This is a genomic window from Streptomyces sp. NPDC048637 (assembly GCF_040650675.1).
In the GTDB taxonomy this organism is placed as follows: domain Bacteria; phylum Actinomycetota; class Actinomycetes; order Streptomycetales; family Streptomycetaceae; genus Streptomyces.
This window is the reverse complement of record NZ_JBEZHQ010000014.1, coordinates 1-179,927: the sequence shown is the minus strand read 5'-3', so window position 1 is coordinate 179,927 and position 179,927 is coordinate 1. Positions and strand designations below refer to the sequence as shown.

Sequence of the window (179,927 nt, the reverse complement as noted above, 5' to 3'; positions counted from 1 at the left end):
CGCGCCGCGGCCGCCCCGCGGCGGCCGCGGCGCCCGGGCCCCCGGCGACCTCGGCCGATCCGCCGGACCGGCCGAGGGGCAGGCGCAACATCCCGACATACACGGTGCACTGACGCTTCACCACCGGGCACCGTCACAGGCACAACGCTCAACTCCCGAACGAGACCGGCGGGGCCCGCAGCCGGCCGGTCCTACGAGGAAGGACACGGCCGCCGCACGTGAGGGACACACGAGAGAGCCGGCTGCTGCTGGTGCTGCTGGTCGCGATCGCGTTCGCGCTGATCACGGTCGATATCCGCGGCGGCGAACAGTCCCCGCTCGATGGTGCCCGGCAAGCCGCCGCCTCCGCCTTCGGCCCGGTCGAAAGCGGCGTCGCCCGCGTCGTCGACCCGGTCGGCAACGCGGTCGGTGCCGTACGGGACTCCGGCCGCCGGCACGACCGGATCAGCAGGCTGGAGCACGAGAACGAGGCGCTGAAGGCCAAGCTCGGCTCCTCCGACCGGAACCGCAGCCGCGCCGCCGAGCTCGACAAGATCCTCAAGACCGCGGGCACCGGCCAGTACGCCATCAAAGGCGCTCAGGTCATCGCCATCGGTTCGGCCCAGGGCTTCTCCTGGACCGTCACCATCGACGCCGGCAGCCGCGACGGCCTCCGCCGCGACATGACCGTGCTGAACGGCGACGGTCTGGTCGGCCGGGTCACCACCGTCGGCGCCGACACCTCCACCGTCCTGCTGGCCGCCGACCCCGACTTCACCGTCGGCACCCGCATGGAGAAGACCAACGAGATCGGCTTCGCCAACGGGCAGGGCGTCCGCTCGCTGCGCGTCCAGCTCCTCAACGGCCGGGCCAACATCAAGAAGGGCGACCGCCTGGTCACCTTCGGCTCCAGCAAGGACAAGCCGTTCGTGCCAGGAGTGCCCGTCGGCAAGGTCGTCCGGGTCGAGCCGTTCAACGGCGATCTGACCCGCACCCTCCAGGTCCGGCCGTTCGTCGCCTTCTCCCAGCTCGACATCGTCGGCGTCGTCGTCCAGCCGCCCCGTGAGGACCCGCGCGACACCGTCCTGCCGCCGCAGCCGGCCAAGCCCAAGCCGACGCCGACGGTCACCGTCACGGCCACCCCCTCCGCGAGCGTCCCTCCCAGGAGCTGACCGATGCGCATCAACCGGATTCTGCTCTCGGCCCCGCTGGTGGTCGTCGCCCTCGTCATCCAGGTCACCATCCTCGCCAGACTCCAGCTGCCCGGCGCCGTACCTGACCTGCTGCTGCTCGTGGTGGTCGGTCTGGCGCTGGTCTACGGCCATGTCGGCGGCGCGCTCATCGGCTTCTTCGCCGGGCTGCTGGCCGACCTCGCCCCGCCGTCCGACCACGCCATCGGCCGCTATGCGCTGGTGCTCTGCGTCATCGGCTACGCCGCGGGCCTGACCAAGCCGGACTCCGGCCGGCACCGCTCGGCGACGGTGCCGCTGCTCGTCGTCATCGGCGCCGCGATCGGCTCGACGCTGATGTACGCGGGCGTCGGCGCGCTGGTCGGCGACACCGCCGCCCGGCACGTCGGCATCGTCGGACTGCTGCTCAGCGCCACCCTCTACGACCTGCTGCTGGCCCCCTTCGTGGTCCCGCTGGTGATGGCGCTGGCGCGCAGAACCGAGGGCGATCCGCTGACCGGCGACGGCTCCAGCAGCCCGAGCGGCTCCGCCGGCACCTCCGGGTACGGCTGGCTCACCACCGGCACCGGCCTCAAGGCCAGCCGCGGCGCCATGAAGTCCGTGCGCTCCGGGGCGCGGATCGGCAGCCAGCGCGGCGGTCTGCTCGGCAAGTCGGCCCGCGACAAGGTGGGCCGTATCAAGGGGGTCAAGCGGCTGTGACGCTCTCCCGTCCTTCGACCACGACCCCTCATGGAGGCGCTGCGCGCCATGAGTAATCTCCCGGAAACCCGGACCTCCCGGGTCAGCGTCCGGCTCATTGCGATCCAGATCCTGGTCTTCTCGCTGTTGCTCACCCTCGGCGGCCGGCTCTGGTACCTGCAGATCCGCAACGGCCAGGAGTACGCCACCGAGGCGAAGAACAACCACGTCCAGCAGGTCATCGAGCCCGCGACCCGCGGCTCCATCCTCGACGCGCGCGGGGTGCCGCTGGCCGACAACCAGACCCGTCTGGTGGTGTCGGCCAGCCGTACCGAGCTGCTGAAGATGAAGGACGACGGCACGGCCGTGCTCGGCCGGCTGGCCAAGGTGCTCGGGATGTCCGAGAAGGAGATCCGCAACAAGGTCCGGCTCTGCGACTCCAAGACGCCGCAGCCCTGCTGGAACGGCTCGCCGTACCAGCCGATCCCGATCACCGACGAGGCCACCACCCAGCAGGCCCTCCAGATCCGCGAACGCTCCGAGGACTTCCCCGGCATCAGCGCCGAGCCGACCGCCGTCCGCCGCTACGCCGCCCCGGGCAACGCCAACACCGCCCAGGTCCTCGGCTATCTCTCGCCGGTCACCGACGAGGAGATCAAGAAGGCCGAGCACAGCCGTTCGCCGCTGCTGCGCTCCGACCAGATCGGCCGGTCCGGTCTGGAGCGGACGTACAACGCCGCGCTGCGCGGCAAGGCCGCCGTCACCCGCTACGAGGTCGACAACCTCGGCCGGGTCATCGGCCAGGCGAAGAGCGAGAAGGGCAAGGCCGGCGCCAGCGTCGTCACCAGCATCGACGCCCGGGTGCAGGGTCTGGCGGAGAAGCAGCTGGACCAGGCCATGAAGGACGCCCGTAAGGAGCACGACAAGAACACGGGCACCAACTACAAGGCCGACTCGGGCGCCGTCGTCGTCATGGAGGCGAAGACCGGCCGGGTGGTGGCGATGGCCTCCAACCCCACCTACGACCCCAATGCCTGGGTCGGCGGGATCTCGGGCAAGGACTACGCCCACCTCACGGGCAAGGACTCCAACTACCCGCTGCTGAACCGCGCCATCCAGGGGCAGGCCGCCCCCGGCTCGATCTTCAAGGTCATCTCGACCGCGGCCGCGGTCAACGCGGGCTATGACTTCAACGGTCACTACCCCTGCACCAGCTCGTACAGCATCGGCGGCCAGGTCTTCAAGAACTTCGAGTCGCAGAGCCATGGCGCGATCAGCCTCGGCCGGGCGCTGGAGGTCTCCTGCGACACCGTCTTCTACAAGCTCTCGCACGACGAGTGGCGCAAGGACGGCGGGGACAAGCCGAAGAAGGACGCCAAGAACTGGTTCTACAAGACCGCCCACCAGTTCGGCCTCGGCAGCGAGACCGGCATCGACCTCCCCAACGAGGTCACCGGCCGGGTCCCCGACCGCAAGTGGAAGAAGGACTTCTGGAGGGCCAACAAGGCCGGCTGGTGCGAACAGGCCAAGGCCTGGCCGAAGAAGAAGGACTTCGGCACCAAGCTCGCCCGGGAAGGCTGCCTGGAGGGCATGAAGCTGCACGCCTACGACTCGATCAACTACGCCATCGGGCAGGGTGACACCCTCGTCACCCCGATCCAGATGGCGACCATCTACGGCGCGATCAGCAACGGCGGCACGCTCTACAACCCGAGCGTCGGCAAGGCCATCGTCAGCCCCGACGGCAAGCACATCCAGCGGATCAAGCCCCGGTCGCACGGCCGGCTGCCGGTGTCGCAGAAGACCCTCGGGCAGATGGACGGCGCCCTCGCCGGTGTCGCCACCCGCGGTACCGCCGCCTGGCGGTTCGGCGGCTGGCCCCAGGACAAGATCCCGATGCACGCCAAGACCGGTACGGCCGAGGTCTACGGCAAGCAGACGACCTCGTGGTTCGCGACGTACACCAAGGACTACACGATCGTCATGACGATCTCCCAGGGTGGTACGGGTTCCGGCGCCTCCGGTCCCGCCGTGCGCAACATCTACAACGCCCTGTACGGAGTCAGCGAAAAGGGCGACATCGACCCGAAGGCTGCTCTGCTCCCGAAGCCGGAGGGCAGGCTGCCCAAGATCGAAAGTGATGGCGCCATCCAGTCCCAGCCCATCAAGCCGTATGTCCCGCCGTCGCCGTCGCCGTCCGCATCGGAGAGCCCACAGTGACGACCAGCCACACCTCCCGGGCGTTCTCGATCCGGCGCTACACCCCCGAGCTCGGCACCTGGGGCAAGCTGACGGCGCGTGATTCGCTGCTGCGCAAGCTGGACTGGATACTGCTGTCGTCCTGCCTGGTGCTGTCACTGCTGGGCTCGCTGCTGGTCTTCTCCGCCACCCGTAACCGCACCGAGCTCAACCACGGCGACGAGTACTACTACTTCCTGCACCATCTGCTGAACCTCGGCATCGGCCTGGCGCTCGCCGGCGGCACGATCTGGCTCGGCCACCGCACGCTGCGCGGTGCCGTCCCTGTCCTCTACGCCCTCTCGGTCGTGCTGGCGCTGCTGGTGCTGACCCCGCTGGGCGCCACCATCAACGGCTCACGTTCCTGGCTGGCGATCCCTGGCGGCTTCTCCCTCCAGCCCGCCGAGTTCGCCAAGATCACCATCACGCTGGGCATGGCGATGATCCTGGCGTCCCGGGTCGACGCGGGGGACCGCCCGCACCCCGACCACCGCACCGTCGTCCAGGCCCTCGGGCTGGCCGCCGTCCCCGTGGCCGTCATCATGCTGATGCCCGACCTCGGTTCGGTGATGGTGCTCGGCGCCGTCATCCTCGGCGTACTGCTCTCCTCCGGCGCCTCCAACCGCTGGATCCTCGGGCTGGTCGGCACCGGTGTCGTCGGCTGTGTCGCCGTCTGGCAGCTCGGACTGCTCGACGACTACCAGATCGCCCGCTTCGCGGCCTTCGCCAACCCGAGCCTCGACCCGGCCGGCGTCGGCTACAACACCAACCAGGCCCGGATCGCGATCGGCGGCGGCGGACTGACCGGATCCGGCCTCTTCCACGGCAGCCAGACCACCGGCCAGTTCGTCCCCGAACAGCAGACGGACTTTATCTTCACCGTCGCCGGTGAGGAGCTCGGCTTCCTGGGCGCGGGCCTGATCATCGTGCTGCTCGGGGTGGTCCTGTGGCGCGCCTGCCGGATCGCCCGTGAGTCCACCGAGCTCTACGGCACGGTCGTGGCCGCCGGCATCATCGCGTGGTTCGCCTTCCAGTCCTTCGAGAACATCGGCATGACCCTCGGGATCATGCCTGTCACCGGACTCCCGCTGCCGTTCGTCTCGTACGGCGGCACCTCCATGTTCGCGGTCTGGATCGCGATCGGGCTGCTCCAGTCGATCCGGGTGCAGCGCCCGCTGTCGGCCTCCCGCTGAGGCCGGGTCAGGGCTTGAGGCGCAGCTCGAACCAGAGCGAGGTGGACCGCGGCAGACCCCCGAACGGTGTCGTGCCCCAGTCGTCGGCGAGTTGGCCGGTCAGCAGCAGTCCGTGATCGGCTGCCGGCTCACCGGCCACCGCGGCCGGCCGCGGAATCCGCACCGGAGCCTCATCGTGCACGCTGATCCGCAGTCCGTGCCCGGTGGTCAGCATCCGCAGCAGGATGTCCGCGGACCGCGGCGTCCGCAGATGGGCGCTGGTCACCGCCTCCGAGGTGAGCAGCACCGCGGTTTCGAGAAGTGGGGCGAGGGGGGTGCGGCGGAGCACCGCGCGGACGAAGTCGCGGGCGGTCTTCGGGGCGATGGGGGTGCTCGGCGCGGTCAGGAGGTGCGGGCGGGCGCCTGCCGAGACGCGGATGGGTGTCCGGGTGACGGGTGCGGTCTGGGGGTGCACGGGTGTCTCCCTCCCCGTAGGGGTCGAGTGTGCGCCCATTGCCACTCTGCGTGGCGGGCTCGTCACGTACCGTAAGTCACCCTGTACGGCGAGTGCTACCCGCTCCGGCGGATTCCGGCCCCGTGGCACCCTCTCGGGCCGGGCGGGTGGTCCCGGCCGGAATGGGTGGCTAGATTCGATTCATGGCGGACACCGTGCGGGAAATCGAGCGGAAATACGAAGCCGACGACGACACCCGGCTGCCCGACCTGGCCGCGGTCGACCGGGTCGCCTCCGTGGCGGAGGCGGGCACCGAGGATCTCGACGCCGTCTACTACGACACCGCTGAGCAGAGCCTCGCTGCCGACGGCATCACGCTGCGCAGGCGGACCGGCGGCAGGGACGCGGGCTGGCATCTGAAGCTGCCGGTCGCGCCGGGGGTGCGGGACGAGGTGCGGGCACCGCTGTCCGATACGCCGCCCGCGGAGCTGACCGCGCTCCTGCGGTCCCGGGTGCTGGACCGGGAGCTGGTCCCCGTCGTACGGCTGCGGACGCGGCGCACGGTCCGGGTGCTCAAGGACGCCGCGGGCACGGCGCTCGCGGAGGTGGCGGAGGACGGCGTGCATGCGTGGCCCGCGGCCGGGGCCGTCGGCGCCCGGAAGGGCGGAGCGGGGCGTGCCGGGGCCCGCTGGCGGGAGATCGAGGTGGAGCTGCTCGGGGAGGGCGATACCGGGCTGCTGGACGGGATCGGCCGGGCGCTGGCCGCGGTCGGGGTGCGTCCCGCCTCCGCGGCGTCGAAGCTGGCGCGGGCGCTGGCCGAGACGGGCCAGGGCCGCGACGGGGCCGCGCCGGAGGCCGCCGGGCCGGACCAGCGGCGCACGGGCGGCTCCGGCAAGTCCGCGGCCAAGGCGAAATCCGCGGCCAAGGCGAAATCCGCGGCCAAGGCGAAGTCCACGGCCAAGGACAACGCCGCGACCAGGGGCAAAACCAAGGTCAAGGGCAAGGGCGCGGGCGCCGGACGGAAGCAGGAGCAGACCACCGGAGATGTCGTCCTGCGCTATGCCCGCGCACAGGTGCGGGCGATCATCGAGCTGGATCCCGCAGTGCGGCGGGATCTGCCTGACGCGGTGCACCAGATGCGGGTCGCCACCCGCCGGCTGCGCAGCGCCTTCCGCTCGTACACCAAGGTGCTCGACCGCGCCGCCACCCGGCCCATCGGCGTCGAACTCCAGTGGCTGGCCGCCGAGTTGGGGGTGGAGCGGGATCGCGAGGTGCTGACCGAGCGGCTCCGGGAGGCGCTGGCCGAGGTGCCCGGGACGCTGCGGCTCGGCCCGGTGGACGCCCGGCTGCGCATCTGGTCCGAACGGCGCCGGGCCGGCGCCCGGGACCAGCTGCTCGCCGTCCTGGACGGACCGCGCCATCTGTCGCTGCTGAAGACCCTGCACGCCTTTCTGGAGGAGCCGCCGCTGCGCAAGGCCGCCGGCCGTCCGGCGCCCGAGGTGGTGGCCGGGGCGGTGCTGAAGGACTACCGACGGCTGGCCCGCCGGATGGAGGCCGCGCTGGCCGCACCGGCCGGCCGGGAGCGGGACGAGGCGCTGCACGGCGCCCGCAAGGCGGCCAAGCGCACCCGGTACGCGGCGGAGGCGGCCCGCCCGGCGCTCGGCCGGCCGGCGAAGAAGTTCGCCCGGCGGACCAAGCGGGTGCAGCAGCTGCTGGGGGACCACCAGGACAGCGTGGTGGCGCGCGCCGCGCTGCGCGAGCTGGCGACCCGGGCACAGCAGGCCGGTGAGGGCGGTTTCACCTTCGGTCTGCTGTACGGGCGCGAAGAGGCCCTGGCGGCGGACCGGGAACGGGCACTGCCGGACCTGTGGAAGAAGGCCGCGCGCCCCAGGCACCGGGCCGCGCTCCGGCCGTGACCTGCCAGGTGCTCGCTCGTTTGCCCGGTGCGCGGCAGCTCCGTCGGCGCGGAGACGATCCGCCGCGGGAGGAGCGCGAAGTGTGCCGGCCCCTGTGCTCTCCGCCACTGCGGGGCGTCCGGCCGCCGTGCGAGGGGGGTGGCTGCGAGCAGTTACGCTTGAGAGTCGCCCCCCGCCAGCTCACGAAGGTTCGAGATGTCTGCCGAGTCGGTCTTCCCACAGCTCGAGGCCCTGCTCCCGCATGTGCAGAAGCCCATTCAGTACGTCGGCGGTGAGCTGAACTCCACCGTCAAGGACTGGGACTCCTGTGATGTGCGGTGGGCGCTCATGTACCCCGATGCCTACGAGGTCGGTCTGCCCAACCAGGGCGTCATGATCCTCTACGAGGTCCTCAACGAGCGCGAGGGTGTGCTGGCCGAGCGCACGTACAGCGTGTGGCCGGACCTCGAAGCGCTGATGCGTGAGCACCACGTCCCGCAGTTCACGGTCGACGCGCACCGCCCCGTCGGCGCCTTCGACGTGCTCGGTGTCTCCTTCTCCACGGAGCTGGGGTACACCAACCTCCTCACCGCCCTGGACCTGGCCGGTGTCCCCATGGAGGCCAAGGACCGTACGGAGGACCACCCGATCGTCCTCGCCGGCGGTCACGCGGCCTTCAACCCCGAGCCGATCGCGGACTTCCTGGACTGCGCGGTCGTGGGCGACGGTGAGCAGGCGGTGCTGGAGATCACCGAGATCATCCGCGCCTGGAAGGCCGAGGACCGGCCCGGCGGCCGCGACGAGCTGCTGTTCCGCCTCGCGAAGACCGGCAGCGTCTACGTCCCCAAGTTCTACGACGTCGAGTACCTGGCCGACGGGCGGATCTCCCGCGTCGTGCCGAACCGCTCCGGCGTCCCGTGGCGGGTGTCCAAGCACACCGTCATGGACCTCGACGAGTGGCCCTACCCCAAGCAGCCGCTCGTCCCCCTGGCCGAGACCGTCCATGAGCGGATGTCGGTCGAGATCTTCCGTGGCTGCACCCGCGGCTGCCGTTTCTGCCAGGCCGGCATGATCACGCGCCCCGTACGGGAGCGAAGCATCACCGGCATCGGCGAGATGGTGGACAAGGGCCTGAAGGCCACGGGATTCGAGGAGGTCGGCCTGCTGTCGCTGTCCTCCGCGGACCACACCGAGATCGGCGAGGTCGCGAAGGGGCTCGCCGACCGGTACGAGGAAGACAAGATCGGTCTGTCGCTGCCGTCGACCCGGGTCGACGCCTTCAACGTCGATCTTGCCAACGAGCTGACGCGCAACGGCCGTCGCTCGGGTCTGACCTTCGCGCCCGAGGGCGGCTCGGAGCGGATGCGCAAGGTCATCAACAAGATGGTCTCCGAAGAAGACCTGATCAGGACCGTCTCCACGGCCTACGGCAACGGCTGGCGGCAGGTGAAGCTCTACTTCATGTGCGGCCTGCCGACCGAGACCGATGAGGACGTACTCCAGATCGGCGACATGGCGGTCAGGGTGATCGCCGAGGGCCGCAAGGTCTCCGGGCAGAACGACATCCGCTGCACGGTCTCGATCGGTGGCTTCGTCCCCAAGCCGCACACGCCGTTCCAGTGGGCGCCGCAGCTGTCGGCGGAGGAGACGGACGCCCGTCTCGAAAAGCTCCGGGACAAGATCCGCGGCGACAAGAAGTACGGCCGCTCCATCGGCTTCCGCTACCACGACGGCAAGCCCGGCATCGTCGAGGGCCTGCTCTCGCGGGGCGACCGCCGCATCGGCTCGGTCATCCGCGCCGTCTACGAGGGCGGCGGCCGCTTCGACGGCTGGCGTGAGCACTTCTCCTACGACCGCTGGATGAAGGCCGCCGAGGAGACGCTGCCCGGGTTCGGCGTGGACGTCGCCTGGTACACCACGCGTGAGCGGGAGTACGAGGAGGTCCTGCCCTGGGACCACCTGGACTCCGGTCTCGACAAGGACTGGCTCTGGGAGGACTGGCAGGACTCGCTCGACGAGACCGAGGTCGAGGACTGCCGCTGGACCCCGTGCTTCGACTGCGGCGTCTGCCCCCAGATGGACACCGAGATCCAGATCGGCCCGACGGGCAAGAAGCTGCTTCCGCTGACCGTCGTCAAGTAGCGCTTCCCGTACGCCTCTTCGGTCCGGCCCCCGCACGGTGCGGGTGGCCGGGCCGTGGCGTGCGCCCGCACAATGAGCCGATGTCAGCACAACTCATCGCCCCCACTGTCGCCGTCCATGCCTCCTTTCTCGCCGCCATGGACGAGTTCCGGGCCGACGGTGCCGGGACCGTTGCGCACTCCAGCCTGGCCCAGGAGCTGAGGACTTGGGGGACCCGCTGGCCGACCGCTGACGGCTTCGCCGAGTACGTCGGCCTGGTCGGCGGGGTCATGGACGACGAGCGCGTCGACGGTGCGGTCCCGCTGAGCACCCGCTGGTGGGTGGACGGCGACGCCTACCTGGGGCGGGTCACCTTCCGCCACCGGCTCACCCCCTCCCTCCTCACCTGGGGCGGCCACATCGGCTACGGCGTGCGCCCCGGTGCCCGCCGGCGCGGCCACGCCACCGCGATGCTGCGTGCCGCACTGCCGATCGCCCATCACGAACTGGGCATCGATCCGGTGCTGGTCACCTGCGACGACACCAACACCGGCTCGCGTAGGGTCATCGAGGCCTGCGGCGGGATCTTCGAGGACCAGCGGGACGACAAGCTGCGCTACTGGATCCACGAGGCCGCGGCCACCGCCGGGCAGCAGCAGCAACGGCGCATCTGAAGTACCGAGAAGCACTAGGGGGAGGGCTACATGGAGCCCATGGACAAGGACCGGCGGGTGCCCGACCGTTACGAGCCGGGCGAGGGCTGTCTGACCACCGCGGTCCGGCTTCCGGTACGGATCGTGGTACTGGTGCTCGTGGTGCCGGTGCGCCTGGTGTGGGACGCGCTGGCCGCCCTCGGCAGGGCCGCCCACCGGACCGTGCTGCGCCCCCTCGGCGGCGGTCTCGCCTGGCTGTGGCGCACCCTCGTCGTGCTACCCGTGGCGTGGACCTGGCGCACGCTCGTCGTGGCCCCGCTGGGGTGGCTCTGGCGCACGCTCGTCGTGGCCCCGCTGGGGTGGCTCTGGCGCACGCTGGCCGTCGCTCCGGCGGTGTGGCTGTGGCGGTACGTGCTGACGCCGGTCGGGCGGGGAATCGCCTGGCTGGTGCGGGGACTCGGTGTGGCGCTGGTGTGGTTGGGCAAGGCGTTGTTCGTGTGGCCGTGGGTGGCCTTGTGGCGGTATGTGCTGGCGCCGGTCGGCCGGGGGATCGGCGCGGTGGTGGCGTGGCTGGTGCGGTATCTGGTCGTGGTCCCGGCCCGGTGGCTGTACGCCCACGTGCTGACGCCCCTCGGGCGCGGTATCGCCTGGCTGGTACGCGGCCTCGGCACCGTCCTAGCCACCCTCGTCCGGTGGATCGTGGTCGTGCCGCTGGTCGCCCTGTGGCGGCATGTACTGGTGCCGTCCGGGCGGGTGCTGGCCGTCGTGGTGACGGTGGTCGTCCGCGAGGTCGGGGCGGCGTTCGGGCACTGCTGGCGGGTCGCCGGGATCATCTCCCGGGCCGTCGGCCGGTTCCTCGGCACGGTGCTGCGGTGGCTCTTCGTCGAGCCGGTGCGCTGGGTGTACCGCACCGTGCTCACCCCGCTCGGCCACGGCATCCGGGACGGCATCTGGCGGCCGGTCCGGCAGGCGCTGCGCACCGCCCGCGAGACCGTGCGGCAGACCCGCCGGGAGCTGCGGCGTGCCCTGTTCGGTGCCCCCAGGGAGCCGCAGCCTGCGGCTGCCGTTCCGCCCCGACGGGAACCGGGAGCTCCCGGGACACGTACTCTTGGTAGCAGTACGACCGCACTCACGAAGGACTGAACGACACTGGGCAAGCGACAGCCCGAAGGCCCGCCGCCCGCACCGGCGGTGCAGCGCATCCGACTGCGCTACACCAAGCGCGGCCGCCTCCGGTTCACCAGCCACCGCGACTTCCAGCGCGCTTTCGAGCGGGCACTGCGCCGCGCCGAGGTCCCCATGGCCTATTCGGCGGGCTTCACCCCGCACCCCAAGGTGTCGTACGCCAACGCCGCCCCGACCGGTACGGGCAGCGAGGCCGAGTATCTGGAGATCCAGCTCGCCCAGCACCGCGATCCGGACAAGCTGCGCGAACTCCTCAACGAGTCACTGCCCGACGGGCTCGATGTGATCGACGCCGTCGAGGCCCGCACCAGTGGCCTGGCCGACCGCCTTGAGGCCTCGGTGTGGGAGATGCGGCTCGACGGGGTCGAGCCGGAGGCGGCCGGGCGCGCCGTCGAGGCGTTCCTCGCCGCGGAAGAGGTGCAGGTCGAGCGCCGGACGAAAAACGGCATGCGGGCCTTTGACGCGCGGGCCGCAGTGGCGCGTCTGGAGGCCACCGGTCGCGAGGGCGATAGGCCCGACGGCAATGCCTGTGCGATACTGCGGCTGGTTGTTCGGCATCTGACACCTGCCGTTCGACCCGACGACGTCCTGTCCGGCCTCCGAGCTACGGCCGACCTGGCGCCGCCGGTCCCCGCTGCGGTGACCAGGCTGGCGCAGGGGCTGCTCGATGAGGAGACCGGCGCGGTGACTGACCCGCTAGCGCCCGACCGCGACGCTGCCACGGCCGCCCCATCCACGGCCGCCGGGCTGAGTGCCGCGAAGGCGACAAGTGGGGCCTCCCCGGCAGCCGGGGAAGGTACTGCGTAGGAGCGCCGTCGTCGCGTCGCCGATCAACCAGGGAGCCACCCCGGTCCGGCAGACGCACTGACCAGGAGACTTTCGCCGGTCCCGCCCTACGGGGGCCGACGAGCGAGACGACAGCTCCCGTGCGGCGCCCACGCCCCGGACAGCGGGACCGCGCTCATCACGCGGACCGCGACCGGAATCAGGCGCGGCGCCCGGGAGCGTGACGGGAGAACCGCCCGCATGCTCGAGCCCATTGAGCCCACCCGATCCACGAATTCCCAGGACCGGGGGGCCGACGACAACCACTCACCCAGTGACACGCTGCCCCCGCGCCGACGGCGCCGAGCGGCATCCCGGCCGGCCGGTCCGCCGGTGGCCGGTGCCGCCGAAGCCGCGGTGGTGAGCACCGAGACCACTGCCGAGCCCGTGGCTGATCCGGCCCTCGACGAGGAGACCACCGCATCCGCGGTGACCACCGGCGACGAGGCCAAGCCGGCCCGTGCCCGCCGCCGTGCGACCCGCAAGGTCACCTCCCCGGCCGGCGCCCCGCAGTCGGGTGCCGGCGAGCCGGCCGAGGCCCCGGTCGCCGAGGCCGGGACCGCCGAGGCCCCCGCCGCCGCCGAGACGCCCGCCCCGGCCGCCGTCGAGACGCCCGCCGAGGCGCCGCAGGACGAGGAGACGGCACCGCGCCGTACCCGTCGCCGGGCGACCCGCAAGGTGACCGCCCCGGTCGGCGCCCCGCAGACCGATGCCGCCCCGGAGCCGGTGGCCGCCGAGGCGCCCGCGCCCGTCGCGCAGCCCGCCGAGGCCGCCGCGGACGTCACTCCGGCCGCCGAGGAGAGCGCGGAGGCGGCACCGCGCCGCACCCGCCGCCGGGCCACCCGTAAGGTCACCGCTCCGGCCGGCGCCCCCCAGGCGAGCGCCGCCGACGAGGCCGCCGCCCCGGCCGAGCATGCCCCTGCCGCCCCGGCCGAGAGCGCCCCGGCCGCCCCCGCCGCCGAGGAAGCGGCCCCCGCGCCCGCCGAGGACGCCAAGCCCGCCCGGACGCGTCGCCGGGCCACCCGTAAGACCACCGCCCCCTCGGATGCGCCGCAGGCCGCCGAGCAGGCCGAGGAGCCCGCGGCAGCGGAGCCCGAGGAGGCCCCGGCCGCCGAGGCCGAGACCGCCGAGGCGCCCCGCCGCCGGGCCCGCCGCCGTGGTGAGCGTGCCGCGGAGCCGGCCGCCGAGGCACCCCGTACCGAGGAGGAGCCCGCGGCGGAGGCGCCGCAGCGCGGCCGTCGCCGTGCGCAGCGGCCCCCGACCGCCGTCTTCCAGGCGCCGGTCTTCACCGAGCCGATGTTCCAGACGCCGGAGAGCGCGGCCGCCGCACATGCCGCGGCCCGCCAGGAGGAGACCGTCCCCGAGCCGGTCGTGGAGGAGCAGCCCGCCGCGGGTTCGCGCCGCCGTCGCCGTCGTGGCGCCCCGGCCGAGCCCGAGCAGGTGCCCGCCGCCCCGGCCGAGGAGCCGGCGGCCGAAGAAGCCGAAGCAGCGGCCGAACCGGAGACCGAGCCGGCCGAGAGCGGCCAGGGCGAGGACGAGTCCGCGGACCGTCCCTCGCGCCGCCGTCGCCGTGGTGGCCGCCGCCGTCGTCGTGGTGAGTCCGCCGAGGGCGCCGACGAGCAGGCCGCCGACGAGCGGGAGGCCCCGGAGGCGGAGTCCGAGGAGGACGGGGAGCAGGCCGCCGGGCAGCCGGAGCCGCAGGAGGAGGCCGAGGAGTCGTCGGCCGGCGGCTCCAGCAGCAGCCGCCGTCGCCGTCGCCGCCGCCGTCGTACCGGTGAGCCCGCCGAGGCCGAGGCCGGCGGCGCCGACGACCCGGAGCGCACGGTTGTCAAGGTCCGTGAGCCCCGTAAGAAGGACGAGAGCACCAGCGCCGACGAGGTGCAGTCGATCAAGGGGTCGACGCGTCTGGAGGCCAAGAAGCAGCGCCGCCGTGAAGGCCGCGAGCAGGGCCGCCGCCGGGTGCCGATCATCACCGAGGCGGAGTTCCTGGCCCGCCGCGAGGCCGTCGAGCGGGTGATGGTCGTCCGCCAGAGCGGCGAGCGCACCCAGATCGGCGTCCTTGAGGACAACGTGCTCGTCGAGCACTTCGTCAACAAGGAGCAGGCGACCTCGTACGTCGGCAATGTCTACCTCGGCAAGGTGCAGAACGTCCTGCCGTCGATGGAGGCCGCCTTCGTCGACATCGGCAAGGGCCGCAACGCCGTGCTGTACGCCGGTGAGGTCAACTTCGAGGCGCTGGGCATGGCCAACGGCCCGCGCCGGATCGAGACCGCGCTGAAGTCCGGCCAGTCCGTGCTGGTGCAGGTCACCAAGGACCCGATCGGCCACAAGGGCGCCCGGCTCACCAGCCAGGTCTCGCTCCCCGGCCGCTACCTGGTCTATGTGCCCGAGGGCTCGATGACCGGTATCAGCCGCAAGCTGCCCGACACCGAGCGGGCGCGGCTGAAGCAGATCCTCAAGAAGATCGTCCCCGAGGACGCGGGCGTCATCGTGCGTACCGCGGCGGAGGGCGCGAGCGAGGACGAGCTGGCGCGCGACGTCCAGCGGCTGCAGGCCCAGTGGGAAGAGATCCAGAAGAAGGCCAAGAGCAGCAGCTCCAACGCGCCGACCCTGCTCTACGGCGAGCCCGACATGACCGTCCGGGTCGTCCGCGACATCTTCAACGAGGACTTCTCCAAGGTCATCGTCAGCGGTGACGAGGCGTGGGAGACCATCCACGGCTATGTCGCCCATGTCGCCCCGGATCTCGTCGACCGGCTCCAGAAGTGGACCTCGGACGTCGATGTCTTCGCGACGTACCGCATCGACGAGCAGCTGATGAAGGCGCTGGACCGCAAGGTCTGGCTGCCCAGCGGCGGTTCACTGGTGATCGACCGGACCGAGGCGATGGTCGTGGTCGACGTCAACACCGGCAAGTTCACCGGCCAGGGCGGCAACCTGGAGGAGACGGTCACCAGGAACAACCTGGAGGCGGCCGAGGAGATCGTGCGTCAGCTGCGGCTGCGCGACCTCGGCGGCATCATCGTGATCGACTTCATCGACATGGTGCTGGAGTCCAACCGGGACCTGGTGCTGCGGCGCCTGCTGGAGTGCCTGGGCCGGGACCGGACGAAGCACCAGGTCGCCGAGGTCACCTCGCTCGGCCTGGTCCAGATGACCCGTAAGCGGGTCGGCCAGGGCCTGCTGGAGTCCTTCTCCGAGTCGTGTGTGCACTGCAACGGCCGTGGCGTCATCGTCCACATGGACCAGCCGACGGTGGCCGGCGGCGGTGGCAAGCGCAAGAAGAAGGGCAAGGGCGCACAGCCCGAGCCGCATGTCCACGAGGCCGAGGCCGTCGAGCCGGCCCCGGACGGTGCCGCGCCGGAGCTGGAGCCCGCCCCCGTGACGGAGGCCGAGCTGCAGCCCGCGGTGGACGGGACCGACGAGTGGTTCAGCAGCCCGGCCGAGGCCGAGGCGGCCGCCGGGCGTGGCCGTGGCCGCCGCCGGGTGAGCCGGAAGGTGTCCGCTCCGGCGGGTGCCCCCAAGGCGGCGGCGGAGGCCACCGAGATCGTCGTGCCGGCCGAGCCGGTGGCGGCGCCCGAGGCGGAGCCCACTGTGGAGCCGGTCGCCGAGGCGCCGGCCGCGGAGCCCGCGCCGGCCCGTCCGCGCCGTCGGGCGACCCGTAAGGTGACCGCTCCGGCGGGTTCGCCCGAGGTCTCCGACGACTCCGCGGCGACCGTCGTGATCGCCGCCTCGGCGGAGCCGGTCACCGAGCCGGCGCCGGCCGGGGCCGCGGAGCCCGTCGAGGGTGCCGGGGCGGAGACGGAGCCCGCGGCCAAGAAGACCGCGAAGAAGGCGACGGCGAAGAAGGCGGCGGCGAAGAAGACCACCACCGCGAAGAAGGCCACGGCCAAGAAGACGGCGGCGAAGAAGACCACCACCGCCAAGAAGGCCACGGCCAAGAAGACCACCGCGAAGAAGACGACGACGAAGAAGGCGGCGGCCAAGAAGACCGCTGCCGCCGAGCAGCCCGCAGTGGCGTCGGTGTCGGCTTCCACGGAGGACTGAGCGGGACATCCGCGCCCCGGGCCGTCCACGGCCCGGGGCCGGTTTGACCCCCTGGTCAAGGCCCCGTAACCTTGACCGTCGGTGTCTGTGACACCAAACCCCTGAGCAAACACCTCTCGGTCCGCCGAGGGAGGCCGCTCGTCCACTCGGATTTCATGGGCCCCATCCCGAGCCCGTGTGAGCGGCTGGCATCAGAGGATCCGTTCCTAGCGAAAGAGAGTTCCGCGTGTACGCGATCGTGCGCACCGGCGGACGCCAGCAGAAGGTTGCTGTTGGCGACGTCATCGAGGTTGACCGCATTTCCACCAGCAAGGTCGGCGACACCGTCGAGCTCTCCACGCTGCTGGTCGTCGACGGTGACTCGGTTACCAGCGACCCGTGGGTCCTGGCCGGCGTGAAGGTCCAGGGCGAGGTCGTGGACCACCACAAGGGCGACAAGATCCGGATCCAGAAGTACAAGAACAAGACCGGTTACAAGAAGCGGATCGGCCACCGCCAGCTCCACACGGCGCTGAAGATCACTGGCATCGACGCTCCGGCGAAGTAAGGGACTGAGGAGACATGGCACACAAGAAGGGCGCATCGTCCACTCGGAACGGTCGCGATTCCAATGCTCAGCGGCTCGGCGTGAAGCGCTTCGGCGGTCAGGCCGTCCTCGCCGGTGAGATCCTGGTCCGCCAGCGTGGCACCCACTTCCACCCGGGCACGGGCGTCGGCCGCGGCGGCGACGACACCCTGTTCGCCCTGGCTGCCGGTGCGGTGCAGTTCGGCACCCACCGTGGCCGCAAGGTCGTGAACATCGTTCCGGTCGCCGAGTAATTCCGGCCTGACCGAGCGATAGCTCAGCATTAGCATCACTCAGGGGCGGACCGCCTTTTCCTGCGAGAGCGGGAAGGCCGGTCCGCCCTTGCGTGTTAGTACAGAGACATGCGCGCAAGTACAGCGTCATACCCGTAGTTACCTGGAGGCACCCCCACCATGACCACCTTCGTGGACCGCGTCGAGCTGCACGTCGCCGCGGGTAACGGAGGCCACGGCGTGGCCTCCGTGATGCGGGAGAAGTTCAAGCCGCTCGGCGGCCCGGACGGCGGCAACGGCGGCCGCGGCGGTGATGTGATCCTGGTCGTCGACCAGGACGTCACCACGCTTCTCGAATACCACCACCACCCGCACCGCAAGGCCACCAACGGCCAGCCGGGCGCGGGCGACAACCGCTCCGGCAAGAACGGCCAGGACCTGGTCCTGCCGGTCCCCGACGGCACCGTCATCCTGGACCGCGCGGGCAATGTGCTCGCCGACCTCGTCGGCCAGGGCACCACCTTCGTCGCCGGCCAGGGCGGCCGCGGCGGCCTCGGCAACGCCGCGCTGGCCTCCGCCCGCCGTAAGGCCCCCGGTTTCGCGCTGCTCGGCGTGCCCGGCGAGGCCCGCGACATCGTGCTGGAGCTCAAGACCGTCGCGGACGTTGCGCTGGTCGGCTACCCGAGCGCCGGCAAGTCCTCGCTGATCTCGGTGCTCTCCGCCGCCAAGCCCAAGATCGCCGACTACCCCTTCACCACCCTGGTGCCCAACCTCGGTGTGGTGACGGCCGGTTCGACCGTCTACACGATCGCGGACGTCCCCGGTCTGATCCCCGGCGCGAGCCAGGGCAAGGGCCTGGGCCTGGAGTTCCTGCGGCATGTCGAGCGCTGCGAGGTGCTCGTCCACGTCCTGGACACCGCGACCCTGGAGGCCGACCGTGACCCGGTCTCCGACCTCGACATGATCGAGGAGGAGCTCAAGCAGTACGGCGGCCTGGAGAACCGGCCCCGGATGGTCGTCCTCAACAAGATCGACGTCCCGGACGGCAAGGACCTCGCCGACATCATCCGCCCCGACCTGGAAGAGCGCGGCTACCACGTCTACGAGGTCTCCGCGGTCGCCCATATGGGCCTGAAGGAGCTGTCCTTCGCGCTCGCCGACGTCGTCTCCAAGGCCCGCGCGGCAAGGCCCGTACAGGAATCCACCCGTATCGTCATCCGGCCCCAGGCCGTGGACGACGCCGGCTTCACGGTCACGGAGGAGGGCGAGAACTTCTTCCGCGTGCGCGGTGAGAAGCCCGAACGCTGGGTCCGGCAGACCGACTTCAACAACGACGAGGCCGTCGGCTACCTCGCCGACCGCCTCAACCGTCTCGGTGTCGAGGACGCGCTGCGCAAGGCGGGCGCGCACGCGGGCGACGGCATCGCCATCGGCCCCGAGGACAACGCCGTCGTCTTCGACTGGGAGCCGATGATGGCGGCCGGCGCCGAGATGCTGGGACGGCGCGGGGAGGACCACCGCATGGAGGCGCCCCGGCCGGCCGCGCAGCGCCGCAGGGACCGGGACGTGGCGCGGGACGAGGCCGACCAGGAGTACGAGGGCTTCAAGCCCTTCTGACGGGTCTGCCCGGCGGACCGCCGCACGGAAGAACGGGGAAGGCCCCCGGGAGGAGATCCTCCCGGGGGCCTTCCCCGTGTGCGTCGTCGCTGCTGAGGCCGTGAACGGCCCGCTGCGGGCTCAGACGGCGGCCGTGGCGTCCGAGGCGCCGTTGGCCTTGTCCCCGGCCGTCTCGGAGGCGTCCACGTCCTCCTGCGAGCGCTGACCGGGGATACCGGACAGCCGGTTCTCCATCCGGACGCGCCGCTCGTCGGCCTTGGCGCACAGCGCCAGCGCGGCCTGGTTGAAGCGGACCGACGACGGCGGGTCCGACGGGCCCAGCAGATGCTCCTTGAGCTCGGCCCGCTCCCCGGCCAGGGTGTCCTGCTCCGGGTTGCGGACCGCGTCGAGGAGACCGGCCACACCCTCCGCCTCCGGCGTGAGGATCGTCGCCGCCCGCACGGTCGGGAAGTTCACCCGGAAGTCGTCCTCGCTCATCCCCGAGGTGTTGGCGACCGCGTACGGCTTCTCGCTGGTCAGGTAGTCGGAGACGACGCTGGAGACATCGCTGATCAGCACGTCGGCCTGGTTGAAGCAGCTGAAGATGCCGGGGCGGGCGGTGGTGATGATGCGGTGCTCCCACTCGGGGAAGGAGTTCCAGTACGCCTCCTCCCAGGCGGTGACGGCCGCTGCGACGGCGGCGGCGCGGCCCTCCTCCGGGGTGCCCTGCAGCTGCATCCGCTCCAGCTCGTCCGCGCTCTTGCGGAACGCGGAGGTGGTCAGCGCGTTCAGCGCGTCGGTGCACCGGGCCAGCTCGGCAGCGGCCTCCGGGCCGGGCTGCGCCCCGCTGCGCCGGGTGTTCGCCTCCGTGATCATCGCCTGGATGCGGGTGTTGGCGGCGCCCGCACGCGGGTCCACGGAACCGGTCATCGGGTGCGGCTTGTACAGCAGCCGGACGTTCTCGTCGGCGAGCAGCTCACGCACGATGTTCTCGCCCGCCAGGATCACCGAGGTGTTGCCCGGGTTGCCGTCCCAGCCCTCCCAGGTCGGGGCGTACAGCACGCTGGTCGGCCGGCCGGCCGGGGCGCCCGCGTACGCCTGGATCGGGGCCAGCTGGGGGCGGCCGACCTCGACGACGTCCTTGTCCTCCACACCGATGTCGGCGAGCTGGTAGCGGTCACGGGCCGCCGGGCCCGCCACCCACACCTCGTCATACGCCTTCGCATACGGGTTGCAGGAGGACAGCTTGTCGCTCTCACCGTGGTTGATGAAGGCGTGCTTGATGGACGGGATACGCAGGATCTGCGAGGTCTTGCCGGAGTTCGCCGGGTGCAGCAGCACCTTGAGCGTGGAGTGCTCCAGCCGCATCAGGTTGGCGACCTTGGGGATGCACACGATCGGGATGTCGGTGGCCTCGATCTTCTGCACCATGAAGCGCTCACGGAGCACGATGATCGGGTTGCCGTCCAGGTCGGAGAGCGTGCTCAGCCACATGTTGGCCTGGTAGGCGGAGGAGGAGCCGCCGGAGAAGTACATACCGACCGTCGGCCGGTACTCCGCCAGCCAGTTGTCCAGCCACTCCAGGGCCTGCTTCTCGCGGGCCATCCGGTGCTTGGGCAGCAGCCAGGTGCCCAGGTAGAGCGTGCCGCCGGCGGACAGGGCCAGGGAGACGGCCAGGCCGATGCCGCCCCAGTAGGCGTCGGTGGTGATCGCGGTGAGCATCATGCCGGTCGTGGTGGGCACCGAGAAGCGCAGCAGGCGCCGGCCCGTCTGGCGGGAGAGGATGCGTGGCGGGGCGTCGCACAGCCGCAGTGCGCTCGCGTCGATGTTGCGCGTGACGAACGGCAGGCTGCGGGTCCGGCGCACCAGCACCGCCACCGCCTGGCACACGAAGTGGGTGCCGTAGAAGAGGAGCAGCGTGATGGTGAGCGGCGCCTGCTCCTCCAGCGGGTTGATGCCGTCGATGTGCAGCAGGCCGACCAGTATCAGCATGTCGCGCAGCAACTGGCGCACCGTGACATCGAACCGGATCCGGCCGAGCACCGCGAGCAGGCCGGGCTGCTTGTGCTGGAGGACCAGGTCGAGACCCAGGTTGACCACGGATGCGGCGATGAACAGCGGGATGACGGGCAGCAGCGCACCGAGGAGCTGCGCGGTGAAGGCGACCATCATCGCGAAGAGGGCCGCGAGCTGTACGGCTCGACGGGGGACGATTCCGGCGGAAGGCACGGGGGAGGGCTCCTGGCAGCACGAAGGTCAGGGGGAGGCCGAGGGGGGCGGCCGGGTCCCGCGCTGCGACGCCGCCGGAGCGGCGAAACGGGACCGATGGACACCCGACCGTATGACCTTGTTGGCCTTGGTGACAATCTGCTGTGGCTCTCATCACCGCGAAAGCGGACCAATCGAACGCAACCTGTTGGCCTCGGCTTTCCTCTTAAGGAAAACCTCGTGGTGTATGGGGCGAACGGGATGCGCGGCCCCTATTCTGCGCGATCTTTCCGCGCGTCGTGACCGCCCGGTCGGGTCTCACAAGGCGTCCGTCAGGCGATATCACGAAGCGCCCATGTCCCGCCCTGCCGTAGATTGCGCCCGTAGGGCCGTGGTGCGGGTCGAGCAGTGATCCCCGTACGGCGGTGGGATCGGCGAGCACAGGGGTATGCAGGTGGCAGGCGCAAGGCAGGACGTGAAGGACGCCCGCCGGATCGTGGTGAAGGTCGGCTCGTCCTCGCTGACCACGGCCACGGGGGGACTGGACGCGGACCGCGTCGACGCGCTGGTGAATGTGCTGGCCAAGCACCAGGACAAGGAGATCGTGCTGGTCTCCTCCGGCGCCATCGCGGCCGGTCTGGCGCCTCTGGGGCTCGCCAAGCGCCCCCGCGACCTGGCCCGGCAGCAGGCCGCCGCCAGCGTCGGCCAGGGCCTGCTGGTCGCCCGCTACACCGCCTCCTTCGCCCGCTACGGCCGCCGCGTCGGCCAGGTCCTGCTGACCTCCGACGACACCAGCCGCCGGGCCCACTACCGCAACGCCTACCGGACCCTCGACCAGCTGCTGGCCATGGGCGCCGTACCGATCGTCAATGAGAACGACACCGTCGCCACCGACGAGATCCGGTTCGGCGACAACGACCGGCTGGCGGCCCTGGTCGCCCATCTCGTCCGTGCCGACCTGCTGATCCTGCTCTCGGACGTGGACGGCCTCTACGACGGGGATCCGGCCACTCCCGGCACCTCCCGGATAGCCGAGGTCCACGGGCCCAAGGACCTGGAGGGCATCTCCATCGGCAGCGCGGGCAAGGCCGGCGTCGGCACCGGCGGCATGGTCACCAAGGTCGAGGCGGCCCGGATCGCGGCCGCTGCCGGTATCCCGGTCGTTCTGACCTCGGCCGTGCACGCCGCGGACGCGCTCGCCGGCAGCTCGACCGGCACCCACTTCCTGCGCACCGGCCGCCGCTCTGCCGACCGGCTGCTGTGGCTCGCGCACGCCTCCACACCGCGTGGGGCGCTCGTCCTGGACGACGGGGCGGTGCGGGCCGTGGTCGAGCGCCGCTCCTCGCTGCTGCCGGCCGGCATCGCCTCGGTGGAGGGCGATTTCTCCGCCGGCGACCCGGTCGAGCTGCGGGACGGCGAGGGCCACGCGGTCGCCCGCGGTGTCGTCAATTTCGATGCCCGGGAAATCCCCCGTTTGATGGGCCGTTCGACCCGCGATCTCGCCCGCGAGCTGGGCCCCGCCTATGAGCGGGAGGTCGTGCACCGCGACGATCTGGTGCTGCTGCACCCCTGAGGGACGTCCCCCCGGGCCGACTCCCTCCGCGGCCGAAAACAGCCCCTTCGGCCTGGTGTGAAGACCGGCCTTTCCATGGAGACCTTGGGGAAAACGCCCCCGCGACGGGCCGCGGGCTGGTCAACTTTGTTGCGGGGGCGCCGTAGGGGAGCGGCGCCCGCAGCGCGCACGCGCACCCGCCGACGTACGACGGCTCCGCACCCCCGAGGGCGGAGCGATTCGCATCACAGGAGGCCGCCGGTGAGACGAGGGCGCCCAGGGGCACCGCCCCGAGGGACGGCGGAACGCGCACTGACCAGCGTCGGAACGGGCGAGGACGCAGCCCGGCCGGACGACCCGTGTGCGGAGCGTGACGGGGCGGCGCAGCACGCACCGGAGAGCGGGCGCCGGGAGGCGTCCCGGCTGTGGCACATCACCCTCAGCGTCTCGGGCGCCGAGGCCCCGCTGAAGGAGGTCCGGCGGGCGCTGGAACAGCTCGCCCACGACCATCCGTTCCTGCTGACCAGCCGCTACGCCAACGACCACGCCGAGATCCGCTACTGGGAGGAGGCGCGGGACCTGCACGACGCCGCGGCGGTCGCCCTGCGGCTGTGGGGCGAGCACCGCTCGACGGCCAAGCTGCCGCCGTGGGAGATCGTCGGCCTGGAGGTCATCGACCGCGAGACCTACCACCAGCGCCTCGCGGAGGGCTACGGTCCGCCGCCGGCCTCCCCGGTAGGCGTCCACCCGTTCTGACCCGTGGCCGTCTGCGTCCCGCGCTGTGAGATACGGCGTGGCCGCGACCTGCCGCCCGGCTAGGCTGCGGCCATGACCAGCAGCGCATCGCACTCCTCGCCCGTCCTCGACACCGCCCGCCGCGCGCGGGAGGCGGCCGCCGTCCTGGCGCCACTGCCGCGTACGGCCCGTGACGCAGCGCTGCTCGCCATCGCCGACGCCCTGGTGGAGCGGACCGACGCGATCGTCACCGCCAACGCCCAGGACATCGCCAAGGCGCGGGCGGCGGGCACCGCCGAGTCGATCGTGGACCGGCTCACCCTCACCCCCGAGCGGATCGCGGCCATCGCCGCCGACGTCCGCCAGGTCGTGGCGCTGCCCGACCCGGTGGGCGAGGTGGTGCGCGGCTCGACCCTGCCCAACGGCCTCGATCTGCGGCAGGTCCGGGTCCCGCTCGGTGTGATCGGGATCATCTACGAGGCCCGGCCCAATGTGACGGTGGACGCCGCGGCCCTGTGCCTGAAGTCCGGCAACGCCGTGCTGCTGCGCGGCTCGTCCTCCGCGTACGCCTCCAACAGCGCCCTGGTGGAGGTGCTGCGCGACGCCGTCCAGAGCGCCGGACTGCCCGCCGACGCGGTGCAGCTGGTGCCCGGCGAGAGCCGTGACGCGGTGAAGGAGCTGATGCGCGCCCGCGGCCTGGTCGATGTGCTGATCCCGCGCGGCGGCGCATCCCTGATCCGTACGGTTGTCGAGGAGTCCACCGTCCCGGTGATCGAGACCGGCACCGGCAACTGCCACGTCTATATCGACGAGGCCGCCGACCTCGACATGGCCGTCGACATCCTCATCAATTCCAAGGCCCAGCGGCCCAGCGTCTGCAACGCCGCGGAGACGGTGCTGGTGCACGCGGGGATCGCCGAGAAGTTCCTGCCGCGCGCCCTGGAGGCGCTGACCCAGGCCGGGGTCATCGTGCACGGCGACGCCGCCTGGCAGCAGGCGGGCCCCGGACTGGTGGCCCCCGCCACCGACGAGGACTGGGCGACGGAGTACCTCTCGTACGACATCGCGGCCGCCGTGGTGCCCGACCTGGACGCGGCGGTGGCCCACATCCGGCGCTGGACCTCCGGTCACACCGAGGCCATCGTCACCACCTCGCAGGCCGCCGCCCGCCGCTTCACCCAGTTGGTGGACTCCACCACCGTCGCGGTCAACGCCTCCACCCGTTTCACCGACGGCGGCGAGTTCGGCTTCGGCGCGGAGATCGGTATCTCGACGCAGAAGCTGCACGCCCGCGGCCCCATGGGACTGCCGGAACTGACGTCCACGAAGTACATCGTCACGGGCGACGGCCACACCCGCTGAACGTCCCCCGGATTCCCCGTTCTCCCTGCCCAAAATGACCGGCCGGGGCTAACCTGGACGGGTGCCGGACGACGTGGGGGGCAAGCCGTTCCCGGACGGTGAAGAGCCCGACGAGCACCACCACGGGAGCCACGGAAAAGCGGACGAAGAATTCGCCTCCGTGGTCTTCGACGAGGAATTCGTCCGGTCGGCCCGGATTCATGAACCCTCGGCGGTCGAGCGGATGCTGGCCGCCGCCGAGGCACGCGCCGAGGCCGAGGCGGCCCGCTCCGGGCACGGTTTCGGCCCCGAGGGCGACGACCCGGACGAGACCGGCCGCCGCAGCCGCCGGCGCGGCCGGGAAACCGATGACTACGACGGCTACGCCGATTACGGAGAGTACGACGACGGGGAGTACGGCGACTATCCGCCGCATGACCCGTACGGCCCCTACGGCGGTGCGCTGCGCCCCTACCGCAGCAGCACCCGCTGGCACCGGCCGGTCGCCTGGGTACTGGCCGTGGTGATGGGCATCGGACTGGTCGCGCTGGCCTTCAGCGCCGTCTACCGGGGCTCCGCCGGCCGGACCCAGAACCCGGCTCCGGCGCCCACCTCCAGCGGGGTGGACGCCCCGGTCACGGGCACGGACAGCGTCCGTACGGCCCGCCCCGGCCTGCCGTCGCCGCCGTCGGCCGAACCCCTGCGCCCGTCGTTCTCGGCGGTGCCCAGGCCGCACTGACGGCGCGGCACACTTCCCGCAAATCGGACGCCTGAAACCGTATCGTCCGGCGAAGTTGCCCGGCGTCCCGGCGTTTACGTTCGCCCCGGCAGACCTACTCTTGTTGTATGACCGGGCCTGGTGACCCTCCGGAAGGGACGCCCAACGGCGCCCCGGGAGGCGGTGAGGACGAATACCGATCCGTCGTCTTCGACGAATCGTTCGTTCGGGCTGCGCGGCTGCAGGAATTCTCCGCGGACGAGCGGCTGGGCGAGCACCATTCGCCGGCCGTCAAGACCCGGCATGCGTGGATGCGGCTGGGCGGCTCCCGGCAGGCCATCCTGCTGGTGCTGCTGATCGTGCTCGCCTTCGGCACCGCGGTCTACATGGGCGTACGGCACCCGTACAAGGCCCCGGAGGCGGTCCGGGTGCAGCCGCTGCGCTCCGCGGTGGTGCCGCTGGCGCCGACCGGGAAGGTGCCCGGCGCGACCCCTGAGGATCTCTTTGCACACAGCCCCGCGGCGCATTACCGGATCGGCGCCGCGGGCGTCAATCTGCCCGCCGTCGCCCGTACCGAGCACTTCTCCGACGGCCAGATCGTCTCCGCGCTGACCGTGGCGAAGGACTACATCGTCCGCTCCTCGCTGGACCCGGACACCCTCACCGGCGGCTCCGTACGGCCGGTGCGGCTGCTGCTCGACACCCGCCAACTCGACCAGTTCGACCGGAGCCTGGCGCACCCCGACGACAACGGCCGCGATGCCGCGACCGGTTGGCTGGTCCGCTTCGACCCGCACCAGACCCGGCTCGCGGACCGGAACGTACGGGTGAACGGCACGCTGTCCGCCGCGGAGTTGAGCCCGGACGCGCTCGATGTGACCGCCGACTACACCTTCGTCTATGCCGTCCGGCCCGCCCCCGGCGCGCCGGACGCCGCATCGGGCCCGGCCACCGGCAAGCCCACGCCGGGCGCCGCCTCGCTGGTCACCGTCCGTCGTGAGGTGCACTTCCGGCTGACCCGCGACAACCTCAGCGACCACCGCCTGGAGGTGCTGCAGAGCAGCCTGCAGGCAGGGCCGCTGGCCTGCTCCTCGAAGCCGGCCGACGCGCTGCGCCCGCTGTTCGCGGGACAGCACGCCGGCCACGACCGGCCCACGGGCACCGACCCCTACGCCAGGGACCGCGCCAACCCCTCCGTCTGCGGTGAGCTGGCGCCCTCCGCCCAGCCGAAGCCGAGCCGTCCGATGCGCTAGGCGGACACGCCCTAGGAGCCGTCCGAGCCGCTCGCTCCACCGCTCCCGTTGGCGCCGCCCGAGCCGTCGGGACGTGTCCCGCCACGGAAGACCGTGTCGCGCAGCTTGCCGCCCAAGTCGCCCGCGCCGCCCGCGATATCGCGCACCAGACCCATCAGCGGGTCCTTGCTGTTGCGCATCGAGTCGGCGTAGTGGGCGGCGGAGTCCCGGAACGAGTCGGAGACCGAGGTTTCCTTGTCCTCGTCCCGGCGCGGGTAGTGGCCGTCCATGATCCGCTGGTAGTCGCGGCTGGCCGCCCACTTCTTGAGCTCGGCCGCCCGCACGGTCGTGAACGGGTGGCTGCGCGGCAGCAGGTTGAGGATCTTCAGCACGGAGTCGCGCAGATCGCCGCCGGACTCGTACTCGTCCGCCTGCTTGAGGAAGGCGTCGACATTCATCTCGTGCAGATGATTGCCGCCGGCCAGCTTCATCAGACCGCGCATCGAGGCCTGCAGATCCTGCCCGACCAGCAGCCCGGCACGGTCGGCCGACAGCTCCGACTTGCGGAACCACTCGCGCAGCGCCGTCACGATCGCCATGATCGCGACATTGCCCAGCGGGATCCAGGCGACCTTCATCGCCAGATTCGTCAGGAACAGCAGAATCGTGCGGTAAACGGCGTGCCCGGACAGCGCGTGCCCGACCTCGTGGCCGACGACCGCCCGCATCTCCTCCTCGTCCAGCAGCTCGACCAGGCCGGTCGTCACCACGATGATCGGCTCGTCGAGACCGATGCACATGGCATTGGGCTGCGGGTCCTGATTCACATACATCGGCGGGACCTTCTCCAGGTCCAGGATGTAGCAGGCATCGCGCAGCATGTCGTTGAGGTGCGCGAACTGCTGGTCGCTCACCCGCACCGAGTCCGACAGGAACAGCAGCCGCAGGCTGCGCTCCGGCAACAAGCCGCTGAGCGTCTTGAAGACGGTGTCGAACCCGCTCAGCTTGCGCAACGCCACCAGCGCCGAGCGATCCGCCGGGTGCTCGTACGACCGCGACGAGATTCCGGGGAATCGCCGCCGGTCCCGGCTCGGTACGTTCGCGCTGCCGTCTGGGCTCTCCGTCATTGGGGCCTCCCCCTGTTCGACTGCGTGTGTTCAGAGTAGAGGACGCCACTGACAAGCGAATGGATGCTCGGGCGTACGCTGGCGATCGCACCAATACCTGCCCCGGCCCGTACACATGGCCGTATGGGCCGTATCAGAGGGAGCGCACCGTCGTGCCGTATCAGAGTGTGCTGCTCGCCGCAGCCCAGGAGACCGCCAGGGACGCCGGACCCGGATGGATCCTGCGCGCCGTGATCATCGGTGGCGTCGTCGGTGCCGCACTGCTCGCCTGGTTCCTGCTGCGCGGCTACGGCCAGGACTGACCCTCCGTCGGCCGCCCCGGGGCGGGTCCGGGCGGAGTCGCCGTGGGCCCGTGGTGAGCCGACGCTTACGATGTGGTGGAAGTCTCTGCCCGCCCCAGCCCGGATTGGTCCTGCCGACGATGAGCCTGCACACCACCGCACAGTCCCTGGCCACCCTCGCCGCCGAACCCGGACACGAGGGCGGTCACGCCAGCCTCAGCCCCTTCGTGACCGGCGGCGGCGCCCTTTTTATCCTGCTCCTCCTGCTCTGGATCACCACCCGTTTCAACCGGGACCGCTGAGCCCCGGCACCCGGCCCCCGGCATCGCGCGCCGCCCAGTAGGGTCTGCACGCATGGGAGAGCACACAGGGCCCGTGAAGCGGCGACTCGGAGTGATGGGCGGGACGTTCGACCCGATCCACCACGGACACCTGGTCGCCGCCAGCGAGGTGGCCAGCCAGTTCCACCTCGACGAGGTCATCTTCGTGCCGACGGGACAGCCGTGGCAGAAGAGCCACAAGACGGTGTCCCCGGCCGAGGACCGGTATCTGATGACGGTCATCGCGACCGCGTCGAACCCGCAGTTCTCCGTCAGCCGGATCGATATCGACCGCGGCGGCAAGACGTACACGATAGACACGCTGCGTGATCTGCGCGAGGAGCACCGTGACGCGGATCTGTTCTTCATCACCGGCGCCGACGCGCTCAGCCAGATCCTGACCTGGCACGATGCCGCGGAGCTGGTCTCGCTCGCCCACTTCATCGGGGTGACCAGGCCCGGCCATGTCCTCGCGGACCCCGGGCTGCCCGCGGGGGCGGTGTCCTTGGTCGAGGTGCCGGCGCTGGCCATCTCCTCGACCGACTGCCGGGCGCGCGTCGCCCAGGGGGATCCGGTCTGGTACCTGGTGCCGGACGGTGTGGTGCGCTACATCGACAAAAAAGAGCTGTACCGCAACGACCGCTGACGGGGCTGACGGAAAGGGGCACCGGTGAGCGACCGACAGGATCCGTACGGGCCGCAGGACCCGTATGCCCACGACCCGTATGCCCAGGAGCAGCCGGGGCAGCCGGGCTACACCTATGACGCCTACGGGCAGCCGGTGTACCACGACGCCGCACAGCCGTCGTACGAGCAGCACTACGACGCGTACGGGCAGCAGGCCGCCCCGTCCGCCTATGAGGGCTACGACCCGTACGGCGGCCAACAGGGCGGCGGTCAGGTCGCACAGGGGTACCAGGGCGGTCACCAGCCGTACCAGGCGCAGCCGGAGTACGGCTACGACGCCTACGGCCGCCAGCAGGTGCAGGCCCAGCCCGGCTATCCGCAGCAGTACGACCCGTACGGCGCTCCCGAGCAGCAGCCGTCGCACCAGCAGGAGTGGATCCCGCAGCAGGCCCAGCAGTCCCCCTACGAGCAGCCCCGCTACGAGGAGCCCGTCCCGCAGCGCCAGGACGGGCCGCCCCGGCCGCCGGCGCAGCGCCGCGCCCCGGCGGACGACACCGCAGGGCCGGACGCCGCGAGCGGCCCCACCGGGCTCTCCGCCGACGACCCCGAGTACCGCACCGAGCAGTTCTCCTTCATCGAGGAGCCGGACGAGGACTCCGAAGACGTCATCGACTGGCTGAAGTTCACCGAGAGCCGCACCGAGCGGCGCGAGGAGGCCAAGCGGCGCGGCCGCAGCCGGATCATCGCGCTGTCCGTCGTGCTGGCCCTGCTGGTCGCCGGCGGTGTCGGCTATCTGTGGTGGGCGGGCAAACTGCCGGGAGTCGCCGGGCCGGACAGCGGCGAGGCGGCCGCGGGCGCCGGGCAGAAGCGCGATGTCCTCGTCGTCCATCTGCGGGACACCAAGACCGGGAACAGCTCGACGGCGCTGCTGGTGGACAACGAGACCACCCACAAGGGCACCACCGTCCTCCTGCCCAACAGCCTTCTCGTCTCCAGGGACGACGGCACGACCACAACCCTCGGCAAGTCCGTCAAGGACGAGGGCACCGAGCCGACCAGGGACTCCCTCAACAGCCTCCTGGGCGCCGACCTCAAGGCCAGCTGGCGGCTGGACACCCCGTACCTGGAGAACCTCGTCGAGACGGTCGGCGGGATCACCCTCGACACCGACGCCACCGTCCCCGGCGCCAAGAAGGGCGCCTCCCCGGTCGTCAAACAGGGCAGCGCCCAGGACCTCAACGGCCAGGCCGCCGTCGCCTACGCCACCCACCTGGCGCCGGGCGAGCCCCAGACCAAGCAGCTGCAGCGGTTCGGACAGGTCATGCAGGCGACCTTGAAGAAGGTCTCCAGCGACTCCGACGGCGCCACCGCCACCGTGAAGGCGCTGCTCCAGGTGCTCGACCCGCCGCTCACCGAGGCCCAGCTGGGCAGCTCGCTGGCGCAGCGGGCGGAGCTGGTGAAGACCGGCGCGTACCGCACCGCCCTGCTGCCCGTACAGGCGAACGGGACGCTCAGCCAGACCACCTCGGCAAGTGTGGTCAAGGATGTGCTCGGCGGCACGGTCAAGAAGACCGCCCCCGACGGGACCGCCCGGGTCGCGGTCCGGAACGCCACCGGCACCAAGGCCGCCACCGGCAAGGCTCAGGTCGCGCTGCTCAACGGCGGCTACAGCTTCGTCGACGACGGCACCGCCGGCGCGGCCGCCGCCGCGTCCCGGATCACCTACGCGGACGCCGCCCAGAAGGCCAAGGCCGCGGAGGTCGCCAGGACACTGGGGCTGCCGGCGGGCGCGGTCAGGCAGGGCAAGGGCGCCTCGAACGCCGACATCACCGTGCTGCTGGGGCGGGACTACAAGGGCTGACGGGCCGGACGCGCCAGGCCCCTCCGGTGGTGACCGGTGGGGCCCGGCAGCCCCGGCCCCGGCGCTGACCAGCCCGGACGCCGGAACCGACTGGTGGGTTCGAAAACACAGCCGGGAGTGTCGGTGGTCCGTGAGACCCTTGAGGAGTACCTGACCGCCGATCCGGTTGCCCATGGGGACTGCGGCGCGCGCCGCGGCTCCGCCGCGAGCCAGCGCCCTGCCCGGCCGGAGAGGCTGCCCTCGAACCGGAAAGCCGCTTGTGACCGCCACGGACCGCTCCATCGAGCTCATCAACGCCGCCGCCCAGGCCGCAGCCGACAAGCTCGCGCACGACATCATCGCGTACGACGTCAGTGACGTCCTCTCGATCACCGACGCCTTCCTGCTGGCCTCGGCGCCCAGCGACCGCCAGGTCAAGTCGATCGTCGACGAGATCGAGGAACGGCTCAACAAGGACCTCGGTGCCAAGCCGGTCCGCCGCGAGGGCGACCGCGAGGCCCGCTGGGTGCTGCTCGACTACGTCGACATCGTGGTGCACGTCCAGCACAGCGAGGAGCGTGTCTTCTACGCGCTCGAGCGCCTGTGGAAGGACTGCCCCGAGATCGACCTCCCCGAGGAGGCCAAGGCCACCCGCGGCAAGGCAGCGGCGCACGCCGACGCCACGGCGGGCGAACAGGACGGTGAGCTGCTCTGAACGGCACCAAGAGCGGCCAGGGCCGCCGCATCGTCCTCTGGCGCCACGGCCAGACCGCCTGGAATCTGGAGCGCCGCTTCCAGGGGTCGACGGACATCGAGCTGACCGAGGCGGGCGTCGGCCAGGCGCGGCGCGCCGCCCGGCTGCTCGCCGCCCTCAGGCCGGACGCCATCATCGCCTCCGACCTGCAGCGGGCCGCGGCGACGGCGCGCGAGCTGGCCGAGCTGACCCGGCTGGAGGTGACGCATGACGCGGCCCTGCGGGAGACCTACGCGGGCTCCTGGCAGGGGCTGACGCACGACGAGATCCTCGCGCAGTACGGCGAGCAGTACACCGCCTGGAAGCGCGGTGAGCCGGTGCGCCGCGGCGGCGGCGAGCTGGAGACCGAGGTCGCCGACCGGGCCGCCCCCGTCGTCCTCAACCACGCCGACAAGCTTCCCGGGAACGGCACCCTGGTCGTGGTCAGCCACGGCGGCACGATCCGCACCACCATCGGGCGGCTGCTCGGCCTGGAGGCCCACCACTGGGAGGGCCTGGGCGGTCTGTCGAACTGCTGCTGGTCCGTGCTGGGCGAGGGCGCGCGCGGCTGGCGCCTGATGGAACACAACGCCGGCACCCTGCCGGAGCCGGTGCTCGGCGACGACGACTGAGCCCGCCGGGCGGCCCCGGCCGACCGGATTTCACATCCGGGCAGGTCGCAGGCTAAAGTTCTTCTTGTTCGCGGCGCCGCCGGGGGAAACCCGGGGGAGCGGAACAAGACCCGGGGCTATAGCTCAGTTGGTAGAGCGCCTGCATGGCATGCAGGAGGTCAGGAGTTCAATTCTCCTTAGCTCCACAACCCGGATGATCCCGTCTCCTCATGGAGGCGGGATCTCTGCGTTCCGCGGGGCCGCTGTGCGGTCGGGTGTTCCGCGCGGGCGGTGCCGCCGCCAGCCAGGGTGGCGCGAAGGCGAGCCTGACCCGGCCCGCAGACCGTGGCAGAATCGGACGGCGCCGGCAGGGGAGGAGAGATCGCGATGCCCACGAGCATCCTCGAGGAGGTCAACGACCTGCTCGACGTGGCCGAGGCGCAGAGCGATGACTGGCTGCCGGAATACGCGCTCCGTTTCACCTGCCCCGTTGACGGCCCCGCCTCCGTACGCAGCGGCGACGGTACTGCTCTGCAGTGCCCGTCGTGCGGCTCCTCCCATGTCGCACAGGTGCTGGGCGACAACGGGGGCATTTCCTTCGTTTGTACGGCCTGCGGCCACAGTTGGAGCTGATGGATGGGCGCCCACAGCAGGAAATGTGACTGGTGCGGCAGCGGTACGCCGATCGTCCGGGACATGGAACCCGTCAACACGGACTACCAGTACTGGTGCGAGGAATGCGCCCGCGCCCTGGTCATAAAAGGCGACCCCATCGAGACCTACCGGGAGCTCGACGGGGAGCCGATCTACGGGCGACTGCTGGACGAGCACTGCACACTGAAGCGCTTCTACTCGTTCGCCACGGCCTGAGTGGGCCGCCCTCCCCAAGGTGCCACTGAAGGAGTGGGTCCCCTCCTTGACGCCGTTTCAGGCAGCTTCGGGCAGCTCGGGGCAGTTCCGGACGGTTCCGGTCACGCGGAACTGCCGCCGGGACAAGGGGCGTTGTGCCGGACATGAGACGGTCACCGCCCCCTTCCGCAGCGCGGGCGCACGGTTCAGCTGCCGCTGCCCCTGCCGGCGTTGGCGTTGACATTGGCGTTGGCGTCGGCGGACAGACGTGCATCGCCTTGCCCCGACCGCCCCCTGAGCCGCCACAGCCGGGCCCCCGCCAGTGCCAGCAGCGCGAGACCGGCGAGCGGATAGCTGCCGGAGAGCAGCATCTGCACGCCGTTCTGGTGCAGTTCCTCGTGGTGGTGCCAGCGGTGCGGCACCCACCACAGCGCGAACGAGCAGAAGAGCAGCCCCAGCGCGCCGGTCGTCATCCGCCAGCGGCGGGCCGCGGTGCCCGTCCGGTGCAGCGCCTCGGAGCCGAGCAGGATCAGCATCGGTACGCACCACACCCAGTGGTGGGACCAGGAGATCGGGCTGACCAGGAGCGCGGTCGCCGCGCAGGCGACGGCCGCCCAGGCGCGCTGTCCGCGCAGCAGGCACCCGACCGCCAGTGCCAGACCGAGGGCCCCGGTCAGACCGGCGACCACGACCCAGGCGGCGCCCGGGTCGTGGGTGTGCAGCAGCCGGGCGAGGGCGCCGCGCAGCGACTGGTTCGCGGTGATCTCCACCTCGCCGACCCGGTCGGTGGCGTACACGATCTCGGTCCAGAAACGGTACGAGTCGCGGGGCAGCGCGAGCGCGGAGAGGAGCGCGGTGGCCAGGAAGGTGGCGGTGGCGACGACGGCCTGCCGCAGCCAGGGGTTCCAGGCGGCGAGGGCCCCCGCGCCGGAGCGGAGCAGCTGGCCGGCGCGGACGGCGCCGGCCAGCGCGAGGAATACCGCGAACAGCGCCGGGGTCAGTTTGAGTCCGGCCGCGACTCCGATGCCGATACCCGCGAGCCGCCGGTTGTCCCCGCGGGTCAGGTCCCACAGCACCAGCACGGCGATCAGCAGGTTGATCTGGCCGTAGCGCAGCGTCGTCCAGACCGGTTCGCACCACACCAGCAGCGCGGAGACCGCGAACGTCGCGGCGGGCCGGGGGAGCCGCCGGGGCCGGCCGGCCAGCCGTAGCGAGAGGTGGACGACACCGACGAGCAGCAGCAGGTTCCCGGCGGTGGCGCAGGCGCGCATCGCCGGAACCCCGAGCAGGGTGAGCGGGGTGAACAGCAGGGCCGCGAAGGGCGGGTAGGTGTTGGGCAGGTGTGCCGAGGTCGCCACCATGTCGTAGAGGGACTCGCCGTTGCGGACGGTGAAGCCCTCGGCGCGGTAGACCATCAGGTCGATCATCGTCACGTGCAGAAGGCGCTGCACGGTCCAGAAGACGGCGAAGGAGACCAGACAGCCGAGGGCCGCCACGAGGGTCGGGTGTCGGCGGACGAGGCCCCTGCCGGGGTGGGCGCCGCCGGTGTCGGTGGACTGCTCCAGCTCCAGCGCGGTCACGGCGTACGCTCCCCAGGACGTATCGGGCACAGATTGCCGACAGTACCGCGCGTCGCGCCGAAGGGCCCCCGGCAGAACGATTTGGCAGAAGCCGGGGAGGTCCGTGTAATGTAGGCGATGCCGCAGCGGGGAACCGGGCGGAAACAGAATACGGGGCTATAGCTCAGTTGGTAGAGCGCCTGCATGGCATGCAGGAGGTCAGGAGTTCAATTCTCCTTAGCTCCACAGTGAAAGAAGCAGGTCGTCCGAAATGGGCGGCCTGCTTCGTCGTGCGTGTGCGGACCAGGCGCCCTGGGGGCCGCAATCAGCGGGAGTTCCTCCGCTGTTGTGCTGATATCTGGTCAGCGACGTGTTCGCCATGGCGAGTTCATCGTTCGCTCCGCGCCCATTCCTGACCAGTCCTTGCCGTTCCTTGGGCTCATCTTGGCGATCGCATGTCCCTGACATGAACGGTTCATCGAAAGAGTGGCGCATCGCGTGAGCGTCACCTCTCACGCACTCACCGCTTGTGCGGTGCCGCACACCGGCACACCGGCGCAGCGCGGCACCCCACAGCGCACCGCATCGCCACACAGGGGGTTACATGAGAGCAAGCCGCACCAGATCACTGCCCGCGCGCGCCGCTCTGACCTGGGCAGCGGCGCTGCCGCTGGTCGCCGGTGCGCTCGCGCTCGGCGCGCCGGCCGCCGACGCCGCGGGCCACGACGGCGGCCGGCACGCACTGCAGGGCACCAAGCCCCTGTGGGCCACCCGGCAGGCCGACCAGGGCGCCACCTCCGCCTCCGCGGCCGTCACCGCCCGCGTCTACCTGGCCGGCCGCGACGCCAAGGGCCTCGCGGACCGTGCGCGGGCCGTGTCCGACCCGCACTCCGCCGCGTACGGGAAGTATCTGAGCCCCGCCCAGGTGCGCGCCCGCTACGGCGCCACGCACGACCAGATAGCCAAGGTGACCGACTGGCTGAAGGAGTCCGGCCTGACGGTCACCGGCACCACCAACCGGTATCTGACGGTCAAGGGCGACGCGGCCGCCGCCGAGCGCGCCTTCGCCACCGACCTGCACAACTACCGCAAGAACGGGCATACTTACCACGCCCCGTCGACCGCCGCCTCCGCGCCCGCCGCCCTGGCCGGCGCGGTGCTGACGGTCACCGGCCTGGACAACGCGCCGCGGCCGGCCAAGCACCACTCCAGCGAACTGCCGCCGCCGGAAGGCGTCTTCCGTAACTCCGGACCGTTCTCCTCGTACTACGGCTCCAGGACCGGCACGAAGCTGCCGTCCGCCTACGGGAGCAAGGCGCCGTACGCGGTCAGGGGCTACACCGGCAAGCAGCTCCGCGCCGCCTACGGGGCGAAGAAGTGGACCGGCAAGAACGTCACCGTCGCGATCACCGACGCCTACGCCTCGCCGACCATCGCCCGGGACGCGGACACGTACGCGGCCCGCAACGGCGACCCCCGCTACCGCCGGGGCCAGCTCTCCCAGGTCCTCCCCGAGAACTACACGCACCTCAAGGAGTGCGGCGCGGCCGGCTGGTACGGCGAGGAGACCCTCGACGTCGAGGCCGTCCACGCGGTCGCCCCCGACTCCGACATCGTCTACGTCGGCGGCGCCTCCTGTATGGACGACGATCTGCTCGACTCGCTCGGCAAGATCGTCGACGGGCACCTCGCCGATATCGTCTCCAACTCCTGGGGCGACATCGAGGCGAACGAGACCCCGGACGTGGCCGCCGCCTACGACCAGATCTTCCAGCAGGGCGCGGTGCAGGGCATCGGCTTCTACTTCTCCTCCGGCGACAACGGTGACGAGGTCGCCAACACCGGCACCAAGCAGGTCGACACCCCGGCGAACTCCGCCTGGGTGACCGCCGTCGGCGGCACCTCTCTGGCCGTCGGCAAGCACGACGCGTACCAGTGGGAGACCGGCTGGGGCACTCTGAAGGCGGCGCTCTCCAAGGACGGCCACGACTGGACCGGCTTCCCCGGCACCTTCAACGGTGGCGCCGGCGGTGGCACCAGCGAGACCGTCGCGCAGCCCTTCTACCAGCGAGGAGTCGTTCCGGATGGGCTCGCGAAGGTGAACGGCGGCGGTGCGATGCGCTCCGTCCCGGACATCGCCGCGGTCGCCGACCCGAACACCGGCTTCCTGGTCGGCCAGACCCAGACCCTGCCGGACGGCTCACTCGGCTATGACGAGTACCGCATCGGCGGCACCTCACTGGCCGCGCCGGTGATCGCGGGCGTCCAGGCGCTCGCCCAGCAGGCCCGGCACGGTGTGGCCATCGGCTTCGCCAACCCCGGCATCTACCAGCGCTACGGCACCGCCGCCTACCACGACGTCACCGATCACCCGCTGGGTGCCGGCCGTGACCTGGCCGTCGTCCGCGTCGACTACGTCAACGGCACCGACGCGAGCAAGGGCACCACGACCTCGCTGCGCAGCCTGGGCAAGGACAGCTCGCTGCGTGCGGTCGTCGGCTACGACGACGTCACGGGCGTGGGCACGCCGGGCGCCGGCTATGTGAGCTCCTACCGCCCCTGACGCCGGGGTGTGGCACCGCCTCCCCGCACCGCCCGTGCCCCGGTGGCGCGGCGGTAGGAGGACCGGGTAACAGGGGGGCGGGGCCCGCGTTGGGGTAATCCTCAGCGCGGGCCCCGTACGCCCTGCGGTACCCTGACGCCATGCGTGCCGTACGCCTTCTGCTTAGCGGGCCGCGCTGATCAGTACCGACGGATGACAGACCCCGTCGGAATCGGCGCGGCTTCCCCTCCTGTGCGAGGGGTCTTTTTGTTTCCGGCGTGCCGGGGATCTGGCGCGTTTCCGCTGGCAGAGACGATCGATGGAGCTTTGAGACGATGAGCGAGACGACCAACTCCCCCGCTGCCGAAAGCGCGGGAGGTGCCCCCACCGAAACGGCGGCGCCGCACCGCTATACGGCCGCGCTGGCCGCCGACATCGAGGCACGCTGGCAGGACTCCTGGGAGGCGAACGGGACCTACGAGGCCCCGAACCCGAAGGGCGACCTGGCCGGCGACGCCGAGCCGGTGGCCCGCCCCAAGAAGTTCATCATGGACATGTTCCCCTACCCGTCGGGTGCCGGCCTGCACGTCGGGCACCCCCTGGGCTTCATCGCCACCGACGTCTACGCCCGCCACCAGCGCATGACGGGCCACAACGTCCTGCACACCCTGGGCTTCGACGCCTTCGGCCTGCCCGCCGAGCAGTACGCGGTGCAGACCGGGACCCACCCGCGGGTCTCCACCGAGGCCAACATCGTGAACATGCGGCGTCAGCTGCGCCGCCTGGGCCTGGGCCACGACCAGCGCCGCTCGGTCGAGACGATCGACCCGGCGTACTACAAGTGGACCCAGTGGATCTTCCTGCAGATCTTCAACTCCTGGTACGACCCGGAGGCGGATGCCGCCCGCCCGATCGACACCCTGGTCGCCCAGTTCGAGGCCGGCACCCGCCCGGTCCCCGACGGCCGGGCCTGGAGCGAGCTGAGCCCCATCGAGCGGGCCAACATCCTGGGCGAGTACCGCCTGGCGTACGCCTCGGATGCACCGGTCAACTGGTGCCCCGGCCTGGGCACGGTGCTGGCCAACGAGGAGGTCACCGCCGACGGCCGGTCCGAGCGCGGCAACTACCCGGTCTTCAAGGCCAAGCTGCGCCAGTGGAACATGCGCATCACCGCCTACGCCGACCGGCTGCTGAACGACCTGGACGCGCTGGACTGGCCGGACGCCATCAAGCTGCAGCAGCGCAACTGGATCGGCCGCTCCGAGGGCGCCCGGGTCGACTTCCCGGTGGGCGACGACAAGATCACCGTCTTCACCACCCGCCAGGACACCCTGTTCGGCGCGACGTACATGGTGCTGGCGCCCGAGCACCCGCTGGTCGCCGGGTCCGACAACGGCAGCGGCACGGGCTCCATCGTCCCGGACGCCTGGCCCGAGGGCACCCACGACGTGTGGACCGGCGGCCACGCCACCCCCGGTGACGCCGTCGCCGCCTACCGCAAGCAGGCCGCCTCCAAGTCGGACGTCGAGCGGCAGGCCGAGGCCAAGGACAAGACCGGCGTCTTCACGGGCGCCTTCGCGGCCAACCCGGTCAGTGGCGAACAGGTCCCGGTCTTCATCGCCGACTACGTCCTGATGGGCTACGGCACCGGCGCGATCATGGCCGTCCCCGCCCACGACAGCCGCGACTTCGCCTTCGCCCGCGCCTTCGAGCTGCCGATGCGCTGTGTCGTCGAGCCGTCGGACGGCCGCAGCACCGACCCCTCGACCTGGGACGACGCCTTCGCCTCGTACGACGCCAAGATCGTGAACTCGTCCGGTGCGGCGGTCTCGCTGGACGGCCTGGGCGTCACGGAAGCCAAGGCGAAGATCACCGCGTGGCTGGCCGACCAGGGCATCGGCGAGGGAACCGTCAACTTCCGGCTGCGCGACTGGCTGTTCAGCCGGCAGCGCTACTGGGGCGAGCCGTTCCCGATCGTCTACGACGAGGACGGTGTGGCGCGCGCACTGCCCGAGTCGATGCTGCCGCTGGAGCTGCCCGAGGTCGAGGACTACTCCCCGCGGACCTTCGACCCGGACGACGCCGACACCCAGCCGGAGACCCCGCTGTCCCGCAACGAGGACTGGGTCCATGTCGACCTGGACCTGGGCGACGGCATCAAGCGCTACCGCCGCGAGACCAACACCATGCCCAACTGGGCGGGTTCGTGCTGGTACGAGCTGCGCTACCTGGACCCCCACAACGGCGAGGCGCTGGTCGACCCGGCGGTCGAGCAGTACTGGATGGGCCCGCGCGAGGGGCAGCCGGCCGGCGGCGTCGACCTGTACGTGGGCGGCGCGGAGCACGCCGTACTGCACCTGCTGTACGCCCGCTTCTGGTCCAAGGTGCTGCACGACCTGGGACATGTCTCGTCCTCCGAGCCGTTCCACAAGCTGTACAACCAGGGCATGATCCAGGCCTTCGTCTACCGGGACAGCCGCGGTATCGCCGTCCCGGCCGCCGAGGTCGAGGAGCGCGACGGCGCCTACTACTACCAGGGCGAGAAGGTCAGCCGCGTCCTGGGCAAGATGGGCAAGTCCCTGAAGAACGCCGTCACTCCCGACGAGATCTGTGCCGAGTACGGCGCGGACACCCTGCGCCTGTACGAGATGGCGATGGGCCCGCTGGACGTGTCGCGCCCGTGGGACACCCGGGCCGTCGTCGGCCAGTACCGCCTGCTGCAGCGCCTGTGGCGCAACGTCGTCGACGAGGCGACCGGCGAGGTCACCGTCGTCGACACCGAGCCGGACGAGGCCGCCCTGCGTGCCCTGCACAAGGCGATCGACGGCGTCACCCAGGACATGGCGAACCTGCGCTTCAACACCGCCATCGCCAAGGTGACCGAGCTGAACAACCACCTGACCAAGGCGGGTACCCCCGTCCCGCGCACGGTCGCGGAGCGGCTGGTGCTGCTGGTCGCCCCGCTGGCGCCGCACATCGCCGAGGAGCTGTGGCGCAAGCTGGGCCACACCGACTCCGTCGTGCATGCGGACTTCCCGGTGGCCGACCCGGCGTACGTCGTGGACGAGACCGTGACCTGCGTCGTGCAGATCAAGGGCAAGGTCAAGGCGCGCCTGGAGGTCGCTCCGTCGATCTCCGACGCGGACCTGGAGGCGGCGGCCCTGGCCGAGCCGGCCGTGGTCGCGGCGCTGGACGGCGCGGGCATCCGGAAGGTCATCGTCCGGGCGCCGAAGCTGGTGAACATCGTTCCGGCGTAGACCGTCGGCGGGCGCCCGGGGCCGGTCCCCGGGCGCCCGGCAGCGGGATTCCGGGGACACCGCCGGTGTCTCACCGGGCCGGTCGTGAGGCTGCCTCGGCCCGCACTGCCGGTGCTCCGTGAGCGCCTTGGGGGTTTCCCCTACGGGCAGGTTGGGGGTTCTTCCGGAACCCGCAGCCTGCCCGAGGCGTTTACCGTGGAGGTACAGGGCGCGGGCCGGGAACCGGCGCCGCCGACACGTCTGGGGAGAGCCCATGGAAGCCGCCGTCGCCATCGTGGGACTGCTCTTCGTGCTGTTTGTTCTGGCCGGGGTCTTCGTGACGGTCAAGGCGGTCAAGGCGGCCAAACGCGGAGTGGACCGCACGGTCGCCCAGGCCCGCAGGACCGTCGAGGACACCACCCTCCGGGCCCGGCAGTTCTCCCAGCCCGGCGTGGTCGGCGAACTGGCGCAGCTCAGGCTCTCCCTGCGCACCTCCATGCGCGCCACCCAGGAGGTGCTCCACGCGGGGTCGCCGGACGATGCCTCCCTCAGCGAGGCGATCGGCCTCTTCGAGCGCCTGAGCGCCCATGGCCATGAACTGGACGACGAGCTCAAGCGGCTCGAACGCGAACCCGACCGGGCCACCATCGCCGCCCGGCTCCCGGATCTCCGGGAGCGCCTGGAGCGGATCACGCACTCCGCGGAGTCGCTGCGCTGGGCCGCGCGCGACCGCGCACGCAAGTTCGCGGAGGACGATCTGGCCTCGCTGAGCGACCAGATCGATGTGGAGTCGGGAGCGCTGCGGCACTGGACCCGGGTCGAGGACGCCGTGGATCCGCTGCGGGATCCCGTACCGGGCCGTCCGGAGAGCGCAGCACCGGGAGAGACGAAGCGCCCCACGGGAGGGCAGCCGACGGAGGGGCAGACACGGGCCGGTACCGCCGGCGGTCCTCCGGACGCCGCTGCCCGGCCGGGCAGCGCCTCCGCCGCCCGCTCCTGGAGCCCGACGCCCGAGGACCCGCCGGCGATCACCGCCCGGGACCCGCGTGCCCAGCCGTCCTACCCGTGGCAGAAGGCACCGCGGACGGAGGACACGACCACGTGAGGCCGTAGCAGCAGGAGGGGCGAGGGGTGGGGTGGGGGCGGGGCGGGGCCCCGGGAGAAGACGGCGGTGAAGGACCGGGCTCCTGCTCCTGGGGGCATGGCGGACGCGGGGACGCCAGCGGCGTAGACGTGATCGCCCCGGACCGGCGGACCGAGGGCGTCGGCGGTGCCTTTCGGCAGGCTCTTGGCAGAGCCTTGGGTAAAGCTGGAAGATCTTGGGGAGGGCCCGCACTGTGCGGCGTCCGGATCCCCGGATAACCTCCCTGTCATGTCCCGCCATGTCGCGATCGTCACTGATTCCACGGCCTACTTGCCGCGGGCGGCCATCGAGCGTCACCACATCACGGCCGTGCCACTGACCGTCGTCCTGGGGGACCAGGCCCTGGAAGAGGGCACCGAAATCTCCGCGAGATCCCTTGCCCAGGCGCTGCAGAAGCGCCGACCGGTGACGACCTCCCGGCCCAGCCCGGCGACGTTCGCGGAGACCTACCGCAAGGTCGCGGCGGCCGGCGCGAGCGGCATCGTCTCGCTCCACCTCTCCTCGGAATTCTCCGGCACCTACGACGCGGCGGTGCTGGCGGCCAAGGAAGCTCCGGTGCCCGTACGCGTCGTGGACACCGGGATGGTCGCGATGGCTCTCGGCTTCTGCGCCCTCGCGGCCGCGGAGACGGCGGAGGCCGGTGGGGACGTGGACGAAGCGGTCGCCGCCGCGGAGAAGCGCGCAGCGGGCACCTCCGCCTACTTCTACGTCGACACCCTCGACTATCTGCGCCGCGGTGGCCGGATCGGCGCGGCCCAGGCGCTGTTCGGCTCCGCGCTCGCCGTCAAACCGCTCCTGCAGCTGGCGGACGGGCGGATCGAGCTGCTGGAGAAGGTCCGTACGGCGTCCAAGGCCATCGCGCGGCTCGAGGAGATCGCCGCGGAGCGGGCTGGCGAGGGCCAGGTCGATATCGCGGTCCACCATCTCGCCGCGGCGGAGCGCGCGGACGCCCTGGCCCAGCGGTTGCGGGAGCGGGTTCCCGGTCTCAACGAGCTGCATGTGAGCGAGGTGGGCGCGGTGATCGGCGCGCATACGGGTCCCGGGCTGTTGGGGGTTGTGGTTTCGCCGCGGTGAGAGGGGCGGTGGGGTGCCCTGTGGGTGACGGAGTTGTCCACAACTGGGGCTCTGTCCACCGGATTTGAGGCTGCTCGGCGAGATCCGCTCGGGGTGCTTAGCGTCGGTCGGTATGAACTTGTCTCGCTCTGCGCCAGAGGTTTTTCCGGCCTCGCCGTCTGTCTCGTCTCCTGCGTCTGCATCGGTTCTCTCCGCCCCGCCGGATGGGGCCGCTGTTCCATCCGGCGGGGCGGAGCGGCGGGAGTGGGAGCGCGAGAGGGTGCGGGCCCGGGCCGCGGCGATTTTCGGCGACGCGGGGGCCGCTGCCGAGGCCGGTCCGCCGCCTCCTGGGCATGATCCGCCCGGCTCAGGCCGTGGGGAGCGGGTGTGGTGTGCGGTGCGCGAACGGCTCCCGCTATGGGTGCAGTTACGGTGCGGCACCGACCCGAAGGCGCTCGCCGCCCTGGTCCTGGTGCTCGTGGTGGCTGTGGGGTTCGCCGTGCAGCACTTCTGGGCGGGCCGTCCCGAGCCGGTACGGGCTCCGGCCGCCGAACGTGCCCGAGGGGCACCTGGCCCCGACTCGCGAGCACCGTCGTTGCCGTCAGCGTCATCGTCCGGCACCGCGGTGGCGAACGGCCCGCCGGGCACTGCGGGGCGACAGCTGGTCGTCGATGTCACGGGCAAGGTCCGGCACCCCGGCATTCAGCGGATGCCGCGGGGGTCGCGGGTGGTCGATGCCCTGCGGGCCGCGGGTGGCGTGCTGCGGGGGACGAACATCCATGGGCTCAACCGGGCGCGGCTGCTGACCGACGGCGAACAGATCGTGGTCGGTGCGGCGGGTGGCGGGGCTGGGTCCGGGGGCGGCGCCGGCCCCGCTGGCGTGGGGGCCGGCGGGCCGGGGAGTGGGCTGCCGAGGGCCGGGGGTGGTCCGGGTGGCCCGGTCAGTCTCAGTGCGGCGACCGAGCAGCAGCTCGACTCTCTCCCCGGAGTGGGCCCTGTGCTGGCCCGGCACATCGTCGAATTCCGCACCCAGCACGGCGGATTCACCTCGGTGGACCAGCTCCGCCAGGTGACCGGGATCGGTGACCGCCGTTTCGCCGATCTGCGCCCCCTGGTGGTGCCATGACCAGCCCTCGCGCCACCGTGCACGCCACGGCGGCGTCGCCACACGGTGCCTCGGACCCGCATCAGGAGGGCCCGGCCGATCTGCGTCTCGTCGCGCCCGCGCTGGCGGCCTGGGGCGCCGCGGCGATCGGTCTGGGCGCCCCCGGTGGGGGAGTGGCGGTGGCCTGTGGCGCGGCCGTGGTGCTCGCGGCCGTTGCGCTATGGGTGGCTGTAGTGCGGCGCAGGGCCGAGGGTGAATCAGGGGCGGAGGAGCAGCCCGGCGTCGTTCCCCGGGCCGAGACCGGGCGGCGAGGAGCGGAGTCGCCCCGCCGCCGCTCTCCCCGCCTCCGGCCGGCCGGCGCGTTGGTGGCCCTGGCCGCGGTGTTGCTGTGTGCCGCGGCGGGGGCTGCGTCCGCGGCGCTGCATGCCTCGGATCTGCGGCGTGGGCCGCTTCCGGCCCTGGCCGAGCAGTATGCGCGGGTCACGGTGGAACTGGAGCTGACCGGCGACCCACGGCTGACCCGCCCCAAGGTGCGGGGCTCCCAACGGACGCCCTCGGTCCTGGTGTTCACGGCTGATGCCCTCCGTGTCACGGCGCCGGATGGCGAGGTCACCGCTGTCCGCACACCGGCCCTGGTGGTCGTACAGCAGCCCGGAGGAGGGCGCGGCGCGGGTGGCGGGCACGACCGGGCCGAGGGGCGTGGCGGCCCGCAGAACGCGGGCGCCGCCTCGCGGACCTCGGCTGCCCTCCCGCAGAATCCGGGCACTGCGTGGCAGGGCTCGCCCGCTGCCGTCCCTCAGAACCCGGGCGCCGCACGTCCGCCCTCAGTAACCGCGGGCTCGCCCGCTGCCCCACCGGGGCCGCCCGGCGTCCCGCCGCCTCGGGCCGCCGCCCCACCTGTTCCGGGCGCTGCGCCGGAGGCTTCGGTGTCTGCCGCGCAAGGTTTGCCCGCTGCCCTGCAGGCCGCGGTGATCGGCCCGCACGGCTCGCCCGTCGCCCCGCAGACCGCTGCAACCGCCCCGCAGACCGCCGCCACCGGCCCGCAGAGCTCAGTCACCGGCCCGCCGCAGCCGGGAGCGGAAGGCCGCGCGGACGCCCGTGGGGGCATCGCGTCGGCGTGGCGGGGGCTACTGCCGTCCACCCGGATCCGGGTGGTGGCGCGTGCTGCGCCGCCGCTGGCCTCTGGCGATCAGGTGGCCGCCGTGCTGCGGGTCACCGCCGACGCGCCGCCGGTCAAGGTGGGTGCGCCGGACGCGGCGCAGCGCTTGGCGGGGAGCCTGCGTGCCGGGCTGCGTGAGGCCACCGACGGGTTGCGTCCCGACGCCCGAGCGCTGTTGCCGGGCCTCGTGGTGGGGGACACCTCGCGTGTGCCGCCGGATCTGGATGACGCCTTCCGTGCCACCGATCTGACGCATCTGCTCGCCGTGTCCGGCAGCAATCTGACGATTGTGCTCGCGCTGCTGATCGGCCCGCCGCATCTGGCGACACGCGCCGAGCGCCGTGGGCTGGCGCCGCGCCTGGGGCTGTCGCTGCGCGGCACGGCGGTCATCGGCGGCGCGCTCGCCCTCGCCTTCGTCGTGGTGTGCCGCCCGGACCCGAGCGTGCTGCGGGCCGCCGCCTGTGGCCTGATCACGTTGCTCGCGATCGGCACCGGCCGCCGCCGTTCGCTGCTCCCCGCGCTCGCTGCCGCGGTGCTGCTGCTGGTGCTCTACGACCCCTGGCTCGCCCACAGCTACGGCTTTCTGCTCTCTGTCCTGGCGACCGGCGCGCTGCTGCTGCTCGCGCCGCGTTGGAGCGCCGCACTTCAACGGCGCCGGGTGCCGCCCCGCCTCGCCGAGGTGATCGCCGCCGCGGCCGCCGCCCAGGCGGTCTGCGCCCCCGTCGTCGCCGTGCTGGCGGCCCGGGTGGGCCTGGTCGCCGTGCCCTGCAATCTGCTGGCCGAGCTGGCCGTGGCCCCCGCGACGGTCCTGGGCTTCGCGGCCCTCGCCGCCGCTCCGGTCGTGCCGCCGGTCGCCCAGGCGCTGGCGTGGTGCGCGGGCTGGCCCGCCGAGTGGATCGCCGGTGTCGCCCGTACGGGAGCGGCGCTGCCGGGGGCGGAGTTCGCCTGGCCGGGCGGCTGGGCCGGTGGGCTGGCGCTGGCGGCCGCCATGGTGCTCCTGGTGCCGCTCGGCCGCAGGGTGCTGCGCCGTCCCTGGTTGTGTGGGCTCTGCGCGTTGGCGGTGATCCTGGCGGTGTGGCGGCCCGCGCCGTTCACCCGTGTCCTCACCGGCTGGCCGCCGCCGGGCTGGCGTGCCGTGGTCTGCGACGTGGGGCAGGGCGACGGCCTGGTGCTGGCGGCCGGGGACGGCACGGCGCTGGTGGTGGACACCGGGCCCGAACCCCACGCCATCGACCGCTGCCTGACCGACCTGGGTGTCCGGCGCATCCCCCTCCTCGTCCTGACGCACTTCCACGCCGACCATGTGGACGGGCTCCCCGGGGCGCTCCGCGGGCGCTCGGTCGGTGCGATCGAGACCACGACCCTGCAAGAACCTCCGGGGCAGGCCCAGTTCGTGCGCAGTACGGCTGCCGCGGCCCGGGTGCCGGTCGTCCGTGCCACACCGGGGGAGCGCCGCCACCTGGGTCCGCTGACCTGGGAGGTCCTCTGGCCACCCACCCCGCCCGCTCTTCCCGGCCCCGACGGTCCCGCCGGATCCGACGCCCTCGACGGCCCCAACGACGCCAGCGTCACCCTGCTTGTCCGTACGGGCGGGCTGACCATTCTGCTGCTCGGAGACCTGGAACCGCCCGCACAGCGAGGGCTGTTCGTGGCGCACCCCGAACTTGGCGGCGTCGATGTCCTGAAGGTGGCACACCACGGCTCCGCCTATCAGGACCCGCCGTTGATACACCGGCTGGCGCCGCGTCTGGCGCTGATCTCCTGCGGCGCCGACAACCCGTACGGCCATCCGGCGCCCCGCACCATCTCGGCGCTCCGCGCCCAGGGTGCCCGGGTGTTGCGTACGGACACCGACGGAGCCATCGCGATCCTCGGCACCACGGCCGGACTGACCGCGACGGTCACCGGCCACCGGGTCAAAGTCCGGCTGGTCAACGGTCCGAGAACCCAGGCCCGTACGCGCGTCGGCGCGCGTCGAGCCGACGTGCGTACGGCAGGCAGCCGTCGCTCCAGGAGCCGTCCCCGTCCCGTCAACTCCCGCCAACCGCGAGGCCAACAGATACGCCAACCGAGACGCCGACAGATACGCCAACTGAGACGCCGACAGATACGTCAACGCAGGTGCCATCGGCGACGTCAGCAGATGCCATGAGCGGAGTCATCAGCAACGTCATCAACGACGTCATCTGCGACGGTGCCTGAGCCGCCCCCGCTGCCCGCCCGGCGGAGGCCGGAGCTGCCGGAGCGGCCGCAGCGGCCGGACAAGGGAGGAAAGGCGCGGAACCAGGACCTGTAAACTCCAGATTATGAGGATGAGTGAGGGCGTCGAGTGGGGCCTGCACTGCTGTGTGACGCTGGCCTGGCTCGACGGAGACGGACCCGTGTCCACCGCTCGGCTGGCGGCTTCCTTCGAGTTGCCGGCGGCCTACCTGAACAAGCGGCTGCAGGCGCTGGTCCGGGCCGGGATTCTGAGCTCCACGCCCGGTGCGCGAGGTGGTTTCCAGTTGGCACGGCCGCCGGAGCGGATCACTCTGATGGATGTCGTTGCGGCGATCGAGGGCACCGACGATGTATTCCGGTGTACCGAAATCCGTCGGAACGGGGCCGGCGCAGTGGCGTCCGGCAGGGAGTTCGGCCGGCCCTGTGGCATCTCCACGGCGATGCGCAAGGCCGAGCTGGCCTGGCGGCGTGAGCTGGCCGCACAGACCCTTGCCGAGGTGATGGCCGGTACGCCTGCCTCGGCGGCGGAACGGACCCGCCGCTGGTTCGCTGCGGAGAGGACGCACACCTGATGGACACCGCTGCCGCTGACGCCTACCTGGACCGGATCGGCGTCGGCCGCCCCGCCGCCCCCGATACCGACGCGCTGCGTGCACTGCACCTCAGTCATCTGCGCACCGTCCCCTTCGAGAACCTCTCCATCCACCTCGGCGAGGAGATCGTGCTCGCGGAGCAGCCGGTGCTCGACAAGATCGTCGGTGCCCGGCGCGGCGGCTTCTGTTACGAGCTCAACGGTGCGTTCGCCATGCTGCTGGGCGCGCTCGGTTATGAGGTCGAGCTGTTGTCCGCCCGCGTGTTCGGCGGCGACGGAAAGCTCGGGATTCCGTACGACCACCTTGCGCTGCGCGTACAGACACCCGGCGGGCCGTGGCTTGCGGACGTCGGCTTCGGCAGGCACAGCCACTTGCCGCTGCGCTGGGACAGCCGTGCCGAGCAGACCGATCCCGGCGGGGTGTTCCGGATCGAGGAGACGGAGACGGGCGATCTCGATGTCCTGAGGGACGGTTCCCCGCAGTACCGCCTTGAGCAACGTCCGCGTGCATACGCGGACTTCAGGGTCGGCTGCTGGTGGAACCAGACCTCGCCCGCGTCGCACTTCACCCAGTCCCTGGTGTGCTCACGGCTGACGGAGACCGGCCGGATCACGCTCACCGGCCGTACGCTGGTGACCACCGGGGTGGACGGCGCACGCGAGGAGCGCCAGGTAGGTGCGGAGGAGGTCCTCGCCGCCTACCGGGAGTACTTCGGGATCGTTCTGGACCGGGAGCCCGTGGTGGGCGAGGTGCCGCCCCGCGGGGCGGGCGCCCAGGAGCGTCCGTAGCCTCGTCATCCGCTCGGAGGGCGGGACGCGCGGCCGGCCTGTCGTTACTCGGCCTCGCGCCAGCCCTCGTACTCCGCCGCGAGCTCGTGCAGCCGCGCGGGGTCGTGAGCGGCGTCCGGGTCCTCGACGACCACCAGCCACTGCGCGTCCTCGGCGTCGTCCTCACCGGCCAGGGCGTCCCGTACGAGCTGGGGCTCCTCGGTGACACCGAAACGTTCGGTCAGAGCGTCGGCCACCTCCTCCGCCGCGTCGCGGTCGGGCAGCACCAGTACGTGGCGCTCATGTCGTACCTCGGGGTGGTGTGGGGCAGCATCATTCACCGGGCCATTGTCCGACAGCGGGAGGACGGTCCTGCCCGGCAGGGGCGGGAGAGCGTCCGGGCCGGGTTGTCAGTGGCACGTGGGATGCTGGACCGCGATGGCCAGGAAGACAGCTCACGATGACCCGCTTGCCCCCGTCACGATCGCGGTGGGCCAGGAAGACCTGCTGCTGGACCGCGCGGTGCAGCAGGTGGTGGCGGCTGCCCGGGCAGCCGATGCGGACACCGATGTGCGCGACCTCACCCCCGATCAGCTGCAGCCCGGCACCCTCGCCGAGCTGACCAGCCCCTCGCTCTTCGCCGAGCGCAAGGTCGTCGTGGTGCGGGCCGCCCAGGATCTTTCCGCGGACACCATCAAGGACGTCAAGGCCTATCTCGGCTCGCCCGCCGAGGAGATCACGCTGGTGCTGCTGCATGCCGGCGGCGCCAAGGGGAAGGGCCTGCTGGACGCCGCCCGTAAGGCCGGTGGGCGGGAAGTGGCCTGCCCCAAGATGACCAAGCCCGCCGACCGGCTGGCCTTCGTACGGGGCGAATTCCGTGCGACGGGGCGTTCGGCGACGCCCGAGGCCTGCCAGTCGCTGGTCGACGCGATCGGCAGCGATCTGCGTGAGCTGGCATCGGCCTGTGCGCAGCTGACCGCCGATGTCGAGGGCACGATCGACGAGGCCGTCGTTGCGCGCTACTACACGGGCCGGGCCGAGGCATCGAGCTTCACCGTTGCGGACCGTGCCGTCGAGGGCCGGGCCGCCGAGGCGCTGGAGGCACTGCGCTGGGCGATCGCCACCGGCGTCGCCCCCGTCATGATCACCAGCGCGCTGGCCCAGGGCGTCCGCGCCATCGGCAAGCTGGCCTCCGCCCCGCGCGGCGCCCGCCCCGGCGACCTCGCCCGCGACCTCGGCATGCCGCCCTGGAAGATCGACCGGGTACGGCAGCAGATGCGCGGCTGGTCGGCGGACGGTGTGGCTACGGCGCTGCGCGCGGTGGCGGCGGCCGATGCGGGAGTGAAGGGCGGCGGTGACGATCCCGAGTACGCCCTGGAGAAGGCCGTCGTGGCGATCGCCCGGGCGGCCCGGTCGCGGTGAAGCGGCAGCCGGGTGCCCGGCGCGGTGACGCGGCGGCAGCCGTGTGCTCGTTGGCGGTGACGCGGCGGCGGCCGTGTGCTCGGTCACGCTGAGGTAGCAGCTGCGCGTCCGGTACCTGGGAGCGACCTGCCGACGCGCGATCCGCGGGCACCGCGCTCCCCCTCATCGGGCACCCGAACTCCCGGGATAGCAGCTACGCGTCGGGTACCACCGAGACCGCGAGCCTCTCACCGGGAGGCATCGCGAGCGCCTTACCGAGACTGCGAGCGCTTCACTGGGACCGCGGGTGCCTCACCGAGACTGCGAGCGCCTCACGGGGACCGCGGGTGCCTCACCGAGACTGCGAGTGCTTCACCGGGACCGCGGGTGCCTCACCGGGACCGCGGGTGCCTCACCGGGACCGCGAGTGCCTCACCGGGACCGCGAATTCTGCAGCCGCTTGAGCGTGTCCGTGGCGCTGTTCTTCAGCATCGTGGCGACCTCGTCGGCGGTCGGCTGCTTGGTGGAGCTGCGGCTCGACGCATAGCTTGACCATGTCGACTGGTACGTCATCCAGCCGTCCCGGACGCCGAGGATCACATACGAACCGGAGCTCGTGCTGCCGTCGTCCTTCCGGGTCACGAGAAAAGCTTCGTCACCGATGCCCGGCACGGCCTCGACCCGATAGCCGACGGAGGCGTCCTGCTTCTCGTACGAGCGGTAGGTGTCGGCGAATTCGGGCCCGGGGTCGGTCTTCTTGTGCAGCGTGGCGGTGTTGTAGAGCCAGGTCGAGGAGTAGTCGGAGCTGCTTGCGTTCTCCTTCTCCAGCGAGACGTTGCACCACATGGTGTCCAGCGAGGTCTGCTGGGCGCCGCTGTGCTGCGGGTTGGCGCTCTTCGAGGCCGTGCCGGTGTTCGCCTTGGTCTTGAAGTCGGCGTTCTCGAACGGGGTCATCGAGGTGTCTGCACACAGATCACTGGTGTAGCCGTAGCCCGCGAGGTCGGGGCTGGGCTCGGAGGAGAAGCCGCCGGTGGCGAACAGTACGGAGCCCCAGATCGCGGACGCGGCGACGGTCCCGCCGATCGCCCAGAGCCAGCCGGACGTGCCGCTGCCCGCGCCGTCAGGCGCGCCGGGCGCGGCGGGTGCGCCGGATGCCGGATAGCCGTATCCGCCGGCCGGCCCTTGCGGCGGGGCCTGCTGTGCGTAGGGGTTCTGCTGCGCGGGCACCGGATTCTGCGGCGCGGGAACCTGGCCGTAGGGATGGGGCTGCGGCTGGCCGTACGGATTGTTCTGATCCCCCGATATGGACATGGCCGAAGCGTAGCGGACCTGGCCGAAAGTGGACCCGGTGTGGTGCCCCGCACTCCTTCTACGGCGAGCAGTCCGAGCCCCCTTGTTACGGGATTTCCTTGCGGGCTTTGCCGTGAAATGTGCTGTGGGATTTGTTGTGGATGCGCTTGTTGCTGTGGTGACAGGCGCCGCCGACGGAATCCGCCGACAGAACCCGCGGACGGAACCCGCCGATAAACGCCAGGTCGACGAAAGGCAGGCCGATAAGCACCCCGACAAGCACCCCGGCAAACAACCGACGAAGCCCGGCAGCGGCCTGCCCCCCCACCACGACAAAAGGCCCCGCCTCACCCCTGGGGAAGGGGTGAGGCGGGGCCTCTGTATCAAGCTTTGCGGCTTCGTCGGCGGTGGTGACCGCCGGGTGAGCCGGGGTGCGCCGCACCCGCGTGGCGAACGCAGGCCGTGTGCGGCGCGGTGGTGCACCGGTCAGGGAGCGGAGAGAGGGGCCGCTGGGTCCCTGTCGGCAGGGTTACTGCTCTGGTACTGCGGTGGTGGGACGAAGATCAGGCCTGGACAGGCCGAGGACCTTCTTCCGTCGGAAGGTCAGCCCTTGAGGGACGCGACCTTCTTCGCCAGCGCCGACTTCTTGTTGGCGGCGGCGTTCTTGTGGATGACACCCTTGCTGACGGCCTTGTCGAGCGTCTTGGCAGCGGCGGCCTGGGCGGTGGTGGCCTTCTGCAGGTCACCGGCCTCCACGGCCTCGCGGGTGCGACGGATCGCGGTCTTCAGAGTGGACTTGACAGCCTTGTTGCGCTGACGAGCCTTCTCGTTGGTCTTGATCCGCTTCATCTGGGACTTGATGTTCGCCACGAAAGAGCCTTTTCAGGTTCGTTGGAGTTTCGAGTGGCGCCTCGTACGAGAGAGGGCACGAAGCGCAGTGGACCAGGCTACCAGCACGGTCTACGGCCTCCCAAACCGGACCGGACCCACCGCCCGGCCACTGCCGGACCCACCGCCCGGCCACCGCCGGAGCAGCCGGCCACCGCCCGCCCCCGAGCTGCCGAAGCCGCCCGCCCCCATACCGCCCGGCCCGCCCGTACCCGGCCCCGGAGCCCGCCCGTTCCTGTCCCCTGAGCCGCCCTCCCCCAGGCCCCCCGGCCCGCCCGCACCCGCCCCCGGAGCCCGCCCGTTCCCTGCCCCCGGAACCGCCAGGCCCCCGCCCCGCCCCGCCCGATTCCGCCTCTGCCCCGCCCAAACCGGACCGAGTCCCTCGCTCATGGGACGATGGGGGAGACGTCACATACCCGAGTCCCGCCTACCCGCGTTCACTGAATGGACCCTGCGTGCCCGCGACCCCTACGAACGTGCCGGAGCCGAGCCGTACCGATCCGGCCCTCCTCCGTAACTTCTGCATCATCGCGCACATCGACCACGGCAAGTCGACGCTCGCCGACCGGATGCTCCAGCTCACCGGTGTCGTCGACCAGCGGCAGATGCGCGCGCAGTACCTCGACCGCATGGACATCGAGCGCGAGCGCGGCATCACGATCAAGTCCCAGGCGGTCCGGCTGCCCTGGGATCCCTCCGAGGGTGAAGAGGGAAGTGGCACGACCCACGTCCTCAACATGATCGACACCCCGGGCCACGTCGACTTCACCTACGAGGTCTCGCGCTCGCTCGCCGCGTGCGAGGGCTGCATCCTCCTCGTCGACGCCGCTCAGGGGATCGAGGCCCAGACCCTCGCCAACCTCTACCTGGCGATGGAGCACGACCTCACGATCATCCCCGTCCTCAACAAGATCGATCTGCCGGCCGCGCAGCCCGAGAAGTTCGCCGCCGAGCTGGCCAATCTGGTCGGCTGCGAGCCCGAGGATGTGCTGAGGGTCTCCGCCAAGACCGGCGTCGGCGTTCCCGAGCTGCTGGACAAGGTCGTCCGCGAGGTGCCGGCCCCGGTCGGCGTCAAGGACGCCCCCGCCCGCGCGATGATCTTCGACTCGGTCTACGACGCCTACCGCGGTGTCGTGACCTACGTGAAGGTCGTCGACGGCACGCTCCGCAAGCGCGAGCGCATCAGGATGATGTCGACCGGCGCGACGCACGAGCTGCTGGAAATCGGTACGAACTCCCCGGAGATGAAGGCTGCCGACGGTCTGTCCGTCGGTGAGGTCGGCTATCTGATCACCGGTGTGAAGGACGTCCGGCAGTCCAAGGTGGGTGACACGATCACCCAGCTCAACAAGGGTGCCGAGGAGCCGCTGGGCGGCTACAAGGACCCCAAGCCGATGGTGTTCTCCGGCCTGTACCCCCTGGACGGCTCGGACTACCCGGAGCTGCGCGACGCACTGGACAAGCTGCAGCTCAACGACGCCGCGCTGGTCTACGAACCGGAGACCTCCGCGGCCCTGGGCTTCGGCTTCCGCGTCGGCTTCCTGGGCCTGCTGCACCTGGAGGTCATCCGCGAGCGTCTGGAGCGCGAGTTCGGCCTCGAACTCATCGCCACCGCGCCGAACGTGGTCTACCGCGTCGACATGGAGGACGGGGTCGAGCACGAGGTCACCAACCCGAGCGAGTTCCCGACGGGCAAGATCGACCAGGTGCACGAGCCGGTCGTCCGGGCCACGATCCTGGCGCCCAGCGAGTTCATCGGCGCGATCATGGAGCTGTGCCAGAACCGCCGCGGCAACCTCCTCGGCATGGACTACCTCTCCGAGGACCGTGTGGAGATCCGCTACACGCTGCCGCTCGCCGAGGTCGTCTTCGACTTCTTCGACCAGCTCAAGTCCAAGACCCGTGGCTATGCCTCGCTGGACTACGAGCCCACCGGCGAGCAGACCGCCGACCTGGTCAAGGTCGACATCCTGCTGCACGGCGACAAGGTCGACGCCTTCTCCGCGATCTGCCACAAGGACAAGGCGTACGCGTACGGCGTGCGGCTGGTCGCCAAGCTGCGGGAGCTGATCCCGCGGCAGAGCTTCGAGGTGCCGATCCAGGCCGCCATCGGCAGCCGGGTCATCGCCCGTGAGACGGTCCGCGCCATCCGCAAGGACGTCCTCGCCAAGTGCTACGGCGGTGACATCTCCCGTAAGCGGAAGCTGCTGGAGAAGCAGAAGGAAGGCAAGAAGCGGATGAAGATGGTCGGCAGCGTGGAGGTCCCGCAGGAGGCCTTCATCGCGGTGCTGTCCTCGGACTCCGACGGTGACGCGAAGGCGAAGAAGTAGCGCGTAGCCGGTGACGGTGGCGGCAGGGCGCCGGTCCCCAGGGAGGGGCCGGCGCCCTGCCGGCTTTCCGGCTGCGCCCCGGGATGAACGCGCAGCACGGCGCCCGGGGTGGCGTGATGGGTCCGCCGGGTGTGATCTGGTGTGGGTGACCGGCGCGGCTCGCTATCGGACATTGCGCGTGCTACGTACACCTATCGCACTGGTCACATCGTGAACCAGTAGGTCGCAGCCCCTTACGTGTCGGCGGATCGCGCTCTAGTCTGATCACTGCTCAAAGGTTACTCGCGAGTCACCAGCAACGAAGCGGGCCCCGGAGGACGCCGTGACGGACACCCACACGCTGATCGAAAACCGGCCGCCTTCGGTGGCACACCTCTTCCTGGAGCGGGTCGCGGCCACGCCCGATATCGAGGCCTATCGCTATCCGGTCCCCGCGGCCTCAGGGCAGGGCGCGGACGACTGGAAGGTGATCAGCTGGTCCCAGGCCGCGGAGCGGGTCTACGCCGTGGCCGCCGGGCTCATCGCGCTCGGCGTACGCCCCGAGGAGCGGGTGGCGCTGGCCGCCAACACCCGCGTCGAGTGGATCCTCGCCGACCTCGGGGTGCTCTGCTCCGGCGCCGCCACCACCACGGTCTACCCCAGCACCAACGCCGAGGAGACCGCCTACATCCTGTCCGACTCCGGCAGCCGGGTACTGATCGCGGAGGACGCCGGACAGCTCGCCAAGGCCCGCGCGCAGCGGGCGGAGCTGCCCGAGCTCGCGCATGTCGTGGTCATCGACGAGGCCGGCGCGGAGCCCGTCGAGGGTGACCCGGAGGGCTGGGTGCTCACCCTCGCCGAGCTGGAGAAGCGCGGCACCGCCTATCTGGAGGAACACCCGGAGTGCGTCAGGGAGCGGGTCGCCGACCTGCGCGCCGACCAGTTGGCGACACTCATCTACACCTCCGGTACCACCGGCCGTCCCAAGGGCGTCCGGCTGCCGCACGACTGCTGGTCGTACATGGCCCGCGCGATCCAGTCGACGGGCCTGGTCCATGAGGAGGATGTGCAGTACCTCTGGCTGCCGCTGGCGCATGTCTTCGGCAAGGTGCTCACCGCCGGCCAGATCGCGACCGGCCAGGTGATCGCCGTGGACGGCCGGGTCGACAAGATCATCGAGAATCTGCCGGTCGTCCGGCCCACCTACATGGCGGCCGTGCCGCGGATCTTCGAGAAGGTCTACAACGGTGTCGCGGCCAAGGCCCGGGCGGGCGGCGCCGCCAGGTACAAGATCTTCCAGTGGGCGGCCGAGGTGGCCCGCGAGTACGCCAAGGTCTCCCAGGACAACTTCCGCCGCACCGGCAGCACCTCGGTGCCGTTCGCGCTCGGCGCCAAGCACAAGATCGCCGACGCCCTGGTGTACACCAAGCTGCGGGAGGCGTTCGGCGGCCGGCTGCGCGCCGCGGTCTCCGGCTCGGCCGCGCTCTCGCCCGAGATCGGCTACTTCTTCTCCGGCGCCGGCATCCACATCCTGGAGGGCTACGGCCTGACGGAGTCCAGCGCCGCCAGCTTCGTCAACCCCGGTGAGGCCTACCGCACCGGAACGGTCGGCAAGCCGCTGCCCGGAACCGAGGTGCGGATCGCCGAGGACGGCGAGATCCTGCTGCGCGGCCCCGGCATCATGGAGGGCTACCACGGCCTGCCCGACAAGACCGCCGAGGTCCTGGAGGAGGACGGCTGGTTCCACACCGGCGACATCGGCGAGCTCTCCCCGGACGGCTATCTGCGGATCACCGACCGCAAGAAGGACCTGATCAAGACCTCGGGCGGCAAGTACATCGCACCGGCCGAGGTGGAGGGCCAGTTCAAGGCGGTCTGTCCGTTCGTCTCCAATGTGCTGGTGCACGGCGCCAACCGGAACTTCTGCACCGCGCTGATCGCCCTCGACGAGCCGACCATCATGACCTGGGCGAAGGAGCACGGCCTCGGCGGCAAGGACTACGCCGGGGTCGTCGCCACCGACCAGGTCCGGGAGCTGATCGACGGCTATGTCGAGCGGGTCAACGAGGGGCTGCAGCGCTGGCAGCAGATCCGCAAGTTCCGGCTGCTGCCGCGTGACCTGGACATCGAGCACGGCGAGGTGACCCCCAGCCTCAAGATCAAGCGGCCGGTGGTGGAGCGGACGTTCAAGGACCTGCTCGACGAGATGTACGCGGGGGCGCGCGAGGCGTAGCCGTACGGCGCGGCGGTACGGGCGAGCCCGGTCGGCTCACCCGTCACGCCGTGCCCGTACGGGTGAGATGCGGCCGCCGCGGGAACCACCGCGGCGGCCCGAGCCGTCCCTGCCGGTTCCTCGGGCCCGTCCTTCGTGCGTCGGCCAACTCCCGCGGCGCGTCAGCCGAATTGGTGGCCGCGACCACCCACTTCTGTGACTCAGTGCTTATGGCTGCGCTCGTTCTGTCACGCTGTCGTTGGCGCATCCGGCGCTGTAGCGGAGCTGCTCGGGAGTTGCTCAATGAGGACGACAACTTCGTCTCCACGGGACGACGACGTCACGGCGGCGCGCGCGACGATGACGGACGGGTTCCCCGGCGGACCCGCGGCCGGGCCTGCCGACGGACCCGCCGCCCGTTCCCGTCGGGCCAGCCTGCCCGGTGATCCGCAGGCCGCTGCCGCCGCCCGGCGCTTCGTCCGGGCCACCTTCGCCGACTGGACCGGCCGGCGGCTGGCCGGCGCGGAGGGCCTGACCGACCGGCTCGCGGACGAAGCGGTGCTGCTGGTCAGCGAGTTGGTCACGAACGCGGTCGTGCACGCGGGCACCACCGTCGAACTGCGCTGCCGGCTGGACCCGGCGGCCGGGCGGGACGGGGGCGCGGAGCCACACCGGGGGCGCAGTGGGGAGCCGTGCGAGGCACCGCACCCGGAAGCGGCCGCCACCCCGGGAGCCGGCGCCGACGGCGCATCCGGCCCCGGCATCGTCATCGAGGTCTCCGACCACCACCCCACCCAGCCGGTCCGCGCCCGTGCGGAGAGCGCCGCATCCGAGAACGGCGGGCACGGGCTGCAGCTGATCAGCGCGGTCGCCGAATCCTGGGGCGTCACCTACCGCCGGGCCATGAAGACCGTGTGGTTCCGGCTGCCCGTGGGGGCCGCGGACGCCGCCGGATGGCCCGAGCCGGAGTTCACCCTCGACCATCAGCTGCTGCAGCGCGAGCTGCGGGCCGCCGAGCTCCTGGCCCCGGCACCGCGCCGGGCCGCCCGGCCGGAACCCGGCACCGGCCGGGTCGACAACGGCGCCCTCTCCTTCCTCGCCGAGGCCTCCGATCTGCTCTCCGCCCAGCTCGACGCCGACCAAGTCGCCGCGCTCGCCGCCCAGTTGATCGTGCCCCGGCTCGCCGAATGGTGTGCGGTGTGGCTGTACGACGGCGACAGCGGCGCCCCCGGCCGGGGCATCGCCCAGGCCGGCGACGAGCAGCGGCTCGCCGGCGTCTGGCACACCAGCGAGAGCCGGATCGATGCGCTGCGTACCGCACTGGAGAAGCAGCCGCCGGAACTCCCCGGTGGCGCGTCCGGCAGCGCACCGGGAGCCGTTCCCTGGCCCTGGCCGTACGAACCGGGCGGCTACGGCCCCGGCGGCGCCGCGCTGGCCTGCCCCCTGGTCGCCGGCAGCCGGCGGCTCGGCACCCTGCTGCTCGGCCTGGGCGGACTGCCGCACTTCCCCGACGAGGCGGTCGGGCTGATCGAGGACCTGTGCCGCCGGGTCGCCCGCGCAGTCGCCACCGCCCGCGCCTACAGCCGCCAGGAGCGCATCAGCCAGGTCCTGCAGCGCCGGCTGCTGCCCCGGGGGCGGGCGCGGGTGCCCGGGGTGGAGTCGGCAGTGGTCTATGAGCCGCGCGAGGGTGCCTGGGCGGGCGGCGACTTCTGGGACCTCTTCGACGCCGGGGACGGCCGCTGGTGCTTCGCGCTCGGCGACGTCTGCGGCAGCGGCCCCGAGGCGGCCGCGGTGACCGGGCTGGCCCGGCCGGTGCTGCGGCTGCTGGCCCGCGACGGCTTCGGTGTCGCGGCGGTGCTCGACCGGCTCAACAAGACCATGGCACGGGAGGCCGCGGACTCGGTCGCGGCGGTCGCGGCGGCGGTTGCGGCGGCCGGCGCCGGGGCGGAGGCACCGGTCGAGATCCGCGAGGAGGGCGAACAGGCCCGCTTCCTGTCTTTGCTCTACGGCGAGATCGTCCCCTACCCCGACTCCGGCGGCGCCCGCTGCACCCTCGCCAGCGCCGGCCATCCGCTGCCGCTGGTGCTGGGCACGGACGGCGCGGTCCGGGTCGTCGCGGCGCCGCAGATGCTGCTGGGGGTGGTCGAGGACGCGGCGTACGTAAGTGAATCGTTTGACCTCTGCCCAGGGGAGACGCTGCTGTGTGTCACCGACGGGGTGACCGAGCGGCGCTCGGGGCGGCGGCTCTTCGACGACGAGGACGGACTGGCCACCGCGCTCGCCGCGGGCGCCGGCCTGGGTGCCACCGCCCTCGCGGACCACATCCGCAGCACCGTCCACGCCTTCGGCCCCACCCCGCCCGACGACGACCTGGCCCTGCTGGTCCTGCAGGCCTCGGGGCACGGGGTGTCCTGAGGCACAGCGGCGCCGGACGGGTACCGCCCCGCCATGACGGACAATGGTTCCCATGCCTTCCGCACTGCCTGATGGTGAGCCGATGCCCGAGGACGGGGCGCTGCCCGGTCATACGCCGGCCGATGCCGCCGGACGCCCCCTCGGCTTCTATCTGCATGTGCCCTACTGCGCGACCCGCTGCGGCTACTGCGACTTCAACACCTACACCGCGAGCGAGCTGCGCGGTTCCGGCGGCGCACTGGCCTCGCGGGACAACTACGCCGACACCGTCGTGGAGGAGATCCGGCTGGCCCGCAAGGTGCTGGGCGACGATCCGCGCCCGGTCGAGACGGTCTTCGTCGGCGGGGGCACCCCGACCCTGCTGCCCGCCGCCGATCTCGGCCGGATGCTGGCCGCGATCCGCGAGGAATTCGGCCTCGCGGATGGCGCGGAGATCACCACCGAGGCCAACCCGGAGTCCGTCGGCCCCCGCTACCTCGACGAACTGCGCGCGGGCGGCTTCAACCGCGTCTCCTTCGGCATGCAGAGCGCCCGGCAGCACGTCCTGAAGATCCTCGACCGTACGCACACCCCGGGCCGCCCCGAGGCCTGTGTCGCCGAGGCCCGCGCGGCCGGCTTCGCGCACGTCAACCTCGATCTGATCTACGGCACCCCGGGCGAGACCGACGACGACTGGCGGGCCTCCCTCGACGCCGCGATCGGCGCCGGCCCCGACCATGTCTCCGCCTACGCCCTGATCGTCGAGGAGGGCACCCAGCTGGCCCGCCGGATCCGCCGCGGCGAGGTCCCGATGACCGACGACGATGTGCACGCCGACCGCTACCTCATCACCGACGAACGCCTCGCCGCGGCCGGTTTCACCTGGTACGAGGTCTCCAACTGGGCGACCACCGACGCCGCCCGCTGCCGCCACAACGAGCTCTACTGGACCGGCGCCGACTGGTGGGGCGCCGGCCCCGGCGCCCACAGCCACGTCGGCGGCGTCCGCTGGTGGAACGTCAAACACCCCGGTGCCTACGCCCAGGCCCTCAGCGAGGGCCGCTCCCCGGGCGCCGGCCGGGAGCTCCTGTCGGCCGAGGACCGCCGGGTCGAACGCATCCTCCTGGAGCTGCGGCTGGCCGACGGCTGCCCGCTGGACATCCTCGCCCCGGCGGGCGCGCGGGCGGCGGCGCGGGCGCTGGCGGACGGGCTGCTGGCGGCCGCTCCGTACGAGGCGGGCCGGGCCGTGCTGACGCTCCGGGGACGGCTGCTGGCGGACGCGGTGGTGCGGGATCTGGTGGACTGAGAACGTGCAGTCCTCGAACGAGTGAACCGATGCGAAGGGCCTGTGGGCCCGCCTAGGCTGCTCCTAGCCTGTGCCGTATACACGGCGACGGGAAACGGAGGCCATGGAGATGACCGCTGTGGATGAACGCCGGATGACGGAGCTCTTCGAGAACCTTGAGGTTCCCGAGGGCATCAAGATGGAGCTCCTCCGGGGGGAAATCGTGATGATGGCAGGGCCTGATCTGGTCCACAACCGGATCGTTCGATCCGTGGCGCTGCAGCTTCCCAGCGACCGCTGGGAATGGCTGATGACCCAGGACATCGACATTCTGAGCGAGCAGAGTGAACCGGTGCCCGATCTCGTGGTGCTGAAAAGCGACGCCGGACCGGAGTCCGGGCGGCTGCTGCCGTCCGAAGTGGTCACGATGCTCGTCGAAGTCGTCTCCAAGAACAGCGTGGACCGGGACTACGGAATCAAGCGCTCGATCTACGCCGCGGGCAAGGTGCCCGCCTACCTGATCATCGATCCCATCGTGGCCCACTGCGTCCTGCTCACCGAACCTGTCGGCGGCGGTGATGAGGCCGACTACAGGGTCCAGCGGATCACCAAGTTCGGCGACTCCGTGCCGCTGGACCTGCTCGAGCTGGAGCTGGACACCGGCGAGTTCGGGACGCTCCCCGGGGTCAGGCCGCACCGCCGGCCGTGACGAAGTCGATCAACTCCTCCACCCTCCCCAGCAGCGCCGGCTCCAGGTCCTTGTAGGACCGCACGCAGGACAGGATCCGCTGCCAGGCGGCCCCCGTGTTCTCCGGCCAGCCCAGGGCCCGGCACACGCCCGTCTTCCAGTCCTGGCCGCGCGGGACGGACGGCCAGGCCGGGATGCCGACCGAGGACGGCTTCACCGCCTCCCAGACGTCGATGTAGGGGTGGCCCACCACCAGCGCATGATCACCGGTCACCTCGGCCGCGATACGGGACTCCTTCGAGCCGGGCACGAGATGGTCGACGAGGACGCCGAGGCGGGCGTCCGGGCCGGGGGCGAAGCCGCGGACGATCGCCGGCAGGTCGTCGATGCCCTCCAGGTACTCCACGACGACGCCCTCGATGCGCAGGTCGTCGCCCCACACCCGCTCCACCAGCTCGGCGTCGTGCCGGCCCTCCACATAGATGCGCCCGGCGCGGGCGACCCGCGCGCGGGCGCCGGGCACGGCCAGCGACCCGGACGCCGTACGCGCCGGAGCGGTGGCCGCCGGCCTGCCCTGGGGGCGTACGAGCGTGACCACCCGCCCCTCCAGGAGGAAGCCGCGAGGCTCCATGGGGAAGACGCGGTGCTTGCCGAAGCGGTCCTCCAGGGTGACCGTCGGGCCCTGTGCCGTCTTCTCGCAGCGGATCACCGCGCCGCAGAAACCCGAGGTGACCTCCTCGACGACCAGATCGGGATCGGCGGGTACCTCGGGCGCGGGGCGCTGCTTCTTCCACGGCGCGGTGAGGTCGGGGCTGTAGCGCTTGCTCTGCATGGGGGCCTGTCCGTCGGGTGAGCGGGCGGTGGTCAGGAGGGGGCGACGCCGAAGCGGGCGGCGAGGGCGTCCCGTTGGGCGCGGACGAAACGGGCGTCCACCACGGCGCCATGGCCGGGCACATACCGCGCGTGCTCGCCGCCGAGGGCCAGCAGCCGGTCCAGGGCGCCGGGCCACCGCTGCGGCAGCGCGTCCGGGCCCGCCTGGGGTTCGCCGGACTCCTCGACCAGATCGCCGCAGAAGACGATCTCCGGGGACCCGCCCCGGCCCGGTACCAGGACCGCCAGATCGTGGGCCGTGTGACCGGGACCGACATTGGCGAGCAGCACCTGCCGGTCGCCGAGCTCGACGGTCAGCTGGTCGTGGACGTGGTGGTGCGGGGCGACCAGCAGATCGGCGGCCTCGGCGGCCGCGTCGCGGTCGACGCCGTGCCGTATCGCGTCGTGCCGCAGCTCGTCTTTGCCGCGGCGCAGCAGCTCGCCCAGTCCGGCCGCGCCGAAAACCTCGACGCCCGCGAAGGCGGCGGTGCCCAGGACATGATCGAAATGGGGGTGGGTGAGCGCGATATGCGTCACTTCCCGGCCGAGCACACCGCGGATCGCGCGCCGCAGATCCGCGCCGTCGCGCAGGGTCGCTCCGGTGTCGACGATCATGACGCCGGCCGTCCCCGCGATCACCCCGATCGTCTCGTCCCACCTCGGCATCCGGCGTCTGGCGACACCGTCACCGAGCTGTTCCCAACCGGCCTCTTCCCAAGCACTGTGCATACCGAGACGCTAGCGCCATCGCGATAGCGTTGCCCGACAGATCGGCCGAACACGGTCATCGGGCGGGTGCTGTGCGCGGCTGCCCTTGCCGTGTCCGTGCTACTCGGCCGTACACTGGCTCCGGGTCTGGCACTCGGCCCGTGTGAGTGCCAGGAGAGTCGAGACGGCGGACGGCCGGACTGGAGGTGCGCGGGATGCTCAGCGAACGCAGGCTCGAAGTGCTGCGCGCCATCGTCCAGGATTATGTGGGGACGGAGGAGCCGGTCGGCTCCAAGGCCCTCACCGAACGCCATCAGCTCGGCGTCTCCCCGGCCACCATCCGCAACGACATGGCGGCCCTGGAGGACGAGGGTTTCATCGCCCAGCCGCACACGAGTGCCGGGCGGATCCCGACCGACAAGGGCTATCGCCTGTTCGTCGACAAGCTGGCCGGTGTGAAGCCGCTGTCCAGCCCGGAGCGGCGGGCGATCCAGAATTTCCTCGACGGCGCCGTCGACCTCGACGACGTGGTGGGCCGCACGGTCCGCCTGCTGGCGCAGCTGACCCGGCAGGTCGCGGTCGTGCAGTACCCGTCCCTGACCCGGTCCACGGTCCGGCATGTCGAGCTGCTGGCCCTGGCCCCGGCCCGGCTGATGCTGGTGCTGATCACGGACACCGGGCGGGTCGAGCAGCGGCTCATCGACTGCCAGGCACCGTTCGGCGAGACCTCCCTGGCGGATCTGCGGGCCCGGCTCAACAGCCGGGTCGTGGGGCGCCGGTTCGCGGATGTGCCGCAGTTGGTGCAGGATCTCCCGGAGTCCTTCGAGCAGGACGACCGCGGCACGGTCTCGACAGTGCTGGCGGTGTTGCTGGAAACTCTGGTGGAGGAGACCGAAGAGCGGCTGATGATCGGCGGTACCGCCAATCTCACGCGCTTCGGGCATGACTTCCCGCTGACCATCCGGCCGGTGCTGGAGGCCCTTGAGGAGCATGTGGTGATGCTCAAGCTGCTCGGGGAGGCCAAGGACTCGGGCATGACCGTACGTATCGGGCATGAGAATGCCCACGAAGGCCTGGCGTCCACATCGGTCGTCACGGTCGGCTACGGTTCGGGCGACGAGGCAGTCGCCAAACTCGGCGTGGTCGGACCGACCCGCATGGACTACCCCGGAACGATGGGAGCGGTACGCGCAGTGGCACGTTACGTCGGACAAATCCTCGCGGAGTCGTAAGTGGCCACGGATTACTACTCGGTCCTCGGCATCGGACGCGACGCCTCGCAGGACCAGATCAAGAAGGCCTTCCGTCGGCTGGCGCGCGAGCTGCACCCGGACGTGAACCCGGATCCCAAGACCCAGGAGCGGTTCAAGGAGATCAACGCCGCTTACGAGGTCCTCTCGGACCCGCAGAAGAAGCAGGTCTACGACCTCGGCGGCGACCCCCTCTCGCAGGCGGGCGGCGGTCAGGGCGCGGGCGGCTTCGGCGCCGGCTTCGGCAACTTCTCCGACATCATGGACGCGTTCTTCGGCACCGCGTCGCAGCGCGGGCCGCGCTCGCGCACCCGCCGCGGCCAGGACGCCATGATCCGGCTCGATGTCGAACTCAACGAAGCGGCCTTCGGCACGACCAAGGACCTCCAGGTCGACACCGCCGTCGTCTGTACGACGTGCAGCGGCGAGGGTGCGGCGCCGGGTACCTCGGCGCAGACCTGTGACATGTGCCGCGGCCGCGGTGAGGTCTCGCAGGTCACCCGGTCGTTCCTGGGCCAGGTCATGACCTCGCGGCCGTGCCCGCAGTGCCAGGGCTTCGGCACGGTCGTGCCGACGCCGTGCCACGAGTGCGCGGGCGACGGACGCATCCGCTCCCGCCGCACGCTGACCGTCAAGATCCCGGCCGGTGTCGACAACGGCACCCGCATCCAGCTCGCGGGCGAGGGCGAGGTCGGCCCCGGCGGCGGCCCCGCCGGTGATCTCTACGTGGAGATCCACGAGCTGCCGCACGCGGTCTTCCAGCGGCGCGGCGACGATCTGCACTGCACGGTCACCATCCCGATGACAGCGGCGGCGCTGGGCACGAAGTGCCCGCTGGAGACGCTGGACGGGGTGGAGGAGATCGATGTCCGGCCCGGTACCCAGTCCGGCCAGTCGATCCCGCTGCACCAGCGCGGTGTGACCCATCTGCGCGGCGGCGGCCGGGGCGACCTCATCGTCCATGTCGAGGTGCAGACGCCTTCCAAGCTCGACCCCGAGCAGGAGGAGGTGCTGCGGCGGCTGGCCAAGCTCCGCGGTGAGGAGCGGCCCACGGGGCAGTTCCAGCCGGGGCAGCAGGGGTTGTTCTCGCGTCTGAAGGATGCGTTCAACGGGCGATAGCCCAGGTCGGCCCGGGGGTCGCGGAGGTTCCCCGGGCCCGTTCGGCAGCCACCGCCCCGGTTCGGGGCGGTGGGGTGGGCGTGACACGATGTGCTCATGCCCACCGCACTGACCGATCTCTGCCGCTACCCGATCGTGCAGGCCCCGATGGCGGGAGGCGGCTCCGGACCCGAGCTGGCCGCCGCTGTCTGCGGCGCCGGCGGTCTCGGCTTCCTTGCCGCCGGCTACAAAACCGCCGACGGCATGTATCAGGAGATCAAACAGCTGCGGTCGCTGACCGACCGGCCTTTCGGCGTCAATCTCTTCATGCCGCAGCCCTCGCTGGCCGACAGCTCCGTCGTCGAGGTCTACCGCGAGCAGCTGGCCGGCGAGGTCACCTGGTACGAGACCGATCTGGGCGAAACCGACGGGCCCATCGACGACGGCTACGAGGCCAAGCTCGCGATACTGCGGGAGGACCCGGTGCCGGTGGTGTCCTTCACCTTCGGCTGCCCCTCGCGCGCCGTCCTCGACGCGTTCGCCAAGGTCGGTACGTACACCATCGTCACGGTCACCACCGCTGCCGAGGCGCAGGCCGCGCAGTGGTCGGGCGCGGACGCGGTGTGTGTGCAGGGCGTGGAGGCCGGCGGCCACCAGGGCACCCACCGGGACAATCCGCACGCGGACGGGACCGGCGCGGGGCTGGGACTGCTGGCGGCGCTCGGCCAGGTCCGTGAGGCCGTGCAGATTCCGATGATCGCCGCGGGCGGGCTGATGCGCGGGGCGCAGATCGCGGCCGTGCTGGCCGCCGGGGCGACCATGGCGCAGTTGGGCACCGCCTTCCTCGCCACCCCCGAGTCGGGCGCCAACCCGCTGCACAAGCAGGCACTGACCAACCCCCTGTTCACACATACGGAGTTGACCCGGGCGTTCTCCGGCCGGCCGGCCCGCGGGCTGGTGAACCGCTTCATGCGCGAGCACGGCCCGTACGCACCGGCCGCCTACCCGGCCGTCCACTACCTCACCTCCACCGTGCGCAAGGCCGCGGCCAAGGCGGGCGACGCCCAGGGCATGAACCTGTGGGCGGGGCAGGGGCACCGGCTGGCGCGCGAGCTGCCCGCCGGCCGGCTCGTGGAGGTCCTGGCGGTCGAACTGGACGCGGCACGCGCCGCGTTGAACCTCCCCGCCACCGGACACGCCTCATGACCGCGCCGGTCTTCCTCGTCGAGTCCCTCGCGGGCGCACGGGCCGGCGGCACGCTGACCCTGGACGGTCCCGAGGGCCGGCACGCGGTCTCGGTGCGGCGGCTGCGGGCCGGCGAGGAGGTCGTCCTGACGGACGGGCACGGCACCGGCGCGTACGGCACGGTCGCCGCCGTCGAGGGCAAGGACCGGCTCACCGTCGCGGTCACGGAGCTGCGCACCGAGGACCCGCCCGGTCCCACGATCACCGTCGTCCAGGCGCTTCCCAAGGGCGACCGCGGCGAGCTGGCCGTCGAGACGATGACCGAGACCGGGGTGGACGCCATCGTGCCCTGGCCGTCGGCGCGTTGTGTCACCCAGTGGAAGGGCGAGCGGACCGCCAAGTCGCTGGGCAAATGGCGCGCCACCGCCCGCGAGGCGGGCAAGCAGTCGCGCCGGCTGACCTTCCCCGAGGTCGCGGACCCGCTGACGACCAAGCAGGTGGCCGCGCTGCTCGCCGACGCCGACTTCGCGGCCGTCCTCCACGAGGAGGGCAGCGCGCCGCTCGCCACGGCCGAACTCCCCACCGAGGGCCGGATCGTGCTCGTCGTCGGCCCGGAAGGCGGTGTCTCCCCGGAGGAGCTCACCACCTTCGCCGAGGCCGGCGCCAGGCCCTACCGCCTGGGGACGACCGTTCTGCGCACCTCCACGGCAGGCACCGCGGCCCTCGCGCTGCTGCTGGGGCGTACGGGGCGCTGGAACTGAGCGCTCCGCTGCGCTTGGTTTCGGGCCCGCGTTTTTGGCTTTCCCGCCGTGGGGGTGCTCGGCGTTTGTTGCCCGCTGCGCGGTGCCCTCGCCGTGGCGCCGTGCGCTGTGCCTTTGCTTCGGCCTGCGTTTTCGGCTTTCCCGCCGTTGCGCCTGCGGCGGCCGGTCCGCTGCGCGGGGCTGTTGGGGTGCGGTGACGGGCCTCCGCGGGTGGGGTGCCGGACTGCTTCGCTTTACGTCCGGCACCCCACCCACTCCGGCCCGTCACCTCCCGTTGAGGGCGGGGGAAAGGCCGGTGGGGCTTTACGCAGGTGGTGCGGTGCGGCTCGTGGGGCGTGGAACGGGCTGCTGTCCCTCGGTGCTCAGGCCGGCGGTCGTACGATCGCGGCCGCTGTCGCGAACAGCTCTGTGAGGGTGCCGGCGAAGGTCGGTAGCAGCTGGAGACAGACGGCCCAGGCCTCGGGGTCGCTGCCCAGGTGTTCCGCGGTCAGCGCGGCCGCCCGCGTCCGCAGCTTCTGCCGGTCCGCCGGCCGGACGGCTGGCTGGTGTGCCTGCCGGTCCGAGGCGTTGAGCAGGCGGAGGAGGTGGGACAGGCCCTGGCGTGCGGGGGCGGCATGGGTCAGGACGTCCTCCGGGGCCAGCGTGCCGCGCCGGAGGGCTAGCTGGGGCCACGAGAGGTGGGAGCGGCCCAGCTCCGGGATGCTCGGCAGCAGCGCCAGCAGCAGCTCGCGTGGGCAGTCCGCGAGCTTCGCGAGGTCCTCGGCCGCACCGGGGGCCAGCGTGCCGGAGCGGTGCGCCGCGATCAGATCGGGCCAGGGGACGGGTATGCCTTCACCGGTGAGCTTGTGCGGCTGGTCACCGTCGTAGCCCGGCGCCTTGTTGAGGAACGCCAGCAGCTTCGCCGGGTCCTCCGCCGCGGCCCGGCGGGCGCGCAGCCGGTCCAGCCCGTCGGGGACGTCGAGGAGCTTCTCGGTCTGCCGGCGGAGGGTGACCGGGAGGCGGTCCATCGCCAGGATCTCGCGCACCGCGTCCGGGCCGCCGCGCTCCCACACGGCCACCAGCAGTCGCAGCCGGGCCGCCGGTATCCGCAGCTTCAGCCGCTCGACGATCGTGCGGGCCACGCCCAGGTCGCCGGACTCCAGGCCGGCGATGAGCCAGTGGCGGTAGTGGCTGAGGTGGGCCTCCCGCAGGACGTGGAGCAGCTCCTCGGGGACGGCACGGGTGCCGCCGCCGCGCAGCCGCCCGGCGAGCATCCGTTCCCGCTCCCGCTGGTCAATACCGCAGTGGAAGAACAGGTTGGCGTCCACCTGCGGTTCGTCGAGGTCGAGGAGGTACGCCAGCTTGTCGGGGGAGAGGGACGCGGAGGCGGCCTGCGCGGCCTGCGCCGACACCCCGTGGGCGGCGATCACCGCGTCCCGGACGGCCGGTGCCGGATCGCCGTGGACCAGGAGATGCTGCACGGCCCGCGGGTCGAAGTGCGGTACGACGGCGATCTGCGCCTCCTCGGAGGCGCACTGGAACAGGCCCAGGAACGCGGCCCGGGACGCCTCGGGGGGAGTGGCGGGGAACACCGCCTCCAGGGGGTGTGGCCAGGTGGTGCTGCGCTTTCTGGAGGATCCCGCCGAGGCGGCGTCGTCGATCAGCTCCGCGACGCTGCCCCGGGCCCGCCCTGTCCGGGCGTAGCACGTCAGCCAGTTGACCGGGTCCGTGCCGAGCCGGTCGAGCAGTCCGGCGAGGGCCTTGCGGGTCGGCTCGTGGTCGTACGGCAGCGCGCTCAGCACCTCCGTCGCCGGGGTCACTTCCGCCAGCACCCGGTCCACCGGCAGCCGGCCCGTACGGATGCCGCGCCCGAGGGCCTCGTCGAAGGGCACCTTGCCCGCCGCCGCCTCGGGCCCCACCAGCGCCTCGAAGGGCAGCCCGGCGGCGAGCCGTGTGGTGGTCCGGGGTTCGTCGCGGAGGCACTCCATGACGAGGCCGTCGGGGCAGCCTTCCCACTTGACCAGCTGCAACAGCTGATTGGTGCGGGGGTATCCGCGGCGGTGCGGTGGCTCGGTCTCGAAGGGCCGACGGGCGTGCTCGCGCCGGACGAGTTCCCAGTCCAGGCCGGCGGGCCTCGCCACCGAGCTGACGCCGTTACGGATCAGCAGCAGGGCCCGCACCGGGGCGAGGGCCGTCCATTCACCGGCCGGGCGGCGCTCCCGCAGGAACGCCTCCGGATCGGCGTCGGCCGCGGCCGCCCGCATCAGGTCCAGCAGCTCCGGGCGCCCGAGATCGAAGTCCGGGGCCCGCTCGACCCCGTCGGCGAACGCCAGCAGCCCTTCACCGCCGGCGAGTTGTGCCAGGGCGATACAGGAGTCGAGGGCGACCGGCAGCGGCAGCAGCGCGGCCAGCTGGACCAGGGCGGAGGAGATCAGCTGAGGGAACGGGCCGGTCAGGGCGGGAAGGAGCTCGACGCCGGTCGCCTCCTCCTGGAGCAGCGGGACGAGGCCGGCCTCGTCCTCCCAGCGCGGGTCCGTGGGGTCGGCGGCGCGCAGAATCACCGCCAGCAGATCCGGAAGGTCCCGTGCGCGCTGCGTCCGTTGCGGAGCGGTGCGGTACCGCGCCCCCCACAGGGCGCGGGCGATCACCGGATCGCCGGTCTCCGCCGCCCGTATCAAGAACGCCTCGGGTTCGGTGTCCAGCGCGGCACGCAGCGCCGCGCCGCCCGGTCCGGTCACTGCCTCCACCGTCTCCTCCGGCAGCCCGAACCGGTCGGACAGCGCGGCCAGCAGCGCCGGACGCAGCCGCTCGGCGAGCGCATCGGCGATGTCCGGATCGGCGAGCCGCAGCGCCAGGCGGAGCACGGTGGGGGAACTGTGGGTCACGGGCGGGAATCCCTTCGCGGGGGCGGCGTGCGGCGGTCCACGGATCGGCACACCGGGCCGTTCCGCAGCAAGAAGATCGTGGCACAGCCCACTGACAACGCAGCGGTGCGCCGGACGCACCCTCAGGGCCCGCCCGGCGCACCGCCGTTCACGTACCGGGAACCGGCCCGGCCGGTCGTCCCGGTCGTCCCGGTTGTCCCGTCAGAGCAGCTCTGCCGCCAGCGTGATGTTCTTGACGCCTGCCAGCGCCTGGCTCACCGGGCAGTTGGCCTTGGCGTCCTGGGCCGCCGCCTGGAAGTCCTCCTCGGACAGGCCGGGAACGCGGGCCTTGACGGTCAGCGCGATGGCGGTGATGCCCTCACCGGGCTGGAAGGTGACATCGGCCTGGGTGTCCAGGGCCTCGACGGTGAACCCCTTGCCCGCCAGTCCGTGCGAGAAGGCCATGGAGTAGCAGGAGGAGTGGGCCGCCGCGATCAGTTCCTCGGGGCTGGTGACGCCGTTGGGCTGCTCCGCGCGGGCGGGCCAGTTCACGTCGTACGTACCGACCTTGGAGGACTCCAGGGCGACGGTGCCCTTGCCCTCCAGGAGGTTGCCTTCCCAGTGGGTCTTGGCGGTGCGCGTGGTTGCCATGGTGCAGAACTCCCGGTTGTGGGCGAAATCGGTTGTGCGCGCCAGCTTAGGGGGTGTCTCCCCGATCTCCGTGGGCCCGCGACGCCTGGCACCGCACCTCGCGGCGTTGTCGGATCATCCATACCCGTATGCCCAGTACGGGGACGACCCTCCGCCTTGCGATGCACGGCACCGGACGCCGCAGACTGATCCACGGAGATCGGGGAGACACCCCCTGGTGATCCCGGAGTCCGCGCCGTGCCGGTCCGCCGTCTGCCGGTGCGCCGCGGGGCGGGGCGGACCGGGGCGGGGCGGACCGGGCTGGGGCGGGCCCGTCCGACTCCCGGACGGGCCCGGCGGCGCCCTTCCGGTACCCGGCCGCCCCCGGTCGCTGCGATCCCGCGTGGGTGCCGCCCGGTAGCATCCGAAGGCCGTACGCACCGTGTGTACGGCGGTGATCGGGAGGAGCCATCCGTGGCGGGAGAACCGCAGGCCGACTGCCTGTTCTGCAAGATCGTGGCGAGGGAGGTGCCGGCGACCATCGTCCGGGAGACGGAGACCACCGTCGCGTTCCGCGACATCAACCCCCAGGCGCCGACACACGTCCTGATCATCCCCAAGGTGCACTACCAGGACGCCGCGGCCCTCGCGGCGGCCGAACCGGAGATCATCGCCGACATACTGCGTGAGTCCCGCGAGGTCGCCGCCGAGGAGAAGGTGGAAGACCGGGGCTACCGGGTCGTCTTCAACACCGGTGCGGGCGCGGGCCAGACCGTCTTCCACGCACACCTGCACGTGCTCGGCGGCCGTGGCCTCCAGTGGCCTCCCGGATAACCGACCGTGTCCGTACGCGAACTGGTCGTCCTCGGCACCGCGAGTCAGGTCCCCACCCGGCACCGCAACCACAACGGGTATCTGCTGCGGTGGGACGGCCAGGGGTTGCTCTTCGACCCCGGTGAGGGCACCCAGCGGCAGATGCTGCGCGCCGGGGTCGCCGCCCATGACCTGAACCGGATCTGTGTCACGCACTTCCACGGTGACCACTCCCTGGGCCTGGCGGGGGTGATCCAGCGGATCAACCTGGACCGGGTGCCGCATAAGGTCACCGCCCACTACCCGGCCAGCGGCCAGCACTTCTTCGACCGGCTGCGCTATGCCACCGCCTACCGCGAGACGGTCCGGCTGGTCGAGCGGCCGGTCGCCGCCGACGGTGAGCTGGACCGCGCGGAGTCGTACGTCCTGGAGGCGCGGCGGCTCTGGCATCCCGTCGAGTCGTACGGCTACCGCCTCGTGGAGCCGGACACCCGCCGGATGCTGCCGGACCGGCTCGCGGAGCACGGCATCGCCGGGCCGGACATCGGACGGCTCAAGCAGCTCGGCGAGCTGAACGGCGTCACCCTCGACGAGGTGAGCGAGCAGCGACGGGGCCAGCGGTTCGCGTTCGTCATGGACACCCGGCTGTGCGAGGGCGTGCACGCACTCGCGGAGGGGGTGGACATGCTGGTCATCGAGTCGACGTTCCTGGACGAGGACATCCAGCTCGCCGTGGACCACGGTCATCTGACCGCCGGGCAGGCCGCTGAGGTGGCCGTACGGGCCGGGGTGCGGCATCTCGTGCTGACGCACTTCTCGCAACGCTACGCCGACCCGGCGGAGTTCGAGCGGCAGGCCCGTACGGCGGGATACACCGGCGAACTGACCATCGCCCAGGACCTGTCGCGGGTGCCGCTGCCCAAACGGCGCTGACCGCCGCGGCGCTGACCGCGGCGGTGCGGCCGCGGTGGTGCCGTCTGTGGCGGAGCGGTCTGTGGTGGTGCCGTCTGTGGTGGTGCCGTGCCGCCCGTCCGGTTCCGGTCCCGCGGACCGGACCGGACGGCCCGGAAGGCCTCGCCTACGGCAGGTAGTACATCGGGTTGGGCAGCTTGAACGTCCGGTCCCCGGCGCCGCCGCGCAGATCGCTGTACTGGTCCCCGAAGTTGGCGACGATCTGGTAGCCGAGGGACTCGATGTGCTTGCGGGTGCCCGACTTGTACTCGATGGTCGTGCAGGTGGCGCCGCAGGGCAGGTAGGCCGGCGGGTGCTCCTTGTTCTTCAGGTAGACGTGCCGGCGGTCCAGCGCCACGTTGTAGCCGACGTTCTTGAGGTTGCGCACGCTCCAGTCGCGCTGCGCCTCCTTGCGGCCGGTCAGGAAGAAGACCTCCGCGCCCTTGTCGTGCGCCCAGTTGACCAGCCGGTCCATGCCGAAGACCGGGTCCATGTCGGTGTGCGCCAGGTACTTGTCCTGGCTCTCCTCGGTGTAGTGGAAGCCGACCTGGAGCTCGTAGTTGTAGGTGAGCAGGGTGGTGTCGTCGATGTCGAGGACGATGGCCGGCTTGGCCTTCTTGCCCGTCCGGTCCTGCCGGGCAAGGGCCTTGGACAGATAGCCGCGGGCCTTGGCCTCGATGCCGCGGACCTGGTGTGCGTAGTTGCTGCGCGGGGAGGCGTAGTGCTCGCCGTCCGCCGTCACCGTGTCGCCGTAGTACGCCTTGATCTTGTCCTGCACCTGAGTGAGGTTGGGGATCTCCTTGTCGGTGCGCGGTACGGAGTGTTCGGCGGTGGCCTGGCCGATGCCGAAGACGGCGGTGCCGGCGACGAGGGTGGCGACCGTGGCGGCGCCGAGGCGGGCCCTCCGGGAGAGGGCGGGGCGGAAACGGGCGGGACGGGGCATGCGCGGCTCCTCCGGGAGACATGAGCGGACCCAGTAGGTCTAACAGAGCCTCACCTCGGTATCTACGCGCGCAGATTCAACCCTTGGTAAAGCTCGCCGCGGTGCGGGGTATTGACGGTCGCCATGTGGGCTCCCTAGCCTCCCACTCCCTCTGTAGACGTCATCTATGTATGAAAACAGCCCTCGGCCTCGTAGGAGCTGCTGGATGACCGACGCCCGGCACGCGCTCACCATCACCGAGGTCCGGCTCACCCCCCTCCTGGTGGCCGATCCGCCGCTGCTGAACACGCAGGGGGTACACCAGCCGTACACCCCCCGGCTGATCATCGAGCTGGCCACCGAAGGTGGCGTCACCGGGCTCGGCGAGAACCTACGGGGACGGCAAGTACCTCGCGCTGGCCCAGCCGTTGGCCCGTGCGCTGATCGGCCGGTCGGTCACGGATCTGAACGGACTGCCCGCACTGGCCGCCGAGGTGTGCGGTGACTCGCCGGCCGCGACCGGCGCGGACGCGGTGGACGCCGGCGGGCTGCGCGGCGTCCAGACCGCCGGCAAACTGCGCCTCTCCGTCCTCTCTGGCTTCGAGGTCGCCTGCCTCGACGCCTGGGGCCGGACCGCCGGACCGCTGGACTGCCCGTACACGCCCTGCTCGGCGGCAAGGTCCGCGACCGTGTCTTCCCCATCCGCCCCAGGACGGCCGGACGCCAACGGAGTGCATGTCAGGGCCACAGCGACGCCACCGGATCGACCCGTGGCGGGCTGATCGGGCTGCCGGTGGCGGCGTCCTGGCGGCGATCGGCGTGACGCCGGTCCGCGGCGGCGGGCACCGCGAGCGGGCCCGCGGCCGGCGGCCCCGGGCCGGAGATCATGGACCCGGCCGTGGTCCTGTGCGCGGTGGCCCGGCACGCGTACGGTGAGCACGGCTCAGTGGCGGTGCGCCACAGTGGTCCCGTAAGTGATCTTTGAAAGGGGCTGTCCCGATGGCACAGGAAGTGCGCGGCGTGATTGCGCCGGGGAAGAACGAACCGGTCCGGCTGGAGACCATCCTGGTGCCGGACCCGGGTCCCGGTGAGGCCGTGGTGAAGATCCAGGCGTGCGGGGTGTGCCACACCGATCTGCACTACAAGCAGGGCGGCATCAACGACGACTTCCCGTTCCTGCTCGGGCACGAGGCGTCCGGCGTGGTGGAGTCGGTCGGCTCCGGTGTCACCGATGTGGCGCCCGGCGATTTCGTCGTCCTCAACTGGCGTGCGGTGTGCGGCCAGTGCCGCGCGTGTCTGCGCGGGCGCCCCCAGTACTGCTTCGACACGCACAACGCCCGGCAGAAGATGACGCTGAAGGACGGCACGGAGCTGAGCCCGGCGCTGGGCATCGGCGCCTTCGCCGACAAGACGCTGGTCGCCGCCGGACAGTGCACCAAGGTCAACCCGGAGATCGCGCCCGAAGCGGCCGGCCTGCTGGGCTGCGGGGTGATGGCGGGCATCGGCGCCGCCCTCAACACCGGTGGCGTCGCACGCGGCGACTCGGTCGCGGTCATCGGCTGTGGCGGCGTCGGCGATGCGGCCGTGATGGGGTCCCGGCTGGCCGGTGCGGCCAAGATCATCGCGGTGGACATCGACGACCGCAAACTGGAGACCGCGCGCTCCATGGGCGCCACCCATACGGTCAACTCCCGCTCCACCGACCCCGTCGAGGCGGTCCGCGAGCTGACCGGCGGCTTCGGCGCGGATGTCGTCATCGACGCGGTCGGCCGCCCGGAGACCTACCAGCAGGCGTTCCACGCCCGCGACCTGGCCGGGACCGTCGTCCTGGTGGGCGTCCCCACCCCGGACATGACCCTGGAACTCCCCCTCCTGGACGTCTTCGGCCGCGGCGGCGCCCTCAAGTCCTCCTGGTACGGCGACTGTCTGCCCTCCCGCGACTTCCCGATGCTGGTCGATCTGCATCTGCAGGGCCGGATCGACCTGGGGGCGTTCGTCACCGAGACCATCGGCATCGAGGACGTGGAGCAGGCCTTCGCGCGGATGCACGCCGGTGACGTGCTGCGTTCGGTGGTGACGCTCTGATGGCGGCCCGCATCGACCACCTGGTCACCTCCGGCACCTTCTCCCTCGACGGCGGCACCTGGGATGTCGACAACAACGTATGGATCGTCGGCGACGACGACGAGGCGGTCGTCATCGACGCCGCCCATGACGCCGACGCCATCGTCGAGGCCCTCGGGGGCCGGACGCTGCGCGCGATCATCTGCACCCATGGGCACAACGACCACATCGACGCGGCCCCGGCGCTGGCCTCCCGCACCGGCGCCCGCATCCATCTGCACCCCGCCGACCTGCCGTTGTGGAAGATGACCCACCCGGACACCCCACCGGACGCGGAGCTGGCGGACGGCCAGGTGCTGACCATCGCCGGTACGGACCTGACCGTGCTGCACACCCCGGGACACGCCCCCGGCGCGGTCTGCCTCCACGCGCCCGAGCTGCGCACCGTCTTCACCGGCGACACCCTCTTCCAGGGCGGCCCCGGCGCCACCGGCCGGTCCTTCTCGGACTTCCCGACGATCGTCACCTCGATCCGGGACCGGCTGCTGACCCTGCCGCCGGACACGGAGGTCCGTACCGGCCACGGCGATCCGACGACGATCGGGGCGGAGGCCCCGCACCTGGAGGAGTGGATCAAGCGGGGGCACTAGAACGGCGGGCCCTGGGGCGTGCCCGTATGGATCGCGGAAAGTCCGCTGCCCCGGTGTGACACACCGGGGCAGCGGACTTCTTGACGCGACGTCGGCGGGACGGGTCCTCGCCGGGTGGCGAGCGGTCAGCGGTTGAAGATCGGCATGATGGCCTGGCTGTCGTCGCACCACACCTCGTGGTACCCGTTCGCCTGGGCGTGCGGGAGTTCCTTCGCTTCGCACTCCGCCTTCGAGGGGTACCTTTCGGCACCGACGGGGACCCAGCCATCGCCGGGGGGAGGGGCGGCGAAGGCGGTGGTGGAGGTCAGCGGGATGGCTACCGCCGCGGCACCGACCGCGAGACCGACACCGATTCGAGTACGCCACGACTTCATGGTGATCTCCTTGTTTGTCTTTACGTTCTGAGCTGGTCCGGCTCAGAGAGGTTCCCGGCTGATGGCCAGGGCAGTGCCGAGGTGGTCAGCCGATGGGGTTGACGAAGGTGGCCGGGTGGGTGGCGCCGCGCTGGTCGACGAGCGTGCCCCAGGGCCACTTGATGGTGATCGACTTGGTCTCGTTGGGCGGGGTGATGTCCGCCCAGGCAGGCTGGTAGAAGCCCTTGTCTTCCTTGGTCATGGCGACGTTGATGGTGAAGTCGGTGCTGTCGCCGGGCCCCAGGGTGATCGAGCCGGGCTTGGCCGACGAGCGGGCCAGCGACCAGCGTTCGCCGCCGTTCTCGGACTTGAGGTCCACGCCAGGGAAGCCGCCGATCTTGCAGGTGCGGCTGCCCTTGTTGGTCAGCACGACGCTGGTGGTCGTCGAACCGCCCGCGTTCGGGTCCGGGGCCGCATCCTCACCCGTGGCGAACGCCGCCTTCAGGCCGGAGGAGTGGCAGCGCTCGACACCCGAGCCCGCCCCGCCACCGCCGGCGGCGTTCGCGCCACCCGTCTGCCGGCCCGCAGCACCCGCCGTGGTGCCGGCCTTGGCACCCGAGCCCGCCGCGGCACCGGAGCCCTGCGCCTTGGCGGAGGAGCCCGCGCCGCTGGACTCGATGGCCCTGCCCGCGTCCGACTGGCCCGAGGGCTCCGTGCCGGCGGCGTCCGAGCCGGAGCAGGCGGTCAGCGTAAGGCCGGCGGCCGCGGTCAGGGCCGCGACGGCCATACGCAGGGTGCGGCGACGGGCGGTGCGGGCAGTGGTGTTGGCGCTCATTTCGGGTCCCCCCCAGGACGGTCGGTGTCGCTGTTTCCTCGGTACGACAACCACTCTGGTCGGGGCCACTAGTGTGAGGCTGCCGCTCCGCTAACGTCCGGCTAACACGGGTGCGAGCAGGGGAAGGACGCCTGGGAGAACCCGAAGTACCCGGCGCGGCAGCCCAGTTGGGAACACGCAGCTGCTTACCGGAACGAGGGGCGTCGACGGGTCAAGGTCATGGCCACAGGAGTCCTGCCCACAGCGACCGGAACGGTCGGACGCTCAGATGCACGCGACCCATGGGAGAGGCATTAGGGGAGGGGCGAACACTTCCCGTAGGGGGTGCGGACGCCCCCTCGGGGCCACAACGTGGCGGGGGCGGAGGGTATTCCGGGGCCTCATCCCTCCCCGGCCGCCCGCTCCAGAATGCGGGCGGCCACCGCGGGGGAGTCCACCAGCGGATGCAGCGCCAGCGCCCGCAGCGCGGCGCCCCGGTCCTTGAACACCGCGGCCTCCACGGTCGCCCGCTCCACCGCCTTGACCTGCAACATCAGCCCCAGTTGGTCCTCCCGCAGCGGCGCGCAGGGCAGCGGCCGGGCGCCCTGCGCGCTCACCTCGCACACCGTCTCCACGATCGCGTCCGGCGCCAGCTGCGGCACCGTCGTCCCGTTGCGGACGTTGAGGATCAGCCGGGTGCCGCTGTTGCCCAGGATGGCGTGCATCAACGCCAGCGCCACCCGGTCGTAGCCGCCGCCCTCCAGATCGTGGCTGTCGCGCTGCCAGCCGCCACTGGCCTCCCGGCTGTGCGCCATATACGTCTCCTCGCGCTCCAGCCGGGTCCGCTCCCACAGCGCGTACACCGCGTCCGGGCCGCCGGCCACCGCGGCCCGCTCGAAGAAACCGCCCTGCTGCTGGTCGAGGAATTCCCCGCGGGTCTCCCGGGTGTCCCGTACGGAGTCGAGGGTCTCGCGGCGGAAGTAGTAGTAGTGCAGATACTCGTTCGGGAGCGCACCCAGGGCCCGCAGCCAGTCCCCGCCGAACAGCCGGCCCTCCTCGAAGGAGCCCAGTGCGGCGTCGTCGGCGAGCAGCCCCGGCAGCAGCTCGGTGCCGTCCAGCGTCAACGACCGCAGCCAGCCGAGGTGGTTGAGCCCCACGTAGTCGTACCCGGCCCGGTCCGGGTCCGCGAGGGCCGCCGGGTCCGCACCGGCCGCCCGCGCCGCCCGGCGCACCAGCCCCACCGGCGAATCACAGATCCCGATGACGCGGTCGCCGAGCACCTGGGACATCGCCTCGGTGACCATGCCCGCGGGGTTGGTGAAGTTGATGACCCAGGCCCCCGGGGCGAGTGCCGCGGCCCGCTCGGCGATGTGCAGCGCCACCGGGATCGTCCGCAGGCCGTAGAGGACACCGCCCGCGCCGACCGTCTCCTGGCCGAGCACGCCCTCGGACAGCGGGATCCGTTCGTCGCGTATCCGGCCCGCCGTGCCGCCCACCCGGATCGCCGAGAAGACGAACCCGGCGCCGGTCAGCGCATCGTCCAGACCGTCCGCGACCCGTACCGGCACCGGCGCCGGATGCCCCTGCGCCAGCCGCGCCAGGACCTCGGCGATCACCGCCACCCGGCGCGGATCGGTGTCGTGCAGCACCACCTCGGAGACGGCGCGCCCCGGGTCGTCCAGCAGGGCGCGGTAGACCAGCGGCACCCGGAAACCGCCCCCGCCCAGAATCGTGAGCCTCATGGGGCGGAACGTATCGCAGCATCAGGCACACTGGCGGCACGTGCCGATACGAGAGGAGCGAGCACGGTGAGCAGCCGACGCGATGACCTTCCGCCCGCGGGCCCGGCCGCCGTGCCCGCCGCCCTCGATCCGCTGGCCGGGGTACGCGCCGACGGCGATCCGCGCACCGACGTCTACCTCACCGGCACGGTCTTCCTGGACATCATCTTCACCGGCCTGGATTCCGCACCGGTCCGCGGCACCGAGTCCTGGGCCCGCGGGATGGGCTCCAGCCCCGGCGGCGTCGCCAACATGGCCACCGCGCTGGCCCGGCTCGGGCTGCGCACCTCGCTCGCCGCCGCCTTCGGCGACGACCACTACGGCGAGTACTGCTGGGAGGCGCTCGAACAGGGCGAGGGCATCGACCTGGCGCTGTCCCGCACCGTCCCCGGCTGGCACTCCCCGGTCACCGTCTCCATGGCGTACGAGGGCGAGCGCACGATGGTCTCGCACGGCCACGAGGCCCCGCCGCCCGACTTCGCCTTCGACGGCAAGCACGCCCCCGGCTGCCCGCCGCCGTCCCGCGCCTGCATCGCCTCGCTGGTACCGGGCCGGCGCGAGGGCTGGCTGGGCTGCGCGGCGGGCCGCGGCAGCCGCATCTTCGCGGACGTGGGCTGGGACGACAGCGGCCGCTGGGACCCGGCCGACCTCGCCGACCTGGAGCACTGCGAGGCCTTCCTGCCCAACGCCGAGGAGGCGATGCGCTACACCCGGACGGACTGCCCGCGCGCCGCCGCCCGCAAGCTCGCCGAGCTGGTGCCGCTCGCGGTGGTCACGCTGGGTTCGGAGGGCGCCTGCGCGGTGGACGGGCGGACCGGTGAGAGCGCCGAGGTGCCCGCGATCGCCGTGGAGGCCCTGGACCCGACCGGCGCCGGCGATGTCTTCGTCGCCGGATTCGTCACCGGCACCCTGGCCGACTGGCCGCTGGCCGACCGGCTCGCCTTCGCGGGGCTGTGCGCCGCGCTGTCCGTGCAGGAATTCGGCGGCTCGCTGTCGGCGCCCGGCTGGGCCGAGATCGCGGCCTGGTGGCAGCAGGTGCGGGCCTATGAGGCGGGCGCCCCGGGCGCACTGCGCCGCCAGTACGCCTTTCTGGACGAGGTGCTCCCCGCGGCCTACCGGCCCGCCCCGCTGGCCCGCGCCGTCCCCACGATCGGCTTCCGCCGCCCGGCCTGAGCCGCCGCGGGGCCGGGCCCGGCGCGTCCGGCCGGCCCCGCCCCCAGGGTCCGGGCGGTGCGCCCCCGGTGCCCCTGCCCCGGCAGGAAAAGCCCTCGGGCTTGTCAGTGCTCCGTCGTACTCTGGTATCCCAAGGAGTCGAGTGCAGGCAGGCACTTCTTATGAGCAAAGGATGGGGTTGAGCAGGCCACCGAGCCGCCCTATGACTCAGACACCCACGCAACCGCAGGCGCGCGCCCAGTTCACCGTCCCGGCCAAGCACCCGATGGTGACGGTCCTGGGATCCGGTGACTCCCTACTGCGCGTGATCGAAAAAGCCTTCCCGGCGACCGATATCCACGTCCGGGGCAACGAGGTCAGCGCTGTCGGTGACGCCGGGGAAGTGGCCCTCGTCCAGCGCCTTTTCGACGAGATGATGCTGGTGCTCCGCACCGGACAACCGATGACGGAGGACGCAGTGGAACGGTCCATCGCCATGCTGCGCGCGGCGGAGGACGGCGAGGGCGCGGCGAGTGAGACCCCCGCCGAGGTACTCACCCAGAACATCCTCTCCAACCGTGGCCGTACGATCCGGCCCAAGACCCTCAACCAGAAGCGCTACGTCGACGCCATCGACGAGCACACCGTCGTCTTCGGCATCGGCCCGGCCGGCACCGGCAAGACCTACCTCGCCATGGCCAAGGCCGTGCAGGCGCTGCAGGCCAAGCAGGTCAACCGCATCATCCTGACCCGCCCCGCGGTCGAGGCCGGTGAGCGGCTCGGCTTCCTGCCCGGCACGCTCTACGAGAAGATCGACCCCTACCTGCGCCCGCTCTACGACGCGCTGCACGACATGCTCGACCCCGACTCCATCCCGCGCTTGATGGCCGCCGGGACGATCGAGGTCGCGCCGCTGGCGTATATGCGCGGCAGAACCCTGAATGACGCCTTCATCATCCTCGACGAGGCGCAGAACACGAACCCCGAGCAGATGAAGATGTTCCTCACCCGCCTCGGGTTCGAATCGAAGATCGTCATCACCGGCGATGTCACTCAGGTCGACCTCCCGGGCGGGACGAAGAGCGGTCTGCGCCAGGTCCGGGAGATCCTGGACGGCGTCGACGATGTGCATTTTTCCCTGCTCACCAGCCAGGACGTGGTCCGGCACAAGCTCGTGGGCCGTATCGTCGACGCCTACGAGAAGTACGACAGCCGCAACGGCAAGTGAGCCCCGCCGGCCGGCCGCCCCGGCCGGCCGGGGCGCACGACCCGCGGTCCCAGCAACCATCGGGCCGGGCCCGAGAAGCGAGAAGCAACGCCCCCATGTCCATCGACGTCAACAACGAGTCCGGCACGGAGATCGACGAGCAGGCCATCCTGGATGTCGCCCGCTACGCCGTCGCCCGGATGCGCATCCACCCGCTCTCCGAGCTGTCCGTGATCGTCGTGGATGCCGAGGCCATGGAGCAGCTCCACCTCCAGTGGATGGACCTGCCGGGACCGACCGATGTCATGTCCTTCCCGATGGACGAGCTGCGTCCGCCGGCCAAGGACGACGAGGAGCCCCCGCAGGGTCTCCTCGGGGACATCGTGCTGTGCCCGGAGGTCGCCAAGAAGCAGGGCGAGGAGGCGCCGACCGGGCACAGCATGGACGAGGAGCTGCAGCTGCTCACCGTCCACGGGGTGCTCCACCTCCTCGGTTATGACCACGAGGAGCCGGACGAGAAGGCCGAGATGTTCGGTCTGCAGGCGGCGATCATCGACGGCTGGCGCGGCGAGCGGGGTCTGACCGGCCCCTCTCCGGCCCCCACCGTGACCTGACGGGACGGCCCGATGACCACCCAGCTGATCGCGGTCGCGGTCCTGCTCGTCGTGATCGCCTGGCTCGCGGCCTGCGCGGAGGCCGGTCTGGCCCGGACGACGAGTTTCCGGGCCGAGGAAGCCGTCCGCTCCGGCCGCCGCGGCAGTGCCAAGCTCGCCGCCGTTGCCGCCGACCCCACCCGCTATCTCAATGTCGCCCTGCTGGTGCGGGTCGGCTGCGAGATGGCCGCCGGGGTCCTGGTGACCTACACCTGTCTGCGCTCCTTCGACGAGACATGGGAGGCGCTGACCGTCGCCATCGCTGTGATGGTGCTGGTCTCCTATGTCGCCGTCGGTGTCTCGCCGCGGACGATCGGCCGTCAGCACCCGCTGAACACCGCCACCGCCGCCGCCTACGTCCTGCTGCCGCTGGCCCGCATCATGGGCCCCATCCCGCAGCTGCTGATCCTCCTCGGCAACGCCCTCACCCCCGGCAAGGGCTTCCGCAAGGGCCCGTTCGCCTCCGAGGCCGAACTGCGCTCCCTGGTGGACCTCGCGGAGAAGGAGTCGCTGATCGAGGACGAGGAGCGCCGGATGGTGCACTCCGTCTTCCAGCTCGGCGACACCCTCGTCCGCGAGGTGATGGTGCCGCGCACGGATCTGGTCGCCGTCGAACGGTTCAAGACCATCCGCCAGGCGCTCACCCTCGCCCTGCGCTCCGGCTTCTCCCGTATCCCGGTGACCGGCGAGAACGAGGACGACATCGTCGGCGTGGTCTACCTCAAGGACCTGGCCCGCAAGGTGCACATCAGCCGTGACGCCGAGACCGAGCTGATCTCCACGGCCATGCGCCCCGCCGTTTTCGTCCCCGACACCAAGAATGCCGGTGATCTGCTGCGCGAAATGCAGCAGGACCGCAATCATGTCGCAGTGGTGATCGATGAATATGGCGGCACTGCCGGCATTGTCACGATCGAGGACATTCTGGAAGAGATCGTCGGCGAGATCACCGACGAATACGACCGGGAACTGCCGCCCGTCGAGGACCTCGGCGACGGCCGCTATCGCGTCACCTCCCGGCTGGACATCGGCGACCTCGGCGAGCTGTACGGCCTGGCCGAGCTGGACGACGAGGACGTCGAAACGGTCGGCGGACTGCTCGCCAAGCTCCTCGGCCGGGTCCCGATCGCCGGGGCCACCGCGGAGGTCGATCTCTCCGACGACGCCTCGGACCCGGGCCTGAAGGCGCTGCGGCTGACCGCGGAATCCCCGGCCGGCCGCCGCAACAAGATCATCACGGTGCTGTGCGAGCCGGTGCGTCCGGCGGGCGCGAGTGCCGCCGAGGAGTCGTCCGCGGGCGGCCGCTCCGCCGGCTGAACATCCGGAGAATTCGGCGCGTAATTCCTGGTGATGCCGGGAATATTTCCCGCTGTCGCGCTCCGGGCGGCTACTTATCTCCAGTGCAGCAGAAATGTTCTGCAAGCCATATCCGAGGGAGCTGGATTCCGCGGCGGGCGCCGTGGAAGGATCTTCAAGCGGTCGCCGGCGCGTGGCCGCAATGCGTGAGAGAAATCTTGTAACGCAGGTTGCCCCGGCGACGGGGGACCGGGGCAACCACCTTCTTCCTCGGCCGCGGCGCGTCGTACGCACCGTCCGCGGCCCGGCCACCACAGCAGCGCAACCACTGGGCTCCGCGCCGGGTACAGCCCGGCCCTGGCCCCGGTCTGCTGCCACCCTCGCCCGCAACGACGCGGCACATCTGGTGCCCGGCCGCCGGACGGCCCGCCGCCCCTTGGCACCGTCCTCCGCCGCCCCGCATATGCTCGCCCGTATGAGCGAAGCCGCACCGCTGGACCCCGAAGACCGCAAGATCATCACGCTCGCGCGCTCGGCGCGGGCCCGTAACGGTGTGCCCGAGGGCGCCGCCGTCCGCGACGAGACCGGCCGCACCTATGTCGCCGGCACCGTCGCTCTGGACTCGCTGCAGCTCAGCGCGCTGCAGACGGCCGTCGCGATGGCCGTCGCCAGCGGGGCCACGTCCCTGGAGGCGGCGGCCGTGGTCACCGACGCCGAGCGCGCCACCGACGCCGACCGCGCGGCCGTACGGGACCTCGGCGGCCCCGGGACGCCGGTGCTGGTCGCGGGCCTCGACGGCACCCTGCGCAGCACCGTCCCGGCGGGCGGGAACCCGGCCTGAGCCGGGCAGCGGTACGACGGCGTACGGGGCGGCCCGCCGGCACCGGAGGGCCGCCCCGGGCCGTCCGCGCCCACCCGAGGCCGTCTCCGGACCGGGGTGGTCGGAGGCGCGCCCGGGATCGGGGAGAATGGGCGCCATGAGCGTTCGTACCGAGTCCTCCGCCGCGCACCGCGCGGGCTTCGCCTGCTTCGTCGGCCGTCCCAACGCGGGCAAGTCGACCCTGACGAACGCGCTCGTCGGCACGAAGGTGGCCATCACCTCCAACCGCCCGCAGACCACCCGCCACACGGTCCGTGGCATCGTGCACCGCCCCGAGGCCCAGCTGGTCCTCGTCGACACCCCTGGCCTGCACAAACCGCGCACGCTGCTGGGCGAGCGGCTGAACGATGTCGTCCGCACCACCTGGTCCGAGGTCGATGTGATCGGCTTCTGTCTGCCCGCCGACCAGAAGATCGGCCCCGGCGACCGCTATATCGCCGGCGAGCTGGCCGACATCAAGAAGACCCCCAAGGTCGCCATCGTCACCAAGACCGACCTGGTCGATTCCAAGGCACTGGCCGCCCAGCTGATCGCCATCGACCAGCTCGGCAAGGAGCTGGGCATCGAGTGGGCCGAGATCATCCCGGTCTCGGCCGTCGGCGACACTCAGGTGTCCCTCCTCGCCGACCTGCTGGTCCCGATGCTCCCCGAGAGCCCGCCGCTCTACCCCGAGGGCGACCTCACCGACGAGCCCGAGCAGGTCATGGTCGCCGAGCTGATCCGCGAGGCCGCGCTGGAGGGCGTCCGCGACGAGCTGCCGCACTCCATCGCGGTGGTCGTGGAGGAGATGCTCCCGCGCGAGGACCGCCCCGCCGACAAGCCGCTCCTCGACATCCACGCGAATGTCTACATCGAGCGCCCCAGCCAGAAGGGCATCATCATCGGCCCCAAGGGCAAGCGCCTGAAGGAGGTCGGCATGAAGTCCCGCAAGCACATCGAGGCTCTGCTGGGCACGCCCGTCTTCCTGGACCTGCACGTCAAGGTCGCCAAGGACTGGCAGCGCGACCCGAAGCAGCTGCGCAAGCTGGGCTTCTGAGCCTGCTCCGGCCCCGGGCCTGATCCGACCGATCCGCGGTCAGGCCCTACGCCACGCCCCGGATCCTGCGCACCAGCAGCGCCCCCAGCAGCCCGATGGCCGCCGCGACGCAGTACAGCACCCGGTAGCCGCCGAGGTGCTGCACGATCGGCGCGGCCAGCGCCGGGGCGGCCACCTGTGGCAGCGAGTTGGCGATATTGATCAGGCCCATGTCCTTGCCGCGGTGTGCGGCGGCCGGCAGCACCTGTGTCATCAGCGCGAAGTCGACGGAGGTGAAGACGCCGAAGCCGACCCCGAGCAGCGCCGCGGCGCACAGCGCCCCCGGCCAGGTCTGCCACCCGGCCAGCAGCCCGGTCGCCACCGTCATGAGCACCCCCGCCCACAGCACGAACGGCTGCCGGCGCCCGATCCGGTCCGACCAGAGGCCCCCGACGACGACCGTGCCGAGCAGGGTCACGGCGTTGACGGCGGTCAGCACCAGCACCCCGCCGTCCGGGTCCGGGCGGTGCAGCACATCCCGCAGGTAATACAGCAGGTACAGCAGCGCCAGCGCGTTGCCGAGGTTGATCAGGAACCGGGTCAGCCAGGCCCACCCCAGATCGGGGTGGCGGCGCGGGCTGATCCAGAATCCGGCGAGCACGGCCCGCGGGGTCAGCGCCGGCCGCCGCCCGGCCGGCAGCACCGGGTCCCGGTGCAGCAGCACATACGGGAGCGTGCCCAGCACCGCGAAACCGGCACAGGCGAGATAGCCCGCGACCACACCGCCCGCGACCGTCGCCAGCCCCGTCCCGGCCACCACCCCGAGAATCTGCGCGGCCCCCAGCCAGCCGCCCACCGCCCCGCGCTGCCGCTGCGGCACCCGGTCGGGCACGGCCGCGGTGATCGCCGCGAAGGCCGCATTGAGGGTGAGCTGCACCAGACACCACCCCAGCACCATCGCCGGCACCGCGCCCGCCCCGGCCAGCAGCACCAGCGCACCGGCCCCGCCCAGCACCCCCGCGAGGATCCACGGGGTACGCCGCCCGAACCGCGAGGCCGTACGGTCCGACAGCGCCCCGAACAGCGGGTTGGACACCATCGAGACGACGGCTCCCGCGCCCGTCACCCACGCCAGTACCGACTCCTTCGCCGTGCCCGGCGGGGCGAGCTCCGCGGCCTGCAGGGCGAGCAGGATCTGCAGCGGTCCGTACCACCCGACCCAGATCGCCCCGTTGGCCAGCGACAGCGAGGCGGTCCATCCGCGCCCGGCCCGCTCCGTCGGCTCCGTGAGCGCCTCCGGAGCGGCGGGGCGGCTCATCCCCGGGCCTGTGCCCGGAGGGCGTCGCGCAGCCAGCGGAACGACGCCTTGGGCGTCCGCTCCAGCGTCGCGTAGTCCACGTGCACCAGCCCGAACCGCCGGGCGTACCCCTCCGCCCACTCGAAGTTGTCCATCAGCGACCAGACGAAGTAGCCCCGGACATCCACCCCGGCCGCCATGGCCGCGTGCAGCGCCCGCAGATGGCCGTCCAGGAACGCGATCCGCTCCCCGTCCTCGACCCCCTCGTACGCGCACCCGTTCTCGGTGATCACGACGGGCGGCAGCCGGTCGCCGTACCGCTCCTGGAACGACACCAGCAGCTCGGTGAGCGCCTCCGGCACCACCGGCCAGCCGAAATCGGTCCGGGGATACCCCTCGATCTCCTGGGGCGCAAAGGGCAGTTCGGGCGGCAGCCGGATCCCGCCGAAGTCGGCCGCCCCCGCCCCCTCGGCCCCCGGGGCGCCCACCAGCGTCGGCTGGTAGTAGTTGATCCCGTACCAGTCCAAGGGCTGCGAGATCACCTTCAGATCGTCGGCGACCGGCCCCGGCAGCAGGGCCGCCAGCTCCTCGTCCGGATACCGGCCCAGCAGCACCGGCTCCGCGAACAGCCGGTTGAGCAGCAGGTCGTAGAGGCCGGCCGCCGCGGTGTCCGCCTCCGACGCGCTCGCTGTCCACGTCGGCCCGTGCGAATTGGCGATCCCGATGCTGGTCGCCCCGCGGGCCCGCAACGCCTGTACGGCCAGCCCGTGCCCCAGCAGCTGATGATGGGCCGCCGGCAGCGCCTCGAACAGCAGCTGCCGCCCCGGCGCATGCTGTCCCAGCCCGTAGCCCAGCAAGGTCAGTTCGGCCGGCTCATTGAGGGTGATCCACCGCTGCACCCGGTCCCCGAGCCGCTCCGCCACCACCTCCGCGTACGCCGCGAACTTCTCGGCCGTCTCCCGGACGAGCCACCCGCCGCCCTCCTCCAGCGCCTGCGGGGTGTCCCAGTGGAACAGCGTCGGCACCGGTGCGACTCCCGCCGCCAGCAGCGCGTCCACCAGCCGGTCGTAGAAGTCCAGCCCGGCCTTGCTGACCGCCCCGCCCCCGTCCGGCACCACCCGCGGCCAGGCCACCGAGAACCGGTACGCCCCGACCCCGAGCTCCTTCAGCAGCCCCACGTCCTCGCGATAGCGGTGGTAGTGATCGGTCGCCACCCGCGCATCCGACCCGTCCTTGATCCGCCCGGCCTCCGCCGCGAACACATCCCACGCGGACCGCCCCCGCCCGCCTTCCGCCACCGCCCCCTCGATCTGCGCGGCGGACGTGGACACCCCCCACACGAAGTCACGGGGGAAGCGGGGCAGGGCGGAGGGCACCGGTTCGGTCGTCATGGGCCGGATCTTTGTAACCGGCGGTAACGGTGTCAAGAGGGCCGTGGTACCCAGGAGTTGAGGGGTGGCAGGGGCGGCGGGTGTGCAATCACCCCGCCTCGGGGACGTCCGGCACCTCGGTCGGCAGACCGGCCCACGCGCTCAAGAGTTGGTTGATCTGCTCGCGGCTGAGCGCGCCCTGGAACGTCCCTACGTCGTCGATGGCCACTGACCAGTGGTCCCCGAAGGTGCCACGGTTTTTGGCCCGGCCGATCTGGAGGGACCAGTGACGAGAGCGCGCCACAGCGCGCCGCCCCGGCCCTTGCCGGAGGTCCGGGCCCCGCGCAGCCGTCCCGTGGAGGCGCCTACGCGCCTTCCTTCATCACCTTCGTGATCAACGACCGCTGTTCCTTCGTGAGGCGCGGGTCGGAGCAGTAGACCGTCCGGCCGTCGACGGTGATCTGGTAGCTGAAGCCGTCCGGGACTCCGACGGGGGGTTCGGTGCGGGCCGTGGCGACGGCTTGTTTGGCCAGGTCCTGCCAGTCGTCGGCGTCGGGGCGGCCCGAGGTGTCGATCTCGGCGCGGCGGTCGACGCCCGCAAAGCCTCCGGTGCGATGGACGTGAATGCGCATAACGGACTCCTCCGACGTCTTCGACGGACACCTACCCCGTAAGGCCACGGTAATCGTGCGCGGGGCGGAAGGCGCTGCCGAATCCCCCGCCCCGCGCACCCGGTGCCGCTACTTCGTGGTGACGCCGACCTGTGTCCAGGCCTTGACCATCGCCTCGTGCTCGTCGCCGGCGCCGAAGCGGGCCTGGGCGGCCTTGACGGTGAGGGTGGCGAAGTCGGTGAACGTGGCGGTCTTGGTGAGCTCGCCACCGGTCAGCACGTCGTACCAGATCTGCCCGGCGCGCTCCCAGGCCTTGCCGCCGATGGCGGTGGCGGCCAGGTAGAACGCGTGGTTGGGGATGCCGGAGTTGATGTGCACGCCGCCGTTGTCGCTGGTCGTCTTGACGTAGTCCTTCATGGCGGCGGGCTGCGGGTCCTTGCCGAGCACGTCGTCGTCGTAGGCGGTGCCCGGGGCCTTCATCGAGCGCAGGGCGGTGCCGGTGACGTTCGGGCCGAGCAGCTCGGCGCCGATCAGCCAGTCGGCCTGGTCGGCGGTCTGGCCGAGGGCATACTGCTTGATCAGTACGCCGAAGACATCGGAGACCGACTCGTTGAGGGCGCCGGACTGGCCCTGGTAGTCGAGGTTGGCGGTGTACTGGGTGACCCCGTGGGTGAGCTCGTGGCCGATCACGTCGACGGCGATGGTGAAGTCCTTGAACAGGTCGTTGTCACCGTCACCGAAGACCATCCGCTCGCCGTCCCAGAAGGCGTTGTCGTACCGCCGGCCGTAGTGGACGGTCGCGTTGAGCGGCAGTCCGGCGCCGTCGATGGACTTGCGGCCGTAGATCTTGAGGTAGAGGTCGAAGGTGGCGCCCAGACCGGCGTGCGCGCGGTTGACGGACGCGTCCTTGGACGGGCCGTCGGATTCGCTGCGCACCTTCTTGCCGGGCAGGTCCTCGTGGTGGCGGGCGTCGTAGATGGTGCGGTTCGGCTTGTCGGCGCCGGCCCCGGGCTCGCCGGGGGTGAGGCCGCCGCGGGCGGCGATCGCGCGGCGCTCGGTGCGCCGTACGTGGTCGTGCTCCAGGGTGCGGCGGGCCGGCTCGTGCCGCTCCGGGTCGTCGGACTGGGCCAGGTTGTCGAGGATGTGCGGCGGGATGATCGAGCAGAAGACGGGCGTGTGGCAGGTGGCGGAATCTGGCTGCGCGTCGTTGAGGTCCATGCACAAACGGTGGCACTGTGTAATGCCGCTGTCACTGCCTGCGTCCAAGATTCCCGTAAAAGTGTGGTTGGTCGCATTTAGGCCGTAACGTCCGGCCGGTCCCGCATACTGATACGCGACCGCCATGCAGGGCGTACCTCAGCTAGGGTGCTGTGCATCATGCGTTTCGGGCTGCTTCTCCTTAGCTGCCGCGGCGAGGGCCTGTAGTCGTAGGCCGACCCCCTCCCCGCGGAGTTCGGTGTTGCGATCTATCGCCCCGTCGGCCTCTCCCTGGCTCTTCTGGAGCAGGGGGACCCCCAGCGGACATACGAGGAGCCCTACGCACCATGACGAATCCGTCGAGCCCCGCAGGCAATGCCGTCGGCCGGCCCACCCCGGTCACCAACGCGACGCAGCTGCAGCGGCCCTCCGGGATGCCGGTCCACAAGTACGGCCGTTACGAAGCGGTCGACATCCCTGACCGCACCTGGCCGGACAACCGCATCACCGTCGCGCCCCGCTGGCTCTCCACCGACCTGCGGGACGGCAACCAGGCGCTGATCGACCCGATGTCGCCGGCTCGTAAGCGCGAGATGTTCGACCTGCTGGTACGCATGGGCTACAAGGAGATCGAGGTCGGCTTCCCCTCCTCCGGGGAGACGGACTTCGCGTTCGTCCGCTCGATCATCGAAGAGGGCGCGATCCCCGAGGACGTGACGATCTCCGTCCTGACGCAGGCCCGCGAGGAGCTGATCGAGCGCACCGTCGAGTCGCTGCGCGGCGCCCACCGCGCCACGGTGCACCTGTACAACGCCACCGCACCCACCTTCCGCCGGGTCGTCTTCCGCGGCTCGAAGGAGCAGGTCAAGCAGATCGCCGTGGACGGCACCCGGCTGGTCATGGAGTACGCCGACAAGATCCTCGGCGACGAGACGATCTTCGGCTACCAGTACAGCCCGGAGATCTTCACCGACACCGAGCTGGACTTCGCGCTGGAGGTCTGCGAGGCGGTCTGCGACGTCTGGCAGCCCGAGGCGGGCCGCGAGATCATCCTGAACCTGCCCGCCACCGTCGAGCGCTCCACGCCCTCCACCCACGCCGACCGCTTCGAGTGGATGGCGCGCCACCTGTCCCGGCGCGAGCACGTCTGCCTGTCCGTACACCCGCACAACGACCGGGGCACCGCCGTCGCCGCCGCCGAGCTGGCGATCATGGCGGGCGCCGACCGTATCGAGGGCTGTCTGTTCGGGCAGGGCGAGCGCACCGGCAATGTCGACCTGGTGACGCTGGGCATGAACCTGTTCTCCCAGGGCGTCGACCCGCAGATCGACTTCTCGCAGATCGACGAGATCCGTCGCACCAGCGAGTACTGCAACCAGATGGAGATCCACCCGCGCCACCCCTATGCGGGCGATCTGGTCTACACCGCCTTCTCCGGCTCCCACCAGGACGCCATCAAGAAGGGCTTCGACGCCATGGAGGCCGAGGCCACCGCCGCCGGCAAGACCGTGGACGACATCGAGTGGGCGGTCCCGTACCTGCCCATCGACCCCAAGGACGTCGGCCGGTCCTACGAGGCCGTCATCCGCGTCAACTCGCAGTCCGGCAAGGGCGGTATCGCCTACGTCCTGAAGAACGACCACAAGCTGGAACTGCCGCGCCGGATGCAGATCGAGTTCTCCCGGATCATCCAGGAGAAGACCGACGCCGAGGGCGGCGAGGTCACGCCCACCGCCATCTGGTCGGCCTTCCAGGACGAGTACCTGCCCAACCCCCAGGACCCGTGGGGCCGCATCCAGGTCAAGAACGGGCAGACCACCACCGACAAGGACGGCATCGACACCCTCACCGTCGAGGCCGAGGTGGACGGTGCGGAGACGGTGCTGGTCGGCACCGGCAACGGCCCGATCTCCGCGTTCTTCCACGCACTGCAGGGCATCGGCATCGACGCGCGGCTGCTGGACTACCAGGAGCACACCATGAGCGAGGGCGCCTCCGCACTGGCCGCCTCGTACATCGAGTGCGCGATCGGTGACAAGGTGCTGTGGGGCATCGGCATCGACGCCAACACCACGCGCGCCTCGCTGAAGGCCGTCGTCTCCGCCGTGAACCGCGCGGGCCGCTGACGACCCCGGCAGTACGCCCTTCTCCTGCGCCCCCGCAGCTCTCCGCGAGCCGCGGGGGCGCCGTTGTGCGACCCCGCCACCTGAAGGTGGGGTTTGGACCCCGCGCAGATCACGGTGAGTAAGTAGCTCAGTACTTTTGGTGACCAGCGCTCGTCGGACAGGCCGCGGCGCGGACACCAAGGACGTGCAGATGAGCAGATATGGCATGCCCGCAATCTCCCGGCTGGCCGTCGCGGCGGTTGCCTCGCTTGCCGTGGCGGCCTCCGCATTCGCCCCGGCGGCGTCCGGAACCCCGGCCCGGGCGGCGGACCGCCCGGAGTATGTGGCGCTCGGCGACTCGTACAGCGCCGGGGTGTTCGTCCGCCCCTGGGAGGAGCACGACGGCTGCGGCCGCTCCGGGCGCAACTACCCGCATCAGGTGGCCGGTCAGCTCGGACTTGAGCTGACGGATGTGACCTGCGGGGCCGCCGAGGTGGTCGACGGGGTCCTGGCGCCCCAGCCGGCGTCCAAGATCTACGGGCCGCCGACCATCCCGCCCCCGGGCGGCTGGTCCGATCTGCCCCCGCAGACCGATGCGCTGTCCCCCGACACCGACTACGTGACCGTCGGCATCGGCGGCAACTCCCTCGGTTTCGGGTCCATCGTGAGCAAGTGCCTCGAACTGGGCGCCACCAAGCCCTTCCAGCTCAGGCCCTGTACCAACCACTACAGCAACGGTGGTGCGGGCGAGGGGTGGCTCGAGGAGCGGTTCACGCAGCTCGACACCGACCTCGCCCGCATGATGACGGTGATCCACCGGCGCGCACCGCATGCCCGGGTCGCCGTCGTGGGCTATCCGGCCATCGTCCCGGACAACTCCGGCTGCACGTTCGGGCACTGGAACCAGCTCGGCAGCGTCAAGAAGGGCGATATGCCCTGGCTCGACGGCCTCGAACTGCGCCTGAACGCACTGCTGGAGAAGCACGCCGCGTACCACGCCGCGACCTACGTCGACACTTACGGGCCGAGTGCGGCGCACGGGGTGTGCGAGAGCGGCGACGCGAAGTGGATGTACGGCATCAAGGACAACCTCACGGGTGACGGCGGCCAGACCGACCCGCAGAACGAGCTGTGCCGTTCCCTCCCCGGTGCCGGCGAGGCCTGCACCTTCGTCCACCCCAACGCCCGCGGCCTGGACAACCAGACACGACAGGTGAGCCGGGCGCTGATGACCTCGTAAGGCTGACGCCGGTCCCGGCGCGGCCCTGCCGCACCCCCACCGTTTTGGCCAAGCCGGGCCCCGCCACGAGCGGCCCCCTCGGCCGCCCCACCCGTCGCCTGCCTCCTCATGGCCATGCTCTTCACGGCATCCATAGGCCCCGCCCCCTACCTTCCGGAGGGGCGGGGTCCTTCGTCATCCGGCCAGTTGTCCGGTACGAGGTGCTGACGCCGCATCACACATGTGGCTAACATCACGTCCCATACGACGAGGGGGCCAAGGGGGTACTCCCCAGCTACCGCTGGGGGACCCCACCCGTGTCCCGAGGGCCACGGGTGAGTTACGGAGGGCTGACGCGATGCACAAGATGTGTGTGATGGGCGTGCGCACGTCCTGGCGGACCGTCGCCGATGGCGAGTTCTTCTGCCCGGACTGCGGCGGCGACCGCAACTACCTCCGCCGGACCGGCCGTCGCCGGTTCACCCTCCTTGGCCTCCCGCTGCTCTCCCGCGGCGCCGCCGGACCGGTCCTGGAGTGCTCCGCCTGCCACGGTCACTTCGGCCCGGACGCCCTGGACCACCCCACCACCCTCCGCTTCTCGGCGATGCTCAGGGACGCCGTCCACACCGTCACCCTCGCGCTGCTGGCCGCCGGCGGCACCTCCTCCGGCGCGGTCCGCGACACCGCCGTCGACACGGTCCGCGCCGCCGGCTTCGCGGACTGCTCCGAGGACGAGCTGCTGACCCTGCTCGCCGCCCTCGCCGCCGACACCGGCCGGCTGACCGGCACCTACGACGCGGTCACCGGCGGCCACTGCGGCCACCAGGGCCCGGACCCGTGCGGCACCGCGCTGGCCATAGAGCTCCATGAGGCGCTGGAGCCGCTGGCCCCGCATCTCGCTCCGGCGGGCCGGGAATCGCTCCTCCTCCAGGGCGCCCGTATCGCCCTCGCCGACGGCTCCTACACACCCGCGGAACGCGAGGTGCTGAGCACGGTCGGCAGCGCCCTGATGCTGCGCCCCGCGGAGATCAACCGGCTGCTGGCGGCGGCGCGTACGCCGTCCTGAGTCCTTGAGAACGCCGGCGGACGTGGGGGCGGACTGTCGTCGCCCCCACGTCCGTCGGCCGGGCCCGCTAAGTCACTGCTTGGCGCCATAGTTTTTCAGGCTTTCCTGGCATCCAGGAACCGGGGAGTCTTCGGTGCAGTAGATCAATATGTCGGCCTTGCCATCTACACCCGATACTGGTGCGATGGCCGCGCCTTTACCGGTCCATTTGGTCCCGAATTCGTTGGTGAATTCATGAAGCCCGACCGTTGTCTTGGTCGCCCGGCTAGTCGCTACCCAGCCCTTCTGTAGGTTGGGAATTTCATACGCGACAGTTTGGCCCTCTGTTGCAGTTGTGGTATGGCTTTCGCCCCATGTTGTCTGGTACTGGAGGCTGACCTCAACCTGAATTGGGCTCTCTTTTCCTGTTCCGACCTTCGTGGTGACTCCCAGGGTGTTCGAGACGCTGGTCGTGGTCGCCTCGGAATACTGCCAATTAAAGCTGCACGTCATTTTTGAACTTTTGCTGGCGTTAAAGCAGAACGGGGAGCTGCCGTCCTTGTCGCTGCTCACGGAGACAATTTGCCAAGGCTCGTTCGTGGCCGCGATTGACGTCTTGTCGACGATTTTGTAGGTGGCCTTGATGAGATCCGACCCGGAGTTGAACTGCGTCAGGGCGTAGTTGGTGACCAGGTCCTCGAATTTTTGACCATTGGTGGGGTTTCCGTACCCGCTGTCGCGGTCTTCCAGGCCAGACCACTTCTGGTTGTCGCCGTTATTGCAGTCGTAGAGAATTACAGGGGTTTTGTCGTCGCTGCTCCTGCCCCTGACGTCCAGGCATTTTTTTGGGAATTTGACGTTCCGGATCATGTAGTATCTTTCATCACCCGTCGGTTGGGCGTACCACGACTGTTTTTCGTTCTGGCTGTCGCAGTCCCAAAGGACGACGTGGTAGTTGCTGGTGTCGACATCGGTACACTTATTGGCGGAGTGGTGGAACATGTGGAACGTGCCGTTGTCGGCGGGTCTGATGTCCCACTGGAGGTCGCTGTCCAGTCCCCTGCTTATGGCGAGCTCGGTGCCGTTGGCTGAGGACCCTGCGTCTGCCCGTTGCAAGTACCCCCCCGATTTCGCCAGAAGGTTCTTGCACCCCGTGCGGGAACCCCAGTCGCAGCGGTTCTCGCTCGCGCGGGCTGTTCCGGCGGCGAGTGGTGATGTGGCGATGGCCAGTGCTGTGAGGAAGACACAGAGGAGTGTGGCCAGGCTGCGCAGCCCGGGTCTGCGGGGAATCGATTCGATGGTCACGATTGCTCGTCTCCTTCGGTGAACCGAGTTCGTTGAGTCGGCCCGATAGTCGGCCCGTTGTCCTCGCAGCACTGCCTCCAGGCTGCTGAGGGGCGCTTGACCGGCTGACTCGGTGTGCGTGACCACCAGGTCAGCTCGCTGTCCGCCCGCTCCGCTCCTGTTGTCCGCCGCGGGGTCTTCCTCAACGTAGGTTCGGGCGAGGGGCGTGCTATCCGTCAACTGACGTACATCTGGGTGGAGAAGGAGTTTGTCGGCCTTCTGCGTGCTCTCGGGGTGGGCGGGCCGGTGCCGACGGCCCCGCGACAACTGAGCATCATTCACCCGGCCGGCATCACAGAGCTTTCGGCTATCAGTCCCATAGGCAGACCCAGGAGGCCGCAGCCGCCGTCGACCGGGTGTCCGATGTTCCCTCGGGGCGCCTGCTGGTGGGGAGTACGAGCGCCTACGGCAACTATCTGCTCCTGCCGCTGCTCGCCCGCTTCGCCGAACGATTTCCTGATGTCGAGTGCCATGTGAGGATCGGCAACACCAGTGAAGTCATGGGGCAGTTGGCGGATGGTGAGGTGCGTCTGGCCGTTCTGCCAGGTGACGGGGTGGGGGCATCGCAGCATGTACGCAGGGAACGGATCCTTGACGAGGAGCTTCTCCTTGTCGCGCCTCCGGAACATCCGCTGGCCGATTGCGCGGTGACCCCGTCCGACCTGGAGCAACAGCAGTTCCTGTTCCGGGAAGAGGGCTCTGCCACGCGCCGGGCCCAGGATGACGCCCTGGCCCGCTGGGAGCTGTCGCCCGCGCAAAGTCCTCAGATCAGGGGGAACGAGACGCTCAAGCACGCGGTGATCGCCGGCCTCGGCATCGCGGTGATCCCGGAACGCTGCGTGGCCCGGGAACTACGGGAAGGACGCCTGGCTCGACTCCGGCCCGGCCCCGGGCTGCCCCCCCTGCGAGATCGTGCTGGCGACCTCCTGTGAGACGTCGCTCTCTGCGGCCGAGCGGGAATTCACCTGTCTGCTCCGTACCGTGAAGGATGCCTAGCCTCGTGGCCATGGCCGCCATGTTCTGATCGGGGTGAACCGGTCCGAGAGTCTGGGTCCGCCCGGCCTGCGGGCGGGCAACGGGGCGTCCCCGGTCGGGCAGCGGAAAACCCCGCCACCCCAAGCCGGGGGGACGGGGTCGGTACCGGGATCGGCCGGGCCGGTCAGGCCGGGGTCAGGTGGACCGGCAAGGTGCGCAGACCGCCCGAGATGAAGCCGCTGGTGGGTGCCAACTCGGACGGGGTGGCCAGTTGGAGATCGGGGAAGCGGGCGAAGAGGGCCGGGAGGGCGATCCGGGCCTCCATGCGGGCCAGCGGGGCGCCGAGGCAGTGGTGGACGCCGTGGCCGAAGGCGAGGTGCTCCTGGCGGGTCCGCCGGATGTCGAAGCCGGCGGCGGTGTCGCCATGGAACGCGGCGTCCCGGCCGGCCGCCGCGTACGCCGGGAGGATCGCCTCGCCCTTGCGGATGGTCGGGCCGTCCGGGATGTCGATGTCCTCCACGGCGAAGCGGAGCGGGAGGGCGGCGATGCTGGGGGCCCAGCGGAGGGTCTCCTCGATGACGTCGGCCCACGGGACCTGGCCCGACAGCACCAGCTTGAGCTGCTCGGGGTGGGTCAGCAGGGCGTGTACGGCGTTGCCGAGGAGATCGACAGTGGTCTCGTGACCGGCGCCGATGACGAGCAGGAGGGTGTCGAGCAGCTCCTGCTCGGTCATCCGCCGGCCGTCGTCGTCCCGCGCGGAGACCAGGAGGCTGGTGAGGTCGTCGGCCGGGTTCTCCCGCTTGGCGCCGACCAGTTCGGACAGCAGCGTATGGACGCCCGCCGCGGTGGCGGCGGCCTGCTCCGGGGTGGCCGTGGTGTCCATGATGGCCTCGACGAGGCGGGCGAGTTCGGCGCGCTGCTCGCCCTCCGGGAAGCCGAACAGCTCACAGATGACCTGCATGGGCAGCGGGTGGTTGAAGCGCGCCCGCAGGTCCAGGGGTTCGCCCGCGGGGTGCGTGGCGAGGTCGTCGAGCAGCGCCATGGTGATGCTCTCCACGCGCGGCAGGATCGCGTCGGTGCGGCGGGCCGTGAACGCCGGGGCGATCAGCTTGCGCAGCCGGCGGTGATCGGCGCCGTACGCGGTGAACATGTTGGTGACGCCGATCCAGGACTGCAGCCAGCTGCTGCGGATCTCCTCGCGCTGCCACTCGGGCCAGTGCTCCCGGGGGTTCTTGGAGACCCGGTCGTCGGTCAGCAGCTTCTTGAGGAGGGTGTGGCTGGTGACCGACCAGGCCTCGATCCCGCCGGGCAGCTCGGTCCGCGCCACCGGACCTAGCGCGCGGAGGCGGGCTGCCTCCCCGTGGATGTCGCTTCCGACCGGGTCGATGACGAAGGGCTGCTGTCCCTGTTGTGCCATGGAGTGGCTCCTGCCTGGTCGGGGGTGATCGGGGTGAAGCGGGCCGGGAGCCCGACGAGAGCCCGGTGGAACGCGCCGTTGCGCCACTGCAACTCACTTGCGTCCACGGCCAGTTCGATGTCGGAGAGCCAGGCCGTGAGCCGCTCGATCGCGGTGGTGGCGATCAGCAGCGCATGCCGCTTCACCGGGCAGGCGTGCGGACCGGCCGCCCAGGACAGATGCGAACCGCCGCCCGAACCGGGCGTCCCCAGTGACGTGGTGTCGAACTGGCTGTTGGCGGCCGCGTACGACACCATCACCAGCTGCCCCTTGCGCACCCAGGTGCCGTGGAAGAAGACATCACGGACCGGGAAGTGGGCGGAGTAGTTCGTCAGCGGCGGGTCGTTCCACAGCACCTCGTTGATGGCGTCGTGCGCGGTCAGCGCGCCGCCGGACAGGGTGTGGTAGTAGCGGTCGTCGGACAGCATCCGCGACAGCGCGTTGCCGATGAGGTTGGCGAGCGGTTCGTTGCCCGCGCCCATCGTGAGGATGACGTTGTGGATCAGTTCCTCGTCGCTGAGCGCGTTGGGGTGATCCATGAACCACGACGTCAGGTCGGCACCGCGCTCGGCCTTCTTGGAGCCGACCAGCTCCATGATGTAGTTCGTGTACGCCTCGTTGGCGGCCGCGGCCTCCTCGGGGGAGGTGCCGTCCAGCATCCCCGCGATGGCCTCGATCAGCCGGTCGCTGTAGGAGTCGGGCATCCCGAAGAGGTTGTTGAACATCAGCAGCGGGATCAGCCGCGCGTAGTCGGCGATCAGATCGACCTCGCCGTGCGCCCCGAAGCGCTGGATCAGGGTGTCCGCGGCGTGGTGGACGCGGGCCCGCAGCTCATGCGGCTCGACCAGCTTGAAGCTGTCGACGACGACGTCCCGGTAGCGGACGTGCGCCGGCCCGTCGGCGTAGAAGATGTTGGGACGCCACATCAGCATCGGCATGACCGGCGAGTCCGCCGGCACGGTCGTCATCCACTCGCGGGAGTCCTTGGACCAGGTGCTGTCGTCGTGCAGCAGGTCGAGGGCCGCCCGGTAGTCGGTGACCAGCATCGCGGGCACCTCCGGCGCGATCTCGACCGGTGCCAGCGCGCCGTACTGGCGCAGCTGTGCGTAGATGCGGTGCGGGTCGGCGGCGAAGTCCGGTCCGTAGAGCTTCACCGGCGAGTGGGCGTCGGCAGGTGCCTGCTGGTACGGGGCGGCGGCGTGCGCCGGGCAGCCCGGTGGCGGTGCGGCTCCCGGCTGGTGCGGGGAAGTCACGGGTTCGGATTCTCCTCGGGGGTGTGGGCCAGGACGTGCCCGACGAGCGCGATCAGCGCATCGACGGACTGCTCCTGGTCGCGGGCATCGCATAGCACCAGCGGCGTCTCGGGGTGCAGATCGAGCGCCTCGCGGAGCTTTTCGACGTCGTACTGGGGCGCGTCGGGGAAGGTGTTGACCGCGACCGCGTAGCGCAGCCCGGCCTCCTCGACGATGTCCATCACCTCGAAGGAGTCCGCCAGCCGGCGGGTGTCCGCGAGGACGAGGGCGCCCAGTGCGCCGCGGGCGATGTCCTGCCACAGGGGACGGAAGCGCTTCTGGCCGGGCGTGCCGAACAGATACAGCACCAGGTCCCCGGGCAGGGTCAGCCGCCCGAAGTCGATGGCGACGGTGGTGGTGGTCTTGTCCCGGACTCCGGCGAGATCGTCGACGGTGGCGCCGGTCTGGGTCATGACCTCCTCGGTGTGCAGCGGCGGGGTTTCCGACAGCGCACGGATGAGGGTGGTCTTGCCGACCCCGAACGGTCCCGCGATCAGCAGTTTGACCAGTGTCTGGTTCTCACCGGAGAGGTACATGCTGCCGGTGCTCGCGCCGGTGCCGGGGCTAGGACTTGAGAGAGCGGAGTCCATCGAGAACCCTCTCCAGGATGTGTCGGTCGAATTGCTCGGCTTCGGGGATAGGGGCACGGGCGTGCAGCCGCCCGGCATCGACGAGATCGGCCACCAGCACCTTCACCACGCTCACGGGCAGGTGAAGGTGGGCGGCGACCTCGGCCAGAGACAGCGCCCCGGGCTGCAGCAGCTCCAGGATGCGGTGCTCCTCCGGACGTACCTCACTGGTGATCGGCATCCCCACGCTGTGCAGCAGGGTGAGCCGGTCCAGGGTGTTGCGGCTGGGCTGGGCGCGTCCGCCGGTCGCCAGATAGGCCGGTACGAGGCGCCTGCCGCTGCTCTGGCGCGGGGTCATGCCGGGTTGCCGAGGTCCCGTGCCCGGCTGTTCATGACCTTGTTGCCCAGGGTCGTCACCTGGACCTGCATATGGTGTGCGACCACACCCATGTTCACCTCCGGGCCGGCGAAGACGGCCAGGCAGGTGTTCTCGCCGGCCGGTATCGCGAAGACGAAGCCTTCATCGGACTCGATCACGGTCTGCCGCAGCCGGGTGTCGTCCTTCTCGGCGAACGCCGCGGTCACGGCACGTCCCGCACCCTGCAGCGCGGACATCATCGCGGCGACACCCTCGGCGGAGTCCCGCTTCAGACCGGGCGAGGAGCCCTCGATGAATCCGTCGCCGGAGATCACGGCTGCGTGAATAACATGCGGCAACTCCAGGAGGGGTGCCAGCACCCAGGACTTGTCCTCGGCAACACGGCGGCGGGTGGGGCTGTTCATGACTAAGCGTTCCCTTCGGGACTGCGAGGGGGTTCTGACTGGGCGGCTGCCCGGCCGGATTCGGTGCCGCGCTGGAGCGCGGCCCAGCGGGTTCCGGTCTCTTCCGGGGAGCGCTCGGGAGCCGACTCGGTGCGCGCGGCACTCTCGTCGAGTTCGGACACGGGCTTCCGGCGCCGCCGGCGCGGGAGTTCCCCTTCGGCCGGCTGGGCGGGTGCCTCGTAGGAGGGGGCGGGCGCGGGCTGCGCGGCGGGCGCGGCGGCCTGCGGCGGCGGCGTTGCGGAGCCGGTGGGCAGCACGGAGGAGGAACGATCCGGCACCGCGGAACGGTGTGGCAGGGGAGCCATCACGGACATCGGCTGGGCGCTCTCGTCGAGGACGGTGAGGAGGGGGTCGCCCGGGATGTACACGACCGCACGCACCCCGCCGTACGGCGAGGGCTCGACATGCACGCCGAAGCCGTACTGGCGCACCAGCTGACCGGCCGCCGCGAACCCGGACCGCGGCGGGTCACCGAGCTGGGTCAGCAGCAGGTTCTCGTCACCCGACAGCAGCTCCATCGCCGCCTTGATCTCGTCGTCGTGCATCCCGACGCCGTAGTCGTCGACGATGACCGAGGCGCCGCGGTTGCCCTGCTGGAGGGTGATGGTGACGGGCAGTTCACGGTGCGAGTGGTGCAGCGCGTTGGCCAGCAGCTCGGTGACGGTGATCGCGATCGGCTCCACGGCCCGTGCGACCACGGCGACCGGGTCACGCAGCTGGTTGCTGATGTTCACGCGCTCGTAGCCGCGCAGCCGGGAGGTGGCGCCGACGACCAGCTCGGCGAGGTAGGAGTCCTCGCGGGTCAGGCCCGGCCAGGCGCCGCAGACGACGCCGGTGGCCTGGATGCGCCGCAGCGCCTGCTCGTTGAGGAAGTCGGCGTTCAGCAGATCCTGGGCGACGTTCGGGTCGTCGTAGCGGTGCTGCATCTCCTGCAGCGCCGACTGGAGCTGGTAGAGCAGCGCCTGGATGGTGGTGGTCGCCCCGCGGAGGGTGGACTGCGCGGCGGCGTCGACCCGCGCCCGCTCCTTGGTGATCGCGTCGCTGACCTGCTCCAGTACGGCGTTCAGCGCCTGGTCGGTCGCCGACGCGGTGAACCGCGCGTCCAGCAGTCCCGGAACGGGCACATGGGGATGGGCCAGCGCCAGCGTCAGATCGGGGAGCCGGGTACCGGCCAGATGCCGGATCTCGGCCTCGGTGGCACGCAGCCGGGCCGTCAGCTCCGTATTGCTGTGGAGCGTGGCGCTGTTCTGTTCCTCAGCGGCGGACAGGCGCTTTCTCAGGTCCGCGCGCTGCCTGCCCGCACGGATCGAGAGTGCCGCCAGGACCACGGCGGCGGCCGTACCTGTGCTGAGGCACCACAACAGCGCCTCCGGTATGGATGTCATCGGGATCCTCAATTGGGTACTGACTGGAACGGCCGGCCTTCACGGCGATGTGTTGCCGAACATTCACGGGATGCTACCGGGCAGTTGACGAGCTGTGAGGGCCACTTCCACGGGGCGACTGAGAAGTGCGGAAGGTCGTCTTCCGCCCGCGATGACCCGGACCATAACGTGATGTGGCCCCGTCATCCAGTGGGATGGCGGGGCCTTTGTGTCCCTGTTGTGTACGCCCGGTGAAAGCTGGTCAGGCGCCCGGGAAATGCCCGTCTTTGACGGCATCGGTGAAGGCGGCCCAGGCAGTCGCGGGGAAGACGATCGCGGCGCCGTGGGGAACCTTGCTGTCGCGGACGGGGACGAGGGCGGGGTGGGCGTCGGAGACCTCTACGCAGTTGTCGGAGGCGCCGCTGCTGTAACTACTCTTGCGCCACTGGGCGGTGGCCAGGTCGTATCGGCTCATGTGCTCCTGTAGCTCTCCGCCGCCGACTCGATCAGAGTCAGGGACGCCTCCGGCGACAGTGCGGCGGCCCTGAGGAGATCGTAAGTTGCCGTTGCGCGCTTCACCATGGCCGGATCGTCGAGCAGCTGACCCCAGAACATCCCCTCTGTATAGACGGTGGGTGGCTCGTCCGGGAATTCCATGAGCTTCATGGAGTGGGTCATGGCCGCGTGTGCACCTTGCGTGTAAGGGATCACCTGGATCAACACCTGACGGCTACGCACGAGCGCCGCGATGTGATCCAGCTGTCCAGCCATGCAGGCCGCACCACCGACCGGGATCCGCAGCGCATGCTCGTGCACGATTGCCCAATACTCCGGCCTTGTGCGGCTCTTGAAGAGGCGTGCGCGCTCCAGTCGGGCTGCGACCCTTTTGACCAGGACCTCGTCGGAGGCAAAGGGGTCGGCTTCCGCCATCACCGCGTGAGCGAACGCCGCCGTTTGCAGCAGTCCCGGTACCAGCGTGGTCTCGAAGTCGCAGATCTTGGTTGCGACAGCCTCCAGCTCTGCCACCGGCGCAAAATAGGACTCGTACGGCGACTCTTCGAGCAGCTTCCGGCACAACCGTTCGAAGAAACCGCCGGTTTGTAGAAGCCCGTCGATCTGGATCGCCATGTCCAGTCGCGGTCGGCGTTCCGCCGACTCGAACCTGCTGATCAACGTGCGGGAGGCGAACAGCTCCCGCGCCATCTCCTCCTGACGCAGGCCGGCTGCCTCCCGGCGGTTCTTGAGTTCCGAACCCCAGATTTCCCACCCGAGCTGTTGCGAAGCATTGGTCATGGCCCACCCCTTTCCCTGCAAGCGGTTGTCGTGCTGCTCTCCTTGCCGAGCCTAGTTCCGCAGCGTCACCCCGCGTGTGCGAACAGTGAAGGCGCTCGACCCGCTTCGCCCATGCGCGAGAATGGCGCCATGAGTCTGTTCCGCGACGACGGCATCGTGCTGCGCACCCAGAAGCTGGGTGAGGCGGACCGGATCATCACGCTGCTCACCCGGGGGCACGGCCGGGTCCGTGCGGTGGCCCGGGGGGTGCGGCGGACGAAGTCGAAGTTCGGGGCGCGGCTGGAGCCGTTCTCGCATGTCGATGTGCAGTTCTATGCGCGCGGCAGTGAGCTGATCGGGCGCGGGCTGCCGCTGTGTACGCAGAGCGAGACGATCGCGGCGTACGGCAGCGGGATCGTCACGGACTACGCCCGCTATACGGCCGGGACGGCCATGCTGGAGACCGCCGAGCGGTTCACCGACCACGAGGGCGAGCCCGCCGTGCAGCAGTATCTGCTGCTGGTCGGCGGGCTGCGGACGCTGGCCCGCGGGGAGCACGAGCCGCATCTGGTGCTGGACGCCTTCCTGCTGCGCTCGCTCGCCGTCAACGGCTATGCGCCGAGCTTCGACAGCTGTGCGCGGTGCGGGCTGCCCGGCCCCAACCGCTTCTTTTCGGTCGCGTCGGGCGGGGTGACCTGCGGCGACTGCCGGGTGCCGGGGAGCGTCGTACCCTCCTCTGAGGCCATTGGGCTCCTGAGCGCGCTGCTGACCGGCGACTGGGAGACCGCGGACGCCTGCGAGGCCCGTCATGCCCGGGAGGGCAGCGGGCTCGTCACGGCGTATCTGCACTGGCATATGGAGCGGGGCCTGCGCTCCCTCCGGTACGTAGAGAAATAGCGAAAACGACCTCAAGGCAAAACGCCCTCAAGACATATAGGAGACGTGGGCCGCATGGCACGACGCGGGATTCTGGGCCGTAATCGACGTGAGTACGAGACGCCCGAGCCGCACCCTTCCGGTGCGCGGCCGCCGAAGATCCCCGGTGAGCTCGTCCCGAACCATGTGGCGGTCGTCATGGACGGCAACGGCCGGTGGGCCAAGGAGCGCGGGCTGCCGCGCACCGAGGGGCACAAGGTCGGCGAGGGCGTCGTCCTGGACGTCCTCAAGGGCTGCATCGAAATGGGCGTGAAGAATCTTTCGCTGTACGCCTTCTCGACGGAGAACTGGAAGCGCTCGCCCGACGAGGTGCGCTTCCTGATGAACTTCAACCGCGATGTGATCCGGCGGCGCCGTGACGAGATGGACGCGCTGGGTATCCGTATCCGCTGGGTGGGGCGGATGCCGAAGCTGTGGAAGTCGGTCGTGCAGGAGCTCCAGATCGCCCAGGAGCAGACCAAGAACAATGACGCGATGACGCTGTATTTCTGCGTGAATTACGGCGGCCGGGCCGAGATCGCGGACGCGGCGGCGGCCATCGCGGCGGATGTGCGGGCCGGAAAGCTGGACCCGTCGAAGGTCAACGAGAAGACCATCGCGAAGTACATGTACTACCCGGACATGCCGGATGTGGACCTCTTCGTGCGGCCGTCGGGTGAGCAGCGGACCTCGAACTACCTGATCTGGCAGAGCGCGTACGCCGAGATGGTCTTCCAGGACATTCTGTGGCCGGATTTCGACCGGCGGAACCTGTGGGAGGCGTGCCTGGAGTACGCCAAGCGGGACCGCAGGTTCGGTGCGGCGCCGGAGCCGGAGGGCCGGCCGGCCAGCTGAGGGCGGCGGCCCCGACGGGTCATGCGTACGGGCCGCCTCCGGTCATCGGAGGCGGCCCGTACGCATGGCTGTTTTTGCTGCCGGCTACTGCTTCTCGGCCTTCCGGGCGGCGCACTCGCCGCAGGTCCCGAAGATCTCGATGGTGTGCGCGACGTCCTGGAAGCCGTGCTCCCGGGCGATCTGGTCGGCCCACTTCTCCACCGCGGGGCCCTCGACCTCGACGGCCTTGCCGCAGGCCCGGCACACGAGGTGATGGTGGTGATCGTCGGTGCTGCACCGGCGGTAGACCGCCTCGCCGTCGCTGGTGCGCAGCACATCGACCTCACCGGCGTCGGCGAGGGACTGCAGTGTCCGGTAGACGGTGGTCAGCCCGACGGAGTCGCCCTTGTGCTTGAGCATGTCGTGCAGCTCCTGTGCACTGCGGAACTCTTCGACCTCGTCGAGTGCGGCCGACACCGCGGTCCGCTGTCGCGTCGACCGGCCGCGTACCGGAGATCCCGCGCTCGTCGCCACCGTTGCCTCCCTAGGACGTCAGGACTTCCCCCTGCACGTGCGTCCCGCCATTGTGCCAGGTGATGAGCGGCTCCCCGGTGAGACGCTTACCGGTACACGCAACTGTCTGCCGACGGTGGTGCGCCGGCAGCCGGCTGCCCGTGCTCACCCGGTCACCCGCACATCGTCCGGGGCGGTGCGGTCGCCGGGTACCTCCAGAGTGCACCCCTTCGAGGCCTCTGCGGCAGCCCTTGCACGCTTTTTCGCGAGCGGCGCGGCGAGCCCGGTGAAGAGCACGAACAGTCCGATGGCGAACAGCACGATCGTGGCGCCGGACGGGACGTCCACGTAGTACGAGGTGGTGGTGCCCGTCAGGGTGACCGCGACACCGATCGCCACGGCCACCGAGAAGGTGACCGCGAAGCTGCGGCTGATCTGCTGGGCGGCCGCGACCGGGATCACCATCAGGGCGCTGACCAGCAGCAGACCGACGACGCGCATGGCGACGGTGACGGTGACCGCGGCGGTGACGGCGACCAGCAGATTGAGCAGCCGCACCGGCAGGCCCGTCACCCGGGCGAACTCCTCGTCCTGGCACACCGCGAACAGCTGGCGGCGCAGGCCGATGGTGATCGCCAGCACCAGGGCGGCCAGCACATAGATCGTCGTCATGTCCTGTGGCGAGACGGTGGTGATCGAGCCGAAGAGGTAGGTGCCGAGGTTGGCGTTGGAGCCCGCTTCGGAGAGGTTCATCAGCATCACCCCGCCCGCCATACCGCCGTAGAACAGCATGGCCAGCGCGAGGTCGCCGCGGGTCTTGCCGTACCAGCGGATCAGCTCCATCACGACGGAGCCGGCGATGGCGACGGCGGTGGCGACCCAGATGGGGCTGGTGTTCAGCAGGAAACCGAGGCCGACGCCGGTGAGCGCGACATGGCCGATGCCGTCGCCCATCAGGGCCTGGCGGCGCTGGACGAGGTAGATGCCGATGGCGGGGGCGGTGACGCCGACGATCAGGGCGGCGATCAGCGCCCGCTGCATGAAGGCGTAGTTCAGGATTTCCATGTCGGTCGACCTCGCGAAAGGGAGCCGGTGCTCGGGTGTCGGCTGGGGGTGCGGGGGGCGTCCCCCGAAGGTCGCGGCATCAGCTCAGCAGCCCCGTCCGGATCGGTTCCGCGGCCGCGTCGGCGTGCGGGTGGACATGGTCATGGCCGGGCAGCGCGTGCTGGCCCACGGCCTCGGGCGGCGGGCCGTCGTGGACGACACAGCCGTCCCGCAGCACCACCGCACGGTCGATCAGCGGCTCCAGCGGGCCCAGCTCGTGCAGGACGAGCAGCACCGTGGTGCCGCGGCCGACCTGTTCACGCAGGGCGGCGGCGAGCACTTCCTGGCTGGCCAGGTCGACGCCGGCCATCGGCTCGTCCATGATCAGCAGTTCCGGTTCACCGGCCAGCGCACGGGCGATCAGCACCCGCTGATGCTGCCCGCCGGACAGCGCGTCGACGGAGTCCTTGGCGCGGTCCGCCATGCCGACCAGCTCCAGCGCCCGGTGCACCGCGGCCCGGTCGGCCTTGCGCAGCATGCCCAGCTTCGTACGGGCCAGCCGGCCGGCCGTGACGACCTCGCGGACGGTGGCGGGCACACCGCCCGCCGCGGTGGTGCGCTGCGGGACATAGCCGATCCGGGCCCAGTCCTTGAACCGCCGGAACTCCGTGCCGAAGAGGTCCAGCTCACCGCCGGTGAGCGGGACCTGGCCGATCACGGAGCGTACGGCGGTGGACTTGCCGGAGCCGTTGGCACCGAGCAGCGCGACGACCTCACCGGACCGCACGGTGAGGTCGACACCGCGCAGCACGGGGCGGGCGCCCAGCGAGGCGGTCGCCCCGCGCAGGTCGATCACCGGCTGGGTGGGCGGCTGGTTCATGGTGGCCTCCGTCACGTGCGGTGCGGTGTCCGTCACTTGCTGCCGAGCGCCTTCTGCAGCGCGGCGAGGTTGGCCCGCTGCACACCGAAGTAGTCCTTGCCGCGGGACTTGGCGTTGATCCCCTCAAGGGGGTCGAGGACATCGGTCTTCAGGTGGAGGTCGCCGGCCAGGGCCTTGGCGGTGGCCGGGTTGGCGATCGTCTCGAAGAAGACCGTGGAGATGTGGTGCTCCCTGGCGAGGGTGTGCAGGTCCCTGATGCGCTTGGCGCTGGGCTCGGCCTCCGGGTCGAGTCCGCTGATGGCTTCCTCGGTGAGGCCGTAGCGCTCGGCGAGGTAGCCGAAGGCCGCGTGGGTGGTGAGGAAGGTGTCGGATGTGCGCTTCTTCAGGCCGTCCTTGAACTCGGTGTTCAGCCCGTCCAGCTTCTCCACCAGGGCGTCGGTGTTCTTCTGGTAGTCGGCCTTGTGGTCCGGGTCGGCCTTGGCGAGAGTTTTGTTGACGCCCTTGGCGACCTCGGCGTACTTCACCGGGTCGAGCCAGATGTGCGGATCCTTGCCGCCCTCGGACTCCGAGTGGGAGTGGTTGTCGCCAGTGGTGTGGTGGTGGCCGTCGACCTCGGTGCCGTGCTCTTCGAGGGAGGTGAGGGCGGCCGCGTCGGCGACGTTCTTGACGCCGGACTGCTCGACGGCCTCGTCCACGGCGGGCTGCAGGCCCTTGAGGTAGACGATTGCGCCGGACTCGCCGAGCTGGGCGGTCTGCTGCGGGGAGAGCTCCAGGTCGTGCGGCTCGACCCCCGGCTTCGTGAGGTCGGTCACCTCGACGTGCTTCCCGCCGATCTGCCGGGCGAGGAATTCCATGGGGTAGAAGGACGCTGTCACCCTCAGCTTGCCGTCCTCGGTGCGGGTGCCGCCCGAGGGGGAGCAGGCGGAGAGGGCCAGCAGGCTGAGCACCGAGACGCCGGCGAGGGTCGCGGTGGATATGGGACGGCGTATGTTCATGACAGTCATTTTCAACAATGTTGGAAACGATTGTCAACAACGGATGAACCGGTGTGAGCGGGGCGACAGTGGGCCAGAACCGATTTGATCCAGGGGGTACGGCCGCCGGTACCCTGAACTATTCGCCCGGCCGTCTTTTGACCACCACCCCTCATTGAGACGCTAGGGCGCCGCCCATCCATCGTTCGTCGTCGTAATGAAGAGAGCACCGTGGCCGCCGACAAGATCGATACCATCGTCAGCCTGAGCAAGCGCCGTGGCTTTGTATACCCCTGCAGTGAGATCTACGGCGGCTCCCGCGCTGCCTGGGACTACGGTCCGCTGGGCGTCGAGCTCAAGGAGAACATCAAGCGTCAGTGGTGGCGCGCCATGGTCACCTCGCGCGAAGACGTCGTCGGTCTCGACTCGTCGGTGATCCTGGCCCCCGAGGTCTGGCAGGCGTCCGGCCACGTCGCCACCTTCACCGACCCGCTCACCGAGTGCACCTCCTGCCACAAGCGCTTCCGTGCGGACCACCTTGAAGAGGCGTACGAGGCGAAGCACGGCAAGCTGCCCGAGAACGGCATGGCCGACATCAACTGCCCCCACTGCGGCAACAAGGGCGCCTTCACCGAGCCCAAGCAGTTCTCCGGCCTGCTCTCCACCCACCTCGGCCCGTCCCAGGACACCGCCTCGGTCGCCTACCTGCGTCCCGAGACCGCACAGGGCATCTTCACCAACTTTGCCCAGGTGCAGCAGACTTCCCGCAAGAAGCCGCCGTTCGGCATCGCGCAGATGGGCAAGTCCTTCCGCAACGAGATCACGCCCGGCAACTTCATCTTCCGGACCCGCGAGTTCGAGCAGATGGAGATGGAGTTCTTCGTCAAGCCGGGCGAGGACGAGCAGTGGCAGGAGTACTGGATGGCCGAGCGGTGGAACTGGTACCGCGACCTCGGCATCCGCGAGGAGAACATCCGCTGGTTCGAGCACCCGGCCGAGAAGCTCTCGCACTACTCCAAGCGCACCGCTGACATCGAGTACCGCTTCAACTTCGGCGGCACCGAGTTCTCCGAGCTGGAGGGTGTGGCCAACCGCACCGACTACGACCTGTCGGCGCACTCCAAGGCGTCCGGCCAGGACCTCTCGTACTTCGACCAGGAGGCCGGCGAGCGCTGGACTCCGTACGTCATCGAGCCGGCGGCCGGGGTGAACCGCGCGATGCTCGCCTTCATGCTCGACGCGTACATCGAGGACGAGGCGCCCAACGCCAAGGGCAAGATGGAGAAGCGCACCGTCATGCGGCTCGACCCGCGCCTGGCGCCGGTCAAGGTCGCGGTGCTGCCGCTGTCCCGCAACCCGCAGCTGTCGCCGAAGGCGAAGGGGCTGGCCACGGACCTGCGCAAGAACTGGAACATCGAGTTCGACGACGCGGGCGCGATCGGCCGCCGCTACCGCCGCCAGGACGAGATCGGCACGCCGTTCTGCGTCACGGTCGACTTCGACACCCTCGACGACAACGCGGTGACCGTGCGTGAGCGCGACACCATGAAGCAGGAGCGGGTCAGCCTGGACCAGATCCAGGCCTACCTGGGTGCGCGACTGCTCGGCTGCTAGTCCCGCGCGGGGCGGCGCCGGTCCCTTCGGGGGCGGTGCCCACCCGTGACCTCAAGCGCCGGTCGGGCTCGGATTCTCCGGGCCGGGCCGGCGCTTTTGGGTGCGGGGGTGCGGGTGCGGGTGGGGGCTGCGGGCTTTTGCGGGTGGGGTTGCGGGTGGGGCAGTGGGAATGCCTCCGGGAATGTCTTCCGGGAATGTCTTCCGGCGCCCCCACGTTGTGGCCCCGCAGGGGGGCCTCGCGACCCTTACGGGATGTGTTCGCCCGTCCCCTAGGCACCTTCCAGGCGTTGTTCTAGGCGCCTCGCGGCGGCCGCGAGGCGAGGCGGGCGCACAGGGCTACCAGAGGCAGTTCCGCTCCGACGGCCATGGACAGGGCGACGGCGAGTTCCGCGCCGGGGGCGGCGGTCGCGAGATCGATGCAGGCGTCGGCGAGGAGGAGGACGGCCGCGGCGGCCGCGGGGGCGCGGTGCCGGGAGTCGCCGCGCAGCAGACGGGTGCCGGTGACGAGGAGGGCGACGGCCTCCAGGGCGTCGAGGGCGACCCAGGCGACGGCCTCGGCGGGCGGGAGGGTGCCGGCGAGGTAGCCGAGCCAGGGGAGGAGGGCGAGGCCGGCGCCGGTCAGGATCCTGCCCTGCCACCTGAGTCCGGCGCCGGACCGTACCGGGCCGCCGGAGATGTCGCGGCGGGGGTAACTGCCGTCGGTGACAGGGGAGGTGAGGGCGATGAGGGCCATGGAATGGGTCGCTTTCGGAGTCGCGAACCCGTCCGTCGGGCTCCTGATCAACACTCCGGTTTTCGACGCCCACCGTCAGTAACGTCGCTGTCCGACTTGGGGTGGCACCAGCTATACCCCCGGACCGGACACTGTTGTCATGGCTGCTGCGCAACCGGCCCCATACGGTGTGAACATGACCGTCCCACCCCGGCTGCGCCGGGCTCTCGTACGCATGCGGCGCGACCTCACGTTCATCGCCGCCGGGCTGCCGCTGCACCTCGTCCCGGTGCTCCTGTCCTGGTGGGCACTGTTCCTGCTGACCGACACGGTGAACGGCGTCTCCTCCGACGCACCCGTGGTGCTGATCGCGCCGTTGACCCTGCTGGTCGTCGCCGGATACGGGTTCACCGAGGCGCAGCGCTGGCGGTTCCGGTCGATATGCGGGGTGGAGCTGCCGCGGCTGCGGTTCACGGAGGGCAAACGGCAGTTGGGCTACAACTTGCTGGTCGGCCCGCTGCTCGGAGTGCTTGAACTCCTGCTGCTGGCACTCCTGTTGGCGGCGCTGGTCGCGGCGCTGGCCCTGGTGTGGGTGTGGATCGCTTCGCCGCAATGGCGCGTCGAGCACGGCGGCTACACCACCAGGGCCAGCTATCTCTCGGTGCTGGGGCTGGCGGTACTCGCCGCGATACCGGTGCTGGCCGCGGGGCTCGTCCGGCTGGAGATCCTGGTCGGGCGGGCGGTGCTGGGCGTGAGCCGGTCCGAGGAGCTGGCGCGGCGGGTCGAGGACCTCACCGAGAGCCGGGCCGGTGCGGTGGATGCCGCCGACGCCGAACGGCGGCGTATCGAGCGGGATCTGCACGACGGCGCACAGCAGCGGCTGGTGTCCCTCGCGCTGAACCTCGGGCTTGCGAAGGCCACCCTCACGGATCTGCCCGCGGAGGCGCAGGAGGTCATCGACGCCGCGCACCGCGAGGCGAAGGACGCCATCGAGGAGCTCAACAACCTGGTGCGGGGGCTCCATCCGGCCGTTCTGGACGAACTGGGGCTGGATGCCGCGCTGTCGGGGCTCGCGGCCCGCGCGCCGCTGCCCGTACGGCTGCGGGTGGATCTGCCAGCGGAATTGCCGCAGCGCACGGCGCCGGCCGTCGAGGCGGTCGCCTACTTCGTCGTCTCCGAGGCGCTGACGAATATCGCCAAGCATGCGCGGGAGGCGACCCGGGCGGAGGTGACGGTCACCCGGCTCGGCGAGATACTCCGGGTGGTGATCGCCGACGACGGTTTGGGCGGCGCCGATCCATCCAAGGGGAGCGGCTTGAAGGGGCTTGCCCGGCGTGCGCGCTCCGTGGACGGAACGTTCCGGATGAGCAGCCCCGTGGGGGGCCCGACCATGATGAGCGTGGAGCTGCCGTGCCCGATGTGAGACGTGCCGTGATCGCCGAGGACTCCGTTCTGCTGCGGATCGGACTCGTCAAGGTGGTGGAGATGGCCGGGTTCGAGGTGACCGCCGAGGCGGGGGACGCGCAGGGGCTGCTGACGGCGGTCGAGGAGCACCGGCCGGACCTCGCGGTGGTGGACGTCCGGATGCCGCCCGGCTTCACGGACGAGGGCGTGCGCGCGGCGCTGGCGATCCGCCAGAAGTGGCCCGGCACCGCGGTGTTGATGCTCTCCCAATACGTCGAGGAACGGTACGCGGCCGATCTGCTGGCGACGAACACCAGCGGAGTGGGCTATCTGCTCAAACAACGGGTCGCGGATGTCGAGGATTTCATCGAGGCACTGCGGAGGGTGGCGGCCGGCGGCACCGCGCTGGACCCGCAGGTCGTCGCCCAGCTGCTGGTACGCCGGGCGAGTGATCCACTGGAGCGGCTGACGGCCCGCGAACGGGACGTGCTCGCCCTGATGGCCGAGGGCCGCTCCAACGCGGGCATCGCGGCGCAACTGGTGGTGAGCGAGAGCGCGGTCGCCAAGCACATCAACAACATCCTCGCCAAGCTGGACCTGCCGAAGGCGGACGCCGACCACCGCCGGGTGCTGGCGGTGCTGCATTTCCTGGGGGTGGGGCGTTAGGGCTTGCCCGGGCCGGGCCTGTCCCGGCCGGGCCGGGCCTGGTCGGGCGCGGTCGGAGGGGGCTGGTCGGAGGGGGCTGGTCACATCTTCGAGGGCGTCGCGGTGCGCGTCGCCCGGCGCATCCTCGCGAGGGTTGCCGTGATCCGGTACCACCACGGAACCGGGCCCCACTACGGAACCAGCACCACTACGGAACCGGCACCCCGTCCTGCGGTCGCTTACCGCAATCGCTCGTCTCCTACCGCATTCGCTCACCGAACACATCCGAACCACTCGGCTGGGTGCGGGCGGCGGGCCCCCGGTGTCAGTGCCGTGGGCTATAGGTGGTGACCATGACTACAACTCCCCTGCACTGGAAGCTCGTCGTCGACGCTCACGATCCGCACGCCCAGGCCGACTTCTGGGCGGCTACGCTCCGCTACGAGGTCGAGGACCACAGCGCCCTCATCGGCAAGCTCCTCGACCTCGGCGCCATCCAGTCCGACCTCCTCGTCGACCACGACGGCCGGCGCGCCTGGCGGGACGCGGCGGCGGTACGCCACCCCGACGACCCGTACGACGCGGAGAGCGGCACGGGACTGGGGCGTCGGCTGCTCTTCAACCGCGTACCGCCGTCGGAGCCGAAGACGACCAAGAACCGCCTGCATATCGACCTGCACGGCCTCGCGGGCGAGCGGGACGCAGAGGTGGAGCGCCTCCGTGCCCTCGGCGCCCGGGTCCAGAGCCACGTCAACGCGCAGGGCGGCGAGTGGGTGGTTATGACGGACCCGGAGGGCAACGAGTTCTGCGTGCACTAGGTGTGTTGTCCGGGGCGCCGAGCACGCCCGCGAAGAGTGCGGTCGCCGTGCTCTTCCGGCGGAACTGGCTGCGTTCGATGTCTGAACACCTCGGGGCTCCTCCTCTAGTCTTCCGGAAGCCGAGTCACCAGAAGGTCCGCAGGAGGAACCGCCCATGGCAACGCCGACACCGGGGCAGCCCGTCCGTGGCTCGACCACGGGGCGGCCTCTCATGGCCGCGCTCGACCTGTTCGGCCGGCGGTGGAGCCTGCGCATCGTCTGGGAGCTGCAGGAAGGCGCTCTGGGCTTCCGTTCCCTGCGGCAGCGGTGCGACAACATGTCCTCCAGCGTGCTGCGCCAACGCCTTCTGGAACTGGTCGAGGCGTGCCTGGTGGAGCAGACCCCCGAGGGCCAGTACGTCCTCACCGCACTCGGCGAGGACGCCCACCGGGCCCTTCGTCCCCTCGCCTGCTGGTCGGAGGGGTGGGCCGCGGAGCTGTCCGAGTGTTCCCGGGCGGCCGGCCAGGAATCGCCCTGAGCGCACGGTCTCCTGAGGAAGAAGTTCCGGGGAGCGTCGGGGGAGGCTCGTTGGCCGGTACCGCGCGGGCCGCTCTCGGTAGGGTCGGCCCACGTACCGGATACGGAGGAGCCATGAGAGCCCTGCAGACCGCCACGCTGCTGGTCGCGACGCTCGGCGCGGGGCTGATGGCCGGCTTGTTCGCCGCCTTTGCCTACGCGGTGATGCCCGGCCTTGCCCGTTCCGCCGACCGCACCTTCGTACAGGCCATGCAGAACATCAACCGGGCCATCATCAACGGCTGGTTCCTGCTCCCCTTCCTGCTGCCGGTCCCGCTGCTCATCCTCGCCACCGTCCTGGCCTGGAACGGCCACGGGCGGGTGGCCCTGCCCTGGGTCCTCGCCGCGCTGGTGCTCTACATGGCGGGCTTCTTCGTCACCAGCGGGGTCAATGTCCCGCTCAACAACGCCCTCGACAAGGCCGATATCGCCTCCGGCAAGGGCGATACGGGAGACGACGACCGGGACAGGGCCGCCAGGGCCGCCTTCGAGGGGCGCTGGGTCACCTGGAACATCGTCCGCGCCCTCCTGCACACCGCGGCCTTCGGCGTCCTCGCCTGCGCCCTCCTTCTGCACGGCACGGCAGCAGGCACGACATAGCGGCCGGTGGTGTGCTGCTCAGGCCTCCGTGCTCAGGCCTCCGTGCTGAGGCCCTCCGTGCTCAGGTCTTCGTGCGCAGGCCCCGCAGGACCAGGTCGCGGACGGCCTCGAAGTCGGCAGTGATCTCGGGGCGGGACCACTCGGGGGCGTAACACGGGTCGTGGAAACGGCCGGTGGCATCGAAGACGGCGCGGGCGGTGGTGGCGGGGGAGGGAGTGTGGAAGTCGCCCTGGCTGACGCCGGCTTCGATGATGGAGGTGAGCTGGGCTTCGAGGTCGGTGATGTGGCGGTCGACCACGCCGCCGCTCTCTCCGATCAACGTCATATAGGTGGCGAACAGTTCGGGATCGTCGCCGGCCTTGTGCCGCTTGGCCTCGAACAGGGAGGTCAGCCAGCGGTCCAGCCGCTCCGGGGCCGGTCCTTCCGCCGTGACGATGACCGACAGTGCCTGGCTCGTACGGTCCAGCCAGCGCTCCGTGACCGCCTCCCGCAGCGCCGCCTTCGTACGGAAGTGGCGGTAGACGCTGCCGTGGCTGACGCCCAGGGCCCGCGCCACATCCACGACCGTGGCCTTGGCCGGGCCGTAGCGGCGCAGCACCTCCTCGGTGGCTTCGAGGATGCGCTCTGGGGTCAACGTCTCGGGGGGCATGGGGCGGGTCGGCCTTTCGGGAGGGCGAGGTGACCGCGGGGCGGGGCGGGGCGGGCACGGGGTGGGGCAGGGACGGCGGTCCCTACGGACGGTACCTGGCCGTGCCCCGTACCCGCTGCGGTGGCCACGATGTCCGGCGGCCCGGCGGCCCGGTGGCCCGGCGGCCCGGTGGTCACGCTGCCCGATGGTAATGCTGCCCGGCGGTCACGCTGCCCGGCGGTCATGCTGCCCGGCGGTGATGCTTCCCCAGCCGTCCGCGCCTCCCGGTGGTCCGGCCTCCCGGTCGCTCCCCTCCCCCCGGTCGTCAGTGCTCGCTGTCGAGGTGGGCCATCTGCTGGGTGGGGTAGCGGTCGCCGGCGGCGGCGCCGGCCGGGACGGCGTGCTCTATCGCGGTGAGATCGTCGGCGTCCAGTGTGACGTCCAGGGCGCCGAGGGCCTCGGTCAGCCGGTCGCGGCGACGGGCGCCGATCAGCGGGACGATGTCCTCGCCGCGGGAGAGCACCCAGGCGATGGCGGTCTGCGCAACCGAGGCGCCCTTCTGTTCGGCGATCTTGCGCAGCGCGTCCACCAGGTCGAGATTGTGGTCGAGATTTTCGCCCTGGAAGCGCGGGGTCATGGCGCGGAAGTCGCTCGCGGCGAGCTTGCGGTCGCGGGTGAAGTGGCCGCTGATCAGGCCGCGGGCCAGAACCCCATAGGCGGTGATGCCGATGCCCAGCTCGCGGGCGGTGGGCAGGATCGTCTCCTCGATGCCGCGGGAGACGAGGGCGTACTCGATCTGGAGGTCGGCGATCGGGGCCACGGCGGCGGCCCGGCGCAGGGTCTGCGCGCCGACCTCGGACAGGCCGATGTGACGGACATGCCCGGCCTCGACCAGCTCGGCGATGGCGCCGACGGTCTCCTCGATCGGGACATCCGGATCGACCCGGCAGATCCGGTAGATGTCGATGTGGTCGGCGCCCAGTCGCTGAAGGGAGTACGCGGCGAAGTTCTTCACCGCGCTCGGCCGGCCGTCAAAACCGGTGAAGTCGCCCTCGACGGTGCGCAGGGCGCCGAACTTCACGCTGAGCTGCGCCTTTTCGCGAGCCGTCGCGGAGGCGGTGCGCAGCGCTTCGTTGATCAGCAGCTCGTTGTGCCCCATGCCGTAGAAGTCGCCGGTGTCGAGCAGGGTGATGCCCGCGTCGAGGGCGGCGTGAAGGGTGGCGATGGATTCGCTGCGGTCGCTGTCGCCGTAGAAGGCGGACATGCCCATGCAGCCGAGGCCGAGAGCGGAGGTCTGCGGGCCGGTGGTGCCCAGGGTGCGGGTCTGCACTGCTTGCTCCTGACGGTGAGGAGAGGGAGGGGTGGTGGAGGGGACGGGGAACGGCTGCCGTGCACTCACTATGACATGACGGATGACAGATTTCAATATTTGTCAGCCGTCATGTCGTGGTGATGTGTCAGTCGTCGGGTGTGAGCCGTGCCCGGTTTCTCGCTCCTCGCTGGTCGGTGCAGGGCCAGCCCAGGTCAGAGCACCTCAGCGCACGGTGCGTGGCAGGCGCAGGGCGAGCAGCGTCGTGCCCGCGACGATCGCCAGTTGCGTCAGCAGCGCGGCGAGCAGGGCGTCGCGAATGCCGAGGGAGGGCAGCAGCGAGAGGAAGAGGGTGCCGAGGGTGGCCACGCCCAGGGCGAGGCCGGACTGCTGGGTGGTGACCAGGACGCCGCCGCCCACCCCCGCCTGCGTCATCGGCAGTTCGCTCAGCACGATGCGCATCAGCACCGGCATCACCATGCCCTGTCCGATGCCCAGTACGGCCATGCCCGGCGCGAGAGCGGCCACCGATATCCCGGGCCAGCCCGCGTGCACGGTCAGTGCCAGCAGGGCCAGTCCGGTGCCCTGGATCAGGGAACCGGCGATCACCACCCGCCGCCCGAACCGCAGCACCAGCCGCGGACCGGCGAGGGAGGCGAGGAAGAAGGCGACGCACATCGGGGCCAGGGACATTCCGGCCGCGAACGGGCCGAAGTGCAGGCCGCTTTGGAGGGCGACCGCCACCACGAACATGAAGCCGCCGAAGCCCAGCGTGAACGGAACGAGCATGCGGAGCCCGCTGTTCACGGAAGGGATGCGCAGCAGCGAGGGCGGGACCAGCGGCGTACGGCCGAGGCGCTCGGCCCGGCGCTCGAACAGCACGAACGCGGTGGCGGCGAAGGGGAAGACGGCCAGCAGGACCCAGGACCACAGGGGCCAGCCGGCCGCCCGGCCCTCGGTCAGCGGCAGCAGCAGGGTGATCAGGGTGGCGGCGAGCAGTGCGGTGCCGGGGCCGTCCACCCGGGCCGGGTGCGGGGAGCGGGTCTCGGGGACCGTACGGGCGGCCAGCAGCCAGGCGGCGGCGGCCATCGGGACGTTCACCAGGAAGACCGCGCGCCAGCCGGTGCCCGCCAGGTCGACGGAGACCAGCAGCCCGCCGAGCACCTGGCCGGCGGCGCTGGACACCCCGGCGGTGCCGCCGTACAGGCTGAGGGCCTGGGCGCGCCGCTTGCCGGTGGTTGTCGCCTGGATGGTGGCCAGCACCTGCGGCAGCAGCAGTGCGGCCGCGGCGCCCTGGGCGACCCGGGCGGCCACCAGCGTCCAGGCGTCCGGCGCCAGACCACACGCCAGCGAGGTCAGCCCGAAGGCGGCCAGGCCCCACAGGAACAGCCGGCGGCGGCCGACCATGTCGCCGAGCCGCCCGCCGAGGACCAGCAGCATCGCGTAGGCGACCCCGTAACCGGCCACCACCATCTCCAGCATCGCCGGGCCCGCGTGCAGATCGTGGTCGATGGTCGGCAGGGCGACATTGACGATGAAGAAGTCGATCAGGGGGAGGGCCGCGCCCAGCAGCACGGTCAGCAGGCCGAGCGGGGTCAGCACGGTCGGAGTGCGCTGCTGCTGTGGGGCGGGGCCGGGTGCGGCCGGTGCCTCCAGGGTCGCCGGTGCGTCCGGTGCGTCCGGTGCGTCCGGTGCGTCCGGTGCCTCCGGGGCCTCCGGGGCCGCCGGTGCGTCCGGGAACCCGGCCTCCGGGGCGGTGGCCGGGGCCACCAGGGGCACGGCCGGGGCTTCCGGGGTGGTCGTCTGTGCTCGGGTGTCGCTCACGGAGTCGACGATCGTCGACCGCTCAGCCGGGTACCAGAGTGTTCTTATCCTGGTATCAGCGCTACCTGGCAACCGGCTCGGGCCTGCGGCACGCTGGACCCATGACCCTGGACACGCCCCTTCCGCAGCCTGCCACAGGCCCGGGTGGCGCCGCTGCCCCGCCGTACGGCACCGCTCCGCGCGATGACGCCGCCCGCCGGGCCGAGCTGGCCGCCTTTCTGCGCAGCCGGCGGGAGCGGATCACGCCCGAGCAGGTCGGGCTGCCGCGGGGCGCCCGCCGGCGTACGCCCGGTCTGCGCCGCGAGGAGGTCGCGCACCTGGGTGCGGTCGGGGTCACCTGGTACACCTGGCTCGAACAGGCCCGGGACATCCATGTATCGCCGCAGGTCCTGGACGCGGTGGCCCGTGCGCTGCGGCTCGACCGCGCCGAGCGCAGTCATCTGTTCGCGCTGGCGGGGGCGGTCGATCCGATGCCCGGCACGGAGTGCACGGGCGTCCCGCAGGGGCTGCGGCAGATCCTGGAGCAGCTCACGCCGTTCCCCGCGGTCGTCCAGAACAGCCGGTTCGACATCCTCGCCTACAACCGCACGTACGGCCGCCTGATGTGCGATCTCGATGCGCTGCCCGAAGAGGACCGCAACTGCATGTGGCTGGCGTTCACCCACCCCGTGTGGCGGGCCAGCGTGGGCGATCTGGAGGGCGCGATGCGGGTGATGGCCGCCAAGTTCCGGGCGTCGATGGCCGAGCATGTTGCGGAGCCGGCATGGAAGGCGCTGGTCGCGCGGCTGACGGAGGCCTCGCCGGAGTTCCGGGAGATCTGGGCGCAGCACGAGGTCGTCCGCCCGGTCAGCTCCGTCAAGCTCTTCCGGCATCCGCGGGTGGGCGCGCTCCAGCTGACCGCCACCAGCCTGTGGACGGGGCCGGAATCCGGCCCCAAGCTGCTGTCCTACACGCCCGTGGACGAGACCTCCCGGGAGCGGCTGGAGCAACTGGCGGCGGAGCCGGCGGCGCTCGCCGCGGTGTGACCGTAGGGACTTAGCGATCGAGGGACTTAGCGATCGAGGGGCTGAGGGATCGAGGGGCTTAGCGACCGAGGGGCTGAGGGATCGAAGGGGCGAAGGCTCGCGGGGGGGCGGAAAGATCCCCCGCCTAAGGCCGCGCATCCGCCGACCGGTACCCCTGGGCCTCGTCCTCGAACAGCGCCGCCGTGCGGTCGGCCGTCGCCCTCGCCCACCGGCCCGTGGTCAGCGCGCCGAGCAGCAGGACGGCCGCGCCGCAGCCGGCGATGATCCACCACGCCGGGCGGCCGGCCGCGAGGAAGGCGTCCGCGGTGGCGTTGGCATGCGCCCCGCTCGCCAGTACGGCGCCGATCACCGCGACGCCGAGCGACTGTCCGACCTGTCTGCTGGTGGAGGCGACGGCGGCGGCCACCCCGGCCTGGGAGCGCGGCATCCCGGACACCGCGGTGTTGGTGATCGGCGCATTGACCAGGCCGAACCCGATGCCGAACAGGACATAGCCGGTGAACAGCAGCAGGTTCGTCGCCTGTGCGTCGAAGGCCGCGAAGAGCAGTCCGCTCGCGCCCATCGCCGTACCGGCCAGGAGCAGGGACAGCCGGGGCCCGCGGCTGCCGACCAGCCGTCCCGACACCGGCGCGAAGACCAGCGTCATCCCGGCCATGGGGAGCATGTAGAGCCCGGCGTCCAGCGCGGACAGACCTCGGATGTTCTGCAGGTACAGGGTGTTGATGAAGAGAAAGCCGGCCAGCGCGGCAAAGGCGCAGACCGCCACGACCGTGGCCCCGCTGAACGGTGCGCTGTGGAAGAACCGCAGGTCGATGAGGGGTTCGCGACGGCGCCGCTCATAGCCGATCAGACCGGCCAGCGAGGCCAGCGCGATCAGCACGAACGCCAGGATCTCCGGGGACGTCCAGCCGGCGTCCGGCGCCTCGATGATCGCGTACGTCAGTGAGCCGAGCAGTGCGATCACCAGCAGCTGGCCGACCGGGTCGACGCGGCGCGGCTTGGGGGCGCGCGATTCGGGGACGTAGCGCAGGGTCAGGAAGAGCGCGAGCGCACCGATCGGGACGTTGATCCAGAAGATCGAGCGCCAGCCGACGGTCTGCACCAGCAGCCCGCCGATCACCGGGCCGGCCGCCATGCTGATGCCGACGACCCCGCCCCACACCCCGATCGCGCGGGCCCGCTCGCGCGGTTCGGTGAAGGTGTTGGTGATGATCGACATCGCGACGGGGTTGAGCATCGAGCCGCCGACCGCCTGCACCATCCGGAAGACCACCAGCCACTCCAGGCCGGGCGCCAGGCTGCACAGCAGCGAGCCGACCGCGAAGACCACCAGGCCGACCAGGAAGATCCGGCGCCGCCCGAGCCGGTCGGCGGTGGAGCCGGCCAGCATCAGCAGCGCCGCCAGGACCAGGGTGTAGGCGTCGATCGTCCACTGCATGCCGGCGACCGAGGCGTGCAGATCGCGCTGGATGGACGGCAGGGCGACATTGAGGATGGTGGCGTCGAGGCTGACGATCAGCAGGCTCATACAGCAGATCGCCAGCACCAGAAGACGCCGTCGACGGCTGAGCTCGGGCATTCTTGAACGCTACAACGATCCACCGTCTCCGGCCCTGGCGGGGACACTCGCGCGGTGCGGGACAATGGGAGGTCGCAGCGGCCGGTACCCCGTACGGCCGCGGCCCGTCCGTATCGCCCGTACCGCCCGTACCGCCCGTACCGCCCGTCCCGCCAACGGAAGCCGAAGAAAGCCGAAGGTATCGCCGCCATGACTCTGCTGCAGATCGGTCCGCACGCGGTGCAGCCGCCCGTGGTCCTCGCACCGATGGCCGGGATCACCAATGCCCCGTTCCGGACGCTGTGCCGGGAGTTCAGCGGCGGCAAGGGCCTGTTCGTCAGCGAGATGATCACGACGCGGGCGCTGGTCGAGCGCAACGAGAAGACCATGCAGCTGATCCACTTCGACGAGACCGAGAAGCCGCGCTCGATCCAGCTGTACGGCGTCGACCCGGACACCGTCGGCAAGGCCGCCCGCATGATCGCGGAGGAGGACCTCGCCGACCACATCGATCTGAACTTCGGCTGCCCGGTCCCGAAGGTGACCCGCAAGGGCGGCGGCTCGGCCCTGCCGTACAAGCGGAATCTGCTGCGCTCGATCCTGCAGGAGGCGGTGGCGAACGCGGGTGCGCTGCCGGTGACGATGAAGATGCGCAAGGGCATCGACGACGACCACCTCACCTACCTCGACGCGGGACGGATCGCGGCCGAGGAGGGCATCACGGCGATCGCGCTGCACGGGCGCACCGCGGCCCAGCACTACGGCGGCACCGCCGACTGGGACGCCATCGCGCGCCTCAAGGAGCACGTCCCGGAGATCCCGGTGCTCGGCAACGGCGACATCTGGTCGGCCGAGGACGCCAAGCGGATGATGCGGGAGACCGGCTGCGACGGGGTGGTTGTGGGGCGCGGCTGCCTGGGGCGGCCGTGGCTGTTCGGGGATCTGGTCGCCGCCTTCGAGGGCACGGGGACGTACGCGCAGCCGACGTTCAAGGAGGTCGCCGCCGTCATGCTGCGGCACGCCACCCTCCTCGGCGAGTGGATCGGCGACGAGGCGCGCGGCGTGATCGACTTCCGTAAGCATGTCGCCTGGTACACCAAGGGCTTCTCGATCGGCTCCGAGATGCGCCGCGGTCTCGCGGTGACCTCCTCCCTCGACGAACTGGACGCGCTGCTGTCGGAGCTGGACCTGGACCAGCCGTGGCCGGTGGGCGCGGACGGCCCGCGCGGCCGTACGTCGGGCCGCAACCGGGTCGTCCTGCCGGACGGCTGGCTGGACGACCCGTACGACTGCGCGGGCGTGGACGCGGGCGCGGAACTGGACACCTCGGGCGGCTGAGCCCGGCCCGGGAGCTGGAGGCTCCGCCGGAGCAAGGGCGGTGCCGGTCTGCCGGGTGCGCCTGGCAGACCGGCCGCGGGTGGGGCGCCCGTGGACGTATGGCGCCGGTCGGGCCAGCGGCACCCGCGGAGGTACCGCGCCGGTCGGGCAGGCGGCGCCGCGGACGTACTGCGCCCCTCGGCCACGCGCCCCTCCGGCATACGGCACCCGTGGGCATTCGGGGCGTGTCGGCGTGTGGAGCAAGCCCCGGCAGGCCTGCCCGCGATACCGTTTGAGTCCGTACGGGAGCCGCGCTGCGGCAGCTCGTACGGCCGCCCACCAGGTCCGGCAGGGAGGGGGCGGGACTGCGGGAGAGGCCGAGGGAGTCGCTGTGGTGAGCGGGCACCGTTCCATCGGGGACACGGAGAAGGCCGTCCAGGCCAAGCTCGGTGACACCCCCGTCCGGCACGAGCGGATGGCCGCGGTCGCGAATCTCTACCGCGCCGCGGCCGCCGTACGACAGCACTTCGAGAACTCCGTACTGCGCGACGTCGAGCTGACCTGGACCTCCTTCGTCGTCCTGTGGGTGGTGTGGATCGGGGGCGAGCGGGAGACCCGCCGGGTCGCCGAGGAAGCCGGTATCTCCAAGGGCACGCTCACCGGCGTCGCCCGCACCCTCCAGAGCCGCGGGCTGCTGGAGCGCAAGGACCACCCGGCCGACGGGCGGCTCGCCCTGCTCGCGCTCACGCCCGAGGGCGAGCGGCTGATGGCCAGGGTTTTCCCGGAGTTCAACGCCGAAGAAGTCTTCGTCACCGAGGGGCTGGGCGACGACGAGGCGCTGGACCTGGCCGATCTGCTGCGCCGGATCGTGGCGCAGGTCGAGACCCGGGGCGAGGACCGGCGGCTGGAGCTGCTGGACGGCCAGGACCCACGCCCGCGGCGGAGCGGACGACGGGCCAAGCGGTAGGGACGACGGGGCAAGAGGCAGGGGAGCGGGGCCGGGGGCTGCGTCTCCCCGGCTCACCGCCCCGCGCCACCGGACGACCGTCGCACCGGACGACCGTCGCACCGGACGACCGTCGCACCGGACGACCGTCGCACCGGACGACCGTCGCACCGGACGGCCGCCGTGCCGTGCCGGCCGCCGTGCCGTGCCGGCCGCCGCACCGTACCGACCCCCGTGCCGGGGCGGCGGTCAGCTCCCCGGGCCGGCCGCGCCGGCGGCCACCAGCCCTTCGGCGCCGGACTCCCGGTAGCGGCCGAGGAGTTCACCGAGCACCCGGACCGCATCCCCGTCGGCCGGCGTGTAGATCCACATCTTGGCGTCCGGGACGGCGGTCGTCGTGAATCCGGTCGCTGTGATGGTGACCTCGCGGCCGTCGACCGTCCGGAATCTCTTGCGGTGGGTGACCGGTGCGGTGACGTCGTGCCGGGCCCACAATTCCTCGAAAAGCGGGCTCGCCCCGGAGAGTTTCCGGATATACGCCTGCCAGTGCGGGTCATGGAGCCGCCGGCCGAATTCGGCCCGCAACTGACCCACCATGAAGGAGACTTCACGCTCCCAGTCGACGAGCGGCTGGCTTTCCTCGTCCGCCGTGAAAAGGCGCCACAGCACATTACGGTCGGACGGCGGCAGCAGCACCATGCGGGGATCGAGCGCCGCATAGGCGTCATTGAACGCCAGTAGGTCATATCCGGCGGACACCAGGCCGGTGGGCAAGGGATTCAGCGCATCCAGAATGGTCTGCGCCTCGGACGGCAGCGGCTGCCGTGCCGGGGTGCAGGCCGCGGCGCCGGGGACACCGGCGAGCCGGTGCAGATGCTCGCGTTCGGCCGGGCCGAGCAGCAGCGCGCGGGCGATGGCATCGAGCACCTGCACACTCGGGTTGATGGCCCGGCCCTGTTCGAGCCAGGTGTACCAGGCCACTCCGACACCGGCGCGCTGGGCGACCTCCTCGCGGCGCAGTCCGGGGGTGCGCCGCCGCGGGCCGCCGGGCAGTCCGACCTCGGCCGGTGTGATGCGCTCGCGGCGGAGCCGCAGAAACGCGGCGAGTTCACCGCGCCGGGAGGCCGTGGCGGCTGCGGAACGGGTGCTGGTGCTGGACACCGCACCATCATGCGGGACGCCGTGATCCCGTGCCAGATACTGCCGGTACCAGGATCACTGGATATCTGGTACCCGAATACCCCGGCCGTGATCATCGCTGCCATGAGCGAGATGACACAGGACCGCAGCCCCGAATCCGGCCGGAAATCGGTCACGGAAACCGCGGACGGCACCACGGGGAATGCGCCGCCCGCGGACGCGAAAGGAAAACGGCCGCGGCACACCGGGATTCTTCTCGTCATCCTCGGCGCGGTGTTCATGGCGCTGCTGGATGCCACCGTGGTGAATGTCGCCACCCCGACCATGCGGACCGACCTCGACACCACCGGTTCCGCACTCCAGTTGATCGTCTCCGGCTATACGATTTCCTATGCGGCGCTGCTGATCACCGGCGCCAGACTCGGTGCCCGGCACGGCTTCCGGACCGTCTTCCTGACCGGTCTCGCCACCTTCACCCTCGCCTCGTGCGGCTGTGGTCTGGCGCCCGGGGCGGGGTTGCTGATCGCCGCCCGTGTGGTGCAGGGCATCGGTGCGGGGCTGATGGTCCCCCAGATCTACAGCCTGATCCAGCTGACCTTCGAAGGGCGCGCCCGGGCACGGGCGTTGAGCCTGTACGCCACGGTGATCGCGGTCGCCGTGGTGGTCGGCCAGGTCGCCGGCGGACTGCTGGTCAGCGCGGATCTGTTCGGTACGGGCTGGCGTCCGGTCTTTCTGATCAATGTGCCCGTCGGGCTGGCGCTGCTGGTCGCCGCGGTACGGCTGCTGCCCGGCGGGACGCCCCGGTCGGCCAAGGGCCTGGACCTGCCGGGACTGGTCACGCTGACGGCCGCGCTGCTGCTGCTGGTCGTACCGCTGGTCCTGGGCCATGAGCTGCACTGGCCGCTGTGGACGACGCTCTGTCTGGCCGCGGCGGCCCCGATGTTCGGGGTGTTCGTGCTGGTCGAGCGGGGGGTCGCGCGGCGCGGCGGGGCTCCGCTGGTGCCCGGCCGGGTGCTGCGCTCACCGGACCTGGTGTGCGGTGCGGCCGCGCTGTTCTTCGGTATGGCCGGGTACGCGGGCTTCCTCTTCTCCTTTTCCCAGCATCTGCAGTCGGGGCTCGGCGAGTCCGCGACCCGGGCCGGTCTGACCTTCGCCCCGCTGGCCCTCGGCGTCGCCACCGGCAGCCTCACCTGGCAGAAGCTGCCGGCCCGTTGGCATCTGCCGATGATCGCCGCCGCCTGCGCCCTGGCCGCGGCCGGCTGTCTCGGTATCGGGTGCACCCTGCGCGCGGGCGGCCAGGGCGGTCTCGTCCTGCCGGCGCTGCAGCTCCTGTGGGGGCTCGGGCTCGGGTACACCACTAGCCCGCTGCTGACCCTCGCGCTGTCCCGGATCGACCCCGCGGACGCCTCGGATGCCAGCGGGGTGCTCACCACCGTCCCGCAGCTCGCGCAGGTGGTCGGGGTCGCGGCGTACGGCAGCATCTTCCTGGCCCTCGCGGACCGGCCCGGGACCGCCGGCGCCGCCGACGCGTCGTCGGCCGCCGCCTCGGCGCAGGCCCTGTACGCGACCGCGCTGCCGGTGGCGGCCGGCACCCTGCTGGGCGCGCTGGCGATCCTCCCGCTGCTGCGCAAACGGCGCTGAGCCCGGGGACGGCCGCTCGTCAGGCGGCCGAAGACTATGGCCTGAACCTGATCCTGATCCTGACGCTCGGTGCTCGGTGCTCGGTGCTCGGTGCTCGGTGCTCGGTGCTCGGTGCTCGGTGCTCGGTGCTCGGTGCTCGGTGCTCGGCGCTCCGTGCTCGGTGCTCCGTGGCCGGTGGCACGAAGAACGCCTGGATCGAGGCGGAACCGGCCCACTGCTGCGCTCGGCGCACCGGGCCGGGGTCCCGGTGCTCGGCATCTGCTTCGGCGGCCAGGCGCCGGCCACCGCGCTCGACGGGAGGTGGAGGCCGCCCCGCGCTTCGAGCCGGGCTGGAGCCGGCTGACGACCGATGTTCCGGACCTGGTCGGGCCCGGCCCCTGGTGCCTGGGGGTGGACCCGGAGCGGTGGGTGGCCGAATTGCGGGCAGATATCCCTGCCGTACGTGCGCGGGCCTGCGCGTTGGTGGACGCTTTCCTTGATCACGCAGCGGGAACGGGGGTCCAAATGATGGGACCCGGTCACACATGAGCGCGTGATTCTCGCCACCCCTGATAGGGGGTGCGCTCAGATGAGCATGGAGAGTGGGACTCCATCTCTCCAATGGTGGCACCGGGTGCCATGCATCATGTGTTCGACTCATTAAGCCATTCGTTGCAGTGCGTAGCACAGATCCCTCATTCTGACTGCGCAGCGGAGTGATGCATTCAGGTAGTGAAGGGTGCTCCAAACGCATGATCACTTTCGATCTAGTGGCGGACGACTGGTTACGCAGGTATGTCGACCAAGTGGACGTACCCATACGCCTTCGATCTGGGTATGTTCCTCGCCGTCAGGGCAGCCCGTCGGCGAGGAGTCAGTGCCGTGCCGGAAACACAAGATCCCCACGTAACCCAGCCTTCGTCCGCGAAGTTCGTCTACGACTTCACCGAGGGCAACAAGGGCCTCAAGGACCTCCTAGGTGGCAAGGGTGCGAACCTCGCCGAGATGACCAACCTGGGACTTCCCGTCCCTCCTGGCTTCGTCATCACCACCGAAGCCTGCAAGGTCTACCTCGACAGCGGCAGCGAGCCCGCGGCACTGCGTGCCGAGGTCTCCGAGCACCTCGATGCCCTTGAGCAGAAGATGGGCAAGAAGCTCGGCCAGGCCGACGACCCGCTGCTCGTATCGGTGCGTTCCGGGGCGAAGTTCTCCATGCCCGGCATGATGGACACCGTCCTCAACATCGGCCTCTCCGATGCATCGGTTTCCGGCCTCGCCACGCAGGCCGGCGATGAGCGCTTCGCGTGGGACTCCTACCGCCGCCTCATCCAGATGTTCGGCAAGACCGTGCTGGGCGTCGACGGCGAGCTCTTCGAGGAGGCGCTGGAGGAGGCCAAGCAGGCCAAGGGCATCCGCGTCGACATCGAGCTCGATGCCGCCGACCTCAAGAGCCTGGTCGCGCACTTCAAGGACATCGTCGCCAAGGAGACCGGCCGCGACTTCCCGCAGGAGCCGCGCGAGCAGATGGACCTCGCCGTGCGCGCGGTCTTCGACTCGTGGAACACCGACCGCGCCAAGCTCTACCGCCGCCAGGAGCGCATCCCCGGCGACCTCGGCACCGCGGTCAACGTCTGCTCCATGGTCTTCGGCAACCTCGGCCCCGACTCCGGCACCGGTGTCGCCTTCACCCGCGACCCCGCCAGCGGCCACCAGGGTGTGTACGGGGACTACCTGCAGAACGCCCAGGGCGAGGACGTCGTCGCCGGTATCCGCAACACGGTCCCGCTCGCGGACCTGGAGCAGATCGACAAGGCGTCGTACGACCAGCTGATGCAGATCATGGAGACGCTCGAAACGCACTACAAGGACCTGTGCGACATCGAGTTCACCATTGAGCGCGGCAAGCTGTGGATGCTGCAGACCCGGGTCGGCAAGCGCACCGCCGGTGCCGCCTTCCGGATCGCCACCCAGCTCGTCGACCAGGGTCTGATCGACGAGGCCGAAGCCCTCCAGCGGGTCAACGGCGCACAGCTGGCGCAGCTGATGTTCCCCCGCTTCGACCTGGGCGCGAAGTCCGAGATGATCGGCCGCGGCATCGCCGCCTCCCCGGGCGCGGCGGTCGGCAAGGCCGTCTTCGACTCGTACACCGCCGTCAAGTGGTCGCGCTCCGGTGAGAAGGTCATCCTGATCCGCCGGGAGACCAACCCCGACGACCTCAACGGCATGATCGCCGCCGAGGGCATCCTGACCTCCCGCGGCGGCAAGACCTCGCACGCCGCCGTCGTCGCCCGCGGCATGGGCAAGACCTGTGTCTGCGGCGCCGAGGAGCTGGAGGTCGACACCAAGTCCCGCCGGATGACGACCCAGGACGGGACCGTCATCGAAGAGGGCGACGTCGTCTCCATCGACGGCTCCAGCGGCAAGGTCTACGCCGGTGAGGTGCCGGTCGTGCCGTCCCCGGTCGTGGAGTACTTCGAGGGCCGGATGCACGCCGGCGCCGATGACGCCGACGAGCTGGTCAAGGCCGTCCACCGGATCATGGCGTACGCGGACCGGGTACGCCGGCTGCGCGTACGAGCCAATGCCGACAACGCCGAGGACGCCGCCCGCGCCCGCCGGTTCGGCGCCCAGGGCATCGGTCTGTGCCGCACCGAGCACATGTTCCTCGGTGAGCGCCGCGAGATGGTCGAGCGGCTCATCCTGGCCGACACCGAGACCGACCGGGACGCCGCGCTCCACCAGCTGCTGCCGCTCCAGAAGGCCGACTTCATCGAGCTGTTCGAGTCGATGGACGGGCTGCCGGTGACCGTCCGGCTGCTGGACCCGCCGCTGCACGAGTTCCTGCCCGACATCACCGAGCTGTCGGTGCGCGTCGCGCTCGCCGAGGCCCGCCAGGACGCCAACGAGAACGACCTGCGGCTCCTCCAGGCCGTCCACAAGCTGCACGAGCAGAACCCGATGCTGGGTCTGCGCGGTGTACGCCTGGGCCTGGTCATCCCCGGTCTGTTCGCGATGCAGGTGCGCGCGATCGCCGAGGCGGCCGCCGAGCGCAAGAACGCCAAGGGCGACCCGCGCGCGGAGATCATGATTCCGCTGGTGGGCACCGTCCAGGAGCTGGAGATCGTCCGCGAGGAGGCCGAGCAGGTCATCGCCGAGGTCGAGAAGGCCCACGGCGTCAACCTCAAGCTCACCCTCGGCACGATGATCGAGCTGCCCCGCGCCGCCCTCACGGCCGGTCAGATCGCCGAATCCGCCGACTTCTTCTCCTTCGGCACCAACGACCTGACGCAGACGGTCTGGGGCTTCTCCCGGGACGACGTCGAGGCCAGCTTCTTCACCGCGTACCTGGAGAAGGGCATCTTCGGCGTCAGCCCGTTCGAGACGATCGACAAGGACGGCGTGGGCTCCCTGGTCCGCAACGCCGCCGCGGCCGGCCGCGCCACCCGCCCCGACCTCAAGCTCGGGGTCTGCGGTGAGCACGGCGGTGACCCGGAGTCCGTCCACTTCTTCCACGAGGCTGGACTGGACTACGTCTCCTGCTCCCCGTTCCGCATCCCGGTCGCTCGCCTGGAGGCGGGCCGCGCGGCCGCGGAGTCCAAGGGCAGCGACAGCCGCTGACCCCACCGGGGCACCGCGGGCGCCAGGCGCGTCCGCGGGGCACCGGACAGCCCACCGGAGCCGGCGCCACGGCACCTCACCCTCAGCCGCCTGACTGTCGGCTCCGGCACCCCGACGAGGGCGGCACCTGTGCGGAGGTGCCGCCCTCGGTCTTGGGTCCAGGGCCCGTCCGGCTCCCGCGCCGTCGGGGCGCCGCCCCGGTACCGCGCCGCCCCGGTACCGGCGGTCCGGGGCACGGTGCTCATGGGGCCGTCACATCCAGACGTTGTGGCCGCCGCCCCGCCACTCGATCAAGTCGTGGTCATCGAGCGACACCACGTCGGTGTCCAGACCGGCCCGGCGCAGAAACTCAAGAAGGTCGACGCTGCTGTACGCGAGGCCGAGGATCTCGCCCTCGATCGTGACGCGACGGCCACCGGTGGGCGACGGCGGATGCACGATGACGGGCGGGTGCTCGGCCATGCCTCCAGCGTGCCCCCGTGTCCCCGAGGGTGCATCCGGTGGAGAGGGGTGCCGGGCGACGTCCTCTTGCTCATGAGCTGCCCGACGAGGGCGGCACCTGTGCGGAGGTGCCGCCCTCGCTTTCTCCGGACTCCCCCCTCGGGAGCTGCCGCCACCCCGGTCGGCGCGGGAAGGCGGCCTTCAACGGGGCTGCCGAGCGGCCGGTTGTTTGCCCATCACCCCCCACGGGATCGAGCAACCCGGGCCGTTCGCGCCGCCGTTGAATTGAGTACAGCATTCCTTCCGGCCGCCCGGCGGCGCGACCACTTTCAAGTCTGGCCAAAAGGGCATGGTGACCGCGCGTGTTGGCGTGCATACTCAGGCGTGCCGGGGGCCGACTGAGGAAACCAGAGGTGGGGGTTCGGTGTTACGCGTCCATTTCAGTGGACTCGATCTGGCCCGTGTGCGCATTGCGGCACGCCCGGACGCACTGTGGGAGACCGTCTTAAGCTTTCACCGGCTACGTGACAGACGGGACGATTCGGCGTTCGGCAAATGGCGATCGGAAACACGGGGAAGGTTGAATGGCGAAGCGCGACTGCTGGCACCGCTGGTGCCCACTCGCGGCTATTTTCCCGATTTCCTGACGCCCGCCGAAGGGCTCCTCGGGATGACCGACGCGCTCGCCGCCCTGCGGGAGACGCCCGCCGGCCGGCTGGGCGCCGAGCTCGCCCGGCTCTCCACGGCCGCCCGCCCGTTCCCGTCCTGGATACGGGCGATGGCCGAGGGCGACACCCGGGCCCTCGGCCGGCTCGCCGGGATACTTCAGCGCTATTACGAGGCGGCCGTCGCCCCGTACTGGCCGCGCGTCCAGGGCCGCATAGAGGCGGACCGGGCGGCCCGCGGCCGGGCGCTGCTCGACGGCGGCGCGGACCGGCTGCTCGCCTCGCTCCCGCCGATGATGCGCTGGCGCCCGCCGGTCCTGGAGGCCGACTATCCCGTGGACCGGGATCTCCACCTCAACGGCCGGGGGCTGTTGCTGCTGCCGTCGTACTTCTGCCGACGCACCCCCGTCACCTTCCACAACCCTGACCTGACGCCCGTCCTGGTCTATCCCGTGGAACACCCCACGCCCCGGCTCACCCCCCAGGTCCCGCCGGAGCGCTCCCTGGGCCGGCTGGTCGGCCAGACCCGCTCGGCGATCCTCCAGCGGATCGGCGTTGGCTGCACCACCAGCGAACTCGCCCGTCGCGCCGATGTCTCGCTGGCCTCCGCCAGCCAGCATGCGACGGTCCTCCGCGACGCGGGCCTGCTGCTCACCCTGCGGCAGGGCAACGCGGTGCTGCACACCCTCACCCCGCTGGGCGCGGCCCTGCTGCGCGGTGCGCGCCCGGCGGAGGAGGCGTCGTACGAGCGGCTCCGGTGAGGAGCGCCGGGGGCGTCGGCGGGCGTGCCGGGGACGCCGTGCCGGGCGCCGGGTGCGCCCGGCCGCCCGCCGGAGGTATGCGGGCCGTCCGGACTCCCGTCGGCGGCGCCGGGCCTCCGGTCAGTAGGGGCGGTCACCCGCGATGGCGACCCGTTCGGCGACCCGGCGGTGCGTCCCGTAGTCGTTCACCGCATAGTGCTGGGTGGCGCGGTTGTCCCAGAACGCGAGATCCCCCGCCTGCCAGCGCCGGCGCACCTGGAACTCCGGCACCTGCGCCTGCTGGAACAGCAGCCGCAGCAACCGGTCGCTCTCCGCCCGGCCAAGACCCACGATGCGGGTGGTGAAGGACGCGTTGACGAACAGCATCCGCCGCCCCGTCTCCGGGTGCCGGCGCACCACCGGGTGCTCGACCGGAGGGAACTCCTCCTGAAATGGCGCCAGTTGAGCGGGGGAGTAGAAGCGCGCGAAGCCCGGAAGATAGTCGTGCACCGCCTTCGCCCCATTGATCCGTGCCTGGATTTCCGGAGGCAAATTGTCGTATGCCGCCGCCATATCGGCCCACATCGTGTCCCCGCCCGCGGGCGGCACCTCACGCAGCTGCAACACCGCACCCATCGCCGGGCGTTCCCGGAACGTCACATCCGTGTGCCATACGTTCTCGAACGTCGGGACCCCGCCGGCCGCCTTGTCGAACCGCGCCACGTCCTGCGAATCGCCCCGTGCCAGCAGCGGATTGGTCTCCAGCTCGCCCCAATTCCTGGCGAATTCCCGCTGCTCCCGGGAGCTCAGCCGCTGCCCGCGGAAGAACAGCACCTTCCACTCCAGCAGGGCCCGGTTCAGCTCCGCGCGCAGCTCCCCGGACAGTGGCCGGGACAGGTCCAGCCCCCCTATTTCGGCCCCGATGGTGGCCGCCTGCGGCACGACCGCGAAGCGCTCGTAGGGCCGGTCGTCCCACCCGTCGGGGGTCCGGCGCAGGAGGCGGGGCCCTTCGTACAGCCCGTCGGCGGGGATGCGGTGGGGGCGCAGGGCAGGGGTGCGGGGGGCCGCGGAATCGGCGAGGGTCGTCAACTGGTCCTCCTGGGATGCGAGAAGGGGAGGCTAGGGGAGCAAGGAGAGGCGAGGGGGGAAGGCGGGAACCGCCGGGCGGCCGGGGCGGATGCGGCCGTGGGGCCACGTCTGCCGGGCGTCAGCGCGCGGAGCCGTCAGCACATACAGGAAGAACCGGCCGGGGGAGATCCCACCCGGCCGCGGCGGCGCAGAAAGCTCAGGCCGCGGGGCGCGCACTCGCCGTGGGGGCCGCGGTGTCGCGGCTCCGCCTCACGGACGTCCAGGTGCGTGCTCATGCCACGCACCGTACCCCCTCAGCCGGGTGTCCTCAATGCGTCAGTCGTCGATCCCACTGCGCTCGACCCCCGCGACGATGTACCGCTGCAGCAACAGGAACACCACCACCAGCGGGGCGATCGAGACCGCCGCGGCCACGAACAGCTCATGCAGATTGAGGTTCTGCGCGGTGGTGAACGTCGACAGCGCCACCTGCACCGTCCAGGCCTCCTGGTCCTGCCCGATCACCAGCGGCCACAGGAACGCGTTCCAGGCACCGATGAAGACGATCGTGCCGACGGCGGCGAAGACCGGGCGGGTGTTGGGCACCACGATGCGCCAGTACGTCCGCCAGTAGCCGAGCCCGTCGACCCGTGCCGCGTCCTCCAGCTCCCGGGGGAAGCTCAGGAAGTACTGCCGGAAGATGAAGCAGGCGAACGCGCTGAACAGCGTCGGAATGACCAGCCCGCGCAGCGTGGAGATCCACCCGAGCGACGACACCAGCACAAAGCTCGGCACGAACGTCACGGCCGCCGGGACCATCAGCGTCCCCAGGATCGCGTAGAACACGACGTTGGCGTGCCGGTACGGAATCCGGGCCAGGCCGTACCCCGCGAGCGAGGCCAGCAGCACCGTACCGGCTGTCGTCGACACCGCGATCAGCGTGGAGTTGAGCAGCGCCCGCCCCAGCGGCAGGTTCGGGTCCTGGAAGACCTCGGTCAGGTTTGACCACTGCAGCACCTGCGGGAAGAACGTCCAGTCGGGCGCGGTGATGTCCTGCTCGGTCGCCAGCCCGTTCCGCACCAGCAGAAAGAACGGCACCAGGAACAGCAGCGCCAGCGCGACCAGCAGCACCACTCGCAGCGCCCGCCCGACCCTCGTCAGCGCCTCGTCCATCCCGCTCACTCCTCCTTGCGGCCGAGGCCGAACCAGCGGGCCTGCACCACCGTCGCCACCGCGATGATCAGCGCCAGGATCACCGCGCCCGCGCTGCCCAGCCCGAGGTTCTGATCCTGGCCGAGCGCCGTGTAGTAGAGATAGACCAACGGCGGCCGGGCGTACGGCGGATAGCCCCGCGCATCGCTCAGCAGGTTGTAGAACTCGTCGAACGCCTGGAACGCATTGATCACCAACAGCAGCACCACCGCCACCGAGGTGGCCCGCAACTGCGGAAAGGTGAGGTGGCGGAAGGTCTGCCAGCCGGGCCGCGCCCCGTCCACCGCCGCCGCCTCGTACAGCTGCGGCGAGATCCGCTGCAGCCCGGCCAGGAACAGGATCATGTAGAACCCGGCCTGCAGCCACAGCCGTACGGTCACGATGACCAGCCAGTACCAGGGCGGATCGGTCGTCGACAGCCAGGCGGTCTGGTCCGCCCCGAACCACCCCAGCACGGTGTTGGCCAGCCCGAACCGCACCCCGTTGAAGATCGACAGCTTCCAGATCACCGCCGCGACGACATACGAGCAGGCCGTCGGCAGAAAGAACACCGACCGGAAGAACGCCTGGGCGAACCGGAGCCGGTTGACCATCAGCGCCAGCGCCAGCGACAGCACATAGGTCGCCGGCACGATGAACGCCGTGAACAGCAGAAACGTCCCCAGGCTGCCGAGGAAGGACGCATCGCTCAGCATCGCGCCGTAGTTGCCCAGCCCGATGAAGTCCGAGCCGGACGGACTCACCGTGTTGTGCGCGTCGAAGAAGCTCAGGTAGACGCTCCACGCCAACGGCACATAGGTGAACAGACCCAGCCCGAGCGCGAACGGCCCGACGAAGGCCCAGAACCACAGATTCCGCCGCTGCGGCCCGAGCAGCCGGGCACCGAACGAGGGACGCCCGGGGGCAGGCGGGGCCGCGGCCGCGGGCCCCCGTACGTCGTCGGCCAGCCCCTGGGTCACTTCTTCTTGACCCGCTGAAGCTCGGCGTTGACCTTGCGCACCACGGTCTTCAGCTCACTCTCCGGGTTGGCGCCGTCCTTGATGATCCGGCTCAGCGCGTCCTGATAGACGGTACGGTCCGCGGTCGTCCACAACAGCGGCTCGGCATGGCCGTGCTCCGTCGCGAACCGCACCGCCTCCGCGGCCGGGCCCTCCCGCAGCTGCTCGGCCTTCTTGGCCAGCGAGATCCGGGCCGGGATGTGGAAGCCGTACGACAGCGCGAAATCCTGCTGATAGTCGGTGCGGTCCACCCACAGCCACTTCGCGTAGGCCGTGGCCGCAGCCTTGCGTCTGCTCCGCGCACTGACCGCGGAGCCGTAGGCGCCCACCTGAACGGAAGGCTTGCCGCCGCTCCCGTCCTTCGGGAACGGCAGCACCCCGAAGTCGTCCCCCAGCGCCTTCTTGATCTGCGGCAGCGCCCACAGCCCCGACCACTGCATCGCGGTCAGCCCCTGGAGGAACGCGGCCGGATCGGACCAGTCCGTGGGCGCCCCCAGCAGCAGCGACTTGTCCGCGTACATCTGCCGGATCTTCCCGAGCGTCCGCGCCGCGGCCGGATCGTCGAACCCGGCCTTGCCGTCCTCACCGATCAGACTCAGCCCGGCGGCGAACAGCGGCGTCCCGCCGAGCACTCCGACCCCGCCGTCGTTCCCCAGGAACAGTCCCTTGGTCTTCTTGTCGCTGAGCTTCTTCGCCGCGTCCACCAGCTCATCGAGCGTCTGCGGCGGCCGGACCCCGGCCTCGCTCAGCAAGCTCTTGCGGTAGTAGAGCAGCTGCAGGTCCACGACCTGCGGGATGCCCCAGATCTTGTCCTGCCAGATCTTCGGCGCCAGCACGGCCTGGTGGAAGTCATCCTTGACCGGCTCGACGACCTCGGTCAGATCGGCCACCTGCCCGCCCTGGATCTGGTCCAGCAGCGGCCCGTTGACCTCGAAGACGTCCGGTCCCGAGTCGGTGAGCAGCGCTGCCGCCGTCTGCCGGTCGTAGTCACCCGGCCGCCACTGCACCCGCACCTCGGCCTTCTCGTACGCGGCGGCATACCGCTTCACGGCCCGCTCGGTGCCCGGCTCGCCGTACTGGTGGTACCACTGGCTGATCTCCGGCCCCGAACTCCCGCCACCCCGCCCGGTGTTCGTGCCGCATGCCGTCGCCAGCCCCGCGGCGAGGGCGACCCCACCACCGGCCGCCAGCAGCCGCCGTCTGTCGAACTCCGTCATGACACGTCGCCCCCTGCGCTCGTCACGTCCCGGTGATGGCCGATCACCGACGGTGCGACCGTCCACTCTGCCGCACGAGCGTGACGCGCGCATTGCATCTCTGCGAACCCGTGCCCGGGACGGAGGGGAGGAGGGGCGGAGCGGCGGAGCGGCGGAGGGGCGGAGCGGCGGAGGGCCGGCTGCCCCTGCCGCCCACCGGTGTACGGCACCTTCCGCCTACAGGGTCTCCGGCCGGTAGAACTTGCGGTACAGCGCAATGGCGTTGCCCGGCGGCCGGTAGGGAACCCGGCAGACCGCGCCGTCCTCCTTGGAGACCACCACGCAGGTACCTCCGGGGTTCCGCATGGGCCGCCGGCGTGCGCTCTGCGCCGGGGCCGGCGGAAGCGGCGGCAGCTTCGCACACACGAGGTACCCGATATCGAACTCGTGCACCCATAGGGGGGCCGGAGTCCCATCGGGCCACACGGGCGCGTACTGCGTACGGGCAATCTCCCGGGCCTCCTCGGCGTTCGTCGGTATCCGCCGACCCTCGTCGCGCGACGGGTTGGGCGTCGGGCTGGGGGTCGGGTTGGGGGGCGGGCTGGGTATTGGGTTGGGTGTCGTCAATCCGGCCTCCCCAGGTTCGATCCTCTGGTTCCTGCTCCTGCGGTGTGTTTCATCTTGACCGAATGCGCACCACTGTCGTCTGCCTGATGCGCACCACAGTTGTCTGCCTGAGTCTGCCCGCGCAGGACAATGCGGGGATGAACTCGACCAGCGGCGACGACCGACAACAGCAACCGGGCGGGGCAGGCGGGGAAGGAGGGGCAGGAGGGACAGGAGGGACAGGAGGGGAGCTGCGTGGAGCGGCGGTCGTGCTGCGGCCGACGACGGAAGCGGACATCCCCACACTGGGCCGCATCGTCCGGGAACCAGAGGTCGCGGCGTGGTGGTCGGTGCCCGACGACTACCGGGACATGCTCGCGATTCTCGTCCACGACGAGGTCATCGGGGCGATCCAGTTCTCCGAGGAGACCGACCCCGATTACCGGCACGCAGGCATCGACCTCTTCCTCACCACGAACCGGCACGGCCAGGGCCTCGGCACGGACGCCGTCCGCACACTCGCCCATTGGCTGATCCACGAACGCGGCCACCACCGCCTGACCATCGACCCGGCCGCCGCCAACACCGCCGCCATCCGCAGCTATCGCAAGGCCGGCTTCAAGCCGGTGGGAATCATGCGCGCGTACGGGCGTGACTACCGGACGGGCGGCTGGGCGGACGGGCTGCTGATGGATCTGCTGGCGGACGAGCTGACCTGAGGGGGCGAGGGCGAGGCCGTCAGGCGTTGGGGTGGTGGCGCCTGCGGTAGAGGGCGATCGCGGACTTCGGGGGGAAGCTCGGTACGTAGGTCAGCGCTCCGTCAGCTTTCGAGACGACCAGGTGGCTGCCGCCGAACGAACGAGGCTCGGTGGGCGGGAACGTGGCGTAGATGAGATAGCCGAGGTCGAATTCCTGGACGTGCACGGAGGCAGGGGTGCCGTCGTGGCAGCGCGGCTGGAAGTCGGCGCGGGCTCGGGCCAGTGCTTCCTCGGCGGTTGCCGGTGCGGCGTTCTCGGGCTCAGGCATATGTCCCCTCCTCGTGCGGAGCGTCGTTCGCGGCAGGCCGTCGCAGCATGTGAGGAGCCGGTTTGCACACCAAGGACAGCCGCAGGCTCGTTGTTGCTGCGGTTGCTGCGGTTGCTGCGGTTGCTGCGGTTGCTGCGGTTGCTGCCGTGGCGGTCGGAACAGTGCCCGGAACACGGCGTGTTCAGTCATTGTGGAGCGGATAGACCCACGCACCTGCCGTGGACCCGCGCCAGTCGATGTTCCACAGGGCGTCCTCGATGTCCCGTCGCAATAGGTGCGCTTCGGTGTCGTTTTCCGTGGCATCCAGGATGCGCCGACCCGTGATCCATTGGGCCGCCTTGGTGAGGAAGGCCTCCAGACTCGCGGCAACGAGTGTGCCCTCCAGGCCGTCCTCGTCTGGGCTGCCGGGCATGCGCAGTGTGTGGCCTGTGGGGCCGTCGATGACGATCAGACCGCCCATCCATCGGCCGAGCTTGAAGAACGGGCCGGAGGCGGAGGGCGTCTCCAGGTCCTCCGCCCATGCGATCTCCGAGAGGAAGTCGGGTCGGTCCGGTTCGAGGGCGATTCCTTGCGCGTCCATGACGGGGAGCCCGGATTCGGACAGCGCCCGTCGGGCAGCTGCGTCGGTGAGGCCGTCCGGCAGGTCATCGACGGATATACGCACGACAGTGGGCTCGCCGAGCAATTCCGCGGATCCCGCGGGGTCCGCGGGATCCGCCAGTCCCGCCAGTCCCGCCAGTTCCGCCAGATCCGTCGGGGCCGGTTCGGGGGCGTGCGCGGGGCGGGCGGGGCCGGCCACTGTCGGGCATCCGGAGAGGGGCGGGCCGTTCGGTGGTGTGAGCCCCGGGAAACCGGTGGGCGCGGCAGGCTCCACACCGAACAGGCCGCCCGCGCCTGCCACGATGACGCGATCCTCAACGGTAAGGGCGAGGTGGAGAAACTCCTCGTCGGGGCCTTCCTCGGCCCGGTCGGCATCCTCGAAATCGCTGAGGGTGGCCGGGCCGCTGGTGTCGTGGGCGTCGGGGTGAGCCCAGGTGATCGCTCGCCGTGCGGCTTCCGGCAGCTCGTCGTCGTGCCAGGGACCGCCCAGCAGTGCGCCGGTGGCGCTGTCCCGGACGTGGACAGGGGAAGGAGATCCGCACTCGACGGCCACTGCGGGGCGGCCGTGCCAATGGACCGCGTAGAGGTCATGGACCACCCCGGGTGTGAGATAGCGCGGGTGGTAGCCGCCCGGCGGACGCCAGTGCGCCCACTTCGTGGTCCACGGCAGACGGAGTCCCGAGCCCGCGATGCCTGTCGCCACTGCGGAGTCCTCGCGTGCGGTCGCCATCAGATGCAGCCAGGCAGCCCACTCCGGCTGGGTGGGCGGGGCCACCCCGTAGCTCCACAGATGCACGGCGTCGGCCGCGGGATTGTTTCCCGGAACCGATCCGTCGAAGGCGCAGTGCGCCGCATCCAGCAGTGCCTCCTGCGTCATGTTGGCGATGACGGAACCGTCGTGCAGCAATTCCTGGAACAGCCCGGCCTGGACGGCATGCATGGCCAGCCCGTGCGCGGCGTAGCGCCCCACTGCACCTGAGGCCGCCCACCCTTCGGTGTGCAGCAATTCCGGGGAGATCTCCCGGAGCCATTCGGCCATGTGCCGGTTGACGCGGAGCATCAACTCCTGGTCGGTGGCCTTTCGAAGAGCCTCGGCCAGCCCTTCATCGACGAATGCCACGCCGTCGGCTTCCGGAGCCACCAGGTCGGGGAACCGGGCGAGGATTCCCTCCAACGTGGCCTCATCCGCATCACGCAGCCCGCTGGACTGCGCGAGCTCCCGCCACACCCGGAGCGGAACACGGCGCGGCTCCGCCAGCGCGAGTGCCCGGATCTGCGCCGGTATTTCGCTCAGTTCCGACTCCGCTGGGGAATCGGCAGCATCCTCAAGAAGCAGGACGAAATCGCGGGCCGGCGGATCCGTCTGCGGCGGTCCCGCAACGACTACGCCAATCCTGCGCTGGTGGCTGAGCTTCTCGGCGAGCTCATCACGTAGTTGGCCGGGTCGCGCCGAATTCCGGGTGCGGCCTGCTCGGTGGACATTCTTGAGAAGGAGGCAGGTCTCGGTGGAGAAGTATCTGCGCAAGTGGCGCCACGGCGTGTTGATATGGGCTGCTTTCGGCACACCGATGAAGCCCAGTACCTCCGTCACGATCTCCTCGGGCGTGCGCCCCGTGGCGTCGAGCAGCAGGCTTCGCGATATTCGCCGGCGCACTTCCTGCACCACGTCGTTCGCCTCTCGTACGCCGCCCACGACGTCGAAGCGACGGGTGGTGCGACGCCCTTTGTCCCACCAGTCGACAATGCGTGAAGTTGCCTCGTCGACCGACAACTGGCTGGGGCCGGGGACGGGGACGGGGCCGGGGCTGTGGCCGTGGTTGTGGCTGGGGGCACTGGGCCGATTCACTGCTTCACCTCGGAGGCTGGCCGCGTTGTCGCATCGCCATCCTCCCTCATGGCCAACTCCGCCTCGTACAGCACCGGATCGGCTCCCAGAAGGTCGCAGTCAGCTGTCATCATGTCGCCATGAATCGCACAGAACTGCTGCTTATCGGTGGCCGGGCAGGTGTGGGCAAATCCACGGTCGGCTGGGAGGTTTCGGATCAACTACGAAGCCGCGCTGTTCCACACGCCGTAATCGAGGGTGATTTCATGGGGCAGGTGCATCCCGCTCCGGACGGTGACCCGCACCGCTCCCAGATCACCGAACGCAACCTGACCGCGATATGGGCCAATTACCACCACCTTGGCTATCGCCGCCTCATCTACACCAACACGATGAGTGTGCTTCCGGAGAGCGCAGGGATCTTCGAGCGAGCCCTAGGGCCTGTCCGATAGAACGCACGGAAGAATGCGTTCGCGTCTTTCGGCGTCCGTTCGCGTTCTGTCGCTTGCGTCGGCGCCGCCGTGGCCTCATCTGTTTGCACCGCCCGGGCTCCGTAGATGTGACCGTGGGCGGCCCATTGAGCGTTGGCCAACAGCACGACCGCATCACGGTTGATGAGCCCTTGGGCACTCCAGAGGCTCGATCGCCGCTCGTGGGCGGCTTCCGGATCCACCCCAGACCGAGCAGTACATGAATCGCCACGACTTCGGCACTCAGGTGGAGACAATCGACGAACACGGCGTCGGCACACGCCGACGGATGCTGTCGAGCACCTGCCCGGTTCCACCGTCCAGGATCAATTCGCTCCCGAGGAGATCTCCCGACGCGAAGTGAAGTTCCCACGCCCACGTGGTTCCGAGCGATTCGTTGGTCGCGGTAATCTCTCTCTTGCGCAGCGAGTCCGGCAACTGGGCAGGACCGGAGGCCGGCGGGCCGGTCAGCTCCGCCACGGGCCGACTACTCGGTGCCCCAGCTGTCCAGATCGCCATCGAAGACCTGCTCCCAGTGGTCGGCGTCGGCCACGGCTGAGTCAATCTCATCGGCCCATGACCGCACACTGTTTCGGGCATCCCGGTATTCATGCGGCGTATGGAAATTGCTGATCAAGAGCCCGCAGTAAAGGCGAATGAGAATGCAGAATTGCCGGAGACTGCTCGCGAGGGTGGTGGATTGATAGCCGGTCTCGCCGTCTTGCAGGACGGCGCCCGTCGTGCCGTCCAGCAGCACCTTACCGCCCGTCCATGCGCCCAAGATGTAGAAGGGCCCGCCGCTTTCTGGCTCCTGGGTGTCTTCCGGCCAGGGGGATTCCACCAACCCTGATTCCCGAAGGTCCACGGTGGACATGAACGGAAGTTGGTCCGAAAGTGCCGGTAGCCCTGTCGTGGTGAGAAAGCGTCGAGCGCCCTCCGCGGTGATTCCGGCCGGCAATTGAGACTCCAGCAGCACACGACAGGCGCGGTCTCCGAAGGCGGCCTCCAGCCATGCTCGGGAAGGTCCGGTCTGCGTCAGTGCCGGTACGGGGCACACCCACTCGCCTGCCGTGGTGATGGCACCGACGAAAGGCTCCGGCATCGCCAAAAGGTCAGGAGATTCGCTTGGTTCGGTGTCCGTCGTCACGGCGAAATGGCCGGTGGGACCCGCGATGAGCCAGTCTCCGTTCGTCCGCGACCTGGATCTGAACGGATGGGCGAGGCCGAGGACATTCCGGACCGGGGGCGCGGTCTCGCTGCGTGGCCACGACCGGCTGACCGGGATTCCTTCCGGGGTTTCCGTATAAGGCCGCGGGGAGGGGCCGAAAGTGCCGTACGGACGGCATCGTGACCAGACCGTCCGCCACGGCAGAGTGATACCCGCTTCAGCCATCGACCGGGCCAAGGCCTCGTTGCCACGGCTGACCGTGGCGTGGTGCAGCCATGCAAGCCACTCCGGATGTGGCGCCGAGGCCAGCCCCAGCTCCTCCAGATAGTGGGCATCCGTGGCGATACCGCCTTGGGGTACGCCACCGGGCCACGTGGCGGCCAGTCCCTGCAGCAATCCGTACGCGTCGAGATGTGCGAGCACGGTGCCGTCGCCCAGAATCCGGTCCATGGCACCCGCATGGGCGGCGTGGAGAGCCAGCGTCCTCGCCGCGTAGGTGCCGAGCGGGCCCGAGGTGCTCCAGGCCGCCGTTGTCCGGCCGGCCATCCGCTGTATCAGGAAGGTGACGATGGCCGCGTGTGGGACGGGGCGAACTGCCCGTATCCGATGGCGGGTCGACTCGGCCCGGAAGGCGACCTGCCGGTCGGCCCCGGCGGTATCCGGGACAGCAAGGATTTCCGTGAGCGCGTCTGCCAGTCCGGTCAGTTCGCACGCTGAAGTGTGAATGCCCAAGGCATGGCACAGCTCCTCCCATACCGGCAGGGGCACGCTGCGGGTTTCCGCCGCTGCCAGCGCCTCCAGCGGCGGATGTGCCGCAAGGAGTTCTGCCGGAAACGCGAAGGGGTCTGCTGGGCCGAAGTCTTCCTGGAGGACGAGTTCGTTCCGGGCCGGGGCGAGCACCCAGCTCTTGTCCGCGGACCGTTCCACGATGAAGCGGACAGTCGGACGTGCGGACATTCTCAGGGGGCGGAGTACGTTCCGGGTGATCCGGCTTGCTTCGTTCGAGGAGACGAGCGGGCCGGCCCACTGAACGTTCGCGAGCAGCGCGACACCACCACTCGTTATCCTGCGCGCGGCTTCGAAGAGGGGCAGGGTTCCGGGTTCCGCCCGCCATGTGTTCAGCAGACGGAGCGCGGCGTCTTCCGCTGTCAATCCTTGGCAGTCGATGTAGACGGCCTCTGGAATGCGGTCCGCCAGACCTTGCAGCAGCCGTGTCTTTCCGGTGCCTGCGGCGCCGCGGATCGCAAACGTTTCGTAGAGCCGGTGAGGCTTCTCCAGCCACGCTTCGATGCGCGCCAGGGCGCTGTCCGCTGTCATCACACTCGATCCTCGATGGGTGTGGCGGCGCGATCCGTGGTGTCGGAATCGCTTCGGGCGTCGAGGGGTGTCGTGATGCCCGCCACGATGAGCCGTCGAACTCTGCGCTCTCCTCCGGCCGGGAGACCCTGCCGAGTGGGAAAGCGCGGGGCGGCGTCGGACGCGTGCGCCTCGACCCGCCGGTCGTGGGGCGGGGAGTCCGGGGCTGGTGAGCTGCCAGGCCCCGCCGGCAAAAGCCGCTCGGCGCGGCCGAGGGGCTTGGGGCGGCCGAGGGGCTCGGAGGGCGGGAGGATCAGGAAGTTCTCCGGCTGTGGAGCCGGTGGTAGAGCTCCACGGCCGACTCCGGGGGGAAGTTGGGCAGGGACGACACTTCGCCGTCGGCCTTGGCGATGACGATGTTGCTTCCCCCGGGTTCCGCGGGAGGAGCGGTGGGGTCCTCGGCGGGTGGCCAGCCTGCGTAGATCAAATAGCCGATGTCGAATTCATGGACGAGCAGTTCGGCGGGGCCGCCCGGTGAGCCGACCTCGGGGAAGTGCTCCCGGCCGATCTCCAGCGCCTCGTCCGCGTTCGCCGGCACGGGCTGCGGTCCGGTCCGCGGGGGGAGCGGGGGTGGCGTAGGCGGCAGTCCCGGGATGCTGCCCGACGGGTCGGCATCGGTCATGTTCGGACTCCTTGGTGCTGCACATGCGGATGATGGTCAACCTAACCCACGCCGTGATGACCCGATCGGTTCGCCTCCGGGGAAGCCAGGAAGCCAGGAAGCCAGAAGACCTGGAGGCCAGAAGACCTGGAGGCCAGAAGACCTGGAGGCCAGAAGACCTGGAGGCCAGTAGGCCACGAGACCGGCTCGAACTGGGCTCAGCCCCTCCGCCGCGATACCCCCACGCAAACCCTCACCCGAACAGCACCCGTGCCAGCCAGAATTCCAGCAGCTCCGCTTCGCCGGTGATCTCGTACGTGCCGTTGTCGCTGGGGGCGCGGCCGTAGATGAGGAGCAAGAGGTCCGTCAGGGGCGCGCGGACGGAGACGGCGGCCGGTTCCTGGGCGCGGCGCCAGGCGAGGGTGTCGCCGGTGAGGTCGACGAGCCAGTCGGCGGCCGCTTCCGGTGGGGTGTCCGTGGCGTGGAAGTGGAGGGTACGGCCGGGGCCGAGGAGTTCGCGTCGGTCGGGGTGGTGGTCGAACATCTCGGGCAGGGAGCCCAGTTCCATCCATTCGTCGAGGCAGTCGAGGGCGACCCGCTGGTCGACGGTGAAGTCCACGCCGAGGGTGAGAGTGGCGTCGGCCCGGTGCATGACAGTCTCGTGGGCCATGCGGCGGGCGAAGAAGCGCGGGGAACCGGAGGGGAGCGGGGTCCAGATCCGGGCGTCGGGGCCCGCGGTGCGGAGCGTGTCCGCGAGGAGCCGGGCGCCCTCGGTGAGCCAGGCGGCGAGCGCGGCCGGGGTCTCGGTGGTGTCGCGGGGGAGGACACGGAGTGCAGTGTCGGACGGGGGCTCGGTCGCCCCGGTCCGGACGAGTTCCTCGACCCAGCGGTGGGTCTCGCCCAGATGCCGGAGCAGCTGGGCGAGGTTCCAGTCGGGGCAGGAGGGCACGGCGGCCGTCAGAGAGGTGCGCGCGTCGATGCCGGCGCTCAGCAGGTCGGCCTGGTGGACGATTTCGGCGCAGTGGTCGTCGTAATCCATGGTGGCGTCCATGCCGTCACGGTAGAGGCCGCCACCGGCGACGGGCCGTCACCACGTGCGAGCGGGCGCCGCCAGGCGGAACCGCAGTCGGCAGATCACCGCGTCGGTGTCCCGGCGGACGGCGTGCGCGACGACCGCGCCGCGCTGGTTCTGGAGCAGGCGCTGCCAGAGATGGGCGGGCTCGGCCTCCGGGATCAGCACGGTGATGCGGGTGCCGGGGTGACGGGCCGACACGTCGGTGACGTAGGCGGCGATCGGGCGGCCGAGGGAACGGGTGGCCGAGGGCAGTTCGAGGAGATCGACGCCGGGGTTCCAGAGTTCCCAGTCGCGGCGGAGGGCCTCGGTGGCCGGACGGTCCTCGGGGGTGTCGTGGGTGACGGTGACCGCCACCACCTCGTCGCCGAGGGACACCGCTGCGTTCAGGGCCTCGCCGGTGAGCCGGGAGAGGTGCGAGACGGGGACGACGACCAGGGAGCGGGCGCGGCGCGGGGGCTCGGGGAGGCGGCCCAGGCCCAGGCGTGCGCCGATCCGGGCGTAGGCGCGGTGTACCGCCTCCAGGGCCAGGACGAGGAGGGGCAGGGCGATGACGATCAGCCAGGCGCCCTCGGTGAACTTGGTGGCGGTGACGACGAGCGCCGAGACGGCGGTGAGCAGGGCGCCGGCACCGTTCAGCAGGGCCTTGCCGCGCCACCCGGGGGAGCGTTCGCGCCGCCAGTGCCGGACCATGCCGACCTGGCAGAGGGTGAAGCCGACGAAGACGCCGATGGCGAAGAGCGGGACGAGGGTGTTGACGTCCCCGCCGGAGAAGACCAGGAGGCCCGCGGCGACGGCGGCCAGCGCCAGCACACCGTGGCGGTGCACCTGGCGGTCCGCCTTGAGGCCGAAGACGTGCGGGAGGTGGTTGTCCCGGGCCAGCAGGCCCATCAGGACGGGCAGGCCGCCGAAGGAGGTGTTCGCGGCGAGGGCCAGCAGCACCATGGTGGCGAACTGGACGACGTAGAACGCCGCGTTGTGGCCGAACGAGGCGTCCGCGAGCTGGGCGAGGACGGTGACACCCTCGACGGGCTGGAGGTGGAAGCGGCCGATCAGGACGGACAGCCCGATCAGCATCACACCGAGCAGGACGCCGAGCGCGACCTCGGTGCGCTGCGCACGCCGGGCCGCCGGGGCCCGGAAGGACGGCACGGCGTTGGCGACCGCCTCGACCCCGGTCAGCGCCGAGCAGCCGGACGCGAACGCCTTGAGCAGCAGGAGGGCGCCGACCGCGGTGGCGTTGTCGGCGAGGACGGAGGCGTGTCCGTCGGCCGTGGTGGTGGCGGCGGGGGCGGCGCGGAAGAGCCCGACGGCGACCATCGTCAGAACGGCGCCGACGAAGACGGCGGTGGGGAGGAGGAAAGCCTTCGCCGAGTCGACGATGCCGCGCAGGTTGATGGCGGTGATGAGGACGAGGACGGCCAGGCAGATCCCCACCCGGTCGTCGTAGAGGGCGGGGAAGGCCGAGGTCAGGGCCGCGACGCCGGCCGTCACCGAGACGGCGACGTTCAGGACGTAGTCGAGGATGAGGGAGGCGGCGGCGAACAGGGCGGTACGGCGGCCGAGGTGGGTCTTGGCCACTGCGTAGGAGCCGCCGCCGTTGGGAAACGCCGCGATCACCTGACGGTACGAGGCGACGAGGACGGCGAGCAGGGCGGCGATGGCGAGGGTGACGGGGAGCGTGAAACCGAGGCCGTGGCTGCCTGCCGCGGCCAGGACCAGGACGATCGACTCGGGGCCGTAGGCCACGGATGCCATGGCGTCGAGCGAGAGGGCGGCCAGGCCCTGGAGGGCGGTGAGCCGGTGACGGGCGTCGGGCTCGGAAACCGCGGCGCCGCCGCCGGGCCCGTTGGCGGGGGTGTGGTCAGCGCCGGAGGCGGTGTCGGTGTCGGAGGCGGTGTCGGTGTCGGTACGGGTATCGGAGCCGGGGCCGGAGCCGAGGCCGGGGGCGCCCGGCCGGGTGGTGGTGACGGCGGCGGTGGCGGTGGCGGTATCCGGCGGTTCCTCCGGCCGGCCATCGGACTGGGAAAGCTGCGGCATCGTTCGTCGTACCTCCGTGCGCACCGTGCGGGACCAGGTCAGCGTGCGGGGCGCGACGGCCGCCGTCCGCGGACCTTGGCGGTCCCTTGGCGGACGACGGCCCGTTCTTCACGGGTTCTTGACGCGGGGGAATGCCGTCAACTGCTCCCTCCGGGCGTCGGTGGGACAGGGCAGTCACCAGAGCCGGTGGGGGCGGTGCGGCTGGGGGCCGTGGGCCGCAGCGCGCCGGCGCGGCTCAGACTGCCCGCCGTCCGCACCCGCCGTCTGCCACCCGCCGTCTGCCACCCGCCGCACTCCGGCTCGCTCAGCGGCGGTACGCCGGAGTGAGTGCCTGCAGGTCCTGGTAGCGGACCAGTCGGACCCCGCAGAAGTCATCGGGGTCGTCCTCCATGTTGAAGAAGGCGGCGATGATCCAGACCACCAGGAAGAGGTAGCCGCCCAGCCAGCGGCGGAACAGCCGGGGAAGGCGCGGGCGGCTGGCGTCCGTTTCGCGGATGACACGCGTACGGACGGCGAACTTGCCGAGGCTTGCGCCGGCGATGCGGGTCAGCAGGACGTGGTTGAGGAACGACAGCCCGAAGCCCGCGCCGGCGACGGCGTAGAAGGTCTGCAGGGCGGGCAGAGCGGAGTGGCCGGCGGAACGCAGGGCGACGAAGGCGGCGGCCAGGGCCAGCAGTCCGTCGAGGAGAATCGCCCCGAACCGGCGCATGGTGTCCGCCTCTTCGGGGATGCGCGGAGCCGCGGCGTACGGAGGGTACGGAGCGTGCGGGTGTTGCGGAGCCGGCTGCGGTGGATACGGGTGCGGCGGTCCCGGGTACGGCTGCTGCGGGGGAGCTGGGTGCTGTGGTCCCTGGTATGGGTGCGGCGCCCCCTGATACGGCTGCTGGGGAGCCTGCTGCGGCGCTCCCTGATACGGCTGCTGGGGATACGGGTGCGGCTGGTAGGGCTGTTGGGGCGGCGGGCCCTGCGGAGAAGGCTGCTGTGGAGGGAAAGGTCGCTCGTACACAGGTCCGGATCATTCCATGCCGTGCGGGTCAGAACGCCGCAGCGGGCCGGGAGAAGTCGTAGCGGACACCGGTGAGTTGTTCCGAGGCGGCCCACAGGCGCTCGCCGTTCGCGTCCTTCTTGGTCCAGGGGGCGCGGAAGGACTGGGCGGGGGCGCCGCGCAGTCCGCTGCGCGGGCCGATGAAGGAGTCCGGCCGCATGTGCGGGGCGGTGGCCGCGCAGAGGGTGCCCAGGGCGCCGCCGTCCGGGGACTGGGCGATGAGGCGGTTGCCCAGCTCGATGGCCCGCTCGGCGGAGCTGCGGCCCTCCATCCGGACGCCCGTGGTCTGCAGATTGGTGGACGCGTATCCGGGGTGCGCGGCGGCCGCGACGACCTGCGAACCGGCCGCGGCCAGCCGCCGGGCCAGCTCGTGGACGAAGAGGAGGTTGGCGCTCTTGGAGCGGGCGTAGGCGATCCAGCGGCGGTAGGAGTGCGCGCTGTTGAGGTCGCTGTGGTCGAGGTCGGCGAGGGCGTGCAGCATGCTGGAGACGGTGACGACCCGGGCGCCGGGGGTGGCGAGAAGCTTGGGCAGCAGCAGCCCGGTCAGCGCGAAGTGGCCGAGGTGGTTGGTGCCGAACTGCATCTCGAAGCCGTCGGCGGTGGTGCGGTACGGCAGGGCCATCACGCCCGCGTTGTTGATGAGCAGATCGAGACGGTCGCCGTCGAAGTCGTCGAGGGCGGCGGCGAAGTCCCGTACGGAGGACAGATCGGCCAAGTCGAGCGGCCGGAACTCGGCCTCGGCGGTGGGGACTTCGGAGCGCAGCCGGTCCAGGGCGGCGATCCCGCGCGTCTCGTTGCGGCAGGCCAGCAGTACGCGGGCGCCCTGGCGGGCCAGTTCACGTGCGGTGACATAGCCGATGCCGCTGTTCGCGCCCGTGACGACCGCCGAGCGGCCCGTCTGGTCGGGGATGTGGCTGGTGTTCCACCTGGTCACGCCTGCACTCCTCCGTAGGGGGCAACCAGGTTACGCCGCGCGGTGGGACGGATGGGGCCGGAGGGGCGGAGGTGAGGGGCGCGGCGCGCCGGACACCGTCCGCCACCGCCGCACCGGCCGTGGTCACTCCCCTTCGGCGAGGCGCTTGATCGCCGAGAGGCGGGTGTCCCAGGCGGCGGCCACCCGGTCCATCCACCGGGCGGTGCCCCCCAGCCGCTCCGGTATGACCCGGTAGCGGGCCTCCCTGCCCTCCTCCGCCACGGCGTCCGCGCCCGCGTCGGGGCCCGCGCCCGCGTCGGGGCCCGCGCCCGCGTCCCTCTCCGGCCCGGCTCCGGCCGGGTCAGATCCCGCTCTCCCCGCCCCGGGCCTCCGCGCCCCGGACGTTCTCCACGCCCCGGACGTTCTCCACACTCCGTACGCGATACGCCGGGACCGAGACCGACGGATCGTCCAGGCAGCTCCCCGACGCCAGATCGAAACGCTGCTTGAGCAGGGGTGATGCCACGAATGGGCGGCCGTCGGCGGAGCCGGTCAGGCCGCGGGAGAGGACCTGGGCGCCGGTGAACGGGTCGCGGTTGGCGATCGCATAGGTCTGCCCGGCGCGGTCGATGAAGAGCGCGGCCTGGGTGCCGTCCGGGAGGAGGGCGGCGACACCGCGCCCCGGGGTGAGGTCGTCCCGTGTGCAGACCGCGACCCAGCCCTGCGGGCAGCGGATCTCGACCGTGGCGGCCGTGGTGGAGACCTCAAGGTCTCCCTCGGTGTGGGTGAGCGTGGCGGTGGCGGTGGTCATCAGACGGAGGTCCCTTCCAGGGTGCGAACGGGCAGGGTCGGGCCGGCCAGCAGCGTCAGGTCCGGCTTGACCTGGTCGCGCTCCGGCACGAAGCGGACGGACGGGTCGGGCGCGTCGGGCGCGTTGACGAAGGAGACGAAGCGGGCCAGCCGCTCGGGGTCGGCGAGGGTCTCGGCCCATTCGTCGCGGTAGTGGGTGACATGGGCGGCCATCAGGGCCTCCAACTCGTCGCACAGCCCCAGGGAGTCATGGACGACGACGTCCCGGACGTGGTCGAGGCCGCCCTCGATCCGCTCCAGCCAGGCGGAGGTGCGCTCCAGCCGGTCCGCGGTGCGGATGTAGAACATCAGGAACCGGTCGATCAGCCGGATCAGTTCGGCGTCGCTCAGGTCCTGGGCGAGCAGATCGGCGTGGCGCGGATCGGCGCCCCCGTTGCCGCCCACGTACAGGTTCCAGCCGTTGGAGGTGGCGATGACGCCGAAGTCCTTGCCGCGGGCCTCCGCGCACTCCCGGGCGCAGCCGGAGACCGCGGACTTCAGCTTGTGCGGGGAACGCAGCCCCCGGTAGCGCAGCTCCAGTTCGATGGCCATACGGACCGAGTCCTGCACGCCGTAGCGGCACCAGGTCTGCCCCACACACGACTTCACGGTGCGCAGCGCCTTGCCGTATGCGTGCCCCGACTCGAAGCCCGCGTCCACCAGCCGGGCCCACACCTGCGGGAGCTGGTCGACCCGGGCGCCGAACAGATCGATCCGCTGGCCACCGGTGATCTTGGTGTAGAGGCCGAAGTCGCGGGCCACCTCGCCGATCACGATCAGCTTGTCCGGGGTGATCTCCCCGCCGGGGATGCGCGGCACGATCGAGTACGAGCCGTTGCGCTGGAGGTTGGCGAGGAAGTGGTCGTTGGTGTCCTGGAGGGCGGCCTGTTCCCCGTCGAGGACATAGCCGTCGGCGCCGACGCTGGGGGCGAGGGAGGCGATGATCGAGCCGACGGTGGGCTTGCAGATCTCGCAGCCGTCGCCGTTCCTGGCCTCCGGCCGGCCGTGCGAGTCCAGCAGCTCGGCGAAGGTCGTCAGCCGCAGGGTGCGGACGATCTCGTAGAGCTCGGCGCGGGTGTGCGGGAAGCAGCCGCACAGCCCGGTGTCGATGGTGGCGCCGTTCGCGGCCAGCTCGTCGTTCATCACGGCGGTCAGCGACTTGACGCAACTGCCGCAGCCGGTACCGGCCTTGGTGCACTTCTTGATCTCGGGGAGGGTGCCGCAGGAGTGCTCGGTGACCGCCGCCCGGACCGTCCCCTTGGTTACGTTGTGGCAGTTGCACAGCACCGCACTGTCCGGCAGCGCGGACGGGCCGAGCGCGGCCCCGCCCTCGGCCGCGGCGGGCAGCACCAGCTGCTCGGGCGGCACCGGGGGAACGCTGCCGGTCAGCGGGCGCAGCATGCCGTACGCCTCGGCGTCGCCGACCAGTACCCCGCCCAGCAGCTCGCCCGCGGCGCCGATCACCAGCTTCTTGTAGACGCCGCTGCGGGCGTCGGAGTAGACCACGTCCAGACAGCCGTCGGCGGTGCCGTGGGCGTCGCCGAACGACGCGACGTCCACCCCGAGCAGCTTGAGCTTGGTGGACAGGTCCGCGCCGGTGAAGCCTTCGGCCGCTCCGGTGCCGGCGCCGAGTGCGTCGGCGAGGGTGCCGGCGACCGTGCGGGCCATGTCGTAGCCCGGCGCGACCAGTCCGTAGACCCGGCCGTCGGCGGCCAGGGCGCATTCGCCGATCGCGTACACGGCGGGGTCGGCGGTGCGGCACCGCTCGTCGACGACGATGCCGCCGCGTTCGCCGACCGGCAGCCCGCAGTCCCGGGCGAGCTGGTCGCGGGGCCGGACACCGGCCGAGAAGACGACCAGATCGGTCGCGATACGGGAGTCGTCCGACAGGCCCATGGCGGTCACCGCACCGGCCCCGTCCGCGACGATCTCCTTGCCGCCGACGCCGGTGTGCACCTCCAGGCCCATCTCCTCGACGGTACGGCGCAGCGCGCGGCCGCCGCCCTCGTCGACCTGCAGGGCCATCAGCCGCGGACTGAACTCCACGATGTGGGTGCGCAGCCCCAGCCCCTTCAGCGCCCCGGCCGCCTCCAGACCGAGCAGCCCGCCGCCGACCACCACACCGGTGCGGGCGTTCTTGGCGTACTCCTCGATGGCCAGCAGGTCCTCGATGGTGCGGTAGACGAAACAGCCCGCACTGTCCTTGCCGGGCACCGGCGGGACGAACGGGTAGGAGCCGGTGGCCAGCACCAGGGTGTCGTAGCGGACGGTCAGACCGGAGCGGGCGGTGACCGTGCGGGCCGTGCGGTCGACGGCCGTGGCGGGGTCGCCGAGGTGCAGTTCGATGCCGTGGCGGGCCATGAAGTCCGGATCGACCAGGCTCAGGTCGTCGGGGGTGCGGCCGGCGAAGTACGACGTCAGCTGGACGCGGTCGTAGGCCGGGCGGGGCTCCTCGCACAGCACGACCACCCGGGTCCGCCCGGTGACGCCGCGGCCGGCCAGCTCCTCCAGGAAGCGCTGGCCGACCATGCCGTGGCCGACGAGGACAAGGGTGGGGGTGGTGCCAGGCGCGGCGGCTGGCGTGGCTTCCGGGTGCGGCGGCATCGAGGTCATGTTCCTCAGCCTGCGGTCCGGCTGTTACCCGCCCGCATCTGCTCTGTTTCCCGGGCGGAACGCTGCCCTCAGTGGCGGGCGGGCCGCCGTGTGAGGGCGGGCCCGCCGGGTGCGGGCCCGCCCAGGCTGCCCGCTCAGGCTGCCCGCCCCGACTGTCCGGCCCGCCCCCCGCCTGGCCTTCCGGTCAGCCGTTCAGCTGCGCCGGGCACAGCCGCCGCGGCTGCTGGTCGGTGCGCAGCTTCGCGTCGACACAGCCGCCCGCCAGACCGCCGTGGGCCCGGCTGCCGAAGTTGGCGGTGACGGTCAGCGCGCCGTCGCCGAAGACCGTGCGCTGCACGCTGCGGTCACCGGTCAGCCACCGGAACGAGGTCAGCTGCTCGGCGCCGGCCGCGCGGTGCAGCGGCGAGAAGTACTTCTGCAGCGCGGCCAGCTCGGGCCCCTTCTTGTCCAGCGTCGGCCCGTCGAGGACGTAGTTGAGCGGGGTGTTGTAGAGCATCGCCAGCAGCGCCCGGTTGGTCTTCTGCTCCGGCAGCTTCTCGTACGACAGCTCCCAGCGCTCGGCGTTGACCAGCGAGCCGTGCAGCGCGGTCTCGTAGAGGGGGACGCGGTACTTCGGGTCGTACATGGCCGTGGCCACCTCGGCGGGCAGCTTCACCGGCTTGAAGAAGGCGCCCGGGGCCTTCTCCGGGAGGTAGCCGCCCCACGTCTTCTTGTCGCGCTCCAGCTTCCACAGGCCGTCGGCGGTCGGGGTGCCCGAGCCGTGGTCGTAGGCCAGCACCTGGTTGGCCCAGGGCTGGGCGGACTCCGATCCGAGAACGAGGTTCTCCGACAGCCGCCGCATCCGGGCGAGCCGCATCTCGCGGTCGCCCGCCTTGGTCATCTCATGGCCCTTGCCGTGGTCGCGGAACACCTCACCCGTCGCATCCACATCGAGGAAGTAGCTGTCCGCGCCGTTGGCGACCATCTTGCGGGTGCGGTCGGCGAGATAGTGCTTGCCCGGTTCGGCCTTCTCGAAGGCGCGGGAGCTGAGATAGCAGCCGCGGTTCCCGAACCCGGTCTCCGGGGTGCCGTCCGCCTTCCGTATACAGAAGTCCGGGTAGACCCGGTCCGGCCAGGCCGAGGTGGGGCTGTCGGCGGTCTTCGGGTCCTGCCCGTTGGCGAAGGTGTCGTACGGCCCGACGAGATAGCCCGCCTTCTTGGCGGCCCGTACCGCCGCGGCGTTCATCGGGTTCGGACCGGCGTCGTAACCGAGCCACATCCGGTCCACGCCCAGCCGCTTCAGCTTGTCGACCCCGGCGGCGGTACGGGCCTCGCCCCACCCATAGGCGTGGAAGGCGCCGAGCAGCTTGCCGGTGGCCGGGCTCCGCCGGATCTTCTTGCGCAGACTGCCGAGCTGTCCGTGCTGGGAGAGGTAGGAGCGGTAGTCGGCGGCGGGGGCGACCGGGTTGCCGTCGGTCAGTGCGAAGGAGACCTCGTAGTCACGGGTGCCCTCACCGGCGTCGAAGGCATGCGCGGCCGTGGCGCGCAGCCGCCCTCCGGTGGAGGCGAAGCGCAGCGAGGTGCCGATGTCGGTGGGGGTGAGATAGCTGACCCCGGCCCGGCCCATGGAGTAACCCCACAGCGGGAGTGCCAGGCCCTCGCCCATGTCGACGGTGCTGCCGGCCAGTCCGCCCTTCTCCACGCCGGCGTTCCAGAACGCGTCCCGCACGGGCACGTCCAGGCCCTCGCCGCGCGGCAGTTGCAGGGCGGAAGCGGCCCGGTCGGTACCGGTCACCGGCCAGCTGACCTTCCCGTCGCGGTCCGCCCGCAGCTTGATCCGCAGCCGCCCGCGCTCCGAACTGGCCGTGACCTTCAGCCCCTTGGCGGGGTAGCTCCAGCGCGCCCCGCCGGCCGTCCGCGTCACCGGCCCCGGCTTGCCGAGCCCGTCGCCCGCCGGAGCGGACAGCACCAGCCGCCGCCCGTCCGCGGTGCGCCCGTCCACCGCCAGTGAGGCGGTGTCGACGACGGCCGTACCGCCGGCGACGGGCAGTTCGAGCCGGCTGCCCTCCAGCGTGCCGGCGGCGGCACTGTCACAGCCGGCCACCCCGAAGGTGGTCGCGGTCAGTGCGAGGGAGGCGGCGAGCACACGGGTCGTACGGCGGTGTCGCCGCGTGGTCCTGGGGAGGTGGGAATACATAGGGAAGTGAATAGTCAGCGGGGTTAAGAGAGTTCTAAGAGCCCGCCGTCGAGCTGCTCGACTGGCTTTCTCCTGGTGACAGCCGGCCGAGGGCCGTTTCCGGTGCTCGCCGCCGCCCGGTGCGCGCCGGGGGGCCTCACGGATCAGGCCGCGACGCCACATGAGCGTGGTGTGAGCCGATCGTGAGCGATGTGGCCGAGCCTTGTCATGTGCCGGTCGCGGTGGCAATCCGATTCTGCTGCGTGGCCGGCGGCACTCCGTTCCCAGAGGGTTCGGAGCTGATGCACACCTCGCTCACAACGGGCTCCGCCTTGCCTGGACGGCCTCGCCCGGACTGGCGAACGGAATCGCAGACGCAATTCGCACTTCAGGCAGAAGGTAAGGGAAGCAAAAATGAGCAGCAGAATACGCAGCCGGCGGTTGAAGGCGGCCGCGGCGGGAGCAGCGGGCGTCATGGCGGCGCTGTGCCTGACCATCACCCCGGCGCAGGCAGACTCGCCTGGCGGCGGCGGCAGCCTGATGCCGGACTCCGGGGTCGGGTCCGTCCCCGAGAGCACCGACGACTGGTCCACTCGCGAGGGGCTCGCCAAGTACCTCTCCGGGTGCGGTGAGTCGTGCACCTTCGTGCCCCTCGAAAAGGTCGGGGAGCCGACGTACGGCACGCCGACGAGGGTGGGGAACGCCAGCCAGAACTGCTCCCCCTCCGAAACGGCTGCACCAAAGTACGAGGAGGCCGAGACCATCAGCGAAACGCTCACCATCGGCCTGTCGATCGACGGCATCTCCGCGGTGACGCCGAAGATCGAGCAGAGCTGGATGAAGTCGAACACCGTGAGCAATGCGCTCACGGGCACCCTGGCCCCTTATCAAACTGGCTGGTTCGAGGAGGTTCCCGTCACTCAGAAGGCGAAGGGGACCTGGAAGATCGACGGCGTCAGTGAGACCAACCCCTTCGGTGCGGCGAACAAGTACACCGCCGTTGGGCCGCGCGAATTCCATGACGTCGAGTCGGACATCACTTACAAGATCATCCGGTTCAACACCAAAAACCTGACCGAAGACGAAAAGAAGAACCTGTGCGGCAAGGACGGCCCGGTCTAATTCAGTTGGCGCGTGGAGTGTGGTGACCACCGAAACGCCGTGAGCTGCCCGGAACGGGACGAGGGCCTTCTGGCTCGGTGCGGATTGCGAGATCTGCACCCGGAGACCAGAAGGCCCTCACTGCCTCCGCAACCCCCTTGCCGTACTGCCGGCCGAGGCCACGGTGCGGCGGCGTCACGTCGCCATGAAGCATCGGCGATACGGGGTCCTCGTATGACGGCCAACGCTCTCGCACCTCGCCGTCATGCCAACACGCGGACAGCGAAGGGTGATTCGTTTTAACAGCGCCCGTCTCAGAGCAAGGTGGGGGAGAGGGCTGCCGGCTCGGGTCCATGGGCCGCTGCGGCGGGTCGGTGTCCGCAGGGCGCACCGGACCAACACCTAATAGCGCAGCGCCGGGAACCAGTCGCCGCGCCCCCCGGGCGTGAGGTCGAGCAGGTGCCACACCGGCGTGAGCAGGTCGATACCGCGCTCGTCGATGTCGTCGGACATACGGGGGTGCACCGAGTAGACGTGGCGCACCGCCCCGGTGTCGTCGCGGCTGAACACCGACACCGTCGAGTCCTGGATGCCTTCGGCGTCCTCGCTGCCCAGGTCGTATTTGAAGGTGCCGGCCCCGGCACTGAGCAGGCGCAGGTTCGTCCACTGCCGGTCGCGGGCGTACGCACGCAGCACCGGCAGCTCGGCCGCGGCGACGACCGCGAAGTCGACGTTCTGCGTGACGTGGTCGACGATCCCGTTGAACCCGTCGATCCACATCGTGCACATCGGACAGGCCTGCTCCTGCTGCTTGCCGTACATGAAGTGGTAGACGATCAGGTCACGGCCGGGCTCGCTGAACAGTTCGCTGAGCCGCACGGTCCGCGCCGGGGCGTCCCCGGCGTGCAGATCCGCGGGACCTTCCTCGAAGACGTAGTCGTCGACGACCGGTCCCGGCGGCAGCCCCCGCCGCATCGCGGCGACCTGTTCGCGATGGCGCATCAGCTCGATCTCGGCGTGCCGCAGCTCCTCGCGGGCGTCGGCGTACTCGGTCGACTCCCCGGTGAGACGGGTTTGCATCGCCACCTCCTGGACGACTGCCGGCCCGGGACGGCGTCCGCCGCGCAGCTGCTGCCCCCGGGCCCCTGTCTGCTCTGTCCACCACCGTCTGCTCTGTCCACCATTGTCGGCTCGTGCGCGGAGCCTCGCCAGGCGGACGGTGGGAGGGGGAGCGTTCCGGAGGGACTGCGGGGGACCGCGCCCCTTGAGGGCGCCGTCCCGGACGCGTCCGCGGAGCCGGACGGCTCAGTCGAGCCACTGGGAGGCGAGCCCGGCGAGGTACGAGAGCGACAGGGCTGTGGTGGCGATCTGCAGCCCTGCCGTTCCTCCGGTCCAGTAAGTGAGGACGGCCATGGCGGAGGCCACCCACACGCTCGTACACCAGCCGCAGCTGACCAGGTAGGAGGGCTTGGAGTCATCGCCGAACCGGTCGGCGACCCAGGTGCGGAAGCCCGCCGCGAGAGTGTCCTTCGTGAGGAACCTGGTGAGGCGGCATGTGGCGCCGAGGGACAGCAAAAACTCCGGAAGGCTCATGAAATCCACCCTGTCCACGAGAATGCCCTGGGCGATCCGTCACTGGTTGATGATGAGGATGGTGCCGATGCCGCCCGCTCGTTGGTTGGCTGCATCGGCCTCTTGCCACGTGTAGTAGTGGCGGACCGTGCCGTCAGGCAGCGTCAGTTGGTAGATGGTGACGGCCCGAGGGGTACCGCCGCCGCAATTGCAGCCCATGTTCCGCTCCTTCGGTGACTTTTCGCGATGAGGGGCAATTGGTGGTCCGGCGGGCACCGTCGCGTCTTCGGGCCTGTCCTTGCGGCCCAGCAGCCGTCCCCCGTATGCGTGTGACGGGGGACGGCTGTCCTGCCGGGTCGCTCATCGGCCCGAGGCCGTGCCCGCCGGTTCGGTCGAGTGGCCGCACGCCTCCTGCTGTGCAGTGCGCGAGCCGGGGCGGGGGCCTCAGGTGAGGCAGACGCCCAGAGTGCTGGACGAGCTGAGCGGCCCACTGGCGCCGGTCGTGGTCGCCGTGTAGCTGGCGTACAGCACCTGTCCGATGTTGAGGGTGGCCGTGCAGCTGGCGTTCCCGCTCGCGTTGGCCACGGCGGTGCACACCACGGGGCCGGCGGGGCCGTCCAGGTGGAAGGTGACCAGCGCGCCCGGAGTCGCGCCACTCGCGCTGAACGTGGCGGTGGCGAACGACCACGGCAGCGGGGGGAAGTTCACCGTGTAGCAGGCCGGGTGCGCCGTGAGCCCCCCTGTCGACCCGCCGACGTTGACGGTTGCCGTTGCGGAGACGCCGACGCAGGTGCAGGTGGTGTTGGCGGCGATCACGGTGGCGGTGACGACGTTGGCTCCGGCCGGGAGTGTGCTGGTGGTGACGCTGGCCTGGCCGGCGGCGGTGGTGACGCCGATGCCCAGGGGTCCGTTGATGGTGGAGAAGAGTACGGTCGCGCCTTGGACGGGGGCGTCGTTGCAGGTGACGGTGGCGGTGAGGGTCACCGGCTGGCCGGCGGTGGGTTTGGTGGGCGTGGACGTCAGTGTGACGGCGCAGCTCTGTGCCGGGGCGACGTTGACGGTTGCCGTTGCGGAGACGCCGACGCAGGTGCAGGTGGTGTTGGCGGCGATCACGGTGGCGGTGACGACGTTGGCTCCGGCCGGGAGTGTGCTGGTGGTGACGCTGGCCTGGCCGGCGGCGGTGGTGACGCCGATGCCCAGGGGTCCGTTGATGGTGGAGAAGAGTACGGTCGCGCCTTGGACGGGGGCGCCGTTGCAGGTGACGGTGGCGGTGAGGGTCACCGGCTGGCCGGCGGTGGGTTTGGCGGGCGTGGAGGTCAGCGTGACGGCGCAGCTCTCTGCTGCGGCGACGTTGACGGTCGCTGTCGCGGAGACGCCGACGCAGGTGCAGGTGGTGTTGGCGGCGATCACGGTGGCGGTGACCACGTTGGCTCCGGCCGGGAGCGTGCTGGTGGTGACGCTGGCTTGCCCGGCGGCGGTGGTGACGCCGATGCCCAGAGGCCCGTTGGCGGTGACGAAGAGGACCGTCGCCCCCTCGACGGGGACGCCGTTGCACGTGACGCTCGCGGTGACGGTCACCGGCTGGCCGGCGGTCGGGTTGGCGGGCGTGGACGTCAGTGTGACGGCGCAGCTCTGTGCCGCGGCGACGTCGACGGTCACCGTCGCGGAGACGCCGACGCAGGTGCAGGTGGTCTCGGCGGCGATCACCGTGGCGGTGATGACGTTGACGCCGGGCAGCAGTGTGCTGGTGGTGACGCTGGCCTGCCCGGCGGCGCTGGTGACGCCGACTCCCAGGGAGCCGTTGATGGTGGCGAAGAGGACCGTCGCCCCCTCGACGGGGATGCCGTCGCAGGTGACGGTGGCGGTGACGGTCACCGGCTGGCCGGCGGTCGGCGTGGAGGGTGTCGCCGTCACCGTGACCACACAGTCCTGCGCCTCGGTGACGGTCAGGGTCGCGGTGGCGGCGCCACTGGTGGCGCCGGCGGCCACCACGACGGCCGTTGTGGTCGCTGTGAAAGTGGCGCTCGCGTTGCCCAAGGCGTCAGCGGTGACGGACTGCGCGGGTACCGCGTCATAGGTGAAGGTGATCACCTCTCCCGGTGCGGCACCGGTGACAGCGGCTTGGAAGGTCTGGCCCGCCAAGACGGTCGGCGGGGTGAGAGTCAGAACGAGTGCCATGCTGGACAGCCCCTTTCGAAGGCTCCGTGAAGGAGGTGGGGGCTGAAGCACGCCGGAAGGCAGGAAACTGTCCGAGCGCGCTCACCTGCCGGGGGTGCCCTGAAGAACAACGACGGAACTGCCGCACACCAGCAGTCGTCCATGGTCCCCCGCCAGGGGATGGGCACCCCACCGTCGGTAGCACCGATTCAACGGAACGGCCGGACGCCACGCCACAGTTGGCGAGGGAAGTAATCCGGATGGCGCAGCGCGCGTCAGCGGGGGGTACCAACCCCTGGGTGGCCTGTGCGATCCCCGCCGACCGGGAAGCTGGCCAACACAGTTTCGGCATCCATGAATTCGGAGTCCAGGGCGGGGATGGTTCATAAGATCAACCGGTGCCTCCTGACATATCGCTGTTCACCTTGACCCTGCTCTGCCTGGCCGCGCTCGCGGCGGGCTGGATCGACGCCGTGGTGGGCGGTGGGGGACTGCTGCTGCTCCCCGCCCTGCTCGTCGGTCTGCCGCACACCCCGGTCGCGTACGTCCTGGGGACCAACAAGTCCACCGCCATCGTGGGCACCACCGCGGCCGCGGTCACCTACGTCCGCAAGGCCCCGATCGATGTACGGACCGCGCTGCGCATCGGCCTCGCCGCGGTCGCCGGTTCGCTGGCCGGGGCGTTCTTCGCGGCCGGTATCAACAGCGAGGTGCTGCGGCCGCTGATCATGGCCGTGCTGCTGGCGGTGCTGGTGTTCATCCTGCTGCGGCCGGCCTTCGGGACCGCCCCCGCGCCGTCGGGGCCGGTCTCCCGCAAGCGCATCGTGGTGGCGATCCTCGTCGCGGGCCTGGGCATCGGCTTCTACGACGGGCTGATCGGGCCCGGGACCGGTGCGTTCCTGATCATCGCGCTCGCCGCGGTGCTGCACATGGACCTGGTCACCGCCTCCGCCACCTCCAAGGTCGTCAACGTCTGCACCAACATCGGCGCGCTGACGATGTTCGCGATCCAGGGCACTGTGCTGTGGCAACTCGGCGCACTGCTCGCGCTGTTCAACTTTGCCGGTGGCATGGTGGGCGCCCGGATGGCCCTCAAGCGCGGTGCCGGATTCGTCCGCGGGGTGCTGGTGGTCGTGGTCGTCGCACTGCTGTGCAAGCTGGCCTACGACCAGTGGCTGGCGGTCTGACCGGGGCGGGCGGTCTGACCGGGGTGGGCGATGTGGCCGGGCCCGGCGGTCCGGCCCGGCGGTCCGGTCCGGCCCGGTCTGCCCGCTCACGCCGTCGGCCCGGTCTGCCCCATCGGCTCCTCAGCCCCGTCGGCCCGGCCGGCCCCGTCGACCCGCTCCCGCCGTCGTTCAGAAGCGGCAGTGGTACATCCGCGCCATGTCCCGCACCGCGGGCAGCTTCGCCGACACCCGGGCCGCCAGCCGGTTGCCCGCCGGCAGTTTTTCGATGCCAGGGGTCTCCAGGGCGCTGATGTTCTCGACGATCTCCAGCTTCGGGCTCAGCGCCGCGATCCCCGCGGTGTCCGTGCCCCAGTGGAGCCTCGCGCCGGCCTTCACCACGACGCGGTTGAGCCACTGGACGCGGATCGCGAACCGGCTGAAGGCGTCGAAGGCCAGCTCACCGCTCGGCACCCGGTCCATCAGCCGCCGCAGCAGCGCCGTGCCGTCCTCCTCGGTCAGATACATCAGCAGCCCCTCGGCCACGATCATCGTCGGCCGGTCCGGGGGGATCCGCGCGACCCACGCCGGATCGGTCACGGACGACGGGACGGCCGTGTAGCCCGCGCGCTCCGGGTAGAGCTGCTGCCGCAGCGCGATGACCTCGGGGTAGTCGACGTCGAACCACTGCACCCCCGGTCCCGGGTCGAGGCGGTGGACGCGGCTGTCGAGGCCGCAGCCCAGATGCACCACCGTCGCCTCCTCGTGCCGGGCGAGGAAACGCGCGGTCCAGACGTCCAACTGCCGGGCGCGCAGCGCGACTCCGGCGGCGTTGCCGGGGCTCAGCCGCATCTTGCTGAAGTCGTAGTCGAGCCGCCGCACGGTGTCGGCGGCCGTGGTGTCGCCGAGGATCGGATGCCTGGCGCGGCTGTCGACCGCGCGGCCGTAGAGCGTGGCGAGGAGGGTCTCCTTCTCCTCGGTCAGCTGCACCTTGGGACGCGGGGTGGTACGCGGACTGGTCATAAAGCAGAGACTACTTAAGATTCGGAAAAATGTGAAGACTCGGAAGGCTGGGGGCGGTGCTGGGTGCAAGGTGCGGCCGACCCGTACGGCATGCCGCCCTGCCGCCGGCTACCCCCGCCCCGCTTCCGGCCCGCCCCGCTTCCGGCCCGTCCCGCTTCCGGCCCGCCCCGCCCCGCCCCGCTTCCCACCCGCCCCCGCTTCCGTCCCACCCCCGCCCTACCTCCGGTCCGCCCCCGTGAGCGGGCCGGGGCGCGCCCCGGCCGGTATCTCCGTGACGGCCGTCAGCAGCACCGCCGCGTCCTCCAGGGCCAGCAGGCCGTGCCGCTCGCGCGGTGTCATGGCGACCTGACCGGCCGTCAGTTCCTGGCCGCCGCCCGCCCCGGTCAGCCGGACCCGCCCCCGCAGGACCTGCAGGCTCGCCGCCGGGGGTGCGTTGTGCTCATCCAGCGCGGCGCCCGCGACCAGTGCGATCACGGTCTGCCGCAGCCGGTCGTCGTGCAGGAAGAGACGGGCGCTGCGTCCGTGCGCGGAGGCCCTGGCCTCGTCGAGCTGCTGGCGGGCGAGCGCATCGAGATCGTCCATGATGCTGGCCTTTCGCGTACGGACCGGCGGCTGGGCTGCCCTTTCCATCGTTGCCGGTGCACGGGGGGACGCAACCGGGGAGCCCGCCCGCGGGCCGCGGGGCCCGGCGGGGCGGGGGCGGGCGGCGTCCGGGTGCATACCGCCGCGGGGCGGGCCGGTCACTTACGGGATGATCATCCGGTCCGTACGATGCGAGGCGGTCCGTGGCGTGGCCGAGTCCGCTCGGCCACGCCACGGCCTCCTGCCGCAGGCGGCCTTGCCCGGCCGAAGCGGCCCCACCGTCCCGTCCGTTCCCTCCCGTCCCCCACCGCGAAGGATGCGCACCCGTGGCCGACCCGACTGCCCCGAACAACCCGCCCGACCCCACCGGGCGGCAGGCCGGATTCCTGACCGTCATGACGACCACCGACAGCGAGACCAAGGCCCGGAAGCTGGCGCGCGGAGCGATCGAGGGCAGGCTCGCCGCCTGTGCGCAGATCAGCGCGCCGGTGACCTCGGTGTACCGCTGGGACGACGCGGTGGAGGCCAGCCAGGAGTGGCAGGTGCTGTTCAAGACGGCCGAGGCGCGCTACGACGCGCTGGCGGCCTATCTCCTCGACGCGCACGACTACGACACCCCCGAGATCATCGCCACCCCCATCACCCGCGGCGGCGCCGGCTATCTGTCCTGGGTCGCAGAGGAGACGAGCTGACATGGAGCGCGACACCACGGAACGCGGCGCCACGACGCGAGTTGACCGGGCGCGGCCCACCCGGAAGCGCTGGGTCAAGGCCGCGACGGCCGTGGCCGGCGTGACGGCGTGCCTGGCCACCGCAACCGTCAGCCACGCCGTCAACGACGCCCCGCGCGCAGCACCGAGCGCCGGCAACCCCAGCCCCACCCCCGGCGCGACCTGGACCAGCCGGGACGCCGCGGCCTACTGGACGGCCGACCGGATGGCGGGGGCCGCACCGGCCGGCAGCGACACCCCGGCCCGGCCCGATGCCCCGGCAGCGTCCGCCGCCCCGCCCGCCGCCACGACCCGGTCCGCCGCGCCGAAGGGGTCCGCCGCCGCGGCCCACGCCGCCCGTACCGCCCGGCACTTCAACGGCATCCCGTCCGTCGGTGTGCTGTTCTCCGTCGACGGGGACGCCAAGGCGCACCACTGCACCGCCAGCGTGGTGCACAGTCCGCACGGCAATCTGATCCTCACCGCGGGGCACTGCAATCCGGGGACCCGTGCCGCATTTGTCCCGCAGTATCGTTCCGCCGCGGCCACCCAGCCGCACGGGGTGTGGGCGATCGAGCGGACCTTCGCCTACCCCGAGCGCGGCACCACCGGCGCCGGGGCGGACCTCGACTTCGCCTTCGCCACCGTCGCCCCCGACGAGGACGACCGCACCCTCGAAGAGGTCACCGGCGGCAACACCCTTTCCCCGACGCCCGGTTACACCAACGACGTCACCGTCATCGGCTACCCGAACGTCCGGAACGACCCGGAGGACCGGGCCGTACGCTGCGCGGCCCGCACCAGCCGGCTGACCGGCACCCACGAACTGCGCATGGAGTGCGGCGGGTTCTACGGCGGCACCTCCGGCAGCCCCTGGCTGAGCGACTTCGACGAGGAGAGCCGGACCGGCCGGGTCATCGGGGTGATCGGCGGCCTCAACGGCGGTGGTCCGAAGGGCCCGGACGCCGACCGGATCTCCTACAGCCCGTACTTCGGGTCGAAGGTCCTCAGCCTCTACGCCCGCGCGGCCGAGAAGTGACCGCGGGGTGACGGAGGCGCCAGGCCCTAACGGCCGTCCGCCAGCGCCTCCGTCACCCCCTTCTCGCGCGGCCCGAGGAAGTGCGGATCGGGCCGCAGCAGCGCGTCCGCCGCCGCCTTCCCGGCCGCGAAGATCTCCCGCACACCGCCGTACGCCCAGGTCACATCGTGCTTGGCGGCCACCCCGACGCCGTTGGAATCGACTCCGGCCGCGTTGCACAGGGCCAGCGCACGCCGGATGTGGAAGCCCTGGCTGACCAGCACGGCCCGGTTCACACCGAAGATCCGGTGGGCCCGGCTGCAGGAGTCCCAGGTGTCGAAGCCCGCATAGTCGCTGACGATCTTCTGCGCCGGGACGCCGTGCCGCAGCAGATAGCTGCGCATCGCGTCCGGCTCGTCGTAGTCGGTCCGGCTGTTGTCGCCGGTGACCAGGACCGCGCGGACGGTGCCCCGCTCGTACAGCGCGGCGGCCGCGTCCAGCCGGTGGGCGAGATACGGCGACGGCGCGCCGTTCCACAGGCCCGCGCCGAAGACGATGGCCACCGGCGCGTCCGGCGCGTCCGCGACGTCGTGCACCCGGGGGCCGGCGGTGGCGTTCATCCAGGTCGCGGGCGCCAGCGCCAGCACCGTCACCGCCACCAAGGCCTGGAACGCGCGGCGCCGGCCACGCCGGGTCCGCGGCAGCCAGGGGCGGCGCACCCCGCTCCGTATCCGCCGCACCAGCCCCGGTACCGGCCCTCGCATCCCTGCCCCCGTCCCTGACCGCGTCCGCTCGCGGTCGATCTCGCAGGCTGCGACGCCGGGCACACCGGGATGGTTGCAGCGGCGGGCCGGCATCTCTGCGTGCGCGGCCTGGCATCGTGGCAGAGGGAACACCCCCGTCCGGAGAGGACCGCACCACCATGACCCGCGAGCCCGAGCGGCTGCCGTTCTTCGTCTACGGGACGCTGCGGCCCGGTGAGGCCAACTACGGCCCGACCCTGCGCGGCCGGACCGCGGCCGAGGAACCGGCCCAGATCGGCGGCGCGCTGCTGTACGACGGCCCCGGCTACCCCTATGCGACGGCCGGGCCCGCCGACGCGGTGGTGCACGGCGCCCTGGTCCGGCCCCGCGACCCCGACTACGACGAGGTGTGCGCGGTCCTGGACCGGCTGGAGGGCTACACCCCCGGCGACCCGCACAACCTCTACGAGCGGGTGCGCACCGAGGCCGTGTGCCCGGACGGCAGGACCGTACGGGCCTGGGTCTACCTGGCGGCCGAGCCACTCGCCGCCCGGCTGCGTGCCACCGGCACCCCCATCGAGGGCGGCGACTGGCCGGCCTCGCGGGCGGCGGCCGGCTGACCGGCGCCTTCGCGGACCGCGAACGGCACCCCTCCGCCCCGGGCGCCGCCGCGGCACCGGACCCCACCCCGGTTAACCTGGACGACTCCTCGGACACCGGGGCCGGCTCCCGTACCGAGAATCCTTTCCGTACCGCAGAACAGGTGTGACCGCGTGGCTTCCTCCCCGTCCTCCCCCTCCGCCGCAACCGCCCACGAGCCGCTGCCCAAGGCGGAACTGCATCTGCACATCGAGGGCACTCTGGAGCCCGAGCTGGCCTTCGCGCTCGCCGAGCGCAACGGCGTCGAGCTGCCGTACGCCACCGAGGACGAGCTGCGCCGCGCCTACTCCTTCGCCGATCTGCAGTCCTTCCTGAACCTCTACTACGCGCTGATGGCCGTGCTGCGCACCGAGGACGACTTCGCCGACCTCGCCCACGCCTACCTCGCCCGCGCCGAGAAGCAGGGCGTACGGCACGCGGAGATCTTCTTCGACCCGCAGGCGCACACCGCGCGCGGCGTCCCGATCGGCACCGTCATCAACGGCCTGGCCCGCGCCCTGGACAGCGCCCCGGAGACCTACGGCATCAGCACCCGCCTGATCATGTGCTTCCTGCGCGACGAGAGCGCCGACTCCGCCCTGACGACCTTCGAGGCGGCCCGCCCCTACTTCGACCGGATCACCGCCGTCGGCCTGGACTCGGCCGAGGTCGGGCACCCGCCGGCGAAGTTCAAGGAGGTCTTCGCGCTGGCCCGGGAGGCCGGGCTCAAGTGTGTGGCGCACGCGGGCGAGGAGGGGCCCCCGGCCTATGTGTGGGAGGCCCTGGACGTCCTCGGCGTGGACCGGATCGACCACGGTGTGCGCTCCCTGGAGGACGAGCGGCTGGTGGCCCGGCTGGTGGCGGACCAGGTGCCGCTCACCGTCTGCCCGCTGTCCAACGTCCGGCTGCGGGTCATCGACGACCTCGCCGACCACCCGCTGCCCGCGATGCTGGACGCCGGGCTGCTGGTGACCGTCAACTCCGACGACCCGGCCTACTTCGGCGGCTACGCGGACGACAACTTCACCGCCGTACGCGACGCCCTCGGCCTCGACGGGGAGACCCTGCGCACCCTCGCCCGGAACTCCTTCCGCGCCTCCTTCCTCGACGAGGCGACCCGCGAGCGGTACCTCCGGGAAGTGGACGCACACCAGGCGTAGCGCGTGTGCGGGCGGCAGGGCCCTGAGATGTCCCCTGCCGCCCGTCCTGCCCTTGGCACGAGGGCCGGTGGCAGCAGGCCGGAACACAACGTTCGCCCCGGCGAAACGGCACGGCAACGCCCGGCTGCCACGCTCAGGCCATGACGGCGCCGATACCGCACCTGCCCTCCGCGTCCTTGGCCCCCCTCGGCACGGGAGACCTCGCCGCCGAGATCACCGCACAGCTCAGTACCCAGCTCTGCCGCGTCCGGCTGCACGGCTTCCACCACCCGGAAAAGCCGGCCCCCACGCTCGTCGCCGTCGCCCACGGCAGCCGCGACCCCCGGGCCCTGCCCACCGTCCGGGCGCTGCTCGACCGGGTCCGTGCACTGCGCCCCGGCCTGGCCGTACGGCTCGGGCACATCGAGCTGAACCAGCCGCTGCTCGCCGACACCCTCGCCGGGCTGCGCGGCGAAGCCGTCCTCGTACCGCTGCTGTTCGGCCGCGGCCATCACGTCACCCACGATCTGCCCGCCGCGCTGGCGGCCGCACCGCACCTGACCGGCCGCGTCGCCGCACCCCTCGGCCCGCACACCCTGCTTGCCGAGGCGCTGCACGGCCGCCTCCTGGAGGCCGGCTTCCCCGGGGTCCCGTCCCCGCGCACCGCCGTGGTCCTGGCCGCCGCCGGCTCCCGGGCCCCGCGGTCCGCCCAGGACACCGAGCGCACCGCCCAGCTGCTCTCGGCCCGGCTCGGCGGCATCCCCGTCCTGCCCGCCTACGCCTCCGCCCTCCCGTCGCCCGCCACCACCCCGGCGCGAGACGCTTCGCGTCGCCCCTCTCAGACTGCCCTCACCGTCGCCGACGCCGTCCGTACGCTGACCGCCCGCGGCCACGACCGGATCGCCGTCGCCGGCTGCTTCACCGCCCCCGGCCGCTTCGCCACCCAGTGCGCGGCCGCCGCCCCCGGGACCGCCGCCGAGCCCCTGGGCGACCACCCCGCACTGGCCCGTCTCGTACTGCACCGCTACGACCAGGCGCTCCTCGCGCGTAACGGATCCGACCCCGAGCGCGTCAGGGCGGCTACCGTCGCGGTATGACGGGCACACCACCGACCATCCCCGGCTACACCGCGACCGACCTCGAACGCTGGGTCCCCGAGCCCGACAAACGGCCGGGCCGCACCGCCTTCCAGCGCGACCGCGCCCGGGTGCTGCACTCCGCCGCGCTGCGCAGACTGGCCGGCAAGACCCAGGTCGTCACCCCGGGCGCGCACACCCCCGCCTGGGACGCCAGCCCGCGTACCCGCCTGACCCACTCCCTGGAGTGCGCCCAGGTCGGCCGGGAGCTCGGCGCGGCCCTCGGCTGTGACCCGGACCTGGTCGAGACCGCCTGTCTGGCGCACGATCTGGGCCACCCGCCCTTCGGGCACAACGGCGAACAGACGCTCAACGAAGTCGCCGCGCCCTGCGGTGGCTTCGAGGGCAACGCCCAGTCGCTGCGTCTGCTGGCCCGTCTGGAGCCCAAGCGGTTCGTGCCCGCCGAAGACGGCTCGACGGTCAGCGTGGGGCTGAACCTCAGCCGCGCCGCCCTCGACGCGGCCACCAAGTACCCGTGGCCGCGCGGCGGGCACCCCACGGACCCCGCGTCCGGGAAGTTCGGGGTCTACGAGGACGACGCGCCGGTCTACACCTGGTTCCGGCAGGGCGCCCCCGACGGAGCCCAGAGCTTCGAGGCGCAGGTCATGGACTGGTCCGACGATGTGGCGTACTCGGTGCACGACGTCGAGGACGGGCTGCACGCCGGACACCTCGACCCCAATCTCCTGCTCGCCGACGCCGAACGCGCCGAGATCTTCGCCGTCGCCGGTGCACGCTATGCGCCGGGCGCCGGCCCCGAGGAGCTGGCCGCGGCGCTGGACCGCCTCCTGGAGCAGGAGTGGTGGCCGCACGGTTACGACGGCTCCGCGCTCGCCCAGGCCCGGCTCAAGGACGCCACCAGCCAGCTGATCGGCCGTTTCTGTCTCGCGGCCGAGGGCGCGACCCGGGCCCGGTGGGGGACCGGACGGCTCACCCGCTACGGAGCGGAGCTGGTGGTTCCGGCCGAAACCCGGCTGGAATGCGCCGTTTTGAAAGCCGTCGCCGACCGGTACGTGATGCAGCGTCCCGACCAGGAGGCGCTCCGCGCCGACCAGCGTGTCGTCATCGCCGAACTGGCCGAGGCACTGCTCGCCCGCGCCCCCGACGGCCTTGATCCACAGTTCCGTTCACTGTTCGACACGGCACCCGACGACACCGCACGGATGCGCGCCGTCATCGACCAGATCGCGGCCCTGACCGACGTCTCGGCCCGCTCGCTGCACGCCCGTCTCACCCGGCGCCCCGGTCACCGCGAGGCCAACTGGGGGTGACCCTAGGGGAAAGCCCCTCTTCCCCCCTCACGCTCCGTGCGGGACGCTCGAACCCGACCGTTCTCGAACGGAGCACCCTGACAACAGCGAACAGCGAGCCCTGACGACAGCGCACGGGACACCCCGGTCGGCAGACAGCGAAGGGGAAACCCCCGGTCGGCAGTGATCGGGAACCCCGGCGCTGCCGACCACATCAACGGGGGAGAGCACACCGGGGGGACATGGGGCGTTCACGGACGCGGACGCGGACGTACGGCACCGCAACGAGGAGGAAGCAAGTGGTCGACGCACACCAGACGTTCGTCATCGTCGGGGGTGGCCTGGCCGGCGCAAAGGCCGCGGAGACGCTCCGCGCGGAAGGCTTCACCGGCCGGGTGATCCTCATCTGTGACGAGCGCGACCACCCGTACGAGCGCCCCCCGCTCTCCAAGGGGTACCTGCTCGGCAAGGAAGAGCGCGACAGCGTCTTCGTCCATGAACCCGCCTGGTACGCCCAGGCGCACATCGAACTCCACCTGGGCCAGCCCGCCGTCCACCTGGACCCCGGGGCCAGGACCGTCCGCCTCGGCGACGGCACCCTGATCGTCTACGACAAGCTGCTGCTGGCCACCGGCGCCGAGCCGCGCCGCCTGGACATCCCCGGCACCGGCCTGGCCGGTGTGCACCACCTGCGCCGCCTCGCCCACGCCGAACGGCTGCGCGGCGTGCTGGCCTCCCTCGGCCGGGACAACGGCCATCTGGTGATCGCCGGAGCCGGCTGGATCGGCCTGGAGGTCGCCGCCGCGGCCCGCTCCTACGGCGCCGAGGTCACCGTCGTCGAGGCCGCCCCCACCCCGCTGCACGGCATCCTGGGGCCCGAACTCGGCGGCCTGTTCGCCGATCTGCACCGCGAACACGGCGTCCGCTTCCACTTCGGCGCCCGCTTCACCGAGATCGTCGGCCAGGACGGCATGGTGCTCGCCGTGCGCACCGACGACGGCGAGGAACACCCCGCCCATGACGTGCTCGCCGCGATCGGCGCCGCCCCGCGCACCGCACTCGCCGAACAGGCCGGGCTGGACCTCGCCGACCGGGAGGCCGGCGGCGGCATCGCGGTCGACGCGGCGCTGCGCACCTCCGACCCGTACATCTACGCCGCCGGCGACGTCGCCGCCGCCGACCACCCCCTCCTGGACAGCCGGCTGCGCGTCGAACACTGGGCCAACGCCCTCAACGGCGGCCCGGCCGCCGCGCGCGCCATGCTCGGCCAGGACGTCAGCTACGACCGCATCCCGTACTTCTTCTCCGACCAGTACGACGTCGGCATGGAGTACTCCGGCTACGCCCCGCCCGGCTCGTACGCGCAGGTCGTCTGCCGCGGCGACGTCGCCAAGCGGGAGTTCATCGCCTTCTGGCTCGGCGCGGACGGCCGGCTGCTCGCGGGGATGAACGTCAACGTCTGGGACGTCGCCGAAACCATCCAGCAACTCATCCGCGGCGGGGCGCCGTTGGCGCCCGAGGCGCTGGCCGATCCGGAGGTTCCGCTGGCCTCGCTGCTCCCGTAGCGTGCCCGTATGACGCCAAGCCTCAGCGGTCCCACCGGCCCCGGCAGCAGCGACGTCCCGGACGCCGTCACCCTCGACGACGTCCGGGACGCCGCCCGGCGGCTGGCGGGGGTGGCCCACCGCACGCCCGTGCTGCGCTCCCGCACCCTCGACGCCCTGGTCGGCGCCGAGGTCCACCTCAAGTGCGAGAACTTCCAGCGGGTCGGCGCCTTCAAGTTCCGCGGCGCCTACCACGCCCTCTCCCGGCTGTCCCCGGAACAGCTGGCCCGTGGAGTCGCCGCCTACTCCTCCGGCAACCACGCCCAGGCCGTCGCCCTGGCCGCCCGGGAGCTGGGCAGCCACGCCGTCATCGTGATGCCCGAGGACACCCCGAAGTCCAAGAAGGACGCCACCGCCGGCTACGGCGCCGAGATCGTCACCTACGACCGCTACACCGGCGACCGCGTCGCGATCGGCCGGCAGCTCGCCGACACACGCGGCCTCGCGCTGATCCCGCCGTACGAGCATCCGCACATCATCGCCGGCCAGGGCACCGCCGCCCTGGAACTGATCGAGGAGACCGGCCCGCTCGACGCGCTGCTGACGCCGGTCGGCGGCGGTGGCCTGATGGCCGGCTCGGCCACCGCCGCCACCGCCCTGGTCCCCGGCATCCGCATGATCGGCGTGGAGCCGGAGGCCGGCGACGACACCCTGCGCTCCCTGGCCGCCGGCCACCCCGTCACCATCCCGGTCCCGCACACCATCGCCGACGGCCAGGCCGCCGAGCGCCCCGGCGAACTGACCTTCTCCATCAACCGGCGGCTGCTCGACTCGGTCGTCCTGGTCAGCGACGACGAGATCCGCGCGGCCATGAAGCTGGCCTTCGAACGCCTCAAGATCGTCACCGAGCCCAGCGGCGCCAGCGCCCTGGCCGCCCTGCTCGCCGGCCGCATCGCCCCTCTGCCGCCCCGCATCGGCGTGATCATCTCGGGCGGCAACGTGGGGCTGGACCGCTTTCTGGAACTGCTGGGGTGAGCGGAGAGCCGGGACCGGGAGCCGCCGGCACCGCCCGCGGCCGCTCGGCCGGACCGCCCGGCAGCTGCCTGCGGCCGGGGCTGTCCGCGCCCGGCCGTAGAATTCACGCGTGGCAGGCAGGATCAACGATGACGATGTGAAGGCGGTGCGGGACGCGGTCCCGATCGACGCCGTCGTGTCCGAATATCTCCAGCTCCGCAACGCCGGTGGCGGCAACCTCAAGGGCCTGTGCCCCTTCCACGACGAGAAGTCCCCGTCCTTCCACGTCAGCCCGGCCAAGGGGCTCTATCACTGCTTCGGCTGCCAGGAGGGCGGCGACACCGTCGACTTCGTCATGAAGATCGACCACCTCTCCTTCGCCGAGACCATCGAGCGCCTCGCCTCCCAGGCCGGTATCACCCTGCGCTACGAGGAAGGCGGCTACACCCCCGGCCGCCAGCAGGGGGAGCGCACCCGCCTGGTGGAGGCCCACAAGGCCGCCGCCCAGTTCTACGTCGAGCAGCTCGACAGCCCCGAGGCCGAGATCGCCCGCAAGTTCCTCGCCGAGCGCGGTTTCGACCAGTCCGCCGCCCAGCATTTCGGCGTCGGCTACAGCCCGGCCGGCTGGGACCACCTCACCCGCTTTCTGCGCGGCCGCCGCTTCAGCGACCAGGAGCTGGTCCTCTCCGGCCTCTCCCAGGAGGGCCGCCGCGGCCCCATCGACCGCTTCCGCGGCCGTCTGATGTGGCCGATCCGCGATATCGCCGGCGAGGTCGTCGGCTTCGGCGCCCGCAAGCTCCGCGACGACGACAACGGCCCCAAGTACCTCAACACCCCCGAAACCCCCATCTACCGCAAGTCCCAGGTCCTCTACGGCATCGACCTCGCCAAGAAGGAGATCGCCAAAACCAACCGCGCGGTCGTGGTCGAGGGCTACACGGACGTGATGGCCTGCCATCTGGCCGGGGTCACCACCGCCATCGCCACCTCCGGTACGGCCTTCGGCGAGGGCCACATCAAGATCCTCCGCCGCCTTCTGATGGACAACTCCGGCTCCGAGGTCGTCTTCACCTTCGACGGCGACGCCGCAGGCCAGAAGGCCGCCCTGCGCGCCTTCGAGGACGACCAGAAGTTCGCCGCCGAGACCTCCATCGCCATCACCCCGGGCGGTATGGACCCGTGCGATCTGCGGCTCGCCAAGGGCGATCAGGCCGTCGCCGACCTCGTCGAGGCCCGCACCCCGCTCTTCGAGTTCGCGCTGCGCCATGTCGTCTCCCGGCACAACCTCGACACCACGGTGGGCCGCGCCGCCGCCCTCGACGAGGCCGCCCCCATCGTCGCCCACATCAAGAACAGCTCGATCCAGCACGAGTCCGCCGTCCAGCTCGCCGGCATGCTCGGCATCCTGGACACCCAGTTCGTGGTCAAGCGTGTCGCCCAGCTCGCCCGCTGGGCCCGGGAGCGAGGCCGCGAGGGCGGCCCCGACCAGGGCCGTCAGCAGCGCCGCGGCCAGACCCCGGCGCCCGCGGAGGCCCGCCCCGCGCCCGGCCCGCGCGGCCCGGCGCTCAACCTCCGCAGCCCCGCCCACCGCGTCGAGCGGGAGCTCCTCAAGCTGGCGCTGCAGCGCCCCGACCTGGTCTCCCCGGCCTTCGACGCCTACGGTGCCGACGAGTTCACCGCCCCGCCCTACACCGTGGTCCGCCAGTGCATCGAGGACGCCGGCGGTGCCGCGGCCGGCGCCGCCGACCAGGGCTTCGTCCCCCGGGTGCGGGAGGCCGCCCCCGACGACACCGTCCGCGCCATGGTCACCGAACTCGCCGTCGAACCCCTGCACACCCGCCGCGACCCCGACGAGGCCTACGCCGGCGTCCAGTTGGTCGCCGTCCGCCTCGCTGCCGTCAACCACCGCGTCACCGAAATCCGCGGCACCCTCCAGCGCCTCGGCCCCCGCGCCGACCCCGAACACCTCGCGGCCGTGCAGAACGAGCTGTGGGTCCTCCAGCAGTACGGTCAGTCGCTGCGCGAACGCGGATACGCGGCCCTGTAGCTCCCGGGAGCCCGGCCGCCCGGGGAGCCGGCCCGCGCCGCCCCGCCCGTAACACCCCGCGGTAGCCGTCCGGTCACGGACCGGACTCAAAAAATGCACGCACGCCCCTCGTGGCAGGCGTGTGTCGTACTCCACACTGAGAAGCGGTGCCTGAGTCCTCGGTGCGCCGCGGGCCCGGCCGTACCCCACCGGAATCCTCCGCGGAACCACTCGTGACGTACGGGACGGACGGCGGCCCGGCCGCCACCGTGCCCGACCTTTCTGCCGCTTCAGCAGCGATCACCCTGGAGGTCGCCCCCGTGCAGACCCAGACCCTCGCCGATGCGCCGGCCGCCACGGAACCGGACACGGAGCCGGCCGCGGAGCCGCTCACTGTGCCGCAGCAGGCCGAACCACCCGCCGCCGAGATGATCGTCGAGGAGATCATCCCGCAGCCGGTGCCGCGCCCCGAGACGGGCAGCCCGTCCTCCGATCTCTTCCGCCAGTACCTCCGCGAGATCGGCCGGATCCCGCTGCTCACCGCCGCCGAGGAGGTCGAGCTCGCGCGCCGCGTCGAGGCCGGTCTCTTCGCCGAGGAAAAGCTCACCCACGCCCCCGACCTCTCCTCCCAACTCGCCTTCGACCTCGACAAGTTGGTGGTCCTGGGCCGGATGGCCAAACGCCGCCTCATCGAGGCCAACCTGCGTCTGGTGGTCTCCGTCGCCAAGCGCTATGTCGGCCGCGGGCTGACCATGCTCGACCTCGTCCAGGAGGGGAACCTCGGACTGATCCGCGCCGTCGAGAAATTCGACTACGCCCGCGGCTACAAGTTCTCCACCTACGCCACCTGGTGGATCCGTCAGGCGATGTCCCGCGCCCTCGCCGACCAGGCCCGGACCATCCGCGTCCCGGTCCATGTCGTCGAGCTGATCAACCGCGTGGTGCGGGTCCAGCGCAGAATGCTCCAGGAGCGCGGCTGTGAACCGACGCCCGAGGAGGTCGCCACCCACCTCGACCTGACCGAGGAGCGGGTCAGCGAGGTGCTGCGGCTGGCCCAGGAGCCGGTCTCGCTGCACGCCCCCGTCGGCGAGGAGGAGGACGTCGCCCTCGGCGATCTCATCGAGGACGGCGACGCCGCCTCACCCGTCGAATCCGCCGCGTTCCTGCTGCTCCGCGAGCACCTCGACGCGGTGCTGTCCACCCTCGGCGAACGCGAACGCAAGGTCGTCCAGCTCCGCTACGGCCTCGCCGACGGCCGCCCCCGCACGCTGGAGGAGATCGGCCGGATCTTCGGCGTCACCCGCGAACGGATACGGCAGATCGAGTCCAAGACCCTCAACAAGCTCCGCGACCACGCCTTCGCCGACCAGCTCCGCGGCTACCTCGACTGAGGCCCCCGGGCCCGGCCCTGCACCACGCCCGGCACACCCCCGGCCGGTCACGCCTCCGCCCGGTCACGCCTCCCGCTGGAACGCCCCCGGATAGGCCTCATCGCGCACCGCCGCGTACTGCTGGCGCACGGCCTGGCCGACCGCCAGCTCCTCACCCGGCTCGAAGACCTGGCTCGCGGCGGCCGGCCACTGCGGGGGCTCGACCCAGGCGGGCCCGCCGCCCGGTCCGGACTCCGCGCCGCCGGCCGGGGTGAGCGTGCCGTGCGCCACGCCCCACGCCCAGGCCGCCTGCCGGGCCGCGCCCAGCGCCGCGTACTCCGCCGGCTGCGGCACCACGACCGGCACCCCGAACAGCGCCGGCGCCACCGCCTGCACCGCGAACAGCTCCGCGGCCGCGCCCAGCAGGAACACCCGGCGCACCGCCATGCCCCGCCCCCGCAGCACGTCCAGCGCGTCCGCAAGCCCGCAGAGCATGCCTTCCAGGGCCGCCCGCGCCAGATGCTCCGGCTTCATGCTGTCCCGCCGCATCCCGTGCAACGAACCGGCGGTGTGCGGCAGATGCGGGGTCCGCTCGCCCTCCAGATACGGCAGCAGCACCATGCCGTAGGCACCGGGCGACGAGTTCATCGCCAGCTCGGACACGCCCTCCAGATCCGTCCCCAGCATCTCCGCGGCACCACGCAGCACCCGCACCGCGTTGCTGGTGTGCACCACCGGCAGATGCCGGCCGGTGGCGTCCGCGAACGAGGTGATCGTGCCGCTCGGGTCCACCAGGGCCTCGTGATGAATCCCGAACACCGACCCCGAGGCGCCCAGCGACACCACCGCGTCGCCCTCCCCGACGCCGAGCCCGAAGGCGGCGGCCATCGTCTCGCCCGTACCGGCGGAGATCAACAAGCCCTCCGGGGTGAACCCCGCCGTCCCCGACGGGCTCAGCAGCTCCGGCAGCCGCACCTGATGGCCCAGCGCCAGCTCCACCAGATCCGGCCGGTACGACCCGGTCGCCGCCGACCAGAATCCCGTCGCCGAGGCCCCGCCGCGGTCCGTCGTCCGCCGGGCAGGCCGCCCCAGCAGCTGCCACGCCAGCCAGTCGTGCGGCTGCATGACCTCCGCGATCCGGGCCGCATGCGCCGGCTCCGTACGCGCCAGCCAGCGCAGCTTCGTCACCGCATGGGTCGCCTGCGGCACCGCTCCGACGGCCTGCGCCCACGCGGTACGCCCGCCGAGCGAGTCGATCAGATCCGCGGCCGCGCTCTGCGCCCGCTTGTCATTGCCGACCAGGGCGGGCCGTACGAGATTGCCCTCGACGTCCAGCGGCAGCAGACCGTGCGGCTGCGCGGCGACACCGATCGCCTGCACGCCTTCGAGCAGCCCGTTGCCGGCCGCCTCGCCGAGCGAGATCAGCCAGGCCTGTGGATCGACCTCGGGCCCCTTCTCGACGGGGTGCGGCGCATACCCGCGCCTGATGACGGCGCCTGTGTCCGCATCGCAGACGACGATCTGTGTGCTCTCGGACGAACTGTCCAATCCGGCGACTATCCCCATGGCCTCAGATGATGCCCCATACGACGCATAGGGAGAGAGTCAGGGTTTGCCCGGGAGCGCCGCGGCTCACGTGTTGCTCGTGCCCCAGTCGTCCTCATCGGAGCCGCGCTGCTCGCGCAGCGAGCGGACCCGGTCGGTGACGGAGGTGGGCAGCCGGTCCCCGACCTTGGCCGACACCGTCCCGAAGGCCTTCGACGCCGCCTCGCGCCCGGTCAGCGCGGCGGACTCCGCGGTGTTCCGGACCGCCGGATTCTGGCTGATCCGCTGGGCGGCCTTGCGGAGCTGCTCGTACCGCTCCCGGCCGGCCCGTGCGCCGAGCACGTACCCGGTGGCCAGTCCCGCGATGAACGTGAGCCGGTAGCGCATTGCTCCACCTTTCCTCTCGTCGGTCCCGTCCGGTGCCGGTGCGCACCGGAGTGCCGGGCTGTGCCGCGCGCCTACCCTCCGGGGCCACAGATCACCCGAGGTGACCTGAGGCGATACCGATTGGCGGAGCACCCCCCTGCTTGCGCTAATGTATGTGTCGCAGCGAGCGCGCGCCGTCCGGAAGACCGGGCAGCGGTGCATTCGAGGCACACAGAGCAATCCCCTGTAGCTCAATTGGCAGAGCAGCCGGCTGTTAACCGGCAGGTTACTGGTTCGAGTCCAGTCGGGGGAGCTCGGTCCCCTGTAGCTCAATTGGCAGAGCATTCGGCTGTTAACCGGAGGGTTACTGGTTCGAGTCCAGTCGGGGGAGCAGAGAGAACGAGGACCCCGGAAGGGGTCCTTTTTCTTGTGCCATGGAACCAACCGCCCGTGATCGAAGTCCTCTTGGGCGTGCGTGGTCGCGCGATGGCAGCCCTCACGGGCAACAGATCGTATGAGCGGCTATGCTGCGGCAGACGGCGCGCACAAATGTGCGCGACGCGCCGTGGGGGGCGGTAGCTCAGCCGGTTAGAGCAGCGGACTCATAATCCGTCGGCCGTGGGTTCGAGTCCCACCCGCCCCACCGCAGCACCCAGGGGGGAGAACCTTTCTACCTGGGAGAACGTGAGAAGGGGGGCCACCGCGTCAGCGCGGCGGCCCTCCTTCATCCGTTCAGACCAAGATCCAGTGGACACGCAGTGGACACAGGATCAGATCCGGGGGAGGCCCAGCCTCACGCCGCCGTTCGACGACGGCTTGGAGCACGGCGGGCAGATCTTGCTGCCGCAGGCGGCAGACCAGTCGGCAGAGACAGCCCGCCAGCCCCGGTGCCTCGGTGCGGGCGATCGTGAAGCGCGTGAGCGAGAAGTACGACCGTTGATCCTCCAGGTAGCGGTCGTTGAAGTTCTCGACCCGGACCAGGTCGTGGAGGCGGACCGGAGGCAGGCCGGACAGCTCTACGAGGCGTTTGAAGCGCCGGGACATCCAGTCGGGGTGTATCTCTTCGCCGTTCTCGTGCGTCCACACACGGCCGGTCCCAACGTAGGCGTCGCCCCACTCCTGCCGTTTCTGCTCCTGCTCGGCGCGCAAGCTGACCAGGTGGTCGCCAGACTCCAGGCGTTGTCGTGGGCTTCGCACACACCGACGGACCGGGCGGCGGTGCGGGCGACCGAGGACCCCACGCAGTCCGCCGCCGTCGCCCTGTCGCCCAGCGGGGATGTGATGGCCATCGTCACCGGCCGTGCCGACATCGCCGTGACCAGCCCGCCCAGCGGGAACGGAGACATCGTGACTCCCGCGCATATCGAGCTGCCCGGCCGGTCCGGTGCCGTCGTGGCCGCCGCACCGATCGGCGCGCACACCACCCTCCACTAGGTGAGTGGGGCGATCGTGGCATCCGGTTTTGACCCGCCGGGCGCTGGGATTCCGCGATTGCCCGATGGCAACTCGGCACCCCGGCACCTGGTCTGTCCGCCGACAGCTAGCGCAGCCCCGCTTTCGCAACGACGAACCGCCGCAACCTCCGCGGGCGGACAACACCTCGGCATCACCATCACTGACCCGGCGTTTGCGTTACTTACACCCCGCACTCCGCCTCTGCCTCCGCATCGGGGTGGCTGCCAAGTACGCGGAGATGGTCGCCGAGGACCGAGACCTCAAGCTCAGGGGGTACGCGGTGTTCTGCTTCGGCCACGACGAGCTCAAGCGTCCTGATAACGCCCAAGCCGTGACCTCGGTCGGGGAACGAGCCGATCAGGTCGAAGGGTTGGCCGACTGCGTTCGCGTCGGCGTCGTCGGCCGGACCGACGGCCGCTGGGCCACTCCGCACATAGGTTCCTGGATGCCTACGCGGTGCCACTCCTGTGGGGCCGCCTTGGACAGAATGCCGGAGCGGCGCGCACGCATGTGCGCCTGTACCGCGTCGGCGCCCCTCGTTGGGCTGCCATCCGGGTTCTGTCAGGTGTAGGTGTAGGCGCCGGGGAGGGTGGTGGTGCCGCCGGCGGTGGTGACGGTGACGTCTGCGGGGCCGGTGGTGGGGCTGGGCGGGACGATGGCGGCCAGGACGGTGTCGGAGCCGATGCTGTACTGAGCGATGATGCCGTTGATGGTGACCTTGGTGGTGGTGGCCAGGTTCCGGCCGGTCAGGTTGATGGTGTTCCCGCCGAAGGAAGTGCCGGTGACGGTGCTCAGGCCGGTGAGCAGTGGTGGGTTGATGTAGGTGTAGGTGAGTGTCTCTGTGTTGTGGCCGCCTGCGGTGGTGACGGTGATATGCACCGGGCCGGGGGTGATGGCGGGTGGGGCGGCGACGGTGATCTGCTGGTCGGAGACGATGAGGGGCAGGGCCGGTACGGCGTCGAAGAGTACTTGGCTGGCTGTGGCGAGTTGGGCGCCTTGGATGGTGATGAGGTTTCTGCCCAGGGTCGGGCCGGCGGTGGGGCTCAGGGAGTGGGCGTTGCCGCTGGGGTAGTAGCTGAAGGGTTTGGGGTTGCTGGTGCCGCCTGCGGTGGTGACGGTGACCGCGGCCACGCCGGAGCCGGGTGGGGAGACGGCGATGACCTGGTTGGCCGTGTTGGCGATGACGGTGGCGGAGATGCTGCCAAATTTCACCGAGGTGATCCCGGTGAGGTTGGTGCCGGTGATCGTGACCTTGGTTCCGCCGGATTGGGGACCGAGGGTGGGGGCCATCGCATTGAGTGTCTGGATGACGCTGACGGTGTTGGAACCGCTGTTGGCCACGTAGACGCTCAGATCGTTGGGGGTGACCGCGATCCCGGCCGGCGCGGTGCCCACTGCGATGGTTTCGCTGACCGTGTTGGTGGTGGTGTCGATGACGCTGACGGTGTTGGAGCTGTTGTTGGCCGTATAGACCTGGCGGCCGTCGGTGCTGGCAGCCACTCCCCAGGGGGTGGCGCCGACCGCGATGGTGGCGGTGACCGTCCGAGTGGTGGTGTCGACGACCTTGACGGTGTTCGCGCTGCTGTTGGCCACGTAGAGGCGACCGCCGTCGCGGGTGACCGCCACTCCGATCGGAGCGGACAGGCCGGAAAGGGTCGCCACCACGGTGTTGGTGGCAGTGTTGATCACGCTGAGGGTGTTGCTGTCCCTGTTCGTCACGTACACCTCCAGCCCGGTGGGGGCGACCGCGACCCCGGTAGGTGCGGCACCGACCGCAATCGTCGCCAGCACCGTATCGGAGAGCGTGTCGATCACGCTGAGGGTGTTCGAACCCTGGTTGGTGACGTAGACGCGCAGGCCGCTGGGACCCACAGCGATGCCATAGGGAGTGCTTCCCACGGCGATCGTGCCCGTGACGTCGAGGATGTCTCTCAGCGCGGTACTGACAGCGCGTGTGCCACTGTTCGCCACGAACAGACGGGTGTTGTCCGGGGTGACGGCTACCCCGCTGGGGGTGGTGAAGGGGGCGATGGCGGTGCTCGCGGTCTGTGTTCCCACGTCCACAACGCTGATCGTCCCTGAAACGCTGTTGGCCACGTAGACGTGCAGTCCGAGGACACCGACCGCCAATGCCAGCGGCTTGGTCCCCACCGGAACCGTCAACACTGACCGCGGGATCACAGCAGTGGGAGAGGCGGCGTCCAGGATCGGCCCCTTCGCACCGGAGGTATTCAGTTCGCTCACCATGCACCTGCCATCAGCCGGGCCCCAAGGGGGCGATGGAGACTGCCGGGATCCCGGCATGCATGGATCGTCTCCGCGACCGTACGTTCTCGAACGGCGCGAGACGGGCTGCAAGTGGCAAAGAAAGCAATGTCCGACAAGAGGAAATGCGCCTGAGCCCCGATGGGGCTCACATCTGCCGCGCGCTCCCCCTAGTGTTCTGAGTTAGGAATTCGTTTCAGATAGCCGGCGAGGCGTTCGAGGATCTCGTCGGCGGTCTTCGTCCAGACGTATGGCCTGGGGTTGGTGTTCCAG

155 protein-coding genes, 5 tRNA genes and 2 pseudogenes are annotated in these 179,927 nt (G+C 71.1%); 93 read left to right on the top strand and 69 right to left on the bottom strand.

Annotation, left to right across the window (positions count from 1 at the left end; translation table 11 throughout):
• Nucleotides 1–218 precede the first annotated feature (218 nt).
• Genes mreC through rodA form a run of 4 tightly spaced genes read left to right on the top strand, consistent with a single transcriptional unit; the run spans nucleotide 219 to nucleotide 5,278 of the window.
• Nucleotides 219–1,151 (top strand): rod shape-determining protein MreC, encoded by a 933-nt coding sequence (gene mreC / locus AB0C46_RS19925; protein WP_362829177.1) that lies wholly within the window; start codon nucleotides 219–221, stop codon nucleotides 1,149–1,151.
• Between the two features lie 3 nt (nucleotides 1,152–1,154).
• Entirely contained in the window at nucleotides 1,155–1,868 is a 714-nt protein-coding gene (mreD, locus tag AB0C46_RS19920) for a rod shape-determining protein MreD (protein WP_362829176.1), read from the top strand.
• A gap of 48 nt (nucleotides 1,869–1,916) precedes the next feature.
• Nucleotides 1,917–4,067: a penicillin-binding protein 2 gene (gene mrdA / locus AB0C46_RS19915; protein ID WP_362829174.1), complete on the top strand. Its 2,151-nt coding sequence runs from the start codon at nucleotides 1,917–1,919 to the stop codon at nucleotides 4,065–4,067.
• 29 nt (nucleotides 4,068–4,096) lie between these two features.
• Complete coding sequence (rodA, locus tag AB0C46_RS19910) at nucleotides 4,097–5,278, top strand: rod shape-determining protein RodA (protein WP_362829189.1); 1,182 nt, start codon at nucleotides 4,097–4,099, stop codon at nucleotides 5,276–5,278.
• A gap of 7 nt (nucleotides 5,279–5,285) precedes the next feature.
• Here rodA and AB0C46_RS19905 read toward each other — a convergent pair whose 3' ends face one another.
• Nucleotides 5,286–5,732, bottom strand: a complete 447-nt coding sequence (locus AB0C46_RS19905; RefSeq protein WP_362829173.1) for an ATP-binding protein — start codon at nucleotides 5,730–5,732, stop codon at nucleotides 5,286–5,288.
• A 182-nt stretch (nucleotides 5,733–5,914) separates the two neighbouring features.
• Between AB0C46_RS19905 and AB0C46_RS19900 the strand changes: the two genes are divergently transcribed.
• The 9 genes from AB0C46_RS19900 (at nucleotide 5,915) to obgE (ending at nucleotide 18,852) form a co-directional block, all read left to right on the top strand.
• On the top strand, nucleotides 5,915–7,627 hold the full coding sequence (locus AB0C46_RS19900; RefSeq protein ID WP_362829171.1) for a CYTH and CHAD domain-containing protein: 1,713 nt from the start codon (nucleotides 5,915–5,917) through the stop codon (nucleotides 7,625–7,627).
• Between the two features lie 195 nt (nucleotides 7,628–7,822).
• A complete protein-coding gene (locus tag AB0C46_RS19895) occupies nucleotides 7,823–9,748 on the top strand; it encodes a TIGR03960 family B12-binding radical SAM protein (protein WP_362829170.1) in 1,926 nt (641 codons plus the stop codon).
• An 80-nt stretch (nucleotides 9,749–9,828) separates the two neighbouring features.
• Complete coding sequence (locus tag AB0C46_RS19890) at nucleotides 9,829–10,401, top strand: GNAT family N-acetyltransferase (protein ID WP_362829169.1); 573 nt, start codon at nucleotides 9,829–9,831, stop codon at nucleotides 10,399–10,401.
• A 30-nt stretch (nucleotides 10,402–10,431) separates the two neighbouring features.
• A complete protein-coding gene (locus tag AB0C46_RS19885; RefSeq protein WP_362829167.1) occupies nucleotides 10,432–11,523 on the top strand; it encodes a hypothetical protein in 1,092 nt (363 codons plus the stop codon).
• Between the two features lie 48 nt (nucleotides 11,524–11,571).
• Nucleotides 11,572–12,372: a TIGR03936 family radical SAM-associated protein gene (locus tag AB0C46_RS19880; protein ID WP_362829166.1), complete on the top strand. Its 801-nt coding sequence runs from the start codon at nucleotides 11,572–11,574 to the stop codon at nucleotides 12,370–12,372.
• A 219-nt stretch (nucleotides 12,373–12,591) separates the two neighbouring features.
• Entirely contained in the window at nucleotides 12,592–16,437 is a 3,846-nt protein-coding gene (locus AB0C46_RS19875; protein WP_362829165.1) for an Rne/Rng family ribonuclease, read from the top strand.
• 226 nt (nucleotides 16,438–16,663) lie between these two features.
• Complete coding sequence (gene rplU, locus AB0C46_RS19870; protein WP_006605648.1) at nucleotides 16,664–16,984, top strand: 50S ribosomal protein L21; 321 nt, start codon at nucleotides 16,664–16,666, stop codon at nucleotides 16,982–16,984.
• Nucleotides 16,985–16,998: 14 nt separating this feature from the next.
• On the top strand, nucleotides 16,999–17,256 hold the full coding sequence (rpmA, locus tag AB0C46_RS19865) for a 50S ribosomal protein L27 (protein ID WP_018088248.1): 258 nt from the start codon (nucleotides 16,999–17,001) through the stop codon (nucleotides 17,254–17,256).
• A gap of 159 nt (nucleotides 17,257–17,415) precedes the next feature.
• Nucleotides 17,416–18,852, top strand: coding sequence for a GTPase ObgE (obgE, locus tag AB0C46_RS19860; RefSeq protein ID WP_362829163.1), 1,437 nt, complete (start codon nucleotides 17,416–17,418; stop codon nucleotides 18,850–18,852).
• Between the two features lie 120 nt (nucleotides 18,853–18,972).
• On the opposite strand, the gene AB0C46_RS19855 is transcribed toward obgE, so the two are convergent.
• Nucleotides 18,973–21,060 (bottom strand): hypothetical protein, encoded by a 2,088-nt coding sequence (locus AB0C46_RS19855; RefSeq protein WP_362829161.1) that lies wholly within the window; start codon nucleotides 21,058–21,060, stop codon nucleotides 18,973–18,975.
• A gap of 433 nt (nucleotides 21,061–21,493) precedes the next feature.
• Here AB0C46_RS19855 and proB point away from each other — a divergent pair, with 433 nt between their 5' ends.
• The 5 genes from proB to AB0C46_RS19830 all read left to right on the top strand — a co-directional run bounded on the left by proB (nucleotide 21,494) and on the right by AB0C46_RS19830 (nucleotide 26,638).
• Nucleotides 21,494–22,612, top strand: a complete 1,119-nt coding sequence (gene proB, locus AB0C46_RS19850; protein WP_362829159.1) for a glutamate 5-kinase — start codon at nucleotides 21,494–21,496, stop codon at nucleotides 22,610–22,612.
• Nucleotides 22,613–22,852: 240 nt separating this feature from the next.
• Nucleotides 22,853–23,347: a hypothetical protein gene (locus tag AB0C46_RS19845; protein ID WP_362829158.1), complete on the top strand. Its 495-nt coding sequence runs from the start codon at nucleotides 22,853–22,855 to the stop codon at nucleotides 23,345–23,347.
• 72 nt (nucleotides 23,348–23,419) lie between these two features.
• Complete coding sequence (locus tag AB0C46_RS19840) at nucleotides 23,420–24,688, top strand: glutamate-5-semialdehyde dehydrogenase (protein ID WP_362829157.1); 1,269 nt, start codon at nucleotides 23,420–23,422, stop codon at nucleotides 24,686–24,688.
• A gap of 61 nt (nucleotides 24,689–24,749) precedes the next feature.
• Complete coding sequence (locus tag AB0C46_RS19835; RefSeq protein WP_362829156.1) at nucleotides 24,750–25,406, top strand: hypothetical protein; 657 nt, start codon at nucleotides 24,750–24,752, stop codon at nucleotides 25,404–25,406.
• Nucleotides 25,407–25,513: 107 nt separating this feature from the next.
• The gene (locus AB0C46_RS19830) at nucleotides 25,514–26,638 is read left to right on the top strand and encodes a hypothetical protein (protein ID WP_362829155.1); all 1,125 of its coding nucleotides are present in this window, start codon (nucleotides 25,514–25,516) and stop codon (nucleotides 26,636–26,638) included.
• Nucleotides 26,639–26,649: 11 nt separating this feature from the next.
• On the opposite strand, the gene AB0C46_RS19825 is transcribed toward AB0C46_RS19830, so the two are convergent.
• Nucleotides 26,650–27,744 carry a M48 family metallopeptidase gene (locus AB0C46_RS19825; protein ID WP_362829154.1) on the bottom strand — a complete coding sequence of 365 codons (1,095 nt, stop codon included), beginning with the start codon at nucleotides 27,742–27,744 and terminating at the stop codon, nucleotides 26,650–26,652.
• Between the two features lie 152 nt (nucleotides 27,745–27,896).
• Between AB0C46_RS19825 and AB0C46_RS19820 the strand changes: the two genes are divergently transcribed.
• The 9 genes from AB0C46_RS19820 (at nucleotide 27,897) to AB0C46_RS19780 (ending at nucleotide 33,026) form a co-directional block, all read left to right on the top strand.
• Nucleotides 27,897–28,046: a hypothetical protein gene (locus tag AB0C46_RS19820; protein WP_362829153.1), complete on the top strand. Its 150-nt coding sequence runs from the start codon at nucleotides 27,897–27,899 to the stop codon at nucleotides 28,044–28,046.
• A 119-nt stretch (nucleotides 28,047–28,165) separates the two neighbouring features.
• Nucleotides 28,166–28,327: a hypothetical protein gene (locus AB0C46_RS19815; RefSeq protein ID WP_018088238.1), complete on the top strand. Its 162-nt coding sequence runs from the start codon at nucleotides 28,166–28,168 to the stop codon at nucleotides 28,325–28,327.
• Between the two features lie 52 nt (nucleotides 28,328–28,379).
• Complete coding sequence (nadD, locus tag AB0C46_RS19810) at nucleotides 28,380–28,991, top strand: nicotinate-nucleotide adenylyltransferase (RefSeq protein ID WP_362829152.1); 612 nt, start codon at nucleotides 28,380–28,382, stop codon at nucleotides 28,989–28,991.
• A gap of 24 nt (nucleotides 28,992–29,015) precedes the next feature.
• The gene (locus AB0C46_RS19805; protein WP_362829151.1) at nucleotides 29,016–30,833 is read left to right on the top strand and encodes a LytR C-terminal domain-containing protein; all 1,818 of its coding nucleotides are present in this window, start codon (nucleotides 29,016–29,018) and stop codon (nucleotides 30,831–30,833) included.
• A gap of 259 nt (nucleotides 30,834–31,092) precedes the next feature.
• The gene (gene rsfS / locus AB0C46_RS19800) at nucleotides 31,093–31,527 is read left to right on the top strand and encodes a ribosome silencing factor (RefSeq protein WP_168479090.1); all 435 of its coding nucleotides are present in this window, start codon (nucleotides 31,093–31,095) and stop codon (nucleotides 31,525–31,527) included.
• A complete protein-coding gene (locus AB0C46_RS19795) occupies nucleotides 31,524–32,177 on the top strand; it encodes a histidine phosphatase family protein (protein ID WP_362829188.1) in 654 nt (217 codons plus the stop codon). The genes rsfS and AB0C46_RS19795 overlap by 4 nt, the downstream gene beginning before the upstream one ends.
• A gap of 112 nt (nucleotides 32,178–32,289) precedes the next feature.
• Nucleotides 32,290–32,362 (top strand) — tRNA-Ala (locus AB0C46_RS19790).
• Between the two features lie 181 nt (nucleotides 32,363–32,543).
• A complete protein-coding gene (locus tag AB0C46_RS19785) occupies nucleotides 32,544–32,789 on the top strand; it encodes a hypothetical protein (RefSeq protein WP_362829191.1) in 246 nt (81 codons plus the stop codon).
• 3 nt (nucleotides 32,790–32,792) lie between these two features.
• Nucleotides 32,793–33,026: a hypothetical protein gene (locus AB0C46_RS19780; RefSeq protein WP_030413843.1), complete on the top strand. Its 234-nt coding sequence runs from the start codon at nucleotides 32,793–32,795 to the stop codon at nucleotides 33,024–33,026.
• 185 nt (nucleotides 33,027–33,211) lie between these two features.
• Here the strand turns inward: AB0C46_RS19780 and AB0C46_RS19775 are convergent, their stop codons facing one another.
• Entirely contained in the window at nucleotides 33,212–34,585 is a 1,374-nt protein-coding gene (locus AB0C46_RS19775) for a glycosyltransferase 87 family protein (protein ID WP_362829150.1), read from the bottom strand.
• Between the two features lie 152 nt (nucleotides 34,586–34,737).
• Here AB0C46_RS19775 and AB0C46_RS19770 point away from each other — a divergent pair.
• From AB0C46_RS19770 to AB0C46_RS19730, 9 genes are all read left to right on the top strand, one after another.
• Nucleotides 34,738–34,810, top strand: a tRNA-Ala gene (locus AB0C46_RS19770).
• A 358-nt stretch (nucleotides 34,811–35,168) separates the two neighbouring features.
• On the top strand, nucleotides 35,169–37,127 hold the full coding sequence (locus AB0C46_RS19765; protein WP_362829149.1) for a S53 family peptidase: 1,959 nt from the start codon (nucleotides 35,169–35,171) through the stop codon (nucleotides 37,125–37,127).
• Between the two features lie 314 nt (nucleotides 37,128–37,441).
• The gene (locus AB0C46_RS19760) at nucleotides 37,442–40,363 is read left to right on the top strand and encodes a class I tRNA ligase family protein (RefSeq protein ID WP_362829147.1); all 2,922 of its coding nucleotides are present in this window, start codon (nucleotides 37,442–37,444) and stop codon (nucleotides 40,361–40,363) included.
• A gap of 253 nt (nucleotides 40,364–40,616) precedes the next feature.
• Nucleotides 40,617–41,447, top strand: a complete 831-nt coding sequence (locus AB0C46_RS19755) for a hypothetical protein (RefSeq protein WP_362829146.1) — start codon at nucleotides 40,617–40,619, stop codon at nucleotides 41,445–41,447.
• A gap of 267 nt (nucleotides 41,448–41,714) precedes the next feature.
• Nucleotides 41,715–42,560, top strand: a complete 846-nt coding sequence (locus AB0C46_RS19750; RefSeq protein ID WP_362829144.1) for a DegV family protein — start codon at nucleotides 41,715–41,717, stop codon at nucleotides 42,558–42,560.
• A 376-nt stretch (nucleotides 42,561–42,936) separates the two neighbouring features.
• The gene (locus AB0C46_RS19745; protein WP_362829142.1) at nucleotides 42,937–43,665 is read left to right on the top strand and encodes a ComEA family DNA-binding protein; all 729 of its coding nucleotides are present in this window, start codon (nucleotides 42,937–42,939) and stop codon (nucleotides 43,663–43,665) included.
• Between the two features lie 905 nt (nucleotides 43,666–44,570).
• A complete protein-coding gene (locus tag AB0C46_RS19740; protein WP_362829187.1) occupies nucleotides 44,571–46,955 on the top strand; it encodes a ComEC/Rec2 family competence protein in 2,385 nt (794 codons plus the stop codon).
• Between the two features lie 154 nt (nucleotides 46,956–47,109).
• Nucleotides 47,110–47,595, top strand: coding sequence for an Rrf2 family transcriptional regulator (locus AB0C46_RS19735; RefSeq protein ID WP_362829141.1), 486 nt, complete (start codon nucleotides 47,110–47,112; stop codon nucleotides 47,593–47,595).
• Nucleotides 47,595–48,404 (top strand): arylamine N-acetyltransferase, encoded by an 810-nt coding sequence (locus AB0C46_RS19730; RefSeq protein ID WP_362829139.1) that lies wholly within the window; start codon nucleotides 47,595–47,597, stop codon nucleotides 48,402–48,404. The genes AB0C46_RS19735 and AB0C46_RS19730 overlap by 1 nt, the downstream gene beginning before the upstream one ends.
• 44 nt (nucleotides 48,405–48,448) lie before the next feature.
• Here AB0C46_RS19730 and AB0C46_RS19725 read toward each other — a convergent pair whose 3' ends face one another.
• Nucleotides 48,449–48,724 carry a hypothetical protein gene (locus AB0C46_RS19725; RefSeq protein WP_362829138.1) on the bottom strand — a complete coding sequence of 92 codons (276 nt, stop codon included), beginning with the start codon at nucleotides 48,722–48,724 and terminating at the stop codon, nucleotides 48,449–48,451.
• 97 nt (nucleotides 48,725–48,821) lie between these two features.
• On the opposite strand from AB0C46_RS19725, the gene holA reads away from it, so the two are divergent.
• On the top strand, nucleotides 48,822–49,805 hold the full coding sequence (gene holA / locus AB0C46_RS19720) for a DNA polymerase III subunit delta (RefSeq protein ID WP_362829137.1): 984 nt from the start codon (nucleotides 48,822–48,824) through the stop codon (nucleotides 49,803–49,805).
• Between the two features lie 411 nt (nucleotides 49,806–50,216).
• On the opposite strand, the gene AB0C46_RS19715 is transcribed toward holA, so the two are convergent.
• The 3 genes from AB0C46_RS19715 to rpsT form a co-directional block, all read right to left on the bottom strand.
• A complete protein-coding gene (locus tag AB0C46_RS19715; protein ID WP_362829136.1) occupies nucleotides 50,217–51,095 on the bottom strand; it encodes a hypothetical protein in 879 nt (292 codons plus the stop codon).
• Between the two features lie 85 nt (nucleotides 51,096–51,180).
• Entirely contained in the window at nucleotides 51,181–51,405 is a 225-nt protein-coding gene (locus AB0C46_RS19710; RefSeq protein WP_362829135.1) for a hypothetical protein, read from the bottom strand.
• A 272-nt stretch (nucleotides 51,406–51,677) separates the two neighbouring features.
• Complete coding sequence (gene rpsT, locus AB0C46_RS19705; protein WP_018088219.1) at nucleotides 51,678–51,944, bottom strand: 30S ribosomal protein S20; 267 nt, start codon at nucleotides 51,942–51,944, stop codon at nucleotides 51,678–51,680.
• Between the two features lie 473 nt (nucleotides 51,945–52,417).
• Here rpsT and lepA point away from each other — a divergent pair, with 473 nt between their 5' ends.
• The 5 genes from lepA (at nucleotide 52,418) to AB0C46_RS19680 (ending at nucleotide 60,871) form a co-directional block, all read left to right on the top strand.
• Nucleotides 52,418–54,292 (top strand): translation elongation factor 4, encoded by a 1,875-nt coding sequence (gene lepA / locus AB0C46_RS19700; protein ID WP_362829134.1) that lies wholly within the window; start codon nucleotides 52,418–52,420, stop codon nucleotides 54,290–54,292.
• A 322-nt stretch (nucleotides 54,293–54,614) separates the two neighbouring features.
• Nucleotides 54,615–56,504: an AMP-binding protein gene (locus AB0C46_RS19695; RefSeq protein ID WP_362829133.1), complete on the top strand. Its 1,890-nt coding sequence runs from the start codon at nucleotides 54,615–54,617 to the stop codon at nucleotides 56,502–56,504.
• Between the two features lie 282 nt (nucleotides 56,505–56,786).
• Nucleotides 56,787–58,898 (top strand): ATP-binding SpoIIE family protein phosphatase, encoded by a 2,112-nt coding sequence (locus AB0C46_RS19690; protein ID WP_362829131.1) that lies wholly within the window; start codon nucleotides 56,787–56,789, stop codon nucleotides 58,896–58,898.
• 52 nt (nucleotides 58,899–58,950) lie between these two features.
• Nucleotides 58,951–60,183 (top strand): radical SAM family heme chaperone HemW, encoded by a 1,233-nt coding sequence (gene hemW, locus AB0C46_RS19685; RefSeq protein WP_362829130.1) that lies wholly within the window; start codon nucleotides 58,951–58,953, stop codon nucleotides 60,181–60,183.
• Nucleotides 60,184–60,286: 103 nt separating this feature from the next.
• A complete protein-coding gene (locus AB0C46_RS19680) occupies nucleotides 60,287–60,871 on the top strand; it encodes a Uma2 family endonuclease (RefSeq protein ID WP_362829128.1) in 585 nt (194 codons plus the stop codon).
• Here AB0C46_RS19680 and AB0C46_RS19675 read toward each other — a convergent pair.
• Both AB0C46_RS19675 and AB0C46_RS19670 read right to left on the bottom strand, forming a co-directional pair.
• The gene (locus tag AB0C46_RS19675; RefSeq protein ID WP_362829127.1) at nucleotides 60,849–61,682 is read right to left on the bottom strand and encodes a DUF3097 domain-containing protein; all 834 of its coding nucleotides are present in this window, start codon (nucleotides 61,680–61,682) and stop codon (nucleotides 60,849–60,851) included. The genes AB0C46_RS19680 and AB0C46_RS19675 overlap by 23 nt on opposite strands.
• Nucleotides 61,683–61,714: 32 nt before the next feature.
• On the bottom strand, nucleotides 61,715–62,449 hold the full coding sequence (locus AB0C46_RS19670; protein WP_362829125.1) for an MBL fold metallo-hydrolase: 735 nt from the start codon (nucleotides 62,447–62,449) through the stop codon (nucleotides 61,715–61,717).
• Nucleotides 62,450–62,643: 194 nt separating this feature from the next.
• On the opposite strand from AB0C46_RS19670, the gene hrcA reads away from it, so the two are divergent.
• The 4 genes from hrcA to AB0C46_RS19650 all read left to right on the top strand — a co-directional run bounded on the left by hrcA (nucleotide 62,644) and on the right by AB0C46_RS19650 (nucleotide 66,722).
• Nucleotides 62,644–63,660 (top strand): heat-inducible transcriptional repressor HrcA, encoded by a 1,017-nt coding sequence (gene hrcA, locus AB0C46_RS19665; RefSeq protein WP_362829124.1) that lies wholly within the window; start codon nucleotides 62,644–62,646, stop codon nucleotides 63,658–63,660.
• A complete protein-coding gene (gene dnaJ, locus AB0C46_RS19660; protein ID WP_362829123.1) occupies nucleotides 63,661–64,797 on the top strand; it encodes a molecular chaperone DnaJ in 1,137 nt (378 codons plus the stop codon).
• Between the two features lie 96 nt (nucleotides 64,798–64,893).
• Nucleotides 64,894–65,982 carry a nitronate monooxygenase gene (locus tag AB0C46_RS19655; protein WP_362829122.1) on the top strand — a complete coding sequence of 363 codons (1,089 nt, stop codon included), beginning with the start codon at nucleotides 64,894–64,896 and terminating at the stop codon, nucleotides 65,980–65,982.
• A complete protein-coding gene (locus AB0C46_RS19650; RefSeq protein WP_362829121.1) occupies nucleotides 65,979–66,722 on the top strand; it encodes a 16S rRNA (uracil(1498)-N(3))-methyltransferase in 744 nt (247 codons plus the stop codon). Before AB0C46_RS19655 ends, AB0C46_RS19650 begins: the two co-directional genes overlap by 4 nt.
• 362 nt (nucleotides 66,723–67,084) lie before the next feature.
• Here the strand turns inward: AB0C46_RS19650 and AB0C46_RS19645 are convergent, their stop codons facing one another.
• Nucleotides 67,085–69,586, bottom strand: coding sequence for a hypothetical protein (locus AB0C46_RS19645; protein ID WP_362829119.1), 2,502 nt, complete (start codon nucleotides 69,584–69,586; stop codon nucleotides 67,085–67,087).
• A gap of 201 nt (nucleotides 69,587–69,787) precedes the next feature.
• The gene (locus AB0C46_RS19640; RefSeq protein ID WP_362829118.1) at nucleotides 69,788–70,216 is read right to left on the bottom strand and encodes an OsmC family protein; all 429 of its coding nucleotides are present in this window, start codon (nucleotides 70,214–70,216) and stop codon (nucleotides 69,788–69,790) included.
• A 453-nt stretch (nucleotides 70,217–70,669) separates the two neighbouring features.
• On the opposite strand from AB0C46_RS19640, the gene AB0C46_RS19635 reads away from it, so the two are divergent.
• Both AB0C46_RS19635 and AB0C46_RS19630 read left to right on the top strand, forming a co-directional pair.
• Nucleotides 70,670–71,029, top strand: coding sequence for a histidine triad nucleotide-binding protein (locus tag AB0C46_RS19635; protein WP_362829116.1), 360 nt, complete (start codon nucleotides 70,670–70,672; stop codon nucleotides 71,027–71,029).
• Nucleotides 71,030–71,035: 6 nt separating this feature from the next.
• Nucleotides 71,036–71,941 carry a ribonuclease Z gene (locus tag AB0C46_RS19630; RefSeq protein ID WP_362829115.1) on the top strand — a complete coding sequence of 302 codons (906 nt, stop codon included), beginning with the start codon at nucleotides 71,036–71,038 and terminating at the stop codon, nucleotides 71,939–71,941.
• A gap of 145 nt (nucleotides 71,942–72,086) precedes the next feature.
• Here the strand turns inward: AB0C46_RS19630 and AB0C46_RS19625 are convergent, their stop codons facing one another.
• Nucleotides 72,087–72,902 carry an HAD family acid phosphatase gene (locus tag AB0C46_RS19625; RefSeq protein ID WP_362829114.1) on the bottom strand — a complete coding sequence of 272 codons (816 nt, stop codon included), beginning with the start codon at nucleotides 72,900–72,902 and terminating at the stop codon, nucleotides 72,087–72,089.
• A gap of 205 nt (nucleotides 72,903–73,107) precedes the next feature.
• Between AB0C46_RS19625 and AB0C46_RS19620 the strand changes: the two are divergent.
• The 3 genes and pseudogenes from AB0C46_RS19620 to AB0C46_RS19610 all read left to right on the top strand — a co-directional run.
• Nucleotides 73,108–73,575: pseudogene (locus AB0C46_RS19620) on the top strand (glucarate dehydratase); the annotation flags it as partial.
• 305 nt (nucleotides 73,576–73,880) lie between these two features.
• A complete protein-coding gene (locus AB0C46_RS19615; RefSeq protein ID WP_362829113.1) occupies nucleotides 73,881–74,966 on the top strand; it encodes an S-(hydroxymethyl)mycothiol dehydrogenase in 1,086 nt (361 codons plus the stop codon).
• Nucleotides 74,966–75,595: an MBL fold metallo-hydrolase gene (locus AB0C46_RS19610; RefSeq protein ID WP_362829112.1), complete on the top strand. Its 630-nt coding sequence runs from the start codon at nucleotides 74,966–74,968 to the stop codon at nucleotides 75,593–75,595. Before AB0C46_RS19615 ends, AB0C46_RS19610 begins: the two co-directional genes overlap by 1 nt.
• Before the next feature lie 125 nt (nucleotides 75,596–75,720).
• Here AB0C46_RS19610 and AB0C46_RS19605 read toward each other — a convergent pair whose 3' ends face one another.
• The 3 genes from AB0C46_RS19605 to AB0C46_RS19595 form a co-directional block, all read right to left on the bottom strand.
• The gene (locus AB0C46_RS19605) at nucleotides 75,721–75,969 is read right to left on the bottom strand and encodes a hypothetical protein (protein WP_362829111.1); all 249 of its coding nucleotides are present in this window, start codon (nucleotides 75,967–75,969) and stop codon (nucleotides 75,721–75,723) included.
• A gap of 85 nt (nucleotides 75,970–76,054) precedes the next feature.
• Complete coding sequence (locus tag AB0C46_RS19600; RefSeq protein WP_362829109.1) at nucleotides 76,055–76,783, bottom strand: DUF4232 domain-containing protein; 729 nt, start codon at nucleotides 76,781–76,783, stop codon at nucleotides 76,055–76,057.
• Between the two features lie 380 nt (nucleotides 76,784–77,163).
• Nucleotides 77,164–78,504 (bottom strand): 6-phospho-beta-glucosidase, encoded by a 1,341-nt coding sequence (locus tag AB0C46_RS19595; protein WP_362829108.1) that lies wholly within the window; start codon nucleotides 78,502–78,504, stop codon nucleotides 77,164–77,166.
• Nucleotides 78,505–78,570: 66 nt separating this feature from the next.
• Between AB0C46_RS19595 and AB0C46_RS19590 the strand changes: the two genes are divergently transcribed.
• The 6 genes from AB0C46_RS19590 to era all read left to right on the top strand — a co-directional run bounded on the left by AB0C46_RS19590 (nucleotide 78,571) and on the right by era (nucleotide 84,767).
• Complete coding sequence (locus AB0C46_RS19590; RefSeq protein WP_362829106.1) at nucleotides 78,571–79,716, top strand: PfkB family carbohydrate kinase; 1,146 nt, start codon at nucleotides 78,571–78,573, stop codon at nucleotides 79,714–79,716.
• Nucleotides 79,717–79,918: 202 nt separating this feature from the next.
• On the top strand, nucleotides 79,919–80,923 hold the full coding sequence (locus tag AB0C46_RS19585) for a PhoH family protein (RefSeq protein WP_362829104.1): 1,005 nt from the start codon (nucleotides 79,919–79,921) through the stop codon (nucleotides 80,921–80,923).
• A gap of 95 nt (nucleotides 80,924–81,018) precedes the next feature.
• Nucleotides 81,019–81,516 (top strand): rRNA maturation RNase YbeY, encoded by a 498-nt coding sequence (gene ybeY / locus AB0C46_RS19580; RefSeq protein WP_362829102.1) that lies wholly within the window; start codon nucleotides 81,019–81,021, stop codon nucleotides 81,514–81,516.
• A 12-nt stretch (nucleotides 81,517–81,528) separates the two neighbouring features.
• A complete protein-coding gene (locus AB0C46_RS19575; protein ID WP_362829100.1) occupies nucleotides 81,529–82,872 on the top strand; it encodes a hemolysin family protein in 1,344 nt (447 codons plus the stop codon).
• A gap of 454 nt (nucleotides 82,873–83,326) precedes the next feature.
• Nucleotides 83,327–83,692 (top strand): cytidine deaminase, encoded by a 366-nt coding sequence (locus tag AB0C46_RS19570; RefSeq protein WP_362829099.1) that lies wholly within the window; start codon nucleotides 83,327–83,329, stop codon nucleotides 83,690–83,692.
• A gap of 136 nt (nucleotides 83,693–83,828) precedes the next feature.
• Nucleotides 83,829–84,767, top strand: coding sequence for a GTPase Era (gene era / locus AB0C46_RS19565; RefSeq protein ID WP_026169382.1), 939 nt, complete (start codon nucleotides 83,829–83,831; stop codon nucleotides 84,765–84,767).
• 46 nt (nucleotides 84,768–84,813) lie between these two features.
• Here the strand turns inward: era and AB0C46_RS19560 are convergent, their stop codons facing one another.
• The 5 genes from AB0C46_RS19560 to AB0C46_RS19540 form a co-directional block, all read right to left on the bottom strand.
• Nucleotides 84,814–86,064 (bottom strand): MFS transporter, encoded by a 1,251-nt coding sequence (locus AB0C46_RS19560; protein ID WP_362829097.1) that lies wholly within the window; start codon nucleotides 86,062–86,064, stop codon nucleotides 84,814–84,816.
• The gene (locus tag AB0C46_RS19555; protein WP_362829096.1) at nucleotides 86,061–87,434 is read right to left on the bottom strand and encodes a GH1 family beta-glucosidase; all 1,374 of its coding nucleotides are present in this window, start codon (nucleotides 87,432–87,434) and stop codon (nucleotides 86,061–86,063) included. The genes AB0C46_RS19560 and AB0C46_RS19555 overlap by 4 nt, the downstream gene beginning before the upstream one ends.
• 88 nt (nucleotides 87,435–87,522) lie before the next feature.
• On the bottom strand, nucleotides 87,523–87,717 hold the full coding sequence (locus tag AB0C46_RS19550; protein WP_362829094.1) for a hypothetical protein: 195 nt from the start codon (nucleotides 87,715–87,717) through the stop codon (nucleotides 87,523–87,525).
• 61 nt (nucleotides 87,718–87,778) lie between these two features.
• On the bottom strand, nucleotides 87,779–88,045 hold the full coding sequence (locus tag AB0C46_RS19545) for a protealysin inhibitor emfourin (RefSeq protein ID WP_362829093.1): 267 nt from the start codon (nucleotides 88,043–88,045) through the stop codon (nucleotides 87,779–87,781).
• Nucleotides 88,046–88,153: 108 nt separating this feature from the next.
• Entirely contained in the window at nucleotides 88,154–89,242 is a 1,089-nt protein-coding gene (locus tag AB0C46_RS19540) for a M4 family metallopeptidase (RefSeq protein WP_362829092.1), read from the bottom strand.
• Nucleotides 89,243–89,568: 326 nt separating this feature from the next.
• Here AB0C46_RS19540 and leuA point away from each other — a divergent pair, with 326 nt between their 5' ends.
• From leuA to AB0C46_RS19525, 3 genes are all read left to right on the top strand, one after another.
• On the top strand, nucleotides 89,569–91,347 hold the full coding sequence (gene leuA / locus AB0C46_RS19535) for a 2-isopropylmalate synthase (RefSeq protein ID WP_362829090.1): 1,779 nt from the start codon (nucleotides 89,569–89,571) through the stop codon (nucleotides 91,345–91,347).
• Nucleotides 91,348–91,552: 205 nt separating this feature from the next.
• Complete coding sequence (locus AB0C46_RS19530; protein ID WP_362829089.1) at nucleotides 91,553–92,566, top strand: SGNH/GDSL hydrolase family protein; 1,014 nt, start codon at nucleotides 91,553–91,555, stop codon at nucleotides 92,564–92,566.
• Nucleotides 92,567–92,903: 337 nt separating this feature from the next.
• On the top strand, nucleotides 92,904–93,611 hold the full coding sequence (locus AB0C46_RS19525; protein ID WP_362829088.1) for a TerB family tellurite resistance protein: 708 nt from the start codon (nucleotides 92,904–92,906) through the stop codon (nucleotides 93,609–93,611).
• A 72-nt stretch (nucleotides 93,612–93,683) separates the two neighbouring features.
• Here the strand turns inward: AB0C46_RS19525 and AB0C46_RS19520 are convergent, their stop codons facing one another.
• Nucleotides 93,684–94,895 carry an RICIN domain-containing protein gene (locus tag AB0C46_RS19520; RefSeq protein WP_362829087.1) on the bottom strand — a complete coding sequence of 404 codons (1,212 nt, stop codon included), beginning with the start codon at nucleotides 94,893–94,895 and terminating at the stop codon, nucleotides 93,684–93,686.
• 395 nt (nucleotides 94,896–95,290) lie between these two features.
• On the opposite strand from AB0C46_RS19520, the gene AB0C46_RS19515 reads away from it, so the two are divergent.
• Entirely contained in the window at nucleotides 95,291–95,866 is a 576-nt protein-coding gene (locus tag AB0C46_RS19515) for a LysR substrate-binding domain-containing protein (protein WP_362829086.1), read from the top strand.
• A gap of 227 nt (nucleotides 95,867–96,093) precedes the next feature.
• On the opposite strand, the gene AB0C46_RS19510 is transcribed toward AB0C46_RS19515, so the two are convergent.
• The 8 genes from AB0C46_RS19510 to AB0C46_RS19475 form a co-directional block, all read right to left on the bottom strand.
• A complete protein-coding gene (locus AB0C46_RS19510) occupies nucleotides 96,094–97,326 on the bottom strand; it encodes a cytochrome P450 (RefSeq protein ID WP_362829085.1) in 1,233 nt (410 codons plus the stop codon).
• Nucleotides 97,242–98,618, bottom strand: coding sequence for a cytochrome P450 (locus tag AB0C46_RS19505; RefSeq protein ID WP_362829084.1), 1,377 nt, complete (start codon nucleotides 98,616–98,618; stop codon nucleotides 97,242–97,244). The genes AB0C46_RS19510 and AB0C46_RS19505 overlap by 85 nt, the downstream gene beginning before the upstream one ends.
• Complete coding sequence (locus AB0C46_RS19500; protein ID WP_362829186.1) at nucleotides 98,615–99,193, bottom strand: ATP/GTP-binding protein; 579 nt, start codon at nucleotides 99,191–99,193, stop codon at nucleotides 98,615–98,617. The genes AB0C46_RS19505 and AB0C46_RS19500 overlap by 4 nt, the downstream gene beginning before the upstream one ends.
• A gap of 28 nt (nucleotides 99,194–99,221) precedes the next feature.
• Nucleotides 99,222–99,584 carry a DUF742 domain-containing protein gene (locus AB0C46_RS19495; RefSeq protein ID WP_085927072.1) on the bottom strand — a complete coding sequence of 121 codons (363 nt, stop codon included), beginning with the start codon at nucleotides 99,582–99,584 and terminating at the stop codon, nucleotides 99,222–99,224.
• A complete protein-coding gene (locus AB0C46_RS19490; RefSeq protein ID WP_208684342.1) occupies nucleotides 99,581–100,009 on the bottom strand; it encodes a roadblock/LC7 domain-containing protein in 429 nt (142 codons plus the stop codon). The genes AB0C46_RS19495 and AB0C46_RS19490 overlap by 4 nt, the downstream gene beginning before the upstream one ends.
• Before the next feature lie 2 nt (nucleotides 100,010–100,011).
• Nucleotides 100,012–101,433 (bottom strand): ATP-binding protein, encoded by a 1,422-nt coding sequence (locus tag AB0C46_RS19485; protein WP_362829082.1) that lies wholly within the window; start codon nucleotides 101,431–101,433, stop codon nucleotides 100,012–100,014.
• 241 nt (nucleotides 101,434–101,674) lie between these two features.
• Nucleotides 101,675–101,887 carry a DUF397 domain-containing protein gene (locus AB0C46_RS19480; protein WP_362829080.1) on the bottom strand — a complete coding sequence of 71 codons (213 nt, stop codon included), beginning with the start codon at nucleotides 101,885–101,887 and terminating at the stop codon, nucleotides 101,675–101,677.
• The gene (locus tag AB0C46_RS19475; RefSeq protein ID WP_362829078.1) at nucleotides 101,884–102,705 is read right to left on the bottom strand and encodes a helix-turn-helix transcriptional regulator; all 822 of its coding nucleotides are present in this window, start codon (nucleotides 102,703–102,705) and stop codon (nucleotides 101,884–101,886) included. The genes AB0C46_RS19480 and AB0C46_RS19475 overlap by 4 nt, the downstream gene beginning before the upstream one ends.
• Nucleotides 102,706–102,834: 129 nt before the next feature.
• Between AB0C46_RS19475 and recO the strand changes: the two genes are divergently transcribed.
• Together recO and AB0C46_RS19465 are read left to right on the top strand one after the other, a co-directional pair.
• Nucleotides 102,835–103,581, top strand: a complete 747-nt coding sequence (gene recO, locus AB0C46_RS19470) for a DNA repair protein RecO (protein WP_362829077.1) — start codon at nucleotides 102,835–102,837, stop codon at nucleotides 103,579–103,581.
• A gap of 54 nt (nucleotides 103,582–103,635) precedes the next feature.
• The gene (locus AB0C46_RS19465) at nucleotides 103,636–104,454 is read left to right on the top strand and encodes an isoprenyl transferase (protein WP_362829076.1); all 819 of its coding nucleotides are present in this window, start codon (nucleotides 103,636–103,638) and stop codon (nucleotides 104,452–104,454) included.
• 84 nt (nucleotides 104,455–104,538) lie between these two features.
• On the opposite strand, the gene AB0C46_RS19460 is transcribed toward AB0C46_RS19465, so the two are convergent.
• From AB0C46_RS19460 to AB0C46_RS19445, 4 genes are all read right to left on the bottom strand, one after another.
• Nucleotides 104,539–104,967 carry a transcriptional repressor gene (locus tag AB0C46_RS19460; protein WP_362829075.1) on the bottom strand — a complete coding sequence of 143 codons (429 nt, stop codon included), beginning with the start codon at nucleotides 104,965–104,967 and terminating at the stop codon, nucleotides 104,539–104,541.
• A 144-nt stretch (nucleotides 104,968–105,111) separates the two neighbouring features.
• Nucleotides 105,112–106,011: a metal ABC transporter permease gene (locus AB0C46_RS19455; RefSeq protein WP_362829074.1), complete on the bottom strand. Its 900-nt coding sequence runs from the start codon at nucleotides 106,009–106,011 to the stop codon at nucleotides 105,112–105,114.
• A gap of 79 nt (nucleotides 106,012–106,090) precedes the next feature.
• Nucleotides 106,091–106,870: a metal ABC transporter ATP-binding protein gene (locus AB0C46_RS19450; protein ID WP_362829073.1), complete on the bottom strand. Its 780-nt coding sequence runs from the start codon at nucleotides 106,868–106,870 to the stop codon at nucleotides 106,091–106,093.
• 32 nt (nucleotides 106,871–106,902) lie between these two features.
• On the bottom strand, nucleotides 106,903–107,865 hold the full coding sequence (locus AB0C46_RS19445; RefSeq protein WP_362829072.1) for a metal ABC transporter substrate-binding protein: 963 nt from the start codon (nucleotides 107,863–107,865) through the stop codon (nucleotides 106,903–106,905).
• A 210-nt stretch (nucleotides 107,866–108,075) separates the two neighbouring features.
• Between AB0C46_RS19445 and AB0C46_RS19440 the strand changes: the two genes are divergently transcribed.
• Nucleotides 108,076–109,458, top strand: a complete 1,383-nt coding sequence (locus tag AB0C46_RS19440) for a glycine--tRNA ligase (RefSeq protein ID WP_362829070.1) — start codon at nucleotides 108,076–108,078, stop codon at nucleotides 109,456–109,458.
• A gap of 292 nt (nucleotides 109,459–109,750) precedes the next feature.
• Here AB0C46_RS19440 and AB0C46_RS19435 read toward each other — a convergent pair whose 3' ends face one another.
• Nucleotides 109,751–110,191 carry a hypothetical protein gene (locus tag AB0C46_RS19435; protein WP_362829069.1) on the bottom strand — a complete coding sequence of 147 codons (441 nt, stop codon included), beginning with the start codon at nucleotides 110,189–110,191 and terminating at the stop codon, nucleotides 109,751–109,753.
• 175 nt (nucleotides 110,192–110,366) lie between these two features.
• On the opposite strand from AB0C46_RS19435, the gene AB0C46_RS19430 reads away from it, so the two are divergent.
• The 5 genes from AB0C46_RS19430 (at nucleotide 110,367) to AB0C46_RS19410 (ending at nucleotide 114,192) form a co-directional block, all read left to right on the top strand.
• On the top strand, nucleotides 110,367–111,593 hold the full coding sequence (locus AB0C46_RS19430) for a histidine kinase (protein ID WP_362829067.1): 1,227 nt from the start codon (nucleotides 110,367–110,369) through the stop codon (nucleotides 111,591–111,593).
• 8 nt (nucleotides 111,594–111,601) lie between these two features.
• Nucleotides 111,602–112,240, top strand: a complete 639-nt coding sequence (locus tag AB0C46_RS19425) for a response regulator transcription factor (RefSeq protein ID WP_362829185.1) — start codon at nucleotides 111,602–111,604, stop codon at nucleotides 112,238–112,240.
• Nucleotides 112,241–112,572: 332 nt separating this feature from the next.
• Nucleotides 112,573–113,037: a VOC family protein gene (locus AB0C46_RS19420; protein WP_362829065.1), complete on the top strand. Its 465-nt coding sequence runs from the start codon at nucleotides 112,573–112,575 to the stop codon at nucleotides 113,035–113,037.
• A 154-nt stretch (nucleotides 113,038–113,191) separates the two neighbouring features.
• A complete protein-coding gene (locus AB0C46_RS19415; RefSeq protein WP_362829063.1) occupies nucleotides 113,192–113,554 on the top strand; it encodes a helix-turn-helix domain-containing protein in 363 nt (120 codons plus the stop codon).
• 113 nt (nucleotides 113,555–113,667) lie between these two features.
• Nucleotides 113,668–114,192, top strand: a complete 525-nt coding sequence (locus AB0C46_RS19410; RefSeq protein WP_362829062.1) for an anthrone oxygenase family protein — start codon at nucleotides 113,668–113,670, stop codon at nucleotides 114,190–114,192.
• A 61-nt stretch (nucleotides 114,193–114,253) separates the two neighbouring features.
• Here the strand turns inward: AB0C46_RS19410 and AB0C46_RS19405 are convergent, their stop codons facing one another.
• From AB0C46_RS19405 to AB0C46_RS19395, 3 genes are all read right to left on the bottom strand, one after another.
• Nucleotides 114,254–114,841, bottom strand: coding sequence for a TetR family transcriptional regulator (locus tag AB0C46_RS19405; RefSeq protein ID WP_362829060.1), 588 nt, complete (start codon nucleotides 114,839–114,841; stop codon nucleotides 114,254–114,256).
• Nucleotides 114,842–115,145: 304 nt separating this feature from the next.
• Complete coding sequence (locus AB0C46_RS19400) at nucleotides 115,146–116,150, bottom strand: aldo/keto reductase (protein WP_362829059.1); 1,005 nt, start codon at nucleotides 116,148–116,150, stop codon at nucleotides 115,146–115,148.
• A gap of 204 nt (nucleotides 116,151–116,354) precedes the next feature.
• Nucleotides 116,355–117,731, bottom strand: coding sequence for an MFS transporter (locus AB0C46_RS19395; protein ID WP_362829183.1), 1,377 nt, complete (start codon nucleotides 117,729–117,731; stop codon nucleotides 116,355–116,357).
• Nucleotides 117,732–118,054: 323 nt separating this feature from the next.
• On the opposite strand from AB0C46_RS19395, the gene AB0C46_RS19390 reads away from it, so the two are divergent.
• Complete coding sequence (locus AB0C46_RS19390) at nucleotides 118,055–118,978, top strand: helix-turn-helix transcriptional regulator (RefSeq protein WP_362829058.1); 924 nt, start codon at nucleotides 118,055–118,057, stop codon at nucleotides 118,976–118,978.
• A 124-nt stretch (nucleotides 118,979–119,102) separates the two neighbouring features.
• Here AB0C46_RS19390 and AB0C46_RS19385 read toward each other — a convergent pair whose 3' ends face one another.
• Entirely contained in the window at nucleotides 119,103–120,557 is a 1,455-nt protein-coding gene (locus AB0C46_RS19385) for an MFS transporter (protein ID WP_362829056.1), read from the bottom strand.
• Nucleotides 120,558–120,746: 189 nt separating this feature from the next.
• Here AB0C46_RS19385 and dusB point away from each other — a divergent pair, with 189 nt between their 5' ends.
• Entirely contained in the window at nucleotides 120,747–121,874 is a 1,128-nt protein-coding gene (dusB, locus tag AB0C46_RS19380) for a tRNA dihydrouridine synthase DusB (protein WP_362829055.1), read from the top strand.
• A 373-nt stretch (nucleotides 121,875–122,247) separates the two neighbouring features.
• Nucleotides 122,248–122,820 carry a MarR family winged helix-turn-helix transcriptional regulator gene (locus AB0C46_RS19375; protein ID WP_362829054.1) on the top strand — a complete coding sequence of 191 codons (573 nt, stop codon included), beginning with the start codon at nucleotides 122,248–122,250 and terminating at the stop codon, nucleotides 122,818–122,820.
• Between the two features lie 228 nt (nucleotides 122,821–123,048).
• Here the strand turns inward: AB0C46_RS19375 and AB0C46_RS19370 are convergent, their stop codons facing one another.
• On the bottom strand, nucleotides 123,049–123,960 hold the full coding sequence (locus tag AB0C46_RS19370; RefSeq protein ID WP_362829052.1) for a helix-turn-helix transcriptional regulator: 912 nt from the start codon (nucleotides 123,958–123,960) through the stop codon (nucleotides 123,049–123,051).
• Between the two features lie 102 nt (nucleotides 123,961–124,062).
• Here AB0C46_RS19370 and AB0C46_RS19365 point away from each other — a divergent pair, with 102 nt between their 5' ends.
• Together AB0C46_RS19365 and ppdK are read left to right on the top strand one after the other, a co-directional pair.
• Complete coding sequence (locus AB0C46_RS19365; RefSeq protein ID WP_362829050.1) at nucleotides 124,063–125,580, top strand: MFS transporter; 1,518 nt, start codon at nucleotides 124,063–124,065, stop codon at nucleotides 125,578–125,580.
• 861 nt (nucleotides 125,581–126,441) lie between these two features.
• A complete protein-coding gene (ppdK, locus tag AB0C46_RS19360) occupies nucleotides 126,442–129,177 on the top strand; it encodes a pyruvate, phosphate dikinase (RefSeq protein WP_362829048.1) in 2,736 nt (911 codons plus the stop codon).
• A 252-nt stretch (nucleotides 129,178–129,429) separates the two neighbouring features.
• Here the strand turns inward: ppdK and AB0C46_RS19355 are convergent, their stop codons facing one another.
• Complete coding sequence (locus AB0C46_RS19355; protein WP_018088149.1) at nucleotides 129,430–129,639, bottom strand: hypothetical protein; 210 nt, start codon at nucleotides 129,637–129,639, stop codon at nucleotides 129,430–129,432.
• A gap of 559 nt (nucleotides 129,640–130,198) precedes the next feature.
• Here AB0C46_RS19355 and AB0C46_RS19350 point away from each other — a divergent pair.
• A complete protein-coding gene (locus AB0C46_RS19350) occupies nucleotides 130,199–131,044 on the top strand; it encodes a winged helix-turn-helix domain-containing protein (protein WP_362829047.1) in 846 nt (281 codons plus the stop codon).
• A 120-nt stretch (nucleotides 131,045–131,164) separates the two neighbouring features.
• Here AB0C46_RS19350 and AB0C46_RS19345 read toward each other — a convergent pair whose 3' ends face one another.
• From AB0C46_RS19345 to AB0C46_RS19330, 4 genes are all read right to left on the bottom strand, one after another.
• Entirely contained in the window at nucleotides 131,165–132,112 is a 948-nt protein-coding gene (locus AB0C46_RS19345; RefSeq protein ID WP_362829045.1) for a TauD/TfdA family dioxygenase, read from the bottom strand.
• Between the two features lie 315 nt (nucleotides 132,113–132,427).
• Complete coding sequence (locus AB0C46_RS19340; RefSeq protein WP_362829043.1) at nucleotides 132,428–133,264, bottom strand: carbohydrate ABC transporter permease; 837 nt, start codon at nucleotides 133,262–133,264, stop codon at nucleotides 132,428–132,430.
• A 5-nt stretch (nucleotides 133,265–133,269) separates the two neighbouring features.
• The gene (locus tag AB0C46_RS19335) at nucleotides 133,270–134,178 is read right to left on the bottom strand and encodes a sugar ABC transporter permease (protein ID WP_362829181.1); all 909 of its coding nucleotides are present in this window, start codon (nucleotides 134,176–134,178) and stop codon (nucleotides 133,270–133,272) included.
• Nucleotides 134,179–134,258: 80 nt separating this feature from the next.
• On the bottom strand, nucleotides 134,259–135,518 hold the full coding sequence (locus tag AB0C46_RS19330) for a sugar ABC transporter substrate-binding protein (protein WP_362829041.1): 1,260 nt from the start codon (nucleotides 135,516–135,518) through the stop codon (nucleotides 134,259–134,261).
• Nucleotides 135,519–136,261: 743 nt separating this feature from the next.
• Here AB0C46_RS19330 and aac(6') point away from each other — a divergent pair.
• Nucleotides 136,262–136,822 (top strand): aminoglycoside 6'-N-acetyltransferase, encoded by a 561-nt coding sequence (aac(6'), locus tag AB0C46_RS19325; protein ID WP_362829180.1) that lies wholly within the window; start codon nucleotides 136,262–136,264, stop codon nucleotides 136,820–136,822.
• Nucleotides 136,823–136,841: 19 nt separating this feature from the next.
• Here aac(6') and AB0C46_RS19320 read toward each other — a convergent pair whose 3' ends face one another.
• Nucleotides 136,842–137,129 (bottom strand): hypothetical protein, encoded by a 288-nt coding sequence (locus tag AB0C46_RS19320; RefSeq protein ID WP_362829039.1) that lies wholly within the window; start codon nucleotides 137,127–137,129, stop codon nucleotides 136,842–136,844.
• A gap of 181 nt (nucleotides 137,130–137,310) precedes the next feature.
• On the bottom strand, nucleotides 137,311–139,575 hold the full coding sequence (locus tag AB0C46_RS19315; RefSeq protein ID WP_362829037.1) for an SUKH-4 family immunity protein: 2,265 nt from the start codon (nucleotides 139,573–139,575) through the stop codon (nucleotides 137,311–137,313).
• A gap of 119 nt (nucleotides 139,576–139,694) precedes the next feature.
• Here AB0C46_RS19315 and AB0C46_RS19310 point away from each other — a divergent pair.
• Nucleotides 139,695–139,994 (top strand): annotated as a pseudogene (locus AB0C46_RS19310) (hypothetical protein); the annotation flags it as partial.
• Nucleotides 139,995–140,267: 273 nt separating this feature from the next.
• On the opposite strand, the gene AB0C46_RS19305 reads toward AB0C46_RS19310, so the two are convergent.
• From AB0C46_RS19305 to AB0C46_RS19255, 11 genes are all read right to left on the bottom strand, one after another.
• Nucleotides 140,268–140,504 (bottom strand): hypothetical protein, encoded by a 237-nt coding sequence (locus AB0C46_RS19305; protein ID WP_362829036.1) that lies wholly within the window; start codon nucleotides 140,502–140,504, stop codon nucleotides 140,268–140,270.
• Between the two features lie 7 nt (nucleotides 140,505–140,511).
• On the bottom strand, nucleotides 140,512–142,509 hold the full coding sequence (locus tag AB0C46_RS19300) for an SUKH-4 family immunity protein (RefSeq protein WP_362829035.1): 1,998 nt from the start codon (nucleotides 142,507–142,509) through the stop codon (nucleotides 140,512–140,514).
• A 292-nt stretch (nucleotides 142,510–142,801) separates the two neighbouring features.
• Nucleotides 142,802–143,170 (bottom strand): hypothetical protein, encoded by a 369-nt coding sequence (locus tag AB0C46_RS19295; protein WP_362829033.1) that lies wholly within the window; start codon nucleotides 143,168–143,170, stop codon nucleotides 142,802–142,804.
• Between the two features lie 232 nt (nucleotides 143,171–143,402).
• A complete protein-coding gene (locus AB0C46_RS19290) occupies nucleotides 143,403–144,200 on the bottom strand; it encodes a maleylpyruvate isomerase family mycothiol-dependent enzyme (RefSeq protein WP_362829031.1) in 798 nt (265 codons plus the stop codon).
• Between the two features lie 36 nt (nucleotides 144,201–144,236).
• Nucleotides 144,237–146,261: an APC family permease gene (locus tag AB0C46_RS19285; protein ID WP_362829029.1), complete on the bottom strand. Its 2,025-nt coding sequence runs from the start codon at nucleotides 146,259–146,261 to the stop codon at nucleotides 144,237–144,239.
• A 304-nt stretch (nucleotides 146,262–146,565) separates the two neighbouring features.
• A complete protein-coding gene (locus tag AB0C46_RS19280; RefSeq protein WP_362829028.1) occupies nucleotides 146,566–146,970 on the bottom strand; it encodes an RDD family protein in 405 nt (134 codons plus the stop codon).
• A gap of 325 nt (nucleotides 146,971–147,295) precedes the next feature.
• Nucleotides 147,296–148,240, bottom strand: a complete 945-nt coding sequence (locus tag AB0C46_RS19275) for an oxidoreductase (protein WP_362829027.1) — start codon at nucleotides 148,238–148,240, stop codon at nucleotides 147,296–147,298.
• Nucleotides 148,241–148,363: 123 nt separating this feature from the next.
• Nucleotides 148,364–148,501, bottom strand: coding sequence for a hypothetical protein (locus AB0C46_RS19270; RefSeq protein ID WP_362829026.1), 138 nt, complete (start codon nucleotides 148,499–148,501; stop codon nucleotides 148,364–148,366).
• A gap of 79 nt (nucleotides 148,502–148,580) precedes the next feature.
• The gene (gene nirD, locus AB0C46_RS19265; protein ID WP_362829025.1) at nucleotides 148,581–149,030 is read right to left on the bottom strand and encodes a nitrite reductase small subunit NirD; all 450 of its coding nucleotides are present in this window, start codon (nucleotides 149,028–149,030) and stop codon (nucleotides 148,581–148,583) included.
• A complete protein-coding gene (nirB, locus tag AB0C46_RS19260; protein ID WP_362829023.1) occupies nucleotides 149,030–151,681 on the bottom strand; it encodes a nitrite reductase large subunit NirB in 2,652 nt (883 codons plus the stop codon). Before nirB ends, nirD begins: the two co-directional genes overlap by 1 nt.
• A 184-nt stretch (nucleotides 151,682–151,865) precedes the next feature.
• Nucleotides 151,866–153,857 carry a glycoside hydrolase gene (locus AB0C46_RS19255; protein ID WP_362829022.1) on the bottom strand — a complete coding sequence of 664 codons (1,992 nt, stop codon included), beginning with the start codon at nucleotides 153,855–153,857 and terminating at the stop codon, nucleotides 151,866–151,868.
• A gap of 393 nt (nucleotides 153,858–154,250) precedes the next feature.
• Here AB0C46_RS19255 and AB0C46_RS19250 point away from each other — a divergent pair, with 393 nt between their 5' ends.
• A complete protein-coding gene (locus AB0C46_RS19250; RefSeq protein ID WP_362829021.1) occupies nucleotides 154,251–154,958 on the top strand; it encodes a hypothetical protein in 708 nt (235 codons plus the stop codon).
• 381 nt (nucleotides 154,959–155,339) lie between these two features.
• On the opposite strand, the gene AB0C46_RS19245 is transcribed toward AB0C46_RS19250, so the two are convergent.
• The 4 genes from AB0C46_RS19245 to AB0C46_RS19230 form a co-directional block, all read right to left on the bottom strand.
• The gene (locus tag AB0C46_RS19245) at nucleotides 155,340–156,017 is read right to left on the bottom strand and encodes a DUF899 family protein (protein ID WP_362829020.1); all 678 of its coding nucleotides are present in this window, start codon (nucleotides 156,015–156,017) and stop codon (nucleotides 155,340–155,342) included.
• 225 nt (nucleotides 156,018–156,242) lie between these two features.
• Nucleotides 156,243–156,530, bottom strand: a complete 288-nt coding sequence (locus AB0C46_RS19240) for a hypothetical protein (protein ID WP_362829019.1) — start codon at nucleotides 156,528–156,530, stop codon at nucleotides 156,243–156,245.
• 39 nt (nucleotides 156,531–156,569) lie between these two features.
• Entirely contained in the window at nucleotides 156,570–156,728 is a 159-nt protein-coding gene (locus AB0C46_RS19235) for a hypothetical protein (RefSeq protein ID WP_362829018.1), read from the bottom strand.
• A 225-nt stretch (nucleotides 156,729–156,953) separates the two neighbouring features.
• Nucleotides 156,954–158,687, bottom strand: coding sequence for an Ig-like domain repeat protein (locus AB0C46_RS19230; protein ID WP_362829017.1), 1,734 nt, complete (start codon nucleotides 158,685–158,687; stop codon nucleotides 156,954–156,956).
• A 377-nt stretch (nucleotides 158,688–159,064) separates the two neighbouring features.
• On the opposite strand from AB0C46_RS19230, the gene AB0C46_RS19225 reads away from it, so the two are divergent.
• The gene (locus AB0C46_RS19225; protein ID WP_362829015.1) at nucleotides 159,065–159,853 is read left to right on the top strand and encodes a TSUP family transporter; all 789 of its coding nucleotides are present in this window, start codon (nucleotides 159,065–159,067) and stop codon (nucleotides 159,851–159,853) included.
• Between the two features lie 168 nt (nucleotides 159,854–160,021).
• Here AB0C46_RS19225 and AB0C46_RS19220 read toward each other — a convergent pair whose 3' ends face one another.
• Nucleotides 160,022–160,852 carry a class I SAM-dependent methyltransferase gene (locus tag AB0C46_RS19220; RefSeq protein WP_362829014.1) on the bottom strand — a complete coding sequence of 277 codons (831 nt, stop codon included), beginning with the start codon at nucleotides 160,850–160,852 and terminating at the stop codon, nucleotides 160,022–160,024.
• 216 nt (nucleotides 160,853–161,068) lie between these two features.
• Nucleotides 161,069–161,434, bottom strand: a complete 366-nt coding sequence (locus AB0C46_RS19215) for a cupin (protein ID WP_362829013.1) — start codon at nucleotides 161,432–161,434, stop codon at nucleotides 161,069–161,071.
• Between the two features lie 326 nt (nucleotides 161,435–161,760).
• On the opposite strand from AB0C46_RS19215, the gene cutA reads away from it, so the two are divergent.
• A complete protein-coding gene (gene cutA, locus AB0C46_RS19210) occupies nucleotides 161,761–162,126 on the top strand; it encodes a divalent-cation tolerance protein CutA (RefSeq protein ID WP_362829012.1) in 366 nt (121 codons plus the stop codon).
• A 1-nt stretch (nucleotide 162,127) separates the two neighbouring features.
• The gene (locus tag AB0C46_RS19205) at nucleotides 162,128–163,183 is read left to right on the top strand and encodes a hypothetical protein (RefSeq protein WP_362829011.1); all 1,056 of its coding nucleotides are present in this window, start codon (nucleotides 162,128–162,130) and stop codon (nucleotides 163,181–163,183) included.
• A 26-nt stretch (nucleotides 163,184–163,209) separates the two neighbouring features.
• Here the strand turns inward: AB0C46_RS19205 and AB0C46_RS19200 are convergent, their stop codons facing one another.
• Complete coding sequence (locus AB0C46_RS19200; RefSeq protein WP_362829178.1) at nucleotides 163,210–163,926, bottom strand: ElyC/SanA/YdcF family protein; 717 nt, start codon at nucleotides 163,924–163,926, stop codon at nucleotides 163,210–163,212.
• A gap of 158 nt (nucleotides 163,927–164,084) precedes the next feature.
• On the opposite strand from AB0C46_RS19200, the gene AB0C46_RS19195 reads away from it, so the two are divergent.
• The 8 genes from AB0C46_RS19195 (at nucleotide 164,085) to AB0C46_RS19160 (ending at nucleotide 174,044) form a co-directional block, all read left to right on the top strand.
• A complete protein-coding gene (locus AB0C46_RS19195; protein ID WP_362829010.1) occupies nucleotides 164,085–164,525 on the top strand; it encodes a gamma-glutamylcyclotransferase family protein in 441 nt (146 codons plus the stop codon).
• 153 nt (nucleotides 164,526–164,678) lie between these two features.
• Entirely contained in the window at nucleotides 164,679–165,704 is a 1,026-nt protein-coding gene (locus tag AB0C46_RS19190) for an adenosine deaminase (protein WP_362829009.1), read from the top strand.
• 140 nt (nucleotides 165,705–165,844) lie between these two features.
• Nucleotides 165,845–166,780, top strand: a complete 936-nt coding sequence (locus tag AB0C46_RS19185; protein WP_362829007.1) for a CbiX/SirB N-terminal domain-containing protein — start codon at nucleotides 165,845–165,847, stop codon at nucleotides 166,778–166,780.
• Nucleotides 166,777–168,090 carry a deoxyguanosinetriphosphate triphosphohydrolase gene (locus AB0C46_RS19180; RefSeq protein WP_362829006.1) on the top strand — a complete coding sequence of 438 codons (1,314 nt, stop codon included), beginning with the start codon at nucleotides 166,777–166,779 and terminating at the stop codon, nucleotides 168,088–168,090. Before AB0C46_RS19185 ends, AB0C46_RS19180 begins: the two co-directional genes overlap by 4 nt.
• Nucleotides 168,091–168,368: 278 nt before the next feature.
• Nucleotides 168,369–169,634, top strand: coding sequence for an FAD-dependent oxidoreductase (locus tag AB0C46_RS19175; RefSeq protein WP_362829005.1), 1,266 nt, complete (start codon nucleotides 168,369–168,371; stop codon nucleotides 169,632–169,634).
• A gap of 9 nt (nucleotides 169,635–169,643) precedes the next feature.
• Nucleotides 169,644–170,648 (top strand): pyridoxal-phosphate dependent enzyme, encoded by a 1,005-nt coding sequence (locus AB0C46_RS19170; protein ID WP_362829003.1) that lies wholly within the window; start codon nucleotides 169,644–169,646, stop codon nucleotides 170,646–170,648.
• Between the two features lie 109 nt (nucleotides 170,649–170,757).
• Complete coding sequence (gene dnaG, locus AB0C46_RS19165) at nucleotides 170,758–172,674, top strand: DNA primase (protein WP_362829001.1); 1,917 nt, start codon at nucleotides 170,758–170,760, stop codon at nucleotides 172,672–172,674.
• Nucleotides 172,675–172,820: 146 nt separating this feature from the next.
• The gene (locus AB0C46_RS19160; RefSeq protein ID WP_362829000.1) at nucleotides 172,821–174,044 is read left to right on the top strand and encodes a sigma-70 family RNA polymerase sigma factor; all 1,224 of its coding nucleotides are present in this window, start codon (nucleotides 172,821–172,823) and stop codon (nucleotides 174,042–174,044) included.
• A 63-nt stretch (nucleotides 174,045–174,107) separates the two neighbouring features.
• Here AB0C46_RS19160 and AB0C46_RS19155 read toward each other — a convergent pair whose 3' ends face one another.
• The gene (locus AB0C46_RS19155) at nucleotides 174,108–175,589 is read right to left on the bottom strand and encodes an FGGY family carbohydrate kinase (protein WP_362828999.1); all 1,482 of its coding nucleotides are present in this window, start codon (nucleotides 175,587–175,589) and stop codon (nucleotides 174,108–174,110) included.
• 66 nt (nucleotides 175,590–175,655) lie between these two features.
• A complete protein-coding gene (locus AB0C46_RS19150) occupies nucleotides 175,656–175,955 on the bottom strand; it encodes a YtxH domain-containing protein (RefSeq protein ID WP_362828998.1) in 300 nt (99 codons plus the stop codon).
• Between the two features lie 219 nt (nucleotides 175,956–176,174).
• Here AB0C46_RS19150 and AB0C46_RS19145 point away from each other — a divergent pair.
• The 3 genes from AB0C46_RS19145 to AB0C46_RS19135 all read left to right on the top strand — a co-directional run bounded on the left by AB0C46_RS19145 (nucleotide 176,175) and on the right by AB0C46_RS19135 (nucleotide 176,577).
• Nucleotides 176,175–176,247, top strand: a tRNA-Asn gene (locus tag AB0C46_RS19145).
• Between the two features lie 5 nt (nucleotides 176,248–176,252).
• Nucleotides 176,253–176,325, top strand: a tRNA-Asn gene (locus AB0C46_RS19140).
• A 178-nt stretch (nucleotides 176,326–176,503) separates the two neighbouring features.
• Nucleotides 176,504–176,577 (top strand) — tRNA-Ile (locus tag AB0C46_RS19135).
• 89 nt (nucleotides 176,578–176,666) lie between these two features.
• Here the strand turns inward: AB0C46_RS19135 and AB0C46_RS19130 are convergent.
• Entirely contained in the window at nucleotides 176,667–177,083 is a 417-nt protein-coding gene (locus AB0C46_RS19130) for a hypothetical protein (RefSeq protein WP_362828996.1), read from the bottom strand.
• Between the two features lie 9 nt (nucleotides 177,084–177,092).
• Here AB0C46_RS19130 and AB0C46_RS19125 point away from each other — a divergent pair, with 9 nt between their 5' ends.
• Nucleotides 177,093–177,368 carry a hypothetical protein gene (locus AB0C46_RS19125; protein WP_362828994.1) on the top strand — a complete coding sequence of 92 codons (276 nt, stop codon included), beginning with the start codon at nucleotides 177,093–177,095 and terminating at the stop codon, nucleotides 177,366–177,368.
• 582 nt (nucleotides 177,369–177,950) lie between these two features.
• Here the strand turns inward: AB0C46_RS19125 and AB0C46_RS19120 are convergent.
• Entirely contained in the window at nucleotides 177,951–179,636 is a 1,686-nt protein-coding gene (locus tag AB0C46_RS19120; protein ID WP_362828993.1) for an IPT/TIG domain-containing protein, read from the bottom strand.
• Nucleotides 179,637–179,927 lie beyond the last annotated feature (291 nt).

Bases quoted from the DNA above. Each gene is read 5' to 3' on its own strand.
- AB0C46_RS19295 (WP_362829033.1), bottom strand. From the start codon at position 143,170: ATGACCGATGCCGACCCGTCGGGCAGCATCCCGGGACTGCCGCCTACG.
- AB0C46_RS19205 (WP_362829011.1), top strand. From the start codon at position 162,128: ATGGAGCGCGACACCACGGAACGCGGCGCCACGACGCGAGTTGACCGG.
- AB0C46_RS19570 (WP_362829099.1), top strand. From the start codon at position 83,327: ATGAGCGAAGCCGCACCGCTGGACCCCGAAGACCGCAAGATCATCACG.
- AB0C46_RS19485 (WP_362829082.1), bottom strand. From the start codon at position 101,433: ATGACATCCATACCGGAGGCGCTGTTGTGGTGCCTCAGCACAGGTACG.
- AB0C46_RS19415 (WP_362829063.1), top strand. From the start codon at position 113,192: ATGGCAACGCCGACACCGGGGCAGCCCGTCCGTGGCTCGACCACGGGG.
- AB0C46_RS19735 (WP_362829141.1), top strand. From the start codon at position 47,110: ATGAGGATGAGTGAGGGCGTCGAGTGGGGCCTGCACTGCTGTGTGACG.
- hrcA (WP_362829124.1), top strand. From the start codon at position 62,644: ATGCTCAGCGAACGCAGGCTCGAAGTGCTGCGCGCCATCGTCCAGGAT.
- ybeY (WP_362829102.1), top strand. From the start codon at position 81,019: ATGTCCATCGACGTCAACAACGAGTCCGGCACGGAGATCGACGAGCAG.
- AB0C46_RS19330 (WP_362829041.1), bottom strand. From the start codon at position 135,518: ATGACGGAGTTCGACAGACGGCGGCTGCTGGCGGCCGGTGGTGGGGTC.
- mrdA (WP_362829174.1), top strand. From the start codon at position 1,917: ATGAGTAATCTCCCGGAAACCCGGACCTCCCGGGTCAGCGTCCGGCTC.
- AB0C46_RS19690 (WP_362829131.1), top strand. From the start codon at position 56,787: ATGAGGACGACAACTTCGTCTCCACGGGACGACGACGTCACGGCGGCG.
- nirD (WP_362829025.1), bottom strand. From the start codon at position 149,030: ATGACCACCGCCACCGCCACGCTCACCCACACCGAGGGAGACCTTGAG.
- AB0C46_RS19675 (WP_362829127.1), bottom strand. From the start codon at position 61,682: ATGCAGAGCAAGCGCTACAGCCCCGACCTCACCGCGCCGTGGAAGAAG.
- AB0C46_RS19605 (WP_362829111.1), bottom strand. From the start codon at position 75,969: ATGAAGTCGTGGCGTACTCGAATCGGTGTCGGTCTCGCGGTCGGTGCC.
- AB0C46_RS19875 (WP_362829165.1), top strand. From the start codon at position 12,592: ATGCTCGAGCCCATTGAGCCCACCCGATCCACGAATTCCCAGGACCGG.
- AB0C46_RS19420 (WP_362829065.1), top strand. From the start codon at position 112,573: ATGACTACAACTCCCCTGCACTGGAAGCTCGTCGTCGACGCTCACGAT.
- AB0C46_RS19475 (WP_362829078.1), bottom strand. From the start codon at position 102,705: ATGACCAATGCTTCGCAACAGCTCGGGTGGGAAATCTGGGGTTCGGAA.
- AB0C46_RS19680 (WP_362829128.1), top strand. From the start codon at position 60,287: ATGGAGATGACCGCTGTGGATGAACGCCGGATGACGGAGCTCTTCGAG.
- AB0C46_RS19230 (WP_362829017.1), bottom strand. From the start codon at position 158,687: ATGGCACTCGTTCTGACTCTCACCCCGCCGACCGTCTTGGCGGGCCAG.
- nadD (WP_362829152.1), top strand. From the start codon at position 28,380: ATGGGAGAGCACACAGGGCCCGTGAAGCGGCGACTCGGAGTGATGGGC.
- AB0C46_RS19900 (WP_362829171.1), top strand. From the start codon at position 5,915: ATGGCGGACACCGTGCGGGAAATCGAGCGGAAATACGAAGCCGACGAC.
- AB0C46_RS19195 (WP_362829010.1), top strand. From the start codon at position 164,085: ATGACCCGCGAGCCCGAGCGGCTGCCGTTCTTCGTCTACGGGACGCTG.
- AB0C46_RS19780 (WP_030413843.1), top strand. From the start codon at position 32,793: ATGGGCGCCCACAGCAGGAAATGTGACTGGTGCGGCAGCGGTACGCCG.
- AB0C46_RS19815 (WP_018088238.1), top strand. From the start codon at position 28,166: ATGAGCCTGCACACCACCGCACAGTCCCTGGCCACCCTCGCCGCCGAA.
- AB0C46_RS19760 (WP_362829147.1), top strand. From the start codon at position 37,442: ATGAGCGAGACGACCAACTCCCCCGCTGCCGAAAGCGCGGGAGGTGCC.
- AB0C46_RS19840 (WP_362829157.1), top strand. From the start codon at position 23,420: ATGACCAGCAGCGCATCGCACTCCTCGCCCGTCCTCGACACCGCCCGC.
- AB0C46_RS19490 (WP_208684342.1), bottom strand. From the start codon at position 100,009: ATGAACAGCCCCACCCGCCGCCGTGTTGCCGAGGACAAGTCCTGGGTG.
- AB0C46_RS19555 (WP_362829096.1), bottom strand. From the start codon at position 87,434: ATGACGACCGAACCGGTGCCCTCCGCCCTGCCCCGCTTCCCCCGTGAC.
- AB0C46_RS19155 (WP_362828999.1), bottom strand. From the start codon at position 175,589: ATGGGGATAGTCGCCGGATTGGACAGTTCGTCCGAGAGCACACAGATC.
- AB0C46_RS19185 (WP_362829007.1), top strand. From the start codon at position 165,845: ATGACGGCGCCGATACCGCACCTGCCCTCCGCGTCCTTGGCCCCCCTC.
- AB0C46_RS19595 (WP_362829108.1), bottom strand. From the start codon at position 78,504: ATGAGGCTCACGATTCTGGGCGGGGGCGGTTTCCGGGTGCCGCTGGTC.
- AB0C46_RS19885 (WP_362829167.1), top strand. From the start codon at position 10,432: ATGGAGCCCATGGACAAGGACCGGCGGGTGCCCGACCGTTACGAGCCG.
- AB0C46_RS19255 (WP_362829022.1), bottom strand. From the start codon at position 153,857: ATGTATTCCCACCTCCCCAGGACCACGCGGCGACACCGCCGTACGACC.
- AB0C46_RS19525 (WP_362829088.1), top strand. From the start codon at position 92,904: ATGCACAAGATGTGTGTGATGGGCGTGCGCACGTCCTGGCGGACCGTC.
- AB0C46_RS19340 (WP_362829043.1), bottom strand. From the start codon at position 133,264: ATGGACGAGGCGCTGACGAGGGTCGGGCGGGCGCTGCGAGTGGTGCTG.
- AB0C46_RS19610 (WP_362829112.1), top strand. From the start codon at position 74,966: ATGGCGGCCCGCATCGACCACCTGGTCACCTCCGGCACCTTCTCCCTC.
- hemW (WP_362829130.1), top strand. From the start codon at position 58,951: ATGCCTTCCGCACTGCCTGATGGTGAGCCGATGCCCGAGGACGGGGCG.
- AB0C46_RS19480 (WP_362829080.1), bottom strand. From the start codon at position 101,887: ATGAGCCGATACGACCTGGCCACCGCCCAGTGGCGCAAGAGTAGTTAC.
- AB0C46_RS19220 (WP_362829014.1), bottom strand. From the start codon at position 160,852: ATGACCAGTCCGCGTACCACCCCGCGTCCCAAGGTGCAGCTGACCGAG.
- mreD (WP_362829176.1), top strand. From the start codon at position 1,155: ATGCGCATCAACCGGATTCTGCTCTCGGCCCCGCTGGTGGTCGTCGCC.
- AB0C46_RS19150 (WP_362828998.1), bottom strand. From the start codon at position 175,955: ATGCGCTACCGGCTCACGTTCATCGCGGGACTGGCCACCGGGTACGTG.
- recO (WP_362829077.1), top strand. From the start codon at position 102,835: ATGAGTCTGTTCCGCGACGACGGCATCGTGCTGCGCACCCAGAAGCTG.
- AB0C46_RS19830 (WP_362829155.1), top strand. From the start codon at position 25,514: ATGACCGGGCCTGGTGACCCTCCGGAAGGGACGCCCAACGGCGCCCCG.
- dusB (WP_362829055.1), top strand. From the start codon at position 120,747: ATGACTCTGCTGCAGATCGGTCCGCACGCGGTGCAGCCGCCCGTGGTC.
- AB0C46_RS19545 (WP_362829093.1), bottom strand. From the start codon at position 88,045: ATGCGCATTCACGTCCATCGCACCGGAGGCTTTGCGGGCGTCGACCGC.
- rpmA (WP_018088248.1), top strand. From the start codon at position 16,999: ATGGCACACAAGAAGGGCGCATCGTCCACTCGGAACGGTCGCGATTCC.
- AB0C46_RS19285 (WP_362829029.1), bottom strand. From the start codon at position 146,261: ATGCCGCAGCTTTCCCAGTCCGATGGCCGGCCGGAGGAACCGCCGGAT.
- AB0C46_RS19825 (WP_362829154.1), bottom strand. From the start codon at position 27,744: ATGACGGAGAGCCCAGACGGCAGCGCGAACGTACCGAGCCGGGACCGG.
- AB0C46_RS19235 (WP_362829018.1), bottom strand. From the start codon at position 156,728: ATGGGCTGCAATTGCGGCGGCGGTACCCCTCGGGCCGTCACCATCTAC.
- AB0C46_RS19615 (WP_362829113.1), top strand. From the start codon at position 73,881: ATGGCACAGGAAGTGCGCGGCGTGATTGCGCCGGGGAAGAACGAACCG.
- AB0C46_RS19300 (WP_362829035.1), bottom strand. From the start codon at position 142,509: ATGACAGCGGACAGCGCCCTGGCGCGCATCGAAGCGTGGCTGGAGAAG.
- AB0C46_RS19170 (WP_362829003.1), top strand. From the start codon at position 169,644: ATGACGCCAAGCCTCAGCGGTCCCACCGGCCCCGGCAGCAGCGACGTC.
- AB0C46_RS19215 (WP_362829013.1), bottom strand. From the start codon at position 161,434: ATGGACGATCTCGATGCGCTCGCCCGCCAGCAGCTCGACGAGGCCAGG.
- AB0C46_RS19180 (WP_362829006.1), top strand. From the start codon at position 166,777: ATGACGGGCACACCACCGACCATCCCCGGCTACACCGCGACCGACCTC.
- AB0C46_RS19240 (WP_362829019.1), bottom strand. From the start codon at position 156,530: ATGAGCCTTCCGGAGTTTTTGCTGTCCCTCGGCGCCACATGCCGCCTC.
- AB0C46_RS19625 (WP_362829114.1), bottom strand. From the start codon at position 72,902: ATGCCCCGTCCCGCCCGTTTCCGCCCCGCCCTCTCCCGGAGGGCCCGC.
- AB0C46_RS19455 (WP_362829074.1), bottom strand. From the start codon at position 106,011: ATGGAAATCCTGAACTACGCCTTCATGCAGCGGGCGCTGATCGCCGCC.
- AB0C46_RS19530 (WP_362829089.1), top strand. From the start codon at position 91,553: ATGCCCGCAATCTCCCGGCTGGCCGTCGCGGCGGTTGCCTCGCTTGCC.
- AB0C46_RS19355 (WP_018088149.1), bottom strand. From the start codon at position 129,639: ATGGCCGAGCACCCGCCCGTCATCGTGCATCCGCCGTCGCCCACCGGT.
- AB0C46_RS19510 (WP_362829085.1), bottom strand. From the start codon at position 97,326: ATGGCACAACAGGGACAGCAGCCCTTCGTCATCGACCCGGTCGGAAGC.
- AB0C46_RS19290 (WP_362829031.1), bottom strand. From the start codon at position 144,200: ATGGACGCCACCATGGATTACGACGACCACTGCGCCGAAATCGTCCAC.
- AB0C46_RS19540 (WP_362829092.1), bottom strand. From the start codon at position 89,242: ATGGACCTCAACGACGCGCAGCCAGATTCCGCCACCTGCCACACGCCC.
- AB0C46_RS19640 (WP_362829118.1), bottom strand. From the start codon at position 70,216: ATGGCAACCACGCGCACCGCCAAGACCCACTGGGAAGGCAACCTCCTG.
- AB0C46_RS19575 (WP_362829100.1), top strand. From the start codon at position 81,529: ATGACCACCCAGCTGATCGCGGTCGCGGTCCTGCTCGTCGTGATCGCC.
- AB0C46_RS19405 (WP_362829060.1), bottom strand. From the start codon at position 114,841: ATGCCCCCCGAGACGTTGACCCCAGAGCGCATCCTCGAAGCCACCGAG.
- AB0C46_RS19560 (WP_362829097.1), bottom strand. From the start codon at position 86,064: ATGAGCCGCCCCGCCGCTCCGGAGGCGCTCACGGAGCCGACGGAGCGG.
- AB0C46_RS19500 (WP_362829186.1), bottom strand. From the start codon at position 99,193: ATGTACCTCTCCGGTGAGAACCAGACACTGGTCAAACTGCTGATCGCG.
- AB0C46_RS19430 (WP_362829067.1), top strand. From the start codon at position 110,367: ATGACCGTCCCACCCCGGCTGCGCCGGGCTCTCGTACGCATGCGGCGC.
- AB0C46_RS19765 (WP_362829149.1), top strand. From the start codon at position 35,169: ATGAGAGCAAGCCGCACCAGATCACTGCCCGCGCGCGCCGCTCTGACC.
- AB0C46_RS19410 (WP_362829062.1), top strand. From the start codon at position 113,668: ATGAGAGCCCTGCAGACCGCCACGCTGCTGGTCGCGACGCTCGGCGCG.
- AB0C46_RS19365 (WP_362829050.1), top strand. From the start codon at position 124,063: ATGAGCGAGATGACACAGGACCGCAGCCCCGAATCCGGCCGGAAATCG.
- AB0C46_RS19730 (WP_362829139.1), top strand. From the start codon at position 47,595: ATGGACACCGCTGCCGCTGACGCCTACCTGGACCGGATCGGCGTCGGC.
- AB0C46_RS19750 (WP_362829144.1), top strand. From the start codon at position 41,715: ATGTCCCGCCATGTCGCGATCGTCACTGATTCCACGGCCTACTTGCCG.
- leuA (WP_362829090.1), top strand. From the start codon at position 89,569: ATGACGAATCCGTCGAGCCCCGCAGGCAATGCCGTCGGCCGGCCCACC.
- AB0C46_RS19895 (WP_362829170.1), top strand. From the start codon at position 7,823: ATGTCTGCCGAGTCGGTCTTCCCACAGCTCGAGGCCCTGCTCCCGCAT.
- AB0C46_RS19650 (WP_362829121.1), top strand. From the start codon at position 65,979: ATGACCGCGCCGGTCTTCCTCGTCGAGTCCCTCGCGGGCGCACGGGCC.
- AB0C46_RS19245 (WP_362829020.1), bottom strand. From the start codon at position 156,017: ATGCAAACCCGTCTCACCGGGGAGTCGACCGAGTACGCCGACGCCCGC.
- AB0C46_RS19465 (WP_362829076.1), top strand. From the start codon at position 103,636: ATGGCACGACGCGGGATTCTGGGCCGTAATCGACGTGAGTACGAGACG.
- AB0C46_RS19120 (WP_362828993.1), bottom strand. From the start codon at position 179,636: ATGGTGAGCGAACTGAATACCTCCGGTGCGAAGGGGCCGATCCTGGAC.
- AB0C46_RS19890 (WP_362829169.1), top strand. From the start codon at position 9,829: ATGTCAGCACAACTCATCGCCCCCACTGTCGCCGTCCATGCCTCCTTT.
- AB0C46_RS19785 (WP_362829191.1), top strand. From the start codon at position 32,544: ATGCCCACGAGCATCCTCGAGGAGGTCAACGACCTGCTCGACGTGGCC.
- AB0C46_RS19670 (WP_362829125.1), bottom strand. From the start codon at position 62,449: ATGCACAGTGCTTGGGAAGAGGCCGGTTGGGAACAGCTCGGTGACGGT.
- AB0C46_RS19385 (WP_362829056.1), bottom strand. From the start codon at position 120,557: ATGCCCGAGCTCAGCCGTCGACGGCGTCTTCTGGTGCTGGCGATCTGC.
- AB0C46_RS19715 (WP_362829136.1), bottom strand. From the start codon at position 51,095: ATGTCCATATCGGGGGATCAGAACAATCCGTACGGCCAGCCGCAGCCC.
- AB0C46_RS19250 (WP_362829021.1), top strand. From the start codon at position 154,251: ATGAGCAGCAGAATACGCAGCCGGCGGTTGAAGGCGGCCGCGGCGGGA.
- AB0C46_RS19435 (WP_362829069.1), bottom strand. From the start codon at position 110,191: ATGGCCCTCATCGCCCTCACCTCCCCTGTCACCGACGGCAGTTACCCC.
- AB0C46_RS19390 (WP_362829058.1), top strand. From the start codon at position 118,055: ATGACCCTGGACACGCCCCTTCCGCAGCCTGCCACAGGCCCGGGTGGC.
- era (WP_026169382.1), top strand. From the start codon at position 83,829: ATGAGCGTTCGTACCGAGTCCTCCGCCGCGCACCGCGCGGGCTTCGCC.
- AB0C46_RS19200 (WP_362829178.1), bottom strand. From the start codon at position 163,926: ATGCGAGGGCCGGTACCGGGGCTGGTGCGGCGGATACGGAGCGGGGTG.
- AB0C46_RS19445 (WP_362829072.1), bottom strand. From the start codon at position 107,865: ATGAACATACGCCGTCCCATATCCACCGCGACCCTCGCCGGCGTCTCG.
- AB0C46_RS19450 (WP_362829073.1), bottom strand. From the start codon at position 106,870: ATGAACCAGCCGCCCACCCAGCCGGTGATCGACCTGCGCGGGGCGACC.
- AB0C46_RS19495 (WP_085927072.1), bottom strand. From the start codon at position 99,584: ATGACCCCGCGCCAGAGCAGCGGCAGGCGCCTCGTACCGGCCTATCTG.
- AB0C46_RS19755 (WP_362829146.1), top strand. From the start codon at position 40,617: ATGGAAGCCGCCGTCGCCATCGTGGGACTGCTCTTCGTGCTGTTTGTT.
- AB0C46_RS19655 (WP_362829122.1), top strand. From the start codon at position 64,894: ATGCCCACCGCACTGACCGATCTCTGCCGCTACCCGATCGTGCAGGCC.
- AB0C46_RS19600 (WP_362829109.1), bottom strand. From the start codon at position 76,783: ATGAGCGCCAACACCACTGCCCGCACCGCCCGTCGCCGCACCCTGCGT.
- nirB (WP_362829023.1), bottom strand. From the start codon at position 151,681: ATGACCTCGATGCCGCCGCACCCGGAAGCCACGCCAGCCGCCGCGCCT.
- AB0C46_RS19585 (WP_362829104.1), top strand. From the start codon at position 79,919: ATGACTCAGACACCCACGCAACCGCAGGCGCGCGCCCAGTTCACCGTC.
- obgE (WP_362829163.1), top strand. From the start codon at position 17,416: ATGACCACCTTCGTGGACCGCGTCGAGCTGCACGTCGCCGCGGGTAAC.
- AB0C46_RS19320 (WP_362829039.1), bottom strand. From the start codon at position 137,129: ATGCCTGAGCCCGAGAACGCCGCACCGGCAACCGCCGAGGAAGCACTG.
- AB0C46_RS19280 (WP_362829028.1), bottom strand. From the start codon at position 146,970: ATGCGCCGGTTCGGGGCGATTCTCCTCGACGGACTGCTGGCCCTGGCC.
- holA (WP_362829137.1), top strand. From the start codon at position 48,822: ATGGCCAGGAAGACAGCTCACGATGACCCGCTTGCCCCCGTCACGATC.